This is a genomic window from Novosphingobium sp. KA1 (genome assembly GCF_017309955.1).
Taxonomy (GTDB): domain Bacteria; phylum Pseudomonadota; class Alphaproteobacteria; order Sphingomonadales; family Sphingomonadaceae; genus Novosphingobium.
In genome coordinates this window covers 161,480-390,349 of sequence record NZ_CP021247.1, presented here as the reverse complement: position 1 = coordinate 390,349, position 228,870 = coordinate 161,480, and the positions used below count along the sequence as shown (strand labels likewise).

Below are 228,870 nucleotides of genomic sequence, written 5' to 3'. Positions count from 1 at the left end.
TCGCCGACAACCAGGTGGTGCGGATCGACGGCAAGGCCGGGGTCCAGGCGACCATCGCCTTCGGCAAGGGCGAATCGATCGAGAACGTGGCGGTCGGCGATTCGCAGACCTGGCAGATCACCCCCAACAAGCGCGCCGACCTGCTGTTCGTGAAGCCGCTGGAAGCCAGCGCGCGCACCAACATGACGGTGGTGACCAACCGCCACACCTATTTCTTCGACCTGGTCGCCTCGGCCAAGGCGCGGCCGCTCTACATGCTGCGCTTCACCTACAAGGACGAACCGGCCGAGACCGCGCCCGCCATTCCGGGGGCGGCGCTGGCAGGTCTCGAACCGTCCGAGCGCGCGATCGCCGAGGGTGATGCGATGGCGATGCCCGCCGATCCGGCAGCGCTCAACTTCGCGTGGAAACGCACCGGCGCGCCCAGGCTGCTGCCCGCGCGTGTCTATGACGACGGGCTTTCCACTTATCTGCTCTGGCCGGAAAACACTGCGGTGCCCGCCATTCTCGTGCAGAACGAGAAGGGTGAGGAAGGCCCGGTGAACTACGCCGTGCGCGGCCAGACGATCGTGGTGGCCGAAGTGCCCCGGCTCATCATCCTGCGCTCGGGCAAGGCCAGCGCCGCGCTGGAAAACAACCGCAGCGATGCGGCGCCGGCCGCTGCTGCCGCACCGGCTGCTCCCGCGGCAGCGGTCGCTGCCAATACTGCTTCCACGCCTGCTCCGGCCAAGGGGAACTGACCATGGCGCCCAATTCCTCGATGCGCGAAAAGATCGCCGCCGATGCCGCTACCGACCCGCGTGACGGGCAGGGCGCCGAGGTCATCGATCTTACCACCCGCAACGTCCTGCCGCGCGTCACCCAGCGCAAGAAGGCCGACGGGCTGGGGCTTGCCGCCGGGATCGTGTTCGTGATGGCACTGGGCGGGCTGACGCTGTGGTCGATGGATTCGGTGCGCAAGTCGCCGGTTGCAGGGGTTGAACCCACGCCGCCCGCCGCTGCTCCGCAGGCCGCCGCCATCGCGCCCGCTCCCGCCGTGCCCGCGCCCGCGCCGGTCGCCGCGCCAGCCGCCGCGCCGCTGCCCGCCCCGGCGCCCGCGCCGGTGCTGGCCGCAGCGCCGGGCGCTGCGCCTGCCGCCAATCCTTACGCCAGCCCGACCGTGGTTTTCGACGTCGGCGCCGGACCGGCGCCGGCCGGGCTTGCCGGACCTGCCGGTGAAGCCAAGGGCGGCGGCAACGCCAACGACGATTTCGCCGCGCGCGTGGGCGGCACCGGCTCCACCGCCTCGGCGACCCGCAACTTCGATCCGGCCACCACGGTCACGCAGGGCACGCTGATCCCGGCGGTGCTGGAAACCGCCATCGATACCGACGTGCCCGGCTACGTGCGCGCCATCGTCTCCACCGACGTGCGCAGCTTCGACGGCAAGCGCGTGCTCATCCCGCGCTCCTCGCGCCTGATCGGCCAGTACAAGAGCGGCCTCACGGCGGGGCAGAAGCGCGCCTACGTGATCTGGAGCCGGTTGATCCGCCCGGACGGCGTCTCGGTGAACCTCGGCTCGCCCGCCGTTGCCTTCGGCGGCGAGACCGGCCTTGCGGGCAAGGTCAACAGCCACTTCTTCGAGCGTTTCGGCTCGGCCATGCTGCTTTCCGTCGTCGGCGGCCTCTCGACCATCGTGTCGAGCGGGTCGAGCGTGGTGGTCGGCGGCGGCCAGTCGGCGGCCGCGGCGGCGATCCAGCAGAACGGCAGTGTCGGCCCGACCATCCGCGTGCGCCAGGGCGAGCCGATCCGCGTGTTCACCGCCAAGGACCTCGACTTCAGCCAGGCGCAATGATCGGTGAAGATTGGATCGATGGCGGACGTTCTTTCCCTTCAGGCCCTGCCTGCCGCACCCCTGCCTGACGCACCGATGTCTGACGCATCCATGTCTGACGGGGGCGCGCAAGGCGCGCAGCGCAGCGTCTATCTCGACGCCTACCTCGCGCCGCTGCGGCCCTGGCTCGACAAGGAGACGGTGACCGAGATCCTCGTCAACCGGCCGGGCGAGGTGTGGATCGAGGATGCGGCGCTTTCCGGCATGCAGCGCGTGGCCTTGCCCGCGCTCGACAACCGCCTGCTCCAGCGCCTTGCCGAACAGGTCGCGCGGATCAGCCACCAGGGCATCAACCGCGAGCATCCGCTGCTCTCCGCCACGCTGTCCGGCTATGGTGGGGGCCATGGTGGCGGTGCGCGCATCCAGCTGGTCGGCCCGCCGGCGACGCGGTCCGACTGGGCCATGGCGATCCGCCGCCACCGGCTGCTCGAACTGCCGCTCGACGCCTACGACCGCGGCCCGATCACCCCGCCGGTCGAAGAACCGACGCCCGATCCGATGGCCGAGCCCATCGCCTTCCTGCGCGACGCCATCCGCCGCCGCCGCACGATCCTGATCTCGGGCGGCACCTCGACCGGCAAGACCACCTTCCTCAATGCCATGCTCGGCGAAATCCCCGGGCACGAGCGCGTGGTGCTGGTGGAGGACACCGCCGAATTGCACCTGCCGGGCGCCAACGGCGTGGGCCTGATCGCGGTGAAGGGCGAACTGGGCGAGGCGAAAGTCTCCGCCAACGACCTCCTCCAAGCGGCGCTGCGCCTGCGGCCCGACCGCATCGTGCTGGGCGAACTGCGCGGCGGTGAGACCGTTTCGTTCCTGCGCGCGATCAACACCGGCCATCCGGGCTCGTTCTCGACCGTCCACGCGAATACCCCGCGCGGCGCGCTGGAGCAGATCGCGCTGATGTCGATGCAGACGGGTCTGGGGCTGACGCGCGCGGAGACGCTGGAATATGCGGCCTCGGTGATCGATATCGTCGTCCAGCTTGACCGGCGGGACGGGAAGCGCGGGATCAGCCAGATTGCCGAGAGTGCGACTTTGGTAGGGTAAAAGATACAGGCAAGTCCTGGGGGATGATCCCCCAGACCCTCGAAACGTCTTCGTCGCGCCCAGCCTATCCGTCGTGCGCTCCTTGCGGCGCAGGGGGGCTATGCTCCCCAGCTTTTACTCTTCCCCCTTAATCGACGATCGCCAATCCCGCCGCATCGCGCACCTCGCACTCCAGCCCGAGCCAATCGGCCAAGGCCTTGTGATCCTTGGCGACGCCGGGGCTGTAGAGCGGGCGCATCACTTCGCAGAGCGTCAGCACCAGCGCGCCATCCTCGATCCGCAGCGAGGTCTGCGACAGGCCGGACTGCGAGCAGCCGGTCAGGCGGCGGCAGAGGCGCACCGCGAGGCCCCAGCCGATCGCGCGGTCGAGGTCTTCCTTCGAGGCGAGGCGGGCGAAGGCGTCCGGCACCTCGGTCTTGCCGGAATTGGCAAAGACGGTCATCGCCATCATCGCGCGGCCGTGCATGTCGAGGCCGATCCAGCGCTTGCGCAGGGCCCAGGTCATCGCCTCTTCGGTGCGCAGGTTCGGTTCGGTGCGCATCGCGGCGAGCGCGAGCAGGCCGGAGGCCTGGCGCAGCTGGCGGTCCTGCGGTTCCTCGCGGCAGACGGCAGCGGTCCATCTGGCAAGGGCGACGGCATCGTCCGCCGTCACGCGGGCGCTGGCGGAAAAGGCGGCGACGCTGGCCAGCATCGGGTCCTCGGCCTGCACCTCGGCATCGAGCTGGGCGTGAAGCAGGCCTTCGCGCAGGCCCCAGGAGGAGAACACCAGCTTGGACGGTTTGAGGCGGGTGATGACTTCGGCCATCAGCGCGGCGGCATCGGGCAGCGAGGCGAGGCGCGAGGCGGACGTGCGCGAATCGACGTCGCCCAGCTTGCCCCTGGCGAATTCGCGGGCGAGGTCGAGCGCCTGCGAGGCGGGCAGTTCGAAGCCGTGGGGATCGTCCACCGGCCAGTCGAGCACACGCATGGCCTGAAGCGCGAGCGCGCGCCAGGACCCGCCGACGATGTAGAGCGGCAGGCCCTTGCCCTGTTCCCATCCGGCCCGCTTGAGGCCGTCGCGCACGGTGTCGGCAAAGGCGGCCGGTCCCCTGGCGCGCAAGTCCGGCAGCCGCAGGGTGCCGAGCGGCAGGGTAACGCCGTGCCAGCTTTCGCCATCGGCGATCTCGACGAGTTCGAGGCTGCCGCCGCCAAGGTCGGCGGCAACGCCGCGGGCGCCGGGGAAGGCGGCGATCACGCCGGTGGCGCTGGCGCGGGCTTCTTCCTCGCCGGTGAGCAGGCGGGGGTGGAGGCCGAGGGCCCGGACCGCGTCCAGGAACTCGGGGCCGTTCGTTGCATCGCGCGCGGCGGCGGTGGCCACGCATTCGACGTTTTTCACCTCGAACAGGCGCAGCAGGCCGGCGAAGCGGCCGAGCGCGATGAGCGCGCTGCGGATGCCCTTTTCGGCGATCGCGCCGGTCTTGCCGAGGTCGCGGCCCAGCCGGGCGCTCACCTTTTCGTTGAGGATGACGACGGGTGCGCGGGGCGGCCCGTTGTAGATCACCAGACGCACGGTGTTCGAACCGATGTCGATGATCGCGCGCTTTTCGCTCTTGAGGCTGATGCCGATCATAGGAAAACCAGGCTGATGCCGATCATAGGGGGTCTTTGGTCGATTGCCTCTCGAGCCCGAGACTCGGGCCAATTGCCCCCCTTATGTCAGATGTTGCCTCGTCTTAGCGAGAGCTTTGGCACTTTTCGTCCACTGGCAAGCGACGCGCCGCGTCCTGAGAGCGACGGGTTGGTCATGAAATAGCGGTGGAGATTGAAGGGGTTGTCCACTTCTCCCACCCGGTCGTAGCTGCCGTCGGGGTGGAGCACCCAGGACTGTTCGGTGTCGAGCAGATTGGCCAGCATGACCTGGTCGAGCACCTGGTCGTGCACGGTCTTGTTGGTGATCGGCACCATGACTTCGACCCGGCGGTCGAGATTGCGGCTCATCGCGTCGGCCGAGGTGATGTAGACCTTGGCCTTGCGGTTGGGCAGGTCCGCGCCGTTGGCGAAGGCCCAGATGCGGCAGTGTTCGAGGAAGCGGCCGATCACCGACTTCACGGTGATGTTTTCCGACAGTCCGGTGATGCCGGGGCGCAGGCAGCAGATGCCGCGCACGACGAGTTCGATGTCGACGCCCGCCTCGCTGGCGGCATAGAGCTTGTCGATGAGGCCCGGGTCGGTCAGCGAGTTCATCTTGGCCCAGATCTGCGCGGGCTTGCCGGCGCGGGCATTGGCGATCTCGCCGTCGATGTTGGTGTAGAGCGTGGAGCGCAGCGAAATGGGCGAGATCGACAGGCACTCGGTGCCCTTGGGCTCGACATAGCCGGTGATGAAGTTGAACAGGCGGCCGACGTCGCGCCCCATCGCCGGATCGGCGGTGAAGTAGGACAAGTCGGTATACACGCGCGCGGTGATCGGGTGGTAGTTGCCGGTGCCGAAGTGGCAGTAGGTGCGATAGCCGTCGCCCTCGCGCCGCACCACCATCGAGGTCTTGGCGTGGGTCTTCCAGTCCACGAAACCGTAGATCACCTGAACGCCCGCGCGTTCGAGCTGGCTGGCCCAGAGCAGGTTCTGCTCCTCGTCGAAGCGGGCTTTCAGTTCGACCACCGCGGTCACCGACTTGCCCTGTTCGGCGGCGCCGATGAGGGCGGAGATGATCGCCGACTGCTTGCCGGCGCGGTAGAGCGTCTGCTTGATCGCGATCACGTCCGGGTCGCGCGCGGCCTGGCGCAGGAAGTCGATCACCACCTCGAAGCTTTCGTAGGGGTGCTGGACAACGATGTCCTTCTCGCGGATGGCGGCGAAGATGTCGCCGTCATGCTCGAGGATGCGTTCGGGATAGCGGGGGGTATAGGGCTCGAACTTCAGTTCCGGGCGGTCCTCGTCGCAGATCGTCGACAGGCCGGAGAAGCCGATCAGCCCCTCGGTCTTCATGATCAGCGCCTTGTCGAGCCCGAGCTGGTTGCGCAGCAGCTCCTCGGCGGCCGGGTCGAACTTGCCCTGCAGCTGGAGCACGATGACAAGGCCGCGGCGGCGGCGCTGGATCGCGGTGCGGTAGTAGCGCACCAGGTCCTCGGCATCTTCCTCGATCTCGATGTCGCTGTCGCGCAGGATGCGGAACACGCCGTGGCCGTGCAGCGTGAAGCCGGGGAACAGTTCGTCCGCGTTGCGGCAGATCACGTCCTCGATCGAGATCCACGCCGCCTGCTCGCCGGGAATGCGCACGAAGCGGGGCAGCGGGGCGGGGATCAGCACCATTTCCATGACCGGCGCGTCATCCGCCACGCGGGTCAGCGAGAACAGGATGCCGATGCCCTGGTTGGCGACGAAGGGGAACGGATGCGCCGGGTCGATCGCCTGCGGGGTGATCACCGCCATGACGTGTTCGAGGAAGTAGTTGCGCAGCCAGGCCCGCTGCTCGGCATCGAGCGGTTCCTCGCCCACCACCCGGATGCCTTCCCCGGCCAGCTGGACCTTGAGGTCCGCCCAGGTTTCCTGCTGGATCGCCTCGAGTTGCAGCACCTTTTCATGGGTGATGGCGATGGCCTGCGAGGGGGTGAGGCCGTCCATCGAGATTTCCTCGATCTGGCGGCGCACCTGCCCGGCGATGCCGGCGACGCGCACCATCAGGAACTCGTCGATGTTGCTGCCCGAGATCGAGAGGAACCGCAGCCGTTCCAGCAGCGGGTAATGGGGATTGCTCGCTTCGGCGAGAACACGCTCGTTGAAGGCCAGCCAGCTCTGCTCGCGGTTGAAGTAGCGGTTGGGCAGGGTGGCGAGGTCGGTCACCGGGCTGCGTTCACCGGGGGCCGTGTCTTCGTGAATGTCCAGCATGTCCTACGTCTTCGTTCGAGCGAGTCATGGGCGCCATGCACCCCTTGGCCCCCCTTGCATGCCATGATGTCACTTTTGCTGCAATTGTGGGGGCTTCTTGCGCAATCTATCAAGTTCCGGCGGCAAGATCCCGTTTGAAAAATGCCCGCAGGGCATTTTTGCGCGGCACCGGCCCGCTCCCCCACCCGACCACCCACGAGTGTATCCTGATGGGTGGTCGGCCCCCTCAGCGAAAAGGTCCCCCGGACCCTTTCGTGTTCTTCGGGACGGGAGCGGGCCGGTGCCGCGCAATTCGCATCGCGAATTTTCAAACTGAATCCAGGACCAATGGAAGATCATTGCAGTGCAGCATAGTTTCGCGCACAGTCACGGCCGATGATCAAGGCGGCTCTCCACCATCTCACGCGCTACCGTTACTCCCGGCGGGTGCGCCTCGGTCCCCAGGTGATACGGCTGCGCCCCGCGCCGCATAGCCGCACGGCGGTCCCCAACTATTCGCTGAAGATCAGCCCGCCCGAGCATTTCCTCAACTGGCAGCAGGACCCGCACGGCAACTGGCAGGCACGGGTGGTGTTCCCCGACCCGGTCGATCATTTCTCGATCGAGGTGGACCTCCTGGCCGAACTCGCCGTCATCAACCCCTTCGACTTCTTCGTCGAGCCCGAGGCGGAGACCTATCCCTTCGCCTATTCGGAGAGCATGAAGGCGGACCTTGCCGCCTATTTCGAGCTGGAAGAGCAGGGCCCGCTGTTTGAGGAACTGGTCGCCCAGCATGCCGGCTACGAAGGCCGCACGGTCGATTTCCTGGTCGACATCAACAGCCGCCTGCAGCAGCGCATCGGCTATGTGATCCGCATGGAGACCGGGGTGATGACCCCGGAAGAGACGCTGGCCGTGGGCATCGGTTCCTGCCGCGATTCGGCCTGGCTGCTGGTGCAGCTGCTGCGCCGCCTCGGCTTCGCGGCGCGGTTCGTCTCGGGCTATTCGATCCAGCTGGTGGCCGACGTCATTCCCAAGGACGGCCCCAAGGGCGTGCTGGAGGACGTGACCGACCTGCACGCCTGGGCCGAGGCCTATGTACCCGGCGCGGGCTGGATCGCGCTTGACGCCACTTCGGGCATGTTTGCGGGCGAGGGGCACATTCCGCTCTGCGCCGCGCCGCACTATCGCTCCGCCACCCCGATCGAGGGCATGGCCGAGCCTGCCGAAGTCGATTTCCATTTCGAGATGGACGTCTCGCGCATTGCCGAGGCGGTGCGGATCACCAAGCCCTTCACCGAGGAACGCTGGCAGGCGCTGCTGGACCTTGGCGACAGGGTGGACGCCGATCTTGTGGCGGCGGGCGCCAATCTCACCATGGGCGGCGAGCCGACCTTCATCGCCGACGGTGATTTCGAGGCGCCCGAGTGGAACGGCGCGGCGGTCGGCCCCACCAAGGCGGCCTATGCCGACACGCTGATCCGCCTGCTGCGCGCGAAGTTCGCGCCGGGTTCGCTGCTCCACCACGGGCAGGGCAAGTGGTATCCGGGCGAGACGCTGCCGCGCTGGGGCTATTCGATCTACTGGCGCGGGGACGGCGTGCCGATCTGGCGCGACGAGAGCCTGATCGCCGGCGAGAAGCCGCTGGAAAAGGGCGGCGATCCCGATCCGGTGCCGACGATCGATGCCGCCGCCGCCGATGCGCTGCTGCGCGACACCGCGCTCAACCTCGGGCTGGCGGAGGAATTCGTGCAGCCGGTGTTCGAGGATGCCGACTGGTGGAAGTTCCGCGAGGAGCAGCTGCCGGTCAACACCGTGCCCGAAGATTCGCATATCGACGACGAGGAACTGGCCCGCCGCTTCCGCCGCGTCTACCGGCGCGGGCTGGAAAAGCCGACCGGCTTTGTCCTGCCGGTGCAGCGCTGGAACGCCTCGGTAAGCCAGGCGCCGCGCTGGAAGAGTGAAGTCTGGCGGGTGCGGCGCGGGGTGCTGACGGCGGTTTCGGGCGATTCCGCGCTCGGTTACCGCCTGCCGCTGGGCGCGCTGCCCTATGTGCCGCCTTCGGCCTATCCCTATATCCACCCGCGCGACACGGCCGAGGCGCGCGAGCCGCTCGCCGATTACCGCGAGCAGGTGACCGCGCGCGGGTCCGAGACCCGGCTTTCGGGCAGCAACGAGGCGCAGCGGACCGAATATGTCCGCGCGGCCGACAGCGGCGCGGCGGGAGAGCGCGTCGAGCAGCACCTGATCGAAGGCGCGGTGCGCACCGCGCTGACGGTGGAGCCTCGCGGCGATTACCTGGCCGTGTTCATCCCGCCGACCGAGCGGCTGGAGGACTATCTCGAACTCGTCGCCGCCGTCGAGGCGGTCGCCGCCGGGCAGCGCGTTCCGGTGCGGATCGAGGGCTATCCGCCGCCGCCCGATCCGCGCCTGCAGGTGCTGAAAGTCACCCCCGATCCCGGCGTGATCGAAGTCAACATCCACCCCTCCGCCTCCTGGCGCGAGACGGTGGAGATCACCGAGACGCTTTACGACGCCGCGCGCGAGGTGGGGCTGACGGCGGACAAGTTCATGGTCGACGGCCGCTCGATCGGCACTGGCGGGGGCAACCATATCGTGCTGGGCGGGCCCAGCCTGCTCGACAGTCCGTTCATCCGCCGCCCGGACCTGCTGAAGAGCTTCGTCACCTACTGGCAGCGCCATCCCTCGCTCAGCTACCTGTTTTCCGGCCTGTTCATCGGCCCGACCAGCCAGGCCCCGCGCATCGACGAGGCGCGCCACGATGCGCTCTACGAGCTGGAAATCGCGCTGTCCCAGGTGCCCAATCCATTTGCAGGGGGGGCTGAGCATGCGCAACCGGCGCCGTGGGTGGTGGACCGCCTGTTCCGCAACCTGCTGGTCGACGTCACCGGCAATACCCACCGCACCGAAATCTGCATCGACAAGCTGTTCAGCCCCGATGGGCCGACCGGCCGCCTCGGCCTTGTCGAGTTTCGCGGCTTCGAGATGCCGCCGGATGCCAAGATGAGCCTTGCCCAGCAATTGCTGCTGCGCGCGCTCACGGCGTGGTTCTGGAAGGAGCCGCAGTCCGGGCCGCTGGTGCGCTGGGGCACGCAATTGCATGACAGGTTCATGCTCGGCCATTTCGTCTGGGCGGACTTCCTGGACGTGCTGGGCGATCTTGCCCGCGCCGGATACCGCTTCGACCCGGCATGGTTCGAGGCGCAGCGCATGTTCCGCTTCCCGGTCCACGGCGAGGTCGAGGGCGGCGGCGTGACGCTGGAAATCAGCCATGCGCTGGAGCCGTGGAACGTCTTGGGCGAAACCGGGGCGATCGGCGGCACCGTGCGGTATGTCGACAGTTCGACCGAGCGCCTGCAGGTGCGGGCGAGCGGGCTGGTCGCCGGGCGCCATGTGATCTCGTGCAACGGGCGGCGGGTGCCGCTGACGATGACCGGGCCGGGCGAAGGCGTCGGCGGCGTGCGCTACAAGGCCTGGGCGCCGGCCGAGTGCCTGCACCCGATGCTGGCGGCCCATGCGCCGCTCACCTTCGACATCATGGACTTGTGGAACGGCCGTTCGCTGGGCGGCTGCGTCTACCATGTCGCCCATCCCGGCGGCCGCCATTACGACGACGTGCCGATCAACGGTTATGAGGCCGAGGCGCGGCGCAAGGCGCGGTTCCAGCCGCACGGCCATTCGCCCGGGCCGATGCCGGCCCCGCCCGAGGAAGTGCCGGGCGAGTTCCCCTATTCGCTCGACTTGCGCCGCCCGGTCGGGGCATGATGACCCCATGGCCGCCGCACCGCCGCCCGGACTGACCGATAGCCCGCCCGGCTGGCTCGATGCCTACCCGGTGCCGGTCTCGGGCGGCGACCTGTTCGGTGATGCCGCCGATCCGGTTGCCGCGCGCTGGCGGGCGGTCGCCTCCGGCCTTGCCGCGCTGTCCGAGGGCGATCCGGTGGCCTTGCAGGACACCGCCACGCGCAATGCCGCGGACCTTGGCCTGACCTTCCGCGTCACCGGCGAGGAAGAGGAACGCGCATGGCCGCTCAACGCCATGCCGGTGGTGATCGGCGCGGGCGAGTGGGAGGTGATCGAGCGCGGGCTGATCCAGCGCGCCGAACTGTTCGAACACCTCGCCGCCGACATCTACAGCGACCAGCGCATGGTGCGCGAAGGCCATCTGCCGGCGGCCGTCATCGCCGGAAGTCCGTTCTTCGCGCGCAAGATGCTCGACCCGGCCCGGCGGCTGGGGGCGGAGCAGGCGCATCCCCATTTCATCCAGGTCTATTCGGCCGACCTCGCGCGCGGCCCGCGCGGCCAGTGGCGGGTGCTGCAGGACCGGGTGCGGATCGCCTCGGGCATCGGCTACGCGCTGGAAAACCGGCTGGCAATGACCCGGCTCGCCGGGCACCTGCTGGCCGACCAGCAAGTGCGCCGCATCGTCGATTTCTTTGCGGTCATGCGCGAAGGCATGATTGCCGCCTGCGGGCGCGAGGCGCCGCGCATCGCGCTGCTGACCCCGGGGCGCTTCAACCAGACTTATGCCGAACAGGCGCATCTCGCGCGCTATCTCGGCTTTCCCTTGGTGGAAGGGCGCGACCTCTCGGTGGTGGAGGACCGGCTCTGGGTCGGCACGATCGCGGGCCCCAAGCGCGTCGATTCGATCTGGCGCTGGATCAACACGACGTCGCTGGACCCGCTGGCCTTCGACGCCCGCTCGCAGCTTGGCGTCGCCAACCTGTTCGAGGCCTGGGCGCGCGGCGGTGTGGGCATGATCAACTGGCCGGGCACCGAAGTGCTGGAAAGCCCCGCCTTCGCCGCCTTCATGCCGCGTCTGTGCAAGGTCGTGCTGGGCGAGGAACCGATCCTGCCGAACATCGCCACCTGGTGGTGCGGGCAGGCGGCGGAAGGCGCCACCGTCGCCGCGCGGCTTGCCGAGCTTGCGATCTTGCCCGCCTTCGGCCAGCCGGTCGAGGGGCTGGAGCGGCGCGAGCCGGTGGCCGGTGCCGACCTCGACAGCGTGCAGCGCGGCGCGCTGCTCGAGGCGCTGGCCCGCCGCCCGATGGACTATTGCGGGCAGGAGATCGTCCACCTCTCCACCGCGCCCGCCATCGTCGGCGGCGAAGTGGTGCCGCGCCCGTTCACCGTGCGCGCCTTTGTCGCCCGCGATGCCGACGGCAACTGGACCGTCATGCCCGGCGGCTTCGCCCGCCTCGCCGCCAGTCAGGCGCTGCCGACCTCGCTGATGGGCGAGGGCGAGATTTCCGCCGACGTCTGGGTGGTGGACGAGGCGCCGAGCCCGGCGCAGTTCACCGTGCGCACGCTGACCGAGCCGCCGATCTCGCGCGGGGGCGGCATTCTCGCCAGCCAGGCGGCGGACAATCTCTACTGGTTCGGCCGCTACAACGAACGCGCGCAGCTGGTCACGCGCGTGCTGCGGGCCTTGCTCGACGGCTCGGTGGAGATCGATGGCGGCCCGGCGGAGCAGGGCGGCGTGGTCGGCGCGCTGGTCGGCCTGCTGGGCGAAACCGGCAGCATCGCCCCGCAGGACGAGGCTCCCGGCGCGGCGGCGGACGTGCAGGCGATCTGCGCCGCGGTGCTGGCGGAGGCAAGCCTGCCCGGCGGCGTCACCGCGCTGATGCGGCGGCGCCAGGCGGTGGGGCTGGCCCTGCGCGAACGCTTCGCGCGCGACTTCTGGCGGCTGGTCAGCCAGGCCGTGCCGCAAGTGGACCTCCATCGCCCCGCCACCCTGCTGGGCGCGGTGCGGTCGCTGACCGAGCATTTCAGCGCGCTGGCGGGCCTTGTCTCCGAGAACATGGTGCGCTCCGCCGCATGGCGCTTCCTCGAGATCGGCCAGCGGATCGAGCGTGCGCAGGGCATCTGCCGCATGGTGCGCCGCCTCGGCGATGCCGCCTCGCCCGCCGGGCCGGATGGCCCCGACGGCACCGGCGCCCTGGGCGTGCTGCTGGACTTGTGCGACAGCCAGATCATCTACCGCACGCGCTACCTGACCGGGCCGATGGCCGGGCCGGTGCGCGATCTCCTGCTGCTCGATCCCGACAACCCGCGCGCGCTGGTGTTCCAGATCGCCGGTGTGGTCGAGCATCTCGCCGCGCTGCCCAGCGTGCGCGACGACAACCTGCCCGAAGCGCCGATGCGCGCCGCCCGCGCGCTGCTCGGCCGCCTCCAGGCCGCCGCCGCACAGGACATGACCAGCCTTGCCCTCACCGAGATCGAGCAGGAACTCTACGGCCTGTCCGACGCGATTTCGGCGCGTTACTTCCTCCAGTTCGACCCCGAACAGGCCGAGCGGCGGACCGCCTTGCTGTGATGCGCTATTCGGTCAGCCATATCACCACGCTGGAATATGCCGCCCCCGTGCGCCTCGCCCAGTTCAACGCGCGCCTGCGCCCCAGCCCATGGCGGGGACAGCGCCTCAGCGACTATGCGCTGAGCGTCGATCCCCAGCCCGCCACCGTGGCCGAGCGCGAGGGCGGCTACTACGTCAACGAGGCGCGGTTCTCCCTGCGCGAGCCGATCTCCCGGCTCCAGATCGAGAGCCGCTTCACGGTGGAGAAGGAGCCGCTGCCCGCGCGCATCACCGATGCCACCGGCCCCGGCCTTGCCGACTTGCGCGAACGGGCGATGCTCAAGCCCGACCTCTCGCCGCTCGGCCCCGCCTCCTACAGCTTCGCCTCGCCGATCGCGGTGCCGGAGCGCGACATCGCCATGTGGTCGAGCGCGTTCCTTGGCGAGACGATGCCGGTGGTGGAGGCAGGCCGCGCGCTGATGGCGGCGATCCACGACCAGTTCGCCTACGAATCGGGCGCCACCGTCGCCGATACGCCGCCCATCGAAGCCTTCCGCGCGCGCCACGGGGTCTGCCAGGACTTCAGCCATATCATGATCATCGCCGCCCGCGCCCACGGCATCCCGGCGGCCTACGTCAGCGGCTACCTGCGGACCCTGCCGCCACCGGGTCAGGACCGCCTCGTCGGCGCCGACGCCATGCACGCCTGGGTAAACCTGTGGTGCGGCGACGAACTCGGCTGGATCGGCTTCGACCCCACCAACGACATGCTGGCCGATACCGACCACATCTTCATCGGCATGGGCCGCGACTACTCGGACGTCGCCCCGCTCGACGGCACCTTCCGGGGTTCCTCGGAGCAGACGATGTTCTTCTCGGTAGACGTCGCGCCGCTGGACTGAGCGGCATTCCAGCGAAACTGGGACCGCTATGCGTGGGCGCGCAGCGGTTCAGAAGAGGAGAAAAGGGAAGTCCCGGGGGATGATCCCCCGGACCCTCGAAATGTCCACCTTGTGCGCCGCCTAACCGCTGGGCACGCATTGCGAGGTCGGAAGTGGCCACCGCTCCACCCACCCCGCTCATCCTGAGCTTGTCGAAGGATGGGAAGCCTCGCGCTCCGTATCATGGGGCTTAGACAGGCTCAGCCTGAGCGGGCGGGAACCGGAAACTCGTGACATCGGCGAGTAGGGGCAGTTGCGGAAAGACTGCTTTGATTTTGTTATGATTGAAATTACGACATCACAGAAACAATATTCGGGGATTCGAGCAATGCCCACATCAGATGAGTTTCGGAGCGAGGTAGGCCTGATTCTCCGGACAGCAGAGCGAAATGGGCTCCCCTATGTTGAAATCAATGCGGGCGAGCTCCACCGAAAGCTTGGAGGCTATCCCGGACATAATCATCAGATGCCCAGTTGCTGTCAGGCGATGGAGCAAGAGCGTCGAGTTTTGGACGAAGTCATCGCAGGTCCACCGAGCGGTAAAGGCGCAAGTCTGACTGTGCGCTATCATTTGCCACGTTGATTAGCCTTGGGCTGGTTGCAGACTGACTGTTTATGGCTGGAGGCTCGAAAAGGCGGGCCGGTTAGCGGGGAGCAGGTCTTGGGTGCCGCTGGTAAAGTTTAGGTGTATGTCGTGGCTATGGGACTTAAGCGATGGCTGGAAACGATTAATGATCTGCGCCCGTGGGTGCGCACCGAAAAGGATTGGCTAACAAAGACACGTTTGATGAACGACGGTGAGATTCAGCATGTGCTGCTGGAACAAGGGCCGCCGATTACCGAAGACATGCGCGATGCGGTTTACGGAGAACTCATTCAACTGCGCGGCAGCCTCAATAAAGCTGTAGGCTTGTGGGTAGTGGCCTCTTCACTGGCCTTTCTATCGATCTATGGCGTCGTCGAATCTGCCAGCCTCGGCGGTGTTGCGATAACCCGGAGCGGATTCTTGCCAGTGGCCTTGATCGGGGCCGCGTTAACATCGCTTTGGTTTTCTACAATTTTCACAAAATTTAGCATGCTGCGGACTTGGTTCGAGCAGCAGGCAAAGTTTGCAAAGCCGCCGCGAAAGGCCTGGCTTTATCTCCGTTATCCCGAGGCGTTTCATTATTTTAGTTTCTCACGGACAAGCCTTGGATATCCTAAAGATATGTTTCCAGTTAGCAGTGGCATGAGCCAGCTACTGGCGATAGCCCTTGTGGTTCTGATCGCTGTACTGGCGGCGCTAGGTAGCGTCGTAATGCAGTTCATCTTGATGGTCGAAGTCTGGCACACCGAATATCCAACGGCTTTGGTCGCGAGGTTAATTGTTGCTCTAGCGATGATCCTAAACGTCTTGGCGCTAATTGCGCCGCGGCCCTCGATCTTACGTCGGCGCTATGTTCATTACGGGCTAACACAGTTGTTGAGCCGTGCAGATAGACAGCGCTCAGATCGGGCTCATCGTTGGCTCGCCGTCATACGGGCGCACCGATGGCCCGGAGGCGATTGAGGCGTACCAGCGAACGCGTGCTTCCGAGTTTCCGTTATGCGCTGTTGGCGCGATGGCGCTAAGGACTGCCCAGCTTCGGTGATTGCGTCTAGGCGCAGCGCATGAATGCACCCATGCTTGTCGCCGCGCTGCTATGCGGGCTCAATTTCTGGACTTTCGCCGTCTACGGCTATGACAAGGTGCAGTCGCGCAGAGTCGGTGTAAGCGGCGGCCGGCGGGTGTCGGAGCGGCACTTGCTGACGCTGGCGGCTATCGGCGGGTCGCCCGGCGCGCTGCTGGGGCGGCGGATGTTCCGCCACAAGACGCGCAAGCAGCCCTTCGTGAACTACCTCATGGCCATCGTTGCCCTGCAGGCGATCGCTCTGGCCGGGCTGATCGGCTGGGTTGCGAGCGCCCCCTGACGCCCGCCAGCCAGCCTGTCAGTCGCGGTGTTCGGGCGCTGCGACGGGCTGCTCGGGGAAGATCCCGGCAATCGCCATGGCCGCGCCCAGCTTGGACAGCGTTTCGAGCAGGTCGCCCACCGCGTCCTCCTGAACCACCAGCTCCAGCGTCTCGCGAGTCGCCTGGGCGCCGCGGTCGCGCAGCGAGGAGACGAGTTCGAGAATCACCGCCTCGTGCTCCGAAACGTGATCGCAGGCCATCGGGCAGAACGCGAAAGTCTCCAGCGCGTCGCGGTTGAACATCAGCATGGCGCGGTGAAACGGCTGGAGCCCGCCGATCATGCGCCAGCGCGCGAAGGCCGGGGCGAGCGACTCGGCCGGGCAGCGGCGCTGCGACAGTGTCGTGACCCAGGCCCGCATCGACCAGACGAGGAAGCGGCAGCCTTCGTCCAGAGTGCTCAGCGGGCGGTCGACATACTGGTACATGGCAGGTCTCCAGGTTGCGAAACAGGCAATGCGCAAGGGCAGGGGCGGGGCTCTTTCCGGGCTTGGACGAAAAGAGCTTGCACTTGCGAATGATTATCATTAGCCATTGATACGCAGCTTGTCCTGGCCGTCAAGCCTGCACCCAAGGACCCGGTTCCGGCACTTGTCATGGGGTGTCGGTACTGCCCTTCCTGTCCTCCTGGGCCGGGTCGGTCTTGCCTAGCGCAAAAGACCACCCGGCCCGTTTTTTCCCAATCTTTCCCTAGGTTTTTCAGGGGATTTGCCCAGGTCTATCCACAGGCCTCGGCAGGCGATGTCCGCTGCCGGTGCACCGCCTGTCCCCAGACTTCCCCGAATTGGTGCCGGACTTGTCCACAGACATGCAAACACGCGCCGCCCGATGGGCCGCGCGTGTCGGTTTGCCGAACCGGCAGACGGAGAGGTTGCGGGAGGCGGCGGGAAATGCGCCTGTCAGCGGTAGTCGAAACCGCCCTTCGGCTTAATTTTCAACGTGTTCTGCTGAAGCGCCGTCATCAGGTAGGCGCCCACCAGCATAGGCACTTCGAGCATCTGCTTCTCGTCCCAGGTCTGGGCGAGGGTGTCCCAGGTCGAATCGGCCATGCAGTGATCGGCGACGAGTTCCTCCACCGCGCGCAGCATCGCCGATTCGTGCGCGCTCCAGCCCGGCGCGGCCGAGCCTTCCAGCACGCGCTCGATTTCCTCGGTGGTGATGCCGAAGGCCTTGCCGATATCGACATGCTCGCACCATTCGAACGGCGCCCCGGCCAGGCGGGCAAGGCGCAGGATCATCAATTCGCGCTCACGCCCCGGAATGGCGCCGCGCGCGGCCAGTTCGATGCCGAGGACCATCTGGCCCTTGAACATGCCGGGATGGCGCAGGGTGATCAGGCTGACGTCGGGGAAGGGGCGGCTTTCGGGGATATGGAAGGCGGCGCGAATCGCATCGACCTGCTCCTGTCCCTCGGGGCTGACCTCCTCGAGCCGCAGCGGGGCATAGCGCGGGCCGCCCGCCGTGGTCTGCGCCATGCGGGCCGCTTCGTCGAAATTCACCGGGCCGCTGTTGGGCTTGCTCATGTTCTAATCACCTGTGCCTAGGGAATGTGTTTGGGAAAGGGTCATGCTGCCGCATCGAAGGGTGCCCAGCGCGCCATGCGCTGGAGATAGGGGGCAAAGCGCTCGCGCACGGCGGCGGGATCGAGCCCGAACCGGGCGGGATCGGGCTTGCCCATGCGTTCGGTTTCGGTGTTGCCGGCCCACCACTGGGCCATGGCTTCGGCAAAGGCGGGGGAGACCTCCTCGCCGAGCCAGGCATAAAGCGCGCGCACTTCGCCGAGCGGGTCCTTGTGCATGGCGCGGAAGTGGATGTCGAAGAAGCGGTGGTCGTGGCCGCCCTCGCGAAAGGCGATGGCGCGGTTCATCGCCTCGGACCAGCAGCGCAGGTTGAGGTCGCCGAGGTAGGCCATGTCGACATGGTCGGTGAACTTGCCGATGATGTCGGCATAGACGGTGGCGACGGAGAGGATCACGTCGGCGGGATCGCGGTGGGTCATGACGAAACGGGCGTCGGGGAAGGCGGCGGTCAGCGCATCGAGGTAGAGCATGTGCGTGGGGGCCTTGAGGCGCCACGCACCCGCTGGTTCGCCCCACTGAAGCAGCTTCAAGGTGCGTTTCTGGTAGGCGTAGGTGTCGTTCAGGTCGGTTTCCAGCAGCCACTCGGAGTAGCGGGGTATCTGGGCGAAAGCCTGGAAGATCTGGCTCTTGAAATCGAGCGCCATCAGGTCCTGGCACTCCATCGCGCCATCGATGCCGGAGGGCGTGCGCTTGCCGCCTTTCAGCAGCGCATCGCCGCTGGTGGCGGCCACGCCGCGGCGCGGATCGGGGCCGGAAACCGTGGATGGCGGGGGGCAGGGCTGCGCACTTTCCCAGACGCGAAGGTAGCGGATTTCGGGGTCGCTGGCGAGCAGGTAGGACAGCGCCGAAGAGCCGGTGCGCGGCAGGCTGACGCCGAACAGCGGGGCGATGATCTGCTCGTCCTCGATCTCGGGATGGCGGCGATACCAGTCCTCGATCAGGAGGCGCTGCCTGAGGTGGAGCACGATCCGCTCGGTCAGCGCGCGCTCGCCCACGGCATTGAGGCGGGCTTCATTGCGGAGAGAATCGACAAGAATTTCAAGGCCTTCGCGGAAGCTGTCCGGTCCGAAATCGTTGAGGCCGGTCTGGCGCTGCGCGTCCTCGATCAGCTCCTTGTGATCCTGCATCGGTCCCTCTCCGGCGTCCGGCCTTGAGGCCGGATCGTGCGGGGGCGACTATGCTTGGCGGGAGCGCCGTGCGCCAACCGCCGGGGCGATGATGGAATGGGTCAGCTGCGCGCGGATCGCACGGCGGCGCCGCCCGCAAAGGGCGCGATGGCGAGCAGGACAAGGCTTGCCGCAGCGGCCAGCGCAAGGCCGCTATCGCCGCCCGAACCCAGGCTTCCGGCGCCGAAGATCAGCACCGGCACGGCCAGCGGGATCACCAGCAGCCCGCCCAGCGCCGCGCCGCCGCGCAGGCCGGCGGTAAGCGCGGCCACGGTCACGCCGAGCGCGGCAAGGCCGGGGGTTCCGGCCAGCAGGCCCAGTTCCACGGTGCGCAGCGTCGGCCCGTCGATCCCCAGCAGGGCGGCGGCGGGCAGGGCGGCGAGCATCAGCGGCGGGCCGAAACTTAGCCAGTGGGCCAGCACGCGCACGGCGATCACCATTTCCTCGGAGATGCCGCGCAGCGCCCATTGGTCGAACTGGCCGCCTTCGATGTCGGGCTCGACCAGCCGGTCGAGCGGCAGGATCGCGGCGAGCAGCGCGGCGATCCAGATCACGCCCCCGCCGGTCCGCGCCAGCAGCGGGGCAACGGGGCCGACCGCGAAGGGATAGAGCATGGCGACGGAGAGGAAAAACAGCACCGGCATCACCGCGCCGCCGCCGCGTCCGCCCAGTAGCAGGCGCGCCATGTCGCGCTTCAGGAGGGGGAGGAACCGCCCGCTCATGCCGCAAATTCACCGAGGGTCAGTGTGCGCTTGTGGGCCAGCGTGAAGGGCTGGTGCGAGGCGATCACGGCAATGCCGCCGTCCGCGCAGTGCTCGGCCACCAGCGCTTCGGTAAGGGCGGCAGCGTCGCTGTCGAGGCCGTTCAGCGGTTCGTCCAGCAGCCAGATCGCGGCATCCTGGCCGATCAGCCGGGCGAGGGCGGCGCGCTTTTTCTGGCCGGTGGAAAGATAGCGCACCGGCACCTCCAGCAGGGAGGCGAGGCCAAGGCGTGCCACGGCATGCTCTTGCGCGCGGTCCAGCACGCTCCAGAACGCCAGCGCCTTGCCCAGCGGCACCGCATGGTCGAGGGCGTGGCGTTCATCGATCAGGCCGATCGTGCCGCCGGTCCGCACGGTTCCGGCAAAGGCCGGGGCGAGGCCCGCGACGATGCGCAGAAGGCTCGACTTGCCGATGCCGTTGCTGCCGGTGACGTGCAGGGCCTCGCCCGGATCGAGGCGCAACGACAAGGCGCGGAACAGCAGCCTGTCTCCGCGCCGACACGCCAGATCTTCGATTGTTATGGACGCCCCTTGCATGCCGCCCTGCGATAGTGGAAAGGCGCGGCGCTGCCAAGGAAAGCGACAAGCGGCACAGGAGGCACCATGTCCATCGCCCGTCTTACCGATGCCGAGCGCGCCGCCGCGCTGGGCACGCTGCCCGGCTGGAACTTGCGCGAGGATGGCCTTGCCATCGTCCGCACCCTGAAGTTCGGCGATTTCAACGAGGCTTTCGGCTTCATGACCCGCGTCGCCATCGAGGCCGACAAGCGCGATCACCATCCCGAATGGTTCAACGTCTACAATCGGGTGGAGATCACGCTGACCACCCATGACGCCGATGGCCTGAGCGCGCGCGACGTGGCAATGGCCCGCTTCATCGACGGCATCGCCCCGGCGGCATAAGGCCCGTGGCCGAAGTCCTTTCCGGTTGCGGCCAGGATCGCTTTCTGACGCGGCCGCTGTCGGTCGTGCTCGATTTCGCGCGCTTCGGGGCGGCGTTGCTGGTGGCGGTGGGCCATGCCGTGCAGCTCGGCCTCTACCGCGGGCCGTTCCCGTTCGGCCTGAGGATGCAGCACTACTGCGTCATCGTGTTTTTTGTGCTGTCCGGCCTCGTCATCAGCACGTCGGTGCTGGGCGGCCGGTCGAGCCTGCCGCGTTATTTCGTGGCGCGAGTCTCGCGGATCCTGCCGGTGGCGATCCCGGCGCTGCTGTTCGCGGTGCTGGCCGCTTACGTGCTGGCCGGGCCGATGCGCGTCTATATCGACAACAGCCCCGACGACCCGCTCGAAGTGGCTTCGCGCCTGCTGCCGCCGATGGCGTTCGTTAGCGCCTGGCCGGGCATGCCCGCGCCGGTCTGGAACCCGCCGTACTGGTCGCTCTGTTATGAGGTCTGGTTCTACGCGATCTTCGCGCTGGCGGTGTTCCTGCGCGGCTGGGCACGGGTGGCGGCGGTCGCGGTGGCCAGCGTCTGTGCGGGCGGGGCGATCCTGCTGCTGATGCCGGTCTGGCTGATGGGCGCGGCGCTGACCCATGTTCCGGCGGCGCGCCGCTTGCCGTTGAGCGCTGCGCCCATGGTGCTGGTGGGCTGCGTGTGGCTGGCGCTGGCCTTGTTCGAGGTTGACCGGGCCGTGCTCAATCCGCTGCTCAAGGCGTGGTGGCCGGGCAAGGCGCAGTGGTCGCAATGGGCGTTCTCGGACTTCGCGATGGGACTGGTCATGGTGTTGGCGCTGATTGCCGTGCGGCCCTTGGCCGAGCGTTTCGCGGAGCCGATCATGCGCCTGCGGGAACTGGCGGGATTGCTCGCCGGATTTTCCTTCACGTTGTACCTGTTTCACTGGCCGCTGCTGCAACTCGCGCGTTCGCACGGGCTGGTCGCCGGGCGTAACCCGCTGGCCTTCGCGGCGTTGCTGGGGCTGGTGGTGGCGCTCTGCGCGCTGATTTCACTGCTGACGGAGCGCCAGTCGCCGCGCTTGCGGCGCTGGATGGAGGTGCGGATGTTCGCACCGGTGGCAGGACGGGCGCCCTTCTGAGCGGGCGCGCGCCTCGCCGGGGGGCACATGGGGGCTATCGTGACCTCGAGGAATTTGTCCACGCCGCCTAAAGCGCCGGATTGTTGTAGCAGTGCCAGGTGAAGATCGCCGCGGCGCCCCGGTGCGGGCGCCACTGCTCGGCCAATGCGCGGGCTTCCTTCTCGCTCGGGCGCGCGTCGAGGCAGAGGATCTTGTGCATGCCCGCCTGCACGGCGAGGTCGCCGGCTGGCCAGATGTCCGGCCGTCCTTCCGCGAAGAGCAGATAGACTTCCGCCGACCAGCGGCCGATGCCCTTGATCCGCACGAGCTGTGCAATGGCCTCCTCGTCGTCGGCGGGGAGGTTGCCGAGGTCGAGTGATCCTGCTGCCACCAGCTCGCAGAGCGAACGCGCATAGCCTTGTTTCTGGCGGGAAAGGCCGCAGGCGCGCAGGGCATCGAAGTCGGCGGCAAGCAAGGCATGCGGCGCGATCTCGGGTCCGAGCAAGGCTTCCATCCGTGCCCATACCGAAGCGGCGGAGGCAACCGAAACCTGCTGGCCGACGATCGTGCGCAGCAGGGTGGCATAGCCGCGCGCGCGAATGCGCGGTTCGGGGTAGCCGGCGCGCTCCAGTGCGCGGGCCATGGCCGGTTCGCGCGCGGCGATTTTGTCAAGGCCAAGTTTCAGTGCGCCGGCGCTCAAGCCCATCATGTGTCTTTCTTGCCAAAGGGGGACGCAGCCTTTAGCAGCCGTGGGCAAAGGCCGGAACAAGCATGTCATGAAACATGCTGGATCATAAAAGGAAAGACGGGAATGCCGCAGATTATTGTCGTCAACCAGGCGGGTGAAGAATCGACTGTAGAGGCCACCGTGGGCCGCACCCTGATGGAGACGATCCGCGACAGCGGTTTTGATGAGCTTCTGGCACTGTGCGGCGGTTGCTGCTCCTGCGCGACCTGCCATGTCCACATCGATCCGGCCTTCGCCGACAAGCTGCCGGCGATGAGCGAAGACGAGAACGACCTGCTCGACAGCTCCGACAACCGCAACGCCTATTCGCGCCTGTCGTGCCAGGTGCCGGTGACCGACGCGCTCGAAGGCTGCAAGGTCACGATCGCCCAGGAAGACTGATTGGCGATCTGTCGGGCTCGCCGCAGCATGGCGGGCCCGATGGAGGTGGTGATATGCCGCCGTTCGGCTGCAAACTTTCAGTGCCTAAAGCGCAAATCGTTTGCGCCTTGCGCTTCGCGTTCCTAGTTGTGCGGACATGACTGCTCCTGCACCCCAGCGCACCACGCTCGACCTCATCGGCAACACTCCGCTCGTTCTGCTCAAGGGCCCCAGCGAAGCTGCGGGCTGCGAGATCTGGGGCAAGTGCGAATTCGCCAACCCCGGTGCCTCGGTGAAGGACCGCGCGGCGCTGTGGATCGTGCGTGACGCCGAGGCGCGCGGCGAGTTGAAGCCGGGCGGAACGGTGATCGAGGGCACGGCGGGCAATACCGGCATCGGCATCGCGCTGGTCTGCAACGCGCTCGGCTACAAGGCCGTGATCGTGATGCCGGACAACCAGTCCAAGGAAAAGATGGACACCTTGCGCGCGCTCGGTGCCGAACTGGTGACGGTGCCGCCCACCAAGTTTGCCGATCCCAACCACTTCGTCCACACCTCGCGGCGCCTTGCGGCGGAGACGGAAGGGGCGATCTGGGCCAACCAGTTCGACAACATCGCCAATCGCAAGTCGCATATCGAGAGCACGGCGCCGGAAATCTGGCAGCAGCTCGAAGGCCGGATCGACGGTTTCACGTGTGCGGCGGGCACCGGCGGCACGATCGCCGGCACCGGCATGGGCCTCAAGGCCTTTGACGAGAGCATCACGGTTGCGCTGACCGATCCTTATGGCGCGGCGCTCTACAACTACTATGCGCATGGTGAACTGAAGGCCGAAGGCAGTTCGGTTGCCGAAGGCATCGGCCAGGGCCGGATCACCGCCAATCTCGAAGGCGCGCCGATCGACACCCAGTTCCGCATTTCCGACGAGGAGGGCCTCGAATGGGTGCGGCGCCTCTTGTCGGAAGAAGGGCTGTGTCTGGGCCTGTCCTCGGGCATCAACGTGGCCGGTGCGGTGGAACTGGGCCGCAAGCTGGTCGCCGAGGGCAAGCGCGACGTGCGGGTTGCGACGATCCTGTGCGACACCGGCTTCCGCTACCTCTCCTCGCTCTACAACCGCGAGTGGCTGGAGGCGAAAGGCCTGCCGGTCTTCCCTTGGCTCGCAAGCTGAGGTAAACGGCCTGTCGATGGCAGGAAACATTCCGCCCAATTTGATCGAACCGGTCGCGACCGCGCAGCATTTCGTGCCGCCGTCTTCGCGCGAGTTGCGTGCGCAGGCGGTCCACCGCCTGCAAGTGGGCCTGTTCGGGCTCTGCGCGATGCTGCTGATCGTCGGGCTCGCAAACATCATCATGGACCGCGCGCGTCTTGTCGATGCCGAGGATCCGATCCGCGACGTGGTTGCCGTCGATGCCAAGCCCAAGCGGCCGGTCGCCGATCCGCTGGCCGACATCGGCGTCATTCCCTCGCCCGAGGCCTCGCCGACGCCCAATGCCACCGATGGTTCGCTCGACAGCGCCGGACCTGCGCCGCTCGCCACGCAGTAGGCGGGCTTCCGTGTCGTCCCGCGGCCTGGGTGTCGGGCTGACAGGTATCGGGTTGGCCGGTATCGCGCTGGCCGGTGCCGCGCTGCTGTGCGCCATGCTTTCTGGCTGTGGTTCCAACGCGGGGCGGGGCGAGGCGGCGCAGCGGCATATCGGCCTTTCCACCAGCCTCCCGCTGCTATGGGCGGAAAGTGATGATCCCAGGGAACTGCTGGCAGCGGATGCGAAGCCATCCTGGGCGGGGGCCTTGCTGGCCGAGCATGGGCAACTGACCCCGCTCGATACGCTTGCCGGCAAGGATGGGCAGTTGCCGCTTCCGGGCGATGCCCTGCTGGTGATGATCCAGCCTCGTGCCCTGTCCCCGCAGGAGAATCTGGCGCTCGACGCCTGGGTGCGCGGGGGCGGGCACCTGCTGCTGTTTGTCGATCCCATGCTGACGCAGGTTTCGCGCTATGCGCTGGGGGATCCGCGGCGCCCCGCCGATCTCGCGATGCTCTCGCCGATCCTGGCGCATTGGGGCTTGGTACTGGAGTTCGATGAGGCGCAGCCTGCCGGAGAGCGTCTGGTCCGGCTTAGGGAAGGCTCCTTGCCGGTGAACCTACCGGGACGATTCCACTTATTGGGGAATTCCGGGGATGGATTCCCCGATCGGGGAAATCACGGGATCGCGGCGCAGGATGCGCGATCGGGGAAAAGCGGGGATGCCTTGGCGCGCTGCCGTCTCGAGTCCTCGGCAATTCTTGCCGACTGCGTTCTGGGGCGGGGGAAAGTCCTTGCATTGGCGGATGCCGCCTTGTTCGAGGGCCCGGACGCCCGGGTTTCGTTGGCCGACCGGCGTGATCTGCTTTCCCGCCTGCTTTCTCGTGCGGAAAGTGGGGATTGACGGTAAGGCCCTAGGGAGGCCCCGTGATACGGGGTATTGCGAGCCATATTTTTCCTGAAAACAGCTGGTTATAGGGTTAATACGTGGTTGATGTGCGGCGCCTGTAGAACTGCGTAGTGCGGCGACCTGGGGGAATTACGGGTCGATATTCCCACCAATCCCCAAATTTCCCTTTTATCCCCGCCTGTCCCGCGATACAAAGGCACGCAATCGGAATGGCTGAGTCTCGCCGTGTCCCTGCATCAGCGGGGCCGGACCCTGCTGCATTGGCGGCGGGGGCGGGACCGGTTGTTTCGCGAAGGGCTCGGGGCACCGAGGAGGCTGGCCGGATTTACGGCCTGAACAGGGTACAAAGGGGCAAAGCGGCAGCGTCATGGCGGGGCGGCCATTCATCTACAACGGACAGGGCTTCTCGCTGCTACGCGACAAGAACCGTTTCGTGCTGCCCAACGCCTTCCGCCCCACCGTGCGCGAATCGAGCGGCAAGGACCTGCTCTGCCTCACCACCCATGATCGCTGGCCCTGCCTCGTCGGTTTCGGTCTCTCGCGCATCGAGGAGTTCGAGGACGAACTCAAGGAACAGCAGGAAATGGCGATCCGCGCCGGCAAGGACTTCGATGCGGACAAGCGCGCCAGCGATATTTACGCCTCCTACGAGGTACCCTTCGATGGTTCGGGCCGTTTTGTCCTGCCCGAAGACCTCGCCGCGCTCGCCGGCGTGACCGATCAACTCTACTTCCGCGGCAACGGTCGTTTCTTCACCGTCTGGTCGCCCGAAAGCCTTTACGAAATGGACGATAGCTGGAAGGCGGCGCAGACCGCCTGCAAGAGCCTTGCCGCCAAGGATCTGGCGAAAGCAGGCCGCAAATGACCGGATCGCGCACTATCCCCGAGGGTGTCCCTCACGTGCCCGTGCTCCTTGAGGAGGTCGTCGCCGCCCTGAACCCCCAGGGCGGCGACGTCATCGTCGACTGCACGCTGGGGGCGGGTGGCTACACCCGCCGTCTGCTTGATGCGGGCGCGACGGTCCATGCTTTCGACCGCGATCCCGACGCGATTGCCGCGATCGAGGAAAACCGTGGAAAATGGCCCGAGCTGGACCTCAGCCCGCCGCGCCTCGTGTTGCACGCGCGCCGCTTCTCGGAAATCGTCGAGGGGCTTGAAGAAGCCGGAGTCGGTCAGGTCGACGGCGTCGTCATGGATATCGGCGTTTCCTCCATGCAGCTCGATCAGGCGGAGCGGGGCTTCTCGTTCGGTGCCGACGGACCGCTGGACATGCGCATGAGCCAGGACGGGCGCTCGGCCGCCGACTTCGTCAACGAAGGGGATGAAGCGGAAATCGCCGACGTGCTGTTCCAGTACGGCGAGGAGCGCCAGTCGCGCCGGGTGGCCCGCGCCATCGTTGCAGCGCGTCCTCTCGCCACGACCGGTGATCTGGCCCGTGCGGTGCGCAAGGCGCTGGGCTACAACCCGGCCTACAAGGGTAACAATGCCCCGAAGGATCCGGCGATCCGTACTTTCCAGGCGATCCGCATCCACGTGAACGGCGAACTGGACGAACTGGAACAGTGCCTGTCCGGCTCGGAAGCGGTGCTGCGCGAGGGCGGGCGGCTTGCGGTCGTCACCTTCCACAGTCTCGAGGACCGCATGGTCAAGCGCTTCCTGCGCGATGCGGCGGGGCAGGGCGGCACCACTTCGCGCCACCTGCCGCAACTGGGCGGCGGCGTAGCGCCGACGTTCGCGAAGCTGTCCAAGGCGATCCGGCCCGGCGAAGCCGAACTCGAGGCCAACCCCCGTTCCCGCTCGGCCACGCTGCGCAGTGCCGTGCGGACCCAAGCCCCCCAGAAGGCGCCCAAAGGCACGACGCGCCGTAGCAACGACAGGAGTGCAGCATGAACCTCACGCGAGACCGCGTCCATTCGATCGGGTGGATTTCGGTACTGCTGGTCTGCGGCGCGGCGACGATCGCCCTTACGCTCCGGGTCAATGCGGTGAAAAGCCAGGTGCACGATACCGAGAACCGGATCGTGCGCGTGCAGCAGTCGATCAATTTCCTCGAGACCGAGTTCCAGACCCGCTCGAACCAGCAGGCGCTGAACCAGCTCAACGATCTGGAGTTCGGCTACAAGGCGCCGTCCGCCGCCCAGTACATCGAGGGTGAGCGTCAGCTTGCTGCGCTGGGCAAGCCGATGGGGCCGGGTGCGCCGCAGCCGATCCGCTATGCCAATGCTTCGGACGAGGGGGCGTCGCAGGAGCAGGACCAGGCGCAGGGCGGCGGCCTGCTGGCGATGGTCTCACCGGTCGATCCCGCGCATGCGGCCACGCCGCCCCACCGCTCCGGCGCGGGCGAGAAGAGCCGCGATCCCGAGCGTGAGGAAATGCTGCGCAATGCCTCCGACCTCGGCAAGCGCCTGGCGCGCATCGAAGTGGCGGAGGCGTCGCAGCAGTGAACGCACCCGCCTTCCCCACGGGCGCGATCCCCACGATGGTCTCCACCGGACGCCGCAAGCTGGTGAACGTCAGGCAGCGCTCGCTGCTTGTCGCCAAGCTGCGCACCTTGTGGATTCTGGGGGTCTTTGCACTCGTGGGAGGCTTGGCGCTGACGCGTATCTGCTGGCTGGGCATCACTGGCCCGGGCGGCCGTGACGGCGACCTGTCGGGCCTGCTGGTGCCCCATCGCGGCGAGATCGTCGACCGCAACGGGGTGCCGCTCGCGCGTGAGTTCAATACTTATTCGCTGTGGTTCAATCCCAAGGCGATGAGCGAAGGTTCCTCGCTGATCCACACGCCCGAGCAGGTCGCGGACGGGCTCATCCGCATCTTCCCCGATCTCGACCGCGCCGAACTGATCGCCAAGCTGCGTTCTGGCAAGCCGGGCTATCTGCGCAAGACGATCCTGCCCGAAGACGCCAACAAGGTGCACGCATTGGGAGAGCCTGCGCTCGAATATCCGATGGAGGCGACCCGCTACTACCCGCAAGGGTCGCTGGCGGCATCGGTGCTGGGCTATGTCGATACTTACGGCAAGGGCCAGGTCGGCATGGAGGAGGCTTTCGACAAGCAGCTCACCAGTGCCGAAGGCCGCGCGCACCCCTCGGTCCTGTCGATCGACTTCCGAGTGCAGAGCGCGCTGGAGGAAGAACTGGCGCGCGGCATGGCGCTCAGCAAGGCCAAGGGGGCGGCGGGGGTCATCCTCGACGTCGATTCGGGCGAGATCCTTGGCCTCGCCTCGCTGCCCTCGTTCGATCCCAACCATGTCCAGCCTTCGGACCTGATGATCACGCCCGAGCAGGCCGCCCAGGGCGATGTGCCGCACGGCTTCAACCGCGTGACCAACCAGGTCTACGAACTGGGCTCGACCTTCAAGCCGATCACCGTTGCGGCCGCGCTCGATGCGGGCACGATCACCGATCTGCGTCGCCGCTGGTCGGCCGCGCCGCTGCACGTGGCCGGTTTCACGATCCACGATTTGCACAACTACGGCTCTTCGCTCAACGTGCTGGAAACGCTGATCCACTCATCGAACGTCGTTACCGCGCAGATCGCCGATGAACTGGGCGGCGTGCGGCTGAAGAAGACGATGGAATCGCTCGCCATGAACGAGCGTCCCTACGTCGAGCTTCCCGCCCGCGGTTTCCCGCTCTGGCCGCGCGGTGACTGGCCGCGCCTGCGCACGATGACGGTATCCTATGGCCACGGCATCGCGGTGACGCCGCTGCATCTCGCTTCGGCTTATGCGGCGCTGGTCAATGGCGGCATCTGGCGCCCGGCAACGCTCAAGAAGCTCGACGCCGCGCAGATTCCTGCCGGGCGGCGCGTGTTCACCGCCGCCACCAGCGCGCGAATCCGCCAGCTTCTGCGCATGATCGTGTCCTACGGCACCGGCCGCAAGGCTGACGCGCCCGGCTTCCGCGTCGGCGGCAAGACCGGTTCGGCCGAAAAGCCGGGGGCGGGCGGTTATCGCCACCACTCGCTGATCGCCACCTTCGCCGCCGCGTTCCCGATGGACCGCCCGCGCTATGTCGTCATTGCCATGATGGACGAACCGCAGGGCACCGAGGCGACCTCGTTCCAGCGCACGGCCGCCTGGAACGCCGCGCCCGTAATCCAGCGCGTGGTGCCCCGCATCGGGCCGCTGCTGGGCATCATGCCCGACGAGACCCGCGATATCGACGTTTCCGACCTCAAGCCGCTGATCCCGGCTGGTGGTGCTGAAGAGTGAGCCCTGACGAATGAAGCTGAATACCCTCTGCGCTGCTGCTGACATTGCTGCCCCGGCAGGCGCGGACGTGAATGTCACGGGTTTTGCCATCGATCACCGCAAGGTTGCGCCCGGAACCGTCTTTGGTGCCTTCAAGGGCGCCCGGTTCAACGGCGAGGATTATATTGCCGCTGCCATCGAGGCCGGTGCAGTAGCCATTGTCGCCAGCCCTGAGGCCAGGGTGGAAGGTGCGATCCACTTTGCCGCCGATGAGCCGCGCCACCTGTTCGCGCGCCTTGCCGCGCCGTTCTATCAGCCGGTGCCCGAAACGCTGGTGGCCGTCACCGGCACCAATGGCAAGACCTCTACGGTCGAGTTGACCCGCCAGATCTGGCGCATGGCCGGCCACCGTGCGGCGTCCATCGGCACGCTTGGTATCACCACCAGCGACGAGACGGTTTCGACCGGTCTCACCACGCCCGATATCGTCACGTTCCTGGCAAACCTGACCGGCCTGGCGCGCGAGGGCGTGTCTCACGTGGCCTATGAGGCATCGAGCCACGGTCTTTCGCAGTACCGGATCGAAGGTCCGCGCGTGGCCGCGGGAGCCTTCACCAACCTCTCGCGCGACCATCTCGATTACCACGCCGACATGGACGACTATTTTGCGGCCAAGATGCGCCTGTTCGACGAAGTGGTCGTCGATGGCGGCACGGCCGTGATCTGGGCTGACGACGAATGGTCGGCCAAGGCGATTGCCCGGGCCGAACAGCGTGGGCTCAAGGTTTTCACCGTGGGTGCCAATGGCACCAGCATCCGCCTCTCGGGTCGCACGCCGGGCGGACTCGGCCAGAAGCTGCAGCTCGAGCACGACGGGAAATCCCGCGTGCTCGAGCTGCCGCTCATTGGTGCCTATCAGGCCGCCAATGCATTGGTCGCAGCAGGGCTGGTGCTGGCGACGGGCGGTGATGCCCATACGACATTCGATGCACTGAAGCGCCTCGTCACCGTGCGCGGGCGACTGGAGCGGGCGGCCATCTCTCCGGTTGGCGCGCCGGTCTATGTCGACTATGCGCATACCCCCGATGCACTGGAGGCGGCGATTGCCGCGCTTCGACCCCACGTTGAAGGACGTCTGATCGTGGTGTTCGGCGCGGGCGGCGACCGCGATCAGGGCAAGCGCCCTGAAATGGGCAAGGTGGCGGCAGAGGGGGCAGACCTCGCCATCGTCACCGACGACAACCCGCGCGGCGAAGACCCCGCCGCGATCCGCGCCATGGTGCTTGCCGGCATGGACGGTAAAGGGCGCGAAATCGGCGACCGGCGCGAGGCGATCCGCGCGGCCGTAGCCGAAGCCAGGCGCGGGGACATCGTCCTCGTTGCCGGAAAGGGGCACGAACAGGGGCAAATCATCGGCAGCGGCGACACTGTTCGCGTGCTGCCATTCGACGACGTTACCGTTGCCAGGGAAATGGCCGGTACGGTTGGAAGGTAGGAATGCCATGAACGCTCACGCCCGGATTCTCGAATGGCCCGTTGAAGCGGTCGAGGACTTGACCCAGGCGCTGTGGGATTCGGCCACACTCGCGCGGGTGATGCAGGGTAGGGCCAGTGGCGATTTCACCGTCTCCGGTGTCGAGATCGACAGCCGCGACGTCCAGCGGGGCGACCTGTTCTTTGCCCTGAAGGGCGAGACGATGGACGGCCACCGCTTCGTGGAAGGCGCTTTCGCCAAGGGCGCGGGCGCGGCGGTGGTGGACCGGCCGGTAGACGGCCCGCACATCCTGGTCGAGGATACGACCGAGGCGCTGGAGCGGCTCGGCGCGGCGTCGCGTGCCCGGGCGCGCGGCCCGATCATCGGCGTCACCGGGTCGGTCGGCAAGACCGGCGTCAAGGAGGCGATCTTCGACGCGCTGGAACGTGCAAGCCGGGGTGACGCGCACCGTTCGGTGAAGAGCTACAACAACCATGTCGGTGTGCCACTCAGCCTTGCGCGCATGCCCTCGCGCGCCCGTTTCGGCATTTTCGAGATGGGCATGAACCATGCAGGCGAGATCGCCGCACTGACCCGTCAGGTGCGCCCCAACGTGGCGGTCATCACCACCATCGCGCCCGCGCATATCGAGATGCTGGGGTCGATGGAGGCGATCGCCGACGCCAAAGCCGAGATTTTCGAGGGGCTGGAGCCCGGCGGGATTGCCGTGATTCCGGCCGACAGCCCCTATTTCCATCGCTTGAAGGAAGTGGCCGAGGCGCTGGGCGTCGAAGTCGTTTCGTTCGGCAAGGCGGCCGATGCGGGCGTGCGCCTGCTCGATACGGTTCCGGCCATCGGCGGCGGCTCGCTGGTGACCGTGGACATGCGCGACCGCCGGGTCTGCTACACGGTGGCGACGCCGGGCGAACATCACGTGATCAATTCACTTGCGGTCATGGCCGCGGTGCGCGCGGTCAAGGGCGACCTTGGTGCCGCCGGCGTGGCGCTCGCCGAGATGGGCGGGTTGCCGGGGCGCGGCGCGCGGCTCCAGATCGACGTTCCGGGTGGGGAGCCCGATGCCCAAGGCCGTCGCCGCGCTCTGCTGATCGACGAGAGCTACAACGCCAATCCCGCCTCCATGCGGGCGACGCTGGAGCAGCTGGGCCGTACGCCCGCCACGCGGCGGATCGCGGTGCTGGGATCGATGAAGGAGCTGGGTGAGCACGGTCCGGCCTTTCACGCGGAACTTGCGGTGCCGCTGGCTGCGGCCAAGGTCGATTATGCGGTTCTGGTGGGGGGCGAGATGAGCCCGCTTGCCGACATTCTGGCCGATGTGCCTGCGAATGCTTCAAAATCCCCGGAATCGGGGAAAACGGACAGCGTTCCGCTTGGCAAGGGCGTGCCCTTCGCGCATTGCCTGACTGTGCGGGAAGCTGCCGATGCGCTACGCGCGTTCGGGCTGGAGCAGGGCGACGTGATCCTGGTCAAGGGCTCGAACTCGGTTGGCCTGGCTTCTCTGGTAACGGAACTCGGTAAACAGGAAGGGTAGGGGGGGCTCCCCCGCAAGATGCTGTATCTGATCGCAGAATGGTTCCACTTCGAGGGGCTGTCCAACCTCTTCCGCTACCAGTCGTTCCGTTCCGGCGCGGCGCTGATGACGGCGCTGGGCCTTGGCCTGCTGATCGGTCCGCGCTTCATCAACATGCTGCGAGTCCGGCAGGGCAAGGGGCAGCCGATCCGCGAGGATGGCCCGCAGAGCCACCTCGCCAAGCGCGGCACGCCGACCATGGGCGGCCTGATGATCCTGACGGCGCTGGTCAGTGCCATGATCCTGTTCATGGATATGACCAACCCGTTCGTCTGGGCCTGCATCTTCGTGACCGTGGGCTTCGGAATCATCGGTTTCCTCGATGACTACGACAAGGTGTCCAAGCGTTCGACCGCAGGCCTTTCCAGCAAGCTGCGGCTGGCGCTGGAGTTCGTGGTGGCGGGCATTGCCGCCTACATCATCGTCAGCCAGCTCAATACCAACCTCTATGTGCCGTTTCTCTCGGGTCGCTACATTCCCTTGGGGCCGTTCTACTACGTCTTTGCTGCCTTTGTGATCGTCGGCGCGGGCAATGCCGTGAACCTCACCGATGGTCTCGACGGCCTCGCGACGATGCCGGTCATCATCGCGGCGGGGACTTTCGCGATCATCTGCTACCTTGCTGGCCGCGTCGACTATGCGACCTACCTCGGCATTCCGCACGTACCGCGTGCCGGTGAACTGGCGGTTTTCTGTGCCGGAATCATCGGCGCCTGCCTTGCCTTCCTGTGGTTCAACGCGCCGCCTGCCGCCGTGTTCATGGGCGATACCGGCAGTCTTGCGCTTGGCGGCGCACTGGGCTGCATCGCCGTCGCCGCGCACCACGAGATCGTGCTGGCGGTTGTCGGCGGGCTCTTCGTGCTCGAGGCGGCCTCGGTGATCATCCAGGTCTTCTGGTTCAAGCGCACCGGTCGCCGCGTGTTCCGCATGGCGCCGATCCACCACCACTTCGAACAGAAGGGCTGGAAGGAATCGACCGTCGTCATCCGTTTCTGGATCATCTCGATCGTCCTTGCGGTGATCGGGCTGTCCACGCTCAAGCTGCGATAAGCGCGTGATCGTCTCTCCCGCCTTTGCCGGAAAACGGTACGCGGTCCTCGGCCTCGCGCGCTCGGGCCTTGCCGCTGTGGAAACCCTGCTGGCCAGCGGCGCGCACGTCATGGCCTGGGATGCGCGCGACGAGCCGCGCCAGCAGATGGCGGGGCGCGTCGAACTGGCCGATCCGGTCACCGCGGATCTCACCGGATATGACGGCGTCGTCGTCTCGCCGGGCATTCCGCTCAACAGCCATCCCATCGCCGAAGCCGCGCGCCGCTACGGCGTGCCGGTGATCGGCGACATCGAACTCTTTGCGCTCGCCCGCGCAAGCCTGCCCGCGCACCGGGTGGTCGGCATCACCGGAACCAACGGCAAGTCGACGACGACGGCGCTCGTCCAGCACTTGCTCAAGTCGGCGGGGGTCGATGCGCGGGTCGGCGGCAATATCGGCGTGCCGGTGCTGTCCGCCGAGCCGTTGCCTGAGGGGGGCGTCTATGTGCTCGAACTGTCGAGCTACCAGATCGACCTGACGCGCAGCCTCGACTGCGACGTGGCGGCGCTGCTCAACATCACCCCCGATCACCTCGATCGATACGAGAACTTTGCCGGTTATGCCGCCTCCAAGGCGCGGCTCTTCGCGATGCAGGGGGCGGCGCGTCCGGGCGTGTTCGGCAAGGGCGATGCGGAAACCGCCGATATTGCTGCCGTCGAAAGCGCGCGCCGGGAGCCGGGCCTCGTGCGCGAGGTGGATGGCCACGAGATCGCCGCACTCCAGAAGAACTGGCCTTCGCTGCAGGGGCCGCACAACCTGCAGAACGCGGCCGTTGCCGTCGCCATTGTCGAGGCGCTGGGCATACCGGCTGGCAAGTGGAAGCCAGCGCTGCGCAAGTTTCGCGGCCTGCCGCACCGCATGGAGCGCGTGGCCGAGTTCAATGGCGTGCTCTACGTCAACGATTCCAAGGCGACCAACCCGGCCTCGGCAGCGCCTGCCATCGCCGCTTTCCCGCCCGCTCCAAACCCGCGCATCCACTGGATTCTCGGTGGTCTGCCCAAGGGCGACGACCTTGACGAATGCGCGCCGTTCTTCGGCAACATTGCTGCCGCCTACACGATCGGCGATGCCGGTCCGCGCTTTGCCGAGATCCTCGCGCCCCATACGCGTGTCCATCGCAGTGAGATGATGGCCGAGGCCATCCGCGAAGCCATGGCACAGGCCGTCCCCGGCGACGTCGTCATGCTCTCGCCGGCCTGTGCCAGCTTCGACCAGTTCCGCGACTATGAAGCGCGCGGACTGGCCTTCCGCCAGATCGTCGAGGCCTTGCTGGAAACCCAGGGAGAAGCGGCGGTCGCCGAGGAGAAGCACTAGGCATGGCCACGACCGCGCCGGGAAACACGCCCGCCAACGTCCGCTACAACCGCAATCGTCGCGGCCAGCTGGCGATCTGGTGGCAGGAGATCGACCGTACGTTTCTGGCTCTCGTGCTGATCCTGATGGGGATCGGCGCGATTGCCGTTGCCGCCGGTTCGCCCGCCAGTGCGCGCCGCCTGTCGACCGCGCATGAGCGTCTACCGGCGCTCTACTTCTTCTGGCTGCACTTGCGCTGGCAGTTCGTGGGGCTCTGCGCGATGTTCTGGGCCTCCAGCCTGTCGAAGGACAGCGCGCGGCGGCTTGGCATCCTGATCGCGGGCATGATGATCTTCGGCTTGCTGCTGGTGCCGGTGGTGGGCTCCGAAGTGAACGGCGCCAAGCGCTGGTTGCACTTCGGCATCTCTCTCCAGCCCTCGCAGTTCCTCGGCACCGGCTTTCCGATCCTGCTGGCGTGGATACTCTCTTGGCGCGCGCGCGATCCCAACATTCCGGTGGTGGCGATCTGTTTCTGCCTGATGGGGCTCATCGGTGCCTTGCTGATGGCGCAGCCGGACTTTGGTTCGACGATGCTGTTTTCCGGCACGTTCTTCGTGATGATCCTGCTGGCGGGCATTCCCCTGAAGCGCATCGGCATGTTCGCGGGCGCGGGCGTGGCGGGCATCGTCGTGATGTATTTCACCTATGCCAACGGCCGCAATCGCATCGATTCGTTCCTGTCGGGCGGTAATGCCTTCGACCAGGTGGACCTGGCGCAGCGCACGCTGCTGAACGGTGGCTGGTTCGGGCAGGGCTTCTGGATGGGCATCCGCAAGATGGCGCTGCCCGAGGCGCATACCGACTATATCTTCTCGGTCATCGGGGAGGAGTTCGGGCTGATCGCCTGCATGGTGATCGTATGCCTCTATCTTGCGCTGCTGGTGCGGGTGATGCTGCGCCTGACCGAGGAAGAGGACCTGTTCACGGTGCTGGCGGCATCGGGAATCGCCTCGCAGTTCGGCGGGCAGGCGTTCATCAACATCCTCGTCAATCTGCAGCTTTTCCCCTCGAAGGGCATGACCTTGCCGCTGATCAGCTACGGCGGCTCGTCGACTGTCGCCATGTGCTTGACGGTTGGCCTTCTCCTCGCAATCACGCGGCGCAATCCCTTCATCAAGCGCGAGGGCTTCTCGCTGCGCGCCATCGGAGACGTTTCTTCATGAGTCTGGTCAGCCGTCACTACGTTCTTGCCGCGGGCGGGACGGGCGGACACCTCATCCCCGCCTTCGCGCTGGCTGCCGAACTGGACCGCCGCGGGCATCACGTCGCGCTCATCACCGATGAGCGCGGCGCCGCGATTCCGGGCAAGCCCGATTACCTGCCGGCGCATGTGCTGCCACAAGGGCGCATCGCGGGGAAAAATCCGCTGAATTGGCTGAAGGGCCTGCGCGGCATCCTGGAAGGCAAGCGCATGGCGCTGCGCCTGTTCGAAAGCTTCCAGCCCACCGCCGTGATCGGCTTCGGCGGCTATCCGGCGCTGCCGACGATGCTGGCTGCACGCTCGGCCCGTCTGCCGACGATCCTGCATGAGCAGAACTCGGTATTGGGGCGCGTGAACCGCTACTTCGCGGGCAAGGTCGATGCCATCGCCACGGCGTTCGAGCAGGTCGACCGGCTCGACCCCAAGCTTTCCGGAAAGGTCACGCTGGTCGGCAATCCGGTGCGGGACGAAGTGCTGGCGCTGCGTGATGCGCCGTTCCCCGAATTCACCGAGGACAGCCTGCTGCGCATCCTCGTCACCGGCGGCAGCCAGGGTGCACGCGTACTTTCCGAAGTGGTGCCCGATGGCCTTGCCATGCTTCCCCCGGCGCTGCGTTCGCGCCTTCAGGTGATCCAGCAGTGCCGTCCCGAGGATATCGAGGCCGTTCGTGCCCGCTATGCCAGCCACGGCATCCCGGCCGAACTGGCGACCTACTTCGAGGACATGGCCGAGCGTCTGGCCGGTGCGCACCTGTTCATCGGTCGCTCCGGCGCTTCGACGATTGCCGAATTGACCGATGTGGGCCGCCCGGCGATCCTGATTCCGCTGCCCATCGCCACGGATGACCATCAGGCGGCCAATACGCGCGAAATCGTGGCCGCCGGCGGCGCCCGTGCGATCCGTCAGGATAGCTTCACTGCGGCCACGCTCGCCAAGCAGATCCAGGCCATGGCGCTTCACCCCGAAACCCTGGCCAATGCCGCGCATGCCTCATGGAACTGCGGCTATCCCAACGCCGCCAGCGACCTTGCCGATCTTGTGGAGAGCTTCGGCGCCAGCCCGATCATGGACGTAATTCGAATGGACAAGACCGTGCCCGCCAAGAGCGGTGAAGCCCTCGCGCGCAAGGGAACTGCCGCATGAAGGGCGTTGGCACCGACATCGGCACGATCCACTTCGTTGGCATCGGCGGCATCGGCATGTCCGGCATTGCCGAGGTGATGCACAACCTTGGCTATGCCGTGCAGGGCTCCGACATTGCCGAGGGCTATGTGGTGGAAGGGCTGCGCAAGCGCGGCATCAAGGTCTCGATCGGCCATGCGGCGGAGAATGTCGAGGGCGCGGCCGTGGTCGTTACCTCCACTGCCGTGAAGCGTGAGAACCCGGAAGTGGTCTACGCGCTCGAACACCGCATCCCGGTGGTGCGCCGCGCCGAGATGCTTGCCGAACTGATGCGCCTGAAGAACACCGTCGCGGTGGCTGGCACCCACGGGAAGACCACCACGACCTCGCTGGTGGCAGCGCTGCTCGATGCGGGTGGGGTCGATCCCACCGTGATCAACGGCGGCATCATCAATGCTTACGGTTCCAACGCGCGACTGGGCGAAAGCGACTGGATGGTCGTGGAAGCGGACGAGAGCGACGGTTCGTTCCTGCGTCTCGACGGCACCATCGCCGTGGTCACGAACATCGATCCCGAGCATCTGGATCACTACGGCTCGTTCGACAAGGTGAAGGACGCCTTCGTCGAATTCATCGAGAACGTGCCGTTCTACGGCTGCGCGCTGCTCTGCATCGATCACCCCGAAGTCCAGGCGGTGATCCCCAAGGTGCGCGACCGCCGCGTGGTGACTTACGGTTTCTCCGCACAGGCCGACATTCGCGGTGAAAACGTGACTCCGGTTCCGGGTGGCAACCGCTTCGACGTGGCGCTGCGCCAGCGGGACGGGTCGTTCCGCCGGATCGAGGGCATCGAACTGCCGATGCCGGGCCGCCACAACGTCCAGAACGCGCTCGCCGCCATCGGCGTTGCGGTGGAGATGGGCTGCTCGGATGCGTGCATCCAGACCGGCTTCTCCAAGTTCGGCGGCGTGAAGCGCCGCTTCACCAAGGTGGGCGAGATCGCGGTCGAGGGCGGCAGCGTGACGGTGATCGACGATTACGGCCACCATCCGGTGGAAATCCGCGCGGTGCTGGCTGCCGCGCGCGAAGGTGTGAAGGGCCGCGTCATCGCCGTGGTCCAGCCGCACCGCTTCACGCGCCTGCGCGATCACATGGATGACTTCGAAGGCGCGTTCAACGATGCCGACGTGGTCTATGCCGCGCCGGTCTATGCAGCGGGCGAGCAGCCGATCGAAGGCGTCGATTCCGATCACATGGTCTCTGGCATGAAGGCGCGCGGGCACCGTTCCGCGCAGGTCATCGCCGGGCCGGACGCGCTGGCCGATGCGCTGGCAACCTCGATCCAGCCGGGCGACATGGTCGTCTGCCTCGGCGCGGGCGACATCACCAAGTGGGCGGCAGGGCTCGCCGACGCCGTGGGTAAGCGGAGGGCGGCTTGAGCGCGGTCGCAAACATTCCTGACGTGCGCGGCAAGCTGACAGCCGACGCGCCGCTGGCCCCGCTCGTCTGGTTCAAGTCCGGCGGCGCGGCGCAGTGGCTGTTCGAGCCTAAGGACCTGGCCGACTTGCAGGCGTTCCTGCGCGATCTCGATCCTGCGGTGCCGGTCATGGCTCTGGGCCTCGGCTCCAATATGATCGTGCGCGACGGCGGTGTTCCCGGCGTCGTGATCCGCCTCGGCAAGCCTTTCGCCAAAGTGACGAAAGTGGACGACGTAACGCTGGAATGCGGCGGCGGCGCCAGCGGCATCCTCGTCTCCTCGACCGCGCGCGACAACGGCATTGCCGGTGTCGAGTTCCTGCGCTCGATCCCTGGCACTGTCGGCGGTTTCGTGCGTATGAACGGCGGCGCCTATGGCGGCGAGGTCAAGGACGTGCTGGTTGATTGCGATGTGGTCCTGCGCTCCGGCGAACTGGTCACGCTGGTCAATGCCGACCTTGGCTACACCTATCGCCATTCGGAATTGCCCGAAGGCGCCGTGGTTGTCTCCGCCCGCTTCAAGGGGCAGCCCGGCGAGCCCGAGGCGATCCAGGCCGAGATGGACCGCATTTCCGCCAGCCGCGAGGCCAGCCAGCCGCTGCGCAGCAAGACCGGCGGATCGACCTTCAAGAACCCCGAAGGCCACAAGGCCTGGGCTCTGGTGGACGAAGCCGGCTGCCGCGGCCTGACCCTGGGCGGCGCGCAAGTGAGCGAGAAGCACACCAACTTCCTGCTCAACGTGGCCGACGCCACCAGCAGCGATATCGAGGCCTTGGGCGAAGAAGTTCGCCGCCGGGTCAAGGAAAAGTCGGGCGTCACGCTCGAATGGGAAATTCAGCGCGTAGGCATGTTTGCCGGAGCGCGAGATCAAGAACGAGTAGGTATTCAGAAGTGACCCTTCCCAAACTCCACGTCGCGGTCCTGATGGGCGGTTGGTCGAGCGAACGGCCGGTCTCGCTGATGAGCGGTGAGGGCGTGGCCAAGGCGCTCGAATCCAAGGGCCACAAGGTCACGCGTATCGATATGGACCGCGATGTCGCGCTGCGCCTTGCGGAAGCGAAGCCCGACGTGGTGTTCAACGCGCTGCACGGCGCGCCGGGCGAGGATGGCACGGTGCAGGGCATGATGGACCTGATGGGCCTCACCTACACCCATTCGGGCCTCGCCACCTCGGTGATCGCCATCGACAAGGAACTGACCAAGCAGGCGCTGGTCCCGCACGGCATTCCGATGCCCGGCGGCCGCATCGTCGAAAGCGCCGAGATTTTCGAGCGCGATCCCCTGCCGCGTCCTTATGTGCTGAAGCCGGTCAACGAAGGGTCGTCGGTCGGCGTCGCCATCGTCACGGCCGAGGGCAATTACGGCAGTCCGATCGGCCGTGAGACCGAAGGCCCCTGGCAGCATTTCGACCGCCTGCTGGCCGAACCCTATATCCGCGGCCTCGAACTGACCACCGCCGTCATCGGCGACCGCGCCCTGCTGGTTACCGAACTGAGGCCCAAGTCGGGCTTCTACGACTTCGATTCCAAGTACACAGACGGCATGACGCAGCACATCTGCCCGGCCGAGATCCCCGACGAGATTACGGCGGCGTGCAAGGATCTGGCCCTGCGCGCGCACCAGTTGCTGGGTTGCAAGGGCACCAGCCGTTCGGACTTCCGCTGGGATGACACGCAGGGCGTCGAAGGGCTGTTCCTGCTCGAAGTGAACACCCAGCCGGGTATGACCCCGCTCAGCCTGGTGCCCGAACAGGCCCGCGCCTGCGGCATGGAATATCCCGATCTGGTCGAGGCTATTATTGCCGAAGCGCTCGAAGATGCGCGCGCCCGCAAGGCGGCCAAGGAGGGCGGATGAGCCAGACGATCCGGCGCAAGCCGAAGAGCGCAAGGAAAGTCGCCGCCCGGCAAGGCACCAAGGCCAAGGTCCGCAAGGCCAAGGCGACCACGGGATCGACGCTGGACGCGGCGATGTCGTGGCTGCCGTTTACCGAGGAGCAGCTGCACAAGATCTTCCTCGTTGCCATTCTCGGCGGCGCGGTGGCGCTTGCCTGCGTGGTGGCCAATGCCGCCGGCGTGCCGATGCTGGCGAATGCGCAATTTGCGCGCGTCTCGGCCGATGCCGGTTTCGAGGTGAAGCGCGTGGAAGTGCGCGGCGTGAAGCATCTCAACGAGTTGAAAGTCTACGAAAAGGCACTGGCCGAGCGCGATCGGGCGATGACCGAGGTCGACCTCGACGCCCTGCGCGCCGAACTGCTGGGCCTCTCATGGGTCAAGGACGCGCGCGTATCGCGCCAACTGCCCGATACGCTGGTGATCGATATTGTGGAGCGCGAGGCCCATGCGGTGCTGCGCAAGGATGACCAGTTCGTGCTGATCGACGAGACAGGGCATGAACTGGAACAGGTGGCGCGCAAGGACACCGGCGGCAAACTGATCGTTTCCGGCCCCGGAGCGGGCGAGGAGGTGACGCAGCTTGCCAAGCTCCTGCAGGCCGCTCCCGCGCTGCAGCCCGGCGTGCAGGAGGCGGAGTGGATCGGCAATCGCCGCTGGAACCTGACGTTCCGCACAGGGCAGGTGCTCGCTCTTCCCGAAGGCGATAGGGAAGCGGCGAGCGCGCTGGTAACATTTGCACGGCTTGACGGAACCAACCGTCTTCTGGGCGGCAAGGTCATGGCGTTCGACATGCGTGCGGCGGACCGCATCTATATGCGCGTCCCGGAAGGCGAGGGGCAGGAAATCGCCTCCAGCGCCGGGGCCGTACCGCACGGTCAGGCCGCCGCCGAGAAGGCGCCAACGACCCTAATTCCCGCCGACGCGGAGGAGCAGTGATGGCAGGCCCCCGGATCACCCGCGTGTTCGGCGCCGTCAACATCGGCTCTTTCCGCATTTCCGCAATCGTCGCCGGCATGTCCGAAATGGGCGACATGATCGTGCTCGGTTCCGGCCACCGCGCCAGCCAGGGGATCAAGCGCGGCTACGTCACCGACATGGCGGCGGCGACGTATGCGGTGCGTGATGCCATCGACCGGGCCGAGAAGATGGCTGACACCAGCGTTACCAAGGTCTGGATCGGCTGTTCGGGGGCAGGGCTCGCCAGCCGGATCGACCAGTTCGATGCCGAGATCGGCGGCCGCCGGATCGAGCAGGAGGATATCGACCAGCTTCTCGTTTCCGCGCGCGAAGTGATCCAGCCGGACGGGCGTATGGTGCTGCACGCGCAACCTGCGCAGTACCGGCTCGATGGCGCGCATGGCGTGGGCAATCCCAAGGGGCTCCATGCCGAGCGGCTGGGCGTGGACATCCACATCATGCTGGCGGATGGCGCGCCGATCCGCAATCTGACCGAGGCGGTGCAGAGCGCGCATCTGGAAGTGGAGGCCATCGTCGGCTCGCCCATTGCGGCGGGGCAGGCCTGCCTTTCGCCCGAAGAACGCGACCTGGGCGTGGCGCTGGTCGAATTCGGTGCGGAAGTGACGAACGTGGCCGTCTACTCGCACGGCCTGCTGATCGACATGATCTCGATCCCGATGGGCTCTGCCGATATCACCGACGCGATCGCTTCGGCTTTCGGTATCCGCCGGTTCCAGGCCGAGCGTCTGAAGTGCGTGAACGGTTCGGCCATCGCCAGCCCCCACGATCACCGCGAGATGATTCCGGTCAATGCGCCGGGCGAGGAACATGCCGGGCCGATCGCCCGCCATGCCGATGACAAGAACCGCATTCCGCGCGCCGAACTGATCGGCGTCATCACCGGGCAGCTTGGCCTGCTGATGGAAGAAGTAAACAAGGCCCTGAAAGTGATGCGTTTCAATGCGCAGCGCGGCAAGCAGGTGGTCTTTACTGGTGGCGGTGCGGAACTGGTGGGACTCGCCGATTATGCGCAGGCCGCGCTGGGCAAGCCGGTGCGCGTGGGCAGCGTGCCGCATTTGACGGGATTGGCCGAAGCGCACGTGAAGCCGGGCTTTTCGACGCTTGCAGGGCTCGTCCTCTACGCGGCGGCGGACCCGATCGATATCCGTACTTTCGGAAAGAACCGTCAGCAGACAATAAGTTATTCGGGCCTGGGCGTGATCAATCGCGTCTATAGAGCACTGAGGGAATACTTTTGACCGATCGCGCGAGGGGGCGCCGGGCCAGCAAGTGGCCATGGCAAACCCGGCACGATTGGCCGCAAACGGCGGTTTCTGCTGTGGACAAAGATGGCTCACGCTTTGCCTCGATCGGGCGAAGCGTGCAATCAGACTAGTCAAGGTAAATTTCTTCGCGCACGGGCCTGCCAGGAGAACGAAATGAGCATCAACATCGGACCGCCGGCAATCGAAGAGCTTCGTCCGCGCATCGTCGTTATCGGCGTGGGCGGTGCGGGCGGCAACGCCATCGCAAACATGATCCAGGCGCAGATCGAGGGTGTCGACTTCGTCGTCGCCAATACCGACGCGCAGGCGCTCAACAATTCGATCGCGGAAACCCGCATCCAGCTGGGGCCCGATATCACGCAGGGCCTCGGTGCCGGTGCCCGCCCCGAAGTGGGCCGCGCCGCGGCTGAGGAAACCCTGCCGGACATCGAGCGTCTGCTTGACGGCGTGCACATGGTTTTCATTGCCGCCGGCATGGGCGGCGGCACCGGCACCGGCGCCGCGCCGATCATCGCGCAGGCTGCACGCGCCAAGGGCGTGCTGACTGTCGGTGTGGTTTCCAAGCCGTTCATGTTCGAAGGCACGCGCCGCATGCGCTCCGCCGATGCGGGCATTGAAGAGCTGCAGAAGCACGTCGATACGCTGATCGTCATCCCGAACCAGAACCTGTTCCTGGTCGCCAAGGCGGACACCACGTTCAAGGAAGCGTTCTCGCTGGCCGACGAAGTGCTCCAGCAGGGCGTGCGCTCGATCACCGACCTGATGATCATGCCCGGCCTCATCAACCTCGACTTTGCGGACGTTCGCTCGGTCATGGGCGAGATGGGCAAGGCGATGATGGGCACGGGCGAGGGCGAAGGCCCGAACCGCGCTCTCGAAGCGGCCGAGCGCGCCATAGCGAACCCGCTGCTCGATGGCGTGTCGATGCAGGGCGCCAAGGGCGTGATCATCTCGATCATCGGCGGCGACGACATGAAGCTGCTTGAAGTCGACGAAGCGGCCAATCACATCCGCGAACTCGTCGATCCCGATGCGAACATCATCTGGGGGTCGGCGTTCAACCCGGACCTCCAGGGCAAGATCCGCGTCTCGGTGGTTGCCACCGGCATCGAGCAGACCAGTGAGATGGCCGAAATCGCCGCGCGCCCGGTTTCGCTGAGCGCTGGCCGTGGTCCGGTTCGACCGATGGTGTCGCGCCCCGCGCCGGAAGCTCCGGCGCCTGTGCACGCCCCGGTGATCTCGCGCCCGGCGATCCAGACGCCGGCAGCCTATACACCGGCGCCGGCACCGCTCGACCTCTCGCCGCCTGCTCCGGTCGCCGCGCCGGCACCGGCTGCGCCTGTTTCGGCTCCTGTGACCTATGGTGAACTGGAGCTTGGTGCGGGTGAGGAAGTCGAGAGCGCCGATGAGGGCGCGGTTGATGGCTACGCCAGCCTTCCCGCGTCGCGCGCTGCTCCGCTTGACCTTTCGGGCGGCATGGAAGCCGCGCCGGAACCAGTTGCTCCGCAGGATGAACTGCTGCTTGGCGGTGAGGATGCCTCGCCGCTGCGTCAGCGTCGTCCCGCAGCGGAGCCCGCACCGGCCCGTCCGGTGGGCGGCGGCAGCACGCTGTTCGAGCGTATGACCAGCCTGTCGCGCCCCAAGGCAGCGGCTGCCGAGCCGGCCGCTGATGAAGGCGACGGAGCGTCGATCTCGATTCCGCGCTTCCTCGGACGTCAGAACAACCAGTAATTGGTAGCAAGCGGGGCGGGCGGTCTTGGACCGTCCGCCCCGTTCGCGTATGTGCGTGACGGGTGCAAGCGCCGCGCGCGGCGTTTTCGCAGGGTTCAGATTGCAGCGTGCATAGGCCCGGCCCGTTGAGATCATCCGGCGCCTGTTGGTGCATGCCTGGCGGCATGCGTCCGGTGTGTCGCAGAAAAGGTGTCGCAAAACTTGCGGGTCAGGCAACAGCGAGCGAGCGGGATGTGGTCTCGCAAGGTCCTCGGAACGGGGCTTTCCCTGCCGATACTCGTATCCGTGCTCGGGCCGCTGCCGGCCATGGCGCAGGGTGCGCCGGTTGTCGCGCGGCCGGTGGTGCAGGCGTTGCCGAGCGCGGATTCGCAGCGGTTGAGCGCTGCGCTTGCTCGTCTGGCGCGCAGTCCGCGCGATGCCGCAGCCCTGCAGGATGCTGCGGACGCGGCCAAGGCGCTGGGTGATTACGACGCGGCGATCGGTTTTTATCGCCGTGCGGACGAAATCACGCCGAACAATGCCCGCGTGAAAGCGGGTCTTGCCGGAGCGCTGGCGATGAACGGAGATCCGGTCTCGGCCATTCCGCTGTTTGCGGAAGCGGAGAGGGCGGGGGCGCCGCCATCGCAGATCGCGGTCGATCGGGGGCTTGCCTACGATCTGGTCGGTGCCAATGTCACGGCCCAGCATTACTACACGATGGCGTTGACCGCGTCCTCCGGCAACGAGGAGGCGCGCATGCGCCTGGCGCTGAGTCAGGCGATCGCAGGAGACAGCGCGGCGGCGCAGGCCACGCTGATGCCTCTGCTGCAGAAGCAGGACAAGCCGGGCTGGCGCGCGCGCGCCTTCGCCCTGGCGATTGCCGGCGATACCCAGCAGGCGATCGAAGTCTCCAATTCGATCCTGCCGTCGCAACTGGCGCAAAACATCGCGCCCTATCTGCGCTACATGCCGCGGCTCACGCGGGCGCAGCAGGCGGCTGCCGCCAATCTCGGCAAGTTCCCGCGCGCCTCGGAGATCGGCCGCGATGACGCGCGGGTGTCCGCTTATGCGACCCAGTTGGCTGCCAGCGAAGCGGCTGCAGCGCCGCGACCGGCGCCGCAGGCGGCAGGCGCCAAGCCCGCGGCGCGCGGTGGGCGCAAGCCTGTAACGTCCGCGTCAGTGGCCTCGTCTGCGCCGACGCCCGCGCCCGCTCGTGCCGATGCGACCCGTGTTGCCGCTGCGACGGCCGGTGCGGTGCGAACCGAGCCGCCGCGCACGGCGCCGGCTGCGCGCGACGTGGGCGGCGAATTGCCGCCCGTTAAAGGCGCCAAGGTGGCCGCTGGCGGGCCGGTAGCGACGACCGCGCCGTCCACCGTTGCCACGCCTGCTGCCGGCGCGCAGGGCTTCGATCTTGCCAGGGTGCCGGATTCGGCGGCCGGTGCCAGCCCGGCCCGAACCGCCACCCCTGAGGTGCCGCCGTCGGTCCCGGTCCGTCAGGCCGCTGCCGAACCGGCTCCGGTTCCTTCCGCGCCTCCCCGGCCGCAACCTGCGCCAGCGCAGTCTGCTCCGGCAAAAATCACCGCAGCGGAAGCCCCGCCGGAAGCGGGCGGGCATCAGCTTTCGCTGGCGGAAATCTTCGCTGATCTCGGCAAGCCCACGATGCAGACGGCGCCGGCCGCTGGTGCAGTCGACATCCGGCAGATCGAGCCTGCTCGTCCCGCGCCGCCGCCCCCGCCTCCGCCGAAGGTTGAAGTCAAGGCTGACCCCAAGAGTGAGGGCAAGGCGGACGACAAGCCGGAGATGGTCGTCAACGGCAAGCGCGCTGCCAAGCCGGCGGCAAAGCCGGTTGCCAAGGCCGCCGTGCCGGCCAAGCCGAAGAAGCCGGTGCCACCGCCCCAGCCAAGTCGGATCTGGGTGCAGATTGGCGTCGGCCGAAACAAGGATGCGATCGCCTTCGACTGGCGCCGTTATCTCAAGCAGGCGCCGGCGCTGTTCAAGGGGCACCAGCCCTATGTCAGCGAGATGGGCCGCACCAATCGCGTGCTGATAGGTCCCTTTGCGACCCAGAAGGCGGCCAATGCCTTCCTGGCATCCGCGAAAAAGCAGGGCTTTGACGACGCCTTGCCCTGGACCAGCGATGAAGGGCAGGTCGTCGACGTGCTGCCGGTCAAGTGATTGCGGCGGGCGGGTCTTTCCTGGAAAGAGGAGGGGCCGCCCGCCGGTTGGTTTCCGGACCGGACTCTTATCCACACGCTGTTAACAGCCTAGTGCAGTTTTGCGCAGGCGATCGCGCGCGCCGCATTGTGCAGCAGGGGCAAGGCGAAGCATCCATGCGGTCAAGCGACGCGGAGGGCGAATGTCGGAAATCATGAGGACGGTTCAGGACGATATCGGCCATGACGAGGACAGCGCTCCGGTGGAGATGCTGGCCGCGCTCTTCGAGGCTCGCGACTGGCCTTTCGAGCTTGCCAGCGAAGACGAGATTTCCGCGGAAGTAAAGGGCGCCTGGGCAACCTACCAGTTCCAGGCGATCTGGCGTCCGGAGGACCATGTCCTGCAACTGCTGTGCCTTCCCGACATCCGGGTTCCGGATAACAAGCGCGCCGCCGTCTACGAAGCGCTGGCGCTGGTCAACGAGCAGCTCTGGGTCGGTCATTTCGACGTCTGGTCGAATGGCGGCGTGGTGCTCTATCGCCATGGCCTGATGCTGGGCGAAGACGGGTTGCTCGGCATCGATCAGGCGCAGACCGTGGTGGAAGCGGCGATCGAGGAATGTGACCGGTTCTATCCGGTATTCCAGTTCATCCTCTGGGGGGACAAGACCCCGGCCGAGGCACTCGCGGCCGCCCTCATCGACGCGGCGGGCGAAGCCTGACGCTGTTCTGGAGCGGGCAGGGCGATACCGGGCACGCACTTGCCCAGGCCCTTGGCAGGTTCCGGACACTGGCTTAAGCGAACCGGCGTGATCGCCGGTTGCGGCAGAACTTTGTCAGGGGAATTTGCATGGAACGCTTTCAGACCATCCTGCTTGTCGGTTGCGGCAACATGGCGGGAGCCATGCTTGAGGGGTGGCTGAAGGGGGGGATTCCCGCCTCGCGTTTCACGGTCGTCGATCCGCGCCGCGAATCCGTTCCCGCAGGCGTGACCCTGCTGCGCGAACTGCCGGCCGAAGGGGCGTTCGACGCGGTGATGCTGGGCATCAAGCCGCAGGGGCTTGATGATGCCGCCCCGGCCATCGCGCCGCTGGTGGGAAGGCAGACGGTGCTCTTCTCCATTCTCGCCGGGGTCGAGTTCGATAGTCTCTCCGCGCGTTTCCCGGATGCTGGTGCAATCCTTCGCATCATGCCCAACCTTGCCGTCGCGATCGGAAAGTCGCCGGTCGCGCTCGATTCGCGCGGGCTGGACGAGATCGGCCGCGCCGAAGTGACGGCGCTGATGGCGCCGCTCGGCGGGCCCGAGTGGCTAGATCATGAAGGTCAGTTCGACGCGGTGACCGCCCTGACCGGCTGCGGCCCGGCCTTTGTCTATCGCTTCATCGACGCGCTGGCGGCGGGCGGCGTAGCGCTGGGGATCGAGGCCGGGCAGGCGCAGCGTCTGGCCGTGGCGATGGTGGAGGGGGCAGCCCAACTGGCGGCGGCCTCGCCGTTCTCGCCGGGCGAATTGGCCGACAAGGTTGCGAGCCCGGGCGGTTCGACCCGCGCGGGCATGAACGTGCTTGACGCCGATGGCGCCCTGGCCCGGCTGATTGCCGACACCATGCAGGCTTCGAGCGACCGCAATGCGGAGATGGCGGCCGAGGCCCGTCGCGGCTGAGTTTCTGCCGCGTTTACATTTTGACACAAAGTGCTGCGTCCGGTTTTCCTTGAAAAGCGAGGGGGCCGGGGCGATATTCGGGTGGTCCGGGTTTCCGCATTTGGCGGATAAACCCGTCTAAGGGAGTGTGACATGGCGAATTGGAACGACCCCCAGCCCCGTTCGGGCTTCGGAGCGTCTCCGAGCCTTGACGGCAGGACCGGCGGCAAGGTCGCATATGATGCGGGCCTGCGTCGCTACATGCTGTCGATCTACAACTACATGGCTTCCGGCGTCCTGCTTTCGGGCGTTGTGGCGCTGCTCTTTGCCAATTCCGGCATGGCCGTGCAGGTGCTGACCAGCCCCCTGCGCTTTGTCCTGATGTTCGCGCCGCTCGGGTTCCTGCTGGCGATGAACTTCGGTTTCCAGCGCATGCAGACCTCGACGCTGCAGATGCTCTACTGGGGTTTCTGCGTGGTCATGGGCCTGTCGATGGCCTCGATCTTCCTGGTCTTCACCGGGGCTTCGATCGCGACCACCTTCTTCGCGACGGCGGCTGCTTTCGCGGGCCTGAGCCTGGTGGGCTACACCACCAAGAAGGACCTGTCGGGTTTCGGTACCTTCATGATCATGGGCCTGTTCGGCATCCTGGTCGCGATGCTGGTCAACCTGTTCGTGCAGTCCTCGGCGCTGCAGACGGGTATCTCGATCCTCGGCGTGCTGATCTTCGCGGGTCTGACCGCCTATGACACGCAGATGCTCAAGAACCAGTATTACCACCTGCGCGGCACCGAGTTCATCGGCAAGGCCGTGGTCATGGGTGCGCTCAGCCTCTACCTGGACTTCATCAACATGTTCCAGTTCCTGCTGAGCTTCCTCGGCGATCGCAGGTAATCCACCGTTTTCCACGGTTGGCTGTTGCAATGCCCGGTGCGATTCGTCGCACCGGGCATTTTCTTTGGGCGTTTGTCGCGGTAAGTATACGTTCATAGGCAAATTGGAGTTTATCGGGGTGGTTAACCTGAACAAACGGGGCCTCATGCTGGGCCTTTCGCTGGCGGCAGGTTCGCTCGTCATGGGACTTTCGGGCTGCGGCCCGCAAAAGGTTGCGGTTGCGCCGCCGCCGCCGCCGGCGGCCATCGTGATCCCGCCGCGGCCGATGCCGCCGATGGGCGCGCAGGCCAACATGATGATCCCCGTTCTTGCGGCAAACGGCGCGCGCGTGACGGTCAATTCGGGCATTTCGCAGGCGCAGGCGCTGTGGAATCTGCGTTCGGCCTACAACGTCGCCGCGCTGAATTGCATGGGCCCCGATCACGGGCCGATCCTGGCAGGCTACAAGGTCTTCCTGGTGCGCCATGCCAAGGCGCTGGCGGCTACCAACAAGGCGGTCGATAAGGAATTCGCCAAGCGTTACGGCGCCGGCAGGAGCGGTATCAAGGCGCGCGAGACCTATCAGACCCAGGTCTACAACTTCTTCGCACTGCCGCCGGTGGTGCCTTCGCTGTGCAACGCGATGATCGCCCTGTCCGCCGAACTGGAAGCGCAGCCGGCCAACCAGCTGGACAGCATTGCCGTGGCCGACCTCGCCAAGGCGGAGGCTCCCTACATGGAGTTCTTCAACAGCTACGAGCAATACCGCGCTGATCTTGCCGCGTGGGAAGCGCGTTATGGCGCTGGCCAGGCAGGTGCCGCATCGGGAAGCACGCCCGTGGCGGTCGGCTCGACGGTCAAGGCGCCGCAGCAGGCTTCGGCACAATAGCATCAAGGCGTTGAAACGAAAAGGCCCGCTCCCTCATGGCAGGGGGCGGGCCTTTTCGTTTTTTCGGAGGCCTTGCGGTTTTGCTCTTCCAACCCTGCGTGCTTCCCGCTAAGGGAGCGCTCCCGATACGGTGCGCCGCGTCGGTGAAGGACTGGAACGGGGCCGTAGCTCAGATGGGAGAGCGCGTCGTTCGCAATGACGAGGTCAGGGGTTCGATCCCCCTCGGCTCCACCAATCCTTACATGACTGACCTGAGCCGGATGAACCGGTTCTACCCCGACCCGAGGCGTGGATGCGCGACAAGGTCGGGTTTTTTGTTTATCTGCCCACGGGTGCGTGCCTAAGGTGCGTTTCCGCTTGTGGCCGTCTTTGAACCCGCTGGACCGTACCCATGCATTTTCTTGACCAGGCGAAAATCTACATCCGTTCCGGCGCCGGTGGCCCTGGCGCGGTCTCGTTCCGTCGCGAGAAGTACGTGGAATACGGCGGCCCCGACGGCGGCAACGGCGGCAAGGGCGCCGACATCGTGTTCGAGGCCGTGGCCGGGCTCAACACGCTGATCGACTTTCGTTATACCCAGCACTTCAAGGCGCCGCGCGGCGGCCACGGCATGGGCAAGAACCGCAATGGTGCGCAGGGCAAGGACCTGGTCATCAAGGTTCCCGTCGGCACCCAGATCATCGACGACGAGGACCGCGAAACGGTCCTGGCCGACCTTACGGAGGCCGGTCAGCGCGTGACGCTGCTCGAAGGCGGCATGGGCGGGCGCGGCAATGCCAGCTACAAGACCAGCACCAACCGCGCGCCGCGCCAGCACCAGCCCGGTATCCCGGCACAGGAAATGTGGGTCTGGCTGCGCCTGAAGCTGCTTGCCGACGTCGGTCTCGTCGGCATGCCCAATGCGGGCAAGTCCACCTTCATCAACAAGTTGTCGAACGCCAAGGCGAAAGTCGGCAACTATGCCTTCACCACGCTGCGTCCGCAGCTCGGCGTCGTAACCCACAAGAACCGCGAGTTCGTGCTGGCCGACATCCCCGGCCTGATCGCCGGTGCTGCCGATGGCGCGGGCATTGGCGACCGTTTCCTCGGCCATATCGAGCGCTGCCGCGTGCTGGTCCACCTGATCGACATTTCCAACGACGATCCGGTCGAGGCGATGCATATCGTCGAGGAAGAGCTTGAGGCCTACGGCGGCGATCTCGATGGCAAGCCGCGTCTCGTTGCGCTCAACAAGATCGACCTCGTCGACGACGAGCTTGCCGGCGAATATGCCAGGGAACTGCTCAAGGCGGGGGCCCACGAAGTCTTCCCGATCTCGGGCGCGACCGGCAAGGGCATGTCCAAGCTGCTCGACGCGGTGATCGACTATCTTCCCGCCGCCACGGTGACCGAGCGTCCCGAGGGCGAGCAGGAAGAGGCCGACGAAAAGCCCTGGTCGCCGATCTGATCGTGCGCTCTTGCCGGCGCCGGTCATGACGGAAGCGAACACGAGCCCGAACACAAGCCCGAACCCGAACCAGCGCTTGCCTGTGGACGGGCGCGCGGCCTTGCTGATGGTCGGCCTCTGCGCGATCTGGGGCATGCAGCAGACGGCGCTTAAGGCCGCTGCGCCGGACATGGCGCCGGTTTTGCAGATATCGCTGCGTTCGGGGCTGGCGGCAGTGGCGATCGCCGCTCTCGTATTCCTCCGGGGTGAGGGCCATGCCCTGCGCGGCGGCGCCTGGAAGCCCGGCCTTGCGATCGGTGTACTGTTTGCGCTCGAATACCTGTTCATGGGGGAGGGGCTGCGCTTCACCAGTGCCTCGCACATGGGCATCTTTCTGTATACAGCCCCGATCTTCACCGCGCTTGGCCTCCATGTCGGGCTGCCGGAAGAGCGGTTGAGCCCGCTGCAATGGCTGGGCATTGCCCTCGCCTTTGCAGGCGTGGCGGTATCGTTTCTCGGCGGGGCCGGTTTCGGGGCGACCGGCGGGGGCGCGCGCGATTCCGCCTGGATCGGCGATCTCATGGGCATCGGCGCCGGGGCATCCTGGGGCGCAACGACACTGACGCTGCGTTTCTCGAAGCTTTCTCATGCGCCCAGCACGGTGACGACGCTTTACCAGCTGCTCGGTGCCTTTGTGCTGCTTGGCGTGCTGGCACTGGCGACGGACCAGACCCACGTCGCCCTGACGCCGCTGCTGGGGGTGAGCCTTGCTTTCCAGACTGTAGGCGTCTCGCTGGTCAGCCTGTTGGTCTGGTTCGGGATGCTGCGGATCTATCTGGCCTCGCGGCTTGGCGTGCTGTCGTTCATGACGCCGTTGTTCGGGGTTGCCTTTGGCGTGGCGCTGCTGGGCGAGCGGTTGGAGCCGGCCTTCATCGTCGGCGCGGCGATGGTGATCGCCGGTATCCTGCTGGTCAGCGGGCACGAGATGCTGCGCGCACGGCAAGCCCGGCGCGCGGCAATCGGCTGAAAGGGGCAGGGCCGGCCGGCAAACTGGCCGAAGCGGGGCACATCCGGGCACCCGCGTGTTGCCGAGGCGGGACAAGGTGTCGATTCTTTCACAAACGGGCGCTTTCCAGCACGGGTCATTTCACCTAGAGGCTTCCAGCAAATGCCCATCGCCCGTCTCAACGACCTTTCCGATCCCGCCTCGTGTCCGCGCCTTGTCGTCAAGGTCGGCTCCGCGCTGCTTGTCGGCCCTCAGGGCGTGCGTCGTGCCTGGCTGACCGCGCTGGTTGCCGAGATCGCCGCGGCGCGCCTGCGCGGGCAGCAGGTGATTGTGGTCTCCTCGGGCGCCATCGCGCTGGGGGCGGCGACGCTGGGGCTGGAGAAAGGTGGTCGCGGCTCGCTCGCCGATGCGCAGGCGAGTGCGGCAGTGGGGCAGATCGCGCTTTCGGGTCTCTGGGCGGAACTGCTGGGCACGCATGGCCTTACCGCCGCGCAGATGCTGCTGACGCTGGAAGACCTTGAGGAGCGCCGCCGCTACCTCAACGTCACCGCCACGCTGGGGCGTCTGCTCGATGCAGGCGCGGTGCCGGTGATTAACGAGAACGATTCGGTGGCCACCGAGGAAATCCGCTTCGGCGACAACGACCGCCTTGCCGCCCGCGTCGCGCAGGCCGCGCAGGCGAACGCGGTGCTGCTGCTCTCGGACATCGATGGACTTTACGACCGCCATCCCAAGCTGCCCGGCGCGGCGATGATCCCGGTGGTGGAAGGCGTCACGGCCGAAGTGCGCGCCATGGCCAGCGCCGAATCGAACTCGGGCATGGGTTCGGGGGGCATGATCTCCAAGCTTCAGGCTGCCGAGATCGCCGAACTGGCGGGCATCGCCATGGTCATCGGCAATGGCCAGGTGGAACGTCCGATTGACCGCATCATCGCGGGCGGCGTCGGCACGCTGTTCCTGCCGCGCGGCAAGGCCGGGACGCGAGGCGGCATGCGGCGGGCATGGCTCGGCGGGCGCTTGCGCCTCACCGGCACTATCCACGTCGATGACGGCGCTGCGGCGGCGCTGCTGCGCGGTTCCAGCCTGCTGGCCAAGGGGGTGACCGGGGTCGAGGGCGCGTTCGAGCGCGGCGATGCCGTGGCCGTGACCGATGCGAAGGGGCATGTCATCGCGCATGGCCTGTCCGAATATGCCGCTGGGGAATGCGCGGCGATCAGGGGGCTTCATTCGAGCGAACAGGCTGCCGTGCTCGGTTACGCCCCGCGCTCATCCGTGGTCCACCGCGACCAGATGGTGCTCAAAGCCCGACCGGAAAAGGCATGAATCCCAACGATCGTCCCGTCATCGCGCTGACCGGCGCCACCGGCTTTCTCGGCCGCTCCACGCTCGATGAGGCCTTGCGTGCCGGCTACCACGTGCGTGCGCTTACCCGCAGCGCACAGGAGCCCGTCGAGCACGTCACCTGGGTGCGCGGCGAACTGCGCGACACCGGTTCGCTTTCCGAACTGACGCGCGGGGCCGAGGCGATCGTCCATGTCGCCGGGGTGGTCAACGCGCCCGATGCGGCCGGGTTCGAGATCGGCAATGTCACCGGCACGCTCAACCTGATCGAGACGGCGGTGATCAAGGGCATCGCGCGCTTTGTCTACGTCTCCTCGCTTTCCGCGCGGGAGCCGCAGCTCTCGGCCTATGGTGCTTCCAAGGCGCGGGCCGAAAAACTGGTCATGGCGAGTCCGCTTGACTGGACCATCGTGCGGCCGCCGGCCATCTACGGCCCGCGCGACAAGGAGATGTTCGAGCTGTTCCGCGCGGCCCGCTGGGGCGTGGTGCCGGTGCCGAAGCACGGCAGGGCTTCGATGATCCATGTCGAGGATCTGGCGCGCCTGCTGGTGGCGCTGGTGACGGCGCGCGGCGAGGGCGTTACCGGTTGCACGCTCGAGCCCGACGACGGCAAGCCCGAAGGCTGGGAGCACGGCGAGATGGCGCGGGCCATCGGCATTGCCGTGGGCAAGCGAATCTGGGCGCCGGGCCTGTCGCGCGGGGCCTTGATGGCGGTGGCCAAGGCCGACCACTTCCTGCGCGGCGACAAGGCGAAGATGACGCCGGACCGGGCTGCCTATTTTAGCCATCCTGACTGGGTGGTCGGTGCGCATGCCCATGTGCCGGACGCAATCTGGCAGCCCCGGATCGCCACGACCGATGGCCTGCGGGCAACGGCGGAATGGTACATGGCCGAGGGCTGGCTTTGAGTTGAGCCTTGCCTTGGGCTGCGCGCACGGTGTCGCTGCCAAGCATTCCGGCGGTTGCGACAAATTGTTGCCGTCTTAAAGGAACCGACGAGGATTGCGTCCGTTATTGATGCACTACGACCCTATTCGGAGATGCAACAATGACTCTTCTGCTTGTACTCGTGGTCGGTGGCGTCATCGGCTGGCTGGCTTCGATCCTGATGCGTACGGATGCGCAGCAGGGTATTTTCCTCAATGTCGTTGTTGGCATTGTCGGTGCCCTGATCGCCGGTGTACTGATCACCCCGCTGATCGGCGGTGCGCCTATCACCAGCGGCGCGTTCGACATCATGTCGCTGTTTGCCTCGTTCCTGGGCGCGGTGGTGCTGCTGGCGATCGTCAACCTGTTCCGTCGCGGTTCCATCCGCTGACGTTATCGCGGCGGTTTGGCCCGACCCGAACCCGAACCGAGAGGGACGGCAGCCTGCGTGCTGCCGTCCCTCTTCGCATGAGCCCAGGGCGCGGTCTGCAAGCATATGTAGCGCCGTGCAAACAAAATGCCGCCAATGAATGCTTGAATTGTCGGGCAATAGGTCAGACATACGCCGACGACGCGCGGTGACGCGCAGGGGCCTCGTTTGATGTCCGCACGCCGGTTTTCCGGCGGGCGCCATGGCAGGGCTCCGGTGTTCGACAGATTCATAACCTGAAACAGGAAGACAGCCATGACCATTTCCCTGATGCCGCTGCCCTACGCACAGGATGCGCTCGAACCGCATATCTCGGCCAAGACGCTGGAAATCCACCACGGCGCCCACCACAAGACTTACGTCGACAAGCTGAACGCCGCCGTCGAAGGCACCGCCAATGCCGACAAGACGGTCGAGGAAATCACCAAGACCGCCTCGGGCCCGCTGTTCAACAACGCCGCCCAGATCTGGAACCACGGTTTCTACTGGCACTCGATGAGCCCGTCGAAGACCGCGCCGAGCGCCGAACTCGCCGCCGCCATCGACAAGGACTTCGGTTCGATCGACGCGCTGCTCGAAGCGCTCTCGAACGAAGCCGTGAACCACTTCGCGTCGGGCTGGGCCTGGCTGGTCGTCGACGGCGGCACGCTCAAGGTCATCTCGACCCACGACGCCGGCTGCCCGATCACCACCGACGTGGTGCCGCTGCTGACCATCGACGTGTGGGAGCACGCTTACTACATCGACCAGATGAACAAGCGCCCCGCCTATGTGAAGGCCGTGCTTGAAAACCTCATCAACTGGGACTTCGCCAGCGAGAACTTCGCTCGTGGCACGGCCTGGACCTACCCGGCGTAAGCCACGAAACCTCAACATAGGTTTCTGAAAAAGGGCCGGGTCGCCGAAAGGCGGTCCGGCCCTTTGCTTTTTATCGGCAATAGGAATTCGCTTACATGGATATCGGATTCATCGGCCTTGGCGCCATGGGCAGCGCCATGGCGCGCAATCTGGCCAAGGCCGGGCACCGCGTGCGCGCGTGGAACCGCTCTGGGAACCGCTCGGGCGGCGAGCTGGAGGGCGTCGAGATGGTCGCCACCCCCGCAGAGGCTTTTGCAGGCGACGTGGTGCTGACGATGCTTTCGGAAGACGGCGCGATCCGCGAGGTGCTGCTGGACAGCGGCGTGCTGGACCGCGCCCCGAACGGAGTGACACACCTTGTCTGCTCGACGATCTCGGTGGCCTTCGCGCGCGAACTGGTGGAGCGGCACGCGGCGGCGGGCGTCGGCTATCTCTCGGCACCAGTGCTGGGGCGCCCGGATGTGGCGGCGGCGGGGCAGCTCAACGTGATCCTTGCCGGGCCTTCGGCCTTGCGCGCAGGGCTTGATCCGGTGTTCGCCGCGATTGCCGGCAAAGTCTGGGACATGGGCGAGGAGGCGCCACGCGCCAATGCCGTCAAGATCGCCTGCAACATGATGATCACCATGGCCATCGAAGGCATGGCCGAGGCGGTGGTCCTAACCGAAGGGCTGGGGGTGGAGCGCGAGGCGTTCTTCGAACTGATGCTGGGCACGCTGTTCGGCAGCCGCGTCTATCAGAACTATTCGGGCATCATCGCGCAGGGCAAGTACGAGCCCGGCTTCAAGGCGGTGCTGGGCCTCAAGGACTTGCGCCTCGCCAAGGAACTCGCGGCTGAGACGGCGCCGGGCACACAGGGCAGCCTGCCGATGCTCGATGCCGTCCATGCGCAGATGGGCGCGACTGTCGAACGTGGCTACGCCGCCCGCGACTGGGGCGCGATGGCGGACTACACCATCGCCAAGGCAAAGGGCTGACGATCAGGCGTTTGTTTCCGGAACCGGCCCTTTCGCAAGCGAGAGGGCCGGTTCCGACCGCTACCCGTCAGTCGCGTGCCATCGGCAGGGCCGAGAGGTCGGGCTCGGCATCGAGCATCCGGGTGAGATCGCCGCGGGCGCGGGCGACCCGGCTTTTCATCGTGCCGATCGGGCAACCGGCGATGTCCGCCGCCTCCTCGTAGCTGAAGCCGGAGGCACCGACCAGCAGCACCGCCTCGCGCCGTTCGGGGGCCAGCTTCTGAAGCGCGGCTTCCATGTCGCCGAGGTGAAGCGGGCTTTCCTGATCGGCTTCCATCACCAGAAGGCGTTCCGCCGCGCCTTCGTCGAGCTCGGTCATGCGCCGGTTCTTGCGCAGTTCGGACAAGTAGTGGTTGCGCAGGATCGCGAAAGTCCAGGCACGCATGTTGGTGCCGGCGGCATAACGCTCCCGCGCGGTCCAGGCCTTGATGAGTGCCTCCTGCACAAGATCGTCGGCGAAGTCGGGGCGCCCCGAAAGACCGCGCGCAAAGGCGCGCAAGTGCGGCAGGACACCCAGAAGTTCGTCGCGGAATGCCGCTTCGGCCGGGGGGCGGCTGAGCCGTTCAGTCATCGTCGCTTCCGTCGAGCTTCTTGAGCAAGTCCTTGAAGCTGTCCGGAAGCGGTTCGTCGACCACGGAGTTGTACAGCTTCCTCAGTCCACTGGCCCAGCCCGGCTCGCCTTCGCCGGGGCGCGCGGCTCCGGTCCCGGCTTGCGGGGGCATGCCGGATGGTCCCGGCTGGCCATTGCGTGGAGACTGACTCACTGCGAACTTCCTTTCGAACCGGACACTTGCGTGCTGGCTGGGAGCGGGTCAAGACCGCTGCCGCAAATGCAATTGTTTGCAGCACCGGGCTGCAAGGCAATGCCGCCCGCTTCGCCAGCCGGAAAAGGCGAGGTGCCACACGGTGTCTGGGGCGCGGGGTTGGCGGGGCTGCGGATTAGCATCGTTTTCGCTGGAACCATCGAGAGGCTCGATGGTTCCCTCGCAAGCAAAGACTTGTCATAGAGTTTGTCCCATGGGGTGCCCTAGGGGGCGCTCATTGCGTTTCTCACGCAGTTCCAGCCGCGCATCGGGATTACGGATTTTGAAGTTTCTGAGCTTTCGGGGGAGTTTCGCCGGTGATTGACCAGGCTCTGCTCGACAGGGTCCAGAAGCAGGCGTGGTTCCACAAGTATCCGCGCGGCTGGCCGTTCCTGCTGTTTATCATCGCCTCGATTACCACCGCGGTTTCCGTGATGGCGATCGAGCGGGCCGATCGCCAGACCCGGCGGGTCGAACTGGATCGCAACCTTGTCGAGATATCCTCCGCGCTCGAACGGCGGGTGACCGAGAACATCGCGCTGCTGCGTGCCGGTGCGGCGTTGTTCGGCAGCCAGCGGGACGTCAGCGAGGAGCAGTTCCGCGCCTTTGCCGAAGACCTGCAGGGCAAGGGCAACCTCTATGGGTCGCTGGGCATGGGCTGGGCGCCGCTGGTGCCGGTCGAGCATCTGGCGGAGCTGGAAGTGGCCCAGCAGGACGGCGGCGATTTCGACTGGATCGTTCACCCGCGGCCGGACGTCGGGCAGGAACTGGTGGCGCCGATCCTCTACATCGAACCGCAGGACCAGCCCAATCGCGATGCCCGTGCCTACGACATGTTCTCCGATCCGGTGCGGCGCGCCGCGATGCTGCAGGCGATGAAGCTCGGCAAACCGGTGGCGTCGGGCAAGGTCCATCTCGTGCAGGACGCGGGCAGGACGGAGGCGGCGGGTTTCCTGATCTACATGCCCGTAGTTGTCGGTGGCGGATCGTCGCGTCAGGTCAAGGGGTTTGTCTATAGCCCGTTCCGCGCCGAGACCTTCCTCAACTCTGCCTCGGAACTCTATCGCGCCGACCAGATCGACGTGGCCATCTACGATGGAGCGGTGGCGCCCGAAAACCTGCTGGCCGAACGCCGGGCCGAGGGCCTCACCGGACCGACGATGGAGCGGCGCATCGATGTCGGCAGCCACACCTGGGTGGTCGTGATCAGCGATCGCAAGGTCGGCCTGCTGTCGGCCGCTTCGCGCATTACGCTGTTTTTCGGAGCGCTGACCTCGCTCATGGTCATGGCCATCGCGCGGTTCATCACCCGCCGCTCAGCTGAGGACCGGCGTGTGCTTGAGTGGCTGCAGGGGCAGGCCGCGATCCGCAATTCCTTGACCCGCGAACTCAATCACCGCGTCAAGAACACACTGGCCAACGTGCTCTCCATTGCCGCACTGACCCGCCGCCGGGCGACCGATATCGACGACTTCACCGAGAGTCTGACTGCCCGGATTCGCGCGCTTTCGGCGACCCACGATCTGCTTTCGCAGTCGGATTGGCGCCATGCCGGACTCGGTGACGTCGTTCGTTCGGAATTGGCGCCTTATATGCAAGGCAGCGAGGGGCACGTCGAGATGTCGGGGCCGGAGATCAGGCTGGCGCCCAATGATGCGATGTCGCTGGGACTTGCCATTCACGAACTGGCGACCAATGCGGCCAAGTACGGGGCGCTGAGCCGGCCGGAAGGGCGCATCCACGTCCACTGGCGCCAGATTGCCTCCGACCTCGCCGAAGTCCATTGGCGCGAGGAAGGGGGGCCACCGGTCGCGGTCCCCGGCAAGCGCGGGTTCGGGCGGGACCTGATCGAGAAGATCGTTGCCCACGAACTCAAGTCCGATGTCGAGCTGGAGTTTTTGCCGGCCGGTGTCGAGTGCCGCCTGCGGGTGCCGGTGCGCACCAGCCGGGAGTTTGCCTTGCGGAACGACCGTCGCGACTAGGCTCAGGACCCATAAATCATGCCTGCGAGGCACCGGAATGGCGAACATATCGGGCCAAAGCGGCTGCCGGGCGGGCTGGTTGCCCGTCCAAAGCGGCTTTGGTTCGAAATGGAAGCCATTCCGGTGTCCCGTAGGGATTTGATCAAAATGCCCCAGCGCAGCGTCAGGAAGCCTTGAAATATGGACATATTCCCAAGCCTTCCTTCCTCGCCCCGAGGCATTTTGATTCAAACCTCGCAGGCAGGATTTATGGGTCCTGAGCCTAAGCGGAGTGGGCAAGTTCGGCATCGCCACGATTGCCCTGCTGAACTTGTCCAGGCGCCCAGGCGCCTGTCCGGGGCAATTTTATGATTGCTTAAGTAAAGTCGCCTAGTGTGCACAGTGACACGCAAGGGGGGCTTGTTTATGGATTCGCGCGCTTGGGATCGGCAGATCGTCGAGAAGCAGGTCGATTGCCGGCTTGGTGCAACAACCGGGCGGGTGTTTCTTTATAATCTTTCGGTCGGCGGGGGCATGATCGACGTGGGATCGATGCGGATGAACGTGGGCGATTCCATCGAGATCGGGCTCGGCGGCATCCAGCGGGCTGCAGGCGAAGTCGTCTGGGCCCATGACGGCTGTGCCGGCGTGCGCTTCGCGACCGCGCTGCATGAGGCGGTGGTGCGCCATCTCGGCTTCAATCCGCCGACGATTGGTTTCGAGGAGCAGGCCCCGCGCGATCGCTTTGGCCGGATCCTGCCGCCAATCAATGCCGGTGAACGGCCCGCGCTTTATTAGGTCGTAAACTCATAAACGGCACCATCGAGGCGCCCAAATGGCGAACAGCTCGGGCCGAAGTTGCCGCCGGGCGGGCTGGTTGCCCGTCCAAGGCCGCTTCGGTTCGAGATGGAAGCCATTTGGGCGCCCCTTCGGGGTTTGCCCAAAATGGCCCAGCGCTGCGTCGGGAAGTTTTGAAATATCGACATATTCCAGCGCCTTCCCTCCTGCCGCTGAGCCATTTTGCCTCAAACCTCGATGGTGCCGTTTATGCGTTTACGACCTAATTCGGCCTGTTGATCCAGCGAAGCCGGGCGTCCCGCGCAGGGAAACCCGGCCCCTTTTTCAATCCAGCGGCTGGCTGGAGCGGAAGAACAATGCCTGGCTGATCGCCGCGCGCACTGTGGCTTCCTGGAACGGCTTGGTGACGAGATAAGTCGGTTCCGGTCGTTCGCCGGTGAGCAGGCGTTCGGGATAGGCAGTGATGAAGATCACCGGCACTTCGCCGAAGCGCAGCAGGTCTTCCACCGCGTCGATCCCCGAACTGCCGTCGGCGAGCTGGATATCGGCCAGCACCAGGCCGGCAGGATTGCGCGAGAAGAGCTCCACCGCCTGCTTGTGGGTAGCCGCGGTGCCGACGACATTGTGGCCCAGATCGCCGACCAGCCCTTCGAGCTGCATCGAGATCAGCGGCTCGTCTTCGATGATAAGCACATCGGTGGCGCTTTCGCTGTCGATCTCTGTCACTGCCTGGAGGACGAGCGCGTCCACGTCTTCGGGCGAGACGCCCAGGATCGTGGCGGTTTCGGCGCGTGAAAATTCCTCCACGGTGGTCAGCAGCAGGGCCTGCCGGTGGGCCGGTGCGATGCGTCCGAGCCGTTCCTGTGCGGCCTGTTCGGGGCTGCCGGCATCGCCTGTGGGGCTGGGCTGGTCCACATGGCCGGAGGCCCAGATCCGGGTGAAGGCCTTGTAGAAGGCGGCGCGGCTGCCGGCGATCTCGTCGCGCAGGGCGCGGTCGGCCAGCGCGGCCTCCAGCGTGGCACGAACATAGGCGTCGCCCGATTGCTGGGATCCGGTAAGCGCGCGTGCATAGCGGCGCAGATAAGGCAGCTGGGCGGCGATCTGGTCAGAGACGGACATCGAATTCCTCGGCTCCTGGGAAACAGTTCCCGTTAGTCATCGTGTGCGGACACGGCATTTTCATTTTCCGCCCGACCGGTTCCCGTGTCTGACAACCACGCCGGGGCAGGGCAACAGCAAAATTTTTTCCCATACCGGGCCAGGTCGGGAACCGATCGCGGGAGGCGGCGTTCCAGCGGTATCACCACCGGCTCCCCCCCCCCCGCAAACTGGTGGTGATCCGATCCCGCAGGCCTCCGCTCACCGTAACCGGTGGACGGAGGCCTCAATTTTCGACGCGGATGTTTGTTCCCGCCGCTTCTTGCATTTTTTCCATAACACCGATCCTGATGCGGCGCTGGAGGGTGGCGCCGGTCTGCGTTCTGGCGTGTCCGGTTTTTGGTCATCCTCCGGTGAGTTGCTTTGCTGGTGCGGCGGGTCGTTGCGGGTGTCGGGTCTTTCCCGGGAACTTTCTGCAACTTGGCCGCGTTTTCACGGCACTGATCCCGAGTGGGGAACCGCTTTGCTCGGAGCGATGGGCCGGAACAGAGGAACGGCACATCACACCCGGGCAGCGGCAGCGTGAACAAGCGCTGGATGAACAGACATGGAGGGTAACCAGATGCCTGCAACCACCGAGACCGTCGCCGAAGCCAAGCCGGCTCATGGGCTTGTCGCGCGGCTCGACGACCGCGACTTCAAGCGTGCGCTGGCCGAAGTGGCCCCGCACCTTCGCGCCTTTGCGCGCGGCCTGTGCGGCTGCCGCGACCGCGCCGACGACCTTGCTCAGGAAGCGATGCTGCGGGCATGGGCCGCGCGCGATCGTTATGCCGCGGGCACCAACTTCAAGGCGTGGACTTTCACGATCCTGCGCAACCATTTCTACAGCGAAGCGCGTCGCGCCCGATTCCATGGCGAGTACGACGAAGTTGCCGCCGAGCGTATTCTCTGTGCCGAGCCCGGCCAGGAAAGTGCGATCGAACTGGCTGACGTGCTGCGTGCGCTGACGACCATCCCCGAAACCTATCGCGAGGCACTGATCCTGGTTGCGGCGGGCAACTTGTCCTACGAGGAGATCGCCCGGATCTGCGGCATCGCGCTGGGCACCGTGAAGAGCCGTATCTGCCGCGCCCGCGCGATGCTGGCAAAAGTTCTCGAATCCGGTCAGCTCCCGGATTTCCGCCACAATTTTGTCCTGACGGGAGAGGCGGTCGACGCCTTCTTCGAAGAGCTGCGCAGGATCGCCAATACGGACGCCATTGCCGACGGTGCGGACCAAATCGCCGCATGACAGGTCGGATGACGCGCTGGATTGCAAGGACAACGATCTTTTGGGCCAGACTGTAAAAGCCGGCGAGACCCCGGTCCCCTGCGGGGGTAGAAGCGCCAAGGTGCTCATTATCGAGGATGAATTCCTGCTTGCCCTCCAGCTCGAGGATATCCTCGCGGATGGAGGGCATGCCGTCCTCGGCACTTATCCCGATGCGGCCTCGGTCGCCTTGCTGGGCGAGGCGCCGGATGTGGCGCTGGTTGACCTCAACTTGCGCGACGGTCTGACCGGCCCGGCGATCGCCCGCGAAATCGCTGTCAAGTTCGGCTCGCGCGTCATCTACGTCACCGCCAACCCCGGCCAGATCGACCTGCCCGCGCCGACGGCGGTAGGTATCGTCCAGAAGCCGTTCTCCCGCGAGGGCATTCTCTCGGCCGTGGCCTATGCTCTGGCGGGATGCCCGGAAAGTGCCCGCCCGCGGGAGCTGGAACCGCTCCGGCGCGCCGAGTAGGCCGGGGCGTCCCGCAACGTCGGCATGGCTCTAGAGGCTTGCCGCGAAGGCTGGAACGTTTCCGGCGCTTTCAGCTATCAGACAACACCGGTCTCGTGTTCGCCGATGCGTGCTGGATCGATGGTTCCCCCCGTTGCAAGGCGGAACAGACCCTTGATCCCGGCATCGAGCGTCCAGACTTCGGCATCCTCGATCTCGAAACGCAGCATGGTGACGGCGGGATCGTCGTGCCCGTGGGGGAACCAATCTTCGGCCACCTGGCTCCAGTGACGGCTACGTGCCGCACGATCGGTTTCCTCGACCAGCGTGCCGGAAAGCGAGGCGAAGACTTCGTGCCCCAGGGTCATGACTTGCGCCGTAGCCCGTCCTCCCTTGCCGATGCGATTGTCGCGACGACAGACGAACCAGACGGCGTGATGGGCATCGCGGTCCAGCAGGGCGGTCATCGGTTCGCTGTGGGCTTCGCAATGGGCCTGGCCGTGGGGGGCACCGCGGCCGGCGTCACCCTCCAGCCGGATCATGACGACGGGGTTGGCGGCGAAGGCTTTCCAGAACGTCTGGCGCACATTGGGAGCCATGGCGCGTCCTTTCCGGGCTTGTTCGAGGTTGTGGATATTCCGCCAACGCCTTCGTCGCTACGTCTGTTCCCGCATGCGCGGTGCGTTTCGTCGATTTGCGACCAGCCGAGCGGGAACCATGGCGAAGGGCTTCGGTTGCACGGGGGTGCGTCCCCGCATGCAGATGTCGTTTCCCGCTCGTTCGCGTGGCACGGCGCTGATCCATTCTTGGGCCGGGACGTTCAGGTCGTCGTAGAAAAATGGATCAGGGAAAAATTGGTTATGGGTGCCATCGCCAGTCTTGAAGACAGCGATCTGCTGGGGGCCTTGCGGCCTGCCGACCGGGATTTGCTGGTGCCGTTTCTCGAAGACGTCGAATATGCGGCGGGCCAGGTGCTATATTGTCCCGGCGACCTTGTGGAATTCTGCTATTTTCCGCGTGGCGGGGCGATCTGCTCCTTTTTTGTCGAATTGGATGGCAATGAACTGGTCGAGACTTTGCTGGTCGGCCGCGAAGGGGCGCTGGGCGGGGTGGTAAGCCAGGGCAGCCTGCCGGCCTTCGCCCGTGCCAGCGTGCTCCATCGCGGGCGTTTCTGGCGCATCGGCACCGAGCGGCTGGACGAGGTGAAGCGCATGTCGCCTGCGATTGCCCATCTTTTTGCCCGTTATGCCGACTGCGTGATGGCGCAGGTCTTCCAGTCGACCGCCTGCAATGCCGTCCATACCATCGAGCAGCGTGCCGCGCGCTGGTTGGGGATGGCGATCGACCGGATCGGGCGGAACGACGTGACGATGACGCAGGAGCAATTGGCCTCGATGATGGGTATCGGCCGCAGCTACGCCAGCCGCGTGCTCCAGCGCTTCAAGCGCGAAGGCATCCTGCGGACCCGTCGCGGCGGCATCAGCGTGCTGGATCGGCCGGGCCTCGATGCGCGGGCCTGCGGCTGCAACGATGCCGTCAGGGCCCATTTCGATGCGGTTCTCGCCGGGGTCTATCCGCCAGAGGTCTAAGTAGCTGCTTGAAAATAGGCCAAAAGGCGGCGGGTGGGACACGGGGCGGCTCTCCCAATGCCTGGCGGGTGTTTGAGGGGCGGCCGCCGCGAAGGCGCAAATCCGTGGCGCCGCGCGCCGAACGGGTATAAGGGCGCGCGGATGTTACGTCTTTCCGATCTTGCCTTGCCGCTGGACCATGAACCGGCCGACCTGGAGGCCGCCGTCTGCGCGCGCCTCGGTATTGCGCCTGAGGATCTTGAGCGGCTCACCGTCGTGCGCCGGGGCAACGACGCGCGGCGCAAGTCCGCAATCAAGCTGGTCTACACGCTCGATCTGGCGGTGAAGGACGAGGCTGCCGTGCTCGCCGCTCATCCCGGCGACCAGCACGTGCGGCCCACGCCCGACACCAGCTACAAGTTCGTCACCCATGCGCCCGCGACCTACGAAGGGCCACGTCCGGTGGTCATCGGCGCCGGTCCCTGCGGACTGCTCGCCGCGTTGATCCTCGCGCAGATGGGGTTCCGCCCGATCATCATCGAGCGCGGCAAGGCCGTGCGCGAGCGCACCAAGGACACTTGGGGCCTGTGGCGCCGCTCGGTGCTCGATCCCGAGAGCAACGTGCAGTTCGGGGAGGGCGGTGCGGGCACGTTCTCGGACGGCAAGCTCTACAGCCGGATCAAGGACCCGCGCCATTTCGGCCGCAAGGTCCTGACCGAATTCGTAAAGGCCGGTGCGCCCGACGATATCCTCACCGAAGCGCACCCGCATATCGGCACGTTCCGCCTCGTCACCATGGTGATCTCGATGCGCGAGACGATCGAGCAGCTGGGCGGCGAATATCGCTTCGGCACCCGCGTCGATGACTTCGAAGTGGAAGAGGACGCCGACGGCACCCGCCGCCTCAAGGGCCTTCACCTCTCGAACGGGGAGTTCCTGCCCGCCAGCCACGTCATCATGGCGGTCGGCCATTCGGCACGCGATACCTTCGAAGTACTCCACAACCGCGGTGTCTATATCGAGGCCAAGCCCTTTGCCATCGGTGTGCGTATCGAGCATCCGCAAAGCTGGATCGACACCGCGCGCTACGGCCCCAATGCGGGCAACAAGATCCTTGGCGCGGCGGCCTATTCGATCGCCCACAAGGCCTCCAACGGGCGCACGGTCTACAGTTTCTGCATGTGCCCGGGCGGGCGCGTGGTGGCCGCCGCGAGCGAGGAAGGCCGCGTTGTCACCAATGGCATGAGCCAGTATTCGCGCGCCGAATTCAATGCCAATTCGGGCCTTGTCGTCGATATCAATCCCGAAGAGGACTACCCCGGCGATCCGCTGGCGGGCATCGCGTTCCAGCGCAAGTTCGAGGAACTGGCCTTCAAGGCGGGCGGCTCCGACTACAAGGCGCCTGGCCAGAAGCTGGGCGATTTCCTCGCCGACCGGCCTTCGAGCGAATTCGGCGTCGTTACCCCCAGCTATCAGCCCGGTGTGCACCTGACCGACCTGAAGGAATGCCTGCCCGACTTCGTGGTCGAGGCGATCCGCGAGGCGCTGCCGGTGTTCGGACGGCAGGTTCCGGGCTACGACCACCCTGACGTGGTGATGACCGGCGTGGAGACGCGCACCTCCTCGCCCGTGCGCATCACCCGCGGCAAGGATTGCCAGAGCCTCAACACCCGCGGACTCTATCCGGCAGGCGAGGGCGCGGGCTATGCGGGCGGCATTCTCTCCGCCGCTGTCGACGGCATTCGCGTGGCCGAGGCGCTGGCGCTGGAACTGGTTCCCGCCGCACAATGACGTCGCTTCATGGCCATGAGCCTTACGACGCCGTCGTGCTGGGTGCCGGTGCGGCGGGTCTGTTCTGCGCGGCGACGGCGGGGCAGCGCGGCAAGCGCGTGCTGCTGCTCGACCATGCCGAGCAGCCGGGCAAGAAGATCCTGATTTCCGGCGGCGGGCGCTGCAACTTCACCAATGTCGATACCGCGCCCGACCGCTATCTTTCCAGCAACGCCCATTTCGCCAAGTCGGCGCTGAGCCGCTACCGGCCAGCCGATTTCATCGCAATGGTGGAAGCCTACGGCATCGCCTGGCACGAGAAGACGCTGGGCCAGTTGTTCTGCGACGGCTCGGCGCGCCAGATCGTCGCGATGTTGCTGGAGGAATGTGCCAAGGGCCAAGTCGAACTGGTCTGCGGCGAGGCGCTGGGCGAGATTGGCCATGATGGTGCGCTCTACCGCGTCGATTTCGGCCAGCGGAGCGCGATGGCAAAGGCGCTGGTGATCGCCACCGGCGGGCCGTCGATCCCGAAGATGGGGGCGACCGGGTTCGCCTACGATCTGGCCCGCAAGTTCGGCCTCAAGGTCGTCCAGCCGCGCCCGGCGCTGGTGCCGCTGACCCTGCCCGGCGAGGAAGCGCTGTTCCGCGATCTCTCGGGCGTTTCCACCGAAGTGATCGCACGCGTCGGCAAGGCGGCGTTCCGGGAGGCCGCGCTGTTCACCCACCGGGGGCTTTCGGGCCCCTCGATCCTCCAGATCTCGAGCTACTGGAAGCGCGGCGACACCGTCACCACGCAGTTCCTTCCGGATCGCGGCGAGGGCTGGCTGATGGGTTTGAAGCGCGAACGTCCGCGCGCCACTTTGCGCAAGGTCTTGTCCGAAGGCCTGCCGGAGCGGCTGGCCGATGTGCTTTGCGAAAAGCTGGGCCTGGCCGGAGAGCTGGGGGCGATGACCGACAAGGCATTGGCCGCCGCCGAAGCGCGGCTGGCGCGCTGGCCGTTCCTGCCCGATGGCTCGGAAGGGTTTGCCAAGGCGGAAGTCACCGCAGGCGGCATCGACACCGCCGGACTGTCCTCGAAGACGATGGAAGCCCGCAAGGTTCCCGGTCTCTTTGCCATCGGCGAGGCGGTGGACGTGACCGGCTGGCTCGGCGGCTACAATTTCCAGTGGGCCTGGGCGAGCGCGCATGCGGCGGGGCTGGCGATCTAACCCGTGTAAAGCGCGGGGAACTTGGCCTTCAGTTGGGTGAGGCGCGGCTTGTCCCAGCGCTGGATATAGCTGTTGTCGGGGTTCCTGCGCATGAAATCCTGATGCCAGGCTTCGGCGGGGTAAAATGTCCCGTCCTCGATCCTGGTGGCGATGGGGCGGGGGAAGGCACGGGCCTTGCCGAGTTGCACGATATAGGCGGCGGCCAGCTGGCGCTGCGCCGGGTTTTGCGGGAAGATCGCCGAGCGGTAGCTGGGGCCGCGGTCGGGATACTGGCCGTTGACCTCAGTCGGGTCGTGCGCGGCGGCAAAGAAGATCTGCAGCAACTGGCCGTAGCTGATCCTTGCGGGGTCGTAGACGATGCGCACCGCCTCGGCATGACCGCTGGTCTCGCTGGAGACAGCCGCATAGTTCGCCTTGTCGCGCGGGCCTCCGGCATAACCGGAGGTTACCGAAATTACCCCGCGGACATGCTCGAACACGCCTTCCATGCCCCAGAAACAGCCGCCCGCCAGAACCGCAACCTGTCGTCCCGAGGGCCGCAGTGCCTCGGCAGGAGGCGCCGGTAGCGGGGCCGCGGCCGCGGGCTCGCTACGCGGCGCTGCGAATGTCAGCGCAAGCGCGGCAAGCGGCAGGGCGATAACGGAAACGAACTGGGCAGGACGAAACGGCATCGCAGCGACTCCCGGCTTCTGCGTCACCGGAATTCGCGTGGCTCGGCCATCCGGTTACAGATGGCCTAAAGCGTCTGGAGGATCTCCCGGCGGTCGCCGCCCTTCCAGTTCATCTCCTTCCAGTCCAGCGTCGCATCGAGCAGGGCGATGGACACCGCGCAGCGATTGGCATTGGTGCCCCGGCCCTGCATCGCGGCGGCCACCTTGGTCTGGGTGAGGCCGGTTGCCTTGATGACCCTGCCGATCAGCTCACCCGGTACCATCGCGGTGCGCTGTCGGGACTTCGCCGGCTGGATGAGCTTGTTTTCCTCGGCCATGCGCGCGGAAAAGACACGCTCGGCCTCGCGCTCGCTGGCGGAAAGCGGCAGGGCGCCGTCGAACCAGCCGGAATCGCCCAGTTGCTGGCAAGTGCTTTCGCCATGCTTCTGGGCCGCACGCAACTGGGCCAGCCGCAAGTGCATGGTCTGCTCGAACAACGGCCCGTCCAGTTCGCGGCCGTTCAGGTAACCGCGCAGGCGCACGATCGCGACGGTCTTGTCGACGATGGTCGCGGGATCCTCGTCGGCCCGCAGCCCGCTCATCACGTTGGCGGTGAAGGTCTGCGCCAGTTCGGGCTGGGTCTTCCACAGCCAGGCCGGGTCATGACCCGGCCCGAAGGCCTCCTTGACCGAGGACTGCATCACGTTGCGGGCGGGCCCGTCCTGAGGCTCGTTTTCAGCCTCGAGCGGGGTGCTCTGCTGCGCGGGCGAGGCGGAAGGTGAGGGCGACTTGCTGTCGGCAATGGCGACGATGATGGCAAAGGCGATGATGCCCAACAGTACCAGCAGGCCGGTGAGCATCGGATTTCCGCCTTCCCACGAGGCCACGCGTTCCGGTGCGAAGTGCGATTCCAGTTCGGGGAAATGCTTGCGCACGCCGCGCAGCAGGGCGTCGACGTCGCCCTGCGCGGGGCCGCCGAGCATACGCAGCGGGCCTGCCTTGCCGGGGCGGACCAGTTCGTTCCAGGCCTTGTGGAACTTGTGGCCGGGCTGCAGCACGTTCTGCTGGAAGCGGTAGCCGCGCAGCCTTGCGCCGAGGAACTGCACGGCGGGGCGGGCATCGTGGGCGCTCCATTCGCGTTCCCAGCCGAAGGCCTGGTTGGCATCCTCGAGCAGCGGCGCCGAACGCGGCCAGCCCCGGGCGAGGATCTCGGCCAGCCAGTCTTCGATCTGCTGCTGGCGGGTGATATGCGCGTGGGTCGCTTCGTCGAGGATCGCACGCAAGGCGCGGGTGGCCTGGCGGGCCTCCGATTCGCTCAGCGGTTCGCCAGCATCCTCGCGCTCTGGATCGAGCAGGATGGAGAGCCGTTCGGCGGGCGTTTCGCCGGGGCGCAGGCCCAGTGCATCGTCGCCGACGAGGCTTCCCGACAGCAGCGGTGCGGTGAAGGGGTCGATGGTGGTGAGCGGGATGCCGGCGCCGCTGACGCCGCCATGTCCGGCCTCGCGCGCGGCGGCAGCGGCCCAGGCCATGCGTTCGAGCATCGTCGAGGCATCGGGCCCGGCCGGGCGGGTGGCGAGCGATGCGGCGGGGAAGAACGGATCTTCCTGCCATGCGCCGGGCAGCTCCGGCGCCGCAAACGTCCAGCGTGCCGGAGCGGCGGTCGCTTCGGGCGCATCGGCTGCGGCTTCCTCAATCCCGTTGTTGTCGTCGTTGCCGGCGGGTTGTGCGTCCCCGTCCGGTCCAATCTCCTCCAGCGAGCGCGCCAGCCGCAAGGCGAGGTCGCGGGCCTGGCGCAGCTGCGCGAAGCCGGAAACGTCGGCATCGACGTCCATTGCCTTCAGTTTGTCGGCATAGGCCTTGCGGATCGCGGACGTATCGGCCGTCGGTCCGATGCCGAGCAGGGACCAGGGATGGCGGCCGCTCATAACGGGGTGACGCTTTCGACTTCGTCGAGACGGCTGGCCAGCATCGCCCCGGCATCGGCGATGCGGCGAGGGTCCTGGCTGTCGAGCGCGCCGAGGAACTGGGTGATCCAGTGGCCGATTGCCTGCCGGACATCGCCGATGTGGTCCTCGTAGCAGCGTTCGGCGCGGGCGATCAGGGCGACGTTGGCGGCTTCTTCGCGTGGATGGTGCTTGAGCGCGGCCAGCGCGGCGCGGCGTTTCTCGATTTCCTTGCGGTCGGGCCGGTCTTCCTCGTCAACGATCACGAGATTGCGCGATGCGCCGTTCTCTGGAACGTGGACGTCGATCTCCAGCAGGCCGGAACTGTCGTAGGAGAAGCGCACTTCCACCGAGATCGCGCCGGCCGGACGCGGCGGCACCGGGATGGTCATGTCACCCAGCTTGACGTTGTTGCGCACTTCGCGCGCCTCGCCCTGGTAGATGCCGAATTCCAGCTTCTTCTGGTTGTCCGCCAGCGTCGAATAGGTGTTTACGCGCGAGACCGGCACCGGTGTGTTGCGTTCGATGATCGGTGAGAACAGGCCGCGCTGGAGACCGCCGTGGCCGTCCTGTTCGGCCACTTCGATGCCCAGCGTGAAGGGGCAGACGTCGGTGATGCGGATCTCGTCGAGCGCGGCATCGCGCGCGGCAAGTCCGGCCTGGATCGTCGCCCCGAGCGCCACCGCATGGTCGGGATGGACCGAGGAATTGGGGAAGCGTCCGAAGAGGCGGGTGATCGCGCGGCGCACCACCGGCATGCGGGTGGCACCGCCGACCAGCACGATCTCGGACAGTTCGGCAGCGTCGATCGCGCAGTCGCGCAGGGCCCGCACCACCGGTTCGCGCAGCCGCCGCAGCAGCGGCTCGCAGGCCGTCTCGAACGCGGCCTCGGTTACGCTGGCGGTAAGCCGGCTGTCGCCAACCACCACTGTGAATTCCGCCTCGGCAGCCGTGGTGAGTGCGCGTCGGCAGCTCTCGGCAGCGCGCTTGAGCAGGGTGTCGCGGTGGTCGGCGGGGAGGGTGGCGAGGCGTTCGTCGGGATCGAGTCGCGGCAGGACATGGGCGATCAGCGCTTCGTCGAAATCGTCGCCGCCGAGGCGATTGTCGCCTGCCGAGGCGCGCACTTCGATGATGCCGTCGAACATCTCGACCACCGAGACGTCGAACGTTCCGCCGCCCAGGTCGAACACCAGGAACGGTTCGCGGTCACCCTTGTCCTGCAGGCCGAAGGCGAGTGCGGCGGCGGTCGGCTCGTTGATCAGGCGGCGCACGGTCAGCCCCGCCAGTTCACCGGCGCGGCGGGTGGCCTTGCGCTGGCGGTCATTGAAATAGGCAGGGACGGTGATGACCGCCTCGGTCGGCTTCTCGCCGGTCAGCGCCTCGACATCCTTGACCAGCGCTTCGAGCACCAGTGCCGAGAGGTCCTCAGCGCCATAGTCCTTGCCGCCGAGGCGGGTGCTGGCGGCAGTGCCCATTCGGCGCTTGAAGCTGGTGGCGGTATCTTCGGGCGAGGTCGCCAGCCGGTCGAGCGCGGCGCGGCCGATCCACACCTGGCCGTCCCGCGCGATGCTGACGGCGGAAGGGGTCAGGAGATCGCCCAGGGCATTGGGCACCAGCTGCGCTTCGCCGTCGCGCCAGATTGCCACTGCACTGTTGGTCGTCCCGAGATCGATGCCGATCAGCATTGCGCCTCGCCGCCAAGGTCCCGAGTCACGCTCGTCCTTCCCTCTATGTCGTCATTTCCCGGTTGCCTTGCCCGGCACGGCCGCCAAGCCGCAACGGGGGCGCCCGCCCTCATCCGAAATGCTTAGCGGCAAGGTTGGAGGTTCGAAAGGGGCAAGTGGCGAATTCCTGCAAGCACACTGAAAAGGCCAACGAAAATGACACATTCGACGGGTGCGTAAGCGGCTCCTTACCCGCGCGTGCTGGCCCTGCGCACCAGTCGGGGTTCCATGACGAGGCTGTGGGCATCTTCGCCTTCGATCCGGGCCTTGAGCCGTTCGACCATGCGCCGGGCGCCGAGCGCGATTTCCTGCCGGATGGTGGTGAGCGGCGGCATCGTCTGCGCGGCGAGCGGGAGATCGTCGAAGCCGATGATCTGGACATCGTCCGGTACGCTGCGCCCGGTTTCATGCAGCGTGCGCAGCGCCGACATGGCGATAAGGTCGGTAGCGGCGACGATCCCGTCGATGCCAAGGTCCATTTCCGCAAGCGCGGCGCGGATCTGGGGCCCCATCTCCTCGCCCGCCAGCCCAGCCGAGACATGCGATAACGGCACGCCGGCCTGCTGGGCGGCGGCGGCGGCGCCGCGAAAGCGGGTGGCGATCTCGATCCCGGAGGTGTCGCCCAGGAAGATCAATCGCCGTGCGCCAGCCTCGATCAGGTGGCTGGCGGCAAGGCGCCCGCCCGCCTCGTTGTCGGTGCCGACCACGCAGTGGGTCTGGCCCTTGCGGCAGTGCCCCCAGACCACCAGCGGGCGATAGGTGGCGGCGACCTGTTCGATCACATCGAACTGGTTCGACTGACCGATGATGATGACCCCGTCGACCATGCCAGAGCCGGTCATGCGTTCCAGCCAGTCGCTTGTCCCGTCGGGGATCGCGCGGCTCAGCATGAGGTCGTAGCCGCTTTCGGTCAGTTCGTCGGCCAGATGGCCGAGCAGGGTGAGGAAGAACGGATCGGAGATGTGCTGGCGCTTTTCATGGCCGAGCGGGATCACCACGCCGATCACGCCGGTGCGGCGCGAGCGCAGCTTGCTGGCCATCTGATTGGGGCGGAAGCCGTGCTGGCGTGCCAGCGCGCGAATTCGTTCGCGGGTTTCGACATTGACCAGCGACTTGCCGGCCAGCGCGCGCGACACCGTGCCCGCGGATACGCCGGCCAGCCGCGCGATGTCGGCCAGAGTGCGCACTTCGCCCCGAGCGCCGGTTTCCGCGCGAGGTGCGTCGTTCCGACGGTCGCGATCGTTGTGTCCTGCCATATCCCCCAATTTTCCGTATAGTTCGATCTTAACAGCTTGAAACGCCGCCCGGAAGAACTTCCGGCGGTTGTTCAGGCCTGGTGTCGTTCGGCTGGATCCGGTTTCGTGCCTACGAAACGCATCGCCAGCGCCCCGGCCAGCAGGAGCAGCCCCGCCAGAACCAGCACCTTGCGAGGATCCCCGCGCAGGACCGGCTCGTAGAGCAGGGGCAGGGTCACTGTCTCCAACAGCATCGGGAGGACAATTAAAATATTGCAAAGACCCATGTAGACCCCGGTCCGCCGGGCCGGGACCGCGGCGGCCAGCAGGACGTAGTTGTTGCCCATCATGCCTGCCCAGCCCAGGCCGATACCCAGCATCGGGGCGATGAGCCACGCCGGGGAGGTGATCGCCGGCAGCGCCAGCATGCCCAATCCCGCAGCGGCCAGGCAGATGGTCTGGACGCCGCGCGCGCCGTAGCGGCCTACCGCGGGGACCATGGCCAGCGCGGCGGCGAAGGCGACCAGATTATACAAGGCGCCGAGTTGCTGGGCGGTCATCACGGCGGCGCGGAAAGCCGGGGAATGCGCATCCGAAGTGCCGTGAAGCGCGCGCGCCAGCGCGAAGGGCACATATTGCCAGTAGGCAAACATCGCATACCATTGAAACAGCATGGCAAGCGCCAGTTGCCGCAGTGCGGGCGGCATCTCGCGCAGGGCGTCGGCGATCTCGGCCAGCAGCGGGCGCCAGGTGGCTTTCATGTCGTTCGGCGGTACCGGCGCCGGCAATTCGGGCACGCGCCATACGGAATAGAGGGCGCTCGTCAGCGAGATCAACGCGCCGAGCCCGAACGCCAGACGAACGGCGGTGGGAACGCCATTGGCATCCAGCAGTGCACGGTCGAGCAGTGCGGAAAGCAGGGACGGGGTGAGATAGGCCAGGGTCTGGGCCAGTCCGGTAAAGGCGCTCTGGGTGAGGAAGCCGAGCGCCTGCTGTTCCGCGTCGAGCCGGTCGGCGACATAGGCGCGGTAGGGCTCCATGGTGATGTTGTTGCCGGCATCGAGCAGCCACAGCAGCCCCGCCGCCATCCATAACGCAGAGCTGTAGGGCATCGCGAAAAGGCAGGCCGAACAGATCGCCGCGCCGAGCAGGAACCAGGGTGCTCGCTTGCCGAGCGGCGAGACCGTACGGTCGCTGAGCGCGCCGACGAGCGGCTGGACAAGCAGGCCGGTTATCGGGCCCGCCAGCCATAGCAGCGGCATCGCCGCCTCGCTGGCGCCGAGATAGGCGTAGATCGGCCCGATGTTGGCCTGTTGCAGCCCGAAACTGAATTGCACGCCGAAGAAGCCCAGGTTCATTTCGAGAATGCGCAAAAGGGGAAGGCGGGGCTTCATCGTGCTTCCCTGCCAGAAAACCGTCAGCAGCGCGCTCCTTGCGTGCTAGGTGGAGATGCGGAAGAGGCGCGGTTTCACGCGCCTGCTCGTAGGGTGGCTTGTGAGCGGGCGCGGACGCTGGCAGGAGCGCGGGCATGACAGGTATCAATGCAGAGCCGGGCCGCGTGGGTCCGGTCGCCGGAATCGAACTGGGTGGCACCAAGACGGTCGTTGTGCTTGGCTGTCCCGGGGCGATCGAACGGCGGATCGAATATCCGACCACTACGCCGGAGGAGACGCTGGGGCGTGCGATCGAGACGATCCGGCCATGGTGCGAGGCGGGGCAGGTTTTTTCCTTGGGCGTCGCCAGTTTCGGGCCTATCCGCGTCACCCGCGAGGCGCGCGACTTCGGTTTCATGCTGGAAACTCCGAAGCCCGGCTGGGCGGGGACGGATATTGCCGGCGTGCTGCAGCGTGCGCTCGGCTGTCCGGTCGGTCTCGATACCGACGTCAATGCCGCGGCGCTGGCGGAGTACCGTTTCGGCGCGGCGCGTGACTGTCCGACGGCAGCCTACATCACCGTGGGCACCGGGGTCGGCGTCGGGGTGCTGGTCAATGGCGCGCCGGTCCACGGACTGCTCCATCCCGAAGTCGGCCATGTGCGCCTGCGCCGTGCAGCGGGCGATGGGTTCGCCGGGGCCTGCCCGTTCCATGGCGACTGCATCGAAGGGCTGCTGAGCGGTCCGGCGCTGGCGGCGCGGTTCGGTCGCCATCCCGGCGCGGTTGGGCCTGACGATCCGGCATGGGCGGCCGCGGCCAGTGACCTGGCGGAGCTTCTGACCATGCTGGTGCTGACGCTTTCCGCGCAGCGCATCGTTGTCGGCGGCGGCGTGGCCAATCGCCAGCCGCATCTCCTGCCTGCGGCCCGAGCGCTGATGCCGGCGCTGCTGGGCGGTTATCTGCGCGATTGCACGGCCGAGGCGCTGGAGCGGATCTGCGTGCCGCCGGCACTGGGCGACGATGCCGGGCCGATGGGCGCGCTCATCGTGGGGGCGGCAGCCTGATTCGCCTCGGGGAAGGGGCGAATGGTGTCCAGCGGTGCCAAATATGTCCGTAACGGAGGTTGCCTGGATTTCCGCGCTGGCGGCAGCGCCATGCTGCCGTGCAGCAATCAATGCAGCGGGGCTTGGTTGGAAAGTTGGCTGTTAGCCTCAATTCGGATGAACTGTCGATTGAGTCGTTTCCACGCTTGCCGATAGCTTTTGTGCCTGAGGGCTGAAAAAGCGGAATTCCATTCAGGGATTTACTTGGCGTGTTCAGCCCGTTTTCGGCGGGGGCGGTTCGTTGAAAGCTGTCATTCTTGCAGGCGGACTGGGCACGCGACTGGGGGAGGAAACCGTCGTCAGGCCCAAGCTGATGGTCGAAATCGGCGGCATGCCGATCATCTGGCACATCATGAAAATCTATTCGAGCTTCGGTGTCGATGATTTCATCATATGCCTTGGTTACAAGGGCTATGTGATCAAGGAATTTTTCGCGAATTACTTTCTTCACGCCTCGGATGTGACGATAAACCTCGCGAACAACCATGTGGCCGTGCACCGCAACTGGTGTGAGCCCTGGCGGATTACCTTGGTCGATACCGGCGCCCATACCCAGACCGGCGGCAGGCTGCGTGCCGTGCGCCACTACCTGGAGGATGAGGAACCGTTCTGCTTCACGTATGGTGATGGTGTCTCCGATGTCGATATCGGCGCGCTGATCGATTTTCACCGGACTCATGGACGCCGGGCCACGATCACCGCCGTGGCGCCGCCGGGACGCTTCGGTGCGCTGGAATTCGATGCTGCGCTGGGCAGTGCGCGCGTCACCGGTTTTCGCGAAAAGCCCGAAGGGGACGGCGGGCTGATCAATGGCGGCTTTTTCGTGTTGCAGCCCGAAGTGATCGACCTGATCGATGGCGAGGACACCTTGTGGGAGCGGGAGCCGCTGGAAACGCTCGCCCAGGATGGTGATCTTGCCGCCTATGTCCACCGCGGCTTCTGGCAACCGATGGATACGCTGCGCGACCGTCAGACGCTGGAGGATCACTGGCAGAAAGGTGCCCCATGGAAGCGCTGGTAATGCCATCGGCGTGGCACGGCCGCCGGGTTTTGGTGACCGGGCATACCGGCTTCAAGGGCACCTGGCTGGCGCTCTGGCTCGATGCGATGGGGGCGAAGGTTTCCGGCTTTGCGCTGCCGGCGCAAGGGGACGCGCTGTTCTGGCAGGCGGGGCTGGAAAGTCGGATCGATCATGTCGAGGGTGACCTGCGCGACCGCGAGGCGCTTGGCATGGCCTTGCGCACGGCAGATCCGGAAGTGGTGTTCCATCTCGCCGCGCAGCCCTTGGTGCGCGAAAGCTACCGAACTCCCGTGGAGACATGGGCCACCAATGTGCAGGGCACCGTTCATCTGCTCGACGCGTGCCGTGATCTTCCTTCGCTGCGTGCGGTACTCTGCGTGACGAGCGACAAGTGCTACGAGAACAATGAGTGGCCCTGGCCCTATCGTGAAAACGACGCGATGGGCGGACACGATCCCTATTCCAGCAGCAAGGGCGCCGCCGAACTGGCGATCTCGGCGTGGCGGCGCAGCTTCTTTGGCGGGGAAAGTGCGGCAGGTCTTCAGGTGCTGGTCGCCTCGGCGCGGGCCGGCAATGTGATCGGCGGCGGCGACTGGGCGCAGGACCGGTTGGTGCCGGACATCTTGCGTGCTCTGGCGGCGGGACGGCGGCCGATGATCCGCAACCCGGCGGCGATCCGGCCGTGGCAGCACGTGCTCGATGCGCTGCACGGGTACCTGATCCTTGCCGAAAGGATGCTGGCAGGGGACGCGCAGGTGGCGACGGGATGGAATTTCGGTCCGGCAGAGACCGATGTTCGCCCGGTTGCCTGGGTGGCGGATCGCCTGACCGAGCGCTGGGGGACGCCGGGCTGGGACACGCCCATAGTAGCGGCGGGCACCACGCCGCACGAGGCGGGGGTGCTCAAGCTCGACTGTGCGCGGGCGCGCAGCGAACTAGGCTGGCATCCCCGGCTCGATCTCGCTGCGGCACTGGATTTCGTGGTGGACTGGCACCGTTTGGTGTGGGGCGGCGGTGATGCCTGCGAGATCATGCTGGGGCAGATCGAGAGCTTTTGCCGCCATTCCGGATTGCCCGAGGGGAAGGTTGTCCCTGTGCCCAGCCTCGAGACTGTTCCCGTAACTGGCCCCGCAACTGGCAGCGTGCCCGAGGGCGCTCACGGCGGGGGCGAAGCGATCGTGGAAGGATACCTGTCATGACCGATCCGCTGACGGAGCCCGTGAACGACCTGGCGCGTAGCGATGGCACAGCGATATCCGGGATGTTTTTTGCCGAAGAAGGGACGCGTTGCGAAGTGACTTCGCGGGATGCGGAGTGTGTCGAGGCGCGTGTTGAGGGGGGGCGATGAAGGCAATGACGACGCGGGTGATGGCGGCGACAATGAAGCGGAACTGCGCGCACGCATCCTTGCCCTCACTGGCGACTATGCCCGCCGCTTCCACGCGCCGCGTCCGTTCGTTCCCGGACAGAGCCCGGTTCCCGTTTCGGGCAAGGTCTACGGAGCGCAGGAGATGCAGTTCCTTGTCGAATCCGCGCTCGACTTCTGGTTGACGACCGGACGGTTCAACAGCGCCTTCGAGGAACGTCTGGCCAGGCAACTGGGGGTGGCTCATGTGCTCACGACCAATTCGGGCTCCTCGGCCAACCTTCTGGCACTGTCCAGCCTGACCTCGCATTATCTGAGGGACGAGGCACTGAGGCCCGGTGACGAAGTCATCACCGTTGCCACCGGGTTTCCGACCACGGTGAACCCCGCATTGCAGTATGGGCTGGTGCCGGTCTTCGTGGACGTTGACGTGCCGACCTACAACGTCCTGTCGGAACGCATCGAGGCGGCGGTCAGCGACCGCACCCGCGCCATCATGCTGGCGCATACGCTGGGCAACCCTTTCGACCTCGATGAAGTCATGCGGGTGGCGCGCAAGTACGGGCTTTTTGTCGTGGAGGACTGCTGCGATGCCCTGGGCGCGACATGGCATGGAGACGGCCTCAAGGAGCAGGGGCGCGGGGTCGGTACCTTCGGCGATATCGGTACACTCAGCTTCTATCCCGCGCACCATATCACCATGGGCGAGGGAGGCGCGGTGTTCACGCAGAAGCCCCGGTTGAAGCGGGTGATCGAATCCATGCGCGACTGGGGACGGGATTGCTGGTGCGCGCCGGGCATGGACAATACCTGCGGCAAGCGCTTCGCGCGCCGGCTTGGCAGCCTGCCGGCGGGATACGACCACAAGTATACCTACAGTCACGCGGGCTACAATCTGAAGATCACCGACATGCAGGCGGCCGTCGGGCTGGCACAACTGGATCGGCTCGACGATTTCATTGCCGCGCGGCGCGCCAATTTCGCGCTGCTGACCGAAATGCTCACGCCCTTCGAGGATGTCTTCATCCTGCCGCGCGCAACGCCGGGCAGCGACCCTTCGTGGTTCGGCTATCCGATTACCATTCGTCCGGAAAGCGGCGTGACACGCGATGACCTGGTCAAGCATCTCGACGCGCACCGGATCGGTACGCGGCTGCTGTTCGGCGGCAATCTGCTGCGGCAGCCTTACATGAAGGATCGGAATTACCGGGTCTCGGGCAGCCTGGCGAATGCCGATCTCGTGACCACCAATTGCTTCTGGATCGGCCTCTATCCCGGGCTTGAACCGGCGCACCTCCATTACACCGTCGAGACCATGGCGGCTTTCCTGCGCGGCTGCGGGAAGGTTGCCGGCCCATCGCGACGGGGCCGCCAAGCCCACGACGAGAGGAGAGCACAGTGAACCAGACCGAAAGAGCGATGTTCGAAACCCTCAAGGCGGCGCGCGACTATGGGGTCGTCGCGGTCAAGGCGGAGTTTGAGGCCGAAGGCACCCGCAGTGATGAATTGCTGCGGCTGCTGGAGATCGCACGGCGGGCGGACCTGGGTGTCGGCCTCAAGATCGGCGGCTGCGAAGCGGTGCGCGACCTGATCGAGGCGCGGCAGTTCGGCGTCGACTACGTGATAGCTCCCATGGTCGAGACGCCTTATGCGCTGTCCAAGTACATCGCTGCCAAGGACAGGGTCTTCGCGCGCGATGAACAGGCCGACACCCGCTTCCTGTTCAATGTCGAGACCCGCTACGCCTTCGGCCATCTCGACGAGATCGGCGCCAAGGCGGAAGTCGGCCGGGTCGGCATGGTGTTCGGACGGGTCGATTTTGCCGGGTCGATGGGCTTCAAGCGGGACTTCGTGAACAGCGACGAGATGACCCGCTATGTCGTGGAGGTCGCCGAGGAGGCACGGCGGCGCGGGGTGGAGCTGGTGGTCGGGGGCGGGGTCAACCCAGAGGCGATCGAGCCGCTGCGCCGGGTCCGCGAGGTTCGGCTGGACCGTTTCGAGACTCGAAAGGTCATCTTTGACGCGGCCGTTCTCGACGGACGCGATGCGGCGCGCGGAATGGAACTGGCGATCGCGTTCGAACTCGATTGGCTTCGCAACAAGCGGGATTTCTACGGCACGATCGCCGGCGAAGACCTCTCGCGCATCGCCATGATGGAAGCGCGCCAGGCGGCTATCCCGGGCGAACCCCTAGCCGTGCCCGTGGCTGGCCCGCACACCGGACCGCTGGTTGCTCCGCGTTCCGCGGTGGCCTGAACCATGGGGCAGGTCCGCGTTGCCGATCTGATCGCCCGCCTGCTGGTCGAGCATGGTATCGCCGACATGTTCATGCTCACCGGCGGGGGGGCGATGCACCTCAACGATGCTTTCGGGCGGGCGCCGGGGCTGTCCTTGCATTTCTGCCATCACGAGCAGGCCGCGGCGATCGCGGCGGAAAGCTATTGCCGGCTTTCGGGACGTCCAGCTGCACTGAATGTCACGACCGGCCCGGGCGGGGTCAACGCGCTTAACGGGGTCTATGGCGCTTATGTCGATTCCATCGCGATGGTGGTCGTCTCGGGGCAGGTGAAGCGCGAGACATGTGCGGATCGCTATCCGGTCGCGCTGCGGCAACTGGGCGATCAGGAAGTCGACATCGTTTCGATGGTGCGGCCGATCACCAAGTTCGCGGTGCGGCTCGACGATCCCCTTCAGACCCGCAAGGTAGTGGAAAAGGCGCTGTATCTGGCTCGGCGGGGGCGGCCGGGGCCGGTCTGGATCGATGTGCCGATCGACGTTCAGGCCGCTCCCGTCGATCCCGATGCGCTGGTCGGATACGATCCGGCCGAGCAGGAAGACTGGGGAGAGGCGGCCAATACCGCATCCGAATGCGGTGCCTTGCGTGGGGAACCGCTGGAACGCGAGGTGGAGGCCGTGCTGGAGGAACTGCACGGGGCCGAGCGGCCGGTCGTGCTGGTCGGAAGCGGCGTGCGCATCGCCGGTGTGCACCGGGAATTCCTTGAGTTCGTGGAGCAACGCGGGATGCCGGTGGTGACCGGCTGGAACGCGCATGATGCGGTGCCCGACGACCATCCGTTCTATGTCGGCCGGCCGGGTACGGTGGGAGACCGGGGCGGCAACTTTGCGGTGCAGACGGCAGACTATGTTCTGGTGCTTGGCTGCCGTCTCAACATTCGCCAGATCAGCTACAACTGGAAGGCCTGGGCGCGCCACGCGCGCGTGGCCATGGTCGAGATCGACCGCGCCGAACTGGCCAAGCCCACGCTTTCCCTGCACCGCCCGGTCCACGCCGATCTGCGCGACTTTTTTGCGGCGGCAGCGCGCATCGGCCTGCCGGAGCCGGGCCGTCAAATGGACCGCAGTGCCGAGCGGGCGCGGTTCCTGAGGTGGAGCCGTGAACGGGCCGCGTGCTACCCGGTGGTCTTGCCTGGGTATCGGGACCGGCAAAGCCCGATCAATCCTTACGTCTTCACGCAAACTCTGTTCGAGGAACTGGCCGGGGACGAGATTGTGGTGACTGCCGATGGCACGGCCTGTGTCACCGTGTTCCAGGCCGCGCGGCTGCAGACGGGGCAGAGACTGTATACCAATTCGGGCTGCGCCTCGATGGGCTACGACTTGCCGGCGGCGATCGGCGCCTGCGTCGCCTCCGGTGCGCGGCGGGTGGTCTGTCTGGCCGGAGACGGCTCTATCATGATGAACCTGCAGGAATTGCAGACGATTGGCGGGCTGCGCTTGCCGATCAAGCTCTTCGTGCTCAACAACGAAGGGTATCATTCGATCCGCCAGTCGCAGCAGAACCACTTCCCGGACCGGGTGGTGGGCTGCGGGCCGGACAGCGGTCTGACTTTCCCCGACTTCCCCCGCGTTGCAGAGGCGTTCGGCATCTCCGCGCGGCGGGTGGACAGCCATGGCGCGCTTGCCGGAGCGATCCGTGCGGTGCTGGAGGAGGATGGGCCGCAATTGTGTGAGGTCATGCTCGACAAGCGACAGGACTTTGCGCCGAAATTGTCGTCGCGCCGTCTCGCCGACGGGACGATGGAATCGCCTGCGCTCGAAGACCTCTCGCCGTTCCTCCCGCGTGAGGAACTGGCTCTTGCCATGGGCCTGCATGCGCCGCTGGCGGAGGGCGCGGCATGATCCGCCATGTGATCTTCGACCTGGATGGAACGCTTGTCGATTCCTGCCGCGCCTGCATGACCATCGTCGAGCAGATGCTGGCCGACCGCGGCGTGCCACGCCGCCTCGATGAGCGCCGTGCGCGCACCCTGATCAGTCGTGGCGGCAAGCCGCTGGTGCGGGGGCTGATGGGGGATGCCTGCCTCGACGCCGATGCCGATCTCGCCGAATTCCGCAGCCGCTATGCCGATTCCCGCACGCCGGAAACGGATCTCTATCCGCAGGTTCGGCAAGGGCTGGAGCAACTGGTCCAGGCCGGGCTGTCGTTGGCGATCTGCACCAACAAGCCGCAGAACCTGTGCGATGCGGTCCTGCGCGATACCGGAATAGCGCCGCTGTTCGATTGCGTGGTGGGCGGGCGTGAGGGACTGCGTGCCAAGCCCGAGCCCGACCTGCTGGGGTTGGCGCTTGACCGGCTGGGGGCAAGTGCGTCGCAGTGCCTGTTCGTGGGCGACAGCGAGGTCGATCACGAAGTGGCCCATGCGCTGGCGATGCCGTTCCTGTTTGCCGCCTGGGGGTATGCGCAGGAGGGGTGGAATCCACATCCGAGCCCGCGTTTTGGGACTTTCGGCGATGTGACGCGGGCCATCATCGCACTGCTCGAGCCGGAGGACGCACGGCGCTATGGCTGACTTCGTGCCGGCTCCCCGCGTGTTCCCGGGGCTCGACATGGCCGCGGCCGAAACGCTGCTGGCGAGCGGGCGGCGGATCGTTGTGACAGGGGCGGGCGGATGGCTCGGACTGGCTACGCTGGAACTGCTGGAAGCGGCGCTGGGCGGGGCCTTTGCGGGGCGCGTACTGGCCTTCGGCTCGGGCAGGCGCACGTTGACATTGCGCAGCGGGCGCAAGGTGACGCAGCTGCCCTTGCGCGCTCTGACCACGATTGCCTCGCAGCCCACCTGGTTACTGCACTATGCCTTCCTCACGCGCGAGCGGGCGGAGGCGATGTCGGCGCAGGATTACCGCGCGGCCTGCCGCAAGATCACCGGGATGGTGCTGGGCAGCCTTGATGCGATCGGCTGCGAAGCGGTGTTCGTGGCAAGTTCCGGTGCGGCGGGTCTGGCTGTCGCCGACGCGGAAGGGGAAAGCCCGCTCGGTCTCTACGGGGCGATGAAGCGGGAGGAAGAGGAACGCTTCGTGGACTGGGTCTATGGCCGCGGACCGCAACCGGAGCGAGAAGCGCCCCAGCGTCGCCGAGCGGCGATCGCGCGGATCTTCAGTCTTTCCGGGCCCTACATCAACAAGCATGATCGTTACGCGCTTGCGGGGCTGATCGGCGATGCGTTGGCGGGGCGGCCGGTGGTGGTGCGCAGCCCGCGCCTGGTGGTCCGTTCTTATGTCGCTATTCGCGAGCTGCTGTCGCTGGCCATCGCCTTGCTTGGCGACACGCGGGGGGCAGCGGTGACGGTGTTCGAAAGCGGGGGCGAGCCGTGCGAGCTGGAAACGGTGGCGCGTACGGTGGCCTCCGGCTGGCCAGGGGTGACGTACCTGCGCGCGCCGGTCACCGATCCCGCGGTGGATCGCTACCACGGGGATGTGGCCGCCTACACGCATCTTCTGGAGCATTACGGCGTGGCGGTCGTGCCGCTCGCGGAACAGGTGGCCGAAACGGCGGACTGGCTGGCGCGCCATGGCAGCGCGGCGACGCCCGGGGGGAACGTGGCGTTCTCCGGGCACGGACGGTAGCGGGCAACGGAGGGGAATGGGTCGATGAGCGAGGGTGGCTGGCGAGGGTGCGGCTTGGCCGCAAGCGGCTCCATGCGTCCGCTGCATGGGGACTGGCGAGCGGGCGGCCTGGCGCTGGCGGTGCTGATTGCGGCGCAACCGACGGTTGCAGCGTGGGCCCAGACTACGCAGGCGGCAACCAGCGTACCATCGGGAAGCCCGCTCGATTCCGATCTTGGTACCTATGGCGTGGGTAGCGGGGCGATCGATACGATGCGCCTGCGCCGAAGCGATATGGTGACGCCGCAGGCCACCGGCGAAGGCCAGCAAAGCCCCCAGTGGCGCCCGGATTCGATTGGCAGCAGTTCATTGCGCGGTTACGGGAGCGATGAACTGCTGCGTGCCGAACTCGGCCTTGATGCTGCCCGCCGCATGAAGGCCCCGCCCAAGCCCGGTGAGTTCGAGGATTTCGTGCAGACCCTGGTGGGCCGCAAGCTTGAGCGGTACGGCGCCGACCTGCTCCTGCCATCTTCCCGTGAATTCGCTCTTCCCGCCACCGCCACGGTGCCGCCCGATTATCTGATCAACGTGGGCGACGTGATCGCGATCTCGCTCAAGGGCTCGATCGAGGGCAGTGTCGAGCGGCGGGTGGACAGTTCGGGCAACATCGTGCTGGCGCAGGTCGGTCCGGTCCATCTGGCAGGCGTGCGTTTTGCCGATGTGAAGGACCGGATTTCGGCCGCGATCGGTACGAGTTATCGCGATTACGGGGTCGCGGTCGAGCTCAAGGATATGGCGGGGATCCGTGTCTACGTGACGGGGTTTGCCAACAACCCCGGGCAGTTCACCGTCAACAGCCTGTCGACGATGGCCAGTGCCGTGTTTCAGGCGGGCGGCCCGACTGCCGGCGGCAGCTTCCGCCGTATCGTGCTTTACCGTGACGGCCGCGTCGCTGGCGAGCTTGACCTTTATGACCTGCTGCGCGGCGGCAACCGCGTGGGCGACGCCGTGCTGCGCAACGAGGACGTGCTGTTCATCCCGCCAGCGGGTGAGCAGGTGGCGGTGATCGGCAGCGTCCAGCACGAGGCGATCTACGAGATGAAGCCGGGCGAGACACTGGAGCAAGCGCTGGCGGTGGCGGGAGGGCCCAATACGCTGGCAGACGGCAGCAGGCTTATCCTCTATCGCAATGTTCCCGGCACGCCGCCCGGCCCGCGCGAGGTCTCGCGTCAGGCTGCGGCCACCATGGCGGTGGAACCGGCGGACATCCTGCAGGTGCTGTCTGGCGCCAGCCTGGTCCAGCCGATGGACCGCCAGTCGGTCGTGGTGCGGATCGAAGGGGAGGTTACGCACCCCGGCAATTACTTCGTCGCGCCGGGAACGCCGATGGAGCAGGTGCTGGCGATGGCTGGCGGTCTCACCGCGCGTGCCTTCCCGTTCGGCGCCCGGTTCGAGCGACAATCGGTGCGCCAGCAGCAGCGGCAGGGTTTCGAGGAAGCGGTCGATCAACTGGAGCTGACCATCGCCTCGGCGCCGCTCACTGCCGATGGCATGGGCAGTTCGGATCGCAGCACGGCGGAACTCGCCAGCGCCCGCGCGGTGCTGGACAAGCTGCGCGAGGCTCAGCCTGACGGGCGCGTCGTTCTCGACATCGGCCCGCTGGACTCGGCGCTGCCGGGAGCGATCCAGCTGGAGAACAACGATCGCATCTACATTCCGCCGCGCGCTACGACAGTGGGCGTGTTCGGAGCTGTCTACCGTCCGTCCTCGTTCCTGATCAGCGGTGAGCCGGTACGGGTGAAGGATTATATCCAGCAGGCCGGCGGGCCGCAGCGCGCGGCGGACTTGTCCCACGCGTTTGTCGTGCGCGCCAATGGACAGGTTTTGACCCGCAAGGCCGGTGGAATGGACGAAAGGGCATTGCCCGGTGATGTGATCTTCGTTCCGGTCAAGACCAGCAATTCCAGCTTCTGGTCGAAGCTGCGCGACATTTCGACCGTAGTGTTCCAACTCGGCATCACCGGTGCCGCCGTCGCGGCGTTGGCCAACTGATGCCCTCGCTGATCGGCATGCTCGCCGCCTCGCGGGTGTTGGCCACGGCCTGGGCGCGTGGGGCGCTGTTCGGGACGCTGTGCCTTGCGGCCGTCTTGCTGGCGCTCTTTCCGCAGCGTTACCTGGCCACGGCTTCACTGACGCCGACCGATCCGGATTCGCTGGGGCTTGGCGGAACGCTGGGACAGCTCGGCGCGATCAACAACGTCTTTGGCAACCAGGCCGCCATCGAGGTGGCCCTAAGGGTGGGGCGCAGCGTATCGGTGCGTGACCGGGTGATCGCCCGGCTGGGCCTGGTCGAGCGGATCGACCTTGGGGATCGCATTGCTGCGCAGCGCTGGCTGGAACGGCGGGTGACGGTGCGTTCGCTGCGGGGCGGGATCATCCTGGTCTCGCTCGACGATGCGGACCCCCGGCTCGCGCAGGACGTGGTGGGTGCCTATGTCACGGCGATCCGTGACGATCTGGCCAAGATCGCCCGTCGGCAGACTGCCTACAAGCGACAGGTCCTGCTCGAACTGGTCGGCGCGGCCAACGATCGGCTGGACAAGGCGCAAGTCGCCTACGACCGCTTTCGCCTTGGCACCCGTGCGGCGATGCCCGACGTGAAGGCTGCGCTGCTTTCCTCGCAAATCGCCGACATCGAGGCGACGATCCAGGCGCGCACGGTTGAACTGCAGACCGCGCGGCAGACCTACACCGACGATCACCTGACCGTGAAGCGCCTGCGGGCAGAGATCGCGGCGCTGCAGGGACAGTTGGGAAGGCTGCGCGCAACTGGCCAGGGGGGGGATGGCACGGTTGGCCAGGTCGTGGCGGAATCAAGCGAACTCTACCGGCGCGAGCGGGAGCTGGCCGTGGCCAAGACCTTGTACGAGGGCTACTTGCGCTATCTCCAGGGCACGGCGGTCGAGGACATGACTTCGACGGCGGCGGTGCGGGTGCTGGAGCCTCCGCATATCGAGACCGCACGGCAGGTCTGGTGGCCGGCGGCGGCGGCGGGGGGCGCGGCGCTGCTGGTTTGGCTTGCCATTGAATTTTACCGCTTGCGTCCGCCGCTCGCACCGCGTTCGCACAAGGCGGGCGAGCAGGAGGCGCACGGTGCATGACGCGCCCTTGTCAGGCTGCGCGGAGGGTGGCCTTGAACGTATTCCCGAAATTTCGGTCGTGATCCCGTGCCGCAACGAGGAAGCCAATGCCGAGGCCATAGCCCAGGCGGTGATCGCCGTTCTGGAGCCGCTCGTCGCCGATTTCGAGATCATCTTCATCGACAATGGTTCGCAGGACCGCACCGCGGCGATCCTGCGCGACCTTTGCCGGCGCGAGCCGCGCGTTAGGCTCATCATCAATACTCGCAATTTCGGGCAGATGCGCTCGCCGACATACGGGATCTTTGCGGCGCGGGGGCGGGCGGTCATCGGCATGTGTGCCGACTTCCAGGATCCGCCCGCCTTGCTTCCGGAATTTGTGGCGCGGTGGAGGGCGGGAACGGCGATCGTGCTGGGTGTGCGCGAGGCGGAGCGTGGCAACCCCCTGCTCGCGGCGGTGCGGGCTCTCGCCTATCGTACGCAGCGGGCCATCGCCGATCATCCGATCGTGCCCGGTGCGACCGGGTTCGGGCTCTACGACCGCCGCGTCGTGGCCGCGATCGCCGCGCTCAACGAGCCGGAGCCGTTCTTCCGCGCGCTGCTGGTGGAGACCGGCCATGACCTGGAGACGATCGGCTATGCGCGTCCCGCGCGCGCCGGCGGGCGTTCGAACAATCACCTCTTTGCGCTGCTCGACTTTGCGCTGAACGGGCTTGCCGCATCGTCCAAGCGGCTGCTGCGCGCGCCGCTCTATCTGGCTTTCGCGATTGCCGTGCTGACCCTGTGCTCGCTGGGCGGCGCGGTATGGGCGGGGCTCACCGGGCATTCGGTTCAGCTCTGGCTCTTGGCAGCGGTGCTGGAAGGGCAGTCGGCGCTGCTGTTCCTGTTTCTTGGCTTGATCGGCGTGCAAGTCCAGTTGGTGTCCGATAGGACCCGCAACCAGCCTCTGGTGATCGAGCGTGAGCGGGTCAATTTCCCGCCGGTGCCATGATTTCCATGGGCAAAAGGCACGGCTGCGGGCGGGGAGGCCGCATGACCCCTGGCGAGCGTGCCGAGTGGACGATGGCCGCGCTGATCCTGGGCGGCCTTGCCTATTGCGTGTGGCATGTGACGACCTTGGGTTACCTGCCTGCACCGTTTTTCTACGAGCCGAGCGACGTGTTCGCGGACTGGTTCAATCCGGCGATATGGGCCCGTAATCCAGGCACGTATGATGCCTGGTTATCGATCTATCCGCCGCTCTCCTTTGTGCTGCTCAAGCTGTTCGGGATCGATTCCTGCTACACGATCCGCGGCGAGTGGGATGCCGGATCCGGCCTTGCCGCGCGCGATTGCGACTGGGTGGGGCTGGCCTGCATTTTCGGACTCTACCTGCTGGATGTCTGGCTATGCTGGAAAAGTTTCGCGAAGATGGAGCCGCGCACCGCGATGCCGCGCACGATCTGCGTGGGGCTGGGCATGCCGATGCTCTGCGGGCTGGAGCGCGGCAACCTCATCCTGTTGGCGTTTCCGGCGATGGTGCTCGCCTTCGGCCCGGTGCTGCGCAATGTCAGGTTCAAGGCGCTTGCGGCGGGTTTCGCCGTCAATCTGAAGGTGTACCTGATCGGGTCGATATTCGGCTTGTTGCTGGTGCGCCGCTGGGCGCGCGCGGAAGCTGCCTTGCTGGCGGCGGTGCTCGTCTATCTTGTCAGTTATGCCATGCTGGGGCGCGGCAGCCCGGTCGAGATCGTTGAGAATGTGCGCAGTTTCGGCAAGCTGCAACCCGCCAATATCCTCGATGTCTGGTATTCGACCACGTACCAGACGTTTGTCGCCTTGCTCGAGGGGGACAACTTCCCGCTGGTCGGCATCCTTGGTTCGCGGGTGGTGGAGGGGCTGGCGATGCTACTGCCGGCACTGCAGCAATTCACCCAGTTGCTGATCGTGCTGGCGGCAGCGGCGACCTGGCTGCGGCCTGAGGCAGTTCCCCCGTTTCGCGCGGTCAACCTCGGCATGACGATGGCCCTGATCAGTTCGGAGCCGGGCGCCTATGCGCAAGTCCTGCTGCTCTATTTCGTGATGCTGGAGGCGCGGCGCGGGGTGGGGCGAAGCTGGGCGATCTTCATGTGTTATCTGCTGGCGGTGCCACTCGACATCCCGCTCGACCGCATGGCCGAAGTGCCCCGCGATTCCTATTTTACCGGCAGCACGGTGATGGTGACCTATCAGGTGGTGCTGGGCTCGTTCGTGCGGCCGCTGATGATCATGACCGTGGCATGGGGGCTTTCGGGCGAGACCATCCGGGCGGCGCTGGCAGACATTCGCGCAGGCGGCTGGGCTCAGTCGCCGCGGTTTGGGTGGCTGCTGTCTCGCGATCGGGCTGGCCGTTCATGAACAGGCCTGCCATGGGCCGCACCGGTGTGGCGGCGCTGACGGCGATCATGGTTCTGGCCTTTGGCCTGCGCCTGCGCGGCATTGCCTTCGGTCTGCCCGCGCTCAACGATCCGGACGAGTTGATCTTTGAGCTTGGTGCGCTGCGAATGCTGCGAACCGGGACGCTCGATCCCGGTTGGTACGGACATCCGGCAACCCTCACGATGTATCTGCTGGCGCTTGTCGATGCGGGGGTGCTGGCGGCCGGGCGGTTAAGCGGGCGCTTTGCCGATGCTGCGGACTTTGCGGGACAAGTCTGGCTCGATCCCGGCATCATCGTGCTGCCGGGACGGGCAGCGATGGCGCTGGTTGGCGGGTGGTCGGTCTGGCTGTGCTGGCAGTTGGGACGGGCGCTGGGCGGTATCGGCGCGGGCCTTGTCGCGGCACTCTTGCTGGCGATCTGTCCGGTCCATGTAACCTGGTCGCAAGTGATCCGCAGCGACGTGATGGCAGCCGCGTTCCTGCAGCTTGTCCTGCTGGCGAGCCTGCGCGTGGTGCAAGGCGGGGGGCGCCGGGATCTTGTCCGGACCACTTTCTGGCTGGCCTGCGCGGCAGCGACCAAGTGGCCCGCCGCGCTGGCGGCGACGGCCATTGCCGGGGCGGTGATTGCCTCCGGCCTGTCTCGCCGGGAAACTTGGGGCGGCATCGTCCGGCGGCTCGCCGGGGCGGGGGGGATGAGCCTGTGCTGCTTTGCACTGGTCGCGCCGGTGCTGGTGCTGGCACCCGCGCGGGTTCTGCGCGATCTCGGCGGCGAGGTGCAGGTGCGTCATCTCGAGGCGACCGGGCATGGGTTTTTCGGCAACCTCTTGTGGTATGCACAAGGCCCGTTGCTGGCGGGCTTCGGTGCGGTGGGGCTGCTGCTGGCATTTGCCGGCCTGGCGGCGCTGGCCGGATCGCAGGCCGGGTCGCTGGGTGATGCTGAGCGGCTGGCACGCTGCCGGCGCGCATTGGCTGTCCTGGTGCCGTATATGCTCGCACAAGGGCTGGCGCTGGGGTTTCAGGGACTGGTGTGGGAGCGCTGGGCGATCCCGCTGCTACCGGTGCTGGCCGCGCTGGCCGGACTGGGGACGATGGCGGTGCTGCGGGGATTTCGCGATGCCCCCTCGTTTTCACCCATGCGGCCGACGAACAACCCGACTGCCGTGTGCGCCACCGTGCTGATCCTCATCGCGGCCTGCCTTGCGCCGATGCTGGCGATGACCGAACGGGCGCGTGAGCGGGCGGACGATACGCGCCAGCGCGCCACGGCCTGGGCAATCGCGCATATCCCGCCGGGCCGCACGATCCTCGTCGAGCACTTTGCGTTCGACATGCTGCGCCAGCCCTGGGCCGAGCGGTTTCCGATGGGCGAAGCGGGTTGCATCGACGTGCGAGCGCGGCTCTCGGCGCGGATGGACTACCGTGCGATTGCGGCGGCGCGCGGCGGCCGCAGCAATCTCGATTACGGCACGATGCCGGCGGACCTTCGCGCGACCTGCCGCGCCGACTATGCGATTCTCACCCAGTACGACCGTTACGCCCGGGAATGCGCGCGCTTTGCACAAGCTTGCCGGGCTTATCGGGCCCTTCTGGCACAGGGGCAGGTGGTGGCGACGATCCGACCGGAGCCGGGCGAAATCGGCGGACCCGTCGTGCGGATCGTGCGGTTGTCGGTGCCGGGATCTGCGGAGCCGGTTGTTGGTGCAAATTATGCAATTTCCTCCCGTTAATCGAATATTGCGCAACTGAGAAACCCCGTTACAACGCTGGGTCTGCGTTTCCGGGCTCGCGACCGGTCGTCCGGAACGCGGCGATGCTGCATTGCATCGTTGAAAGGGCCCAACCTTTCCCTGCGTGAATTTCCGGGGGAAGATGGATGCCGGAAAGCATGGCCGGTCCTATATGTCGAAGGCAGGCGCTGCGCGCCCCATCGAGCGCAGACGCCGCAAGCCGTAAGGAATGCGGGAGCACGTTATGAGCGCAGATGAAGTGAAGATCGCAGCACAGGCCCGAACGGACGAAGGGCCCGGAGGGGCGGCACTTCACGCGGCGATCGTATCGCGCATCAGCGATTCCCTGCTACCCGGCGATGCCCCGGTGGACGACCGCGCCTGGGTCGACGAGGCCGCGCGGGTACTCCTGGAAACCGCAGCGACGCGCCAGCCGGGCGAGGCGGTCATCGAGCTGGTCTCGGCCAGCGAGGATCGTCGTTATCTGCGCATTGCGCTCATCAATGACGACATGCCGTTCCTGGTCGATTCGGTGGCCGCCGCCATTGCCGAGGCCGGTCTCGTGATCGACCGTCTGGCCCACCCGGTCGTCACGGTCGAGCGTGACGGCGAAGGGCACCTGGTTGCCCTGCCCGAAAACGGTGTCGAAGGTGCGCTGCGCGAATCGATGATCTACATCGAGACCGCCCGCATCGATGCGCGCCAGCGCGGCGAGCTGCAGCGCATGCTGGAAACCACGCTGGCCGACGTGCGTGTTGCCGTCGCCGACTGGCCGCAGATGGTTGCGGCGATGACCGCCGATTCCGCGCTGGTCAGCGACGCGGAAGGTTCCGAACTGCTGCGCTGGTTCGCCGGCGGCATGCTCACCCAGCTTGGCCATGTCACCCAGCACCGCGACGGCAGCCATGCCGACCTGCTTGGCGTCTGCCGCCGCGATCAGCGCGATCTGCTGTCCGAGGCCAGCTACGCCCTTGCGTTTGCGGCCTTCGACGCCCAGCTGGCCGAAGGCGCGGTGCGCGCGCCGATGGTCATCAAGGCCAACCGCATTGCCACCGTACACCGCCGCGTGCCGCTCGACCTGTTCCTCGTGCCGCTGGTCGAGGATGGCAAGGTCACCGCGCTGTCGGTCCATGCCGGTATCTGGACGAGCGCCGCGCTGGCCGCCACGCCCGACCGGGTTCCCCGCCTGCGCACGGCGATGGCGGGGCTGGCTGGCAAGCTTGGCTTTGACCCCAATGGCCACACCGGCAAGGCACTGGCCCATGCCCTGACCAGCCTGCCGCACGACCTCGTGCTGGGCTTCCCGGACGACGATGTAGAGCGCCTCGCGACGACGATGACCGGCCTGGTCGACCGTCCGCGTCCGCGCTTGATCGTCACCACCTCGCCGCTTTCGCGCCACCTGTTCGCTTTTGTGTGGATCACCCGCGACACCCTTTCCACGCAGATGCGCAAGCGTATCCAGGCGATGATCGAGGAAGCCGCGCAAGGCGTCACGCTGGACTGGGCGCTCAGCGTCGAGGCGGGCAACCTGGCCATGCTGCGCTACACGCTCGACATCCGTGAAGGCGCAGGTTCGCTCGACGAGGCCGCGCTCGACCACCGTCTGCAGGTCATGCTGCGCGGCTGGGGCGAGGCGGTGGAAGCGGCGCTCGCGCAGTCGTTCGAACCGGCCCGCGCGGCCGCGATCGCCTCGCGTTATGCCGATGCCTTTCCGATGGTCTACCGCAGTGATTACGGCCCCGCCGAGGCCGCTGTCGACATCGCCCACATGCGCAAGCTGGTGGTCGAGGAAGCGGGCGGGAACGACCGCACGCAGGCGCTGCGTGATGTGCGCCTCTATGGCAACGACGGCGACGAGGCCGGGCACTTGCGCCTCAAGATCTACCAGGCCGAGGGCAGCCTGCCGCTGTCCGACGCGGTGCCCGCGCTGGAGAATTTCGGCTTCCGCGTGATCGCGGAAATGCCGACCCCGCTCGAAAAGGGCCGCATCGGCACGATCCACGACTTCACGCTGGCGCTGCCCGCCGGCCGCGATGCGGGTGACGTGCTCAAGCTGGCGCCGATGATCGAGAATGCGCTGGTCGGTGTGCTCAATGGCCGCAGCGAGGACGATCCGTTCAACCGCCTGGTTCCCGGCCTTGGCCTGTCCAAGCGCGAGGCGAACTGGCTGCGCGCCTGGTATCGTTATCTGCGCCAGGCCGGCATGAACTTCGGCATCGCCACCGCGGTCGACGCGCTTCAGGGCGCGCCGACGGTGACGCTCGGCCTCATTGACCTGTTCCGCGCGATCCATGATCCGGCCTACACCGGCGATCGCGGCAAGGCCCGCGCCGCTGCGCAGGAGGCGATCCGCACCGGCCTCGCCGGGGTCAGCGCGATCAACGACGACCGTCTGCTGCGTGCCTATCGCGATCTGGTCGGGGCAATGCTGCGCACCAATGCCTTTGCCGAGGCAGGGCAGCTGGCGCTTGCCTTCAAATTCGATTCCGCGCTGGTTCCGGGGCTGCCCAAGCCGCTGCCCTGGCGCGAGATCTTTGTCTATTCGCGCCGCGTGGAAGGCATTCACCTGCGCGCTGGTCCGGTCGCGCGTGGCGGCCTTCGCTGGTCTGACCGTCGCGACGACTATCGCACCGAAATCCTTGGCCTGATGAAGGCGCAGCGCGTGAAGAACGCGGTGATCGTGCCGACCGGCGCGAAGGGCGGTTTCTATCCCAAGCAGCTTCCCGACCCCGCGCTTGATCGTGCCGGCTGGGCCGCCGAAGGGCAGGCCAGCTACGAGATCTTCATTGGCACGCTGCTGTCGATCACCGACAACATCGTGGCCGACACGGTTGTCCATCCTGACGGCGTGACGATCCTCGACGGCGAGGATCCGTACTTCGTGGTCGCAGCCGACAAGGGCACGGCCAAGTTCTCCGACGTTGCCAACGGCATCGCCGAATCGCGCGACTTCTGGCTGGACGATGCCTTCGCCAGCGGCGGCTCCAACGGCTACGACCACAAGGCCATGGGCATCACGGCCAAGGGTGCCTGGCTCTCGGTTCAGCGCCACTTCCTGGAACAGGGCGTGGACGTGCAGGTCGATCCGGTTCGTGTGGTCGGTTGCGGCGACATGTCGGGCGACGTGTTCGGCAACGGCATGCTGCTCTCGAAAGCGCTCAAGATCGTCGCTGCCTTCGATCACCGCCATATCTTCCTCGACCCCAATCCCGATCCGGCGGCCAGCTGGGACGAGCGCAAGCGCCTGTTCGACCTGCCGCATTCGAGCTGGGACGACTATGACAAGTCGCTGATCTCCACGGGCGGCGGGGTGTTCTCGCGCAAGTCCAAGTCGATCCCGTTGAGCGCCGAAGTGCGGGAGGCGCTGGGTATTGGCCTTGAGGAAATGGACCCGGACTCGCTGATCTCGGCGATCCTCTGGGCCAAGGTCGACCTGCTGTGGTTCGGCGGCATCGGTACTTATGTGAAGGCGTCGAGCGAGAACAACGCCGATGTCGGCGATCCCGCCAACGACGCGCTGCGTGTCAGCGCCAACGAAGTGGGCGCAAAGGTCATCGGCGAGGGTGCCAACCTTGGTGTTACCCAGGCCGCGCGCATCGAGTTTGCGGGGCGCGGCGGCCGCATCAATGCCGATTTCATCGACAATTCGGCTGGCGTCGATTGCTCGGACAACGAGGTCAACATCAAGATCGCGTTGGCAGCGGCCAAGCGCGCGGGCGTCCTCAGCGAAGAGCAGCGTGTCGAACTGCTGCGCGACATGACCGACGAGGTTGCCCACCTCGTGCTCGAGGACAACCGGCTGCAGGCCCTGGCGCTCTCGATCGCGGAGCGTGGCGGTGCGGCGGCGATCCCGGCGCAAGTGCGCCTGATCGAGACGCTGGAGGAAGGCGGCAATCTCGACCGCAAGACCGAGGGCCTTGCCGACAACGAGGCGCTGGCCCGCCGCGTGCAGGACGGTCGCGGGCTGACCCGTCCCGAACTGGCGGTGCTGCTCTCCAGCGGCAAGCTGGTGCTGCAGGACGCCATCGAGAAGAGCGCGCTTGCCAGCGATGCCAGCCTGCAGGCGCTGCTGCTGGCTTCGTTCCCGCAGCCCATGCAGGAGCGTTTCGCCGCATTCATCGAAGGCCACCGTCTGGCCCCGCAGATCGTCGCGACCAAGCTTGCCAACCGCATCGTCAACCGCCTTGGCATCGTCCATCCCTTCGAACTGGCCGAAGAGGAAGGTGCCGAACTGGCCCATGTCGCAGCGGCCTTCGCGCTGGCGGTGCAACTGTTCGATCTCGACGCGCTCTGGGGCCGGCTCGAAACCGCGCCGATGAGCGAGGAGGCTCGCCTTGCGCTGTTCAGCAAGGCGGCGGGTGCGGTGCGCAGCCACATGGCCGACCTGCTGCGTGCCGGTGCCGGTCGCAGCACGCCGTCGGAAGTGATCGCCCGCATCGGCGGTCAGGTCGCGGCGCTTTCGGTCGATACCGAGGAACTGCTGGGTGAGCGCGTCGCGCAGCACTCGCAGAAGCTGCGTCAGGGCCTGCTCGAACTGGGCGCGCCGGAAGCGGAAGCGGCGCTGGTGGCCAACCTCTACGATCTCGACGGCGCGGTCGGCATTGCCGATCTCGCGGCGGAGACCGGGCTCGATGCCCGCCGCCTTGTCGGCGCGTTCTCGCGTATCGGCGCGGGGCTTGGCCTCGACTGGGCGCAGGCCAATGCGGCGACGATGAACCCGTCCGATCCCTGGGAGCGTCTGCTCGTTGCCGGGCTCGCGCGGGACTTCCAGCAGATGCGGCTCGACTTCCTCAAGGCGCTTTCGCGCACCGAGGCGGGCAAGGCCGATCCGGCTGCCGCGGCCGAGGAGTGGGCCCGTGCGCACACGGCCGCGATACGTACTTTCCGCTCCATGGTGCAGCGCGCGGAGAAGACGGTGCCGCTGACGCCGGCGATGCTCGCGCAGATCGCCAGCCAGGCGCGTAACCTGCTCGGCCGCTGATCGGCGTCGCAAGATGATGGGGAGGGGGCCTGCGGGCCCCCTTTCTTGTTGAGGGTCTCAGACCAAGCTGCGTTGAGCTTGCCTCACTGCGGCCTGGCATCAGGCGATCCGGGGCCTTGCGGTCATTCCAGTGGCAGTCCGTGCGCTTCCTTCACCGCTTCCAGCACGATGATCGACTTCACGTCGCGCACGCCGGGAATGCGCAGCAAGGTCTTGAGGGTGATCTGCGAAAGGTGATCGACGTTCCGCGCGACCACGTGGACCAGATAGTCCATGTCGCCCGTCACCGCATTACAGGCGATGACGTAAGGATGCTCGCGGATCGCCTGTTCGAAGCGCTGGATGATCTCGTCGACATGGGCGTTGAGGTTGATCAGCACATAGGCTTCCAGTTCGAAACCCAGCTTGCGCGGGTCGAGCACCGGCACATAGCCGCGGATGACGCCCTCGTCCTCCAGCCGCTTGATGCGGCGGCTGACCGGGGTGGCGGAAAGCGCGGTGCGTTCGGCGACTTGCGCTACCGGCATGCGCGCGTCTTCCTGCAAGGCCGCGATGATCTTGCGGTCGAATGCGTCGATCTGCATGAATCCCCTGTCCGTTTTTCAATTCTTAGTGGAAGTCACCAATAGCACGGCAAATGACGGGTGCAATCGCACGGAACTGACGTGCCGGTCGTGCTATCCTTCGTCCACATGAAGACGCCGTCCACCCAGACAACCACGAGCGGCCTTCGGGGAGAGTATGAAGGCGCGGGCGACGACTATACCGTCGGCCAGCACTGGCATGCCTATACCCCTGAGATGCACGATCGCTGGCGCCGCCTCTATGCGCGGCAATCGGCACTGGTCGAGACTCACGCCTGCGCGGCTTTCCGTGAGGGCTTGAAGCGGCTCGACTGCGCCGAGGGCATTCCCCGCTTCGAGGATGCCAATGCGATCCTCGAAGCGGCGACGGGCTGGACGCTGGTGGGGGTGCCCGGGTTCATTCCCGACGCGGTGTTTTTCGATCACCTTGCGCATCGCCGCTTTCCGGTGACGCGCTGGCTGCGCGAGGAACACGAACTGGACTATCTGGTCGAGCCGGACGTGTTTCACGACTTCTTCGGCCATGTGCCGATGTTGCTCGATCCCACGATCGCCGATTTCCTCGAGCTTTACGGCAAGGCCGGAGAACGGGCGATGGCAATGGACGCGCTGCCGATGCTGGCGCGGATCTACTGGTACACGATCGAATTCGGCCTCGTGCGCGAGGATGGCGGTTTGCGTGTGTTTGGCGCGGGGATCATCTCGTCCTCGGGCGAAACCCGCTATTCCCTGGAAGATCGCGACGTGCTGCGCCTGCCTTTCGATGCCGAGCGGGTGATGCGCACCGGCTACATGATCGATGCCTTCCAGAAGACCTATTTTGTCCTCGAAAGCCTGCCGCAGCTGATCGAGGGCCTTGTCGGGCTCGATTTCGGCCCGGTCTACGAAAACTGGCGCGCCGAGGCGCCGATCCCCGCCGGAGCGCTGCTGTCCGGTGAAGCCCCCTTCGGAGAAACGACCCCATGACCGAGCCGACTTCCGACCTCTTCGACAACCCCATCGGCCTCGATGGCTTTGAATTCGTCGAGTTCTCCGCCCCCGAAAAGGGCGTGCTGGAGCCCGTGTTCGAAGCGATGGGCTTCACGAAGATCGCCCGTCACCGCTCCAAGGACGTGGAACTGTGGCGTCAGGGCGGGATCAACTTCATCACCAATTACGAGCCGCACAGCCCCGCGTGGTTCTTCAGCCGCGAGCATGGCCCCTCGGCCTGCGGCATGGGTTTCCGGGTGAGGGACGCGCGCGCGGCCTATGCCGAATTGCTCGCCCGTTCGGCCGAGCCGGTGCAAGTGGCGACCGGGCCGATGGAACTGCACCTTCCCGGCATTCGCGGCATCGGCAATTCGATCATCTACCTGATCGACCGCTATGAGCGGAACGGCGACGGTGCCCTGTCGATCTACGACATCGACTTCGACTACCTGCCGGGCGTGGACCGTCACCCGGTGGGCGCGGGCTTCGATCTGATCGATCACCTGACCCACAACGTCTACGGCGGCCGCATGGCCTATTGGGCGGACTATTACGAGAAGCTGTTCAACTTCCGCGAGATCCGCTTCTTCGACATCAAGGGCGAATATACCGGCCTCACCTCCAGGGCGCTGACCGCGCCGGACGGCAAGATCCGCATCCCGCTCAACGAGGAAGCGGAAGGCGGCAAGGGCCAGATCGACGAATTCCTGCGCGCCTTCAACGGTGAGGGCATCCAGCATATCGCGCTGATCTGCAACGATCTCGTCGCCGCCTGGGACAAGCTCAAGGCGCTCGGGGTGCCGTTCATGACCGCGCCGCCGGAAACCTACTACGAGATGCTGGAAGAGCGTCTGCCCGGCCACGGCGAGCCGGCCGAAGAACTGAAGATGCGCGGCATCCTGCTCGACGGCACGACCGAGGGTGGTCAGCCGCGCCTGCTGCTGCAGATCTTCGCCGAAGCGCGCGTGGGGCCGGTGTTCTTCGAATTCATCCAGCGCAAGGGCGACGATGGCTTCGGCAACGGCAACTTCAAGGCGCTGTTCGAAAGCATGGAACGCGACCAGATCCGGCGCGGCGTGCTGAAAATTGAAGAACCCGCCGAGTAACCGAGTTTGGGAGAGACGGGCGGGCCCATGCAGGTCCGCCCGCACCGTCACCGGCAGAAGCTCTTGCCGTCCGCTTCCAGATGGAAGTGGTTGGCATGGGCGGCGTTGTAGTCCGGCCCCAGTGTCGTGCCGAAGCGCTTGCAGGCGCTTTCGTGGACCACGCGCAGGAAGCGGCGTTCGGCGGGGGAGCCGCCGTTCCAGTCATCCAGTACCGAGACGCGGCGGCCATCCGCCAGCACGAAGCCGGATACGTCGATGGCGTTGGCGGTTGCATGGCCCGAGCGCCGGGCGGTTCCGGCGACGTTGCGGCAATTGTAGCTGCCGTAGGTCTCGATGCTGATGATCCGGCTGCCGAGGATCTGCTGCGCCGCGCGGTCCACGCCGAAGCGCGCCCAGGCCGCAAAGGGCGTTGCCGTCGTGCAGGTCACCGGGCCAAGATTGGTGACGCTGACGGTCGACGAATCGGTATTGAGCGCGGAAAGCTTCACCGTGCCGACCGTCGAGCAGCCGCTGCCATAATAGCGATCCGCCACGGGCGAGAACACCGCGTGCTGGCTGCCGAGTGTCGCCATGCATTGGCGTGCTTGGGGCGAGGGCACGGTTATGGCGGGCCGCGCGGCCTGCGTAGGGCGGCGCTGCGGTTTGTCCGGCTCGCCGATGCACCCGGCGATCGCGGCAAGCAGTGGCAGCGTAAGTATCAGTTTGGGGAGGGCTTTCATGGTCCCGCCTAACATCCGATCCTTTGGTGAACGTCAGATTAGCCTTGCGGTAGGTGGCTTCGAAATCCGGCGGTCCGAGTTATCCACCGGCTATTGCTCTTATAGGCGATGCGCGGAACCGGCGGATTTTCGTGTAAAATCGCCACGCTATGGCCGCGCGGCGCAACGATCTGTCGCAGCGCTGCGGAGAATCGTTTGACAAATTTCAGGGGGTCTTTAGACGCGGCTCCGGGCCACGCGGTCCCAACGCCGCGCGTGCTCTCTGTAAGGAGAGTCAGAAATGACTGATATTATTAGCGTCCCCGCGCGCAAGCCTGCGCGTCCGCACTTCTCGTCCGGTCCTTGCGCCAAGCCGCCCGGATATGCCCCCGAAAAGCTGAACACCGAAGCTCTCGGCCGCTCGCACCGCGCCAAGATCGGCAAGACGCGCCTTGCGTATTGCATCGATCTGATGCGCGAAGTTCTGCAGCTGCCCGACACCCATCGCATCGGTATCGTCCCCGGTTCGGACACCGGCGCCTTCGAGATGGCCATGTGGACCATGCTCGGCGCCCGCGGCGTGACCGCGCTGGCCTGGGAAAGCTTCGGTGAGGGCTGGGTTACCGACGCCGTCAAGCAGCTCAAGCTGGAACCCACCGTGTTCCGCGCCGACTACGGCCAGCTGCCCGATCTCGACAAGATCGACTGGTCCGACGACGTGCTCTTCACCTGGAACGGCACCACTTCGGGCGTGCGCGTTCCGGACGCCAACTGGATTCCGGCAGACCGTGAAGGCCTGTCCTTCGCCGACGCCACTTCGGCGGTCTTCGCTTACGACATCGACTGGACCAAGATCGACGTTGCCACCTTCTCCTGGCAGAAGGTTCTGGGCGGCGAGGGCGGCCACGGCGTGCTGATCCTGGGCCCCCGCGCGGTCGAACGTCTGGAAAACTACACCCCGGCATGGCCGCTTCCCAAGGTGTTCCGCCTTGTCTCGAAGGGCAAGCTGGCAGAGGGCGTGTTCAAGGGCGAAACCATCAACACCCCCTCGATGCTCGCCGTCGAGGATGCGATCTTCGCTCTGGAATGGGCCAAGGGCCTCGGCGGTCTCGAAGGGCTCAAGGCCCGTTCGAACGCCAATGCCCACGCGCTGGACAAGATCGTCGCCGAGCGTGACTGGCTGAGCCATCTGGCAATCGACAGCGGCACCCGTTCGAAGACCTCGGTCTGCCTCTCGGTCGAGGGCGCCGATGCCGACTTCATCAAGAAGTTCGCGGCCCTGCTCGAAAAGGAAGGCGCGGCCTACGACGTCGCCGGATACCGCGATGCCCCTGCGGGCCTGCGCATCTGGTGCGGCGCGACTGTCGACACCGCCGATATCGAGGCGCTGGGACCGTGGCTCGACTGGGCCTACGCCACCGTCAAGGCTGGCTGAACCAGACCGAAATACCATAAATGGCGTCGCCCCCGCATAGGCGGGGGCCCCGCTTTCCTTCCTTCCGCCCGGCGCCAGAGCTGCGTTCGACGAGCGGCCCCCCGCACAATCCGCGGGGATGACGATAAGGGAACAAGATCATGACCAAGCCCCGCGTCCTCATTTCGGACAAGATGGACCCCAATGCCGCCCGTATCTTCGAGATTCGTGGCTGCGACGTAGACGTCATCACCGGCGAAACGCCCGAGCAGCTGATCGCCCGCATCGGCGATTATGACGGCCTCGCGATCCGTTCGTCGACCAAGGTCACCAAGGAAGTGCTCGCCGCCGCGAAGAACCTGAAAGTGATCGGCCGCGCCGGTATCGGCGTCGACAACGTCGACATCCCGGCCGCTTCGGCCCAGGGCGTCGTGGTGATGAACACGCCGTTCGGCAACTCGATCACCACCGCCGAACACGCCATCGCCATGATCTTCGCCCTCGCGCGTCAGATCCCCGAAGCCAACGCCCAGACCCAGCAGGGCCTGTGGCCGAAGAACGGCTTCATGGGCGTTGAAGTCACCGGCAAGACGCTGGGCCTGATCGGCGCGGGCAACATCGGCTCGATCGTCGCCAGCCGCGCGCTCGGCCTGAAGATGAAGGTCGTTGCGTTCGACCCGTTCCTCACCCCGGAACGCGCCGTGGAAATGGGCGTGGAGAAGGCCGATCTTGACACCCTGCTCGAAAAGGCGGACTTCATCACGCTGCACACGCCGCTGACCGACCAGACCCGCAACATCCTCTCGGCCGAGAACCTGGCCAAGACCAAGAAGGGCGTGCGCATCGTCAACTGCGCCCGCGGCGGGTTGATCGACGAAGCCGCGCTGAAGACCATGCTCGACAACGGCCACGTCGCCGGTGCCGCGCTCGACGTGTTCCAGACCGAGCCCGCCAAGGACTCGCCGCTGTTCGGCACGCCGAACTTCATCTGCACCCCGCACCTGGGCGCATCGACCACCGAAGCGCAGGTCAACGTGGCGCTTCAGGTTGCCGAGCAGCTGGCCGACTTCCTGGTCAACGGCGGCGTCACCAACGCGCTCAACATGCCCTCGCTCTCGGCCGAGGAAGCGCCGAAGCTGAAGCCCTACATGAAGCTGGCTGAAATGCTGGGTTCGATGGTCGGCCAGCTGACCCGCGATTCGGTTCCCCGCATCTCGATCCACGTCGAGGGCGCGGCTGCCGAACTGAACCAGAAGCCGATCACCGCCGCCGTGCTGGCCGGTTTCATGCGCGTCCAGTCGGACACCGTGAACATGGTCAACGCGCCGTTCCTCGCCAAGGAGCGCGGCCTTGAAGTGCGCGAAGTGAAGACCGAGCGCGAGGGCGATTACCACACGCTGGTCCGCGTTTCGGTGAAGACCGAAGCGGGCGAGCGCTCGGTGGCCGGCACGCTGTTCAACAACGGCGAACCGCGTCTGGTCGAACTGTTCGGCATCAAGGTCGAGGCGGAACTCGCCGGTGACATGATGTACATCGTCAACGAGGACGCGCCGGGCTTCATCGGCCGCATCGGCACCCTGCTGGGCGAAAACGCGATCAACATCGGCACCTTCAACCTCGGTCGCCGCGATGCCGGCGGCGAGGCCGTGCTGCTGCTTTCGGTCGACAGCGCCGTGCCGGAGGACGTCCTCAAGGCGGCCACCGCGCTTCCGGGCGTGAAGACGGTCAAGGCGCTCAAGTTCATCTGACCGGGCGGATTATAGCTCCCAACGGAAGGGGCCGGTGTCTTCGGATGCCGGCCCCTTTTCCGTTTTCGAGGGATTGCCGTGCCTCCCGTGCGGCCTGACGCATAGCTGCAACATGCCGCAATTTGCCCACTACATATGGTCGGCATGGTCACAGCCATGCCACAAGTCCGTCAAAGCAGTACCGGAACGACCGGAGTGAACAAGCTGGTGGCCCACGCGTTCGGCGTGCGGCTGGTGAGCGATGTGCCGGAGCGGCTGTGCCGGTGGGGCATCGCGCCGCGCCTCGATGCCAAGCGGCGGGAGCGGCTCTCGCGCATTCGCGAGCGCGGGGTGCTGTTCGTTCACGTGCCCAAGAATGCGGGCACATCGGTGTCGCACATGCTCTACGGCACGCAGGTCAAGCATGCGACGGCGCGCTACTACGCCAAAGTGGCGCCGGGCATGCTGGACCTGCCGAGCTTCGCGGTCGTCCGCGATCCGGTGGAGCGCTTCCTTTCGGCCTTTGCTTATGCCCGCACCGGCGGCACGCGCGACCGCATCGTCTCGGAGCCGTTCCGGGGGCGCTACGAGGCATTTCGCGATGTCGATTGCGCGATCGCCCATCTGCAGCGGGCACGTTCGCCGTTTCATCTCGACCACATTTTCCGCCCACAGGCATGGTATCTGCAAGGCCCGGACGGCGCGCTGGCGGTGGATCGGCTGGTGCCCTACGATCGGCTGGACGAGATTGCCGACATGCCGGGGCTGGAGCGCCTCGGTGGCATTCCGCGTCTGAACACCTCGAAGCGGCGGGCTTGCGGACTGAGCGAGCGGCAGGAAGCATTCGTGCGTGATTTTTATGCGGCAGATTGCGATCTGTTCGCGTGGGCGTGTGCAGGTTGATATTTGGTTGAAAATCCGCCGCAGGCGGATTTTGCGGCACCGGCCCACTCCCCCACCCGACCTCCCACGAGTGTATCCTGATGGGTGGTCGGCCCCCTCAGCAAAAAGGTCCCCCGGACCTTTTTGTGTTCTTCGGGACGGGAGTGGGCCGGTGCCGCTCTAAAAATGCCCTCGGGCATTTTTCAATCGAACTCTAAGCGCATTCGACATTCGATGCCGGGCGGGTTAAGGGCGCCCTCGCTATGCAGGATAACGACCGCGATCTCTTGCCCGAAGGACTGGGCGACCGTCTTCAGCAGCAGGCCTGGGCCTCGCAAACCGTGCGCCGCGCCGCGCATGACGTGCTGGCCAGCCATGGCTACGAGCGCGTCGAGACGCCGCTGATCGAATTCGAGAAGGCGCTCGCGCACCGCATGGCGGGCGTGCAGGTGCGCCGCATGTTCCGTTTCGTCGATCCGGTTTCCTTGCGGATGCTGGCGCTACGCTCGGACATGACCGCGCAAGTCGCGCGCATCGCCGCCACCGGCCTTGCCGAAGTGCCGCGTCCGCTGCGTCTGTCCTATTCGGGACAGGTCTGCACCATCAAGGGGGACGGCCTCGACCCGCGCCGCGAGCGGCTGCAGCTTGGCGCCGAACTGATCGGCACCGATTCGGTGGCCGCCGCTGCCGAGATCGTCGAACTCGCCATCGAGACGCTCACTGCTGCCGGGGCCACCGGCATTTCGGTCGATTTCACGCTGCCCGATCTGGTCGATACGCTTTCGGCCGAAGCGCTGCCGCTGCCTGCTGGCCGGATCGAGGCGGTGCGCCAGATGCTCGACGCCAAGGACGCGGGCGGTCTGGTCGATGTGGGCGGCGAGGGCTACCTGCCGCTGCTCTATGCCGTCGGCCCGTTCGAGAGCGCGATCGAGCGCCTTGCCGCGTTCGACGCCAGCGGCGCGCTGGCAGGCCGCATCGCCGGTCTTCGCGAGATTGCCGCGCGTGTCGGCGGCAAGGCGCGCCTGACGCTGGATCCTTCGGAACGTCATGGTTTCGAGTACCAGTCGTGGTTCGGCTTCACGATCTATGCCGAGGGCATTGCCGGAAGCCTTGGCCGCGGCGGCACCTACCGCATTCTCGGCCAGACCGGCCACCATCCCGAATCGGCAACCGGCTTCTCGCTCTATCCCGACCTGCTGGTGGACCTGCTGGCCGCCAAGGCCGAAGCGCCGCAGCGCCTGTTCCTGCCGCTGGGCCACGATGCGGCGCTGGCCGCGCGTCAGCGTGCGGTGGGCTGGGTGACGGTGGCGGCGCTGTCCGAAAGCGACGATGCGATTGCGCTCGGCTGCTCGCACATCCTGCAAGGCGGCGAGGCGGTCGCGGTGTGATCGGGGCGGGAAGGGATCAACCCTTCCCGAACACCTGCTTCAGCCAGGCATCGACCGGGGCGGTTGCCGGATAGGCCGGATTGCCCAGTTCCCGGTTGATCTCCATGTGCCCGCGCAGCCCTTCGCCGGAAAAGCCCTTGCGCTCCACCCGGGTGCCGCCCTTGCGCAGCGCCGCTTCCAGGGCCTCTGCCTGGCGCACGCCGTCCGGTCGCTGCACATGGAGCAGCAGGAAGGCCGGCGCATTGGGGGCGGCCGCCTGATCGGTGGGGGAGAGGGCGCGCTGGCGGGCAGGCTCGGTGCCGAAGGCCTGTGCGTAGGTGCGCTGCATGATGCGCGGACCGTCCGTCATCTGCGAAGGCACGTCGTAAGCGGCGCCGTCGATGGGAATGACGCCCGCGACATCGGCATAGGAAAGTCCGGCCTTGCGCAGATATTGTGGATCGGTGCCGACCAGTGCGACCAGTTGCGCGCCGGCGCTGTGCCCCATCAGCACGACCTTTCCGCGCGCGATACCCAGCGCATCGGCGCGTTTGAGCAGCGCGGCGAGCCCATCGGCAATGTCCTGTGCCTGCTGTTCCACCGTCGCGTCCGGCACGAGACGATAGTTGAGACTGGCAAAGGCGTAACCCTCGCCGGTGTAGTGCGCCACTTTATATTGGCCGGTGGCATTGTCCTTGTCGCCGCGTTTCCAGCCGCCGCCATGGACAAAGAGAACCAGCGGGGCTGGTCCGCTGGTCGCGGCGGGCCAGAAATCGAGGGTCTGCAGGGCCTCGGTGCCGTAGCTGATGCCGGTTTCCTGCGGCCCGGCAGGCGCGGTGGCCGCCGTGGTCAGCAGGAGCACGGCGCAGAGGGACAAGCAAGGCAGGGGCAGCTTCATCATGGTCGCAAACTCCGTTGGTCCTGAATCGCGGCGAGATGAAACGGCACTGTAATGTTCCGTCATGAACACACCACATCAAGACCGTACACGCGCGCGCCACGCAGTGCTTGACTAGGCCCCCGCCTTCCTCTTAGGGCGCCCACGAAAAGCCGGGGCGCGATTGCCTCACCACAAATCCATATCGCCGAGTCCTGTCGAAGGGCGTTATTGGATCCACCGTGGCAGGGTGGAGGAGTATATCCATGGCCAACGTAACCGTGATCGGTGCCCAGTGGGGCGATGAGGGCAAGGGCAAGATCGTCGACTGGCTGGCAAGCCGCGCCGACGCCGTTGTCCGTTTCCAGGGTGGCCACAATGCCGGCCACACGCTGGTCGTCGGCGACCAGGTCTACAAGCTGAGCCTGCTGCCTTCGGGCATCGTCACCGGCACGCTGTCGATCGTCGGCAACGGCGTGGTGCTGGATCCCTGGCACCTCAAGTCGGAAGTCGAGAAGCTGCGCGGCCAGGGCGTCGAGATCAATCCCGAGAACTTCGCGATTGCCGACAACTGCCCGCTGATCCTGCCGCTCCACCGCGACCTTGACGGCCTGCGCGAGACGGCGGCCGGTTCGGGCAAGATCGGCACCACCGGCCGCGGCATCGGCCCGGCCTATGAAGACAAGGTCGGCCGCCGCGCCATCCGCGTCTGCGACCTCGCCCACCTCGATGCGCTGGAGCCGCAGCTTGACCGTCTCTGCGCCCACCACGATGCGCTGCGAGCCGGTTTCAACCAGCCGCCGGTTGACCGCGAGGCACTGATCAACGAACTGCGCGAGATCGCGCCTTTCGTTCTCCAGTTCGCCCAGCCGGTGTGGAAGCGCCTCAACAAGGTCCGCAAGGCCGGCGCCCGCATCCTGTTCGAAGGCGCGCAGGGCGTGCTGCTCGACGTCGACCACGGCACTTATCCCTTCGTCACCAGCTCGAACACGGTTTCGGGCACGGCGGCTTCGGGTTCGGGCCTTGGCCCCTCGGCCACCGGCTTCGTGCTCGGCATCGTCAAGGCCTACACCACCCGCGTCGGTTCGGGCCCGTTCCCGACCGAGCTGGAAGACGAGACCGGCCAGCGTCTGGGCGAGCGTGGTCATGAATTCGGCACCGTCACCGGCCGCAAGCGCCGCTGCGGCTGGTTCGATGCGGTGCTGACCCGCCAGTCCTGCGCAATCTCCGGCGTGACCGGCATTGCGCTGACCAAGCTCGACGTTCTCGACGGCTTCGAGAAGGTGAAGATCTGCACCGGCTACCGCCTCAACGGCAAGGTGCTGGACTACTTCCCCAGCCACGCCGCCGATCAGGCCAAGGTCGAGCCGATCTACGAGGAAATGGACGGCTGGCAGGGCACCACTGCCGGTGCCCGTTCCTGGGCCGATCTGCCCGCGCAGGCGATCAAGTACATCCAGCGCGTGCAGGAACTGATCGAGACCCCGGTGGCCCTGGTTTCGACCAGCCCCGAGCGCGAGGATACCATCCTCGTTCGCGATCCTTTCCAGGACTGATGCCGTGGGTTCGTTGTGGGAAACCCGGCGAACCCTGACCCGGCCGGCGCGGCGTTTGAGCGCTGCCTTGCGGGGATGCCTCGGCATCTTCGCGCAAGTCGAAAAGCGGCGCGGGATCATTCTCGCGCCGCTTTTGCTTTTGCTGGGGGCATCGGCGGTGCGGGCCGAACCGCTTCCGCCGATCGACCTGATCCGCGTCGACAAGTCGGAGCGGCGCATGGAACTCTGGTCCGGCGGCCGCGTGGTCCGCGTGATCGAGCATATCCAGCTGGGTGACCAGCCCCTTGGCCCCAAGCGTTTCGAAGGCGATGAGCGCACACCCGAAGGTCGCTACCAGATCGACTGGGGCAACCCGGACAGTGCCTATCACCTCTCGCTCCACATCTCGTACCCCAATACGGCGGACCGCGACTATGCGGCCGGGCAGGGGCGTTCGCCGGGCGGGATGATCATGATCCATGGCCAGCCGAACGGGTCGGATCGCCGTCCTGCGGGCGATTGGACCGATGGCTGCATCGCGGTATCCAACGCTCAGATCGAGATGCTCTGGCAGTCCGTGGGCGATGGCACGCCGATCGAGATCCTGCCCTGATCCATCTCGGTATCGGCTGAAATTCCCGTCATCGCTCTGGGTGTTTTCACGAATTTTAGGATGTTCAAGGGGAGCAACGGAGGCTGTTCGATTTCCAGTGAGCCGGGGCGGGGAGGCGACCGGGACTGGCCCGCTCCATGCGGCCAAGCGCTGAGGGCGGAACCGCTGCGAATTGCTGAACTGAAAGAAGCGGGCAGGTTCAAGCCTGCCCGCTCCTGGGTTCAGTTGAACTGGAAGGCCGAGATCGCCGTGCCTAGCACGAGATCGGAGTAGACTTTCTCGCCTGCCTCTTCCGATGCCCCGGCGGCCACCATCAGTGGCAAGAGATGTTCCTCGCGGGGGTGCGAGAAGCGGCCGCCCGGAGCCTCGGCCCACCCGGTGAGCGCTGCGGCGCGGGTTTCGGCATCGCTCGTCGCGGCGGCGGTGAGCCAGGCGTCGAACGTCTGCGAGGGCGCGGTGGATGCGGGATTGCCGTAGCCGCGCATGTTGTGGAAGCTCATGCCCGAACCCACGATCAGCACGCCCTGATCGCGCAGCGGCGCGAGCGCCTTGCCGGCGGCGAGGTGCAGCGCCGGATCGAGTGAACGGTCGAGCGACATCTCGACGACCGGCACCTCGGCCTCGGGCCACGATACCTTGAGCGGGACAAAAACGCCGTGGTCGTAGCCGCGCTGGCTGTCGAGACCGGCGGTGAAGCCTGCCTCGCGCAGCAGCCGTGCCGCTTCGCTCGCCAGATCGGGAGCGCCGGGGGCGTCGAAGCGCAGCTCGTAGGTGTGCTGCGGGAAGCCGTAATAGTCGAACAGCAGCGCGGGGGTTTCGGCGCCGGTGAAGGCGAAGCCCTGCGTTTCCCAGTGACCCGAAACCACGAGGATGGCCTTGGGCGGCTCGGGCAGGCGGGTGGGCAGCGAGCGCAGGAACTCGGCCATCGAGGTCCAGTTGCCCTGCGGATCGGGCATGAAGAAGCAGGGGCCGCCGCCGTGGGGAATGTAGAAGCTGGGTTGGCGGGTCATGGGACGGGATCCTTTGCGGGACGGTGGTTCAGGCCTTGCGGAGCGTGGGCGAGAGCGCAAAGGCACCGTCGCCGATCAGGGCCTGGACAAGGAGAGCGATCGCCCAGAAAGCGGGGTATTCCCAGCCGCCGCCGGGGGCGTTGAAGAAGAAGCCGTTGGCGCCGTGTACGGTGACGATCGTGCCGACCAGCAGCGGGATCAGTGCCAGGGCAACGGCGCGGGCCTTGAAGCCGGTGATGAGCGCCAGGCCGCCCAGGAATTCCGCGGCCATCGTCACATAGGCGAGCGCAGGCGGCAGGCCGAGGCTGCCGAAATAGGCGGCGGTTCCGGCAGGAGTGAAGACAAACAGCTTCAGCGCGAAGTGCGCGAGGAACGTGACGCCAAGGGTGACGCGCAGGACAAAGGCGCCGTAAGGGGCGGTCGAGGCGGAAATGGCAGGGGAAGAAGGTGAGGTCATGGGGGCTTCCTTTCGCATGCCGATCTAGACCTTTGCCTCATTGGTGATAATACTGCCATTCGTTGAATGAATTTATACCTGTGGTGTCAAATAGGGGCATGGCATGGACCGTCTGAAGGGCATCGAGGTATTTGTGCGGGCGATCCGGCTGGGCGGCCTTTCCGCCGCTGCGCGTGAATTGTCGATGTCTCCGGCGATGGCGGCCAAGCACCTGAATGCGCTTGAACAGCGCCTTGGCGTGACCCTGGTGAACCGCACCACGCGCCGTCTGGCCCTGACCGAGGCCGGGGCGGCCTATCTCGACCGGGCCGAGCGGGTGCTTGCCGAACTGGAGGAAGCCGATGCCGAGACGATGGCGCGTTCCGCCTCGGTGGAAGGGCTTCTGCGGGTCTCGGGGCCGGCCGCTTTCGGCAGCGCCTATCTGGTTGATCTCGTCACCGAGTTTCATGCGCTCTATCCGGCGGTGACGATCGAACTGGGCCTCAATGACCGCGTGGTCGACCTGCTGGAAGAACGCTGGGACGTGGCAGTGCGCATCGGCAAGCTGGCGGACAGCAACCTTGTCGCCCGCCGGATCGCGCCGGTGCGACTGTGCATCTGCGCATCGCCAGCCTATCTCGAGCGGCGCGGCACGCCGCAATCGATCGAGGATCTCGCCGCGCATGAATGCCTGGGTTATACCCTGAGCGGGGAGGCGGGGACGACCCGCTGGGGGTTTGGTGCCGATGGCAGCCGGGCCGTGGCGGTGCGCGGCTCGTTCCATGCCAACAACGGGCAGGTCCTGGCGCAGGCGGCGATAGCGGGAATGGGGCTGGTCTACGGACCGCGTTTTTTCGTGGACCGGGCGATTGCCGATGGACGCTTGGTCGAACTCGACCTTGGCGCCGAACTGATCGACCTCGGTGCCGTCCATGCCGTCACCCATCGTTCCCGCCGGCCTGCGGCCAAGACACGGGCATGGATCGACTTCCTGGTCAGGCGCCTGCCGTCCATGGCGCGCGACTGGTGATCCCGGCGCGCGCGTCTATTCAGAAATCCACGGCAATCCCGTTGCGGACCCAGTCGCCGTAGCGGGTGGGCGAAATGCCGTCGGGATCGGCGTCCTCATCCGGCTTCGCCGCGTCCTGCGAAGAAGGCTGGGGCGCGGGCTCGTTCGTCCAGTGGGCGGGCTTGGCGAAGCCTTCGGGACGTTTTGTGGCGCGTTCGGTCATGGCAGCCATGTGGTGTGGGTGGCGTCAAAACGCAATCGTCTATAAGGGGGCGGCGATGGATATTCCCGGCCTTCCGGCGCGCCGTGCCGCGCTCAACCTTATCGATGCCGTGCTGCGGCGTGGCGAAACGCTCGACCAGGCGGCCGGTTCGGCGCTTGCCCGCGTGAGCGGCGACGCGGACCGGGCGCTTGCCCGCGCCATTGCCGGCGAAGTGCTGCGCTGGCGGGCCGACCTTGACGATCTGATCGATTCCGCCACCCGCCTGCCGCTGGCCGACGATGCCAAGGCCCGCGCCGTGCTGGAGATCATGCTGGCGCAGGTCCTGCGTCTGGAAACCCCGGCCCACGCGGTCATAGCCACCGGCTTGCCGCTGCTCATGGGCGGCCCGCGTCGTCTTGCGCACGGCGTGTTCTCGGCAGTGACCCGGCGTGAAGCCGTGCTGCCCGCCGTGCCGACGCTGCCCGAAGCCGCGATCGAGCGCTGGTCCGCCGCGTGGGGCGAGCGTGTGGTCGACATCGCTGGCGGTCTGGCCGCGCCGCCGCCGCTCGATCTCGCGCTGCGCGATCCGGCGGAAACGGCCGCGTGGGCCGAGCGACTGGGCGGCATCTCGCTCATGCCCGGCCATGTCCGCCTGTCGCGCGGTACGGCGGTCGAGCATCTTGAGGGTTTCCGCGATGGCGCCTGGTGGGTGCAGGATCTGGCCGCCAGCCTTCCCGCCCGCCTGCTGGGGGCTGGGGAGGGGCGCAAGGTGCTCGATCTCTGTGCTGCGCCCGGCGGCAAGACGCTGCAACTGGCTGCCGCCGGTTGGCAGGTTACCGCGCTCGATTTGTCGAAACGCCGCCTCGAACGTCTGGGCGACAACCTCAAGCGCACCGGTCTTGCTGCCGAGATCGTCCAGGCCGATGCGCTCAAGTGGGCGCCGGAAGAGAAGTTCGATGCGATCCTGCTCGACGCGCCGTGCACGGCCACCGGCACCGCACGCCGCCATCCCGACGTGCTGCACCGCATCGCCGCACGCCAGATCGGCGAGATGGTGGAGATCCAGTCAGCCATGCTCGAACGCGCGGCAGGCTGGCTGAAGCCCGGTGGCACGCTGGTCTACGCGGTCTGCTCGATGGAGCCGGAGGAAGGCGAGGAGCAGGCCTCCAGGGTTGCGCTGACCCCGGCGCCGGTCACGACCGGGGAACTTCCCGAGGGGCTCGTGCCGACGGCGGAAGGCTGGTTGCGCACCGATCCGGGCATGCTGGCGGATGCGGGCGGTCTCGACGGCTTCTTCGTGGCGCGCTGGATCCGCGCGTAATACCAAGCAGCAGTGATGCTGACGGATCAGCAGCTTGGAACGCTCTGGCGCCGCGCGGGCTTACCGACCTGCGATGAGGCAAGCTCAGCACAGGTTGGTATAAGATCGGCTTGGGGATGTGGGCGGGCCGGGAAAAACGGTCCGTCCCATGCCTTTAACCGCTGCCGGAGCAGGCGTGCCGTGCCTCCGGTAAACTACGTATGTTTTGCATTGCAACGACTCGCAAGTCTCAGGCATCCTTGGCCTCAAGGGTGATGCGAGCATGGCTGGTTCCGCGCTGCAATAAAATGCCGCGCGGGCTGCTGCTCTCTTTGAGGAAGCAGTCGCGATGGTGCGGTTTTTACCCCAGTTTGTGCAATGCCGGCTCGGCCGCCATGAGCCTGACCGAAAACACGTGACGTGGGACGGTGGCCATTTTGTCGGCAATTGCAGTTCGTGCGGGATGGCGGTCCGGCGCGAGAAGCACGGTGTCTGGCGCCGGGACTGGCTGATGGACTCCGGGCAGGTGACGTCCCCTGACGAGAAAATGCTCTAAAATTTTGCTTTTACGCGTTGTTCGCGCCGCCTGATCACCGGGTGGCGCGGAAACTGCTCCAGGCGCTGGTCACGCGGCTTTTGCGGCCCGTTCGATCAGGTCCGCGTGCGGCAGGCGATCGAGCCTGAAGCGCGTCCACGATGGTTCCTGCACGACGGCCTTGCACAGTGCCGCCCAGAACGCCGTCTTGCCCTCTACCGGCTTGTCGGCCTGCTCCCGGTCGCGGGGCCAGCTGCGGTCCAGAAGGTCACGGGCCTGATCGGCGTGGCCGGTCAGCATCATCTCGACGAGGGCCGTGGCAGCGACGGGCGTACCGCCGCCTGCTTCCGGCGGATAGAGGCGCCTTGCAGGGTATGCCTTGTCCTGCCAGGCCGCGAGTTCCGCGCCGACGGCAAGGACGCGGAAGTTGAACTCGCTGGCCGAGTAGGTCCGGCTCGTCAGCCGGGCAAGGTCGACCGCAAAGTCGTCGCCCGTCCAGATCACCGGCAGCGGCACGACGATGGCACCGGCATGCGGGGCGCCGTTGAAGAACTCCACGTCGAAGGGAAGGTTGAGATGCAAGGGGCCGGGGGCCTTGCTGACGGTGACGCTGTCGAAGCGTTCCCCGCCGATCCGGCGATAGGCGAGCTGCGGCGCGAACGTCACGGCGTAGAGATCCGCCTTGCCGCCCGAACCGCCGTAGCCACCCAGGACAAGGGCGTTCGGTTCGCCCGAACTGGCCGTTTGCGACCACAGCAGCGAGACCTGCATGTAGCCGCTGCCCATGGTTACAGGCCCGTCCGGGCCGCTGGCGGCGATGGCGCGGCAGGTCTCGTCGTGATCGCTGCCGGGCGGGCACCCGGTGATGATGATAGCTCCGCCGGGGCCCTGCAGGAGCGGCCCGAGCGGCTGCGGCGCAGCGGCGGCAAATGCCGGCAGTCCGGCCAGAATAAGCGAAAGAATAGCGTGGCTTGCGCGCACGGGCAGCGACTCCGGAAGAGGCCTGCCAATATTGCACCGACAGCGGCCGTCCAGGCAATCGGGCGGCCGCTGCTGGCGCAAATATTTATGCGCGAACCGTGGTTTCCTAGCGGACCTTCAGGCCGTGCGGCTGCGGCGGCGCCAGAACAGCAGTGCACCGAGGCCGAGCGCGAAGAGAGTCATCATGCCCGGTTCCGGCACGTCGGTGCTGCCGCCCGAGCTCGAGGGCGGATTGGAGCCGCTCGGCGGGGTGTAGCCTCCGGTATAGGTGCCTACGTGCATCTCGCCGTTCTGGACGAGGCTGCCGAACACGGCCGAACCCTGGATGTAGTTCGAGGTCGTTGCCGCCGCGCCGGGCGCCAGCACCGAACCGCCCCATGCCGTGGTGAGCGACAGGTCGTCGGCTTCGTAGAAGTTCCAGACGACATGTTCGCCGAGGTTGTTGGTGCCGCCGAGGAAATTGTCGTCGAGCTTGATCGAGCTGCCCGAGACATTGACGATGGCGGTATCCGCGCCGTTCAGGTTGAACTTGATCTCGCCGATCTTGTCGAGGTCGGCCGCCGAGATGTTGAACACGGCGACGCCGCTCGCGTCGGGCTGCGCGTTGAACGTGCCGGTATTGCCGCTGATCGAGAGCTGGCTGTTTGCCGTCTCCGTGCTCATGGAGTGGCTGAGGCTCTCCATCGAGGTGGTGATCAGGCTCTTCTGCTGGTTGAGGTCCTGCACGAATTGCGGGTCGCTGGCGGCAAGGCCCGAGGTGACGGTGTTGTTGTTGACGTTGGTGTTGCTGATCGTGCCGCCCACCAGCACCGTCTGCGCCGCGCCGTTGAGGTTGAGGCCGCTGTTGACGCTGCCGCCGACGATCGCGCCAGACCCGTTGTTGAGGTTCTTGTAGCCGCCGTTGACATCGCCCACCACGGTCAGGCCCGGGGTGTCGGTGCTGGACGCGGGCAGGGCGGTGATCTGGTAGTTCGAGGCATTGCCGTCGAGATTGCCGCCGACAAACGTGCGTCCTTCCACTTCCGAGGAGGAGGTGAGATCGCCCAGCACCACGAGGTTCCAGGTCTTCAGAACGTCGATCCCGGCGATGTCGGAGGAGGCCAGTACGGGCGTGGCCGTCAGTGCCAGCGCAGCGACAGTGACGGACAGCGAGAACTTGCCGATTTTGGTGCGCACACGGGTCATGGGTGGATTCGCCAAGTTAAAAACTACTTCATAGAATTCACTATCTATACTTGGCGTTTTGGGAAATGGCGGTTTCGCCATGTCTCGAAATGAGACATGGCGACCGGTAATGTTTGCGCGCGGATCGAGGGCCGGAAGAACGACCGGAACCTGCGCGCCGGGCGGCGTTCAGTCCTTGACCTTGTTCTGGAAGCTCTTGCGCAGCTTCATCAGCTTGGGCGGGATCACCGCGAGGCAATAAGGGTTACGCTGGCCTTCGCCGTCCCAGTATTCCTGGTGGTAGTCTTCGGCCGGATACCATGCCTCGTTCTGCTTGCCGTCTGCAAAGCCTTCGATGGTGGTGACGACCTTGCCGCTGTTGTCCTCGTTCGAACGGGCAACGGCCGCTTCGGCCTCGGCGGCCTGGGCATCGTCCAGCGGAAAGATCGCGGAGCGGTACTGCGTGCCGACGTCGTTGCCCTGGCGGTTGAGCTGCGTCGGGTCATGGGTGCCCATGAACACGTCGAGCAGGTCGCCGTAGGACAGGACCGAGGGATCGTAGTTCACGCGGATCGCTTCGGCGTGGCCGGTGGTGCCTTCGCAGACCTGCTTGTAGGTGGGGTTGGCGACAGTGCCGCCGATATAGCCGCTTTCGACCGAGTCCACGCCGATGACATCGCGGAACACCGCTTCGGTGCACCAGAAGCACCCGCCTGCAACGATTGCCGTTTCCATTGGTAGCTTGATCCTCATGAGGGGAAGTTTGGCCGCTAGATAGGTATGCTTGAACGCGTTGTCATTGGGCGCCTTGTTATTGTGCGAGAGACAACTACCTTCGCCGCACCGACAGCCTCGTTACCGGAGACTCGCCATGCGCCGCGCCCTGATCGCCCTTTCGACGTTCCTCGGCGTGCTCGCCGCACCGATTTGCGCGACTGCGACGGAAGAAAAGACCGAAGCGCAGGCCTGCAAGGGCTGCGAGGCGCTGCTGGAACTCGCCGCCGCCAATCCGTTGCGAGAGGCAGACCGCGCCCGCGACCAGTATCGCCATCCGGTGGAAACGCTCAGCTTCTTCCGTGTCGGCCCCACCATGAAGGTCGGCGAATATGCGCCGGGCGGGGAGTGGTATTCGCGCCTGCTGGGGCTCTACCTTGGCCGGCAGGGCCATCTGGTGGGGCTCTACTACAATCCCGACAGTCCGGCTTTCAAGCCGGAGACGCAGGCCAACATTCGCAAGAACGCTGCTGAATACCCGGCCGACGTGGCGAAGTTCACCGGCCTGCCGGCGGATCGCTTTGCGGCCTATACCACCGGCGCGATCCCGGCGGGTGAGAAGGGCACCTTCGACGTCATCATCGTGCCGCGCATGCTGCACAACCTGCTGCGCTGGAACATCGCCGCGAGCGAATTCGCGGCGATGCGCGATCTGCTCAAGCCCGGCGGCCTGATCGGCATCGAACAGCACCGCGCCAAGGCCGATGCGCCCGATGCCTACGCCGATGGATCGAAGGGCTATCTCAAGCAGGCGGACGTCATCAGGTTCATGCAGGCGCAGGGCTTCGACCTCGTCGGCCAGTCCGAGATCAGCGCCAATCCCAAGGACAGCGCCGACTGGCCGGGCGGTGTCTGGACGCTGCCGCCCACGCTGGCGCTGAAGGACCAGGACCGCGCCAAGTACCTCTCCATCGGCGAGAGCGACCGGATGACGCTTCTGTTCCGCAAGCGGGGCTGATAGGGGGCGCCCCGTCTTCATTTGGATTACCGCATGACCCAGATCACCGTTGCCGCGCTCCAGCTCGCGCTCAATTCCGCCGACGAGGGCGAGAACATCGCCGCCGTCTCCGCGCTGGTGGAGGAAGCCGCCGCCAAGGGCGCGCAGATCGTGCTGCCGCCCGAACTGTTCTCCGGTCCCTACTTCTGCAAGACCGAGGAAGAGGAACTCTTCGCGATCGCCCGCCCGACTGCCGAGCATCCCTCGGTCATTGCGATGAAGGCGCTGGCGGCGAAGCTGAAGGTGGTGATCCCCACCAGCTTCTTCGAGCGCGACGGCCACCACTATTATAATACGCTGGCGATGATCGGCACTGATGGCGAGATCATCGGCACCTATCGCAAGAGCCACATCCCCGATGGTCCCGGCTACGAGGAGAAGTACTACTTCCGCCCCGGAAACGACGGGTTCAAGGTGTGGGACGTTCTCGGAACCAAGGTCGGCATCGGTGTGTGCTGGGACCAGTGGTACCCGGAATGTGCGCGCGTCATGGCGCTGATGGGGGCGGAACTGCTGTTCTATCCCACTGCCATCGGCTCGGAGCCCTATGACGCCGCGCTGGACACCAGCCGCATGTGGCGCCGGGCGATGGTGGGCCACTCGGTATCGAACTGCATGCCGGTGATCGCCGCCAACCGCATCGGCATCGAATCGGAATGCGGGACGGAGCAGACCTTCTACGGCCACTCCTTCATCACCGACGAATGGGGCGATTACGTCGCCGAGTTCGGACGGGACGAAACGGGCGTGCTGGTTTCCACGCTGGACCTTGCACGCGCCGCCAGGCACCGGGCCGGCATGGGCTTTTTCCGTGACCGGCGCCCGCAACTCTACACGCGTATCGCGCAGGACATTTAAGCCGCCACATCCGAACAACACGCGGGGGAGCCGGGTACCTTGGCGAAACACACCTATCTGATCGCGCTCGGCTCCAACATGCGTCATCCGCGCCATGGCGCCCCGCGCAAGGTGCTCGCCGCTGCACTGGATTCGCTGGATAATGGCAAGTATGAGGTGCTGACCGCCTCTCCCGTGATCGACAGCGCGCCGCTCGGCCCGTCCCGGCGCCGCTATGCCAACGGCGTGGCGCTGATCCGCACCAGGCGCGAGCCTGACGAGGTTTTGCACAAGTTACAGAAGGTCGAGCACAAGTTCGGTCGTCGGCGCCGCGGAGCGGCTTGGGGCTCGCGGGTGCTCGATCTCGATATCGTGCTGTGGAACGGCGGTCCCTGGGCGGCGGGTGAGGGCGATCAGAGTCTGGTTATCCCCCATCCGGCCTTCCGTTCGCGCGACTTCGTGCTGGGCCCCGCGCGCAGGATTGCGGGCACCTGGCGCGATCCATTGACGGGTCTGACGATAAACCAGCTTCATGCCCGCTTGACCAAGGCTCTCCCTACCCCTAGGTGACCCCTTCCGCAGCCGTTCACGGCCGCGCCCGGCAACGGGGGCCCTTAGCTCAGTCGGTAGAGCAACTGACTTTTAATCAGTAGGTCGCTGGTTCGAACCCAGCAGGGCTCACCACCTTTTCCAGCAGTTTTGGCAGAGGTGAGCGGGAAGCGCGGGGCGCTTCCTGTCGTATTCTCCTTTCCGCAGGAACGTTTGCTGAACTCCGCCGGGATTCTGCGTTGCTGCGAATCCATGTTCAGCACTCCGGCTGATACTGTTCCGTGTGCGACTTCCATTGACGAAACGTCGGAGTAGAACCGACGTGTTGCGCGACTTCATCATTGTCGGGAAGCATTTTATTGACCGAATATGACCAGACGTCGGTACGGTCAGATCGGCAAATCCGAACAGTCCCGAAGGCGGAAGCTGCAGGCGCGGCCTTTTGGACCATGCGCACGAAGGGAAGGAGTGGAACAAGTCCCTGTTCCGATCCTTCCTGGCGCAGCAATGTGTTTTTTGCGCAGTCCCTGCGCGGCTCGCTATTGACCGCCATCCCGAACCATAGCGCCTCTGGGCGGACAATCTGCCGGCCCAGAGGCGCTTTGGTTCGATCGGTTGGTCATTTGGGCGCCAGATAGGGCGCGCCTAGAGGTATTCCGGTTCCACTTGCAGCATGCCCTTGCAGAGCAGATGCGCGATCATGTGGGTGCGGTTGCGCGTTCGAGTCTTCAGTCGGACGTTTTCGACGTGCCGGGCAACCGTACAGGCTGCGATTTCGAGCTCTATGGCGATTTCCTTCGCCGATAAACCTCGTGCAACCAATTGGAGTACTTCGATTTCGCGTGAAGTTAGATGTTCACAATCATCCCACAAGGATTCCATGTCGCTCCCTCCCTACACAAAACTAAGCGACTCGATTTTCGACTCCCCTCGATGGTGCCTTGTATGCTGATTGGCGTTTACGTGTAACCTGAAACTGTCCACCATTGACCGCAGTGAATGGACTGTCCTGGCCAGGGGCAGGGGGTTTTCTATTTCATAACATCGAGATGCGCCCGAATGATACTTAGGTATTGGTGCGTATTGTGCTGTTAAATTGACCCATTTGACATCGGGGGCTTTCGGGAACAACTTATGCCTCGCAGTTTCGGGCTGTGCCAAGAAACAGGGCAAATCCAAAAATAGAATATTCGGAGTGTTATGTAATCACTCGGGATATTCATGTGCTCGGACACTCCGTGCCAGGGGAAATTCGCACTTAATACACCATGCTGTGGGGCGCGTTTCGTGCTTGTCAGTTGGGGTGTAGGCGGTGCCTTGCGACCCGGACACCCGGTGCCTTGAACACTCTCTGTGCCGTTTGATGGCTCTGATTTTCCGAATTTTTCGGAGCGGATCAGTGCGTCCAGTGGATATCAAGTGAGTTCTTTTCACCGCCCGGGAGGGCTTGGAATAGGGGTTACGGTCATGAAAAGGAACATGCACTCGCACATTGTTGCAGCCTCGATAGTACTTGCGGCAACTGTATCGCCGCAGGTCATGGCTCAGACGACGACTTCGGAAAGCGGAAGTAATTCTGCAGCAAACTCTGGATCTTCGTCGGGGGCAACGTCGTCGAGCAATCCGACCAACATCAATGCGCCGGTTAACGAGCAGGGGAACCTGACCTCGACCAGTTCCTCGGGATCGAACGCCGTTTCCGGTTCCACGTCGGGCTCGAATTCGAACCAGACGCAGGGTCAGGAAGCCAACAACTCCCAGACGCAGGGGCAGATCCAGGGGCAGACGGCGACGTCGACGAACCAGCAAGGGGTTGCCGTCACGTTCAATTCGACCAACCATCGCACCCAGAAGGTCTACACCAACAACGCCGTGCCGCTGGCCGCATCGAGCAGCTTCAGCAGCGACTATTGCGGCGGCACGGCCAGTGGCGGTGCCAGTGCGGCGCCGATCGGCATCAGCATCGGCGGATCGGGTCCGGTCTTCGACAAGTCCTGCCAATCGCTGCGCCGCGCCGAAAAGTTCGGCATGGCTGCGGCCAATGCCTCCAACCTGGGGCAGCCGGAACTGGCAGGGCGGCTGATGTCGATGATGATCTGGTCGATCTGCACCTCCGATAGCGCCGGTCCCAAGCCCGACAAGTCCACCGCGCAGGCTTGTTCCGCGCTGGGCCTCATGGGCAGCGGCGTCTCGGAACAGGCCATGCCAGGGCCGGTGCCGGAAGCCGCCGTGCAGACGCCGGCGGGCTATCCCACGCCCGAGGCGGCATCGCGCCAGCCTGCGGACGCCACCGGCGATCCCCGTCTGAACGTGGCGATCGCCCGGTAAAAATCACTAAGTTTTCGCCTTTTTACAGTCCCATGGTGGGGCGCGGACTGTGAAACTCATTCTTTTTACGCCCCCTGAGAATGGAGAAGGATCATGATGAAGAAGGCTCTTGTTTCGGTCGTCGCCAGCATGGCTCTCGTTTCCCCGGCCATGGCGGCCCAGGCTGGTATCGCCGTTGGCGGCGCCACCTCCTCGTCCACCAGCGGTGCCAGCGCATCGAGCGTGGGCAGCAGCGGATCGCTGCTGTTCGGCACCACCACGCAGCAGTCCACTGCCGGTGCCAATTCGAACGGCTCGGGTGTTGCCGTGATCAACGGCAACAACACCGGCAGCGCCAGCAACCAGACCTCGACCACCGGTCAGCAGGGCAGCTCGACCTCGCTGGGCTTTGCCGGTTCGCAAAATGGCAACACGGCTGGCGCTTCGGGCGGCTCGTCGGCTTCGACCGGCCTGCTGGGCGGCTGGATCTTCGTTCTCCCCTGACCGCGAGACGGGAGCTTCGGCTCCCTGTCCGGGCCCATCCAGTAACCCCGGTTGGCCCGAAGGGTGCGGCGGACATTCGTGTCCGCCGCACTTTTCGCGTTTGCTGGCGGCTAAATCGGCCCGGGCTATCGGCGGCGCGGACAAGTAGTGCGCACATTCGCAGCGGCTGCCGCGGCTGTTTCCGCCGCCTTCGGCGCGGGGAGGGGGAAGCCATCCTATAATGGCAAGGTCTGTCAACGTCCCGGGAAGAGGACTTTCATGCGTCTTGCCGTTCTTTCGGGGTTCGCCCCGATTGCCATGCTATTTTCCGCAATCGCCCCATCTCAAGCGCAGGCCCAGGAGGAAGTACCGGCCATCACCGTTTCCGGCGGTATCACGCTGATCAGTGACTACCGCTTTCGCGGCATATCGCTGACCGGCAAGGATCCCGCCGTGCAGGGCACCATCAACCTTTCGCACAAGAGCGGGGCCTACCTGGGTACCTGGTCGTCGTCGCTCGGCATGGGTGACCGCTACGGCCCGACCGAGGTCGACTTCTACGGCGGCTGGGCCGGTTCCGTCGCCAAGCGGACCAGCCTTGACGTTGCGCTGGCCTACTACAGCTATCCTGGCGGGGAAGGCAGCGGGAAGATCGAGTACTTCGAGACCACCGCCAAGCTGACTCATGACTTTGGCCTGCTGCGCGCCACGCTGGGCAGCGGCTACAGCTGGGACCAGGCCGCACTCGGCGGCGATCATCTCTATCTTTACGGCGAGACGGCGGTCCCGGTTCCCGGCACGCCGATCACTCTCAAGGCCCATGGCGGCCGCAGCAAGGGCGCGATCAGCCCCAAGTCCGGCGGCTACTATTACTGGCAGCTGGGCGCCGACGTCGCGCTCGGCAAGCTGACTTTCGGCCTGTCCTATATCGATACCGACCTCAGCCGCGGCGCGCAGGCCGACGGCGCCGCGCTGCTGTCCCTCAGCGCCGCATTCTGATCCCGTTTCCGCTGGAGCTTCATGATGACTGACCTGTTCAACCGCCTGCACATAGCGGGCAAGCTGATGACGGTTGCCGGCCTGGCGATCGCTGTCCTGCTGGTGCTCGGCTTCTCCGCCGTCGTGTTCGAGACCGGCACCGCCGTCGGCAAGCTTTCCGACGATGCCGCGATCGCCCAGGCCGATGCCGAGGGCAATCAGGTCAAGGCCGATATCGCCACGTTCGAGGCAACCGCGCGGGCGGAGGCCTCGGCGCTCGGCAAGATGCACGCTTCCGGCGCGCGCGATCGCGGCACTGCGCTGGCGGTTCTCAAGACCGACCTGCTCGAATCCAAGGCCGCTCTGGGTAGCTGGGTGATGATCGTGCCCGATCAGTGGGACGGTCCCGACGCGGGCAAGGGCGGACGTCCCGGCTCGTCGCCGAACGGCAACTTCACTCCTTATTGGGTGAAGAGCAACGGCGTTCTCACCCAGCAGCCCAACAACGAGGAGGGGGCATACGAAAAGCCCTACTTCAAGGCCGCCTTCGACAGCGGCAAGGGCGCCATCGTCGATCCTTATGCTTATGAACTCGACGGCAAGCAGGTGCTGATGACCTCGATCACCCAGCCGGTGCGCTCGGGCGACAAGGTGATCGGCGTTGCCGGTGTCGACATGGAACTGGGCTCGATCGCGGAGCGTCTCGGTGCGCTGAAGCCATTCGGCACGGGCCGGGTCATGCTGCTGTCGTCCTCGGCGATGTGGGTGTCGAACCCCGATGCCGCCTTGCTGGGCAAGGCCTATGAAGGCGCGGGGCTCGACGAAGTGAAGGCGGCGCTGGCATCGGGTGAGACCCGGGTCCTGCCGAACCTCGACGTTGCCGGCGTGCCGACCCGCCGCGTGGTCCGTCCGATCCATCTCGACAACCTCAACACCACCTGGGCGCTGGTGCTCGACGTTCCCGAGGCGACCGTGGCCGCTCCGGCGCGCACGATCGCCTGGCAACTTGTGCTGGGCGGCCTGGTCATCGTGGCCGCCGTGCTTGCCAGCCTGTTCTTTGCCGCCGGCGGCATCATCGGCCGTCCGATGGCGCGGCTGAGCGATGCGGTCGACCGCCTCGCCGGCGGTGAGAACTGCGCGATCCCCGAACTCGACCGTCAGGACGAGATCGGCACGATGGCGCGTGCTGCCGACGTGTTCCGCCAGGCTGCCGCCGACCGCGCCGAGGCCGACCACCGCGCTGCCGAAGAGCAGAAGATCGTCACCACCGCCATCGGCGCCGGGCTCGACGCGCTGACGCGGGGCGATCTGACTGCCGAGATCACGGCGGCGTTCCCGGCCGGTTATGCCGCGCTCAAGGCCAACTTCAACGCCGCGCTCGGCGAATTGCGCCGGATGATCGGTGCCGTCGCGCTCAGCGCCGGGGGCATCCGTTCGGGCTCGATGGAAATCGCGCAGGCCTCCGAAGACCTGGCGCGCCGTACCGAAGCCAATGCCGCCAGCCTGGAAGAGACCTCGGCGGCGCTGGTGCAGATCGACCAGCGCCTCAAGGCCTCGGCCACGGCTTCCGCGCAGACCGTCAGCCGCGCCGACGAGGCCCTTTCGACCGTCACCAGCGGCCGTTCCGTCGCCGGGGAGGCCGTCGCAGCGATGGACCGTGTCAGCCAGAGCGCCAAGGGTATCGACCAGGTGATCGAGGGGGTCGACAAGATCGCCTTCCAGACCCGCGTTCTCGCCATGAATGCCGCGGTCGAGGCGGGCCGCGCCGGCGATGCCGGTCGCGGCTTTGCGGTGGTGGCCGATCTCGTCTCGGCGCTCGCCATGCGGGCCGAGGAAGAGGCCAAGCGTGCGCGTGACCAGCTTACCGTGACGCAGACCGACATCGTCACTGCGGTCGATGCGGTGCAGCGCGTCGATGGTGCCTTCGAGCATATCTCGGGCGGTGTCGGCGAAGTGCACAAGCTGCTCGGCCAGATGGCCGAGGACAACCAGGCGCAGTCCACCGCGATCAGCCAGATCAGCGTGGCGGTCTCGACCATGGATCACTCGACCCAGCAGAACGCGGCGATGGTGGAGGAGACCTCCGCCGCCGCCCGCAACCTGACGACCGAGGCGGGCTCGCTCAACGATCAGGCGGCGCGTTTCGATACCGGCGAGATGCGTGGCCCGACCCGGCTGGCCTACGTGGCCTGACGGGCGCCGAGCCAGCGTTTGGGTAAAAGAGAAGGCCCGCGGATCGCAAGGATCCGCGGGCCTTTTTGCATTGGCTCATTCGCCCGGCTGGTAGGCCCGGGTCACGTGCCCGCTGAGATCCTCGGGATAGAAGTAGACCGGCCGCAGCGCGCCGTCTGCATAACGCTGGGCCTGATCGCGGAAATGGGGCGAGGCCGGATTGCCGCTCTCGCCGCCCGCACTCACAGCCCAGGCGCGCACCTTGGGACCGAATTCGACCACGGCGACAAAGCTGTTGCCGCTGGTGCCGTAATACTTCTTCGTGTCCGGATAGGGCTTGGCCCCGAACGAGGCGAGCGAGCCCCAGATTGCCGAGGTGAACGGCACCGGGATCGACGCCTGCGCATCGTCGAAGTGGGGTTTGATGGCGGCGTCGAGGCGCTGGAAGCGATTGACCTCGCCCCAGGCCACTTGCCAGCCGCCGAAGTCCCGCGTCAGCCGCGCCGCCGCTTCGGACAGTGCGGCAAGGCGCTGTTCGGGGGTGGTGCGGCGGGCGATGTAGTCGGGCAGGTTGAGCCGGGCTTTCTTCGCATCGGCGTTGAACTTGCCGCCCAGCGTATCGCCCCAGAACACCGCCAGCGTGGTCTCCTTCGACTGGGCGCTCCAGCGGCAATCCCATGCCCGCAGCAGGGCGATCGGCGCGGCAAGGGCGGCTTTGAGCGGATCGCTGGCGGGAAGGGCGTCGTAATCGGCGGCAAGCTGCGGCAGCAGCACCGCGAAGGCGGGCAGGTGGCTGTCATAGGCGGCGGCGATCAGGCGCTGGGGCGTGAAGTCGTGCTTGCCGGTCAGCACTTCGTCGGCGTGGACGCCGCGATAGTTGGGACCGACCTGATCCATGTAGCGGGGAAAATCGGCCGCCTTGGGGCTGTCCGGCCCGGCTGCGTCCCAGGGCCAGTCGTTGGTGTTGTGGACCCAGCCGACCTTGGGATCGAGCACGTTGGGCAGGGTCTTGACGGCGTGCAGGCCCTTCCAGTCGGTGGCCGGATCGGCGCCGTCGACCGGCTCGCGATAGTCGAAGCGATTGTCGCGCAGGGGAACGAACTGCGGGTGCAGGTAGGCGATCTCGCCCTTGGCGTCGGCCAGCAGGGTGTCGTTGGAGGAATTGGCCTGCGCCTCGGCGACCTTCATGTAGGAGGCAAGGTCGCTGGTCTTGGTGCGCAGCCAGCTTTGCTGAAGCGCCGGGATCGGCTTCCACATCAGCGCCTCGGCAATCCACTTGCCCTCTGCCTCCGCCACGATCGGGCCGTGGTGGGTGCGATAGGTGGTGAAGCTGCGCGCGGCCAGGGTGCCGTCCGCCTGGCGGAAGGAGAGCGTGACCTCGCGGGTTTCCACCGGGCGCAGTTCCTTGCCGTAGCGGTAGACGGTGCGGCCGTCCTTGCTCTCGATGGTCTCGGCGAACTGGTCGATGTTGTCGACGGTCGAGGAGGTGTGCATCCAGCCGATCTTCGGGTTGAAACCCTGATAGATGAAGAACTGGCCCCAGGTGGAGGCGCCATAGGCATTGAGCCCGGCATCGCTGGTCATCTGCAGTTCGGCGCGGAAATAGAAGCTGGTGTGCGGGTTGATCAGCAGCAGCGCATGGCCGTTGGCGGTGTTGGCCGGGGCGATGGCGATGCCGTTGGAGCCGCTCGGCTCCTTCACCAGCGCGCCGGTTTCCAGCGCGGTGCGGGGCACGCGGCGATGCTCATAGAAGCCCTGGAGCTGGGTCAGCGAGATCTGCTCGATGTCGCCGCCGATGCTGCCTTCGGTGAAGGAAAGCGCCATCCACGGCTCGAACCGGGTGAGCACCCTGGGTTTCACCGCGGCATGGGTGGCGAGGTAGTAGTTGAGCCCGTCCGCCCAGCTGTCCATCAGCGCGCGCAGCCATTGCGGGCTCTGGCGATACTGTGCCTTCAGGTCCTCGGGGTCGACGAAGAGGCGCTGGCGCAAGTCCTGCCAGATCGCGCTTTCACCTTCGGCTTCCGCCGTGCGGCCGAGCGCGGTGAGGTAATTGGCCTCGATGCGGGGAAAATCGTCTTCCGCCTGGGCATAGATCGCGCCGAACACCGCATCGGCGTCGCTCTTGCCGTGGACGTGGGCGATGCCCCAGTCATCGCGGGTGATCGTGACGCGCGCGGCCTCGGCCTTCCAGTGCGCCAGCTCCTGCGGAGTTGCGGCCTGAGCTGCGAAAGGAACGGTAAGCGCGGCGAGAATGGTGCCGGTAGCGAGAACCCTGCGAGCGGGGCGAAATTTGCGATCCATGCCTCTGAGCTATCGCCCGAAAGGCCGCCGGGCAAGGCCGTTGGCCATGCCCGGCGCTATCGTCATTCGGCAGCTTCGACCTCGCGTTCCCAGTCGTGCTGGACGGGATAGGTCGAGATGCGTTCCTGCGGCATTTCCGGGCTGCGGATCGATCCGAGGAAGCGTTCGACCTGACTCTTCAGGATCGCGGCCTGTAGCTGGAGTTCGGTGGAGGAGGTGAGCACTTGCGAGGCGGCCGCGCCGGTCGCCAGCGAGGTCTCGCGCACGTCCTCCACGCGGCCCGTGACATCGTCGGTGCTGCGTGCGGCAAGGTCAATGCTGCGGGCCAGATCCTGTCCGGCCACCGATTGCTGGTCGACGGCGGCGGCGATGGAAACCGAAGTCGCCTCAAGCTGCGCGACGTCCTCGGCGATGGCGCGCAGCGCCGCGACGCTGCCGGTGGTCGATGCCTGGATCTCGCCGATCTGCGCGGCCACTTCGTCGGTGGCCTTGCTGGTCTGCGCGGCCAGTTCCTTGACCTCGGCGGCGACGACCGCAAAGCCGCGCCCGGCCTCGCCCCCGCGCGCCGCCTCGATCGAGGCATTGAGTGCGAGCAGGTTGGTTCGCTGCGCGATCGAGTGGATCAGCTTGACGATCTGGCCGACCTGTTCGGCCGAGACGGCCAGCTTGGCTATCGTGGCATCGGCATTGGCGGTGGTCTCGCTGGCCTGCCGCGCCAGTTCGGCGGAGGTCGCGGCCTGACGGCTGATCTCGTGGATCGACATGGCGAACTCGTCGCTGGCGGCAGCGGCGGCGGTGACGCCGGCGGACGCCTCACCCATCGCGGTGGAGACTTCGCTGGTGGTGGCGGCGGCGTGTTCGGCGGACTTTGCCATCGACGAGGCGGTGGTCTGCAACTGGCTGGAGGCGGAAGCGACGCCGGTGACGATCTCGCCCACGCTCTGTTCGAACTTCTCGGCGAGGTCGAGCACGATGCGCTTGCGCTGGTCGCGCGCCATCTCGCGTTCGCGGCGCAGGTCTTCCTGGCGGGCGATCTCGGCCTCGGCGGTGAGGGCGGCTTCCTTGCGCAGCTTGTCGAGGCGCAAGTAGCCGCGCCGGAAGGTTTCGAGCGAGCGGGCCATGTCGCCGATCTCGTTGACCTGATCGGTGCCGGGCACGTCGATCTCGCGGTCGCCCTCGGCCAGCTTGACCATGGCGTCGGCCATGTCGGCGAGCGGGCCGGTGATGTTGCGGCGGGTGGTGACGAGGGCAAAGACGCCGTTGAGCGCGGCGAGCAGGGCAAAGGCGAACATCGTCGCCTCGGTCCAGCCGATGAAGTGATCGCGGCTCTGCTCCACCGCCTGGGTGCGCTGGGCGAGCACGTCCTTGATCTGCGCGACCTGGCCCGAGATCGTGTTCATCGCCAGCGCCGGATCGGCGGCGGGGCCGGCGGCGGCCAGCTGGCCGTTGAATTCGTTCAGGGCGGGGGTGAGCCGGTCGAACAGCAGGTCGATGCCCGGATCGGCATTGTCCAGCGCGACGCGGGCCCGGGCCAGCTTGTCGTTGGCGGATTTCACCAGCGCCTTCGTGGCATTGGTGCGCAGGGTGTTGTCGCCTGCCGCATGGACGGCGTCGAGCTGCTGCATGGCCTGGGCGAGGTCGCTCCAGGCATCGGCGGCGGCGAGGGCGGAATCGTGCAGCTTCGCGGTTAGCGCGGCATCGTCCTGCACCTTGGTCAGCGCCGCGCAGGCGAGACCTGCAATGACCACCGACATGGCCAGGAAGATGCAGATGATGATGCGGATCTTGGTGACGATCGACCGGCGCCAGAACCAGTCGCGCTTCGAAGCAGGAGCTTCTTCGCTCATTGCAGCTTTTCCCCTGAAGCGCCGCGGTCCTTTGCGAATGTTGCCGGACCTTGGCGAACCCATGGGGCAAATGCCTAGGCAGTTACGCTTAAATAAGACTTAAGCGGCGCGCGTGCGGCGCAGGCCTCTGGCGTGGCGGAAGAAGCCCGGCGCGCCGCGTTCGGGGGCGAGCCGGTCAGTCAGGCCATGCGTCGTCTCGCCCGCGCCCAGCATCAGCCAGCCATCGGGGGCGAGCGCCGAGGCGATGCGGGCAAAGGCGCGCTCGCGCGTTTCCGCATCGAAGTAGAGCAGGACATTGCGGCACAGCACGATGTCGAAGGTCTGCATCTGGCCGCCGGGCAGCGGCGGCAGCGGATCGAGCAGGTTGTGCTCCTCGAACCGGATCATCCGGCGCAGCCGCTCGCGCACGCGCCAGCCTTGCGCGGTCTCCTCGAACCAGGCGATCATCTCGCCCATGGCCAGGCCGCGCTGGACCTGGAACGGGGTGTAGCAGCCCTTGCGGGCAACCTCGATCACCGAGCCGGACACATCGGTGCCCAGGATCGAGATCGTCCAGCCTGCCCAGCGCGCTTCCTGGCTGGCCAGCAGCATCGCCAGCGTCAGCGGCTCCTGCCCGGTCGAGCAGCCGACCGACCAGATCGTCAGCGTGCGGGTCTCGGCGCGGGCCTGTGCGAGGGCGGGCAGGATCCGCTGGTCCAGCGTTTCGAAGAAGGCGCGGTCCCGGAAGAAGTAGGTCTCGTTGTTGAGCAGCGCCTCGACCATCTGGCGCGCAAGCGTGGTCTGGCGCGAGGGCGAGAAAGTGGCGACCAGCTGGTCCACGCTCTTGATGCCATATTCGCGGCAGAGGGCGGAAAGGGCGGAGCCGATGCGCCAGCGGCGGTTGTCGGGCAGTTCCTGTCCGGTGCGCGCCTTGAGCAGTTCGGCGAGCAGCCGTTCGGAGGCGAGGCTCACTTGCATGGGAGCATTCCCGTCGCGGCGACCACCCGCTGGGCGAGTTGTTCGGGCGGCAGCACGGCGCTGGCGAGACCGGCCTCGGCGACGGCGCGCGGCATGCCCCAGACGGCAGAGCTGGCCTCGTCCTGCGCGAGGATGGTGCCGCCTGCCGCAACCAGCCGCGCGGCGCCGAGCACGCCGTCGCGGCCCATGCCGGACAGCACGATGCCGAGCGTGCGGTCGCCCGCGTGCTCGGCGAGCGAGGCCAGCATCGTGTCGAGCGAGGGCAGGCAGCCGCTGGGCGCCGGCGTGCGGTCGAGGCGGACAAGCAGCCTGTCGTCCTCGCGGCGCAAGGCCATATGCGCGTCGCCCGGAGCGATCAGCACGCAGCCGGGGCGCAGCGGCATATCGTCTTCGGCGAGCAGCGTTTCGCAGCCTGAAGCGGCGCGGATCTGCCGGGCAAAATAGGGGATGATCGCCGGGGGCAGGTGCTGGGTGATGAGCACCGGCACGTGGGATTGTCGCGGCATGGCCGCGAACAGGCTGGCGAGCGCATGGACACCGCCGGTGGAGGCGCCGATGGCGATGACTTCGGCGGGTTTGCGGATGAAGGCGGCGGCAGGGGCGCGGGGCGGCGGCGCTGCCACGATCGGGCGCGGGGCCTCGCTGGCGCGGGGCGAGGGTTGGCCCAATTCGCGGACCTTGGCGATCAGCATGTCGCGGTAGTCGCCGTGGAAGCCGCGCGCGGCGGGCTTGGGCAGGGTGTCCGTCGCGCCAAGCGCGAGCGCGGCCAGGGCATGTTCGCCGCCGTCGAGGGTGAGCGAGGAGACCACCAGGATACGCGCGCCGCGGGCACGCGCGATGATCCGGGGCAGGGCTTCGAGGCCGCCGATGCCGGGCATGTCGAGATCGAGCAGGATCACGTCGACGCGGTTGGCGGCAAGCACCTCCAGCGCAGCCTCGGCGCCATTGGCGGCGGCCACGACTTCCAGCCCGTCGGCGCCGCCGATCATGCGGGTGAGGGCGGTGCGCGCGACCAGCGAATCGTCGACGATCAGCAGGCGTACCGGGGGGAGAAGGCTGGGGCGAACCACGCGGCTGCGCAGGGACGTGGCGGGCATCGCGGCAGGGCTCAGGCGACGCCGACCAGTTGCAGTTTCATGTGCAGCGTATCGTGGTCGAACGGCTTCATCACGTATTCGTCGGCCCCGGCCGCGATGGCGGCCTCGATATGCGCGGTGTCGCTTTCGGTGGTGCAGAACACCACCTTGGGCTGGTTGGCATGGCCGGTCCGGCGCAGCAGGCGCAGGAACTCGATCCCGCTCATCACCGGCATGTTCCAGTCGAGCAGGATCACGTCGGGCATCTGGCTTTCGCAGCGGACCATGGCTTCCTGTCCGTCGCAGGCCTCGCTGACGGTAAAGCCGAGCGCCTCCATCGACTGGCGCGAGAACTTGCGGATCATCCGCGAGTCGTCGACGATGAGGCAGGTTTTCATGGCTGGTTTCCTTGTCCCGGACTTGAGACCCTAGGTGTTTTACGTAACCAAGAACTTAAGCGGCCTCTGCGCCGGCGGAATTGTCAGCCGGACCGCCGGCGATCAGCGCGGCGACGTCGGCCACCAGCAGCGGCCCCAACGCCGTCTCGACCAGACCGTGCGACATCGCCGCCCAGTGGCCGTCCATCCGTGTGCGCACCGGTTCGGGTGTGCTCCAGGCCTCGGTCACGTCTTCCACTTCGTCCACGAGCAGCGCGTAGGACTGGCCTTCGTGCACGATCACCGCAGCGGGCGCGCCGGCCTCGATCCGGGCGCTGTCGCCAAGACCCAGCGCGCGGCGAGCGTCGATCACCGTCAGCACCCGGCTGCGCAGGCCCGAGAGCCCGGCGATGTGCGGCGGCGCACAGGGCACCGGCGTCAGCAGTTCCAGCGTGATGACCGACTGCACGTCACGCGAACGCAGCGCCGCGCGGCGACCGGCGAGAGTGACGACGACAAGCAGTTCCTTCATGGTCAGCCCCTCCCGGCATGGCGGCGCAGCGCGCCCATCAGGGCGGCCTGGTCGTAGCGGTAGATGCTGGCCTCGCTGCCGGTGCAGTCGGTCTCGTCCGGCTCGGTGCGCAGGCGAATGACCTCGCGGGCCGGGGAGGCCGCCTCATTACCGGCAAGGATGGCAAGATCGGCTTCCTCCGGCGCATCGTCGGCGATCACGCGGTAACCCGCGGCCTCGACCATCGGGCGCACGAAGTTCTGGATCCAGGCATCGCCAGCGGGCAGGCGACAGACCGGCTGCACCGCGCGCGGCGGGCTGCCTGAATGGCGGGCGAAGAGCTGGTAGGGGGCGACGATCCGGGTCGCGACACCGTCGATCAGCACGATCGGGTCTTCGTCCTCGGCCCCGCCCGCAGCGATCACGGCGGCATCGACATCGCGGATGTCCAGTGCCTCGGTGACGGCATAGGCCAGTTCGCGGTGGCCATCGGTAAGGCGCAGCAGCCGCAGGGTCTCGCCGGCCTCGCCCAGCGAGGCGAGCCCGTCGAGGGGCAGGATAGTCTCGCGGATGGTCACCAGCGTGCGTTTGCCCTCGATCGTCACGGCACTGCGCGCGACTTCCTCCAGCCGGTCGAGCACGCCCACCGGCATCGCGCGGCGGGTGCCGTCGAGCGCGTCGAACAGCAGCACCTGCATCGTGCGGCGGGGCAGGGCAGGGCCGCTATCGGGCAGCCGCGCGCGCCGTTCGAGCGCATCGACGGCCAGCCCGCCGACGCGGGCAAGACCGCTCACTTCGAGCAGCAGGATCGGATGGCCGTCGTCGGTCAGTGTCGTGCCGGCATAGAGGCCGGTGGCGATGATCGCGGGCGCGGCGGGCTTGATGACCAGTTCCTCGTGGCCGAACACTTCGTCGACGATCAGCGCGAAGTAGCCGCCGCCGGCATGGCGCAGGACGATGACCGGGCGCGAGGCGTCGGCAGCCTTGTCCGAGAGCCGCAGCACCTTCGCAGCGGCAAGGCAGGGCAGGCGGCGGTCGCGGATGCGGGCCAGCATGGCGCCGCCCACTTCGTCGATCTCCAGCGTGCCTTCGGCCAGGTGGACGATCTCTTCCACCGAACTGCGCGGGATCGCGAAGCGCTGGCCGCCGATGCCGACGGTGACGGCGGGAATGATCGTCAGCGTCAGCGGCACGCGCATGGTGACGCGGGTGCCCGTGCCGGGCGTCGAATCGATCTCGATGGAGCCGCCGATGCGTTCGATGTTGGCGCGCACCACGTCCATGCCGACGCCGCGCCCGGAAATGGCGGTGACGGTTTCGGCGGTGGAAAGCCCGGCCTCGAACATCAGTTCGTAAGCCTGCGCGCGTGAGAGCTGGGCGGCTTCGGCCGGGCTGACGATACCGGCGGCGACGGCCTTTTCGACAAGGCGGGCCTCGTCGATGCCGCGGCCGTCGTCGACCACGTCGATCAGGATCTTGTTGCCGGTCTGGCGGGCGGAGACCGAAAGCCGTCCGACTTCGCTCTTGCCGATGGCGCGGCGGGTGGCGGCGCTTTCGAGGCCGTGGTCGATGGCATTGCGCACGATATGGGTGAGCGGGTCGCGGATGATCTCGACCATCTCGCGGTCGAGTTCGACCTCGTGGCCGGCAATCTCGACATGGGCCAGCTTGCCGAGTTCGCCGGCAAGATCGCGGACCATGCGCGGCAGGCCGGAAAACAGGCTCTCGATCCGCTGCATGCGGGTGCGGGTCATCGCGTCGCGCACCTCGGCGATGATCGCGGAGAGGCGCTCGAACGGTTCGTGGACTTGCGGTTCGACCACGCCTTCGCGCAGGCGGCGGGCGAGTTCGTTGCGCGCCAGCACCATGTCGGAGACACCGCTCATCACCTTGTCGAGCAGTTCGACCGGGATGCGGATCGTGCGCTGGGGCTGGGCGGTGCGGGGGGTGTTCTGCGTGGCGGGAGCCGTCGGCGCGAGCGCGGTGACGGGGGCGACCGCGGGTTGCAGCGCGGCGGTCAGTGCCTCGTCACCGCCGTCGGGGAAGATCTCGCCCGCCTCGATGGCGTCCACCATGTCACCGATGCGGTCGACCACGGCGAGTACGGCGCTGACGAGGGCGGCATCGGCGCCGCGCCGACCGGCGCGCACATCCGACAGCGCGTCCTCGGCCGCATGGCTCAGCGCGCCGAGGCGGGGCAGGTCGACGAAGCCGCAATTGCCCTTCACGGTGTGGACGAAGCGGAAGATCGAATCGAGGCGCGCGCGGTCGCCCGGATTCTCTTCCCAGGAAATCAGTTCGCCGCCCAGCGCTTCCAGCATTTCGCGGGTTTCGGCGACGAAGTCTTCGAGCAGTTCGTCCATATTGCCCCCCCCAGTTCCCCTTGGCGTGCCCCTCGGCACCATACTTGGGGCTTATGCGGCGGAAGAAATTAACCAAGCGTATAGGGCAGTGCATTCGTTCGAGCCCGGAAACGCGGGCCGGGGCGGCGAACCGGCGCGGTCCGGCCGGGACGGCGCGAGAGATTGGTAAAATTTCCTTTTCAGCAAGGATTTCCCCCTAGCTTGTCGGACAAGCGAAGGAGACCGTTCGTTGATCGAGATCGAAGTCCAGAACGAGACACGCCAGACGCAGGAGACCGTCCGGTTCGCCGCCGTGCCCCGCATCGGCGAGGGCGTGCGGCTGCAGGATCCCGATGGATTCTGGGTTTCCTACGATGTCGTCGACTTGTGGTACCAGAAAGCCGAGTTCGGCGAGATCTGGGTGCCGTTCATTCACGTGCGGATGACGCCTTCGGAAATCGTGCCCGAATCGCTTCCGCACCCGCCGGTACTGGCCGAGGACAAGCAGGAAGTGATCGAGACCGCCAAGAAGGTCGCCCGGATCCTGCAGGCCAACGAGAACGCATGAGCAGGGGAGTCAATGTCATGCTGGAAGGTCTGATCAAGCGCTCCCAGGGGTCGGCGCCGCGTGCAGTTGAATCGGCGCCTGCGCTCGAGGCACCTGCCGCTACCGAAGCACCACGGGCACCTGGCGTGCGGCGCGGGCTGATTGTCGACGATTCGCGGGTGATCCGCAAGGTCTCGCGCCGCATCCTGGAGGCGCTGGGCTACAGCGTGACCGAGGCCGAGAACGGCGAGGAAGCACTGGCCAAGTGTGTGCAGGCCATGCCCGACCTGATCCTGCTGGACTGGAACATGCCGCTCATGGGCGGCCTTGAATTCGTGACCGCCCTTCGCGGCATGCAGGCGGCCTGCCAGCCCAAGGTGGTGTTCTGCACCACCAATTCGGACAATGGCGATATCCGCAAGGGCATCGAGGCGGGCGCCGACGAATACGTCATCAAGCCGTTCGATCATCACACCCTGCACCGCAAGCTTCAGGGCATCGGCGCAGCGTGAGATCCGGTGCCGTGAAATTCGCCGGTGGCGAATGTTCCAACGGACTTCACGCCTGTGCGCGCACCACGCAGCGAAAGCCGATGTGGCTGGTGGCGGTGTCGATCATCTCGGGATGGCGGGCAGCCGGGCGGTAGCGCTGGCAGTAGTTCGCGGCGCAGAGGTGCGAACCGCCCTTCAGCACCTTGCGGCCGATGCGCACCTGCGGCTGCGCGGGGTCGAAGCTGTCCTTCAGCTTGCCGCCGCGCGGATTGCTGAGCGCGCAGCACGAGCCGCCTTTCTTGACCTCGGGGCGCTCTGACCACCAGTCGCGCGTCCATTCCCAGGTGTTGCCGATCATGTCGTAGAGGCCGTAGCCGTTGGCGGGGAAGCTGCGTACCGGGGAGGTGCGTTCCCAGCCGTCGAGGCACTGGTTGGCGAAAGGGAACAGGCCCTGCCAGTAATTGGCGAGCATCTGCCCTTCGGGCGCCAGTTCGTCGCCCCAGGCAAATTCGGCGCCTTCCAGCCCGCCGCGCGCCGCGAATTCCCATTCCGCCTCGGTCGGCAGGTCCTTGCCTGCCCACCCGGCATAGGCCTCGGCATCGGCGTGGCTGACCTGGACGACGGGATGGTCCCAGAGGTCCAGCGTGTCGAGGTCGCTGCCGGGGCCATGGGGATGACGCCAGGACGTGCCGAAATCGAAGCGCCACCAGTTGGCGGGATTGGCGGTGTCCACCGGTCCGCAGGTCTTGTGGAACACCAGCGATCCGGGCTGGGCCATTTCCGGGAGCATGCCCGGGTAGTCCCTGGGATCAGGCGCGATCTCGGCGACGGTGACATGGCCGGTCGCCTCCACGAAACGGGCGAACTGACGGTTGGTGACAGGCGTTTCGTCGATCCAGAAGGCATCGACCGACACGCGCCGCAGCGGTGCCTCTTCGGGGTAGAAACGCTCCGACCCCATGGTGAAGGTGCCGCCGGGCAGATGGATCATGCCGCGCAGGGCTTCGCTGCCTTGGGTCAGGGTTTCGGTCATTGCGGTTCTCTCCGGATGTCGCATCCGGTCTAGGGCCGCATCGAACTTACGCCAATCGCGTATTTCCGTTGCGGCCCCAAACGAGGAACCGAGAGAGCCCGGAGACCGGCAGGCTCTCAGCCGAGCGCCACTTCCTTCTCGGCGTAGAGCCGTTCCAGTTCGGCGCGGCTCTTCTTTTCGGCGGCGGTCTTGAGCTGGCCGCAGGCGGCATCGATGTCGCGCCCGCGCGGGGTGCGCACCGGGGCCGAGATGCCGCCCTTGAACACGATGTCCGAGAACGCCTTGATCCGCTCCGGCGTCGAGCATTCGTACTGCGCGCCGGGCCAGGGGTTGAACGGGATCAGGTTGACCTTGGCGGGCAGGTTGAACTGCTTGAGCAGGCGCACCAGTTCGCGCGCGTCCTCGTCGCTGTCGTTCTTGTCCTTGAGCATCACGTATTCGAAGGTGATGCGGCGCGCGTTCGAGGCGCCCGGATAGTCGGCACAGGCCTGCAGCAGGTCCTCGATGCCGTACTTCTTGTTGATCGGCACGATCTCGTCACGCACGTCCTTGGTCACCGCGTGGAGCGAGACGGCCAGGTTCACGCCGATTTCCTCGCCGCAGCGGGCCATCTGCGGGATCACGCCCGAGGTCGAGAGGGTGATGCGGCGCTTCGACAGGGCGAGGCCGTCTCCGTCCATGACCAGCTTCAGCGCGTCACGCACGTTGTCGAAATTGTAGAGCGGCTCGCCCATGCCCATCATCACGATGTTGGTGAGCAGGCGGCCGTCCGACGAGTAACCGCCGTCCTCGTCGTCGATCTCGGCGCCCCCGGATTCCGCACCGTCAACGCCGTCGCCGAAAGCGAAGTCCATGCGGCCCTTGGGCCATTCGGCCAGCGCGTCACGCGCCAGCATGACCTGGCCGACGATCTCGCCGACGGTCAGGTTGCGCACGAGGCGCATGGTGCCGGTGTGGCAGAACCGGCAATTGAGCGTGCAGCCGACCTGCGAGGAGACGCAGAGGGTGCCGCGATCGGCGTCGGGGATGAACACCATCTCGAAATCGTGGGCGTCGGCGGTGCGCAGCAGCCACTTGCGGGTGCCGTCGCTGGAGTGCTGTGCCTCGACGATTTCGGGGCGGCCGATCACGAAACGCTCGGCCAGCCAGGGGCGCATGGTCTTGGCGATATCGGTCATCGCCTCGAACTCGGTCACGCCGCGGTGGTAGATCCAGTGGTAGACCTGCTTGGCGCGCAGCTTGGCGGCCTTGAGGTCCAGCCCGGCGCTTTCGAACAGGTCGGCAATGCGCTTCCTGGGCAGGCCCATGAGGTCGACGCGGCCGTCCTCGCGCGGGGTCACGCCTTCGACGATGCCGGGGCGCGGCACCGGAACGGGATCGATGTGCCCGGGGATCGGCATGGGGCCGGCCCCGGCGGAGCTGGAAATGGTGTCTGTCATGATTGCCGCGCCATATAGGGCAATTTGCGCGAAAGCGGAAGATACAGCGCAACACGATTGGCGGCAGGGGCGCGGCGGGGCGGTCGCGCGAACGCGCATGGCGCCCGGCCGGTTCCGCCCGGCCGACCCGCCACAGGCTCCGTCCATCGCACCAGTGTTGCTGAAAAACATCAATGATTTCGTTGTGTTATGTTCAGGAAACCGGCCCCGCACGACAGGCATTTGACCAGTCCAGGCAGGCGAGACCTGCTCAAGAACAAGGACTGGAGTGACAACATGAAGAAGGCTCTTCTCTGCCTTACCTCGGGCGCAGCGATGATTTCGGTTCCGGCGATGGCGCAGGATGTCGCCCCCGTGCAGCCGTTCGAACAGTTCCACGTCGAGGCGCTGGCCGGTTACGATGTGACCCGCGCCGGTAGCAGCATCGACGACGATTCCAGCATCGACAACGACCAGTCGATCGACGGCCTCTCCTACGGCGTCGGCGCGGGCTACGATTTCCGCATGAACAACTTCGTCTTCGGTCCCGAGGCGGAAGTGACCTGGTCGACCGCCAAGACCAAGTTCGACAACGGCGATTTCGAAGGTTTCGGCATCGGCAACGTCAAGGCCAACCGCGACGTCTATGTCGGCGCGCGCCTCGGGTATGTCGTCGCGCCCAAGACCATGGTCTACGTCAAGGGCGGCTATACCAACGCCAAGTTCGACGTGCGCAATGCGGTCGGCACCGTCGATACCAAGCGTGACATCGACGCCGACGGCTGGCGGATCGGCGCCGGTGTCGAGCAGGCGATCAGCCACAACACTTTCGTGAAGCTGGAATACCGCTACTCGAACTACGGCAAGGGCGAGATCGACTATACCGGCGACATTCCCGACAGCCAGCGTTTCAACCTCGACCTTGACCGTCATCAGGTCATGGCCGGCGTCGGCGTGCGCTTCTGATCGTTGGCTGATGCCGGGAAGGGCGGTGGCTCCGGCTGCCGCCCTTTTCTGGCTATTGCGCCTTCGCGCAGCCGATCAGGGCGGCGTCCATCGCCGAAGCCGCGCCTGCCAGCGGCCAGGCGTTGACGAAGCGGTTGCCCTTCAGGTCGGTGGCGGTGACGGTCATGCGCGGGGCGGAGCGCATGGCCGCGACGATCGCGGCGTTGTCGCCCTCGTTGCGGGGCCATGCATCGCCGCCGCCGGCGATGAGCGGCCAGCGCTGCCCGCCGACATTGAGCGTGACGGTCGAGGGCTGCATGATCCGGCGCGAGAGGCGTACGTGCAACTGCCCGCGCGCCCCCCGGCGCGGCCAGGTGCCGATGGCGGCAAACGGCTGGTATTCACGCGCGGCCTGGCTGGGCTCGGCCATGGCGATGGCATAGCAGCGCGGCACCAGCGGATCGCGGAACGCGCCCCATGTGGCGTAGAGCCCCAGGCTCTCGCGTGCGCGCACGGGGGCCGAGCCGACAGCGCTGGCGGCGATGCAGGCGGCAAGCAGGGTGATGAGGCGGAACGGGCGACCGGATAGGCGTTTCATCGAGGCGCGCTCATGGCATGGTTTTGAAGGCATGCGAAGCGGTCAGTGCACCTGGCGGGAAAGGGCGGCGACACCTCTTTCAAGCCCTGCGCCAAAATCCCCGGCCCTGAAGCTGGGCAGCATGTCCCGGTCGATGATGGCCTGGCAGCGTTCGTCGGGAAGCTGTGCGGTCAGCCCGTCGCCCACGGCGATGCGCACCTTGCGTTCGTTGGGCGCGACCAGCACGATCACGCCGTCGTTGATGCCCTTGCGGCCGATGCCCCGGCGATTGCCCCATGCGCGGGCATAGGCGGCGATGTCGTTGCCGCCGAGCGACGGGGGCGTGACGACGACCATCTGGTGACGGGTTCGGTGTTCGAACGCCTTCAGGCTCTTGGCAAGACGCGCCTTGCTCGCCGGTGGCAGGACATGGGCCATGTCGCTCACGTAATCCCGCAGGTGGCTGGAAGCGGGCGCCGCGGCGGCACCGGCCGACATCGCCGCCGAGGGGTGCTGGCCCACGGCAAGCAGGAGCGAAGCGCTGCAAAGCGCGATCAGTAACGGACGAACCCCCATGCACCGGTTCTGGCCGCGCGGCCGGGCCCGGGTCAAGCGGTTCACGCGATCTCGCGCGGGCCTTCGCCGACTTTCTTGCCATGCTTGCAATAGCCGAGGCCGTAGTCGCCCTTTTTACTGGGCCGGTCCTGCATGTCGATCACGCCCTCGGCAATCTCGCCGGTTTCCTGATTGCGCGGGTGGTCCGGGTGGGGGAATGGGCTGGTGCCGGATCAAAATGCCTTGCAGGCATTTTGCAGACACACTCTCAGCCAGCCGGGTAGGTGATCTCCATCACTTCCCATTCCTTCTCGCCGGACGGCAGGCGCACCATGCGCAAGTCCCCCACCGCGGCGCCGCGCAGCGCCCGGGTCATGGGGGCGCTCCAGCCGATCAGGCCCTTTGCCGCATCCTGCTCGTCATCGCCGACGATGGTGACGGTCTTGTGGGTGTCGTCCTCGTCGGCGATCGTGACGGTGGCGCCGAAAAACACCTTGCCGCGTTCGGTCTGTTCGCGTGGATCGACCACGCGCAGGGCCTTCATGCGGCGGGCGAGGAAGGCGAGTTCGCGGTCGATCTCGCGCATCCGTTTGCGGCCGTAGAGATAGTCGCCGTTTTCGGAGCGATCGCCATTGCCGGCCGCCCAAGAGACGATCTCGACGATCTCCGGCCGCTCCTTGCCAAGCAGATGGTCGTAGCGGGCGCGCAATTTCGCCATTCCGGCGGGCGTGATCGGAGGACCTGCGGGTTTCATCGCCAGAGCTTTATCCGGCGCGTTCGGTGCGGCCAAGGGGCAGGGGCGCTTCTCCACGGTCTTGCACTGCAGGAATTAGTCCGACAAAAAGAAGGCGAGGCCATTGGGACCATCAGGGATCGAGGACATCATGGAACTTTCACGCCGCTCCGCGCTCATTGCTGCCGCCGCAGCGCCGCTTGCCGGGATGGCAGCTCGCGCCGTCGCCGCTGAAGCTTCGGGGGCGCTTCCGACCGCGCCGGGAGCCGCACTGGCGCCGCGTCCGCCGATGGGCTGGAATTCGTGGAACAGCTTTGCCGGCACCATCACCGAGGCGCAGGCGCTCGAAACCGCGGCGATCATGCGCGACAGGCTGCTGCCCTTCGGCTACGACGTCTTCACCGTCGACATCCAGTGGTACGAGCCCGAGGCCAGGAGCTATACCTACAACGCCCATCCGGTGCCCGCGCTGGACGCCAACGGGCGGCTGATCCCGGCGCCCAACCGCTTTCCCTCCTCCAAGGGCGGCAAGGGTTTTGCACCCTTGGCGGCCAAGGTCCACGCGATGGGCATGAAGTTCGGCATCCACGTGATGCGCGGCATCGCGCGGCTGGCGGTGGAGCAGAACCTGCCGATCCTGGGCACGCCCTACCGCGCGCGCGACATTGCCGACACCAACAGCATCTGCCCGTGGAACCCGGACATGTACGGCGTCGACATGAGCAAGCCCGGCGCGCAGGCCTATTACGACAGCCTGTTCCGCCTCTATGCCTCGTGGGGCGTGGACTTCGTGAAGATGGACGACATGAGCCGTCCCTACGATGCCCATGCTCCGGAAATCGAGGCGGCCGCCAGCGCCATTGCGCGCTGCGGCCGGCCGATCGTGCTCAGCCTCTCGCCCGGCGAGACCCCGGTCCCGCGCGGGGCCGACGTGCGCAAGCATGCGCAGATGTGGCGGATTTCCGACGATTTCTGGGACGAATGGCCGCAGCTCTTGGCCCAGTTCACACGCTTGGAGAACTGGTCGCCGTTTGCCGGACCCGGCTCCTGGCCCGATGCCGACATGCTGCCGCTGGGCCGCATTGCCCTTGGCGACCGCGCCAGCCGCTTCACCCCGGACGAGCAGCAGACGCTGATGACATTGTGGTCCATCGCCCGCTCGCCGCTGATCATGGGCGGGGATCTGCGCGGCATCGACGATGCGACCCTGGCGCTGCTCACCAACCGCGAGGTCCTGGCGGTGAACCAGCACAGCACCGGCAATCGCCCGCATTTCCTGGCCGACAACACCCGCGTCTGGTCGGCGCGGGCAGAGGGCAGCGAGGACCGCTATCTGGCGCTGTTCAACACCGGCGAGGCGCCGCTGGAGGTGGCCGTGCCCTTGCGTGAACTCGGCCTCAGCCGCGCGTCGGTGCGCGATCTGTGGCAGGGCGCGGACCTTGGAGTGAGCGAGGGCAGGGTGCGCGCAAACCTGCGCCCGCACGCCTCCGCGCTCTACCGACTGAAAGCGGGTTGAACGGCCCCTAGGCGTACCAGAACAACCCTGAACCGACGCCGGGCTAAGTTTTTGTTTGTCGCATTTTCCGAGTCATCAGGTAATTCCACCTGATTGGAAAATGCTCTAGCCCGGCGTATTCTTGCCCATCATCCGGCTGAGCGGACGGCTGCTCTGCGCGCCCGATTTGTCCGGGTAAATCGCCTGATAGACGACCGCGTTCTCGAGCACGCGCTGGATGTAGTTCTTGGTCTCGTAGATCGGGATCTGCTCGATCCACGTCACCCAGTCGACCGAGCCCATGCGCGGATCGCCATTGGCGGCGAGCCACTTGTTCACATTGCCTGCGCCTGCATTGTAGGCACCGATCGCCAGCGGGTAGGAGCCGCCGAAGTAATTGCGCATCCGCGCGAAGTAGGCATCGCCGAGCTGGATGTTGTAGCTCGCGTCGCTGACGAGACGGGCACTGTCGTAGGAGAGGCCGAGCTTGCCCGCCTGCTCGCGCGCGGTGGCCGGCATCAGCTGCATCAGCCCGCGCGCCCCGGCATGGCTGAGCGCGTTCTGCGCGAACTGGCTTTCCTGCCGGGTCAGGGCATGGACCATCGTCCAGTCCGCGCCCGGCGGCGTCGGGATCAGCGGATAGGCGATCTTGCCGAAATCGCCGTAGCCATCGGCATGGGCGCTCTGGCCGAGGATCACCGCGAGGTCACGCCGGCCGATCTCGCGCGCGAGGTCCGCGACCAGCACGTGGTCCGCCTCGCTCTGCGCCTGGTCGGAGATCTCCTTGTAGAACTGGACCCCGGTGCGCCAGTCGGCATCGCGGGCGACGTCGCGCACGGCCCGGGTGATCGGCTTTGCCATGAAGGCGCTGCGTTCCGCCGGGGTGGGCATGGCGCGCGGCTTGCTGTCCATGTCGGGCAGCGGACGGCCCAGCCGTTCGAGCGAGAGCTGGCCGTAGAAGTACTGCGGATAGGCGGCCGCCATCTCGAAATAGCGGCTGGCCCCGGCGCTGTCGCCCGCCTGCGCCAGCGCGCGTCCGGCCCAGTAGAAGCCCTTGGAGCGGGTGCCGGGCGTCTGCGCCGCGGCGCCGTAGCGGTAGAACAGCGGCGCCGCGCGGCGGGCATCGCCCAGCGACCACAGCGCCTTGGTGCCGCCCAGCCAGACCAGCGTCGTGTAATCGTCGCGCAGGCGGTAGGAGAGCTTCGAGATGTCCGTCCCCGGCGCGAAGGCATCGTCGATCGAACCAGCGATGCGCACGGCGGCATCGGCCCCGGCCCCGCGCGCGGCGGTGAGCAGTTCGCGCACCCACTTTTCCGGTTCCGGCACCGGCTTCGACAGCGGCGGGCGGTTCGCCAGCAGGGCGATCTCGGCGGGCAGGTTGCCCGACTTTCGCGCCTGCACCGCGCGGGCATAGACATAGCCCGGGTCCGCATTCATCTGCGGCGTCAGCGTCAGCCCCATGGAGCCCGGCGCCGCGCCCTGCAGGATCGACAGCCGCTCCATGAACAGCGCTCGATTGGCGGGGGAGACGAAGGAAATCTGCCGCTCGGCCTGCGCGGTCTGCCCCTGCCACAGCAGCTCGTCCATGCGGGCGTCGTGATCGGCAGCCGAGAACCGGGCGCCGTAGAGCGACAGCAGCCGCGCCTCGTCATCGGGCGAAAGGCTGCCGCCGCGCCATGCCGCCAGCGCCTTCTGTGCGGCATCGGGGCGCTGCAGCGTCGCCAGCGCCACCGCATAGCGCCCGGCGGCCTCGTTCGAGAGCGGCGGGAACCGCGTGAAGAAGGCGGCGGTGGCATTGGCGTCGGCCGGATAGCGCTGCAGCGCCTGTTCGGCATAACCGCGAATGCGCTCTTCCAGCGGATAGCCCGGGAAGGTCATCAGGAACCCGGAATAAGTGCCGAAATCGAGCTGGCTGCTGGCCGAAAGCTGCCGCCAGCGGTCGATCGACTGGTGCACGCTCATGTCGTGCGACTGCATCTGCTGCGCTTTGGCGAGATCCCATTCGCGCCCGTCCTGCGCGAGGGCGGGGCTTGAGAAAAGGGCCGTGGAAGCAAGCAGGATGAGGGGGGCGGCACGCTGCATGCTGGACATTTGGGGGAAAGGCTCCTTATCAGGCGCTGAACGTCGGGACCGGTTACCCGATGCCAGTCCGTCATTGATGACGATCAGCAGAGGTAAAGTCCATGTTCTCGGGGTCCATTCCTGCTCTTGTTACACCGTTTCGCGACGGAGCGTTCGATGAACAGGCTTTTCGGCGGCTGGTGGACTGGCAGATCGATTCGGGTTCCTCCGCGCTCGTGCCCTGCGGCACCACGGGTGAAAACTCGACGCTGTCGAACGCCGAACACCACCGCGTGATCGAGGTCTGCGTCGAGCAGGCGGCGGGCCGCGTGCCGGTGATCGCCGGCTGCGGCAGCAACGACACGATGAACGCGCTGCTGCACATGAACTTCTCGAAGAAGTGCGGCGCCTCGGCCGCGCTGCTGGTGGCGCCTTATTACAACCGTCCCAGCCAGGACGGGTTGCTGGCCCACTTCAGCTACCTGGCCGAGCACAACGACCTGCCGATCGTGCTTTACAACGTGCCGGGCCGCACGGTGACCGACCTGCTGCCCGAAACCGTGATCGAACTGGCGCGCCGCTTCCCCGATCGCATCATCGCCATCAAGGACGCCAGCGGCGACCTCAGCCGCGTGACCGACCACCGCATGGGCATCGGCAAGGACTTCTGCCAGCTTTCGGGGGACGACGAACTGGCCCTGCCGTTCAACGCGGCGGGCGGCGTCGGCTGCATTTCGGTGACCGCGAACGTCGCGCCCAGGCTCTGCGCCGAGTTCCAGGCCGCCTGCGCCGCCAACGACCTTGAAGAAGCGCGCCGCCTCAACGACCTGCTCTACCCGCTGCACTACGCCATGTTCGAGGACAGCTCGCCGGGGCCGTGCAAGTACGCGCTGGCGCAAGTCCACGACTGGATCGAGAACGAACTGCGCCTGCCGCTGGTGCCCTGCGGCGAGAAGGCCCGGGTGGCGGTGGACGAGGCACTGGTGCACGCCGGTCTGGTCTGAGCGGCGCGCCATTGGGGACAAGTCGGGACAGGCAAGGGGCGTCGGTGCGAACCGGCGCCCTCCTTGCATCTCCCGGCACCTGCGGTAGATTTCGTGCCGTAACATACGTGTTCGAACCGGGTTCAGGTCATAGGGGGTCAGGTGTTCTTAATCGCGATGGCATTGGCGGCACAGCAGGCCAGTATCGGGGACGTGAAAGTCGACTTGCAGGCCTCGCCGCAGGCGACGGCGAGCGTGGCGGACGGCGTGGAAATTGTCCGCCTGGTGATCGCGCCGGATGGCCGCGCCGCCGGTTGCAGTGCGCGAATTCTGGGCGTCGGCCCGGTGGAGGACCGCGCGAATTGCAAGAAGCTGGCGAAGATGACGGCAACCCCGGCGATCGACCATAGGGGCTCGCGGGTCTACGGGGCCGTCGAATTCAGGCTCATCTGGGTGACCGATCGTCTCACCGGTTCGCGGGCTTCGCCGCCGGCGGGCGCGGCGGACCTCTACCTGCCGCTGCAGCGCATCCCCGACGGGCTGCGCCGCCGGGTTGTCGAGCTTCGGCTGGTGGTGGCGTCCGACGGCAAGGTGGAAAACTGCGAGACGGTGACCGGCAGCGGCCGTGCGGCCCTCGACAAGGCGGCCTGCGATGCCGCCGTCTCGGGCGGCGTGGCGCCCTTGAAGGACGCGTCCGGAACGCCGGTTCGCGGTGTCCAGAACCTTTCCATCGGCTTCGTGAAACAATAGACGGCAAAAGCCGCCCCGCCGGCAGGCCGCGACGATGCGCAGCCTGCCGGCGGGGGTGTTACGCGGGCCCGTTAATCCGCCGGGTTGTACTTCTGCACGAAACGCATCGTTTCCGAGAGCATGCGCTTGCGTGTCTCCTCGCGCGAGAGCCAGTGGTCCTCGCTGGCCAGCGTCACCATCTCGTAGGGCTTGCCCGCGTCCTTCAGGGCATCGGCCATGACCAGGCTCTGGCGATAGGGGACCACGGTGTCGTCCTTGCCATGGATCAGCAGCACCGGCGCGTCGGCCTTGGCGGCAAAGCGGCGCGGCGAGATCGCGTCAAAGCCCGAGGGATCGCCAAGCTGCTGGCGCAGCACCTTGCGGGTCATCTGCGAACCCAGGTCCTCGCGCACTTCGGTATCGTACATCAGCCGGATATCGGTGACGCCCGCCACCGCCACGGCGCACTTGTAGAGCCCCTGTTGCAGCGTCACCCCCGCCAGCGCCGCATAGCCGCCATAGCTGGCGCCGACGATGCAGGCGCGCCTGGGGTCGGCGATGCCGCGCTTCACCAGTTCGGCAAGGCCGTCCGAGATGTCGGTCTGCATCTTGCGGCCCCACTGGCCGTCCCCGGCATGGCGGAAGGCATCGGTGCGGCCGGTCGAACCGCGGAAATTGGGCTGGAACACCGCGTAGCCGCGTGACGCAAAGGCCTGCGCCCACCAGTCGAACCCGGGCCTGTCCTCGCTCGCCGGGCCGCCGTGGGGCAGCACGACGACCGGCAGGTTCCTGGCCGGGCGGCCCGGCGGCAGGGTCAGCACGCCGTCCATCTTGAGGCCGTCGGCGGCGGTATAGTCCACCATCGAGATCGGCCCGACCTGCTCGGGCTTGATCAGCGGGCGCTCGTAACCGAACGGGCCGGCGCTGCGGGCGGGCACGTCGACAAGGTACCAGGTGCCGCTGTCCTTGTTGCCGCCGGTGCTGAGGAGGACTTGCGAGAAGTCCGGGGTCCAGTCCACCAGGCGGGGGTTGCGACCGGCGAAGGCCCTCAGGACCTTGTCGAGCGCGACCTGCTTGGCCGGATCGTACATCACCGTCTTGGGGCCTTCGGCATCGGTGCGGTAGCCGAGCAGGCGGCCGGTCGCGCGGTCGACAAAGATGCGGTCGATCTTTGCGTCGGCGAAGATCTCGTTGGCGTCACCGCCTTCCAGCGGCACTTCGTACCAGTGCGACACGCCTTGGCTGTCGTCGATGGTGTAGATCGCGGTGGTGCCTTCCTTGCCGAAGCAGAGCAGCCCGACATGGCCGGTGGGATCGACCCCGCGCGCCAGTTCCAGGCCCCCGGGGGCGATGATCCTCCAGTTGCCGTTCACTTCCATGTCGAGCGTGACGGCGACTTGCCCGCTGCCGTCCACCAGCCAGTCGCGCTCATGATTTTCGGCGGCCGGGGTCGCGGCCACGCGCGGGCGGTTGGTCTTGAGGTCGACGGCGTAGAGCGTGGTGCGGGCATGCCTGGCAAAAGTGTCGCCCTCCATGGACTTGGAGAGCGCGATGCCGCCGAAAAAGCCCACCGTCTTGCCGCCGATCGTGCGGATGCCGTAGCGGCCGCGCGTGGTGTCGGCGACTTCCGGCGTCTTGCCGAACAGGATCCCGGGCTGCCCGCCCCTGAGCGGAATCAGGAACGTGCCGGCCAGTTCGTACTTGTCCGCCGTGAAGCCGGACATCGCCACGGTGGCGCTGGTGGTGAGCAGCATCGTCTCGTTGTCCGCCCATTCGATCGCGCGGACCTTGCCGTCGCCGGTCGCGGCATTGACCAGCGGCTTGCCCGTCTCGTCGACGACGAGCAGCCGGCGCTGCCCGTCGATCCGGCTGATGCTGGCGATGTTGCGGCCATCGGGTGACAGCGCGGCATCCTCGATCCTGGGCAGTTCGCCATAGGCGTCGAGCGGCGGCGGTGCGGAAACGGCGGGCTGGGCCGCGGGCTGGGTCACGGGCTGGGCGGCAGGCGGTAATGCCGCGCTGCCGTCCGCGGCCAGCGCGGGCTGCGCGGCCAGAATCGGCGTGATGATCGAAGTGAGCGCCGCCAGCGCCCATCTGCCCCGTGTCGTCATTTTCAAGAATATTCCCCTGGCCGGACCTTGTTTCCGGATGGCCGCATTGTTTCCGCAACCCGCCCGGAACAGCAAGCGCCCCAATTCGCGATTGCACGATTAGGTCGTAAACTCAGCAACGGCGCCATCGAGGCGCCCAAATGGCGAACAGCTCGGGCCGAAGGTGCCGCCGGGCGGGCTGGTTGCCCGTCCAAGGCAGCTTCGGTTCGAGATGGAAGCCAGTTGGGCGTCCCTGCGGGATTTGACCAAAATGGCCCAGCGCTGCGTCGGGAAGTCTTGAAATATCGACATATTCCAGCGCCTTCCCTCCTGCCGCTGAGCCATTTTGCTTCAAACCTCGATGGCGCCGTTGCTGAGTTTACGACCTAAATAGCTGTTACGGGGCGACTTTTAGCGTTTTGGCGAGACCTGACAGTGATTTTCATCACGGCTGGGGCGGGATTTGCGGGGGCATCCATGGGCTTTACCGTCCGCACGGTCGCAAATCGCGCAAACGGGCGTTTCCTTTTGCCGCGTGAATCCCTAAATGCCGCTTCGATATGGCACGTCCGCAGCACCCCACATTCGACAAGAAGAAGTCCGTCGCCGAGAACCGCCGCGCGCGCTTCGAGTACCACATCGACGAGGTCTTCGAGGCCGGCATCGTCCTGACCGGTACCGAGGTGAAGTCGCTGCGCTTCGGCGAGGGCTCGATTGCCGAGGCCTATGCCGAGATCAGGGGCGGCGAGTGCTGGCTGGTCAATTCCAACGTGCCCGAATTCAGCCACGGCAACCGCTTCAACCACACGCCCAAGCGGCCCCGCAAGCTGCTGCTCAAGGAGCGCGAGATCGCCCGCCTGCAAGGCTCGGTGGAGCGCAAGGGCATGACCCTGGTGCCGCTCTCGGTCTATTTCAACGGACGCGGGCGCGCCAAGGTCGAACTGGCGCTGGCCAAGGGCAAGAACGCCGCCGACAAGCGCAATACGATCAAGGAGCGCGACTGGAAGCGGGAACAGGGCCGCATCCTGCGCGAGCACGGGTGAGCGCGCTGCTCCACCGCCTCGGCGCCTGGCTTCACCGCCAGATGCCGACGCACGCGCAGCTGGAGGCGAACCGCTTCACCGCGCCCTTCACGCGGCGCCCGGAACTGTTCCGCTTCACCCGCCGCTCGGTGCCGCGCGGGGTGGCGGTGGGCATGTTCATCGGCATCTTCGCGCTGATCCCGGGCGTCCAGATCGTCGGCGCGGCGCTGATGTGTGTGCCGCTGCGCGGCAATATCCCGCTCGCCGCCGCGATCACGTTCGTCTCCAATCCGGTGACGACCCTGCTCATCATCCTGCCGCTGGCCGTGGCGATCGGCAACAGCTTCGGTTACCATGCCGATATCGCGACCGTGGAGGTGATGGTGCGGGAAGGCGCAAGTCTGGCGCAGTGGCGGGGCTGGATGCTGTCGGACACCGCGCCGGCAGTGGTGATCGGCCTGTTCGTCCAGTCGGTGGTCGCCGCCGTGGTCAGCTATTTCCTCACCATCTGGTTCTGGCGCTACTGGATCGGCCACAAGCACCGCGCCCGTCGCCACCGCTCGCTGTTCCGCAACGCCTTGCCGGAGGATGCGGCGGGCGAGGGTGACCGGGAAGGCATCGTATGACCGCAGGCCGGAAGCGCATCGGCGCAGGTTCCGGCATGCCGCGCAGCCCGCTCGGCGACGTGGGCGTGGTCGGCGCGGCGCTTGCGATCAGTGTCCTGCTGGTCTGGCTGGTGAGCGGGGACGGGCTGCTGGCGGCGGTGCTGGCCGGTGCCCTGCTGGTCTTTGCCGCGCTCGCCTGGTCGCTGGCGCGGCGCCGGGTGGCCGAGGCCGAAGTCGAGTTCGCGCTGCCCGACTGGTCGGTGACGGTCGCCGCGATCGACCGCGAGGATGTGGCCATCGCGCTGACTGATCGGGCAGGGCGGCTCACGTGCGCCAATTCCGCCTACGAAAGCTGGTTCGGGGTCGGCCATGATCCCTCGCGGCTGCCGATCGGCGAGGCGGCGAAGGAGCCGATCGCCGAACTCGTCCGCACCGTCTGGCGCGACGGACAGGCCAGCACCCTGGTGCGCGGCGGGATGGCGGGCTCGGGGGCAGGTGCGGGCACGGGCGCGACCGAGGCCGACTGGCGCATCGACGTGCGCCGTGCGGGGCGCGGCGAGGATTTCCTGGTCTGGCGCATCCAGTCGGTCAACGCGGTCGATCTGGTCGGCGACGTCGCCCGCCAGATCGGCGGCAAGCTGGGCGAGGGGCTGGCCCGCTCGGGCATCTGCGCGGCGCTGGTCGATCCCGACGGCACGATCCGCGCCGCCAGCACCGGCTTCGCGCAGCGCGCGGCGGGTGATCCGCAGGCCGACCTGACCGGGCAGGACTTCGTCGCGATGCTCAGCCAGGAAGAGGGCGAGCGGATCGGCTGGGCCCGCGATGGCGGGCGCGGCGGGCCGCTGGTGCTCTATCACGTGCCGGTGGCCGATCCCGCTCTTCCCGGCGAACCCGATCCCGATACGACGCCCTCGCTGATGCTGGTGGTCGATGCCGCCCAGGGCATCGGCACGGGCAGCAGCAGCAGCGCGGCCTCGCCCCATCTCGAGGCGCTGATGAGCCAGCTGCCGCTGGGCCTCGCCATGGCCGACCGCGACGGCCGCCTGCTGTTCGCCAACCCCGCCTTCATGCGCGCGGCGGGGCGCGAGGGGCAGCATCCGCCGACTTATCCGATCGACCTGGTCACCCGCGAGGACAAGCGCGCGCTGTCCGAGGCGATCCGCCGTTATGCGCAGGGGCCCGCCGCTGCCGGCGACATCGCCGTGCGGCTGGCCGCGCTGCCCGAGGATCCGGTCTCGCTCAGCCTTGCCGGGGTGCGGGGGCTTGGCGAGGCGGCGGTGCTGCTGGGCCTGACCGACACTTCGGAGGAGACCCGCCTCAAGCGGCAGGTGGCGCAGGCCACCAAGATGCAGGCGGTGGGCCAGCTCGCCGGCGGCGTCGCGCATGACTTCAACAATGTGCTGACCGCGATCCTGGGCACCTGCGATCTCATGCTGATGCGCCATACGCCGGGCGATTCCGACTATGACGACATCCAGCAGATCCGCGCCAACTCCAACCGCGCCGCCTCGCTGACCCGCCAGCTGCTGGCCTTCTCGCGCCAGCAGACGCTGCGCCCCGAAGTGCTCCAGTTGCCGGACGTGGTGGCCGACGTCTCGCAGATGCTGCGCCGCCTGATCGGCGAGAAAATCCAGCTGGTGGTCACCCACGACCGCGATCTCGGGCCGGTGCGCGCCGACCCGACGCAGCTGGAACAGGTGATCGTCAACCTGGCCGTCAACGCCCGCGACGCCATGCAGATGAAGAAGGGCAGCGACGGCTCGGGCACGCTGACGCTGGCTACCCACCGGGTGACCACCACCGACGTGCGGGCGATGCGCAGCGAGATCATCCCGGCGGGCGACTATACCGCACTGATCGTGGAAGACACCGGCGGCGGCATCCCGCCCGAGCATCTGGGCAAGATCTTCGAGCCGTTCTTCACCACCAAGGAACAGGGCAAGGGCACCGGCCTCGGCCTTTCCACCGTCTACGGCATCGTCAAGCAGTCGGGCGGCTTCATCTTCGCGGAAAGCGAAGTGGGGCAGGGCACGCGCTTTGTGGTCTATCTGCCGGTCCATCACATGGCCCCGGGGGAGATCGCCTTGCCCGCCGCCAAGGACGAACCGGCGCCCAGCAAATGGGCGGGCGGCGGCTCGATCCTGCTGGTCGAGGACGAGGATCCGGTGCGGGTGGTCGCCGAACGCGCGCTGACCCGGCAGGGTTATCAGGTCACCTGCGCGCGCGACGGCGAGGAAGGCCTCGAGTGCGTGCAGCAGGGCGGGCGCTTCGATCTGGTCGTCTCCGATGTCGTCATGCCGACGCTGGACGGCCCGGCGATGGCGCGCGAGATCCGCAGAATCGCGCCGGGGCTGCCGGTGCTGTTCATGTCGGGTTATGCCGAGGAGCAATTGCGCAAGGAAATCGGCATCGCCAACGCCTGGTTCATGCCCAAGCCCTTCTCGGTTCAGCAGCTTTCCGAAAAAGTCGGGGATGTTCTGGCGCGAACGGCCTCTCATTAAAAAACGGAAAACTGCCAAAGTTCCCCTCTTGTTCTACGTGAACAAAAGCGATACATCCCCTCGCGTGACGTTGACCTTTCCGGTGATGCCGGTAGCAAAGGGGAAGTGAAATGGCTGCTCAGCTCAAGCTGATCCAGGAAGGCAAGGAAAAGGAAGCGATGGACCGTCAGAAGGCGCTCGAAGCCGCCCTCGCGCAGATCGACAAGGCATTCGGCAAGGGTTCGGCGATGAAGCTGGGCTCCAAGGAAGCGATGCAGGTCGAGGCGATCTCCACCGGTTCGCTCGGCCTCGACATCGCGCTTGGCGTCGGCGGCCTGCCGCGTGGCCGCGTGATCGAGATCTATGGCCCGGAAAGCTCGGGCAAGACCACGCTGGCGCTGCACTGCATCGCCGAAGCGCAGAAGATGGGCGGCACCGCCGCCTTCATCGACGCCGAACACGCGCTCGATCCGGTCTATGCCAAGAAGCTGGGCGTCAATATCGACGAACTGATCGTCTCGCAGCCCGATACCGGCGAGCAGGCGCTGGAAATCACCGATACGCTGGTCCGTTCGAACGCGATCGACGTGCTGGTGGTGGACTCGGTCGCCGCGCTGGTTCCCCGCGCCGAAATCGAAGGCGAGATGGGCGATAGCCACGTCGGCCTCCAGGCCCGCCTGATGAGCCAGTCGCTGCGCAAGCTGACCGGCTCGATCAGCCGCTCGCGCTGCCTGGTGATCTTCATCAACCAGCTGCGCATGAAGATCGGCGTGATGTACGGCAACCCGGAGACGACCACGGGCGGCAATGCGCTCAAGTTCTACGCCTCGGTCCGCCTCGACATCCGCCGCACCGGCGCGATCAAGGACCGCGACGAGGTGGTCGGCAACGCCACCCGCGTGAAGATCGTCAAGAACAAGGTCGCCCCGCCGTTCAAGCAGGTCGAATTCGACATCATGTACGGCGAAGGCGTCTCGAAGATCGGCGAGATTCTCGACCTCGGCGTCAAGGCCGGCATCGTCGAGAAGTCCGGCGCGTGGTTCAGCTACGATTCGATCCGCATCGGCCAGGGCCGCGAGAACGCGAAGACCTACCTCAAGCAGAACCCCGAAGTGTGCGACCGCCTCGAAAAGGCGATCCGCGCCCGCACCGAAGGCCTTGCCGAGGAAATGATGGTCGGTCCCTCGGCGGAAGACGACGCCGAATAAGCCCGGCGGTCTTCTCAGGCATGAAAATGCCCCGGTCCCGCAAGGGCCGGGGCATTTTCGTTTAAAAATTGGAGTTGAACGTAAAAATCACCGTCGCCCTCGCGAAGGCGGGGGCCCCGCTTCCTTCTCGCGACATCGCCGAAGAAAGCGGGGCCAGCCCTCAGGCGTAACGCGAACGCACCAGCTTCTCGAGCACCGCAAGGGGCAGGGCGCCCTTCAGCAGCACCGAGTGGAACGCCCTGGGGTCCCACTTGTCGCCCGCCTTGGCGCGGGCCTCGTCGCGCAGCTTCACCCACATCGTATGGCCGATCTTGTAGCTGCAGGCCTGACCCGGCCAGACGGTGTAGCGGTCGATCTCGCCCTGGCTGCGGCCGCGGGCGATGCCGGTGGTGGCGATCAGGAAGTCGGTCGCCTTCTCGCGGCTCCAGCGCTTGGCATGCATGCCGGAATCGACGACGAGGCGCGTCGCGCGGAACAGCAGCGATTGCAGGTAGCCGACCTGGCCCAGCGGATCGCCGTCGAACATGCCCATCTCGTCGGCCAGCTGTTCCGAATAGAGCGCCCAGCCTTCGCTGTAGCCGCTGAAGCCGCCGCGGCGGCGGATCATCGGGATGTCCTGCGATTCGAGCGCGAGCATGACCTGCAGGTGATGGCCCGGCACCGCCTCGTGGTGCGTCAGCGTGGCGAGGCCGAACTTCGGCCGGTCGAAGGTATCGCGCAAGTTGATGTAGTAGATCGCCGGGCGTGAACCATCGAGCGAGGCGTTCTGGTAATAGCCGCCCGGGGCGCCGGCCTGAATGGCGGGCGGCACGCGGCGCACTTCCACCGGGGCCTTGGGCAGGACTGCGAACTGCTCGGGCAGGCGGGGCTGCATCTTGAGGATCTGCGCGTTGAGTTCGGCCAGCAGGGCGGCGCGGCCCTCGTCGGTATTGGGGAAAAGCTGGTCCGGCCGCTGGTTGAGCGCCACAAGCCGCTCGCCGACGGTGCCCTGGCTCATGCCCTGCGCCTTGAGGATACCGTCGATCCGGCCGCTGATCTCAGCCACCTGATCGAGACCCATCTGGTGGATCTCGTCCCCGCTGAGGCGCACCGTCGTTGCCGCTTCGGCGGCCGAGGCATAATAGGCATCGCCATCGGGCAGGCGCCACACACCGGCCTCATGCGTGGCCTTGGCGCGCAGCTGGGTGACGAGCGCGCGCTGGCGGTCGAGCGCCGGGAACACCTTCTCTGCCACGACTTTCGCCGCATCGGCCGCGCGGTCCGCAGGCAGGCCCGCCTTGGCCAGCTTGGCGGCAAAGCCGGTGACAAGGCCGGTTTCCGCAGCCGGCTTGTCGCGCAGCGCGGCGAACTGCTTGAGCGTCGTGTCGAGAATATAGTCCGGCGCGAAGACACCGCGCGCGGCATCGGCGCCCTGGCGCTCGGTTTCCTGATCCAGAACCGTGGCGAAAGCGCCGAGGCGCGCCACATAGGCATCGGCGTCGGCGGCGTCCTTCACCCGGTGCTGGGTGTCGAGGAAGTCCGGCACGTCCTGATAGGCGCCGGAGAGCTGGCTGATCAGGTACGGTGCGAAGCGGCCGCCGCTGGAGCCGTAGGTGAAGGTCTCCTGCCCGGCGATCGAGCGTTCGAGCTGGTAGGTGACGACATCGTAGTCGAGCGCGGCATCCTCGCCGAGACCCGTGCGGCCGATCGCCTTGATCGAGGCCAGTTCCTGCCGCGAACGGGCAAGGTCCTTCGCGCTATCGGCGGCACTGCGGCCGGAAAGCTGCGATTTCAGAGCCGCGTTCTTGCCGGTGTCGAGGCCGAGGCGGGTCGCGCCTTCGGGGCTTTGCGTCAGGCGGTCATTGAAGATCGTGTAGAGCAGCGTGCGCAGTTTCTGGTCTGCGGGTTTGGCCGAAGCGGCGGCAAAGGCGGCGGACGGAAGCCCGGCGGCCAGTGCGGCCACGCTGGCCTGCCCCAGGAATGAGCGGCGATCCATGAAATTTCCCCTTGTTGAGGCGTGTCTTGACGGTGGTGCGACCCTTGTCGCGCGCACCCTAGGACGGGGCCGGGAGCAAAGGCAATCCTGAGGGTATACGATTTTGCGCCGCTTTCCGGGCGGCGCGCAAGGCCGCGCGCAGGGTGGCGTTCCCGCCACGGCGGGCGGGATATCGCAATTCCCGAACAGTCTGACTGCGGTATCCCGCTTGCCGAGCCTGCGCGCCTGCATTATCGGCGCCTCATGCACACGACCAACGAGATCCGCCGGTCCTTCCTCGACTACTTCGCCCAGAACGGCCATGAGGCCGTTCCGTCAGCGCCGCTCGTGCCGTACAACGACCCGACGCTGATGTTCGTGAACGCGGGCATGGTGCCGTTCAAGAACGTGTTCACGGGCCTTGAAACCCGTGCCACGCCGCGCGCCACCTCCTCGCAGAAGTGCGTCCGCGCCGGCGGCAAGCACAACGATCTCGACAACGTCGGCTACACCGCGCGCCACCACACCTTCTTCGAGATGCTGGGCAACTTCTCGTTCGGCGACTATTTCAAGGAACAGGCGATCACCCACGCCTGGACCCTGCTGACCAGGGAATGGGGCCTCCCGGTCGAGAAGCTGCTGGTCACCGTCTATCACACCGACGATGAAGCCTTCGACCTGTGGAAGAAGATCGCCGGCCTGCCGGAATCCAAGATCATCCGCATCCCCACCAAGGACAACTTCTGGGCGATGGGCGACGAGGGCCCGTGCGGCCCGTGCTCGGAGATCTTCTTCGACCACGGCGACCACATCTGGGGCGGCCCTCCGGGATCGCCGGAAGAGGACGGCGACCGCTTCATCGAGATCTGGAACCTCGTGTTCATGCAGTTCGAGCAGTCGGCCGGCGAGATCGTCGGCAACCTGCCCAAGCCCTCGATCGATACCGGCATGGGGCTGGAGCGCATCTCGGCGGTCATGCAGGGCGTGCATGACAACTACGACATCGACACCTTCAAGGCGCTGATCGCCGCGTCGGAAAGCCTGACCGGGGTTGCCGCCGAGGGCGACAGCCGCGCCAGCCACCGCGTCATCGCCGATCACTTGCGCTCGACCTCGTTCCTGCTGGCCGACGGCGTGCTGCCCTCGAACGAGGGCCGCGGCTACGTGCTGCGCCGCATCATGCGCCGCGCCATGCGCCATGCGCACCTGCTGGGCGCCAAGGAGCCGCTGATGCACCGTCTGGTGCCCGCGCTGGTGGCCGAGATGGGCCAGGCCTATCCGGAACTCGGCCGCGCCCAGCCGCTGATCCAGGAAACGCTGGAGCGCGAGGAAGTGCAGTTCCGCCGCACGCTGGCCAACGGCCTCAAGCTGCTCGACGAAGCCACCGGCACCATGGGCGAGGGCGGCGAGCTGCCGGGCGAGACCGCGTTCAAGCTCTACGATACCTACGGCTTCCCTTACGACCTCACCGAAGACGCGCTGCGTTCGCGCGGCATCGCGGTGGACCGCGCCGGCTTCGACGCGGCGATGGCGCAGCAGAAGGCTGCCGCGCGCGCCGCATGGAAGGGCTCGGGTCAGGCCGCCGACAGCGAAGTCTGGTTCGACATTGCCGAGCGCGAAGGCGCGAGCGAGTTCACCGGCTATACCTCTACCCTTGGCGAAGGCCAGGTGGTGGCGCTGGTGAAGGACGGCAAGGAAGTCACCTCCGCCGCTGCCGGTGACCAAGTGACCGTGCTGACCAACCAGACGCCGTTCTACGGCGAATCGGGCGGTCAGGTCGGCGATGCCGGCACGATCACCACCAATGCGGGCCTGAAGATCGCGGTTGCCGATACGGCCAAGCCGCTGGGCCGCCTGCACGCGATGACCGGCACGGTCGAGGCAGGCACGATCAAGGTCGGCGATGCCGTCAACCTCACCGTCGACGTGGCGCGCCGCGATGCCGTGCGCGCCAACCACTCGGCCACGCACCTGCTGCATGCGGCGCTGCGCGGCCGTCTGGGCGGCCACGTCACCCAGAAGGGCTCGCTGGTCGCGGCCGAGCGGCTGCGCTTCGACTTCTCGCACCCGACCGCGCTCTCGGCCGAGGACATTGCCGCGATCGAGGCGGAAGTGAACGCCGAGATCCGCGCCAACGACCCCGTGCTCACCCGCCTGATGACGCCGGAAGACGCCATCGAGGCCGGCGCCATGGCGCTGTTCGGCGAGAAGTACGGCGATGAAGTGCGCGTGCTGTCGATGGGCACCACCTCGAAGGACGCCTCGGGCGAGCATACCTATTCGGTCGAGCTTTGCGGCGGCACCCACGTGCGCGCCACCGGCGACATCGGCATTTTCCGCATCGTTTCGGAAAGCGCGGTGTCCTCGGGCGTGCGCCGCATCGAGGCGCTGACCGGCGAAGGCGCGCGCCAGTGGCTGGTCGCCCGCGAGGACGCGCTCAAGAGCACCGCCAGCGTGCTGCGCACGACGCCGGAAGAAGTCGAGGCCCGCGTCACCGCGCTGATGGACGAGCGCAAGAAGCTGGAGCGTGAACTCGCCGAGGCGAAGAAGGCGCTGGCGCTGGGCGGCGGCTCGGCCAGGGCGGAAAACGCCGACGAGACGATCAACGGCGTGACCTTCTCCGGGCAGGTGCTCGAAGGGCTCGACCCCAAGGACCTGCGCGGCCTGCTCGATCAGGCCAAGCAGCGCATCGGCTCGGGCGTGGCCGCGATCGTCGCGGTCAATGAGGGCAAGGCGGCGATCGCCGCTGCCGTCACCGATGACCTCACCGGCACGATCAGCGCGGTCGAGCTCGTGCGCAAGGGCGTCGAAGCGCTCGGCGGCAAGGGCGGCGGCGGCCGCGCCGACATGGCGCAGGGCGGCGGCCCCGACGGCGACAAGGCTGCCGAGGCCATCGCCGCGGTCAAGGCGGCGCTGGCGGGGTGAGCTTGCATATGCCGAGGCGTGGGCCGGGGCGAAATCGGCCCGGCGCGGCCCGCCCCGGCTTTCGCCCCGGCTTTCGCCCCGGCTTTCGCCCCGGCTTTCGCCCTGTCTTTGGCCTTGTTTTTTGCGTTACCTTCTTCTGCTCCGCGCCGCCCTGTGTGGCGGCGCAGGCGACCGCGTTTCCGGAAGGCATCTTCAGTTCGGTCCATGAATCGCGCGAGACCGGCGATCTTGGTGGGTTGGAGCTTCGGCTGTTTCGCAGTGACGAAAGGCTGATGGCCGAAGTCGTGCTGTGCGAGGGCTGGTGCAACGTGTCGCACATCGTGCCGGTCAGGCTTGTGGATGGGCGGTATCGGCTCCGGTTTGTCGAGCATTATGAAGGCTCGGGCGGCGGCGATGATCTCATTACCGAGGTTGAACTGCTACCGGCCGGGAACGCGTTTCGGGCACGGCTGTCATCGCCGGGGCAGGCGGAGGCATCGTCCTGGGATGACGCATTCCGGCTGCGCCCCCTGAAGCATCCTTACGGCCTTGCCGTGGCGCATCGCGGCGGCGAACCCGGTACCCCATGACCCCGATCCCCACCCTGATCGCCGGGATCGCCGAGGAACTGCGTTTTGCCGACAATCGCGGCAAGGTGGCGAACTATATCCCGCCGCTGGCCTTGGTGCCCGACACCAGGTTCGGGATCGCGGTGGTCATGGCCGACGGCACCGTGCACACGGCTGGGGATGCCGAGGAGCCGTTCTCGATCCAGTCGATCTCGAAAGTCTTTGCGCTGACGCTGGCGCTCGGCGCGGTGGGCGACCAGCTCTGGCAGCGGGTCGGGCGCGAGCCTTCGGGCAGTGCGTTCAACTCCATCGTCCAGCTCGAGACCGAGCACGGCATCCCGCGCAACCCCTTCATCAACGCGGGCGCCATCGTCGTGTGCGACGTGCTGCTCGGGCGGCTCCAGCCGCGCGAGGCGATCGGGCAGATGCTGCGTTTCGTGCGCGAACTGGCGGGCGACGATACCATCGCCATCGACGAGACCGTGGCCCGCGCCGAGCAGGACAGCGGCTTCCGCAACAAGGCGCTGGCCAACTACATGCGCGCCTTCGGCAATATCGAGGGTGAGGTCGACCTGGTGCTGGGCACCTATTTCCACTTCTGCGCGCTCGCCATGTCGTGCCGCCAGCTGGCGATGGCGGGGCGCTTCCTGATGGGCGGCGGGGTGTCCGACGGTCACCGCGTCATCACCGAGAAGCGCGCGCGGCGCATCAATGCGCTGATGATGTCCTGCGGCCACTACGACAATTCGGGCGACTTCGCCTACCGCATCGGCCTGCCGGGCAAGTCGGGGGTGGGCGGCGGCATCCTCGCGGTGGCGCCGGGGATCGCCAGCATCGCGGTCTGGTCGCCCGGGCTCAACGCCAGCGGCAATTCGCAGCTTGGCCAGCTCGCGCTGGAGCGGCTGGTGCAGCGCACCGGCTGGTCGGTGTTCGAGCCGCGCGTTTCGGAAGGTCTGTAAAAAGCCGGGCGCCGCCCTTGCCAAGCCTTTGGCGAGATTGCAGGTTCCGCGCCATCTTTTGAGATCCCCGGGGGACTACCATGATCGATCGCATGTCTACCGCGCGCCGTGTGCGCGGCTCGCTGGCGCTGGCGCTGCTGCTTTGCACGAGCGGTCTGGCCACGAGCGCACTGGCCGCGCCTGCACAAGCCCAGGCGCCCGTCGCCGCAGCGCCCTCCGCGGCGGAAACGCAGCTTCAGGCGGTGCTGGACGCGCACTGGACGTGGACGCTGACGATCAATCCCTTCCTTGCCTCGACGCTGGGCGACCACGGCGCCGACGGCAAGATGCCCGACATGAGCCTTGCCGCCGCCGACCGCAACGCGGCGCAGGAGCAGCGCTTCTACGACCAGCTCGCCGCCATTCCCGATGCGCAGCTGTCGGAAGGCGGCCGCACCAACAAGGGCGTGCTGATGCGCATGCTCAAGGACGACATCGACGGCAACCGCTTCGGCGAGCGGATGATGCTGTTCACCACCTACTCGAACTGGGCGCAGGGTTTTGCCGATCTGGCGAACTCGCTGCCGCTCAACGACAAGGCGGACTACCAGTCCTATCTCGACCGTCTTGCCCAGTTCCCCAGGTACAACGGGCAGGCGCTGGAGATCAGCAACCGCGCCATTGCGGAGGGCTATGTGCTGCCGTGCGCGGTGCTGGGCAATACCGCGCAGACGCTCTCCGGCCCGGTGGAGGGCAGGCCCGAGGACACCCGCTTCTACGCGCCCTTCACCCGCACCCGTCCGGCCTCGATCAGCGAGGCGGAGTGGAGCGCGATGCAGGCCCGTGCGGTCACCATCATCCGCGACACCCTGACGCCCGAATACCGGGGGCTGCGCAAGTGGTTCGAGGCGAAATACCAGCCCGCCTGCCGCAAGAACGACAGCGCCTCCACGCTTCCGCAGGGCAAGGAATGGTACGCGCTGCAGGCCCGCATCCACACCACCACCGACCTCACGCCCGACCAGATCCACCAGATCGGCCTCGACGAAGTGAAGCGCATCACCGCGCGCATGGACGCGGTGGCGGCCAAGGCGGGCTATGCCAACCGCGCCGATTTCATTCGCAAGATCCAGACCGACCCGCAGTACTTCGCCAAGTCTCCCGAGGACCTGCTGGCGGTCGCCGCGCTGCAGGCCAAGCGCATCGACGGCATGATGCCGCGCTATTTCGGCAAGCTGCCGCGCCTGCCTTACGGCATCAAGCCGATCCCCGCCGAAACCGCCGAGGGCACGACCACCGCCTATTATTTCCCCGGCTCGCCCGAGGCGGGGATCGCGGGCAATTACTATGTCAACACCTCGAAGCTGGACCAGCGCCCGCTCTGGGAACTGCCCGCGCTCACCGCGCATGAGGCGGTGCCGGGGCACCACAACCAGATCGCGCTCCAGCAGGAGCAGGACCTGCCGCCGGTCCGCAAGTACGCGGCCGGTTTCACCGCCTTTGTCGAGGGCTGGGGCCTCTATTCCGAGTATCTCGGCGAGGAGATGGGCCTCTACGATACCAACGAGAAGATGATGGGCCGCCTGTCCTACGAGTTGTGGCGCGCCTGCCGTCTGGTCGTGGACACCGGCATCCACGCCAAGGGCTGGGACAAGGCCCGCGCGGTCGCCTTCATGAAGGCCAACACCGCGCTGACCGACGCCAATATCGACGCCGAGGTGAACCGTTACATCTCCTGGCCGGGTCAGGCGCTGGGCTACAAGATCGGCGAGATCCGCATCCGCGAACTGCGCGGCAAGGCGGAAAAGGCGCTGGGCGACAAGTTCGACTTGCGCGCCTTCCACGATCTGGTGCTGTCGCAGGGGCCGGTGCCGCTCGACGTGCTCTCGGCCTCGGTCGACCGCTGGATCGCGGCGAAGAAGGCGGCGTGACGGAAAGGAGAGGGCGGGGCCCGACCCGCCCTTTGTGTTGAAGGGCCATGGCCGATACCCCGCTCAAGACCGCCTTCGCGCCGGTAACCGACGCGGACACCCGCGTGCTGCTGCTGGGCAGCCTGCCCGGCGAGAAATCGCTGGCAGCGGGTGAATATTACGCCAATCGCGGCAATGCCTTCTGGTGGCTGCTGGGCGAGGTGCTGGGCGAAAAAGACCTCGCCGCCACGCCTTATGCCGAGCGGCTCGCCCTGCTGCTGCGCCGTCATGTCGGCCTGTGGGACGTGATCGAAAGCGCGCGGCGGCAGGGCAGTCTCGACACCGCCATTCGCGAGGCGACGCACCGCGATCTGGCCGCTTTTGCTGCAACGCTGCCGTCTCTGCGCCTGATCGGCTTCAACGGCGGCAAGGCGGCCAGGGACGGGCGGCGGCAGCTATCCGGTAGCGAAAGCCGCTGGGCGCTGCTCGACCTGCCGTCATCCAGCGGGGCCCATGCCAGTATGTCGAAAGCGGCCAAGCTGGCGGCGTGGCGGCAGATCGAGGGGTATTTGGCTTAGGGCGAATGTGGTGTTTGGGGCGGCTTTTTGCGCCACCATTGCGGTTAACGGTATCCAGACGGGAGAGGCTTGGCTGGAGGAGCCTGCAACGAACATCGGCGCTCCGCGTCCTCAACCCGATTATAAGAACCTGCAGAATTACGTCGAAGCCTCCAGGTGCGTGGCTCAGACGGCTCCGCCATGTGTTGAATGGACCTGACAGCCAACCGAGAAGATTTTACCGTTCCTTCAAGGACCTTTTTGACCTCGATTTCAAGGGCGTAGGGAAACGTAAAATTTATGAAGCCCTTGCGTTCACGGACTTCGCCCCTGTGTTGACTGACGATACTTCCTACAATCTTTACGTCGTAACACTCCGCATGGGCATTGGCAGTTCCTGCGGCCAGAAGAAACGCCGCCAGCGGCGCGGCGGATGAAAAGCGGACTAGGGATAGCATCTTGGCAACGTACCCGACCTCATGTCCGTTTCGCATCCAAAATCGACATCGCCACCCGCTCAGGCTGGGCCGGTCAAAGCCCCCGGCGGGCGTGGCGCAGCGCCTCCCCATGTTTCGACAAGCTCGGCATGGGCGGGATGACGGCAACGTGCCCGGTCCCGGCCGATCAGTCCCCCGCCTTGCGGTCGGCATAGGGCTTCATCACCGCATAGGCCGCGTCCGTGGCCTCCTGAGGCAGCGTTTCGAGGTAGCGCAGCGCTTCCTTGTAGGTGAGGAACGGCTGGTCATCGACCACAACCGGCGTGGTGCGTCCGTTGAAGATACGGCGCAGCAGCCGTTTCTGGGTGCGCCCCAGCGTGCCGGGTTCGACGGGGGCTTCTGCCGGAGTTTCGGCGGGGTTTTCGTCTTCGCTCATCGTATGTTCCGAAAAAGGAGCGCCTCTGGACCAATTGGCCGGGCTTGTTAACGGGTTTCTTGGGAAAGGCGCTTGGCAAGCGCGGCATGGAAGGCGGCGGGATCGTCGACCCGGAAGGCGAGCGCGCGGATCGGCGGGCGTTCCCGCAGCAGGGGTTTTCGCGCGACGGGGCGGGCGAGGCGGACGATCACGTTGGGCCAGGCCAGCAGCGCCATGTTGCGCGTGGTCGCCGCGTTCACTTCGGCGGCGGTGACTTCGGGCGCGAGCTGCGCGATCTCGGCAAAGGCGATGCGCTGCTCGGCCAGCACGCCGCTGCGGACCGTCAGGCCGTCCGCGGTCAGCAGGATCGGGCGCAGGCGCAGCGAGCGGATCAGGCCGACGAAATAGAGCAGCGCAACGATGCCCAGTTCCAGCAGCAGGTTGGCCACGCGCGGGCTCCACAGCCGCAGCACCACGTCCATCACGCCGATCTCGATCGCCTGCAAGGCCAGCAGCACGGCCATCATCGGCGCGAGATGGCGGTGGTAGGCAAAGGGCAGGGCGGCCGCAGGTACGTCCGGTTTTGCGCGCCAGCCGGTCAGGGCCAGGCGCAGCACGGTCACTTCGGCCATGGCCAGGCGCCATAGCGGCTCGGGCACGATCTGCATTGCCGCGCGGTGCCAGCGCTCGCCGGGAGCGCCGCCGCGCCATGCTTGCCCCGCGCGCAGCAGCGACCAGCCGGTGTGGAGCAGGACCGTCAGGATCAGCGCCACCCAGATCGCGGGCATCGCGCCAAGCCCCATGCGCACCGCAGGCGGCGCGCCGAGCAGGACCACCAGCGCCGCTGCCGCCAGCCGCGCCAGCACGGCTTGCCGCGAGGGGTGATGATCCGTGCTGCGCGCCATCAGCGAGAGCACCAGCGTATCGGCGGCGATCCACACGAACAGCAGCGCGGCGATGCGGGGGTGGCGCCAGGCAATTTCGCTGTGCCCGGCCAGTTTCGCCAGCGCTATGGCGAGGAGCGGAAACGCCAGCCATGCAAGATTCTGCGCAAGGTTCTGCAAGGGCTTGTGTGCGGCTGCGGTCCTCGTCGCTGGCATCGGTTTCTCCTGAAAGTTCAGCGTCCGTTTGAAAAATGCCCAAATGGGCATTTTGGGGAGAGGGCCGGAGCCGCTAAATTCGCGTTTCGCGAATTTTCAAACGGACTTTCAGGCCTTCTCCGCCTCGCGCAGTTGCCCCGACCGCAGCGCCGGTTTCTGCGAAAGGCCGCCCTGTTCCATGATCTGCTCGCGGAATTCGTCGCGCATTTCGTGGATCGAGGCGATCACCGGGCCCATCGCCACGCCGATCTCGACGAGGGCGGCCTCGGACAGTTGCAGCGAGCTTTCCAGCGTCTCGGGCACCGCATGGGTGGCGCCGGCGCGGTAGAGCACGCCGGCATGGTCGGTATCGCGGGCGCGGGCGATGATCGGCAGGTGCGGGAAATCGGCGCGCAGCTTGCGGACGATGCGCTGGGCGGAGACCGGCTCGTCCATCGTCACGATCACCGCCGCCGCGCTGGCGACGCCGAGGCGGAGCATGGCATCGCCGCGCGCGGCATCGGCAAAGGCAACGGTATAGCCCCGGCGGCGGCCCTCGGTGATGATGTCGGTATTGCTGTCCACCGCCAGATAAGGGCGGCCATGGCGGGTCAGCATGTCGGCGACGAGATGGCCGACGCGGCCGAAGCCGACGATCAGCGTCGGCGGCTTGTCGGGCGCCTCGACCGGCTGATGGGGGGCCTCCACGCCTTCCACGCGCCGCGCCATGATCTTGCCGATCTTGGCGAGCGCCGGGGTGACGGTGAGGCCGAGCGCGGTGACGATCTGCCAGAACATCGCGGTGCCGGGCTGGATCAGCTGCGCCGCACCTGCCGCGCTCAGCACGATCAGCGTGGTTTCCGAAGGGCTCGACATCAGGATGCCGGTCTCCGCCGCCGTGCCGCGCCGCGCGCCCATCAGGCGCAGCAGCAGGCTGGTGACGATCGCCTTCAGCACGATCACCCCCGCCGTCGCGATCAGGATCGAGCCGAGGTTCTCCCACACCACCCACAAGTCGATCCGCATGCCCACGGTGATGAGGAACACGCCGAGGGCGAGGCCCTTGAACGGCTCGGTCATCTCCTCGACCTCGGTGTGGTACTCGGTCTCGGCGATCAGCAGCCCGGCGACCAGCGCGCCGACGATGGGCGAGAGGCCGGTCGCCGCCGTCGCCAGCGAGGCGAGGATGACCACCAGCAGGCTGGCGCTGAGGAACAGTTCCGGGCTCTTGGTGCGCGCCGCCTGCGCGAACAGCGGCGGCAGCAGGAAACGTCCCGCCACCAGCAACACTGCGACGACCCCGGTGCCCCAGACCAGGGTGTGGATGAGGCCGTCCATGCCCGCGCCCTTGGCATGGGGCGCCAGCGCGCCGAGCAGGAAGACGATGGGGACAAGGGCGATGTCCTCGAACAGCAGCATCGACAGCGCCGCGCGGCCGACCGGGGTGCCCGTATTGGTGATCTTGAGCACCAGCGCGGTGGAGGACAGCGCCAGCGCCAGGCCCAGCGCCATCGCGCCGGTCAGGCTCTGGCCCAGCGTGGCGAAGACGAAAGTCAGCGAACCGCAGATCAGCAGCAGTTCCAGCGAGCCCAGCCCGAACACGAATCGCCGCATCGCCCAGAGCCTTGCGAACGAGAGTTCGAGGCCGATCGAGAACAGCAGCAGGATGATGCCGAACTCGGCAAAGATCTCCAGCCCGTCGGGATCGGTGATCGTCACCCAGGACAGCCAGGGATGATCGAACACCAGCCGGCCGAGCCCGAACGGCCCGACCAGCAGGCCGACAAGGATGAACCCGATCACCGGGGTGATGCGGTAGCGGTTGAACACGGGGATGACGATGCCCGCCGCGCCCAGGATGACGAGCGCGTCGGACATGACGGGGGAGGAAAGTGCGTTGGTACCGGCCATTGTCCATTCACTATGGCAGGGCCGCAGGCGCAGACAATGCGGTTGGCCGGATATATTTCCGGCCGCCGGCCCGCTCCCCCGCCCGCTCGGTCCGCGAAATCCGCTGGTCGCGAATTTCCAGGCGGTCGCTCACGCCAAAGTGTAAAGGCGCGTAACTTCACTTGGCGTTCAGCAAAGCGCTGTCTATAGACCGGCCCCATGTTCGAACGCTCGCGCTTCAAGATCGCTCTCCTTGCCGCCGCTACCGGGGCTCTCGTTCTCACTGCCGGCTGTGCCGGGCGGGGGGGCAAGAACAAGGACACTGCCTATGTCGCGCGCGACGTCGACACGCTCTACGCCGCCGCGCAGGACCGCCTGAACAAGGGCCAGACCCGCGCCGCCGCCGCGCTGTTCGACGAAGTCGAGCGTCAGCATCCCTATTCGCCCTGGGCCCGCCGCGCCCAGCTGATGAGCGCCTTCAGCTATTACGCCTCGCGCGATTACAACAAGGCGATCCAGTCGGCGCAGCGCTTCCTCTCGATCCACCCGGGCAACAAGGACGCGCCTTACGCCTACTACCTCGTGGCGATCTCGTACTACGAGCAGATCAGCGACGTGACGCGCGACCAGAAGACCACCGAACAGGCCAAGCAGGCGCTGACCGACGTGATGCGCCGCTATCCGAATTCGCCTTATGCCTCGGACGCCAAGCTCAAGATCGACCTGGTGAACGATCACCTTGCCGGCAAGGAAATGACCATCGGCCGCTCCTACGAGGACAGCGGCAAGTGGCTGGCGGCAACGCTGCGCTTCCGCAATGTCGTCGACAATTTCCAGACCACCAGCCACACGCCCGAGGCGCTGTTCCGTCTGGTCGAGGGTTACCTCGCCCTCGGCATCCCGGACGAGGCGCAGAAGGCCGCGGCGGTGCTGGAAAACAACTACCCGCAGTCGAAGTGGTACCAGCGCGCCTATCGCCTGATGCGCCGCCACGCGCCGGGGAACCTCGCCGCCTGAGGCGGGATTCCCGCGAACCCGTTGGACACCGGTCGCTCCTGGGAGTGGCCGGTGTTTTCGTGTGCGGATGTGCGATAGGGGCGTGACGGGCGAAAATCTTTTCGCTAGAACGCAACGCGAACATGCTGACCCGGCTCGCCATTCGCAACATCGTGCTGATCGAAGCGCTCGACCTTGATTTCGGGCGCGGTCTCGGCGTTCTCACCGGTGAAACGGGGGCGGGCAAGTCGATCCTGCTCGACGCGCTGGGGCTTGTCATCGGCAACCGCGCCGACAGCGGCCTCGTCCGCGCCGGGGAGGACCGCGCCAGCGTCACCGCCAGTTTCGAGTTCGCGGCGCTGCCTGCCGCGGTGCGCGGCCTGCTCGACGAGGCGGACCTCGAGATCGAGCCGGGCGAACCGCTGATCCTCAAGCGCCAGCTCAAGGCCGACGGCGGCAGCCGCGCCTTCCTCAACGACCAGCCGGTCAGCGTTGCCCTGCTGCGCGAGATCGCCCCCGCGCTGGTCGAGATCCACGGCCAGCACGACGATCGCGGCCTCGTGAACCCCAGGGGCCACCGCGCGCTGCTGGACCGGTTCGCCGGCGGTGACGCGGCGGTCGTGGAAACGGCGTGGAAGACCTGGCGCAGCGCCCAGGGCGCGCTCGATGCCGCCCGCGCGCAAGTGGCCAAGGCGGCCGAGGACCAGGACCTGCTGCTGGCCCACCTTGCCGAACTCACCGCGCTGGCCCCGCAGGAGGGCGAGGAAGAGGAACTCGCCCATGCCCGTGCGGACATGCAGAAGGGCGAGAAGCTCACCGACGATCTCACCGCGCTCCAGCACTTGTGGAGCGGGTCCGATTCGGCGCTGGCGAAGCTGCGCACCGGCGCCCGGCGGCTCGACCGGATCGCCGGCGAGCACCCGCTGCTGGGCGATGCGCTTGCCGCGCTCGACCGCGCGGTGATCGAGGCGAGCGAGGCGGAGGACAAGCTCGAACGCGCGGCGGAGGCACTGGCGTTCGATCCCAACGAACTCGACCGGATCGAGACCCGGCTGTTCGATCTGCGCGCCGCGGCCCGCAAGCAGCTCTGCGCGGTGGACGAATTGCCCGCCAGGATGCGCGAGATGCGCGAGGCGCTCGACGCCATCGAGGGCGGCGAGGAGCATCTGGCCGGGCTCGAGGCGGCGGCGCAGAAGGCGGCGCTGGGCTACCGCAAGCACGCCGAGGCGCTGCACGACGTGCGCCGAGCGGCGGCGAAGCGGCTCGACAAGGCGGTCGCCGCCGAACTTGCTCCGCTCAAGCTCGATGCCGCGCGGTTCCAGACTTCGGTGGTCAAGCTGGGCGAGGACCGCTGGGGCGCGCACGGCATGGACGCGGTGGAATTCCTCATCAGCACCAACCCCGGGGCGGACTTCGCCCCGCTCGCCAAGATCGCCTCGGGCGGCGAGCTTTCGCGCTTCATCCTCGCGCTCAAGGTGGCGCTGGCCGAAGAAGGCGGCGCCGCCACGGTGATCTTCGACGAGATCGACCGCGGTGTCGGCGGCGCGGTGGCCGATGCCATCGGCGAGCGTCTGGCACGCCTGGCGAACGGCGGCGGGGCCGGACGGGATGGCGAAGGGCAGGGCGGGCAGCTGCTGGCGGTCACCCACAGCCCGCAAGTCGCGGCGCGCGGTGACCGGCATTTCATGATCGCCAAGTCCTCGCAAGGCACGGTGACGCGTACGTCGGTGACCCCGCTCAGCGATGCCGAGCGGCAGGAAGAGATCGCCCGCATGCTCTCGGGCGCGGAAGTGACCGAGGAAGCACGCGCGCAGGCGAACCGGCTGCTCGAACGCGCCTAGGGCGTTTCCCAATCAGGCGGGATCACCTGACGATTCGGAAAACCGCATGAAAAAACGGGCAGGTTCCGGCCTGCCCGTTTGTTCGTTCCTACTTCTGGCCAGCGGTCAGGCCGCGGGCTTCGAGCATCGGCTCGACGCTCGGGTCGTGGCCGGTGAAGTCGCGGTACATCACCGCGAAGTCCTTCGAGTGGCCCTGGCCAAGGAAGCTGGCGCGGATGTGGTCGCCATTGGCGCGGGTCATGCCGCCGTTCTTCACCACCCAGGCCCAGCCGTCGTGCGCCAGCACTTCGGTCCAGATGTAGGCGTAGTAGCCCGCCGCATAACCGTTGTCCCAGATATGGCGGAAGTACGGGGTCTTGTAGCGCGGCGGGATGAGGTCGGTGCGCAGGCCGGTCTCGGCCAGCGCCTTGGCCTCGAAGGCCATCGGCGGCTGCGCGGCCTCCTCGGGCGTCAGCGTGTGCCACGACATGTCGAGCATCGCCGAAGTCAGCGTCTCGCCCAGCGCCACGCTCTGGTTGAACTTGCCCGCCGCCTCGATCTTGTCGAGCAGGCCGTCCGGCAGCGGTGCGCCGGTCTGGTAGTGCCTGGCATAGTGCTGCAGCACTTGCGGCACGGTGGCGAAGTTCTCGTTGAACTGGCTGGGGAACTCCACGAAGTCGCGCGCGGTGCTGGTGCCCGAGAGCGAGGGGTACTTCTGGCTGGCGAAGAAGCCGTGGAGGGCGTGGCCGAATTCGTGGAACATCGTCGTCACGTTGTCCCAGCTGGCGAGCGGCGGCTGGCCGTCGGCAGGCGGGTCGATGTTCAGCGTGTTGACGATGACCGGCTTGTTGCCGGTGAGGTAGGACTGGTCGACGAAGTTGTTCATCCAGGCGCCGCCCTTCTTGTTGGGGCGCGAGAACGGGTCATAGTAGAACAGCGCCAGCGACGAGCCGTCCTTGTCGAACACTTCGTAGACACGCATCGAGGGGTGGTAGCCCGAAAGGTCGGTGCGGCGCTTGAAGGTGATGCCGTACGTCTGCGTGGCGGCGTAGAAAACGCCGTTTTCCAGCACGTTCCACACTTCGAAGTACGGCTTGATGGCGCTTTCGTCGAGGTCGTACTTCGCCTTGCGCACCTTCTCGGCGTAGTAGCTCCAGTCCCAGGGCTGGAGATCGCCGGTCACGCCGTCGGCCCTGGCGGCCGCGGTGAGCAGCGCCGCCTCGCTGTCCTGGCGGGCGCGCAGGGCGGGGACAAAGCCCTTCATGAAGTCCATCGCCTGCTTTGGCGAGGTGACCATGCTGCTGTACATCTGCAGCGTGGCGAAGTCGGGCTTGCCGAGCAGCCGGGCCTTCTTGGCGCGCGCCACCGCCAGCTGGCTGACGATGCCGGTGGTGTCGAACTGGTCGCCCGAACTGGTGCGGGTCACGCTGGCCTCGAACAGCTTCTTGCGCGCATCGCGGTTCTGAAGCTCGGTCAGCGCCGGCTGCTGGGTGAAGTTGAGCAGCGGGATCACGTACTTGCCGGGCTTGCCCAGATCGGTGGCACGCTTGGCGGCCGCGGCGATGGCGTCCGCGCTCATGCCCTTGAGTTCGGCGGCATTGTCAAACACCGCCGCATGGGCGGCGGTGCCGTTGGTCAGCGTCTGCGAGAACTTGGTCTCCAGCGTCGCGATCTCGAGGTTGAGCTCCTTGAGCTGCGCCTTCTGCGCAGGCGCCAGCAGCGCGCCGCGATTGACGAAGCGCGCGTACGTGGTGGACAGCAGCATCGCGTCCTCGCCCTTCAGCGCCTTGCCGGCGGCGCTGTCGTGCACCGCCTTGACGCGGGCGAACAGGGCGTCGTTGAGGTAGATATCGTCGTTGAGCGCGGAAATCTGCGGGCTCAGCGCGGTTTCGGCGGCGTCCAGCGTGTCATTGGTATTGGCCGAGGTGAGCTGGCCGAACACGTTGGAGACGCGGTCGTACATGCCGCCGGCGCGTTCCATGGCAACGACGGTGTTCTGGAAGCTGGGCTTGGCCTTGCTACCGGCGATCGCGGCGATCTCGGCGCGCTTCTGGGCAATCGCGGCCTCGATGGCGGGCTGCCAGTCGCTGTCCTTGTACTGGGCGAAGTCCGGGGCGTGGAAGGGCAGGGCGCTCGGCTGCGCGAAGGGGCCGCTGTAGGCAGCGGCGGCAGCATCCTTGGCCGGAGCATCCTTGGCAAGGGCAGTCATAGGCATGCCTCCAAGCAGGCCGGCGCCGAGTACGAGCGGGGCGGCGGCGGCCATAAGCCGGGTCTTCATCGATCAGTTCTCCTGACGGCGGCACCGGGCGGGGCGCGAGGGATCGCGCCGGGGGTGCGGGGTGCCGCGATTGGTCGGTGAACGGGTTGAAGCGCAGAAAACCGGGGCTTGCAAGCGCTTGCCGGGGCGGGTGCGCGTGATTGCGCAACATGCCATTCGGGCTTTTGCATATGCCAAGCATGGCAACGCCGGAGCGCAAGCTTGTTGCGCTCCGGCGCGTCGACGGTCACCCGTTCCTGTCATCAAGGCCCTGAAGCCAGGCGCCTTCATTCAGGACTTGCGCCGCCGCCGGGGGATCTCGGCTAGGTCGGTGCCTTGTGCGGGTGCGCCGTCAGTTCGGCCGGAAGCGACCGTTCGACCAGATCCGCATCGGGGCCTGTTCACCCTCGGTGCTCTGGCGCAGGCGGTCTTCGCGCTGGCGGTCGAAAATGAGCGAGCCCGTACGCCGCGCAAAATGGCTGCGGCGAAACGGAATCTCGGCACCGATATTCATGGCATTCTCTCCTCTTTATCGTGAAACGCACGGGGATGCCGAAGGTTCCCGGTGAGGATTATTTCATGCGCGCGGCGTTAGCATGAACGGCAGGCGGGTGCCCGCGGCGGCATCGGCCAGCGTGTGGCGATCCAGTTCGGCGAGAAAGGCGCCGACCGCCTGGCGCAGCAGGCCGGTCAGCCCGCAGGCCGCCTGCAGCAGGCAGTTGCCGCAATCGGCCGGCTGCAGATGGGGTTCGGTCAGCCGCACCACTTCGCCCAGCGTGATGTCCTGTGCGGCGCGGCCGAGGCGAAAGCCGCCGCCGCGCCCGCGCACCGTCTCCAGGAGGCCGGCATTGCCCAGCACATTCACCACTTTCATCGCATGGTTGCGCGAGATCGCATGGGCCTGCGCCACCTGGGCGATCGACAGCAACTGCTCGGGATCCATCGCGGCATGGAGCAGGATGCGCAGCGCGTAGTCGGTATGCGCGGTGAGGCGCACGGGCATCTCCTTAAATGATGCTCCCTATTTACATCTTTCTGTCGCCACGTATAGATGCATCCAGTTTGCATCTTTTAGCAGGACAAGGACGAGTCGGACCATGGCAGCTCCTCTCAGCGAAACCACGATCGCCACGATCAAGGCCACCGCGCCCGCGCTCCAGGAGCATGGCGTGACGATCACCACCCGCATGTACGAGCGATTGTTCCAGAACGAGGGCGTGCGCGCGATGTTCGACCAGGCCGCGCAGGAATCGGGCGAGCAGCCGCGCCGTCTCGCCGCCGCGATCCTTGGGTATGCGCAGAACGTCGACAAGCTGCAGAACCTTACCGGCGCGGTTGCCCGCATGGTCCAGCGCCATGTCGATACCGGCGTCAGGGCCGAGCACTATCCGCTGGTGGCCGAGGCGCTGCTGCCCGCGATCCGCGACGTGCTGGGCGAGGCGGCGAGCGACGAGGTGCTGGCCGCCTGGGGCGAGGCCTACTGGTTCCTGGCCGATATCCTGATCGGCAAGGAAGCCGAGCTTTATGCGGAGCAGGCAGCCCCATAACCGGGCGTGTAACCGGGGGGCGTAACCGGGGCGCGTAACCGGGCGCGTTACCTGCCTCGGCGGAATGTAACGGTGACAATTGCTGTTGGCACCGCTGTATCCGGGCCGATTTTCCTGCATGCATATGGACAAGTACTTGGTTTTTATCGTAACGCCCTGACAAACAGGGGTGCGATATTTCCATTCGACATTGGCTGGTTGCGGCGGTCTTGGCGGGCCTCGCAACCGGCGCGTGTGCGCAGGATCCGGGTGACGGGGCGGCAGCGCCTGCCGATACCGGACCCGCGCCTGCCGCAGGGCTGGCGACCGGCCCGCAAGCCGCCACCGGAAACTTTTCCGCCGCGCAAGTCTTTGCGCTGGCTGACGAGGCGCGCGCGCGTGGGGACTTCGCCACGGCCGAGGCCGCCTACCGCGCGCTGACCCAGGACCCCGACCTCGAAATCCGCACCGAGGCGCGTTTCCGCCTGGCCATGATGCTGGGCGACCAGCAGCGCCGCTACGGCGACGCCGCGCTCGAACTGCGGCGGATTCTCGACGACAAGCCGGGCGCGGCGCGCGTGCGTCTCGAACTGGCGCGCATGCAGGCGCAGATGGGCAACCTGGCCGCCGCCCGCCGCGAACTGCGCGCCGCCTCGGCCTCGGGCCTGCCGCCCGAAGTCGAGCAGCTGGTCCGCTTCTACAGCCGCGCGCTCACCGCGAACAAGCCGTTTGGCGGCTCGGTCGAGTTTGCGCTGGCGCCCGACAGCAACATCAACCGCGCGACCCGGGGCGACAAGCTGGGCACCGTGATCGGCGATTTCACGCTGGACGAGGATGCCCAGGCCAGGTCCGGGCTCGGCGTCAACTTGCGCGGGCAGGGCTATGTCCGGCTGGGGCTGACCCGGGGCGCCGAACTGATGACGCGGCTGTCGACCAGCGCGACGCTCTACCGGCAAAGCCGCTTCGACGACATCTCGCTGGCGCTGCAGAGCGGGCCGCAGTTCACCTCGGGCCGCGATCTGGTGACGCTGTCGGCCGGGCCGACCTGGCGCTGGTACGGGCTCGATCCCTATTCGCTGGGCCTGGGCGGCACGGCGGCGATCCAGCACCCGATGGGCAAGCGCGGACAGCTGCGGGTCGAGGGCGGGGCCAGCCATGTCGACAACCGCCGCAACCCCTTGCAGACCGGCTGGGACTACACGCTCTCGGCCAGCCTCGACCGCGCCTTCTCGGCGCGGCTCGGCGGCGGCCTGCAGGTCTACGGGTTCCGCGAGGCGGTGCGCGATCCGGGCTACTCGCTGGCGAGCGGCGGCGTCTCGGCCTACCTGTTCCGCGAACTGGGCCGCACGACGCTGGTCGGCACCCTGGGCTACAGCCGGCTGGAAGCGGACGAGCGGCTGTTCCTCTATCCGAAACGGCGGATGGAGGATCGCTACTCGGCCAGCATCGCGGCGACCTTGCGTGCGCTCCACGTCGGCACTTTCGCGCCGCTGGTGCGCCTGCGCTGGGAGCGCAACCGTTCGACCATCGAAATCTACGACTACCGCCGCGTGGCTGCCGAATTCGGCATCACTTCGGCATTCTGATCGCAACAGGGGAAGAGTTCATGACGAGGGTGCGACCTCTTAAGCTTGCCACGATGACTTCGCTGACGACGCTGAGCCTGATGCTGGCCGCCTGCGGTGGCGGCGGCGGCGACGTCAACAGCACGCCGGCGCCCACTCCGGCGCCTACGCCCACCTATCAGACCCTCGACACCTTGAGCGGTGAACAGGTACTCGACGCGGCCAATGTCAACGTGTCCAGATGGGCCGGAAACGGAAGCTCATCGGTGATCCACACCCCGGGCGCGGGGATTTCGATCACCTACAGCGAGAAGGCGGGGACTTACGTCCTGGTTGCGCCGGAAGGTTACTCCGTGACCTTGAGCGAGGCAAACCGAGATACGACGCTGTCGAACACCATGAGGAAATGGTACGGTAGCAGTTCGGCGACCGCTACGGACGTGGTGATCGTCAACAAGGCATCGGTGAACAACGTTGTGCTCAGTTACACGATGTATGGAACATGGGACCATACGGTACGGGCGGATGAGCTTATCGCAAGCCGGCAGAACATTTTCGTGAGTGGGATCCGCACCCAGAAGGACGACGTTCCCAAAGTCGGTGCTGCTCAGTACCAGACAATGGTTGCCGGCACGGTACTGGCGGATGGTACGACTTACGTCCTGACGCCTTCGTCTGATGGTTTACCCGGCGGGACCGCGAATTTCTCGGTCAATTTCGCCAGTGGCACGGTTGCTACTGCGCTTAATCTCAATTCCTGGTCACCGCAGACGGGACAAGCCCGTAATTTCGGCAGCTTTTCCGGCACAGGTACACTTGAAGCGGGTGGTTCCGGTTTTAGCGGCAACCTGTCCGGAAGCACCGGAGCGGGGGCGTTTGCTGGGGCACTGTTCGGTCCCAAGGGGGTGGAAATGGGCTATTCCTGGTTCGCCAATGGAACAGATTACAGCGCTTCGGGCGTCGTTGTCGGTCGCAAGCGTTAATGGCGTGATGGGAACTGCTGAAGAAGGCATTCTGATCGCAACAGGGGAAGAGTTCATGACGAGGGTGCGACCTCTTAAGCTTGCCACGATGACTTCGCTGACGACGCTGAGCCTGATGCTGGCCGCCTGCGGTGGCGGCGGCGGCGACGTCAACAGCACGCCGGCGCCCACTCCGGCGCCTACTCCGGCGCCTACGCCGACACCTACGCCCACGAACGAAGATCTCGTCGCTCCGCTTGTCAGCGAGAGTTTTACAAACAACGCGGCCACCGGCACTGGCAGCTATCCGTTGAACGGCGATGCACCGAAAGTGACGGCTGCTAAAGCCAGCCTCACTTTCGGGTATGACGCGAAGACCGGGGGGTATACGGTATCGACGGCGGGGAGATCACAGACTTTCACGAATGCGGATATCGATAACCAGAACGCCGATCAGGTTACCTACTCGCGCAAGAAGGGGGACACCCAAGACAGCCTTCTGCTGACGAAGCCCGGTACCTCGGGTGCCCTGAATTACCAATATGTCGGCTCCGGCTTCTGGGAGCGGACCCGACAGGACAGCAGCAAGGTCGACGGCACGATCGACGCTTTCACTTATGGCGTCGAAACCCCGGATGCGAACCTTCCGCGCAGTGGGGCCGGGACTTACGATGTCGTTCTATTGGGATCGGCGGGACTTACCTCCTACGCCGGTGCAGGCAATCTCTCGGTCGACTTCGGTTCCGGGCAGATGCTGGTCGATGTCGGGGTTAGCGAGAACTGGTCTGATGGCTCGTCCTGGTTCTATCCTTCAGCCTTCCGGGGATCCGGGGCAATGGCGTCGGGCAATGCGTTTAGCGGCAATTTCTCGCTTGCCACGACGACGGGCTTTAGCGGTACCTTCGATGGGCGCTTCTACGGACCCGAGAGCGAAGAAGTCGGCGCTGCCTTTTATGGTAAAGGCACGTCCGGAAATGGTGGGATTGTCGGGACCGTGATGGGGCGCAAGGGCACCACCGGGGTCAACACCAATCTCGTCAACCTGAACGTCAGTCAGGATTTTGTCCTCTATGCTGCGCAAATGTGGGTCCACGAGTCCACTGCCGATGGTACGTTGATGGGATATTCGTGGCCGGCTCGCGATGGTGCCGACCTGCGATACGAGGCGGAGGGGCCTAGCTGGAGCTACTCCGATTCCTACGATCGTACGGTGCGCTTTCTGGCGAGCCAGGCGGCCACAAGTGCGGACGGACGCTTCACGACTTACGACAATGGCGCAGGTGCGTCTCTCAATCTCTATCGGGTCGGCTCGGCCAACCCCGAAATCAAGCTCACCTATGCGTCGTTCGGCTACTACCAACAAGCGAACCCCGATGGTGCCGTAAACGGATGGGGAACCTATCGAGAGTATTTCCACTTTGGGGTGCCCACCGTGTCGTTCCCGTCATCCGGCAGGGCGACGTACACGGCCACGCTTATCGGCATTGGCGCCAACACCACCGATGGGTTCGATCTGGGTGGCACTGCCCACATGTCGGTCGACTTTGGCAATGCTGCCTCCCCGGTCGGAACGCTGGACATCAGCGGCGTCAACCGCGCCAACGGTCGCATCGTCGATTTCGGAAGTTACGGCTTCTCGGCGACCCAGTTCGGGGCGAAGTTTACGGGTAACATCGAGTTTGATCGCTTCCGTGGCTCGGCCTGGCTCGACGGTTCATTTTACGGACCCGATGCTGCCGAGATGGCGGCGATGTTCGGCGGCGTGCAGGGGGTCGATCCCAATCATCCGCTCGACCCGGTCTATATGGCGGGGGCGTTCGGCGGCAAGCGCGACTGACGGGCATGGCTGATCCCGGTTCAGCGCCTGCCCACGCCGGGGCCGACACCCCGTTCGAACTGCGATTGCAGGTTCGCCAGTGTCTGCGGGCTGATCGGGGGTAGTTCCTGCGCCGCCTTGCCCTTGCGCAGGGCGGCGCGGTCCTTTTCGGGGGGCTCGACCAGGCGCACGCGCACGGCGGCCTTGCCCTTGCCGCGCACGCCGAGCGCCTCCGCCGCCCCGCGCGAGAGGTCGATCACGCGCGCGCTTTCGCCGAAAGGGCCGCGGTCGTTGATGCGCACCAGGATGCGGCGGCCGGTGTCGAGCGCGGTGACTTCGACATAACTCGGCAGCGGCAGGGTCTTGTGGGCGCCGGTGATCCAGCCCGGGCGGAAGCGTTCGCCATTGGCGGCGCGGTTGCCGGACTCGCTGCCGTACCAGGTCGCATAGCCGAGCACGTCGTAGCCCGGCTGGCGGGCGGGGGTGTAGGTGACGCCGCGCACCGTGTAGGGCGGGCCGACCCGCACCGGGGTGTCGCTGACCGGGCGGTAGCGGGCGCCGCCGCAGGCCGCCAGCGCCGAAATCAGGACTATCGCGAGGAGGGGCCTCAGCGCCCCGGTTAAACTGCCGCTCATGCGCGGGTTCCTAACCCCGCGCGGGGGGCGCTGTCCAATCGGCGTCCAATCGCTGTCCAATCGGCTGGGCGCCGGGGGAGGGCGGGCAGGCGGAGCGGGAGGCGGAACCGGGCGGGGCTGCCACAGGTTGTCCACCGCGAAAAGGAGCGACGCATGTTCAAGTCGATAGCCGTGGCCGCGCGTGATCGGGGGCGGATGGCCGAAGTCTCGGCGGTGATCGTCCGGTTCGGCCTTGAGGCGCTGGCGATGCGGCTGGGTCTGGGGCCGGGGCCGGGACCGGGACCGGGACCGGGACGGGGGCTGGGCGGCGGGGCCGCCGACGAGGGCGTGGAAGCGCGCGACCTGCCGGCCCGCACGCGCGCGGCGCTGGAGGCGCTCGGCCCGACTTACGTGAAGCTTGGCCAGATCCTCGCCACCCGGCGCGACTTGCTGCCCGATCCGTGGATCGCGGCCTTCGAGCAGCTCCAGAGCGATGCGCCGCGCATTCCTTTCGCGATGCTGCGCGGCGACGTCGAGGCCGCGCTGGGCGGGCCGCCGGAACGCGTCTTTGCGCATTTCGATCCTGAACCGCTGGCCGCTGCCTCGATCGCGCAGGTCCACCGCGCGCGGCTGGAGGATGGCACCGAGGTGGTCGTGAAGATCCGCCGTCCCGGCATTCGCGCGCGCATGGAGGCGGACCTGCGGCTGATGCGTCATCTTGCCGCCATCGCCGAGGCGCGCAGCGCGGCGGTGCGCCGGATGCGGCCCGCCGCGATGATCGAAGAGCTTGGCCGCGAAATCCTCGCCGAACTCGATTTTACGGGTGAGGGGCGCAATGCCGACCTGCTGCGCGCCGATCTTGCCGCGCTGGAGCGGGTCACGGTGCCGCGCATCCACTGGCAATGGACCGGCGAGCAGGTGCTGGTGATGGACTATGTCGAAGGCGTGCCGCCCCGCGATCCGGCGGCGCTCAGGGCGGCGGGCATCGACCCCGCGCGCATCGCCGCGCTCGGCGCGCAACTGGTGCTGGAGATGGTGCTGGTGAGCGGCCGCTTCCATGCCGATCCGCATCCGGGGAACCTCTTATGCCTGCCCGGAGACGGGCTGGCGCTGCTCGATCTCGGTTCGGTGGGCTATGTCAGCCCGCGCCGCCAGCACGAGTTCCTGACTTTCATCCTTGCCTTGCGCAGCGGCGACCCCGGCGGCGTGGCGGACATGCTGGCGGCCTGGTCGCAGAGCGGCGAGGTCCCGCGTGAAAGGCTGCTTGCCGCTTCCGAGCGCCTCGTGGCGCGCCACGGTACCGGATCGCTGGTGCTCAGCGCGATGGTCGCGGACTTCTTCCCGCTGCTGCGGCAGCAGGGGCTGGTGCTGCCGCCCGACCTCGTGCTGATCTTCAAGGCGATGGTGACGATGGACGGGGTCTTGTCGGGCATCGCGCCGGACTTCGACTTGTCCGAAGCGCTGGAGCGGATGCGCGGCAAGCTGGTCGCCTCGCGCCTGCAGCGCCTTGCCGCGCCGGACAGGCTGGAGACGGCATTGCTCGAACTTTCGCGCGTGGCGGAAGAAGCGCCGCGTTTCCTGCGCGCGGCCTCGGCGCGGCTGGAAGCCTCGCCGCAACCTGCCCGGGATGAGGGCACGGCGGGGGCCGTGAAGCTGGCCGGATGGCTGGTCGGCGGCGCCGTGGTACTCCACGCCGCCGCCGACCTGCTGATCCACTGGACCTGAGTTATCGGCGAACCGCGTCCGACTTGTCGCGCGCGGCCTTGAACTCCGAGCCCGGCTTCCACTGCGGCCACTTGGCGGAACCTGCCAGTTCCTCGCCGATGGTGCGGATCAGTTCGACGTCCTGCACCGCGCCTTCCATCTTCCATTCGGGCGACCAGGCGTCGCAGGCCTGGTGGTAGCACTGGCCGGTATAGGCATCGATCCAGGCCTGCCCCGCCTTGACGCCGCCGTCCTTCAGGTCGGCCGCCCCGGCAAGGCCCATCATCAGCATGACCGGCACGCCGCGCTTGGCGAAGGAGAAGTGGTCGGCGCGGTAGAACAGCCCGCGCTCGGGCAGGCTCTCGACCGTCACGCGGCGGCCCTGGGTCGCGGCGACGCGCGCCATGTCGTCCTCCAGCGTGTCCTGGCCCTTGCCGATCACCGTCACGTCGTTCGCCGCGCCCGCGGTCTGGAGCACGTCGATGGTGAGGTTGGCGACGGTCTTTTCCATCGGGAACACCGGGTTGGCGGCGTAGTATTCGGAGCCGAGCAGCCCGCGCTCCTCCGCCGTCCAGGCCGCGAAGACGACCGTGCGCTGCGGCGCCGGCTCGCTTTTCATGACGCGGGCGATGTCGAGGATGCCGGCGATGCCGATGCCGTCGTCATTGGCGCCGGCGCGGTAGATGCGGCCCTGGGCGTCGGGCGCGCCCTTGCCGTAGGCGTCCCAGTGGGCGCCGAACATCACCGTCTCGTCCTTGCGGGTGGTGCCGGGGATCTGCGCCAGCACGTTGTGGCTCATGACTTCCTCGTGGGCGACCGGGACCTCGGCATCGAAGGTCACGCCCTTGAGGTCCACCGGCCTGAAGTCCGGACGGCGCGCGGCGACCGAAAGCTTTGCAAGGTCCAGCCCGGCCGAGGCGAACAGACGCGTCGCCGCGTCGGCGGAGAGCCAGCCCTGCAGCGCCAGGCTGGTGAGCTTGTCCTTGCTGCGCACGATGTCGTAGTTCTCGCCGCCCGGGCTGGTGACGACGTTCCAGCCATAGCCCGCGCCCGCCGTGTCATGCACGATCAGCGCACCGATCGCGCCCTGTCGCGCGGCTTCCTCGAACTTGTAGGTCCAGCGGCCGTAGTAGGTCATCGTCCGGTCGCCGAACTTGCCGGCGGCGGGCTCGCCCTTCTTCGCGTAGAAGTCGGGATCGTTGATGAGGAAGACAACGACCTTGCCCTTGAGGTCCATGCCCTTGAAGTCGTCCCAGCCGCGCTCGGGCGCATGCACGCCGTAGCCGACAAAGACCACCGGCGCGCCGGCGATCCGCGCGGTATCCTCGGGGCGCAGGGTGGAGATGTAGATGTCCTTGGCGACCGTCACCGGCATCGGCCCCTTGGGCCCTGCGAAGGCGAGCGTCCCGGGCGCGCCCAGCTTGGTGTGCAGCAGCGGCACTTTCTGCACCCACTGGCCGTCCGGCCCGGCCGGCTGGAGGCCGATGTCCTGGAAGCGCGCGATCAGGTAGCCGATGGTGCGTTCCTCGCCCACGGTGCCCGGCGCGCGGCCCTCGAAGGTATCGGACGAGAGCGTCTTGACGTCGGCGACCATGCGGTCGGCATCGATGGCCTCGCGCGCGATGGCAGGGTGGCAGACAGAGGCGAGCAGCGCTGTGACGGGCGCAAGGAGGGATTTTTTCATGGCCCCCGCTTTTAGGCAGCGGGGCAGGGGAGGCAAGCCTGCTCTGGTCCGGCGCGGCGCCGGTGGAAGCAGGGGCGGGGAGGCAAAGCAGAATGTCTTGGACAAGCGGCGGGTTTTATCCGAAATGCTGTGAACTACCTTGGATCGCTAGGGAGAACAGAGATCCGCCTTTCATGACCGCCGCCCCTCTTGCGGGACTGCCTTGCGCGTCGGCGGGCGAGCCGCATGCCGTCCCCGGCATGCGCGCGCAGGTTGCCGCCTTCGACTGGAGCACGACCCCGCTGGGTCCGCGTGAGGACTGGCCGGTCGAACTGCGTCTGGTGGTCCAGCAGATGCTCGATTCCCGTTTCCCCAAGGCGGTCATCTGGGGCGCCGGGCTGACGACGCTCTACAACGATGCCTTCGTGCCGATCCTGGGCGACAAGCCGGCCCCGCTCGGGCGCTCGTTTGCCGATATATGGTCCGAGGCATGGGAGATCATCGGCCCGATCGCCGATCGCGCCTTTGCCGGCGAGCCCACCTACATCGAGGATTTCCCGCTGGAGGTCGAGCGTTTCGGCTACCGCGAGCAGGCCTGGTTCACGTTCTGCTACAGTCCGCTCAGGCTGGCCGACGGTTCCATCGGCGGCATGCTCGACACCGTGGTCGAGACCACCGGCAAGATGCGCGCGCAGGCCGCGCTGGCGCTCGCCAACCAGGAACTGGGGCACCGCCTCAAGAACACGCTCGCCCTCGTCCAGGCGATCGCGCGCCAGAGCCTGCGCGGCTCGGCGGAGCCGGGGGCGCTGGACGCCTTTTCGTCGCGGCTGGCGGCGATGGGCAAGGCCCATGACGTCCTGATCCATCAGGACTGGTCGGAGGCCTCGCTGGAACAGGTGGTGCATTCCTCGATCGCGATGCATGTCGCCCGCGAGCGCGTGTCGATCGCCGGGCCGGAGTTGCAGATCGGCTCGCGTGCGGTGGTGGCGCTCACGCTCATGCTGCACGAACTGGCGACCAATGCGATCAAGTATGGCGCCCTGTCGAACGAGACGGGCCGCGTCGGCTTCTGGTGGGAGCTTGATGGCGAGAGCCTGACCCTGCACTGGCAGGAGGAAGGCGGCCCGCCGGTCTGCGCGCCGCAGCGCAAGGGCTTCGGTTCGCGGTTGATCGACATGGGATTCGGTTTCCGCAGCGCGGTCGAGCAGCGCTACGAGGCCGACGGGTTCAGCCTGAAGATCACGGCGCCGCTGAGCGAACTGGTGACGTGAGATGACCGTAGCTAGGTTAAGCGCCGCGCGGCGCCCGGGCGTTCCAAGCTGCTGATGCGTCAGCATCATCGCACCTTGGTATAAGGCACAAAAAAGCGGGCCGGACGCTGTGTCCGGCCCGCTTTTTCGCGAATTTCGCGGCACCGGCCCACTCCCCCACCCGACCACCCATCGGCAGTATTCTGTGGGTGGTCGGGTGGGGGAGTGGGCTGGTGCCGCCCTCAAAATGCCCTTTAGGGCATTTTTTAAACAGTCTCTCAGCGGCAGCGCGAATAATTCCCCGCGCGGCAGGCGGCGACGTCGCGGCGCCACTGCGCGAGATCGGCCTCGTAGTCGCGGCGGGCCTGGGCATAGTCGCGCGACTGGCGGGCGTAGTCGGCCCGGCCGGACTGGTAGTCGCCTTCCTCGAAATCGCCGTCGTCATCGCCCGACTGGCGATAGGCCTTCCAGCCCTTGGCGTACTGTGCATCGCGCTGGCGCACGTAGGCGAGCTGGTCCTGGTTGAGCTTGCGGATGATGGCCCGGTCGCGGGCGATGGCCTCGGGCGTCATCGTCGGATCGCGCGGATCGTCGGCGAGCGCCGGGCTGGCGAATGCGGTGGCCAGCGTTGCCGCGGACACCATTGCGAAAGCCGGCGCGCCCAGTGCGCGCAGGAAAAGCGACCCCCTCATCTTTGTACTCCGTCCCTGAAGGTGTTTGCGCGCATCTCTGGCGGTCTTCGCGGCGGCGCGCAAAGCCAATGCGACGAATTGCGCGGCGCGGAGACGGAGCGTGCCGAGCCTGCGGCGGGCTGCCGGCCTGCGGGGGAACCCGGTGCGGGGTGGGGCTGGGGGACGGCTGGGTAGGGGCGGGCGGCCGATGCAGTGCCGCGTCCTGACCGCTTTGGGCCCGGCCTGGCGGATTTGATTTCCGCGAATAATAATAGTGATAAACGTTAAAAATAGTTCGTTTCGCTCTATTTTTATAACTACACGCGCTTTTGCAAGTATGTTTCAGGTGATGTTGGTGGGTTTATTTCGGAAACGTTCTGAAATTGCGTGGGGGTGTATTTATGGATCACGCACCGGCCTCGCGCAAGCGGCGGGGCCGGTGCGAAATCCCTCATTTTCCTAGCGTTGCGCAAAGACGGCCAGGGAGCCGCCGCCGCTGCCGGCGAGCGCGAGGGTTTCGCCGCGTTCGCGGGCGGCCATGCGCTGGGCGAAGAGTTCGTCACGCGCCGCATAGGCGCGGCCGGTGGATTCGTCGCGGCAGCTGATCATGTTGCTGTATTCCGGAATATCACGGTAATCCGCGAAGCCGCAGACCTTCTTGACGGCGGAATCGAGGCGAACGGTCAGGCGATCGCGGCCGTACGGGCTGTCGAGATCGAGGTCGCCGTAGCGCACCACGACCCGCGGGACGTTCCGGTCGATCTGATGCTTGACGACCACCTCCTCGGCGGCTGCCGGCGGCGTGAGCGCGATCATGGAGGCCGCGGTCAGGGCGGTGGCGGCGGCCATGGCGAACGTGGAATGGATCTTGTGCATCTTGGGTACTCCTCCTGAGTGTGCAGCTCCCATCGCCCGCGAAGCCTCCCTGCTGCGCGAACCTGCAAACTGCCTGCGGCCCGGACGAATTCCGAAAAAAGCAAAGTTGTGCAGATGCTTGTTCCGCCGGCTCGATGGCTCGCCGGAAGGTACTGCATGGACTGCTGTTCGCCCGTGTTGCGACGATCCTGGCCAAGCGATTGTTATGCTGCCTTTACTTATTTTAACGAGGCAGAAAACACGGCAAAGGGTGAGTCGATACTCTATTCGGGCAGGGACTCTATTGCGCATCGTCGCGGGGCTTTCAAGTCCGCAAACCCCCGGATCGGCAAACGGCATCGGTGCTTCGATGGAGTGCATTGAATCGCCGACGAATGACGCGGCGATAAATTTGCAGGCGCTTTGCGGCGGGGTGGGGCATGCGTTGATTTCCTCAAGCGCGTTCCCAAATGACGCCGGACCGGTCCTGCTGCGGCATGGCTTGCGTGTCGCGAACAAATCTGGAACATACCGCCCCCATGAGTCTCTCCCACATCACCGTCCGCGGCGCCCGTGAGCATAACCTCAAGGGTTTCGACATCGAACTCCCGCGCGAGAAGCTGATCGTCATCACCGGCCTGTCGGGTTCGGGGAAATCCAGCCTCGCGTTCGACACGATCTATGCCGAGGGCCAGCGCCGCTATGTCGAGAGCCTCTCGGCCTATGCGCGCCAGTTCCTGGAGATGATGCAGAAGCCCGACGTCGAGCATATCGACGGCCTCAGCCCGGCAATCTCGATCGAGCAGAAGACCACCAGTCGCAACCCGCGCTCGACGGTGGCGACGGTGACGGAGATCTGGGACTACATGCGCCTGCTCTGGGCGCGTGTGGGCATTCCCTATTCACCCGCCACCGGCCTGCCGATCGAGGCGCAGACCGTCTCCAACATGGTCGACCGGGTGATGGAACTGCCCGAAGGCACCCGCGCCTACCTGCTCGCGCCGGTTGTGCGCGGCCGTAAGGGTGAATACCGCAAGGAACTGGCCGAGTGGCAGAAGGCGGGCTACACCCGCGTGCGCATCGACGGCGAGCTCTACGCCATCGAGGACGCCCCCGCGCTCGACAAGAAGTACAAGCACGACATCGAGGTCGTGGTGGACCGCATCGCGGTCAAGGACGGCATCCAGACGCGCCTTGCCGACAGCTTCGAACAGGCGCTCAAGCTCGCCGAGGGGCTGGCCTACATCGACCTTGCGGACGGCGTCGTGCCGGGCCGTGAGGAAGAGGGTAAGGGCAAGAAGAACCTCAAGGGCGCCGGCCTGCCGCCGAATCGCATCGTGTTCAGCGAAAAGTTCGCCTGCCCGGTCAGCGGCTTCACCATCGAGGAGATCGAGCCGCGCCTGTTCTCGTTCAACGCCCCGCAGGGGGCCTGCCCGGCCTGCGACGGGCTGGGCGAGAAGCTGCTGTTCGACCCGCAGCTGGTTGTCCCGAACGAGCATCTCAGCCTCAAGCAGGGCGCCATCGTGCCCTGGGCCAAGTCGAACCCGCCTTCGCCTTATTACATGCAGGTGCTCTCCAGCCTGGCCGAGCACTTCGGGTTCGACCTCACCACGCCGTGGGACGCGCTGCAGACCGAGCTGAAGATCGTCATCCTCTACGGCACCGGGGGCAAGGCCGTGCCGCTGACGTTCAAGGACGGCAAGAAGGAATACACGGTCAACAAGCCGTTCGAGGGCGTGATCGGCAACCTCAACCGCCGCATGATCCAGACCGACTCTGCCTGGATGCGCGAGGAACTGTCCAAGTTCCAGACCGCGCAGCCCTGCGAGACCTGCGATGGCAAGCGCCTCAAGCCCGAGGCGCTGTCGGTGAAGATCGCCGGCAGCGACATTGCCGATGCCGCGCGGCTTTCGGTGGCGGACGGCTTCGCGTGGTTCGGCGCGCTGGAGGAGAAGCTCACCAGCCAGCAGCAGCAGATCGCCAGGGCCATCCTCAAGGAAATCAACGAGCGGCTCGGCTTCCTCAACAACGTCGGGCTCGACTACCTCAACCTCGACCGTACCAGCGGCACGCTGTCGGGCGGCGAGAGCCAGCGCATCCGCCTTGCCAGCCAGATCGGCTCGGGCCTCTCGGGCGTGCTCTACGTGCTCGACGAACCCTCGATCGGCCTCCACCAGCGCGACAACGACATGCTGCTGGAAACGCTCAAGCGTCTGCGCGACCTTGGCAACACCGTGATCGTCGTCGAGCATGACGAGGACGCGATCCGCACCGCCGACCATATCGTCGACCTTGGCCCCGGCGCCGGTGTCCACGGCGGGCAGGTGGTGGCCGAGGGCACGCTGAAGCAAGTGCTCAAGAGCAAGAACAGCCTCACCGCCCAGTACCTCAACGGCACCCGCAGGATCGAGGTGCCGACCACGCGCCGCAAGGGCAATGGCAAGCAGATCGTCGTCGAGAACGCCCGCGCCAACAACCTGAAGAACGTGACGGCGCAGTTCCCGCTCGGCACGTTCTGCTGCGTCACCGGCGTGTCCGGCTCGGGCAAGAGCTCGCTCACCATCGACACGCTGCAGGCCGGCGCCTCGCGCCAGCTCAACGGCGCGCGGGTGGTGGCGGGCGCGCATGACCGGATCACCGGGCTCGAACACTGCGACAAGGTGATCGAGATCGACCAGTCCCCCATCGGCCGCACCCCGCGCTCCAACCCTGCCACCTACACCGGCGCCTTCACCCAGATCCGCGACTGGTTCGCCGGGCTGCCGGAATCGGAAGCGCGCGGCTACAAGGCCGGGCGCTTCAGCTTCAACGTCAAGGGCGGCCGCTGCGAGGCGTGCCAGGGCGACGGGCTGATCAAGATCGAGATGCACTTCCTGCCCGACGTCTACGTCACCTGCGAGGAATGCCACGGCAAGCGCTACAACCGCGAAACGCTGGAAGTGAAGTTCAAGGGCCACTCCATCGCCGACGTGCTCGACATGACGATCGAGGACGCGGAGGAGTTCTTCAAGGCGGTGCCGCCGATCCGCGACAAGATGCACATGCTGAACGAGGTGGGCCTGGGCTACGTCAAGGTCGGCCAGCAGGCGACCACGCTGTCCGGCGGCGAGGCGCAGCGCGTCAAGCTCGCCAAGGAACTCGCCCGCCGCTCCACCGGCCAGACGCTCTACGTGCTGGACGAGCCGACCACCGGCCTCCACTTCGAGGACGTGCGCAAGCTGCTCGAAGTGCTCCACCGCCTTGTCGAGCAGGGCAATTCGGTGGTGGTGATCGAGCACAACCTCGACGTCATCAAGACGGCCGACTGGATCATCGACATGGGCCCGGAAGGCGGCGTGCGCGGCGGCGAAGTGATCGCGGCCGGTACGCCGGAGGATATCGTGAAGGTGAAGAAGTCCTTCACCGGGCACTATCTGAAGCCGCTGCTGGGAGGCGGGGCGAAGTGAGCAAGCCCAAGTGAGCGGGAAACGCGACGTCAACTCCGGCTATCGGCCCGAGTTCGTCGCCGCCCTCCAGCTTTTTGCGCGCGTCAGCGAGGCCATGCACCTGCGCGGCCTGCAAAGGCCCATTCTGGTCGGCGGGGCGGCGGCGGAACTATGGTCGCTCAGCGCCGTGACCACCGGCGACTTCGACATCTGCACCACCCGCCAGCCGGAACTCGAAGAGGAGATGGAGCGGGCGGGGCTCGTCCGCCCGCGCGGCGCGGGCGCCATGCTCAAGGGCTGGGTTCACCCGGAATTGCGGCTCGGCTTCGAGGTCGTTGCCGAAGTGCCGATGGATGGCAACATCGAGCCTGCCCGCTTGCGCCTGATCCGCCCGGTCGGCGAAACGGCTTTGTTCCGCGTGATCAGCGTCGAAGACCTGATTGCGGATCGCATGGGTCAGTATGCTTCGCGCAGCGCGCCGGACCGCATCGATCAGGCGCGCATTCTGTTATCCCTTCACCCCGATGCGGATCTGGACTATCTTGAACGTCGCATCCGCGAGGAAAGCATGGGCGATTATGGCGTCGAAGACATCATCGACTGAACCCGCAGAGACGGTCATGGACATGGCCGATCTCGGCGCGCGCCTTGCTGCCCGACGGAAGGCCGCGGGCGTTCCTCAACTGCCGCGCAATGCTGGGGCAGATCGCACGCCTTCTAAACAGGCTCTGTTGGGCGAAATCGCGAAGACCTGCGCGGACTGGTAGCTTGTCTCTCCTGAAACGAGGAGGCGATTGCCCGCAGGGTGGTGGAAGGGTCTAAGATTCGTGCGGCGGCGCGAAGAAGTAAAGGGAAAATGCGAGGGATAGCACCCTCGCCTTCCCAATAATTAAGAGCCTCTTCCTAAAATGTTAGTTTTGCTTCCGGGAAATACATCGAAATAGGAGTGTCGGCCTCTGCGCCTGTTTCGAGGGCTGCTCTTGCTTGTTGGGCGATTTGAGAACGATATATGTCCACATTCGGCAGTAGAGTATAGATGTTTCGATTGTTGATGAATATAGTCCTCATTTGGTTTACATCGAATGGAATTGGGTCGCCTTGTTGAATTATTTGAACAACCGGAAGTCGTGATGCATGGCGTATCGCTAATTCATAAAATACATTTGCATTGCTGTAAGATAGGTCTGCAATTACCAATCTTGATTGAAGGATATATTGCATGATTTGTCTGGTTATGACGCCTGCTTGCTCGATTTTGTCGGCCCGAACGACGTTCAATCCTATTGTCCTGACTGCAGGTTCTACAATTTGTTCTAAAAATAGATCGGAATGCTGCCTTGTTTCAGATCCATCCTGACCTATCGGTGTAATGTAAAAACAAGAGCTTTCGTAGTCTGCCACTTCTTTGGTCATTAAAGAGGCGTCCCGGCGCAAAGGTGCTGCGTCAATGTCGAGTGAATCGCCAGTGGTATAAGAAATCGTGCGAATGGATGGCGTCGCAGGAATGCTATCTAGAAGGTGGTCTACCGTGACAATTCGTTCTGCGCCTGACAGGGTTTGAAGTAGTCCGACAGTTTTAAGATTTACAATGAATGTGTCGACGCATTCTTCAAGAAAATCATCGGGTGATCGGCCCCCACCGAGTGGTCCGGGTTATTTGTTAGTGTAAGATTGCCTCCGGCGCCATGGCCGGCCGCAGGTGGAGCGAAGCGGAACCGGAGGGCGGCCATGGCGGCGTCGCTGCTTCCGGGGCCGGCGGCCGGTAGCCCAGCGAGCTGTGCGGCCTGACAGTGTTGTAGTGCCGCCGCCAAGCCTCGATCAGGATCTTAGCCTCGGCCAGGGTGTAGAAGATCTCACCGTTGAGTAGCTCGTCACGCATCGAGCCGTTGAAGGACTCGCAGTAGCCATTTTCCCACGGGCTGCCGGGGGTGATGTAGAGCGTCTTCACACCGATCCTGCCCAGCCATTCTTGCACGGCATTGGCGATAAATTCGGGGCCATTGTCCGACCGTATATGCGCAGGCGGCCCACGCGTGACGAACAGATCGGCCAGCGCCGCCAGCACATCCTCGCTCCTGAGCCGTCGCGCGACCGGCAAGGCCAGGCACTCCCGACTGGCCTCGTCGATGATCGACAAGATGCGGAACTTGCGACCATCATGCGTGCGGCCCTCGACGAAGTCGTAGGACCACACGTGCCCCGGATATTCGGGCCGCAGCCGGATGCACGATCCGTCATGGAGCCAGAGCCTTCCGCGCTTCGGCTGCTTTTGCGGCACCTTGAGCCCCTCGCGGCGCCAGATGCGCTCGACCCGCTTACGGTTCACATGCCACCCCGCATCGCGCAGCAGGGCGGTCACCCGGCGATAGCCGTAACGACCATATTGCCGGGCGAGAGCGATGATGTCCTCCGTCAGTGCGGCTTCGTCATCCGCCCCGCGTGGCGCCTTGCGCTGCGTCGATCGATGTTGCCCGAGCACACGGCACACCCGCCGCTCGGAGACAGCCATGATCCCTCGGATGTGATCGACACAGCGGCGGCGTCTGGCGGGGCTCAATAGTTTCCCCGCGCCGCCTCCTGCAGAATCATTTTATCGAGCGTCAGATCCGACACCGCCTGCCGCAGCCGGGCGTTCTCTCGCTCGAGATCCTTCATCCGCCGTGCCTGATCCATCTTCAGCCCGCCGTACTCCTTGCGCCAGCGGTAATAGCTCTGTTCGGTGACGCCGATCCGCCGGCAGGCGTCGGCCACCGTCCCGCCCTGCGCCAACACGATCTCCGCCTCACGCAGCTTGCCGATGATCTCCTCCGGCTTGTGCTTCCGAGCCATTCCATTCCTCCTTCGTGGTCAAGACTACGATAGTCGATGGGCCACTCAGAAGGGGGCAGATCAAAGCTTCTTTGGCTGTGTCAATTATGGCTGCTCTTGCAGGTAGCTTGTTGTTACTGTATTTATCAAAAATAAATTTGAAACACTCGATTTTATTTATCGCAAGATCGGTTTTAATTTTTGATCTCTCGCGATTGCTGGTGGTTTCGGAGAAATACTGGCGGCATGCTTCGGTGGGCTCAATGAAATCGCTTTGATAGCCGCCTTTAGCTAACCCATATTTATTGGAATTTGTAATGAGCATTCGGCTTGCACTGCTATCAGGTGCTTTGCCGAGTTCATTGAACAGAGAAAGCCGGCGCACCGATTGGCCGCTGCTGAAATTATAGAGTTGCTCCGCAAATTTTAGAGCATCTTCAAATGGCCCGGCGGGAAACGGCCTTGTCGGTCGCTTGTTTCGTGATGAGGGGGATTTAGGGAGGGCGGGCGAATCTTCTGATTTCGTCTTACGTTTCGTCGTATTTGAACGAGGTTTTGTTTCGGAACTTTTGGTGCTTACATTGTCGGCATCAGACATGGAATAATTCCTGCTTCCAAAGAACAGCATTATGATGCGAAGCAATCAGCCGGTCGGCAACGGGGTTGCGGATTGTTTTCCTCAATATCCTGTCGTTTATACAATTTAATCACCGTCGCTTCTCACCTTTCTGGCTCAATGTGCTGTGTGCGACAGCTTTCCTACACATCCCCCCATGCGATAAATAATCCGGTTCACCCCGGCGCGGCGGCGCCGGGGCTTTGGCTCCAGTCCTGGGGGTGAACCATGTCCGACCATTCAAACTCTTCGTATCCCACCGCTGCCGGGCGGGGGTGGATTCCGGGCTCTCGGGATATCGGGTTGCCGGGGGAGTCCTTTCCGCGCGGGCGGGGTGGGCGCTCGGCTGAGGGCGATCCCGGCGTTCGCCGGGACGACGGGGAGGGGCTTGGCGGCGGTGCCGGGCCGGGCGCTTCGGCTTTGCCGGGCGCAAGGGAAAGGTTCGGGGAGCGCGAGGGCGATAGTCCTCGCATCTTGACGTGTTCTTCTCCTGCGGGCGGCGGCGACCTCGCTCTCGACCGGACGTCGCAAGGGGCCGATCTCTCACCCCGCAATGCGTGGACGGCGGAGCGCAAGGTGCGGTTCCTGCACCGGCTGGCGGAGAAAGGCGACGTGAGCTCGGCCTGCGCGGGGGTGGGGCTGTCGCGGCAGTCGGCCTATGTGCTGCGGCGGCGGGACACTCTGTTTGCGCTCGGGTGGGATGCGGCGCTGGTGCTGGCGCGGCGGCATGTCGAGGAGGTGCTGGCGGTGCGGGCGCTCGACGGGGTGGAGGAGGCCGTGTTCTACCACGGCGAGCAGGTGGCGGTGCGGCGGCGCTTCGATGCGCGGCTGCTGCTCGCGCATCTGGCGCGGCTCGACCGGGCGGCGGCGGAGACGGCGGCGGGGGCGCATGCCGACCGGTTCGACGAAGTGCTGGCGCTGGTGGCGGGCGAGGTGCCGGAGGAGCTGGTGCTGCTCGGCGGCGAGGAGGAGGGCGCGGGTTTGCCGCCGGAGCGGTCGCGCTACGTGGCGGAGCTGGGCGCGGCGATGGCGGCGGCCGAGCGCGAGGCCTGGCTCGATGCGGTAGATGCCGGGGAGGAGGCCGGTGATGGGCCCGCGCCCGATCCCGAGGCGTGCCGCGCGGTGGCGGCGGGCGAGTGGGATGCGTGGCAGGGCCGGGCGGCGGCGCGGGTGGACGGGGTGCTGGCCGGAGCCTCGGCGCCGATGGAGTTCAAGTCCGCGAATGGGGCTGGACTATCTTGCGCAGGACCGTGTCAACTGTGTCAACCGGACGGCGCGGCGGGTGCGCGAAAAAATATCGGCGTCCGGGAACTCTATGCTGGTGGCGGTGTTTCTATGGGTGAAGGCCGGCGCGGTGCTTCCCCCACCCCCCTCCGTTACCGTGTCGGCCTAACCTTTTTCCAGATCAGGCAGGACGGGCGATCAGTCGTCTTCGAGGACGGCGAGTTCGACTTTGCCGGAGCCGGCGCGCGAGATGCCGATCTTGTCGGCGGCGGCCTTGCTGAGGTCGATCAGGCGGTTCGAGTGGAACGGGCCGCGGTCGTTGACGGTGACGATCACCGACTGGCCGTTGGCGGGATTGGTGACGCGGACCTGCGAGCCGAGCGGCAGGGTGCGATGCGCGGCGGTGAGGCGGGCCGGGTCGAAACGCTCGCCGCTGGCGGTGCGGTTGCCGGCGAGTTCGCGGCCGTAGAAACTGGCCATGCCCGAACCGATGGTCTCGAACTGCGGCTCTTCGGGCTCGATGGCGTCGGTAAGCGGCGTTCCGGGGATCGGCGTGGTCGCTACCGGTGCGACGGGCAGGGCGACCATGGCGGTCGGCGCCTTGATGGCCGCAACCGGCTCGGCGCCGGGCAGCGCGACCAGCCGGCCTTCGGCGATGGCCGAAGAGGCAGGAGCTGCGATGAGCGCCGCGGTCGCCAGAGCGAAGCCGATGCGCTTTGCGAGAGCCTTAGGCGGTTGGTTTTGCTTCCCCGTCATAGGCAGGGACTCCTACAGGCAGTTCGTCGCGATGGGCACCCATGCAAAAGCGGCCCGTCGCACTTTGGCAACGGGCCGCCGGATGTCGTTAAGACGTTGAAAGGATTCGGAAGGCCGAATCCGGGGGATCTTACTTGGAGTCGCGCTGGGCGAGCAGGCGCAGGCGCAGGGCGTTCAGCTTGATGAAGCCGGCCGCGTCCTTCTGGTCGTAGGCACCGGCATCGTCCTCGAACGTGACGTGGCGTTCGGAGTAGAGCGAGTCCGCCGACTTGCGGCCGACGACCGAGGCATTGCCCTTGTAGAGCTTGAGGCGGACGGTGCCGTTCACCCGCTGCTGCGAGTGATCGATGGCGGCCTGCAGCATCTCGCGCTCCGGTGCGAACCAGAAGCCGTTGTAGATGAGCTCCGCGTACTTCGGCATCAGCTCGTCCTTGAGGTGCGCGGCGCCGCGGTCGAGCGTGATCTGCTCGATGCCGCGGTGGGCACGGGCGTAGATCTCGCCGCCCGGCGTCTCATACATGCCGCGCGACTTCATGCCGACGAAGCGGTTCTCGACGAGGTCGAGGCGGCCGATGCCGTGCTTGCGGCCAAGCTCGTTGAGCGCGGTGAGCAGCGAGGCGGGGCTCATCGCCACGCCGTTGAGCGCGACGCCGTCACCCTTCTCGAAGTCGATGGTGATGTATTCCGGCGCGTCCGGCGCGTCTTCCGGGTTGACGGTGCGCGAGTAGACGTAGTCGGGGGTCTCTTCCCACGGATCTTCCAGGACCTTGCCTTCGGACGAGGTGTGGAGGAGGTTGGCGTCGGTCGAGAACGGGCTTTCGCCGCGCTTGTCCTTGGGGACGGGGATCTGGTGCTGCTCGGCCCAGGCGATGAGCGAGGTGCGGCTGGTGAGGTCCCACTCGCGCCAGGGGGCGATGACCTTGATGCTGGGATCGAGCGCGTAGGCCGAGAGTTCGAAGCGGACCTGGTCGTTGCCCTTGCCGGTGGCGCCGTGGGCGACCGCGTCGGCGCCGGTCTCGTGGGCGATCTCGATCAGGCGCTTGGAGATCAGCGGGCGGGCGATCGAGGTGCCGAGGAGATAGTCGCCTTCATAGCGGGCGTTGGCGCGCATCATCGGGAAGACGAAGTCGCGCACGAATTCCTCGCGCAGGTCGTCGATGTAGATGTTCTCGTCCGGCAGGCCCATCAGCTTGGCCTTGGCGCGGGCGGGTTCGAGTTCCTCACCCTGGCCGAGGTCGGCGGTGAAGGTCACCACTTCGCAGTTGTAGGTGACCTGAAGCCACTTGAGGATGACGCTGGTGTCGAGGCCGCCGGAGTAGGCGAGGACGACCTTCTTGATGCTGTCGGACATGGGCGCGGGCTCCGCAGGAATGGGCATTGGATTCGGGACGCGCGCCTAACAGCACGCGCCCCCTTGCGCAATGAAGGAAAGGTATGGGTCTATGCGCCGAGCAGCGCGCCTTCCGCCGCCGCCATGTAGTCGCGCGTGAACGGCAGTGTCTTGCGGGTACGGGCATACTGGATCTGGTAGTTGCACATGCTGCCGCTTTCGAAGGCGGCGGTGGCGCCGGCGAGGTAGAAGATCCACATGCGGTAGAACCGCTCGTCCATCATCGCGATGATCGCCGCCTTGTTGGCAACGCAGCGCTTGTACCATTCGCGCAAGGTGAAGGCGTAGTGGAGGCGCAGGTTCTCGACGTCGGTGGCGATCAGGCGGAACTTCTCGCTGGCTGCCACCGTCTCGCTGAGCGCCGGGATGTAGCCGCCGGGGAAGATGTACTTGCGGGTGAAGGCGTCGGTCGAGCCGGGCCCGCCCATGCGACCGATGGTGTGAAGCAGCATCACGCCGTCATCGGGCAGAAGCTGACCGCAGGCCTTGAAGAACTGCGCGAACTGCGCCTGCCCCACGTGCTCGAACATGCCGACCGAAACGATGCGGTCGAACTTCTCTCCGCGCGCTGCAAGGTCGCGGTAATCGACGAGCTGGAACGTGCACTTGTCCGCCACGCCCGCCTGCTCGGCGCGTTCGCGGGCAAGTTCGAGCTGTTCCTCGCTGAGCGTGATGCCCAGCACCGAGACATCCGCGTGCCTGGCGAGGTAGATCGCCATGCCCCCCCAGCCGCAGCCGATATCCAGCACGCGCTGGCCGGGCTCTAGCGCCAGCTTGGCGGCGATATGCGCGAGCTTGGCGGTCTGCGCTTGCTCCAGCGTCATGCCTTCGGGATCGGGCCAGTAGGCGCAGGAATATTGCATGTGCTCGATATCGAGGAACAGCTTATAAAGCTCGTTGCCGATGTCGTAGTGGTGGGCGATGTTCTTCTTGGCGCTGGCGGCCTTGTTGATGCCGTCGACCAGCGTGACGAGCTTGCCGGTGACTTTTTTCAGCGCCGACTGTTCGTGCAGTTCGCCGCCCTTGTCCCACTTGGCATTGGCGCGCAGCAGTTCGACAAGCCCCATGATGTCGTCGCCTTCGACGACAAGCTTGCCGTCCATGTAGGCTTCCGCCGCGCCGAGGCGGGGGTCGGTGAGGATCTGGCGCTCGGCCTTGCTGTCGGTGAAGCGGATGCGCACATCCGGGAAGCCGGGGGTTGCCGTGCCGACACGCTTTACGCTGCCGTCGGGGCGGGTGAGTTCAAGCGTGCCCTGTCGGACGCCGCGTTCGAGGAAGCGATCGAGAATTCCCATTGCCATCAGCCGTTTGTGAAGGGCGCGGAGGCCCGGAACAAGAGGGTTTCACGTGCGAAGGTCGCAAGCGAAGGCGAGAAATCCGGCAGCTTCTCTCCCTACTGCCGGGCGAGAAACAGGACGTCGCGCGGCTGCGCGAGGAGGTGCTGGCCTGAATCTACAAATAGCGTCTCCCCGCTCGCCAGCCAGCCGCTGCCCAGGAACAGCGCGGCTTCGGCGACATCTTCCGGAGTGGTCTTGCGGTGGAGCAGGTTCATGCGGTGCGAAATTTCGGTTTCGGCCTCGCTCTGGTCGTGGCTGGCGAGGATGGCGCCCGGCGCAAGGGCGTAGATCCGGTCTTCCTCGCGCTCCCGCGCCATCGAGAGCATCGGCACCGTCGCGGCAAGGGCGTGCTTGCTCATCGTGTAGGAGAAGAAGTCCGGATTGGGATTGAGCAGCTTCTGGTCGGTGACGTGGATCACCCGGCGGCCATGCGGGCTGCGTGACTGGGCGAGGAAGGCCTGCGCCAGCCGTACCGGGGTGGCGGCATTCACTCGCATCGCCTTTTCGTACGTCGCGGGATCGAGTTTTTGCGCGGTGTCGAGGTCGAACATCCCGGCGCAGTTCACCAGCACGCGCCAGTCCGCCAGTCGCTCAGCCAGCTTCGCGACCATGGCCAGGGGCGCGCCCCAGTCATCCAGCTCGCAGCTGACGATCTCGGCGCTGGGCAGTTCGGCGGCGAGGTCCTCGGCCTGCGCGCGCGAGCGGCCATAGTGGATCACCACGTGCCAGCCCGCAGCGCCATAGGCACGGGCGATCGCCGCGCCGATCCGCTTGGCCCCGCCGGTGACGAGCATGGTTGGCCGTTCGCTCATGCCTGCGCTCACCTGTCACCTTGCGGTTGACACAGTTGACACGGTTCAGGGGAAATTTCTTCCCCTCGATCGGCCCGGGCGGGACGGCGCTGGAGGGGCGATTGCCGGAGCATGGGGGGGAGGGGGCTTCGCGCGACCATTGCCGGCATAGGAGCATAGTCGGGCGGCTTAGGAAAGGCCCCTATGCACAGACGGATAGATTGGCTGGCGGCGTGGGAGGCCTGAGCTGGGGTGGGGAGGGGCGCACGGGGCGCCGCTGTCCGGCATGGCGGCCCCCGGCAAGAAAAAAGGCGCGCCGCATGCAGCGGCGCGCCTTTTTGTGTCCGGCCATGCCGGCCGCGATCAGCGGCAGCGCGGGCGGCTGTTGTTGCGGTCGACCTCGCGGCCGAGCAGGGCGCCGGCGCCGGCGCCCAGGATCGTGCCGGTGGCGCGGTCGCCGCGGGTGTCGATGGCGCGGCCAACCAGTGCGCCGGCCACGCCGCCGACCAGCAGGCCGGTGGTGCCGTTCGACTTGCGGCAGCGGTAACGGCCGTCATTGCCGCGCCAGTAGCGGATACCGTTGTCGGTGTGGTGATATTCCGGGCCACGACCACGACCGCGTCCATGGGCTTCGGCGGCTTCGGTCAGCAGGCCGGTGGAAACCGTGAGGGTGGCGAGAGTGGCTGCGATCAGTGCTTTACGCATTTGTGTCCTCCATGTGGCTTGTCTGTTGCGACCTGGAGGCGCTCTTTCCAGCCTGCGGTTCAACGCAGGATGAACAAAGCGTTGTACGGGCATTCAAGCGACAGGACGTGCTGCTGCGGCGATGAGTTCCGCCTAGAATTCGTGCTGATAGGAAATGCCGATGCGTTTCCTGGTGCCGAAGCTGTTGTTCACGTAGCTGCCGCGCAGTGCCACCGTGTCCTGTTTGGTCAGGTGGTAGGACAGGCCGCCGCCTGCCGCGACGCCCGAATAGTCGTGCGTGCCGCGGGTATAGTTGGCGCCGGCCATCAGGGTCAGGCGCGGGGTCAGCGGCCGGATCGTGAACAGCCCGAGATAACCGCTGCTGCTGCTCATCGTCATGGGAATGCCGTCCTGCTGGTCGAGGTCGGTCACCGCGCCTTGCCGGCTATTGGTGTAAGTATAGCCGAACGGGACAAACACCAGCCACTTGCCGGTTTTCAGGCCGAGCTGGCTGAGCGGGACGAAGCCGCCGAGCGAATAGCGGGTCTGCTTGACCCCGGTGTCGAGCTCGCTCCTGCCGGCCGTGAAGGTGACGATGGCAACCGGCAGGAGATAGGATGCGCCGAGCGACCATTGGCCCGACCTGGCGATCCTTGCATTGAATTTCAGCTTGGGGCCGATCGCCATCGAGCCGGACATGGAAAGCTCGTCCGCATAGGCGACACCCAGCTTGGTGGCGATCTTGGTGGGATCCTCGGCGGCCTTCTCGGCCTCCGGCGAAGGGGCGGGCCGGTCGTCCTGCGCTTCCTGCTGTTGCGATTCCTGCTCCTGGGCGAGTGCCGGGCACGCGCAGGCAAAGGTGGCGAGGGCTGCACCCAGCGCGGCGAGACGCCCCGGTGGCCGGCCTCGGGATAATATCTGCCTTCGCATCGACCGGCTTGCGCCTCCTCCCTGAGTTTACCGCCTGGCACCGGCAGGCAGAATGAGCAGGGGGAGCGAAGCGCCGCAACGGGGGGTATACCCGTGTTTTTCCGGGAATATCTACCTAGGTTGTAAACGGCTTCGGTCGCCGCGGGGGCGGGCGTGGTCTGCCTTCACCCGTCTTTCCCGGGGAGCGCTGCGAGCGTGAGGCGTGCTTCGCCTTGCCGTCCGGGGCGGGCTTGCGGCATAGGCTGGGCCATGACTGACACTCCCGATCTGTTTGCCCGGCCTGCGCTTCCGGGCGAGGCCGAAGCCGCCAACGAACTCATGCGTCTGGCGCGTCAGATCAACCGCGCCAACCGGCTCTATCATGCCGAGGACGCGCCCGAGATCGCGGATGCCGAATACGACGCGCTGGTGCGCCGCAATGCCGAGCTGGAAGCGGCCTACCCGCATCTGGTCCGGCCCGATTCGCCCGCGAACAAGGTCGGCCACGACGTGGCCGCCTCGCCGCTCGGCAAGGTGCGGCACGAGGTGCGCATGATGAGCCTCGACAATGCCTTCAGCGACGAGGAAGTGGAGGACTTCGTGGGCCGCGTGCGCCGGTTCCTCTCGCTCTCGGCAGACGAGCCGGTGCTGGTCACGGCGGAGGACAAGATCGACGGCCTCTCCTGCTCGCTGCGCTACGAGAACGGCAGGCTGGTGCGCGCCGCCACGCGCGGCGACGGGCAGGTGGGCGAGGACGTGACGCCCAACGTCGCCCACATCGCCGACATCGTGCAGGAACTGGTCGGCGACGACATTCCGGACGTGTTCGAGGTGCGCGGCGAAGTCTACATGGAAAAGGCCGCCTTCCACGCGCTCAACGAGACGCTGATGGCCGAGGCACGCGCCTTGGCCGAGGAAAAGGGCGAGCCGTTCGACGAGAGCAAGGTCCGCCAGTTCGCCAATCCGCGTAATGCTGCCGCCGGATCGCTGCGCCAGAAGGATGCCGCGGTGACCGCGAAGCGCCCCTTGCGCTTCTGGGCGCACGGCTGGGGCGCGGCCAGCCACGTGCCGGGGGCGAGCCAGCATGAGGTGATCCGCCGGATCGAAAGCTGGGGCCTGCCGGTCTCGCCGCAGTTCCGGCTCTGCCATTCGGTCGAGGACATGCTCGCCGCCTACCGCGCGATCCGCGACGGGCGGCCCGATCTGCCGTTCGAGATCGACGGCGTGGTCTACAAGATCGACCGCCTCGACTGGCAGCAGCGCCTCGGCTTTGTCGCCAAGGCGCCGCGCTGGGGCCTGGCGCACAAGTTCCCGGCGGAACGGGCGGAAACCACGCTGGAATCGATCGATATCCAGGTCGGTCGCACCGGCAAGCTGACGCCGGTGGGGCGGTTGAAGCCGGTGCTGGTGGGCGGCGTCACCGTTACCAACGTCACGCTCCACAACCGCGACGAGATCGGGCGCCTCGGCGTGCGCCCCGGCGATACCGTGGTGCTCCAGCGCGCGGGCGACGTGATCCCGCAGATCGTCGACAACCTCACCCGCGAGGTGGAGCGGCCGGCTTTCCCGTTCCCCGATCACTGTCCCGAGTGCGGCTCGGAAGCCGTGGCGGAGGAAGCCGAGGTCGACGTGCGCTGCACCGGCGGGCTGATCTGCCCGGCGCAGCGGACCGAGCGGCTCAAGCACTTCGTCAGCCGCGGCGCGCTCGACATCGAGGGGCTGGGCGAAAAGACCATCGACGAGTTCTTCGCGAAGGGCTGGCTCGAAAGCCCGGCGGACATCTTCCGTCTCCGCAAGCGGCGCGAGGAGATCCTCGCGCTGGACGGGTGGAAGGACAAGTCTGTGGATAATCTGTTGGCGGCGGTGGAAGCCAAGCGCCGTCCCGATGCCGCGCGGCTGCTGTTCGGGCTCGGCATCCGCCACGTCGGCGCGGTGACGGCGCGCGACCTGATGAAGCGGTTCGAGGCGCTGCCGGCGCTGCGCGCGATTGCCGAGCAGGCGCACGCAAAACAGGGCGAGGAAGCCGCGCAGGCGGGTAGCGATGCCTATTCCGAGCTGGTCTCGATCGACGGCATCGGCCCGGCGGTGGTCGAGGCGCTGGGTGATTTCTTCCACGAAGAGCACAACCGCGCGGTCTGGGACGATCTGCTCTCCGAAGTATCGCCGCCGCCTTACGTGGTGGAAACGGTCGAGAGCGAAGTCGCGGGCAAGACCGTGGTCTTTAGCGGCAAGCTGGAGACGATGAGCCGCGACGAGGCCAAGGCGCAGGCCGAACGGCTGGGCGCCAAGGCGGCGGGCTCGATCTCGGCCAAGACCGACATTCTGGTCGCCGGGCCGGGCGCGGGCTCGAAGCTGAAGAAGGCCGCCGACCTTGGCATCAGGGTCATCGATGAAGCGGAATGGGCCCGGATCGTCGAAGCCGCCGGCTGAGGGGTCGCAGTTTCAGCCGCCGGTTCTCGGACCGGGCCCATTGGTCAGCGCCGGAAGGGACACACCCCGTCTCGCCCGGCGCTATGGTGCCGCAGCACCGGCCCGTTCAGGAGAAGCGGGACTGGCGTTCGTGCACCTGACGGTAGTGCTGCACGCGGGTGGCGCGCAGCCCTGCCATTCCTTCGCGCTCGACGGCGCGCTGCCACGAGGCAAGTTCCTCGAGCGTGAGATCGTAGCGGTCGCAGGCCTCGGCGATCGTCAACAGGCCCCCATTGACGGCAGCCACGACTTCGGCCTTGCGGCGCGCGACCCAGCGTCGGGTATCGCGCGGCGGCAGGGCCTTGCGGTCGAGAGCTTCACCCAGGGGTCCCACGACGACCGCGGGGCGGTCGATTTCGGTACGAAGCATAGTTGGCCTCATGAGCTGTTGTCACCAGCCCCCCTTGAGGCTCAATTCTTGTTTGGAATCCTTAATTCCGTCTTGTTTTATGTGGTTAATTTTGTTTTTCGGTAAATCCGATACCGCGTTGAAATACGTACGGAAATCCGCCATGAAAAAGTTGACGAATTATTTACAGCGCGTTTACCTTTGTTAATTAGTCATCCGGTCATCAACGCGAGACCGACGAGGGAGGTGTCCTGGTGTTGCCCGCAGTCCACGCGGTTACCCCTTTTGCCACGGCCTTGGCCCGCCATATCTCGCCCGAAGGGTGTCAGCTCGTGATCGAGAGCAGTCTGCTGGAAAAGGGGCTGCGGCTGGTCATGGCGATGTCGGGCTTTGCCCGCGTCACCGGGACGGTGCGCTGGGTGGTGGGCGACCGGGTGGGTTTTGCCTTCGATGCGCCGATCGCGGGCGAGTTCATGGAGGCCATGAAGCTGGGGCCGCATGGTCCGGGGCTGGAGCTTTATCGGGCCTGAAAGATGCCCGCCGCGAGCACGTCCCGCGGCGGGATCCGGTTCATGCCTGCTTGCGGCGCGCGCGCATCCACAGGATCGACCAGTCGCCCTTCACCAGCCTTGCGGCGAGCCGCAGGCCGGCGCGGCGGCAGGCGCCGCGCACGGCGGCTTCCTGGGTTTCCAGCAGGCCCGCCAGCACGAGGCTGCCACCCGGCGCCAGCGCCTTGGCGAAGTGGGGGGCGAGGCTCACCAGCGGTCCGGCGAGGATGTTGGCCATGATGAGGTCGTAAGGACCGCGCGCTTCGAGCAGCGGGTGCTCCATGCCGTCGGCGATCGTCATCGCCAGTTCGCCCTGACGCGCGCCGAGCGGCACGCCGTTGGCCTCGGCATTGTCGGCGACGACGGTGGCGCAGACGGCGTCGATGTCGCTGGCGGTGGCCAGCGCGCGGGGCCAGAGCGTCATCGCCGCAAAGGCCAGCAGGCCGGTGCCGGTGCCGATGTCCGCATGGTTGCGCACGACAAGGCCCTGCGCCTTCATGTGGGTCAGCATCTCGAGGCAACCGGCGGTGGTCGCATGCTGGCCGGTGCCGAAGGCCTGGCTGGCGGGGATCACGAAATCGGTGACGCCGGGTGCGCTCAGCGCCGGATATTCAGGGGTATGCACGTAGAAACGCCCGGCGCGGATCGGTTCGAGGCCTTCCTGGCTGGCGACCAGCCAGTCGGTCTCGGGCAATTCCTCGACGGTGAACTTCGGCGCGCCGCCGGTGAACAGCGCGGCGAGGGCGTCCTTGTCCGCCTTTTTCGGCTTGTGCGCGAGCCAGGCTTCGAGCTGCCAGTCGTCCGGCTTGTCCTCGGCGATCTCGCTGCCGGAGATGACGATGTCGGGATCCCAGTCGAAAGCGTCCTCATGGGCGAGCAGCGCCCCCTCGATGACGGAGCGCGGGGCAAAGGCGGTGATTTTCCAGCTCACGAACGGGTCTCCTTCGCTTGCGAGCCGGCCTCTTGGGAAAGGCGCTGGTCGAAGCGGGTAGTGGCGGCGGCCGCATAGGCGCGGCAGGCGGTGGGATCGACCAGCGGGGCGGTGTCCGCCAGGCGCGCGAACAGGTCGCTCGCGCCGGGATGCGGGGTAACCAGCAGGTCGCAGGGAAGTTCGGCGATTCGCGTGTAGCCCTGGCGGACGGCGGCGATGCGCTCGGGGTGATCGGTGAAGCGGTAGCCCTTGGCGGAGATCGCGCTGGCGCTGTCGGCATAGGCGATGGTCAGGCACTTGCCCTGATCGTCGCACGATTGCCAGGTCCAGCTGGTCGATCCGGCGGCATGGGCAAGGGTGGCGCGGGCGGTGAGGGTGATGTTGCCCAGCGTCAGTTTCTCGCCATCGGTCAGGCGCTTGTCGACATGAACGGCGGGGAAGGCGTCGAGCCCGCCGTACTGCGGATCGGCGGGATCGGCCTTGCCGCTTTCCAGCACCTGCGCGGCGGCGGGCAGGGCGGCCACTTTCGCGCCGGTTGCGCGGCTAAGAGCGGCGAGGGCACCGGCATGGTCGAAATGCTCATGGCTGGAGAGGATCCAGCGCACGTCCTTGGGATCGAAACCCGCCGCCTTGATATTGGCGAGCACCAGCGGCGCCGCTTCCGGAATGCCGCCGTCGATCAGCACGTGGCCCGCTGCGCCGGTGATGAGGATCGCGCTGATGCCGCAGGTGCCGACATAATAGGTATTGCCGTATAGCTGCGCAGGCGGTGCCGGATCGCCCCAGCCGTCATGGTCCTTGCAGGCCGCGACGAGCCTGGCGGGCGCCAGTGCCTGCCGTGCGAGTCGCGCCGAAGCGGTCTCGGCGGGGCGTTCGGAAGGCGCGGCTGTACCGGGCGCGGAGGAACAGGCCGCGAGCAGGAACGCGGGGGGCAGAAGGAAGGGAAGGCGATTCATCGACCTGCGCTTTAGGCCGGGCGGGCCGCCAAGGCCAGTGCGCCGGGGCTGGCCTTGGCGGCGGGGCGGTTGCGGTTCTCGATGTGCCGTTGATGGGCGGGGCGGCGAGTCGCTTGTGTGCGATGCATCTGCGATGTGCTTCGCGGAACTTGCGCCAAGCCGTGATTTGTCTAAGGGGACTTCTCGACAGGGGCAGCTTGACGCTGCTGCAAAGGCAAAAGGGATTCGAAAGAGCCATGGCCAAAGACGGCACCAGGAACCGTCCGCTTTCGCCCCATCTCCAGATTTGGCGTTGGGGCCCACACATGTTCGTCTCGATTTTGCACCGCGTGACGGGCGATGGCATGGCGTTTGCCGGCCTCGGCCTGCTGCTGTGGTGGCTCGGGGCACTGGCCAGCGGACCCGAAGCTTACGCATTGCTCACCAAGTGCATGACCTCGCCGCTCGGCTATGTCGTGCTCGTGGGCATCTCCTGGGCGTTCTTCAGCCACATGATGAGCGGCCTGCGCCACTTCGTACTCGACATCGGCGCCGGTTTCGAACTGAAGGCCAACAAGACCTTCTCGATCCTCGCCCCGATCATGGGTGTTGTCGTCACTGCCGCCTTCTGGGCGCTCCTGCTGCTTCGCTGAGGGACGGGAAACATGGGTAACGGAACTTCCATCGGCCGCGTGCGCGGCCTCGGCTCGGCCAAGACCGGCGTTCATCACTGGCTGCTGCAGCGCTTCACCGCCATCGGCAACCTGCTGACCGGCCTTTTCCTCGCCGCCTCCTTCGTGATGCTGCCGGACCTGACTTATGCGTCGGTCGTCGAATGGCTGGCCCGTCCGATCCCGGCCGTGGCGATGATCCTGCTGGTCGTCACCACGTTCTGGCACGCGCGCCTCGGCCTGCAGGTCCTCGTCGAGGACTATGTGCATGAGCACGCCAACAAGTTCGCCTGCATCGCGGCGCTGAACCTTGCCGCCTGCGGTGGCATCGCCTTCGGCGTCTTCTGCGTCATCCGCCTCGCGCTGGGAGCACACGCCTGATGTCCGCGCCTGCCTACAAGATCATCGACCATACCTATGACACCGTCGTTGTCGGCGCCGGTGGCTCGGGTCTGCGCGCCACCATGGGCTCGGCCGAAGCCGGCCTGAAGACCGCGTGCATCACCAAGGTCTTCCCGACCCGCTCGCACACCGTGGCGGCACAGGGCGGCATCGCCGCCTCGCTCTGCAACAACACGCCGGACCACTGGACCTGGCACATGTACGACACCGTCAAGGGGTCGGACTGGCTGGGCGACCAGGACGCCATCGAATACATGGTGCGCGAAGCCCCGGCCGCGGTCTATGAACTGGAGCACGCCGGCGTGCCCTTCAGCCGCAATGCCGACGGCACGATCTACCAGCGCCCGTTCGGCGGCCACATGCAGAACATGGGCGAAGGCCCGCCGGTGCAGCGCACTTGCGCCGCGGCGGACCGTACCGGCCACGCCATGCTGCACGCGCTCTATCAGCAGTCGCTGAAGTACGACGCGGACTTCTTCATCGAATACTTCGCCATCGACCTCATCATGGACGGCGGCAAGTGCGTCGGCGTGATCGCGCTGTGCATGGATGACGGGTCGATCCACCGCTTCCGCGCGCAGGCCGTGGTGCTGGCGACCGGCGGCTATGGCCGCAGCTACTTCACCGCCACTTCGGCCCATACCTGCACCGGCGACGGCGGCGGCATGGTCCTGCGCGCCGGCCTGCCCCTGCAGGACATGGAATTCGTGCAGTTCCACCCCACCGGCATCTACGGCGCGGGCGTGCTGATCACCGAAGGCGCGCGCGGCGAGGGCGGCTACCTCACCAACTCCGAAGGCGAGCGCTTCATGGAGCGTTACGCGCCTTCCGCGAAGGACCTCGCCTCGCGCGACGTCGTCTCGCGCTCGATGGCGCTGGAAATCCGCGAAGGCCGCGGCGTCGGCCCGCACAAGGACCACATCTACCTGCACCTCGATCACATCGATCCCAAGGTGCTGGGCGAGCGTCTGCCGGGCATCACCGAGAGCGGCAAGATCTTCGCGGGCGTCGACCTCACCCGCCAGCCGCTTCCTGTGGTTCCCACGGTTCACTACAACATGGGCGGCATTCCCTGTAACTACCACGGCGAAGTCGTCACCATCGGTGCCGACGGCAACCCGGACACGGTCGTCCCCGGCCTGTTCGCGGTGGGCGAGGCGGCCTGCGTCTCGGTCCACGGCGCCAACCGCCTGGGCTCGAACTCGCTGATCGACCTCGTGGTGTTTGGCCGTGCCACCGGCCACCGCCTCAAGGAAATCGTCAAGCCGGGCGCGGCGCAGCAGGAACTGCCGAAGGATTCGGCCGACCTCGCGCTGACCCGCCTCGACCACTTCCGCAACGCCAACGGCAGCACGCCGACGGCCGAAGTCCGCACCGAGATGCAGCGCACCATGTCGGCCCACGCCGCCGTGTTCCGCACCGATGAACTCATGGTCGAAGGCAAGGAAAAGCTCGCCAAGACCTATGAGCGCTTCCAGGACGTCAAGGTCACCGATCGCGGCCTGATCTGGAACTCGGATCTGGTCGAGACGATGGAACTCGACAACCTGATCTCGCAGGCCTCGGTCACGCTGCACGGCGCCCAGGCGCGCAAGGAAAGCCGCGGCGCCCACGCGCACGAGGACTTCCCGAACCGCGACGATGCGAACTGGATGAAGCACACCGTGGGCTGGTTCAACGGCTGGGGCGGCAAGGGCGGCGAAATCCGTCTCGATTACCGTCCGGTCCACGAATACACGCTGACCGACGACGCACAGTACATCAAGCCCAAGGCCCGCGTGTACTGATCCTCGCGCCGGTATCGGCAAGACAAACAGGCGGCGCTCCGGAAACGGAGCGCCGCCTTTTGCTTTTTCGGGGTCCGAAATGACCGGCAGGCGCCGTATCGATTCAAGTATTTGCATTGCAACCGAAACCAACCCGTCGCATTACTTAGGTATTATCACGCGGGAACAGGAGTCGATTGCATGACGACCTCACAGACCGACCCGAGTGCCTTCACCGATCCGCTTGCCCCTCCCTATCTCGGCTCGCCGCCGCTCGGCTGGGGCTGGGTGCTCGCTTATGGGCTGCTGCTGATCGCGGTGGCGGTGGTGGTGATCGCCAATCCTCTGGTGGCGAGCTTCACGACCGGCCTGCTGATCGGCTTTGTCCTGTGCGTCTACGGCGTCGCCGCGATTGCGGCGGGCATCCATTCGCTGTCCACGCGTGCGCGCTGGACCGAGATCCTGCTCGGCGCGATCGGCCTGCTGGCAGGGCTCTACGTGCTGTTCAACCCCGTGGCCGGCGCGATCACGCTGGTCTGGGCGATCGGTGCCTGGCTGCTGATCTCCGGCGGGTTCGAGATCGCCTTTGCCCTCAAGGCCCGGCACGACAAGGGCTGGCGCCTGTTCCTCGGCGTGCTCGACCTGGTGCTGGGCGCGCTGCTGCTGGTGTCGAGCGTGCCGACCGCCATCGGTTTCCTCGCCATCATGGTCGCCATCAGCTTTTTCATGCGAGGCGTGTTCATGATCGCGGTCGCCTTCGGGCTTCGTAAACTGGGCAAGCTGGCGGGCTGATCCGCGCCGCACGGGAGACCCGCGATGGACGAGAAATCCAGCCAGGGCGAAAGCGCGGACGAACTGGCGGGCGAAATAGCCGGCAACGTCGCCAGGCAGACCGACACCGCCGACCGGCGCACCGTTCTTGCCGCCGACCGCACCATTCTCGCCGCCGAGCGAACCTATGCGGCCTGGGTGCGCACGGGGCTCGGCGCGCTGGCCTCGGGCATCGGGGCAAGGGCACTGCTGCAGGGGCTGGTGGCCGAGTGGCTGGTCATGACCACCACCATGATGCTGCTGCTGTTCGCCGAGTTCTGCTTCGTGGCGGGAATCTGGCGCCAGCTGCGCCCGGTGCTGGCCCCGCCGGAAACCGATACGCCGCGTCTGCCCGGCTCGCTGCTGGTCACGTTCAACGGCTTTCTGGTCCTGCTGGGCGCGGCGGTGATGATCGGGATCCTGACGGGCAAGTCCTGAGGGGAGGGCGTGTGCGTTCATCCGGCGTTCATGTTTACAAACGTAGTCGATTACGTGTGTAAACGATGGAGGACGACGTGGCCGAAGAGCCCGACACGCCGGAACGGATCTCGGAAGCGGAACATGCGGTGATGGAGGCGCTGTGGCAGCGCAGCCCGCTCACCGCCACCGAAGTCTGCGAGCAGGTCTGCGCACCGCGCGGCTGGAGCCTGGCGACGGTGAAGACGCTGCTCTCGCGGCTGGTCGCCAAGCAGGCGGTCGCCACCGAGCCCGATGGCAAGCGTTTCCTCTACTCGCCGCGCATCGCCCGCGAGGCCTATGTCGGCACCGAAAGCCGCCGCCTGGTCGACCGCCTGTTCGGCGGCCGCGCCGCGCCGCTTTTTGCTCATCTTGCCGAGGCCGACGCGCTGAGCGAAGATGACATCGCGGAAATCGAAGCCCTGCTCAAAGCGCTCAAGTGAGGGGAGCTGACGTCATGATCGAGTGGCTGACCGATACGCTTGCAATGACTGCGCTGCTGATGGCGCTGATCCTGCTGGCCCGCCGTCCGGTGGCGCGCTGGTTCGGGCCGGCCGCGGCCTATGCGCTCTGGGCGCTGCCGATGATCCGGCTGGTCCTGCCGCCGCTGGCCCTGCCCCGCGGCCTGCTGCCGGAACTCTCCGTCGATATAGAGCCGATCACCGCGGCGGCGGGGCCGGCGCTGCCGCCGGTTGCCACCGCGGTCTCGCAGGTTTCGCCGCAGGCACTGCCGCTGGCTCAGCCGCTGGCTTCATCGCAGGCGGTGCTGACGATGGCGCCGGGCCTGGCCCCGGACCTGGCCCCGGACCCAGCCACTTTCGATGCGGGTCTGCTCAGCCATGTGCCCTGGGGCACGGTGCTGCTGGCGGTCTGGCTCGGCGGGGCGGTCTGTTTCCTGGCTTCGCGGATCTGGAACTACCAGGCGATGCGCCGGGACATCCTTGCCGAGGCGCGGGTTGTCGCGCGTTCCGGGAACATCCGCATCGTCGAGAGCCCGGCGGCGAGCGCGCCGCTGGCCTTCGGGGTGTTCGACAAGGTGGTGGCGCTGCCGCGCGGGTTCCTGGCTTCGGCGGATTCGGAAGCCTCGGACTTCGCGATCGCCCACGAACTCCAGCACCACGCGGGCAACGACCTGCTGGCGATCATGGCCCTGCAGCCGCTGTTTGCGCTGCACTGGTTCAATCCGCTCGGCTGGGCGGCCTGGCGGGCACTGCGGGCCGATCAGGAGGCTGCCTGCGACGCGCGGGTGATGGCCGGCTGCGGGCGCGAGATGCGCGCGCGCTACGGCCGCCTCATCGCCAGCTTCGCGGCAGGTAGCCGCCTCACGCTGGCGGCACCGATCGCGGGCGCGCTGGCAGGCGAGAAGCCGATCATCCTGCGCCTCAAGGCGCTGGCGCAGGCGGACGTCTCGCCGGCCCGGACCGTCGCGGCACGCGGTCTGTTTGCACTCGCTATCGTTTCGGTGCCGTTCACGGCGACGGTAACCTATGCGGCCATGGACAGGCCCGAGGTGCCCGACGCGCCCGCTACCCCCGCGCCTGCTATCCCAGCGCCTGCTGCCACGGCGGCGCCCGCGATCCGCGCGGTCGATCCGGACGCACCCGACCTCGCGCCCGAATTTGCGGCGCTGCCGGTTGCACCGCCGGTTCCGGCGGCACATACGGCCCATGCCGGGCCGGTCCCCTACGCGCCAGCGGTTCCCTCGTCCGTGCCGCCGATGCCGCCAGTCCCGCCCGCCCCGCCGACCCCGCCGGCCGTGCGTGACTGGGGCGATCTTGGTCGCAGCATCGCCCGTGACGTCGATGTCGCGGTCGCGCAGGCCATGCGCAGCGTGCCCGAAGTGCGCGAGACGGTCTCGTCGGACGGCAAGGTCCAGACCATTCGCATCGTCCGCGAGGACCAGGGCGGGCGTTCGCGCATCGAGCAGGAAATGACGCTCGACAGCCGGTGCCCGGCCGACAGCCGCCGCAGCGCGGCGCGTTCGAGCCGGGGCGGCAGGTCCGAGGTCACGGTGATCTGCACCGGCGCCCCGGAGCAGGCGATGAAGGAGGCCGCCAAGGCGGTCGCCTCGGCCCGCGACGCGGTTGCGGCAAACCGGCATCTTTCTGCCGAGATCCGCCGCGAGATCATGTCGCAGCTCGATGACGAAATGGCCCGTGCCCGTGCCGATCTTGCCCGCAAGCGGGCCGAGGCGGCCGCATCGCAGGACGACTGATCGCGTCGCCGGATGGCACGAGAACAGGAAGAAAGGGGGAGGAAGGCGCGGCTTTTCCTCCCCCTTTTCTATCGGTTGGCGCCGTCCTTCCGGTCGTCGTTGTCCTTCTTGTCCTTCGCGGCCTGGATCTCGTTCAGGCGGGCCTGGACGATCGCGGGCGTTGCCGGGGAAGCGGGGTACTTGCAGCCCTTGGCATGGCCCATGCCCTTGAGGAAGGAGCGCCGGGCATAGCCGGCGCGCACCGCCGCCAGCACCGCGCGGTCATGCGCGCTGGCCCCGGAAATTTCGCGGATCAGGCCGCGAAAGGGAATGAACGAGCTGACCGCCCACTTGGCGATGCGGCCTGCATTGACCCCGTCCCGGTCTTCGGGCGGCAGGTCGACGTCGTCGCCGAGCACCTCATCGAGCTCTTCCACGGCTGCCGCATACTGGCTGCAGCTCCTGATGCCCTTGAGCGTGTAGGGCGCATCGATCGCGGCGACCAGCACCGGCGGGATGTCCTTCTTGTCGAGGTTGAGATCGGTCACCGGGGTCTTGGCGACGTCCACCGCGTCGGGGGTGGTGTCGGTGACCGGGCGCTGCCGCGCCGCAGCGGGGGCGGCGGCCAGCAGGGCGGCGCATGCCGTGGCAGCAAGGGCGGCGCGGGCAAGTGGCGCGCGGGTAAGGGGGGCGCGGGTAACGCGGACGCGGGTAAGGGGGACGGGGGGGAGGGCCGCGGGGGTGCGGGCCGCGGGGATGCGGGAAGGCGTGGTCCAGGCGTGACGCATGGTCTTCTCCTGTCGGCGGGAAGGGCGCGGCAGCCCATCGGCCCCGCGCGCAGACGCGCGGCAGCTGGCCCCGGAACGGTCGCACCCGCCCGAAATTATTGGATCATTCCATGGTCTTGAACGTATCGCAAGCGTCCTCGTTCCCACTTTCGAGACCTTGTTTCAGCCAATGCATGCGCTGCTCGCTCGACCCGTGGGTGAAGCTTTCCGGGCTTACGCGCTGGCCGGCATTCTTCATCAAGGTATCGTCACCGATGGCGCTGGCGGCGGTCATGCCTTCCTCCATGTCGCCGGGCTCGATCCGGGCCTTGTTCTTGCCTGCCCAGACCCCGGCATAGCAGTCCGCCTGAAGTTCCATGCGGACCTGCAGGGCGTTGGCCTGGGACGGGCTCTGCTGCTGGGCGCGGCGAACCTTGCCGTCGAGCCCGAGCAAGTGCTGGATATGATGCCCGTATTCATGGGCGACCACATAGTAGCGCGCGAAATCGCCCTTGGCGCCGAGCTTGTGGTCCATCTCGTCGTAGAAGCTGGTGTCGATGTAGATGCCCTGGTCGGCGGGGCAGTAGAACGGCCCCATCGCCGCCTGCGCAGCGCCGCAGCCGGAGCGGTCGCTGCCGTTGTAGAAGTGCAGTTCGGGCTGCTGGAAGGGCACGTTGGCCTGCCGGAACAACGGCTCCCAGGTCTGGTTCAGCGAACTGAGCGCATTGCACGCCTCGGTGGCATAGGCGTTCTGGCCGCAGATCTGCTGCGGGTTCTGCATCGGGGCGGTCTGGTCCGGGGCGCTCTGCTCGGGCACCTGCTGCTGGACGTTCTCGATAGTGCCGAGCATCTGCTGCGGGTCGATGCCGAACACGAACATGCCGATCAGCAGGATGACCAGCGTGCCGCAGCCCAGCTTGCCGCCGCCGCCGCCGGGAAAGCGGCTGCCGCCCTGCGAGACGCGGATATCGTCGGGGTTGAAATCGTCTAGCCGCATCCGTGTCCCTTTCGTGCAAACCGGGTATCAGAGCCGGAACCGCCGCCCGGGAGCGAGGCGGTCCCGAAACGAAATCCGTCTTTTCACGAATTTACGATCACGCTCTTAGTTCCAGCCTATGCGTCCGTTATGCTGCTGTTCAATCGAAAAGACTTAAGGCAGCGCCGGTTTGTGGTTCTTGCAGCACGGATTCGCGAAAAAGCGCCGTTGCCGCGGGTCTCGCAGCGAGATTTGCTAACCGCGCGGGGATTTCCGCCTTATAGGCTGCGGCACGATGAACAGGGGTTTGAAGGCGAACAGGGCCCACGCGGCCGCGATCGGTGTCGCCGGAGCATTGGCTCTGGGGACCGTCCTGATGTGGTCGGGCAATGCCCAGTCGGCTTCCTCACGCGCGGATCAGGACATCATCGCCCGCCTGCGCGCGCAGATCGCCATCCTTGCCAGCGACGATTTCGACGGGCGCGAGCCGGGCACCGAGGGCGAGGCGAAGACGCTGCGCTATCTCGGCAAGCAGTGGTTCGACATGGGGCTGACCTCGGGCACCAACGATCCGGGCCACGAGTGGTTTGCGCCGGTCACCCTGGTGGCGCGCGATCCGGCCGCCTCGTCCGCGCAGTTCCAGCGCAAGGGCTGGCGCACCGTGCTGTCGCCGAGCGGCGTGCTGGTGCTGACTTCGGGCAAGCGCAGCCTGGTGCGCAACGTGCCGCTGCTGTTTGTCGGCAAGGGGCGCGGGCGCGACTATTCGCGCACCGAACTGGCGGGCCGCATCGCCGTTGTCCTTGACGGCGACACGCCCGACAGCCAGCGCCAGAACCAGCTGCTGGCGATGGGCGCCTCGGCGGTGCTCACCGTGCTCGACGGCGCGCGCAGCCTCGACGACGTGGCGGCGCGGCGCAAGCGCTCGGGTTATGCGCTGTCCGACGATGCCGTGGGCGGCGATCTCGAGGCCTTCATCACCCGCGATGCCATGGCGATGCTGCTCAAGGGCACCTCGCAGAGCCTGCCGGCGCTGGAGACGCAGGCCGCCAGCGCCGACTTCGCGCCGGTCCCGCTCGACCTCACCGCCTCGCTGGAAGCCACCACGCGCGAGACGACGATCCGCACCCACAATCTCATCGGCAAGCTGCCGGGGCGCCATCCCGAGGCGGGCGCGGTGCTGTTCCTGGCCCATTGGGACCATTTCGGCGATTGTGCCGCGCCGCCGGCCACCGACGTGATCTGCAACGGGGCGATCGACAATGCCAGCGGGGTCGCGACGCTGACCGAAGTGGCGCGCCGTCTCACGCGTGGGGGCCAGCTCGACCGCGACGTCTATTTCCTTGCCACCACCGGCGAGGAACTGGGCCTGCTCGGTGCCCATGCCTTTGCCGAGAACCCGCCGCTGCCGCTGCGCCAGATCGTTGCCGCCTTCAACATCGATTCCAACGCCATCGCCCCGCGCGGCACCCCGTTTGCCATCGTCGGGCGCGGCATGACCGGGCTCGATGCCACCATCACCCAGGTCGCCAGGGCCGAGAAGCTCAAGATTTCCGCCACCGAGGAAGGCAACGACTATGTCCGCCGCCAGGACGGCTGGGCCTTGATGCAGCACGATATTCCCGCCGTGCTGGTGTCCACGGCCTATGGCGACATGCCCCGCATGCGCGCCTTTTTCGAGGGCGACTATCACCGGCCGAGCGACGACCTGCAGCACATGTCCCATCCCATCGAGCTGGGCGGCGCGGCGGATGACGTGAAGCTGCTCTCGGCGCTGGGGCGCTGGTACGGCGATCTCAGGCGGGTTCCCGCCGATGGCGGCGCGAACGGGGGCGCCGCGCCGCAGAAGGCGGCGCCGCCGCTGCCCGCGACACCGCCGCCGGCCGTCTCGCCGGCGATAAAATGAGGCCTAGCACTATCGGCCCCACTTGATTACATGGGCCGCCACGATTCTCCCCTGACACGACAATGGTGGCGCACATGGACATTCCCCTCGGACTTACTTTCGATGACGTACTTCTGCGTCCTGCAAAGTCCGACATCGTCCCCACCCAGGCCGACACCCGCACGCGCCTGACGCGCGACATCTGCCTCAACATCCCGGTCATCTCCTCGGCCATGGATACCGTGACGGAAGCCGACATGGCGATCGTGATGGCCCAGCTCGGCGGCATCGGCGTGCTCCACCGCAACCTCACCATCGAGGAACAGTGCGCTGCCGTGCGTGCCGTGAAGCGCTTCGAGAGCGGCATGGTCGTGAACCCGATCACCATCACGCCCGACGCCACGCTGGGGGAAGCGCAGGCGATCATGCTCGCCAACAAGATCAGCGGCATTCCCGTGGTCGAGGCTTCGGGCAAGCTGGTCGGCATCCTCACCAACCGCGACGTGCGTTTCGCCGCCAACCCGGCCCAGCCGGTGCGTGAGCTGATGACGCACGAGAACCTCGCCACCGTGCAGCTGGGCGTCGACCAGGAAGAAGCGCGCCGCCTGCTGCACGCCCGCCGGATCGAGAAGCTGCTGGTCGTCGACAACGACTTCCGCTGCGTCGGCCTCATCACCGTAAAGGACATCGAGAAGGCCGTCACCTACCCCGACGCCACCAAGGACGCCGCCGGCCGCCTGCGCGTCGCCGCGGCGACCACCGTGGGCGACAAGGGCTTCGCCCGCACCGAGGCGCTGCTGGCGGCCGAGTGCGACGTGGTCGTCATCGACACCGCCCACGGCCATAACAAGGACGTGGCGCTCGCGGTCGAGCGCGTGAAGAAGCTGTCGAACTCGGCCCAGGTCATCGCCGGCAACATCGCCACCGCCGAAGCGGCGCGGGCGCTGATCGACGCCGGTGCGGACTGCGTCAAGGTCGGCATCGGCCCGGGCTCGATCTGCACCACGCGCATCGTCGCCGGTGTCGGCGTGCCGCAGCTGACCGCGATCATGGATGCCGCCGAAGAGGCCGACAAGTCGGGCGTGCCGGTGATCGCCGACGGCGGTCTGCGCACTTCGGGTGACGCCGCCAAGGCGCTTGCCGCCGGTGCCTCGACCATCATGGTCGGGTCGATGCTGGCGGGTACCGAGGAAGCGCCGGGCGAGACCTTCCTCTACCAGGGCCGCGCCTACAAGTCGTACCGCGGCATGGGTTCGGTAGGCGCGATGGGCCGTGGTTCGGCCGACCGCTACTTCCAGGGCGACATCAAGGACCAGATGAAGCTGGTTCCCGAAGGCATCGAAGGCCAGGTCGCCTACAAGGGCCCGGCCAAGGACGTCATCCACCAGCTGGTCGGCGGCATCAAGGCGGCCATGGGCTACACCGGCTCGGCCACGGTCGACGACTTGCGCAAGAACGCCCAGTTCGTGCGTATCACCAATGCCGGCCTGCGCGAGAGCCACGTCCATGACGTGACCATCACGCGCGAGGCGCCGAACTACCCGACGCGCTGATTTCAGCGAGCCGGGGGGTGGGAGCATGACGCCGGGTGCGCGCGTTCAGGCGGCGATCGAGGTTCTGGATCTCGTGATCGCGGCGGCGCGCGCCAATGGTGCGCCTGCCGACCGGTTGATCGGGGACTGGTTCCGCACCCGCCGCTTTGCCGGCAGCAAGGACCGGCGCGCGATCCGTGAATTGACCTACCGTGCGATCCGGGCTTGCGGCGAAGTGCCCGAGACCGGCCGTGCGGCCATGCTGCGCGTTGCCGCCGAGGACCCGCAGATTGCGGCCCAGTTCGGCGGCACCGGCCATTCGCCCGCCACCATCGTTGCCGGTGAGCCGGTTGCCCCGGCCGGCCTTGCGCCGCGCTGGCTGGTCGAGCGATTCGCCAGGAGCGAGGTGGCCGAAGCGGATGCCATGGCGCTGCTCGACCGTGCGCCGCTCGATATTCGCGTCAATACGCTGCGCGGCGGGCGCGTGGAGCTGCCCGAGGGCGGAGAGCGGTCGCTGGCCGCGCAAGGTTGGCGCTATCCGCCCGAAACCAGCATCGAGCAGACCGACGCCTATGTCCACGGCGCCATCGAGGTGCAGGACACCGGCTCGCAGCTGACCTGCGAAGTGGTCGGCGCGCGTCCGGGCGAGACGGTGATCGATCTGTGCGCCGGGGCCGGGGGCAAGACCCTCGCGCTGGCCGCGGCGATGGAGAACGGTGGCACCCTGGTCGCCTGCGATGTCGACCGTGCGCGCCTGTCGCGCCTTGCCCCGCGTGCCGAGCGGGCCGGAGCGACCAATGTCGAGACCGTGCTGCTCGATCCCAACAAGGAAGCGCAGGCGCTCCAGCGTTTTGCCGGGCTGGCCGATGCCGTGCTGGTCGATGCGCCGTGCTCGGGCACCGGCACCTGGCGTCGTAATCCGGAAGCGCGCTGGCGGCTGACCGAGGCGCAACTGGCGCGCTATTCGGCGATCCAGTCGCGGCTGCTCGATGTGGCGGCCGGACTGGTGCGGCCCGGCGGGCGGCTGGTGTTTGTCACTTGTTCGTTGCTCGACGAGGAGGGGGCGGACCGGGCGGCGGCGTTCCTGCGCGGTCATCCCGGCTGGCAGGCGGACCTGCCGGAACTGCCGGCCGGCACCGCGCGCGGGGCGGGGCTGCGCCTTTCGCCGTGGCATGACGGCACCGACGGCTTTTTCGTCGCGCGCTTCCATCGGCTGTGATAGCGTCGGCGTCATGATGAGGACCAAGCCCTCGGCCAAGGACCTGTTGATGCGTTATACGCCTGTTGCGATTGCCCTTTCTCTAGTTGCTGCCGTTTCTTCCAGCGCGATCTTCTCGCAGCCTGCCGCAGCCCTCGATCCGCGTGCGGCCACCCTGCTCGGTGAAGGGCGGGCCGCGGTTGCAGCCGGTAACATCAACGGCGCCATCGATGCCTATGAAGCGGCGCTGACGGTGGCGCCGGGTAATGTCTCGGTGCTGCTGGCGCTGGCCGATGCCACGCGCCGTCAGGGCCTTCAGGGCAAGGCCTTGCATTATTACCGTGTGGCGCTGGTATCCGATCCGCGCAACCTGGAGGCGATCGCGGGCGAAGGCATCGCGCTGGCCGAAAAGGGTGCGACCGACAAGGCCGGACGCAATCTCGCCCGTTTGCAGACCTTGTGCGGCAAGGATTGCGCTCAGGCGCAGCAGCTGGCGGCCGAGATCTCGAAGGCCGGGGCGCCGCGTGTCGTCAGCGCCGATGCGGTTGCGCCCAAGCCGGTGGTTTCGGAAAACTGATCCTTCGCAAGCTCAGGCCCTTCGACAGGCTGAGGATGAGCGCAAGGCGGTTTCAGGCACGCATAAAAACAGGCTCAGGACGAGTGGAACTGCATAAAGTCCGCTCATCCTGAGCCCTGTCGAAGGATCTCGGTCCAGCCTGAGGCGCGCTCAGATAAGCGCGCGGAATTCTTCCAGGACGGCGCGGTAGACGCGCTTCTTGAAGGGGATGATGAGGTCGGGCAGTTGCTCGGCGTCGACCCACTTCCAGTCGTTGAATTCGGCCGGCTTGTGGGCTTCCAGATCGACGTCGTTGTCGTTGCCGTCATAGCGCAGCAGGAACCAGGTCTGGCGCTGGCCGCGATACTTGCCCTTCCACAGCTTGCCGATCAGGTCTTCGGGCAGGTCGTAGAGCAGTTCCTCGCGCGTGCGCGACAGCACGGTGACGTTGTGTTCGCGGACGCCGGTCTCTTCCCAAAGCTCGCGCAGGGCTGCGTCCTTGAGGTCTTCGCCGTCGTCGACGCCGCCCTGGGGCATCTGCCACCAGTCGCCTTCCTTGGTGTCGATTCGCTTGCCGACGAAGACCTTGCCGTCAGGATTGACCAGCATGACTCCGACACAGGGGCGGTAGGGCAGGGACGCGAAATCGTTCATCGTCGAGAGAAATTCCAGATTGTGGAGAAGGGGCGCGTCGGAAAGGTCTGATCGGGGATCGCCGTGTCGAAGCGCATGCCCGGCACAATGGCGCAAGGGCGCCGCCATTGCCAGCGCGATTTATGCTTACCTAAACGGAAACGGGCGCTTCCTTGCGGATTGCCGATGTTTTTCCGTTTTGTGTCTGCGGTAAGCGGGCATAGTCTGCGCTCAGGGAGAGACGGCGGCAGACCGGACCTCCCGGCGGAGGACGGTGATGGCGACAATCTCATCGGTTACGGATTCGCAGGCGGGCCCGGGGAAGCAGGCGGCAGAGGCGGTGGTGGTCCGCTTTGCCGGTGATTCCGGCGACGGCATGCAACTCACCGGCGGGCAGTTCACGCTCTCCACCGCGCTTGCCGGAAACGATCTGGCGACCTTTCCCGATTTTCCCGCTGAAATCCGCGCGCCGCAGGGCACGCTGTTCGGTGTCTCGGCGTTCCAGATCAACTTCGGCTCCAGCGAGATCACCACGGCGGGCGATGCGCCCGATGTGCTGGTGGCGATGAACCCGGCGGCGCTGAAGACCAACATCGAGGCACTGAAGCCCGGCGGTCTCGTCATCGTCGACACCGGGGAGTTCAACAAGCGCAACCTCGAAAAGGCGAAGTACGAGGCCGATCCGGTGGAGGATGGCAGTCTCGCCCGGTGGGACGTGCTGGCCTTCGACATTTCCGCGCTGACGATGGAGGCGGTGAAACCCTTCGGCCTCGGCAACAAGGAGGCGCTGCGCTGCAAGAACATGTGGACGCTGGGGCTGGCGCTGTGGATGTTCGACCGGGACCGGCAGCCGCTGGTGGACTGGTTGAACGCCAGGTTCGCGCAGCATCCGGTGCTGGCACAGGCCAATGTCGCCGCGCTCAATGCGGGGCACGCCTATGGCGAGACGGCGGAACTGGCGGGTCCCTTGCGCAAGCAGCATATCGATCCGGTGCCCGCCGAACCCGGCCTCTACCGCACGATCACCGGGGCTGAGGCCGTATCGCTGGGGCTGGTGGCGGGGGCGCAGCTTGCGGACCTGCCGATGTTCTTCGGCGGCTATCCGATCACCCCGGCCTCGGCGATCCTGCACCATCTGGTGAAGATGAAGGAATTCGGCGTCACCACCTTCCAGGCCGAGGACGAGATTGCCGCGATCTGCGCCGCCATCGGGGCCAGCTATGCGGGGCAACTGGGCGTCACGTCGTCCTCAGGTCCCGGCCTCGCGCTCAAGGGCGAGGCGATGGGGCTGGCGATCATGACCGAACTGCCGCTGGTCATCGTCAATTCGCAGCGCGGCGGGCCGTCTACCGGCCTGCCGACCAAGACCGAGCAGTCCGATCTCTATCAGGCGGTCTATGGCCGCAATGGCGATGCGCCGCTGCCGGTGATCGCGGCGCGCTCGCCCGCCGATGCCTTCGCATGCGCGATAGAGGCCTGCCGCATCGCCACGCAGTTCATGACGCCGGTGATCCTGCTGACCGATGGCTATATCGGCAATGCCTCCGAACCGTGGAAAGTGCCCGATCCGGCCACCTTCACCCCGTTCCCGGCGCATTTCCTTGAGGGGCCGAACGGCCCCGACGAGACGGTGCTGCCCTACAAGCGCGACGCGCGCGGGGTCCGTCCGTGGATCAGGCCCGGTACGGAAGGGTTGATGCACCGCATCGGCGGCATCGAAAAGGCGCTGGGTTCCGGCAATATCGACTATTCGCCGACAGCCCATCAGGCGCAGACCGATGCCCGCAAGACCCGGATCGACGGCGTGGCCAGGGCCATCCCGGCGCAGGACGTATGCCTTGGCACGGACGGCGGCACGCTGGCGGTGGTCGGCTGGGGATCGACGTTCGGACCGATCCATCAGGCCGTGCGCCGCGCGCGCCGGCGGGGGCTGGACGTCAGCCATGTCCACGTCCGCCATGTCTGGCCTCTGCCCGAGAATCTGGGCGACCTGCTGGCGCGGTTCGACAAGGTGCTCGTGCCGGAAATGAACACCGGCCAGTTCAAGACCGTGCTGCGCGACCGGTTCCTGATCGATGCGGTGCCGCTGTCGAAGACCAGCGGCCAGCCCTTTGCCATCGCCGAACTGGAAGAGGCGATAGGCGGGTTCTTCGACGGCATCCCCGACAACGAGGGCGGCGAGGTTCCCGTCAACGATACCCAGCTGCCCGCGCCCGAGAGCGAGCAGCCCTGAGTTTCTGGCTCAAGCCTGGAGACGATCATGAACGACATGACCCCCGTGACCACGCTGAAAGACTGGGAAACCGATCAGGAAGTACGCTGGTGCCCCGGCTGCGGCGACTATGCGATCCTGAAGGCGGTGCAGCGCACTTTGCCGATGCTCGGTGCCGATCCCAGGAACACCGTTTTCGTGTCCGGTATCGGCTGTTCGAGCCGCTTTCCCTACTATGTCGAAAGCTACGGCTTCCACACGATCCACGGCCGCGCGCCGGCGGTGGCGACCGGCATCAAGCTGGCCAACCCGGAACTCGACGTCTGGCTGGTGACGGGCGACGGGGACGGCATGTCGATCGGCGGCAACCACACGATGCACGTGCTGCGCCGGAACCTCGATTGCCAGATCCTCTTGTTCAACAACGAAATCTACGGCCTCACCAAAGGCCAGTATTCGCCGACGAGCCGGGTGGGTACGCCTTCGCCGACTTCTCCGGCGGGCTCGGTGGACCGCCCCGCCAGCCCTTGCGCCTTCGCGCTTGGCTCCGGTGCGCGGTTCGTGGCGCGGGGTTATGATGTGTCGAAAGACCTGCCCGAGGTGCTGCAGGCCGCTTACCGGCATCGCGGCGCGGCCTTCGTCGAGATTTTCCAGAACTGCATCGTCTACAACAAGGACCGCTTCGACGACTTCACCGCCAAGGCAGTGGCGGCCGACAACCAGATTCAGCTCCGCCATGGCGAGCCGCTGCTCTTCGCGAAGGAGACCCGGGGGCTGGCGCTCGATCTTGAAACGCTGTCGCTCAAGGTCGTCGATGTGGCGAATGGGGACTGGCAGGCGGCGGGTGTGGCGGTTCACAATGTGCGCAACCGGGGCCTTGCGCATATGCTGGTGGAGATGCCCTTCGGGCCGTTCCCGATGGCGCTCGGCGTGATCTATGACGATCCGGCGCCGACGTTCGAAAGCGCCGTGGTGGAGGAACGCGCGCGGCTGACGGCGGGCAAGAACGCCGATCTCGCGAGGCTGCTGGGCAAGGGACAGACCTGGGTGGTGGAGGACAGGCCCGCGGAATAGAAAACGACGCTCGTCGAACGGCACCCCTTGCCGGACGGATAATCGCTTCCGATATGCCGCAGTCGATGCAAGACACTGCGGTTCATGGATAATCTCACACATAGTCTGGTCGGTTGGGCGCTCGGTGAAACCGGGCTGAAGAACCGTACGCGCAAGGGGCTGGCGGCGCTGGTCCTGGCCGCCAACATGCCGGATATCGACGTGTTCTTCGGCTGGTCGCCCTGGGCGCCGCTGGCGATGCACCGCGGTTTCACCCACGGGCTTGTGGGCGGTGTCCTGCTGATGCCGCCCTTGCTGGCAGGGCTGCTCTGGCTCTTAGACCGCTGGCAGCAGGGGCGGGGGGCGGTGTTCCGCAGCGGCTTGCCGATGCGGGTCGGCTGGTTGCTGGCGCTCTGCTATCTGGGCGCGCTGACCCATCCCTTGCTCGACTTGCAGAACGTCTATGCGATCCAGTTGCTCTCGCCGATGAGCGCGGAGTGGTTCCATACTGACGGCCTGTTCATCGTCTCGCCGTGGCTGCTGGCCATGCTGGGGGCCGGGATATGGGCAAGCCGGAGGCGGGCCAAACGGGGCGCGGCAAGGGCGGGGCGTCCTGCGAAGGCTGCCCTTGCGGGCGCATTGGGCTTCATTGCCGCCAACATCGGCATTTCGGTTCTCGCCGGCAATGCACCGTCGCAAGGCGCGCCTTATGCCGTGCCCGACCGTGTCTATGCCTCGCCCGAGCCGCTGGCGTTCTGGCGCCGCGACGTGATCTGGCGGCAGAACGGCCATATCGGCTTCGGGCGTTACGATCCGATGCGGAGCCTGTTCACGCTGGTGGACAGCCAGCCGCCGGTTGCGGACAACATGGGCAGTGTGCTGGTGGCGAAAGCCGCGCATGCGACCCCGGAGGCGGCGAAATTCCTCGCGTGGTCGCAGCTCCCCATGGCGCGGATCGAACCGCATGGCTGCACCGCCAGGGTGACATTCGGCGATGCCCGCTTCACCGGGCCTGCGGTGCGGCGCGGCTTCAACACCTCGGTCGAGGTGCCTACGGGCGGTGCGGGATGTCGTGCTCCCTGATGTCTTCGGCGGTTTCCAGCATGACTTCGGCGGGGCGGTAGAGCACGGCGCTGGCGGTGAAGGCCCAGGCCGCGCCGCCCAGCCATCCGGCCATGACGTCGCTCGGCCAGTGAACACCGAGCCAGACCCGGCTCCAGGCAATGGTCAGGCTGATCAGCACGGCGCCGGCAATCAGCGTGTGGCGCACGCCCGCGCGCGGGCTGAGCGCCGCGAAGGCGAGGGCCAGCGCGATATAGGTCGAGGCGGAATTGAAACTGTGGCCGCTGGGGAAGCTGGCGCCGCCCGCTTCGGTCAGGTGCGGCACGATTTCGGGGCGAGGGCGGCCGACCACCGCTTTGAGCAGTGTGTTGACGATGCTGCCGCTGATCACCGTCAGCGCCAGCAGCACGGCTTCCCTGCGGCAGCGCAGCCAGATCAGCGCCACGACGGCGAGGGTGGTGAACAGCGTGATCAGCAGGCTGCCGCCCATCGCGGTGAGATCGCGCACCCATTCCAGCAGCTTGACCGGGCCGAGCGGCCGGAGGTCTCCGGCCCGCCAGAACAGCAGGCCGATCCGGTCGAAGTGCTGGGTGCGTCCGGTGGGAACCGCCCAGACGAACGCCGCGAAGCTGGCCCAGCAAAGCAAGGCGGCCATCGCGGCTTTGCGGGGATCGATGCGGTGGGGGGCTTTGGGTATCGTGTTCATGAGGCTAGGAAACCGTGATGACTGACAAGCGTTCCGGCACCATGAATACTCCCGTGATCGTCTGGCTGCGGCGCGACCTGCGCCTGTCAGACCAGCCTGCCATTGTCGAGGCCGCAAGCAAAGGGCCGGTGATCCCGGTCTATGTGCTGGACGACGAGACGCCGAAACATCGCCGCATGGGCGGCGCCTCGCGCTGGTGGCTGCACCATTCGCTCGCCAGCCTCGATGCTGCCTTGCGCGAGAAAGGGTCGCGGCTGATCCTGCGCCGGGGCAGATGCGAAGAGGTGCTGGCGGATCTTGTGCGGGAGACGGGCGGGGGCGAGGTCCATGCGCTCCACCACTACGAACCGTGGTGGCGCAATGCCGAGAAGGCGGTGGGCAAGGTGGCGGACCTGCATCTCCACCACGGCAACTACCTCGCGCCGCCGGGATCGGTGCTGAACGGCTCGGGCAATCCCTACCGCATCTACACGCCGTTCTGGCGGGCGCTGAACGAGCGCATGCCGCCGCACGATCCGCTGGAATGCCCGGAGAGGTTCGACGCGCCCGAGGCATGGCCGCAGTCCGACCGGCTGGAGGACTGGAACCTCCTGCCCAGCAAGCCCGACTGGGCTGGCGGCATGCGCGACATGTGGCAACCGGGCGAGGGGGGCGCGCGCCAGCGGCTTGAGGACTTCGTCGAGGAGGCCGCGCGTTATGAGGCGCAGCGCAATCTGCCGTCGATCGAGGGCACCTCGTTCCTCTCGCCGCATCTGCACTTCGGCGAGATTTCGCCCGCGCAGATCTGGCATGCGGTGGCGGATGCGGGCGGTTCGGTCGGCACGTTCCTCGGCGAGCTGGGCTGGCGCGACTATGCGCAGAACGTGCTGCTGATCCTGCCCGATTACGGCAGTCGCTCCGCCAAGGAGGATTTCTCGTTCCTGCAATGGCGCACGGGCAAGGGCGCCGAGGAAGACCTCAGGGCGTGGCAGCAGGGCAGGACCGGCTATCCCATCGTCGATGCCGGGATGCGCCAGCTCTGGCACACCGGCTGGATGCACAACCGGGTGCGGATGATCGCCGCCAGCTTCCTCATCAAGCACCTGCTGATCGACTGGCGCGAGGGCGAGCAGTGGTTCTGGGATACGCTGGTCGATGCCGACTACGGGTCCAACGCGGTGAACTGGCAGTGGAGCGCGGGCTCGGGCGTCGATGCGCAGATGTTCGTGCGGATCATGGCGCCGCTCAGCCAGTCGGAGAAGTTCGACGCGGCCGCCTATATCCGCGAATGGGTACCTGAACTCGCCGATCTCCCCGACGGCGAAATCCACGATCCCGCACCGATGGTCCGTCCCAAGGGCTATCCGGCCAAGATCGTCGAACACCGAGACGGTCGCGAGCGGGCTCTGGCGGCCTGGCAGCACGTCAAGACAAGCGGCTAGTCCGTATGGGCAATTGCCCGGAGGCACCATAGGGTTCATACTTATGCGATGAACGCGCAGGCGCCCGCACGCGGAGAGGAGCTGGTCGACGGCGGCCGTGCCATCGGCGCGGGGCCGCAGTGGCTGGCAAAGGTGTGGTCGGGCGGCGTCGCCAAGGTGCTGGACCGGATCGATGCCGGTCTGGCGCGCGGTTCGATCGAGACCAGGCTGCCTTCGGGCGAGACCCGGCTGCTCGGTGGCCGGGAGCCCGGGTTCGCGGCCCATGTCGAGATCCGCAACTGGCGGGCGCTGCTGCGGCTGGCAACGGCAGGCTCGGTCGGCTGGTATCAGGCCTGGGAGGCGGGCGAGTGGGACAGCCCCGATCCCGTGGCGATCTTTGCCCTGTTCATGAACAATGCCTTGAGCCTGGGCAACACGGCCCGCGCGCACGGCCCCTGGCGGCTGGTGAGCCGGTTCGTGCACTGGCTGCATCGCAACAGCCGCTCGGGATCCTTGCGCAACATCCACGCGCACTACGATCTCGGCAACGATTTCTACGAGGCCTGGCTGGGCGGCACGATGCTCTATTCGAGCGCGATCTATCCGCGCGAGGGCGGGCGGCCCAATGCCCTTTCGCAGTTCGTGACGCCGCTGGACGCGGCGCAGTCCACCAAGATCGCGGCGATGGCGGAGCGGCTGGCGCTGGAGGCGGGACAGAGCGTATTGGAGATCGGTTGCGGTTGGGGCACGCTGGCGGCGTTTCTGGCCGAAAGCAAATGCGTTTCGGTGGAGGCGATCAGCCTGTCCGACCAGCAGCTTGCCTATGCCCGGGCGCGCTGGGCGCCGGGCAAGGGCGGCGTGACATTCCGCAAGCAGGACTATCGCGACGTCTGCGGGCAGTACGACGCCATCGCCTCGGTGGAGATGGTGGAGGCGGTGGGGCGCCAATACTGGCCCGATTTCCTCGACTGCATCGCCCGCAACCTCAAGCCGGGCGGGCGGGCGGCGATCCAGTTCATCGCCATGGATGAGCGAATCTTCGAGCCTTATGCGCGCAGTGCCGACTTCATCCAGACCTTCATCTTCCCCGGCGGCATGCTCATCAAGGAACCCGAGTTCCAGCGCCTTGCGGCCGAACGCGGGCTATCGTGGGAGAAGCGTCATGGCTTCGCGCGGGACTATGCGCGCACGCTTCGCGAATGGCGCGACAATTTCGACGCGGCGGTCGCGGCGGGGCGGCTGCCGCCCGGCTTCGACGACCGCTTCATCCGCCTCTGGCGTTTCTACCTGATGTATTGCGAGGGCGGGTTCCTGGGCGGCGGCATCGACGTTGCGCAGGTCACCCTGGTGAAGCGCGGGTAGAGGAAAAGCGCGCGCTCAGCTTCCCGAGCCGCTCCAGCGGGCAAGGATGGTCTCGAGGATGATCGGGCTGAGCAACTGTTCGAAGGAGCAGCCGACCAGCCCGTCCTGCCACCAGACCACGCGACTGGGCAGCGATTCCATGCCGGGCAGGGTCAGCCAGCAATAGGTACCGGGATGAAGGCGGCTGATCGCGGTGGCCGAGAAGCCGGAGAGCGAGAGATCGCGCACCGCGGTCTGGTAACCCTTGGTGCCCGAGGCGCGAAAGCCGGCCGGGATGGCGATCCGCACGCGCGGCGCGCTGCGGTCTTCCTGGGCGGCGACTTCGTAGCGTTGCGGCGGCTGTGTCCTGATCATCGTGGCGGTACCCGTCCCGTTGGAACGGCGCCCCTGCTTGGGGGCAAGGGGCGCCGTCCGGACGAAAGATCGCGCCGCGCGGTTACCGCCGGGTTAGGAGGTCTGGTTAACGTCTTCGTGGTGGCCGCTCTCGAAGGGTTCGCCAAGCAGCGCTACGAGGCGCGCGGCAACGACTTGCGGCGGCTTGACCGAGGCAGGGGCCTCGCCCGGATAGGCGCGGGCGCGCATCGCGGTGCGGGTGGCGCCGGGATTGACCACGGCAACGCGCACTTTCGAGGTGTTGCGGGTTTCCTCGGCATAACATTCGAGCAGCATGTCGCTGGCGGCCTTGGACGCGGCATAGGCGCCCCAGAAGGCACGCGGCTTGCTGGCGACGGTGCTGGTCATGCCGATCACGCGGGCATCCTGGCTCTTGCGCAGCAGCGGATCGAAGTTGGCGATCAGCGCCTGCGTGGCGAGGACATTGGTGGTGAGCGCCTTGTTGAAGGCGCGCTGGTCGATGTCGGCCACACTGGTCAGCTCGGGCAGGATCGCCGCGTTGACGACGAGGATGTCGAGCTTGCCCCAGCGCTGCGAGACGGCGGTGGCGAGGCGGGCGATGCCGTCGGGCTCCACCAGGTCGACCGGCGCGATGGTGGCCGCGCCGCCCGACTGGTAGATCTGTTCCTCGATTCCCTCGAGCGCCTTGGTATCGCGCCCGGTCAGCAGCACGTGCGCGCCGGCCTGCGCCAGCGCGATGGCCGTGGCCGCACCGATGCCGCGGCTCGAACCGGTGACAAGCGCCACCTGTCCGTCGAACGGCTTTGCCCCCGCCACTTCGCTCACGCCGCGGTCAGCTCGGTGCTGAAACGGTCGGTGAAGTCGGTCAGCTTGGTCGGATATTCGCCCGAGAAGCAGGCGTCGCAGAACTGCGGGCACTTCTTGATGCGCTTTTCCTCGCCGACCGCGCGGTAGAGACCGTCGATCGAGACGAAGGCCAGGCTGTCGGCCTTGATGAAGTCCGCCATGGCCTGGATGTCCATGTTGGCGGCCAGCAGCTTCGAACGCTCCGGCGTGTCGACGCCGTAGAAGCACGAATGCTCGGTCGGCGGGCTGGCGATGCGCATGTGCACTTCGGCAGCGCCGGCGTCGCGCATCATCTCGACGATCTTCATCGAGGTGGTGCCGCGCACGATCGAATCGTCGATCAGGATGATCTTCTTGCCTTCGACGACCGCGCGGTTGGCGTTGTGCTTGCGCTTCACGTCGGCATGGCGGGCCGCGTCACCCGGCTGGATGAAAGTGCGGCCGACATAGTGCGAACGCACGATGCCCAGCTCGAAGGGAATGCCCGACTGCTGGGCATAACCGATGGCGGCGGGCACGCCGCTGTCGGGAACCGGGATCACGACGTCGGCGGCGGCAGGCGCTTCCTTGGCCAGTTCCATGCCGATCTGCTTGCGCACGCCGTAGACCGAGCGGCCATCCATCACCGAGTCGGGACGGCTGAAGTAGACGTGCTCGAAGATGCAGGGGCGAGGGGCCGGGTTGCCGAAGGGGCGGTGGCTGGAGATCGTGCCCTTGTGGTCCACCTGAACCATTTCGCCCGGCTCGATCGAGCGGATGAATTCGGCGCCGATCACGTCGAAGGCCACGGTTTCCGAGGCAAACACGGTGGCATCGCCGATGCGGCCCATGACCAGCGGACGGATGCCCAGCGGATCGCGGCAGGCGATCATGCCTTCCGCGGTCATGCAGATCAGCGAATAGGCGCCTTCCACCATGCGCAGCGCGTCGACGAAACGATCGAGCAACGTGGGGTAGCGGCTGGTGGCGACGAGGTGGATGATCACCTCGGTGTCCGAGGTCGACTGGAAGATCGAACCCTTCGACACCAGATCGCGCTTCAGCGTCATCGCGTTGGAGATGTTGCCGTTGTGGGCGATCGCGAAACCGCCGTCGGCAAGGTCGGCAAAGAGCGGCTGCACGTTGCGCAGGCCCGAACCGCCGGTGGTGGCGTAACGCACGTGGCCCGAGGCCATGGTGCCGGGCAGGGTATCGAGCTCGCGCTGCGAGAACACCTGCGCCACGTGGCCGAGGCCGCGGTAGGAGTGGAACTCCTGGCCCGAGAAGCTGGTGATGCCCACCGCTTCCTGCCCGCGATGCTGGAGCGAGTGAAGCCCGGCGGCAGCGATATTCGCCGCCTCACGAGCACCGATTACGCCGAAGATGCCGCACTCTTCGCGCAGCTTGTCCCCGTCGGCGTCAAGGAAGGGGTTAGTCAGGTTCATGGGTGTTTTTTCCGGCCCGGTGGCACGTCAGTGGCTGGCGCGCATTTGGATCGGATCGGGCGGAAATGCAAGGGGAGAAGCCAGCATCTTGGCAAGGCGCCCGGATGGCAGGGCTCTGGGGGCGCTTCGCCACGGGCTCGTGCAGGCTGATGCACCGTCCGGATGACCGGATGATGACAGCGGGGGAGCCCGTTTCGGGGCGAATCATCCCCGGCGGCGAGCGGCAGGCGATGCGGGAACCCTCCGGCGCTTCACGTATTGTTCAGCCACGCAGATCCACCCCGGCACTGGCTTGCGGTCCCGCTGGCCCGTGCGCTGAACAGTGCGTTTACCCGTGCGCTTGCCAGTATCGGCGCATAGCCTTAATGCCGCCTCATCCCTCGATCTCAGACGGACCCGTCGCTTGATCCTTTCCCCTTTTGAATGGACCATTGCCAAGCGCTACATGCTGCCCGGAAAGGGCGAGCGCTTCATCGCACTGGTTGCCGGCATCAGCCTTGTTGCCGTCATGCTCGGCGTCGCCGCGCTGGTCATCGTCATGAGCGTCATGAACGGTTTCCGCGCCGAACTCTTCGACAAGATCGTCGGCCTCAACGGCCATGCGATCGTCCAGGGCTACGGCGGGCGGATCGACAACTGGCAGGGCGTGCTCAAGGACGTCCGGGATACGCCCGGCGTCGTGCGTGCCTCGCCGCTGATCGAGCAGCCGCTCATGACCACCTTCAACGGACGGGTCGAGGGCGTGCAGGTGCGCGGCAATACCGCCGAGGACATCGCCCGGCTCAAGGGCAAGGTGAAGGACGGCAGCCTTGCCGCCCTGCGGCCCGGCAGCGATACGGTGGCGATCGGCACCGAGCTTGCCAAGAATCTCGGCGCGCAAGTGGGGGACACGATCACCGTGATCAACCCGTTCGGCCGTTCCACCCCGTTCGGCACGGTGCCGCGTCAGGTCGCCTACCGGGTCGGCGCGATCTTCGAGATCGGCGTCTACGATTATGACAGCGCCTTTGTGGTGATGCCGATGCAGGATGCGCAGACGCTGCTGCTGACCGGCGATACCGTGGGCATGATCGAGGTGACCACCACCGACCCCGACCGCGTCGAGACGATCCTGGCCCCGGTCCAGCGCAAGCTGGCCGGCCGCGCCGTGATCACCGACTGGAAGACCCTCAACGCCTCGCTGTTCGAGGCGCTGGCGGTGGAGCGGGTGGCGATGTTCGTGGTGCTCTCGATCATCGTGCTGGTGGCGGTGTTCAACATCCTGTCCTCGCTGATCATGCTGGTGCGCGCCAAGACCCGCGACATCGCGATCCTGCGCACGATGGGGGCGACGCGTCGCTCGCTGCTGAAGGTCTTCGTGACGACGGGCTTCTGCATCGGCGCGCTGGGGACGGTGGCCGGCGTGATCATCGGCTTCATCTTCCTCCATTTCCGCCAGCCCATCGTCCATGGGGTGGAGATCGTCACCGGCCAGAACCTTTGGGATCCCTCGATCCGCTTCCTGACCGAACTGCCGTCGCGTTCGGACCCGGTGGAGATCGCGGTGATCTGCGTGATGGCGCTGGTCTTCAGTTTCCTTGCCACGCTCTACCCGGCCTACAAGGCGGCGAGCACCGATCCCGTGCAGGTCCTGCGTTATGAATGATCCGGTAGTTCGCCTCAAGGCGCTGACCCGCAGCTTCGAGCAGGGCGGCGTCACCATCGACGTGCTGCGCGGCGTCGACCTCGACGTCCAGCCCGGCGAGATCGTGGCGCTGCTGGGCCCCTCGGGCTCGGGCAAGTCGACGATGCTCCAGGCCATCGGCCTCCTGGAAGGCGGTTTCGGCGGGCTCATCGAGATCGCCGGCATCAACGCCTCGAAGCTCGGCAAGGACGAGCGCGCGGCGGTGCGGCGCGATCACATCGGCTTTGTCTACCAGTTCCACCACCTGCTGCCCGATTTCAACGCGATCGAGAACGTGGTGCTGCCGCAGCTCATCACCGGCAAGCCACGCGCGGAGTGCGAGGAGCGGGCGAAGGAACTGCTGGGCGCGCTCGGCCTCGGCCAGCGCCTCGATCACCGCCCGAGCAAGCTTTCCGGCGGCGAGCAGCAGCGTGTGGCGGTCGCCCGCGCTTTGGCCAATCGCCCGCGCCTGGTGCTGGCGGACGAGCCCACCGGCAATCTCGACGAGGCGACCGCGGACAAGGTCTTTGCGCAGTTCCTCGACCTCGTGCGCGGGCAGGGCAGCGCGGCGCTGGTCGCCACCCACAACGAGCGGCTGGCAGCGGCGATGGACCGCGTGGTGCGGCTCCATGAGGGCGTCCTGGCCTGAGGGAACCGGCAAGCGCATCACTCGTTGAATTCCGTGATTTCGCATACCAGATACAGTAGAACAGCAGATACTTGAGGAAAGGATCGCAGGACATGAGCGACATTCCGTCCACCATCCGGGCAGAGAGCGCCGGACCCGAACGGTTCCATTGGGAAGACTCGGCGGAACTGCACAAGTGCGCGGACGGCGGCGGCCTGTTCCACAACCTCAAGGTCATTCGCCGGGGCAGCGTGTCCCAACTCGTGCGGTTCGTGATGAGCCTGCCCGAGGACGAGCAGGACGACTACGCGATCCAGAAGGACGGCGACCGCACTTTCCGCATCGGCGAGATCCGCGCGCTGTCCCGCCGCGCCGACTTTCCTGCCACCGGCGCGTGAGTTCGCCGGCTTGAGCAAGGATCCGCGCACGATCGCCGACTTCACCGCGGCCCTGCCCAGCGGCGAGACGGTCA

Annotated in this window: 199 protein-coding genes and 2 tRNA genes (2 of these 201 only partly in view); 129 read left to right on the top strand and 72 right to left on the bottom strand. The window is 66.5% G+C overall.

The genetic code is table 11. The features are described 5' to 3' along the window. The 3 genes in view from CA833_RS01925 to virB11 are tightly spaced (at most 18 nt apart) and all read left to right on the top strand, a layout consistent with a single transcriptional unit that may run on beyond the window. Nucleotides 1–740, top strand: the 3' portion of a protein-coding gene (locus tag CA833_RS01925) for a TrbG/VirB9 family P-type conjugative transfer protein (protein ID WP_207079049.1). 115 nt of this gene lie to the left of the window's left edge; 740 of the gene's 855 nt are visible here — the last part of the coding sequence; its start codon lies beyond the left edge, outside the window; it ends in the stop codon at nt 738–740. A 2-nt stretch (nt 741–742) separates the two neighbouring features. Next, the gene (locus tag CA833_RS01920) at nt 743–1,834 is read left to right on the top strand and encodes a TrbI/VirB10 family protein (protein ID WP_207079048.1); all 1,092 of its coding nucleotides are present in this window, start codon (nt 743–745) and stop codon (nt 1,832–1,834) included. Between the two features lie 18 nt (nt 1,835–1,852). After that, complete coding sequence (virB11, locus tag CA833_RS01915; RefSeq protein ID WP_207079907.1) at nt 1,853–2,923, top strand: P-type DNA transfer ATPase VirB11; 1,071 nt, start codon at nt 1,853–1,855, stop codon at nt 2,921–2,923. Nucleotides 2,924–3,050: 127 nt separating this feature from the next. Here the strand turns inward: virB11 and CA833_RS01910 are convergent, their stop codons facing one another. Both CA833_RS01910 and CA833_RS01905 read right to left on the bottom strand, forming a co-directional pair. Next, the gene (locus CA833_RS01910; protein ID WP_142632562.1) at nt 3,051–4,532 is read right to left on the bottom strand and encodes a Ppx/GppA family phosphatase; all 1,482 of its coding nucleotides are present in this window, start codon (nt 4,530–4,532) and stop codon (nt 3,051–3,053) included. Between the two features lie 86 nt (nt 4,533–4,618). Then, nucleotides 4,619–6,787, bottom strand: a complete 2,169-nt coding sequence (locus CA833_RS01905; RefSeq protein WP_207079047.1) for an RNA degradosome polyphosphate kinase — start codon at nt 6,785–6,787, stop codon at nt 4,619–4,621. A 375-nt stretch (nt 6,788–7,162) separates the two neighbouring features. Between CA833_RS01905 and CA833_RS01900 the strand changes: the two genes are divergently transcribed. The 5 genes from CA833_RS01900 (at nt 7,163) to CA833_RS01880 (ending at nt 15,973) form a co-directional block, all read left to right on the top strand. Further along, nucleotides 7,163–10,552 (top strand): DUF2126 domain-containing protein, encoded by a 3,390-nt coding sequence (locus CA833_RS01900; protein ID WP_207079046.1) that lies wholly within the window; start codon nt 7,163–7,165, stop codon nt 10,550–10,552. 7 nt (nt 10,553–10,559) lie between these two features. Next, nucleotides 10,560–13,103, top strand: coding sequence for a circularly permuted type 2 ATP-grasp protein (locus CA833_RS01895; RefSeq protein WP_207079045.1), 2,544 nt, complete (start codon nt 10,560–10,562; stop codon nt 13,101–13,103). Further along, nucleotides 13,103–13,984, top strand: a complete 882-nt coding sequence (locus CA833_RS01890) for a transglutaminase family protein (RefSeq protein WP_207079906.1) — start codon at nt 13,103–13,105, stop codon at nt 13,982–13,984. The genes CA833_RS01895 and CA833_RS01890 overlap by 1 nt, the downstream gene beginning before the upstream one ends. A gap of 733 nt (nt 13,985–14,717) precedes the next feature. Further along, nucleotides 14,718–15,572, top strand: coding sequence for a hypothetical protein (locus CA833_RS01885; protein WP_207079044.1), 855 nt, complete (start codon nt 14,718–14,720; stop codon nt 15,570–15,572). 101 nt (nt 15,573–15,673) lie between these two features. After that, complete coding sequence (locus tag CA833_RS01880; RefSeq protein WP_242526219.1) at nt 15,674–15,973, top strand: DUF1294 domain-containing protein; 300 nt, start codon at nt 15,674–15,676, stop codon at nt 15,971–15,973. An 18-nt stretch (nt 15,974–15,991) separates the two neighbouring features. Here CA833_RS01880 and CA833_RS01875 read toward each other — a convergent pair whose 3' ends face one another. The 5 genes from CA833_RS01875 to ccmA all read right to left on the bottom strand — a co-directional run bounded on the left by CA833_RS01875 (nt 15,992) and on the right by ccmA (nt 20,053). Continuing rightward, nucleotides 15,992–16,438: a hypothetical protein gene (locus CA833_RS01875; protein WP_142632566.1), complete on the bottom strand. Its 447-nt coding sequence runs from the start codon at nt 16,436–16,438 to the stop codon at nt 15,992–15,994. Between the two features lie 471 nt (nt 16,439–16,909). Continuing rightward, nucleotides 16,910–17,533 carry a carboxymuconolactone decarboxylase family protein gene (locus CA833_RS01870; protein WP_207079043.1) on the bottom strand — a complete coding sequence of 208 codons (624 nt, stop codon included), beginning with the start codon at nt 17,531–17,533 and terminating at the stop codon, nt 16,910–16,912. A gap of 41 nt (nt 17,534–17,574) precedes the next feature. Beyond that, nucleotides 17,575–18,717, bottom strand: a complete 1,143-nt coding sequence (locus tag CA833_RS01865; protein WP_207079042.1) for a sulfotransferase — start codon at nt 18,715–18,717, stop codon at nt 17,575–17,577. Between the two features lie 101 nt (nt 18,718–18,818). Next, on the bottom strand, nt 18,819–19,478 hold the full coding sequence (locus tag CA833_RS01860; protein ID WP_207079041.1) for a heme exporter protein CcmB: 660 nt from the start codon (nt 19,476–19,478) through the stop codon (nt 18,819–18,821). Next, nucleotides 19,475–20,053, bottom strand: coding sequence for a heme ABC exporter ATP-binding protein CcmA (gene ccmA, locus CA833_RS01855; protein WP_207079040.1), 579 nt, complete (start codon nt 20,051–20,053; stop codon nt 19,475–19,477). The genes CA833_RS01860 and ccmA overlap by 4 nt, the downstream gene beginning before the upstream one ends. A gap of 66 nt (nt 20,054–20,119) precedes the next feature. Here ccmA and CA833_RS01850 point away from each other — a divergent pair, with 66 nt between their 5' ends. Together CA833_RS01850 and CA833_RS01845 are read left to right on the top strand one after the other, a co-directional pair. Then, complete coding sequence (locus CA833_RS01850; protein WP_207079039.1) at nt 20,120–20,419, top strand: 4a-hydroxytetrahydrobiopterin dehydratase; 300 nt, start codon at nt 20,120–20,122, stop codon at nt 20,417–20,419. Between the two features lie 5 nt (nt 20,420–20,424). Next, complete coding sequence (locus CA833_RS01845; protein ID WP_207079038.1) at nt 20,425–21,546, top strand: acyltransferase; 1,122 nt, start codon at nt 20,425–20,427, stop codon at nt 21,544–21,546. 67 nt (nt 21,547–21,613) lie between these two features. Here CA833_RS01845 and CA833_RS01840 read toward each other — a convergent pair whose 3' ends face one another. Beyond that, the gene (locus CA833_RS01840; protein ID WP_207079904.1) at nt 21,614–22,231 is read right to left on the bottom strand and encodes a DNA-3-methyladenine glycosylase; all 618 of its coding nucleotides are present in this window, start codon (nt 22,229–22,231) and stop codon (nt 21,614–21,616) included. Between the two features lie 105 nt (nt 22,232–22,336). Here CA833_RS01840 and CA833_RS01835 point away from each other — a divergent pair, with 105 nt between their 5' ends. From CA833_RS01835 to CA833_RS01675, 33 genes are all read left to right on the top strand, one after another. Next, nucleotides 22,337–22,654 carry a 2Fe-2S iron-sulfur cluster-binding protein gene (locus CA833_RS01835; RefSeq protein ID WP_142632573.1) on the top strand — a complete coding sequence of 106 codons (318 nt, stop codon included), beginning with the start codon at nt 22,337–22,339 and terminating at the stop codon, nt 22,652–22,654. A 136-nt stretch (nt 22,655–22,790) separates the two neighbouring features. Then, nucleotides 22,791–23,801, top strand: coding sequence for a cysteine synthase A (locus CA833_RS01830; RefSeq protein ID WP_142632574.1), 1,011 nt, complete (start codon nt 22,791–22,793; stop codon nt 23,799–23,801). A 40-nt stretch (nt 23,802–23,841) separates the two neighbouring features. Further along, entirely contained in the window at nt 23,842–24,177 is a 336-nt protein-coding gene (locus CA833_RS01825; RefSeq protein ID WP_142632575.1) for a hypothetical protein, read from the top strand. 52 nt (nt 24,178–24,229) lie between these two features. Beyond that, the gene (locus tag CA833_RS01820; RefSeq protein ID WP_207079037.1) at nt 24,230–25,057 is read left to right on the top strand and encodes a DUF4350 domain-containing protein; all 828 of its coding nucleotides are present in this window, start codon (nt 24,230–24,232) and stop codon (nt 25,055–25,057) included. Nucleotides 25,058–25,430: 373 nt separating this feature from the next. Continuing rightward, nucleotides 25,431–25,928, top strand: a complete 498-nt coding sequence (locus tag CA833_RS01815) for a division/cell wall cluster transcriptional repressor MraZ (RefSeq protein WP_142632577.1) — start codon at nt 25,431–25,433, stop codon at nt 25,926–25,928. Next, entirely contained in the window at nt 25,925–26,953 is a 1,029-nt protein-coding gene (rsmH, locus tag CA833_RS01810; protein ID WP_142632578.1) for a 16S rRNA (cytosine(1402)-N(4))-methyltransferase RsmH, read from the top strand. Before CA833_RS01815 ends, rsmH begins: the two co-directional genes overlap by 4 nt. Continuing rightward, entirely contained in the window at nt 26,950–27,507 is a 558-nt protein-coding gene (locus tag CA833_RS01805) for a hypothetical protein (protein ID WP_207079036.1), read from the top strand. Before rsmH ends, CA833_RS01805 begins: the two co-directional genes overlap by 4 nt. Before the next feature lie 35 nt (nt 27,508–27,542). Further along, the gene (locus CA833_RS01800; protein WP_185928754.1) at nt 27,543–29,279 is read left to right on the top strand and encodes a penicillin-binding protein 2; all 1,737 of its coding nucleotides are present in this window, start codon (nt 27,543–27,545) and stop codon (nt 29,277–29,279) included. A 10-nt stretch (nt 29,280–29,289) separates the two neighbouring features. Further along, nucleotides 29,290–30,753 (top strand): UDP-N-acetylmuramoyl-L-alanyl-D-glutamate--2,6-diaminopimelate ligase, encoded by a 1,464-nt coding sequence (locus CA833_RS01795; protein ID WP_207079035.1) that lies wholly within the window; start codon nt 29,290–29,292, stop codon nt 30,751–30,753. A 7-nt stretch (nt 30,754–30,760) separates the two neighbouring features. Then, nucleotides 30,761–32,281: a UDP-N-acetylmuramoyl-tripeptide--D-alanyl-D-alanine ligase gene (gene murF / locus CA833_RS01790; RefSeq protein ID WP_207079034.1), complete on the top strand. Its 1,521-nt coding sequence runs from the start codon at nt 30,761–30,763 to the stop codon at nt 32,279–32,281. 18 nt (nt 32,282–32,299) lie between these two features. After that, nucleotides 32,300–33,370, top strand: coding sequence for a phospho-N-acetylmuramoyl-pentapeptide-transferase (mraY, locus tag CA833_RS01785; protein ID WP_142632583.1), 1,071 nt, complete (start codon nt 32,300–32,302; stop codon nt 33,368–33,370). A 4-nt stretch (nt 33,371–33,374) separates the two neighbouring features. After that, nucleotides 33,375–34,724: a UDP-N-acetylmuramoyl-L-alanine--D-glutamate ligase gene (gene murD, locus CA833_RS01780; RefSeq protein ID WP_207079033.1), complete on the top strand. Its 1,350-nt coding sequence runs from the start codon at nt 33,375–33,377 to the stop codon at nt 34,722–34,724. A gap of 2 nt (nt 34,725–34,726) precedes the next feature. Next, complete coding sequence (locus tag CA833_RS01775) at nt 34,727–35,926, top strand: FtsW/RodA/SpoVE family cell cycle protein (RefSeq protein ID WP_142632585.1); 1,200 nt, start codon at nt 34,727–34,729, stop codon at nt 35,924–35,926. Continuing rightward, nucleotides 35,923–37,107: an undecaprenyldiphospho-muramoylpentapeptide beta-N-acetylglucosaminyltransferase gene (gene murG, locus CA833_RS01770; RefSeq protein ID WP_207079032.1), complete on the top strand. Its 1,185-nt coding sequence runs from the start codon at nt 35,923–35,925 to the stop codon at nt 37,105–37,107. Before CA833_RS01775 ends, murG begins: the two co-directional genes overlap by 4 nt. Beyond that, on the top strand, nt 37,104–38,525 hold the full coding sequence (murC, locus tag CA833_RS01765) for a UDP-N-acetylmuramate--L-alanine ligase (RefSeq protein ID WP_207079031.1): 1,422 nt from the start codon (nt 37,104–37,106) through the stop codon (nt 38,523–38,525). The genes murG and murC overlap by 4 nt, the downstream gene beginning before the upstream one ends. After that, the gene (murB, locus tag CA833_RS01760; protein ID WP_207079030.1) at nt 38,522–39,457 is read left to right on the top strand and encodes a UDP-N-acetylmuramate dehydrogenase; all 936 of its coding nucleotides are present in this window, start codon (nt 38,522–38,524) and stop codon (nt 39,455–39,457) included. The genes murC and murB overlap by 4 nt, the downstream gene beginning before the upstream one ends. Beyond that, nucleotides 39,454–40,416, top strand: a complete 963-nt coding sequence (locus CA833_RS01755; RefSeq protein ID WP_142632589.1) for a D-alanine--D-alanine ligase — start codon at nt 39,454–39,456, stop codon at nt 40,414–40,416. Before murB ends, CA833_RS01755 begins: the two co-directional genes overlap by 4 nt. Continuing rightward, nucleotides 40,413–41,390: a cell division protein FtsQ/DivIB gene (locus CA833_RS01750; protein WP_207079029.1), complete on the top strand. Its 978-nt coding sequence runs from the start codon at nt 40,413–40,415 to the stop codon at nt 41,388–41,390. The genes CA833_RS01755 and CA833_RS01750 overlap by 4 nt, the downstream gene beginning before the upstream one ends. Further along, nucleotides 41,390–42,670 (top strand): cell division protein FtsA, encoded by a 1,281-nt coding sequence (gene ftsA, locus CA833_RS01745; RefSeq protein ID WP_142632591.1) that lies wholly within the window; start codon nt 41,390–41,392, stop codon nt 42,668–42,670. The genes CA833_RS01750 and ftsA overlap by 1 nt, the downstream gene beginning before the upstream one ends. A 180-nt stretch (nt 42,671–42,850) precedes the next feature. After that, on the top strand, nt 42,851–44,428 hold the full coding sequence (gene ftsZ / locus CA833_RS01740; protein WP_207079028.1) for a cell division protein FtsZ: 1,578 nt from the start codon (nt 42,851–42,853) through the stop codon (nt 44,426–44,428). A gap of 285 nt (nt 44,429–44,713) precedes the next feature. Further along, on the top strand, nt 44,714–46,582 hold the full coding sequence (locus CA833_RS01735; RefSeq protein ID WP_242526218.1) for an SPOR domain-containing protein: 1,869 nt from the start codon (nt 44,714–44,716) through the stop codon (nt 46,580–46,582). A gap of 181 nt (nt 46,583–46,763) precedes the next feature. Further along, on the top strand, nt 46,764–47,282 hold the full coding sequence (locus tag CA833_RS01730) for a YbjN domain-containing protein (protein ID WP_207079026.1): 519 nt from the start codon (nt 46,764–46,766) through the stop codon (nt 47,280–47,282). A 128-nt stretch (nt 47,283–47,410) separates the two neighbouring features. Further along, a complete protein-coding gene (locus CA833_RS01725) occupies nt 47,411–48,220 on the top strand; it encodes a pyrroline-5-carboxylate reductase (protein WP_207079025.1) in 810 nt (269 codons plus the stop codon). A gap of 132 nt (nt 48,221–48,352) precedes the next feature. After that, entirely contained in the window at nt 48,353–49,093 is a 741-nt protein-coding gene (locus CA833_RS01720; protein WP_142632596.1) for a Bax inhibitor-1/YccA family protein, read from the top strand. A gap of 145 nt (nt 49,094–49,238) precedes the next feature. Further along, nucleotides 49,239–49,961, top strand: a complete 723-nt coding sequence (locus tag CA833_RS01715) for a hypothetical protein (protein WP_207079024.1) — start codon at nt 49,239–49,241, stop codon at nt 49,959–49,961. Between the two features lie 158 nt (nt 49,962–50,119). After that, nucleotides 50,120–50,195 (top strand) — tRNA-Ala (locus tag CA833_RS01710). A 157-nt stretch (nt 50,196–50,352) separates the two neighbouring features. After that, nucleotides 50,353–51,408 carry a GTPase ObgE gene (gene obgE, locus CA833_RS01705; protein WP_207079023.1) on the top strand — a complete coding sequence of 352 codons (1,056 nt, stop codon included), beginning with the start codon at nt 50,353–50,355 and terminating at the stop codon, nt 51,406–51,408. Between the two features lie 25 nt (nt 51,409–51,433). Beyond that, nucleotides 51,434–52,414, top strand: a complete 981-nt coding sequence (locus tag CA833_RS01700) for a DMT family transporter (RefSeq protein ID WP_207079022.1) — start codon at nt 51,434–51,436, stop codon at nt 52,412–52,414. Between the two features lie 141 nt (nt 52,415–52,555). Continuing rightward, entirely contained in the window at nt 52,556–53,716 is a 1,161-nt protein-coding gene (gene proB / locus CA833_RS01695; RefSeq protein ID WP_207079021.1) for a glutamate 5-kinase, read from the top strand. Continuing rightward, a complete protein-coding gene (locus CA833_RS01690; protein ID WP_142632601.1) occupies nt 53,713–54,642 on the top strand; it encodes an NAD(P)-dependent oxidoreductase in 930 nt (309 codons plus the stop codon). The genes proB and CA833_RS01690 overlap by 4 nt, the downstream gene beginning before the upstream one ends. 140 nt (nt 54,643–54,782) lie before the next feature. Beyond that, nucleotides 54,783–55,052, top strand: a complete 270-nt coding sequence (locus CA833_RS01685) for a GlsB/YeaQ/YmgE family stress response membrane protein (protein WP_207079020.1) — start codon at nt 54,783–54,785, stop codon at nt 55,050–55,052. A 294-nt stretch (nt 55,053–55,346) separates the two neighbouring features. Next, entirely contained in the window at nt 55,347–55,949 is a 603-nt protein-coding gene (locus CA833_RS01680; protein ID WP_207079019.1) for a superoxide dismutase, read from the top strand. Between the two features lie 95 nt (nt 55,950–56,044). Continuing rightward, nucleotides 56,045–56,923 carry an NAD(P)-dependent oxidoreductase gene (locus tag CA833_RS01675; protein WP_207079018.1) on the top strand — a complete coding sequence of 293 codons (879 nt, stop codon included), beginning with the start codon at nt 56,045–56,047 and terminating at the stop codon, nt 56,921–56,923. Between the two features lie 67 nt (nt 56,924–56,990). Here the strand turns inward: CA833_RS01675 and CA833_RS01670 are convergent, their stop codons facing one another. Then, on the bottom strand, nt 56,991–57,533 hold the full coding sequence (locus tag CA833_RS01670; protein WP_207079017.1) for a sigma-70 family RNA polymerase sigma factor: 543 nt from the start codon (nt 57,531–57,533) through the stop codon (nt 56,991–56,993). Then, nucleotides 57,526–57,726 carry a NepR family anti-sigma factor gene (locus tag CA833_RS01665; RefSeq protein WP_142632606.1) on the bottom strand — a complete coding sequence of 67 codons (201 nt, stop codon included), beginning with the start codon at nt 57,724–57,726 and terminating at the stop codon, nt 57,526–57,528. Before CA833_RS01665 ends, CA833_RS01670 begins: the two co-directional genes overlap by 8 nt. A gap of 356 nt (nt 57,727–58,082) precedes the next feature. Between CA833_RS01665 and CA833_RS01660 the strand changes: the two genes are divergently transcribed. Together CA833_RS01660 and CA833_RS01655 are read left to right on the top strand one after the other, a co-directional pair. Further along, nucleotides 58,083–59,747 (top strand): CHASE domain-containing protein, encoded by a 1,665-nt coding sequence (locus CA833_RS01660; RefSeq protein WP_207079016.1) that lies wholly within the window; start codon nt 58,083–58,085, stop codon nt 59,745–59,747. Nucleotides 59,748–60,152: 405 nt separating this feature from the next. Next, nucleotides 60,153–60,524, top strand: coding sequence for a PilZ domain-containing protein (locus CA833_RS01655; protein ID WP_207079015.1), 372 nt, complete (start codon nt 60,153–60,155; stop codon nt 60,522–60,524). A gap of 324 nt (nt 60,525–60,848) precedes the next feature. Here CA833_RS01655 and CA833_RS01650 read toward each other — a convergent pair whose 3' ends face one another. Continuing rightward, nucleotides 60,849–61,643 carry a response regulator gene (locus CA833_RS01650; RefSeq protein ID WP_207079014.1) on the bottom strand — a complete coding sequence of 265 codons (795 nt, stop codon included), beginning with the start codon at nt 61,641–61,643 and terminating at the stop codon, nt 60,849–60,851. A gap of 601 nt (nt 61,644–62,244) precedes the next feature. Between CA833_RS01650 and CA833_RS01645 the strand changes: the two genes are divergently transcribed. Further along, entirely contained in the window at nt 62,245–62,913 is a 669-nt protein-coding gene (locus CA833_RS01645) for a sigma-70 family RNA polymerase sigma factor (protein WP_142632610.1), read from the top strand. A 100-nt stretch (nt 62,914–63,013) separates the two neighbouring features. Next, a complete protein-coding gene (locus CA833_RS01640; protein ID WP_370584533.1) occupies nt 63,014–63,403 on the top strand; it encodes a response regulator in 390 nt (129 codons plus the stop codon). Between the two features lie 77 nt (nt 63,404–63,480). Here CA833_RS01640 and CA833_RS01635 read toward each other — a convergent pair whose 3' ends face one another. Further along, nucleotides 63,481–63,981, bottom strand: a complete 501-nt coding sequence (locus CA833_RS01635; protein ID WP_207079012.1) for a pyridoxamine 5'-phosphate oxidase family protein — start codon at nt 63,979–63,981, stop codon at nt 63,481–63,483. Between the two features lie 261 nt (nt 63,982–64,242). Here CA833_RS01635 and CA833_RS01630 point away from each other — a divergent pair, with 261 nt between their 5' ends. The 3 genes from CA833_RS01630 (at nt 64,243) to CA833_RS01620 (ending at nt 67,928) form a co-directional block, all read left to right on the top strand. Further along, entirely contained in the window at nt 64,243–64,971 is a 729-nt protein-coding gene (locus CA833_RS01630) for a Crp/Fnr family transcriptional regulator (protein WP_207079011.1), read from the top strand. 141 nt (nt 64,972–65,112) lie between these two features. Further along, nucleotides 65,113–66,741, top strand: coding sequence for an NAD(P)/FAD-dependent oxidoreductase (locus tag CA833_RS01625; protein ID WP_207079010.1), 1,629 nt, complete (start codon nt 65,113–65,115; stop codon nt 66,739–66,741). After that, nucleotides 66,738–67,928, top strand: coding sequence for an NAD(P)/FAD-dependent oxidoreductase (locus CA833_RS01620; RefSeq protein ID WP_207079009.1), 1,191 nt, complete (start codon nt 66,738–66,740; stop codon nt 67,926–67,928). The genes CA833_RS01625 and CA833_RS01620 overlap by 4 nt, the downstream gene beginning before the upstream one ends. On the opposite strand, the gene msrA (CA833_RS01615) is transcribed toward CA833_RS01620, so the two are convergent. The 5 genes from msrA (CA833_RS01615) to CA833_RS01595 all read right to left on the bottom strand — a co-directional run bounded on the left by msrA (CA833_RS01615) (nt 67,925) and on the right by CA833_RS01595 (nt 74,874). Next, nucleotides 67,925–68,599, bottom strand: coding sequence for a peptide-methionine (S)-S-oxide reductase MsrA (msrA, locus tag CA833_RS01615; RefSeq protein ID WP_207079008.1), 675 nt, complete (start codon nt 68,597–68,599; stop codon nt 67,925–67,927). The genes CA833_RS01620 and msrA (CA833_RS01615) overlap by 4 nt on opposite strands. Before the next feature lie 65 nt (nt 68,600–68,664). Continuing rightward, complete coding sequence (locus CA833_RS01610; RefSeq protein ID WP_207079007.1) at nt 68,665–70,503, bottom strand: hypothetical protein; 1,839 nt, start codon at nt 70,501–70,503, stop codon at nt 68,665–68,667. Next, entirely contained in the window at nt 70,500–72,206 is a 1,707-nt protein-coding gene (locus CA833_RS01605; protein ID WP_207079006.1) for an Hsp70 family protein, read from the bottom strand. Before CA833_RS01605 ends, CA833_RS01610 begins: the two co-directional genes overlap by 4 nt. 227 nt (nt 72,207–72,433) lie before the next feature. Beyond that, nucleotides 72,434–73,501, bottom strand: coding sequence for a LacI family DNA-binding transcriptional regulator (locus CA833_RS01600; RefSeq protein WP_207079005.1), 1,068 nt, complete (start codon nt 73,499–73,501; stop codon nt 72,434–72,436). 71 nt (nt 73,502–73,572) lie between these two features. Next, a complete protein-coding gene (locus CA833_RS01595) occupies nt 73,573–74,874 on the bottom strand; it encodes an MFS transporter (RefSeq protein ID WP_207079004.1) in 1,302 nt (433 codons plus the stop codon). A 134-nt stretch (nt 74,875–75,008) separates the two neighbouring features. Between CA833_RS01595 and CA833_RS01590 the strand changes: the two genes are divergently transcribed. From CA833_RS01590 to CA833_RS01525, 14 genes are all read left to right on the top strand, one after another. Beyond that, nucleotides 75,009–75,917, top strand: a complete 909-nt coding sequence (locus CA833_RS01590) for an ROK family protein (RefSeq protein ID WP_242526217.1) — start codon at nt 75,009–75,011, stop codon at nt 75,915–75,917. Nucleotides 75,918–76,197: 280 nt separating this feature from the next. Then, nucleotides 76,198–76,977 (top strand): glucose-1-phosphate cytidylyltransferase, encoded by a 780-nt coding sequence (rfbF, locus tag CA833_RS01585; protein WP_207079003.1) that lies wholly within the window; start codon nt 76,198–76,200, stop codon nt 76,975–76,977. After that, a complete protein-coding gene (gene rfbG, locus CA833_RS01580; protein WP_207079002.1) occupies nt 76,962–78,176 on the top strand; it encodes a CDP-glucose 4,6-dehydratase in 1,215 nt (404 codons plus the stop codon). The genes rfbF and rfbG overlap by 16 nt, the downstream gene beginning before the upstream one ends. A gap of 117 nt (nt 78,177–78,293) precedes the next feature. Next, nucleotides 78,294–79,745, top strand: coding sequence for a lipopolysaccharide biosynthesis protein RfbH (rfbH, locus tag CA833_RS01575; RefSeq protein WP_242526216.1), 1,452 nt, complete (start codon nt 78,294–78,296; stop codon nt 79,743–79,745). Then, entirely contained in the window at nt 79,742–80,599 is an 858-nt protein-coding gene (locus tag CA833_RS01570; RefSeq protein ID WP_242526215.1) for an aldolase/citrate lyase family protein, read from the top strand. The genes rfbH and CA833_RS01570 overlap by 4 nt, the downstream gene beginning before the upstream one ends. 3 nt (nt 80,600–80,602) lie before the next feature. Next, on the top strand, nt 80,603–82,483 hold the full coding sequence (locus CA833_RS01565; protein WP_142632623.1) for a thiamine pyrophosphate-binding protein: 1,881 nt from the start codon (nt 80,603–80,605) through the stop codon (nt 82,481–82,483). Next, a complete protein-coding gene (locus CA833_RS01560; RefSeq protein ID WP_207079000.1) occupies nt 82,480–83,154 on the top strand; it encodes an HAD family hydrolase in 675 nt (224 codons plus the stop codon). Before CA833_RS01565 ends, CA833_RS01560 begins: the two co-directional genes overlap by 4 nt. After that, nucleotides 83,147–84,208, top strand: coding sequence for an NAD(P)-dependent oxidoreductase (locus tag CA833_RS01555; protein ID WP_207078999.1), 1,062 nt, complete (start codon nt 83,147–83,149; stop codon nt 84,206–84,208). Before CA833_RS01560 ends, CA833_RS01555 begins: the two co-directional genes overlap by 8 nt. Before the next feature lie 72 nt (nt 84,209–84,280). Further along, nucleotides 84,281–86,239, top strand: a complete 1,959-nt coding sequence (locus CA833_RS01550; RefSeq protein WP_207078998.1) for an SLBB domain-containing protein — start codon at nt 84,281–84,283, stop codon at nt 86,237–86,239. Further along, nucleotides 86,239–87,348, top strand: a complete 1,110-nt coding sequence (locus CA833_RS01545; protein WP_207078997.1) for a hypothetical protein — start codon at nt 86,239–86,241, stop codon at nt 87,346–87,348. Before CA833_RS01550 ends, CA833_RS01545 begins: the two co-directional genes overlap by 1 nt. Beyond that, the gene (locus tag CA833_RS01540; RefSeq protein ID WP_142632628.1) at nt 87,341–88,318 is read left to right on the top strand and encodes a glycosyltransferase family 2 protein; all 978 of its coding nucleotides are present in this window, start codon (nt 87,341–87,343) and stop codon (nt 88,316–88,318) included. The genes CA833_RS01545 and CA833_RS01540 overlap by 8 nt, the downstream gene beginning before the upstream one ends. A 41-nt stretch (nt 88,319–88,359) precedes the next feature. Then, on the top strand, nt 88,360–89,700 hold the full coding sequence (locus tag CA833_RS01535; RefSeq protein WP_207078996.1) for a hypothetical protein: 1,341 nt from the start codon (nt 88,360–88,362) through the stop codon (nt 89,698–89,700). An 11-nt stretch (nt 89,701–89,711) separates the two neighbouring features. Continuing rightward, on the top strand, nt 89,712–91,448 hold the full coding sequence (locus CA833_RS01530) for a glycosyltransferase family 39 protein (protein ID WP_207078995.1): 1,737 nt from the start codon (nt 89,712–89,714) through the stop codon (nt 91,446–91,448). Between the two features lie 244 nt (nt 91,449–91,692). Beyond that, nucleotides 91,693–96,432 carry an NAD-glutamate dehydrogenase domain-containing protein gene (locus tag CA833_RS01525; RefSeq protein ID WP_207078994.1) on the top strand — a complete coding sequence of 1,580 codons (4,740 nt, stop codon included), beginning with the start codon at nt 91,693–91,695 and terminating at the stop codon, nt 96,430–96,432. Between the two features lie 122 nt (nt 96,433–96,554). On the opposite strand, the gene CA833_RS01520 is transcribed toward CA833_RS01525, so the two are convergent. Next, the gene (locus tag CA833_RS01520) at nt 96,555–97,016 is read right to left on the bottom strand and encodes an Lrp/AsnC family transcriptional regulator (RefSeq protein ID WP_142632632.1); all 462 of its coding nucleotides are present in this window, start codon (nt 97,014–97,016) and stop codon (nt 96,555–96,557) included. Nucleotides 97,017–97,124: 108 nt separating this feature from the next. Here CA833_RS01520 and phhA point away from each other — a divergent pair, with 108 nt between their 5' ends. Continuing rightward, entirely contained in the window at nt 97,125–97,982 is an 858-nt protein-coding gene (gene phhA / locus CA833_RS01515) for a phenylalanine 4-monooxygenase (protein WP_207078993.1), read from the top strand. Beyond that, nucleotides 97,979–99,091, top strand: coding sequence for a 4-hydroxyphenylpyruvate dioxygenase (hppD, locus tag CA833_RS01510; RefSeq protein ID WP_142632633.1), 1,113 nt, complete (start codon nt 97,979–97,981; stop codon nt 99,089–99,091). The genes phhA and hppD overlap by 4 nt, the downstream gene beginning before the upstream one ends. Before the next feature lie 47 nt (nt 99,092–99,138). Here hppD and CA833_RS01505 read toward each other — a convergent pair whose 3' ends face one another. Beyond that, on the bottom strand, nt 99,139–99,810 hold the full coding sequence (locus CA833_RS01505) for an extensin family protein (RefSeq protein WP_207078992.1): 672 nt from the start codon (nt 99,808–99,810) through the stop codon (nt 99,139–99,141). A 280-nt stretch (nt 99,811–100,090) separates the two neighbouring features. On the opposite strand from CA833_RS01505, the gene CA833_RS01500 reads away from it, so the two are divergent. The 4 genes from CA833_RS01500 (at nt 100,091) to CA833_RS01485 (ending at nt 105,200) form a co-directional block, all read left to right on the top strand. After that, entirely contained in the window at nt 100,091–101,224 is a 1,134-nt protein-coding gene (locus CA833_RS01500; RefSeq protein ID WP_142632635.1) for a phosphoserine transaminase, read from the top strand. A 140-nt stretch (nt 101,225–101,364) separates the two neighbouring features. Then, nucleotides 101,365–102,951, top strand: a complete 1,587-nt coding sequence (serA, locus tag CA833_RS01495) for a phosphoglycerate dehydrogenase (protein ID WP_207078991.1) — start codon at nt 101,365–101,367, stop codon at nt 102,949–102,951. A gap of 135 nt (nt 102,952–103,086) precedes the next feature. Continuing rightward, a complete protein-coding gene (locus CA833_RS01490) occupies nt 103,087–103,833 on the top strand; it encodes a sulfotransferase family 2 domain-containing protein (protein ID WP_242526214.1) in 747 nt (248 codons plus the stop codon). A 242-nt stretch (nt 103,834–104,075) separates the two neighbouring features. Then, nucleotides 104,076–105,200, top strand: coding sequence for an ATP phosphoribosyltransferase regulatory subunit (locus CA833_RS01485; protein ID WP_142632638.1), 1,125 nt, complete (start codon nt 104,076–104,078; stop codon nt 105,198–105,200). A gap of 16 nt (nt 105,201–105,216) precedes the next feature. On the opposite strand, the gene CA833_RS01480 is transcribed toward CA833_RS01485, so the two are convergent. After that, the gene (locus CA833_RS01480; RefSeq protein ID WP_207079901.1) at nt 105,217–106,077 is read right to left on the bottom strand and encodes an alpha/beta hydrolase; all 861 of its coding nucleotides are present in this window, start codon (nt 106,075–106,077) and stop codon (nt 105,217–105,219) included. A 245-nt stretch (nt 106,078–106,322) separates the two neighbouring features. Here CA833_RS01480 and CA833_RS01475 point away from each other — a divergent pair, with 245 nt between their 5' ends. Both CA833_RS01475 and CA833_RS01470 read left to right on the top strand, forming a co-directional pair. Next, nucleotides 106,323–107,612, top strand: a complete 1,290-nt coding sequence (locus tag CA833_RS01475) for an adenylosuccinate synthase (RefSeq protein WP_142632639.1) — start codon at nt 106,323–106,325, stop codon at nt 107,610–107,612. Nucleotides 107,613–107,679: 67 nt separating this feature from the next. Further along, complete coding sequence (locus CA833_RS01470; protein ID WP_242526213.1) at nt 107,680–108,204, top strand: murein L,D-transpeptidase family protein; 525 nt, start codon at nt 107,680–107,682, stop codon at nt 108,202–108,204. A 221-nt stretch (nt 108,205–108,425) separates the two neighbouring features. On the opposite strand, the gene CA833_RS01465 is transcribed toward CA833_RS01470, so the two are convergent. Together CA833_RS01465 and CA833_RS01460 are read right to left on the bottom strand one after the other, a co-directional pair. Further along, entirely contained in the window at nt 108,426–109,214 is a 789-nt protein-coding gene (locus CA833_RS01465) for a class III extradiol ring-cleavage dioxygenase (RefSeq protein WP_207078990.1), read from the bottom strand. A 28-nt stretch (nt 109,215–109,242) separates the two neighbouring features. Further along, nucleotides 109,243–109,671, bottom strand: coding sequence for a DoxX family protein (locus CA833_RS01460; RefSeq protein ID WP_207078989.1), 429 nt, complete (start codon nt 109,669–109,671; stop codon nt 109,243–109,245). 103 nt (nt 109,672–109,774) lie between these two features. On the opposite strand from CA833_RS01460, the gene CA833_RS01455 reads away from it, so the two are divergent. Beyond that, entirely contained in the window at nt 109,775–110,680 is a 906-nt protein-coding gene (locus CA833_RS01455; RefSeq protein WP_207078988.1) for a LysR family transcriptional regulator, read from the top strand. 19 nt (nt 110,681–110,699) lie between these two features. Here CA833_RS01455 and CA833_RS01450 read toward each other — a convergent pair whose 3' ends face one another. Then, a complete protein-coding gene (locus CA833_RS01450) occupies nt 110,700–110,882 on the bottom strand; it encodes a DUF1674 domain-containing protein (protein ID WP_242526212.1) in 183 nt (60 codons plus the stop codon). A 55-nt stretch (nt 110,883–110,937) separates the two neighbouring features. On the opposite strand from CA833_RS01450, the gene CA833_RS01445 reads away from it, so the two are divergent. Beyond that, nucleotides 110,938–112,182, top strand: a complete 1,245-nt coding sequence (locus CA833_RS01445; protein ID WP_142632644.1) for an RsmB/NOP family class I SAM-dependent RNA methyltransferase — start codon at nt 110,938–110,940, stop codon at nt 112,180–112,182. A 604-nt stretch (nt 112,183–112,786) separates the two neighbouring features. Here the strand turns inward: CA833_RS01445 and CA833_RS01440 are convergent. From CA833_RS01440 to msrA (CA833_RS01430), 3 genes are all read right to left on the bottom strand, one after another. Next, on the bottom strand, nt 112,787–113,677 hold the full coding sequence (locus CA833_RS01440; RefSeq protein WP_207078987.1) for a hypothetical protein: 891 nt from the start codon (nt 113,675–113,677) through the stop codon (nt 112,787–112,789). 117 nt (nt 113,678–113,794) lie between these two features. Further along, nucleotides 113,795–114,862 carry a choice-of-anchor A family protein gene (locus tag CA833_RS01435; protein ID WP_142632646.1) on the bottom strand — a complete coding sequence of 356 codons (1,068 nt, stop codon included), beginning with the start codon at nt 114,860–114,862 and terminating at the stop codon, nt 113,795–113,797. Between the two features lie 168 nt (nt 114,863–115,030). Beyond that, a complete protein-coding gene (gene msrA, locus CA833_RS01430; RefSeq protein ID WP_142632647.1) occupies nt 115,031–115,576 on the bottom strand; it encodes a peptide-methionine (S)-S-oxide reductase MsrA in 546 nt (181 codons plus the stop codon). Nucleotides 115,577–115,712: 136 nt separating this feature from the next. Here msrA (CA833_RS01430) and CA833_RS01425 point away from each other — a divergent pair, with 136 nt between their 5' ends. From CA833_RS01425 to CA833_RS01410, 4 genes are all read left to right on the top strand, one after another. Continuing rightward, a complete protein-coding gene (locus tag CA833_RS01425; protein WP_207078986.1) occupies nt 115,713–116,573 on the top strand; it encodes a class I SAM-dependent methyltransferase in 861 nt (286 codons plus the stop codon). Between the two features lie 33 nt (nt 116,574–116,606). Continuing rightward, nucleotides 116,607–117,470, top strand: coding sequence for an N-carbamoylputrescine amidase (gene aguB / locus CA833_RS01420; RefSeq protein ID WP_142632649.1), 864 nt, complete (start codon nt 116,607–116,609; stop codon nt 117,468–117,470). 39 nt (nt 117,471–117,509) lie between these two features. After that, nucleotides 117,510–118,019, top strand: a complete 510-nt coding sequence (gene folK, locus CA833_RS01415) for a 2-amino-4-hydroxy-6-hydroxymethyldihydropteridine diphosphokinase (RefSeq protein ID WP_207078985.1) — start codon at nt 117,510–117,512, stop codon at nt 118,017–118,019. A gap of 38 nt (nt 118,020–118,057) precedes the next feature. Further along, nucleotides 118,058–118,133, top strand: a tRNA-Lys gene (locus CA833_RS01410). Between the two features lie 510 nt (nt 118,134–118,643). Here the strand turns inward: CA833_RS01410 and CA833_RS01405 are convergent. Then, nucleotides 118,644–118,880: a response regulator transcription factor gene (locus CA833_RS01405; protein WP_142632653.1), complete on the bottom strand. Its 237-nt coding sequence runs from the start codon at nt 118,878–118,880 to the stop codon at nt 118,644–118,646. A 657-nt stretch (nt 118,881–119,537) separates the two neighbouring features. Here CA833_RS01405 and CA833_RS01400 point away from each other — a divergent pair. The 4 genes from CA833_RS01400 to CA833_RS01385 all read left to right on the top strand — a co-directional run bounded on the left by CA833_RS01400 (nt 119,538) and on the right by CA833_RS01385 (nt 123,959). Next, nucleotides 119,538–120,326: a hypothetical protein gene (locus CA833_RS01400; RefSeq protein ID WP_185928699.1), complete on the top strand. Its 789-nt coding sequence runs from the start codon at nt 119,538–119,540 to the stop codon at nt 120,324–120,326. 93 nt (nt 120,327–120,419) lie between these two features. After that, the gene (locus CA833_RS01395; RefSeq protein ID WP_142632657.1) at nt 120,420–120,809 is read left to right on the top strand and encodes a hypothetical protein; all 390 of its coding nucleotides are present in this window, start codon (nt 120,420–120,422) and stop codon (nt 120,807–120,809) included. A 258-nt stretch (nt 120,810–121,067) separates the two neighbouring features. Beyond that, nucleotides 121,068–121,787, top strand: coding sequence for a TorF family putative porin (locus tag CA833_RS01390; protein WP_207078984.1), 720 nt, complete (start codon nt 121,068–121,070; stop codon nt 121,785–121,787). A gap of 24 nt (nt 121,788–121,811) precedes the next feature. Next, nucleotides 121,812–123,959, top strand: coding sequence for a methyl-accepting chemotaxis protein (locus tag CA833_RS01385; RefSeq protein WP_207079900.1), 2,148 nt, complete (start codon nt 121,812–121,814; stop codon nt 123,957–123,959). 75 nt (nt 123,960–124,034) lie between these two features. Here the strand turns inward: CA833_RS01385 and CA833_RS01380 are convergent, their stop codons facing one another. From CA833_RS01380 to CA833_RS01350, 7 genes are all read right to left on the bottom strand, one after another. Then, nucleotides 124,035–126,239: a penicillin acylase family protein gene (locus CA833_RS01380; protein WP_207078983.1), complete on the bottom strand. Its 2,205-nt coding sequence runs from the start codon at nt 126,237–126,239 to the stop codon at nt 124,035–124,037. 62 nt (nt 126,240–126,301) lie between these two features. After that, nucleotides 126,302–128,086: a methyl-accepting chemotaxis protein gene (locus CA833_RS01375; RefSeq protein WP_242526211.1), complete on the bottom strand. Its 1,785-nt coding sequence runs from the start codon at nt 128,084–128,086 to the stop codon at nt 126,302–126,304. A gap of 99 nt (nt 128,087–128,185) precedes the next feature. Next, complete coding sequence (locus CA833_RS01370; protein WP_207078982.1) at nt 128,186–129,043, bottom strand: protein-glutamate O-methyltransferase CheR; 858 nt, start codon at nt 129,041–129,043, stop codon at nt 128,186–128,188. After that, on the bottom strand, nt 129,034–130,140 hold the full coding sequence (gene cheB / locus CA833_RS01365; RefSeq protein WP_207078981.1) for a chemotaxis-specific protein-glutamate methyltransferase CheB: 1,107 nt from the start codon (nt 130,138–130,140) through the stop codon (nt 129,034–129,036). Before cheB ends, CA833_RS01370 begins: the two co-directional genes overlap by 10 nt. 11 nt (nt 130,141–130,151) lie before the next feature. Beyond that, the gene (locus CA833_RS01360; RefSeq protein ID WP_207078980.1) at nt 130,152–130,517 is read right to left on the bottom strand and encodes a response regulator; all 366 of its coding nucleotides are present in this window, start codon (nt 130,515–130,517) and stop codon (nt 130,152–130,154) included. Between the two features lie 55 nt (nt 130,518–130,572). After that, complete coding sequence (locus CA833_RS01355; protein WP_207078979.1) at nt 130,573–131,028, bottom strand: chemotaxis protein CheW; 456 nt, start codon at nt 131,026–131,028, stop codon at nt 130,573–130,575. A gap of 2 nt (nt 131,029–131,030) precedes the next feature. Next, a complete protein-coding gene (locus CA833_RS01350) occupies nt 131,031–133,370 on the bottom strand; it encodes a chemotaxis protein CheA (RefSeq protein ID WP_207078978.1) in 2,340 nt (779 codons plus the stop codon). Nucleotides 133,371–133,599: 229 nt separating this feature from the next. Between CA833_RS01350 and CA833_RS26825 the strand changes: the two genes are divergently transcribed. Beyond that, complete coding sequence (locus CA833_RS26825) at nt 133,600–133,917, top strand: hypothetical protein (protein WP_242526210.1); 318 nt, start codon at nt 133,600–133,602, stop codon at nt 133,915–133,917. 125 nt (nt 133,918–134,042) lie between these two features. Continuing rightward, the gene (locus CA833_RS01340; protein WP_142637458.1) at nt 134,043–134,408 is read left to right on the top strand and encodes a response regulator; all 366 of its coding nucleotides are present in this window, start codon (nt 134,043–134,045) and stop codon (nt 134,406–134,408) included. Between the two features lie 46 nt (nt 134,409–134,454). Here the strand turns inward: CA833_RS01340 and CA833_RS01335 are convergent, their stop codons facing one another. Further along, complete coding sequence (locus tag CA833_RS01335) at nt 134,455–135,378, bottom strand: formylglycine-generating enzyme family protein (RefSeq protein WP_207079899.1); 924 nt, start codon at nt 135,376–135,378, stop codon at nt 134,455–134,457. A 158-nt stretch (nt 135,379–135,536) separates the two neighbouring features. After that, on the bottom strand, nt 135,537–136,859 hold the full coding sequence (rlmN, locus tag CA833_RS01330; RefSeq protein ID WP_207078977.1) for a 23S rRNA (adenine(2503)-C(2))-methyltransferase RlmN: 1,323 nt from the start codon (nt 136,857–136,859) through the stop codon (nt 135,537–135,539). 276 nt (nt 136,860–137,135) lie between these two features. Between rlmN and CA833_RS01325 the strand changes: the two genes are divergently transcribed. Beyond that, a complete protein-coding gene (locus CA833_RS01325) occupies nt 137,136–137,804 on the top strand; it encodes an outer membrane protein (RefSeq protein WP_142632666.1) in 669 nt (222 codons plus the stop codon). Between the two features lie 52 nt (nt 137,805–137,856). On the opposite strand, the gene CA833_RS01320 is transcribed toward CA833_RS01325, so the two are convergent. The 3 genes from CA833_RS01320 to greB form a co-directional block, all read right to left on the bottom strand. Next, nucleotides 137,857–138,381 carry a hypothetical protein gene (locus tag CA833_RS01320; protein WP_242526209.1) on the bottom strand — a complete coding sequence of 175 codons (525 nt, stop codon included), beginning with the start codon at nt 138,379–138,381 and terminating at the stop codon, nt 137,857–137,859. A gap of 42 nt (nt 138,382–138,423) precedes the next feature. Beyond that, entirely contained in the window at nt 138,424–138,981 is a 558-nt protein-coding gene (locus CA833_RS01315) for a YgcG family protein (protein WP_207078976.1), read from the bottom strand. A 202-nt stretch (nt 138,982–139,183) separates the two neighbouring features. Continuing rightward, nucleotides 139,184–139,669 carry a transcription elongation factor GreB gene (gene greB / locus CA833_RS01310; protein ID WP_142632668.1) on the bottom strand — a complete coding sequence of 162 codons (486 nt, stop codon included), beginning with the start codon at nt 139,667–139,669 and terminating at the stop codon, nt 139,184–139,186. A gap of 130 nt (nt 139,670–139,799) precedes the next feature. Here greB and CA833_RS01305 point away from each other — a divergent pair, with 130 nt between their 5' ends. Next, nucleotides 139,800–141,164, top strand: coding sequence for an alpha-galactosidase (locus CA833_RS01305; protein WP_207078975.1), 1,365 nt, complete (start codon nt 139,800–139,802; stop codon nt 141,162–141,164). Between the two features lie 105 nt (nt 141,165–141,269). On the opposite strand, the gene CA833_RS01300 is transcribed toward CA833_RS01305, so the two are convergent. Continuing rightward, nucleotides 141,270–143,234, bottom strand: coding sequence for a lytic transglycosylase domain-containing protein (locus tag CA833_RS01300; protein WP_207078974.1), 1,965 nt, complete (start codon nt 143,232–143,234; stop codon nt 141,270–141,272). Nucleotides 143,235–143,326: 92 nt separating this feature from the next. Here CA833_RS01300 and dapA point away from each other — a divergent pair, with 92 nt between their 5' ends. Together dapA and CA833_RS01290 are read left to right on the top strand one after the other, a co-directional pair. Next, nucleotides 143,327–144,208: a 4-hydroxy-tetrahydrodipicolinate synthase gene (dapA, locus tag CA833_RS01295; RefSeq protein ID WP_142632671.1), complete on the top strand. Its 882-nt coding sequence runs from the start codon at nt 143,327–143,329 to the stop codon at nt 144,206–144,208. Between the two features lie 192 nt (nt 144,209–144,400). Then, nucleotides 144,401–144,937: an energy transducer TonB gene (locus CA833_RS01290; protein WP_207078973.1), complete on the top strand. Its 537-nt coding sequence runs from the start codon at nt 144,401–144,403 to the stop codon at nt 144,935–144,937. A 71-nt stretch (nt 144,938–145,008) separates the two neighbouring features. Here the strand turns inward: CA833_RS01290 and CA833_RS01285 are convergent, their stop codons facing one another. Further along, nucleotides 145,009–147,027, bottom strand: a complete 2,019-nt coding sequence (locus CA833_RS01285) for a S9 family peptidase (protein ID WP_207078972.1) — start codon at nt 147,025–147,027, stop codon at nt 145,009–145,011. A 539-nt stretch (nt 147,028–147,566) separates the two neighbouring features. Between CA833_RS01285 and smpB the strand changes: the two genes are divergently transcribed. The 4 genes from smpB to recA all read left to right on the top strand — a co-directional run bounded on the left by smpB (nt 147,567) and on the right by recA (nt 152,321). Then, entirely contained in the window at nt 147,567–148,049 is a 483-nt protein-coding gene (gene smpB, locus CA833_RS01280) for an SsrA-binding protein SmpB (RefSeq protein WP_142632673.1), read from the top strand. Continuing rightward, nucleotides 148,046–148,654, top strand: a complete 609-nt coding sequence (locus CA833_RS01275) for a DUF2062 domain-containing protein (RefSeq protein WP_207078971.1) — start codon at nt 148,046–148,048, stop codon at nt 148,652–148,654. The genes smpB and CA833_RS01275 overlap by 4 nt, the downstream gene beginning before the upstream one ends. Then, nucleotides 148,651–151,134: an ATP-binding protein gene (locus CA833_RS01270; RefSeq protein ID WP_242526208.1), complete on the top strand. Its 2,484-nt coding sequence runs from the start codon at nt 148,651–148,653 to the stop codon at nt 151,132–151,134. Before CA833_RS01275 ends, CA833_RS01270 begins: the two co-directional genes overlap by 4 nt. A gap of 110 nt (nt 151,135–151,244) precedes the next feature. Then, nucleotides 151,245–152,321: a recombinase RecA gene (gene recA / locus CA833_RS01265; protein ID WP_142632675.1), complete on the top strand. Its 1,077-nt coding sequence runs from the start codon at nt 151,245–151,247 to the stop codon at nt 152,319–152,321. Nucleotides 152,322–152,481: 160 nt separating this feature from the next. Here recA and CA833_RS01260 read toward each other — a convergent pair whose 3' ends face one another. Next, entirely contained in the window at nt 152,482–154,296 is a 1,815-nt protein-coding gene (locus CA833_RS01260) for a DUF885 family protein (RefSeq protein WP_207078970.1), read from the bottom strand. Nucleotides 154,297–154,539: 243 nt separating this feature from the next. Between CA833_RS01260 and alaS the strand changes: the two genes are divergently transcribed. The 5 genes from alaS to CA833_RS01235 all read left to right on the top strand — a co-directional run bounded on the left by alaS (nt 154,540) and on the right by CA833_RS01235 (nt 161,174). Beyond that, a complete protein-coding gene (gene alaS, locus CA833_RS01255) occupies nt 154,540–157,200 on the top strand; it encodes an alanine--tRNA ligase (RefSeq protein ID WP_207078969.1) in 2,661 nt (886 codons plus the stop codon). A gap of 155 nt (nt 157,201–157,355) precedes the next feature. Then, nucleotides 157,356–157,769: a hypothetical protein gene (locus tag CA833_RS01250; protein ID WP_207078968.1), complete on the top strand. Its 414-nt coding sequence runs from the start codon at nt 157,356–157,358 to the stop codon at nt 157,767–157,769. Next, nucleotides 157,766–158,707, top strand: a complete 942-nt coding sequence (locus CA833_RS01245) for a glutaminase (RefSeq protein WP_142632679.1) — start codon at nt 157,766–157,768, stop codon at nt 158,705–158,707. Before CA833_RS01250 ends, CA833_RS01245 begins: the two co-directional genes overlap by 4 nt. Before the next feature lie 80 nt (nt 158,708–158,787). Beyond that, the gene (locus CA833_RS01240; RefSeq protein ID WP_242526207.1) at nt 158,788–160,617 is read left to right on the top strand and encodes a DUF885 family protein; all 1,830 of its coding nucleotides are present in this window, start codon (nt 158,788–158,790) and stop codon (nt 160,615–160,617) included. A gap of 47 nt (nt 160,618–160,664) precedes the next feature. Continuing rightward, on the top strand, nt 160,665–161,174 hold the full coding sequence (locus CA833_RS01235; RefSeq protein ID WP_207078967.1) for a DNA-deoxyinosine glycosylase: 510 nt from the start codon (nt 160,665–160,667) through the stop codon (nt 161,172–161,174). 603 nt (nt 161,175–161,777) lie between these two features. On the opposite strand, the gene CA833_RS01230 is transcribed toward CA833_RS01235, so the two are convergent. The 3 genes from CA833_RS01230 to CA833_RS01220 form a co-directional block, all read right to left on the bottom strand. Next, a complete protein-coding gene (locus CA833_RS01230; protein ID WP_242526206.1) occupies nt 161,778–162,026 on the bottom strand; it encodes a hypothetical protein in 249 nt (82 codons plus the stop codon). A 47-nt stretch (nt 162,027–162,073) separates the two neighbouring features. Continuing rightward, nucleotides 162,074–163,105 carry a hypothetical protein gene (locus tag CA833_RS01225; RefSeq protein ID WP_207078966.1) on the bottom strand — a complete coding sequence of 344 codons (1,032 nt, stop codon included), beginning with the start codon at nt 163,103–163,105 and terminating at the stop codon, nt 162,074–162,076. A 108-nt stretch (nt 163,106–163,213) separates the two neighbouring features. Beyond that, nucleotides 163,214–164,995, bottom strand: coding sequence for a cation:proton antiporter (locus CA833_RS01220; protein ID WP_207078965.1), 1,782 nt, complete (start codon nt 164,993–164,995; stop codon nt 163,214–163,216). 198 nt (nt 164,996–165,193) lie between these two features. On the opposite strand from CA833_RS01220, the gene CA833_RS01215 reads away from it, so the two are divergent. Both CA833_RS01215 and recN read left to right on the top strand, forming a co-directional pair. Continuing rightward, nucleotides 165,194–165,991 (top strand): outer membrane protein assembly factor BamD, encoded by a 798-nt coding sequence (locus tag CA833_RS01215; RefSeq protein WP_142632683.1) that lies wholly within the window; start codon nt 165,194–165,196, stop codon nt 165,989–165,991. 122 nt (nt 165,992–166,113) lie between these two features. Beyond that, nucleotides 166,114–167,811 carry a DNA repair protein RecN gene (recN, locus tag CA833_RS01210; RefSeq protein WP_207078964.1) on the top strand — a complete coding sequence of 566 codons (1,698 nt, stop codon included), beginning with the start codon at nt 166,114–166,116 and terminating at the stop codon, nt 167,809–167,811. 88 nt (nt 167,812–167,899) lie between these two features. Here the strand turns inward: recN and CA833_RS01205 are convergent, their stop codons facing one another. From CA833_RS01205 to CA833_RS01195, 3 genes are all read right to left on the bottom strand, one after another. Continuing rightward, entirely contained in the window at nt 167,900–170,068 is a 2,169-nt protein-coding gene (locus tag CA833_RS01205) for a M3 family metallopeptidase (RefSeq protein WP_242526205.1), read from the bottom strand. A 331-nt stretch (nt 170,069–170,399) separates the two neighbouring features. Beyond that, complete coding sequence (locus CA833_RS01200) at nt 170,400–170,561, bottom strand: hypothetical protein (RefSeq protein ID WP_185928701.1); 162 nt, start codon at nt 170,559–170,561, stop codon at nt 170,400–170,402. 63 nt (nt 170,562–170,624) lie between these two features. After that, nucleotides 170,625–171,044, bottom strand: coding sequence for an Rrf2 family transcriptional regulator (locus tag CA833_RS01195; protein ID WP_207078963.1), 420 nt, complete (start codon nt 171,042–171,044; stop codon nt 170,625–170,627). 100 nt (nt 171,045–171,144) lie between these two features. Here CA833_RS01195 and CA833_RS01190 point away from each other — a divergent pair, with 100 nt between their 5' ends. The 4 genes from CA833_RS01190 (at nt 171,145) to CA833_RS01175 (ending at nt 175,937) form a co-directional block, all read left to right on the top strand. After that, complete coding sequence (locus CA833_RS01190) at nt 171,145–171,594, top strand: globin domain-containing protein (RefSeq protein WP_207078962.1); 450 nt, start codon at nt 171,145–171,147, stop codon at nt 171,592–171,594. A gap of 209 nt (nt 171,595–171,803) precedes the next feature. Then, a complete protein-coding gene (locus CA833_RS01185) occupies nt 171,804–173,159 on the top strand; it encodes a surface lipoprotein assembly modifier (RefSeq protein WP_242526204.1) in 1,356 nt (451 codons plus the stop codon). A 53-nt stretch (nt 173,160–173,212) separates the two neighbouring features. Beyond that, complete coding sequence (locus CA833_RS01180) at nt 173,213–174,121, top strand: hypothetical protein (RefSeq protein WP_207078961.1); 909 nt, start codon at nt 173,213–173,215, stop codon at nt 174,119–174,121. Next, a complete protein-coding gene (locus tag CA833_RS01175; protein ID WP_207078960.1) occupies nt 174,072–175,937 on the top strand; it encodes a transferrin-binding protein-like solute binding protein in 1,866 nt (621 codons plus the stop codon). The genes CA833_RS01180 and CA833_RS01175 overlap by 50 nt, the downstream gene beginning before the upstream one ends. A 20-nt stretch (nt 175,938–175,957) precedes the next feature. Here the strand turns inward: CA833_RS01175 and CA833_RS01170 are convergent, their stop codons facing one another. Next, nucleotides 175,958–176,551 carry a septal ring lytic transglycosylase RlpA family protein gene (locus tag CA833_RS01170; RefSeq protein WP_207078959.1) on the bottom strand — a complete coding sequence of 198 codons (594 nt, stop codon included), beginning with the start codon at nt 176,549–176,551 and terminating at the stop codon, nt 175,958–175,960. Between the two features lie 153 nt (nt 176,552–176,704). Here CA833_RS01170 and CA833_RS01165 point away from each other — a divergent pair, with 153 nt between their 5' ends. After that, on the top strand, nt 176,705–178,255 hold the full coding sequence (locus tag CA833_RS01165) for an AarF/ABC1/UbiB kinase family protein (protein WP_207078958.1): 1,551 nt from the start codon (nt 176,705–176,707) through the stop codon (nt 178,253–178,255). Between the two features lies 1 nt (nt 178,256). Here the strand turns inward: CA833_RS01165 and CA833_RS01160 are convergent, their stop codons facing one another. Continuing rightward, entirely contained in the window at nt 178,257–179,918 is a 1,662-nt protein-coding gene (locus CA833_RS01160; RefSeq protein WP_207078957.1) for a M28 family metallopeptidase, read from the bottom strand. A gap of 173 nt (nt 179,919–180,091) precedes the next feature. Between CA833_RS01160 and CA833_RS01155 the strand changes: the two genes are divergently transcribed. After that, nucleotides 180,092–181,168, top strand: a complete 1,077-nt coding sequence (locus CA833_RS01155; protein ID WP_207078956.1) for a sensor histidine kinase — start codon at nt 180,092–180,094, stop codon at nt 181,166–181,168. A 257-nt stretch (nt 181,169–181,425) separates the two neighbouring features. Here the strand turns inward: CA833_RS01155 and CA833_RS01150 are convergent, their stop codons facing one another. Together CA833_RS01150 and CA833_RS01145 are read right to left on the bottom strand one after the other, a co-directional pair. Next, entirely contained in the window at nt 181,426–181,839 is a 414-nt protein-coding gene (locus tag CA833_RS01150) for a hypothetical protein (RefSeq protein ID WP_242526203.1), read from the bottom strand. Between the two features lie 438 nt (nt 181,840–182,277). After that, complete coding sequence (locus CA833_RS01145) at nt 182,278–182,694, bottom strand: UrcA family protein (protein ID WP_185928704.1); 417 nt, start codon at nt 182,692–182,694, stop codon at nt 182,278–182,280. A gap of 518 nt (nt 182,695–183,212) precedes the next feature. Between CA833_RS01145 and uvrA the strand changes: the two genes are divergently transcribed. Together uvrA and CA833_RS01135 are read left to right on the top strand one after the other, a co-directional pair. Then, entirely contained in the window at nt 183,213–186,119 is a 2,907-nt protein-coding gene (uvrA, locus tag CA833_RS01140; RefSeq protein ID WP_207078955.1) for an excinuclease ABC subunit UvrA, read from the top strand. 10 nt (nt 186,120–186,129) lie between these two features. Next, the gene (locus tag CA833_RS01135) at nt 186,130–186,702 is read left to right on the top strand and encodes a hypothetical protein (RefSeq protein WP_207078954.1); all 573 of its coding nucleotides are present in this window, start codon (nt 186,130–186,132) and stop codon (nt 186,700–186,702) included. Between the two features lie 299 nt (nt 186,703–187,001). On the opposite strand, the gene CA833_RS01130 is transcribed toward CA833_RS01135, so the two are convergent. From CA833_RS01130 to CA833_RS01085, 10 genes are all read right to left on the bottom strand, one after another. After that, nucleotides 187,002–187,511 carry a hypothetical protein gene (locus tag CA833_RS01130; RefSeq protein ID WP_207078953.1) on the bottom strand — a complete coding sequence of 170 codons (510 nt, stop codon included), beginning with the start codon at nt 187,509–187,511 and terminating at the stop codon, nt 187,002–187,004. Nucleotides 187,512–187,758: 247 nt separating this feature from the next. After that, a protein-coding gene (locus CA833_RS01125) for an IS3 family transposase (protein WP_207078821.1) occupies nt 187,759–188,927 on the bottom strand; the annotation gives its coding sequence in 2 pieces (ribosomal slippage) (nt 187,759–188,666 and nt 188,666–188,927; 1,170 coding nt in all). Then, nucleotides 188,881–189,504, bottom strand: a complete 624-nt coding sequence (locus CA833_RS01120) for a hypothetical protein (protein ID WP_207078952.1) — start codon at nt 189,502–189,504, stop codon at nt 188,881–188,883. The genes CA833_RS01125 and CA833_RS01120 overlap by 47 nt, the downstream gene beginning before the upstream one ends. A 1,019-nt stretch (nt 189,505–190,523) precedes the next feature. Continuing rightward, a complete protein-coding gene (locus CA833_RS01115) occupies nt 190,524–190,736 on the bottom strand; it encodes a hypothetical protein (protein ID WP_207078951.1) in 213 nt (70 codons plus the stop codon). Between the two features lie 208 nt (nt 190,737–190,944). Beyond that, nucleotides 190,945–191,502 (bottom strand): septal ring lytic transglycosylase RlpA family protein, encoded by a 558-nt coding sequence (locus CA833_RS01110; RefSeq protein WP_242526202.1) that lies wholly within the window; start codon nt 191,500–191,502, stop codon nt 190,945–190,947. 130 nt (nt 191,503–191,632) lie between these two features. Further along, nucleotides 191,633–192,853 (bottom strand): argininosuccinate synthase, encoded by a 1,221-nt coding sequence (locus tag CA833_RS01105; protein WP_142632700.1) that lies wholly within the window; start codon nt 192,851–192,853, stop codon nt 191,633–191,635. Nucleotides 192,854–192,942: 89 nt separating this feature from the next. Next, nucleotides 192,943–194,187 (bottom strand): class I SAM-dependent methyltransferase, encoded by a 1,245-nt coding sequence (locus tag CA833_RS01100; protein ID WP_370584585.1) that lies wholly within the window; start codon nt 194,185–194,187, stop codon nt 192,943–192,945. Between the two features lie 98 nt (nt 194,188–194,285). After that, nucleotides 194,286–195,041: an SDR family oxidoreductase gene (locus CA833_RS01095; protein WP_207078950.1), complete on the bottom strand. Its 756-nt coding sequence runs from the start codon at nt 195,039–195,041 to the stop codon at nt 194,286–194,288. Between the two features lie 342 nt (nt 195,042–195,383). Then, nucleotides 195,384–195,725, bottom strand: coding sequence for a glycine zipper 2TM domain-containing protein (locus CA833_RS01090; protein WP_207078949.1), 342 nt, complete (start codon nt 195,723–195,725; stop codon nt 195,384–195,386). Nucleotides 195,726–195,857: 132 nt separating this feature from the next. Further along, entirely contained in the window at nt 195,858–196,634 is a 777-nt protein-coding gene (locus tag CA833_RS01085; protein ID WP_242526201.1) for a TonB-dependent receptor, read from the bottom strand. 249 nt (nt 196,635–196,883) lie between these two features. Here CA833_RS01085 and ligA point away from each other — a divergent pair, with 249 nt between their 5' ends. Beyond that, complete coding sequence (gene ligA, locus CA833_RS01080) at nt 196,884–199,043, top strand: NAD-dependent DNA ligase LigA (RefSeq protein ID WP_207078948.1); 2,160 nt, start codon at nt 196,884–196,886, stop codon at nt 199,041–199,043. Between the two features lie 106 nt (nt 199,044–199,149). On the opposite strand, the gene CA833_RS01075 is transcribed toward ligA, so the two are convergent. Further along, entirely contained in the window at nt 199,150–199,452 is a 303-nt protein-coding gene (locus CA833_RS01075; protein WP_142632705.1) for a DUF1153 domain-containing protein, read from the bottom strand. Between the two features lie 275 nt (nt 199,453–199,727). Between CA833_RS01075 and CA833_RS01070 the strand changes: the two genes are divergently transcribed. Next, nucleotides 199,728–199,961 carry a PilZ domain-containing protein gene (locus CA833_RS01070; RefSeq protein ID WP_242526200.1) on the top strand — a complete coding sequence of 78 codons (234 nt, stop codon included), beginning with the start codon at nt 199,728–199,730 and terminating at the stop codon, nt 199,959–199,961. 40 nt (nt 199,962–200,001) lie between these two features. On the opposite strand, the gene CA833_RS01065 is transcribed toward CA833_RS01070, so the two are convergent. Both CA833_RS01065 and bla read right to left on the bottom strand, forming a co-directional pair. Next, on the bottom strand, nt 200,002–200,910 hold the full coding sequence (locus CA833_RS01065) for a 50S ribosomal protein L11 methyltransferase (protein ID WP_207078947.1): 909 nt from the start codon (nt 200,908–200,910) through the stop codon (nt 200,002–200,004). Continuing rightward, on the bottom strand, nt 200,907–201,866 hold the full coding sequence (gene bla / locus CA833_RS01060) for a subclass B3 metallo-beta-lactamase (RefSeq protein WP_207078946.1): 960 nt from the start codon (nt 201,864–201,866) through the stop codon (nt 200,907–200,909). The genes CA833_RS01065 and bla overlap by 4 nt, the downstream gene beginning before the upstream one ends. Nucleotides 201,867–202,102: 236 nt before the next feature. On the opposite strand from bla, the gene sdhC reads away from it, so the two are divergent. From sdhC to CA833_RS01025, 7 genes are all read left to right on the top strand, one after another. Beyond that, nucleotides 202,103–202,498, top strand: a complete 396-nt coding sequence (gene sdhC / locus CA833_RS01055) for a succinate dehydrogenase, cytochrome b556 subunit (protein ID WP_142632708.1) — start codon at nt 202,103–202,105, stop codon at nt 202,496–202,498. Nucleotides 202,499–202,510: 12 nt separating this feature from the next. Then, nucleotides 202,511–202,897, top strand: coding sequence for a succinate dehydrogenase, hydrophobic membrane anchor protein (gene sdhD, locus CA833_RS01050; protein WP_142632709.1), 387 nt, complete (start codon nt 202,511–202,513; stop codon nt 202,895–202,897). Continuing rightward, entirely contained in the window at nt 202,897–204,705 is a 1,809-nt protein-coding gene (gene sdhA, locus CA833_RS01045; RefSeq protein ID WP_207078945.1) for a succinate dehydrogenase flavoprotein subunit, read from the top strand. Before sdhD ends, sdhA begins: the two co-directional genes overlap by 1 nt. Before the next feature lie 180 nt (nt 204,706–204,885). Continuing rightward, a complete protein-coding gene (locus CA833_RS01040) occupies nt 204,886–205,476 on the top strand; it encodes an HdeD family acid-resistance protein (RefSeq protein WP_142632711.1) in 591 nt (196 codons plus the stop codon). Nucleotides 205,477–205,500: 24 nt separating this feature from the next. Beyond that, nucleotides 205,501–205,932: a YidH family protein gene (locus CA833_RS01035; protein WP_207078944.1), complete on the top strand. Its 432-nt coding sequence runs from the start codon at nt 205,501–205,503 to the stop codon at nt 205,930–205,932. 65 nt (nt 205,933–205,997) lie between these two features. After that, a complete protein-coding gene (locus tag CA833_RS01030) occupies nt 205,998–206,393 on the top strand; it encodes a BlaI/MecI/CopY family transcriptional regulator (protein WP_142632713.1) in 396 nt (131 codons plus the stop codon). Between the two features lie 14 nt (nt 206,394–206,407). After that, on the top strand, nt 206,408–208,165 hold the full coding sequence (locus CA833_RS01025; RefSeq protein WP_207078943.1) for a M56 family metallopeptidase: 1,758 nt from the start codon (nt 206,408–206,410) through the stop codon (nt 208,163–208,165). A 68-nt stretch (nt 208,166–208,233) separates the two neighbouring features. Here CA833_RS01025 and CA833_RS01020 read toward each other — a convergent pair whose 3' ends face one another. Together CA833_RS01020 and CA833_RS01015 are read right to left on the bottom strand one after the other, a co-directional pair. Next, a complete protein-coding gene (locus tag CA833_RS01020; RefSeq protein WP_242526199.1) occupies nt 208,234–208,932 on the bottom strand; it encodes a hypothetical protein in 699 nt (232 codons plus the stop codon). Between the two features lie 103 nt (nt 208,933–209,035). Then, complete coding sequence (locus tag CA833_RS01015; RefSeq protein ID WP_142632715.1) at nt 209,036–209,908, bottom strand: neutral zinc metallopeptidase; 873 nt, start codon at nt 209,906–209,908, stop codon at nt 209,036–209,038. Between the two features lie 274 nt (nt 209,909–210,182). On the opposite strand from CA833_RS01015, the gene CA833_RS01010 reads away from it, so the two are divergent. From CA833_RS01010 to CA833_RS00995, 4 genes are all read left to right on the top strand, one after another. Beyond that, complete coding sequence (locus tag CA833_RS01010; protein ID WP_207078942.1) at nt 210,183–211,790, top strand: M28 family peptidase; 1,608 nt, start codon at nt 210,183–210,185, stop codon at nt 211,788–211,790. A gap of 74 nt (nt 211,791–211,864) precedes the next feature. Next, the gene (guaB, locus tag CA833_RS01005) at nt 211,865–213,322 is read left to right on the top strand and encodes an IMP dehydrogenase (RefSeq protein WP_142632717.1); all 1,458 of its coding nucleotides are present in this window, start codon (nt 211,865–211,867) and stop codon (nt 213,320–213,322) included. A 25-nt stretch (nt 213,323–213,347) separates the two neighbouring features. After that, entirely contained in the window at nt 213,348–214,520 is a 1,173-nt protein-coding gene (locus CA833_RS01000) for an RsmB/NOP family class I SAM-dependent RNA methyltransferase (RefSeq protein WP_142632718.1), read from the top strand. A 13-nt stretch (nt 214,521–214,533) separates the two neighbouring features. Then, on the top strand, nt 214,534–215,076 hold the full coding sequence (locus CA833_RS00995) for a hypothetical protein (RefSeq protein ID WP_207078941.1): 543 nt from the start codon (nt 214,534–214,536) through the stop codon (nt 215,074–215,076). Between the two features lie 150 nt (nt 215,077–215,226). Here CA833_RS00995 and CA833_RS00990 read toward each other — a convergent pair whose 3' ends face one another. Continuing rightward, nucleotides 215,227–215,709 carry an RNA pyrophosphohydrolase gene (locus CA833_RS00990; RefSeq protein ID WP_142632720.1) on the bottom strand — a complete coding sequence of 161 codons (483 nt, stop codon included), beginning with the start codon at nt 215,707–215,709 and terminating at the stop codon, nt 215,227–215,229. Between the two features lie 256 nt (nt 215,710–215,965). On the opposite strand from CA833_RS00990, the gene CA833_RS00985 reads away from it, so the two are divergent. From CA833_RS00985 to CA833_RS00975, 3 genes are all read left to right on the top strand, one after another. Next, nucleotides 215,966–217,921, top strand: a complete 1,956-nt coding sequence (locus CA833_RS00985; RefSeq protein WP_207078940.1) for a 2-oxoacid:acceptor oxidoreductase subunit alpha — start codon at nt 215,966–215,968, stop codon at nt 217,919–217,921. Between the two features lie 27 nt (nt 217,922–217,948). Continuing rightward, nucleotides 217,949–218,974, top strand: coding sequence for a 2-oxoacid:ferredoxin oxidoreductase subunit beta (locus CA833_RS00980; RefSeq protein ID WP_207078939.1), 1,026 nt, complete (start codon nt 217,949–217,951; stop codon nt 218,972–218,974). Nucleotides 218,975–219,058: 84 nt separating this feature from the next. Continuing rightward, nucleotides 219,059–220,036 carry a metal-dependent hydrolase gene (locus tag CA833_RS00975; protein ID WP_207078938.1) on the top strand — a complete coding sequence of 326 codons (978 nt, stop codon included), beginning with the start codon at nt 219,059–219,061 and terminating at the stop codon, nt 220,034–220,036. Here the strand turns inward: CA833_RS00975 and CA833_RS00970 are convergent. Beyond that, nucleotides 220,005–220,721 (bottom strand): phosphatase PAP2 family protein, encoded by a 717-nt coding sequence (locus tag CA833_RS00970; RefSeq protein WP_207078937.1) that lies wholly within the window; start codon nt 220,719–220,721, stop codon nt 220,005–220,007. The two genes, CA833_RS00975 and CA833_RS00970, sit on opposite strands and share 32 nt — an antisense overlap. 41 nt (nt 220,722–220,762) lie before the next feature. On the opposite strand from CA833_RS00970, the gene CA833_RS00965 reads away from it, so the two are divergent. After that, nucleotides 220,763–222,142 carry a deoxyribodipyrimidine photo-lyase gene (locus tag CA833_RS00965; protein WP_207079890.1) on the top strand — a complete coding sequence of 460 codons (1,380 nt, stop codon included), beginning with the start codon at nt 220,763–220,765 and terminating at the stop codon, nt 222,140–222,142. 48 nt (nt 222,143–222,190) lie between these two features. Then, nucleotides 222,191–223,483: a cyclopropane-fatty-acyl-phospholipid synthase family protein gene (locus CA833_RS00960; protein ID WP_207078936.1), complete on the top strand. Its 1,293-nt coding sequence runs from the start codon at nt 222,191–222,193 to the stop codon at nt 223,481–223,483. A gap of 15 nt (nt 223,484–223,498) precedes the next feature. Here the strand turns inward: CA833_RS00960 and CA833_RS00955 are convergent, their stop codons facing one another. From CA833_RS00955 to purF, 3 genes are all read right to left on the bottom strand, one after another. Beyond that, the gene (locus CA833_RS00955) at nt 223,499–223,837 is read right to left on the bottom strand and encodes a PilZ domain-containing protein (protein ID WP_142632726.1); all 339 of its coding nucleotides are present in this window, start codon (nt 223,835–223,837) and stop codon (nt 223,499–223,501) included. 93 nt (nt 223,838–223,930) lie between these two features. Continuing rightward, the gene (locus tag CA833_RS00950) at nt 223,931–224,653 is read right to left on the bottom strand and encodes an SDR family NAD(P)-dependent oxidoreductase (RefSeq protein ID WP_142637483.1); all 723 of its coding nucleotides are present in this window, start codon (nt 224,651–224,653) and stop codon (nt 223,931–223,933) included. A 5-nt stretch (nt 224,654–224,658) separates the two neighbouring features. Next, nucleotides 224,659–226,107 (bottom strand): amidophosphoribosyltransferase, encoded by a 1,449-nt coding sequence (gene purF, locus CA833_RS00945; RefSeq protein ID WP_142632727.1) that lies wholly within the window; start codon nt 226,105–226,107, stop codon nt 224,659–224,661. Nucleotides 226,108–226,510: 403 nt separating this feature from the next. Between purF and CA833_RS00940 the strand changes: the two genes are divergently transcribed. From CA833_RS00940 to CA833_RS00925, 4 genes are all read left to right on the top strand, one after another. After that, on the top strand, nt 226,511–227,752 hold the full coding sequence (locus CA833_RS00940) for a lipoprotein-releasing ABC transporter permease subunit (protein ID WP_207078935.1): 1,242 nt from the start codon (nt 226,511–226,513) through the stop codon (nt 227,750–227,752). Further along, nucleotides 227,745–228,419: an ABC transporter ATP-binding protein gene (locus CA833_RS00935; protein WP_207078934.1), complete on the top strand. Its 675-nt coding sequence runs from the start codon at nt 227,745–227,747 to the stop codon at nt 228,417–228,419. Before CA833_RS00940 ends, CA833_RS00935 begins: the two co-directional genes overlap by 8 nt. A gap of 92 nt (nt 228,420–228,511) precedes the next feature. After that, nucleotides 228,512–228,796: a hypothetical protein gene (locus CA833_RS00930; protein WP_207078933.1), complete on the top strand. Its 285-nt coding sequence runs from the start codon at nt 228,512–228,514 to the stop codon at nt 228,794–228,796. Nucleotides 228,797–228,806: 10 nt separating this feature from the next. Further along, nucleotides 228,807–228,870, top strand: the beginning of a protein-coding gene (locus CA833_RS00925; RefSeq protein WP_207078932.1) for a glutathione peroxidase. The gene runs 428 nt beyond the window's last position; only the first 64 of its 492 coding nucleotides appear in the window; the start codon lies at nt 228,807–228,809; its stop codon lies off the right edge, out of view.

Excerpts from the sequence above, each read along its gene's own strand:
- CA833_RS01445 (WP_142632644.1), top strand. The coding sequence starts at position 110,938 with ATGGATATTCCCGGCCTTCCGGCGCGCCGTGCCGCGCTCAACCTTATC.
- CA833_RS00995 (WP_207078941.1), top strand. The coding sequence starts at position 214,534 with ATGATGAGGACCAAGCCCTCGGCCAAGGACCTGTTGATGCGTTATACG.
- CA833_RS01370 (WP_207078982.1), bottom strand. The coding sequence starts at position 129,043 with ATGCAAGTGAGCCTCGCCTCCGAACGGCTGCTCGCCGAACTGCTCAAG.
- msrA (WP_142632647.1), bottom strand. The coding sequence starts at position 115,576 with ATGGAAACGGCAATCGTTGCAGGCGGGTGCTTCTGGTGCACCGAAGCG.
- CA833_RS01360 (WP_207078980.1), bottom strand. The coding sequence starts at position 130,517 with ATGAAAACCTGCCTCATCGTCGACGACTCGCGGATGATCCGCAAGTTC.
- CA833_RS01380 (WP_207078983.1), bottom strand. The coding sequence starts at position 126,239 with ATGGATCGCAAATTTCGCCCCGCTCGCAGGGTTCTCGCTACCGGCACC.
- CA833_RS01900 (WP_207079046.1), top strand. The coding sequence starts at position 7,163 with ATGATCAAGGCGGCTCTCCACCATCTCACGCGCTACCGTTACTCCCGG.
- CA833_RS01155 (WP_207078956.1), top strand. The coding sequence starts at position 180,092 with ATGACCGCCGCCCCTCTTGCGGGACTGCCTTGCGCGTCGGCGGGCGAG.
- CA833_RS00980 (WP_207078939.1), top strand. The coding sequence starts at position 217,949 with ATGAACGACATGACCCCCGTGACCACGCTGAAAGACTGGGAAACCGAT.
- CA833_RS01750 (WP_207079029.1), top strand. The coding sequence starts at position 40,413 with ATGAGCCAGACGATCCGGCGCAAGCCGAAGAGCGCAAGGAAAGTCGCC.
- CA833_RS01190 (WP_207078962.1), top strand. The coding sequence starts at position 171,145 with ATGGCAGCTCCTCTCAGCGAAACCACGATCGCCACGATCAAGGCCACC.
- bla (WP_207078946.1), bottom strand. The coding sequence starts at position 201,866 with ATGAATCGCCTTCCCTTCCTTCTGCCCCCCGCGTTCCTGCTCGCGGCC.
- CA833_RS01355 (WP_207078979.1), bottom strand. The coding sequence starts at position 131,028 with ATGAAGGAACTGCTTGTCGTCGTCACTCTCGCCGGTCGCCGCGCGGCG.
- CA833_RS01920 (WP_207079048.1), top strand. The coding sequence starts at position 743 with ATGGCGCCCAATTCCTCGATGCGCGAAAAGATCGCCGCCGATGCCGCT.
- msrA (WP_207079008.1), bottom strand. The coding sequence starts at position 68,599 with ATGCCGTTTCGTCCTGCCCAGTTCGTTTCCGTTATCGCCCTGCCGCTT.
- virB11 (WP_207079907.1), top strand. The coding sequence starts at position 1,853 with ATGGCGGACGTTCTTTCCCTTCAGGCCCTGCCTGCCGCACCCCTGCCT.
- CA833_RS01385 (WP_207079900.1), top strand. The coding sequence starts at position 121,812 with ATGACTGACCTGTTCAACCGCCTGCACATAGCGGGCAAGCTGATGACG.
- CA833_RS01690 (WP_142632601.1), top strand. The coding sequence starts at position 53,713 with ATGAATCCCAACGATCGTCCCGTCATCGCGCTGACCGGCGCCACCGGC.
- CA833_RS01105 (WP_142632700.1), bottom strand. The coding sequence starts at position 192,853 with ATGTCCGACAGCATCAAGAAGGTCGTCCTCGCCTACTCCGGCGGCCTC.
- CA833_RS01450 (WP_242526212.1), bottom strand. The coding sequence starts at position 110,882 with ATGACCGAACGCGCCACAAAACGTCCCGAAGGCTTCGCCAAGCCCGCC.
- CA833_RS01480 (WP_207079901.1), bottom strand. The coding sequence starts at position 106,077 with ATGAAGCTGCCCCTGCCTTGCTTGTCCCTCTGCGCCGTGCTCCTGCTG.
- CA833_RS01260 (WP_207078970.1), bottom strand. The coding sequence starts at position 154,296 with ATGGATCGCCGCTCATTCCTGGGGCAGGCCAGCGTGGCCGCACTGGCC.
- CA833_RS01685 (WP_207079020.1), top strand. The coding sequence starts at position 54,783 with ATGACTCTTCTGCTTGTACTCGTGGTCGGTGGCGTCATCGGCTGGCTG.
- CA833_RS01655 (WP_207079015.1), top strand. The coding sequence starts at position 60,153 with ATGGATTCGCGCGCTTGGGATCGGCAGATCGTCGAGAAGCAGGTCGAT.
- CA833_RS01425 (WP_207078986.1), top strand. The coding sequence starts at position 115,713 with ATGCGCCGCGCCCTGATCGCCCTTTCGACGTTCCTCGGCGTGCTCGCC.
- CA833_RS01600 (WP_207079005.1), bottom strand. The coding sequence starts at position 73,501 with ATGGCAGGACACAACGATCGCGACCGTCGGAACGACGCACCTCGCGCG.
- CA833_RS01285 (WP_207078972.1), bottom strand. The coding sequence starts at position 147,027 with ATGACGACACGGGGCAGATGGGCGCTGGCGGCGCTCACTTCGATCATC.
- CA833_RS01670 (WP_207079017.1), bottom strand. The coding sequence starts at position 57,533 with ATGACTGAACGGCTCAGCCGCCCCCCGGCCGAAGCGGCATTCCGCGAC.
- murC (WP_207079031.1), top strand. The coding sequence starts at position 37,104 with ATGAAGGGCGTTGGCACCGACATCGGCACGATCCACTTCGTTGGCATC.
- CA833_RS01230 (WP_242526206.1), bottom strand. The coding sequence starts at position 162,026 with ATGAGCGAAGACGAAAACCCCGCCGAAACTCCGGCAGAAGCCCCCGTC.
- uvrA (WP_207078955.1), top strand. The coding sequence starts at position 183,213 with ATGAGTCTCTCCCACATCACCGTCCGCGGCGCCCGTGAGCATAACCTC.
- CA833_RS01075 (WP_142632705.1), bottom strand. The coding sequence starts at position 199,452 with ATGCTTCGTACCGAAATCGACCGCCCCGCGGTCGTCGTGGGACCCCTG.
- murG (WP_207079032.1), top strand. The coding sequence starts at position 35,923 with ATGAGTCTGGTCAGCCGTCACTACGTTCTTGCCGCGGGCGGGACGGGC.
- CA833_RS01730 (WP_207079026.1), top strand. The coding sequence starts at position 46,764 with ATGTCGGAAATCATGAGGACGGTTCAGGACGATATCGGCCATGACGAG.
- CA833_RS01010 (WP_207078942.1), top strand. The coding sequence starts at position 210,183 with ATGAACAGGGGTTTGAAGGCGAACAGGGCCCACGCGGCCGCGATCGGT.
- CA833_RS01630 (WP_207079011.1), top strand. The coding sequence starts at position 64,243 with ATGGGTGCCATCGCCAGTCTTGAAGACAGCGATCTGCTGGGGGCCTTG.
- CA833_RS01350 (WP_207078978.1), bottom strand. The coding sequence starts at position 133,370 with ATGGACGAACTGCTCGAAGACTTCGTCGCCGAAACCCGCGAAATGCTG.
- CA833_RS01800 (WP_185928754.1), top strand. The coding sequence starts at position 27,543 with ATGGTCTCCACCGGACGCCGCAAGCTGGTGAACGTCAGGCAGCGCTCG.
- CA833_RS01625 (WP_207079010.1), top strand. The coding sequence starts at position 65,113 with ATGTTACGTCTTTCCGATCTTGCCTTGCCGCTGGACCATGAACCGGCC.
- sdhC (WP_142632708.1), top strand. The coding sequence starts at position 202,103 with ATGGCCAAAGACGGCACCAGGAACCGTCCGCTTTCGCCCCATCTCCAG.
- CA833_RS01175 (WP_207078960.1), top strand. The coding sequence starts at position 174,072 with ATGGAACAGATTACAGCGCTTCGGGCGTCGTTGTCGGTCGCAAGCGTT.
- CA833_RS01015 (WP_142632715.1), bottom strand. The coding sequence starts at position 209,908 with ATGCGGCTAGACGATTTCAACCCCGACGATATCCGCGTCTCGCAGGGC.
- CA833_RS01595 (WP_207079004.1), bottom strand. The coding sequence starts at position 74,874 with ATGAAGCCCCGCCTTCCCCTTTTGCGCATTCTCGAAATGAACCTGGGC.
- aguB (WP_142632649.1), top strand. The coding sequence starts at position 116,607 with ATGACCCAGATCACCGTTGCCGCGCTCCAGCTCGCGCTCAATTCCGCC.
- CA833_RS01675 (WP_207079018.1), top strand. The coding sequence starts at position 56,045 with ATGGATATCGGATTCATCGGCCTTGGCGCCATGGGCAGCGCCATGGCG.
- murF (WP_207079034.1), top strand. The coding sequence starts at position 30,761 with ATGAACGCTCACGCCCGGATTCTCGAATGGCCCGTTGAAGCGGTCGAG.
- CA833_RS01270 (WP_242526208.1), top strand. The coding sequence starts at position 148,651 with ATGACCGCAGGCCGGAAGCGCATCGGCGCAGGTTCCGGCATGCCGCGC.
- CA833_RS01715 (WP_207079024.1), top strand. The coding sequence starts at position 49,239 with ATGCTGGGCCTTTCGCTGGCGGCAGGTTCGCTCGTCATGGGACTTTCG.
- CA833_RS01635 (WP_207079012.1), bottom strand. The coding sequence starts at position 63,981 with ATGGCTCCCAATGTGCGCCAGACGTTCTGGAAAGCCTTCGCCGCCAAC.
- phhA (WP_207078993.1), top strand. The coding sequence starts at position 97,125 with ATGAAGACGCCGTCCACCCAGACAACCACGAGCGGCCTTCGGGGAGAG.
- hppD (WP_142632633.1), top strand. The coding sequence starts at position 97,979 with ATGACCGAGCCGACTTCCGACCTCTTCGACAACCCCATCGGCCTCGAT.
- CA833_RS01530 (WP_207078995.1), top strand. The coding sequence starts at position 89,712 with ATGGGCCGCACCGGTGTGGCGGCGCTGACGGCGATCATGGTTCTGGCC.
- recA (WP_142632675.1), top strand. The coding sequence starts at position 151,245 with ATGGCTGCTCAGCTCAAGCTGATCCAGGAAGGCAAGGAAAAGGAAGCG.
- CA833_RS01020 (WP_242526199.1), bottom strand. The coding sequence starts at position 208,932 with ATGCGTCACGCCTGGACCACGCCTTCCCGCATCCCCGCGGCCCGCACC.
- CA833_RS01555 (WP_207078999.1), top strand. The coding sequence starts at position 83,147 with ATGGCTGACTTCGTGCCGGCTCCCCGCGTGTTCCCGGGGCTCGACATG.
- CA833_RS01325 (WP_142632666.1), top strand. The coding sequence starts at position 137,136 with ATGAAGAAGGCTCTTCTCTGCCTTACCTCGGGCGCAGCGATGATTTCG.
- CA833_RS01680 (WP_207079019.1), top strand. The coding sequence starts at position 55,347 with ATGACCATTTCCCTGATGCCGCTGCCCTACGCACAGGATGCGCTCGAA.
- CA833_RS01085 (WP_242526201.1), bottom strand. The coding sequence starts at position 196,634 with ATGCGAAGGCAGATATTATCCCGAGGCCGGCCACCGGGGCGTCTCGCC.
- CA833_RS01500 (WP_142632635.1), top strand. The coding sequence starts at position 100,091 with ATGACTGATATTATTAGCGTCCCCGCGCGCAAGCCTGCGCGTCCGCAC.
- ccmA (WP_207079040.1), bottom strand. The coding sequence starts at position 20,053 with ATGCAAGGGGCGTCCATAACAATCGAAGATCTGGCGTGTCGGCGCGGA.
- CA833_RS01910 (WP_142632562.1), bottom strand. The coding sequence starts at position 4,532 with ATGATCGGCATCAGCCTCAAGAGCGAAAAGCGCGCGATCATCGACATC.
- CA833_RS01485 (WP_142632638.1), top strand. The coding sequence starts at position 104,076 with ATGCAGGATAACGACCGCGATCTCTTGCCCGAAGGACTGGGCGACCGT.
- CA833_RS01605 (WP_207079006.1), bottom strand. The coding sequence starts at position 72,206 with ATGCTGATCGGCATCGATCTCGGGACGACCAACAGTGCAGTGGCAATC.
- CA833_RS01245 (WP_142632679.1), top strand. The coding sequence starts at position 157,766 with ATGACCCCGATCCCCACCCTGATCGCCGGGATCGCCGAGGAACTGCGT.
- CA833_RS01220 (WP_207078965.1), bottom strand. The coding sequence starts at position 164,995 with ATGGCCGGTACCAACGCACTTTCCTCCCCCGTCATGTCCGACGCGCTC.
- CA833_RS01720 (WP_142632596.1), top strand. The coding sequence starts at position 48,353 with ATGGCGAATTGGAACGACCCCCAGCCCCGTTCGGGCTTCGGAGCGTCT.
- alaS (WP_207078969.1), top strand. The coding sequence starts at position 154,540 with ATGCACACGACCAACGAGATCCGCCGGTCCTTCCTCGACTACTTCGCC.
- ftsZ (WP_207079028.1), top strand. The coding sequence starts at position 42,851 with ATGAGCATCAACATCGGACCGCCGGCAATCGAAGAGCTTCGTCCGCGC.
- CA833_RS01120 (WP_207078952.1), bottom strand. The coding sequence starts at position 189,504 with ATGTCTGATGCCGACAATGTAAGCACCAAAAGTTCCGAAACAAAACCT.
- CA833_RS01525 (WP_207078994.1), top strand. The coding sequence starts at position 91,693 with ATGAGCGCAGATGAAGTGAAGATCGCAGCACAGGCCCGAACGGACGAA.
- recN (WP_207078964.1), top strand. The coding sequence starts at position 166,114 with ATGCTGACCCGGCTCGCCATTCGCAACATCGTGCTGATCGAAGCGCTC.
- CA833_RS01170 (WP_207078959.1), bottom strand. The coding sequence starts at position 176,551 with ATGAGCGGCAGTTTAACCGGGGCGCTGAGGCCCCTCCTCGCGATAGTC.
- sdhA (WP_207078945.1), top strand. The coding sequence starts at position 202,897 with ATGTCCGCGCCTGCCTACAAGATCATCGACCATACCTATGACACCGTC.
- CA833_RS01100 (WP_370584585.1), bottom strand. The coding sequence starts at position 194,187 with ATGGGAATTCTCGATCGCTTCCTCGAACGCGGCGTCCGACAGGGCACG.
- CA833_RS01880 (WP_242526219.1), top strand. The coding sequence starts at position 15,674 with ATGAATGCACCCATGCTTGTCGCCGCGCTGCTATGCGGGCTCAATTTC.
- CA833_RS01215 (WP_142632683.1), top strand. The coding sequence starts at position 165,194 with ATGTTCGAACGCTCGCGCTTCAAGATCGCTCTCCTTGCCGCCGCTACC.
- CA833_RS01645 (WP_142632610.1), top strand. The coding sequence starts at position 62,245 with ATGCCTGCAACCACCGAGACCGTCGCCGAAGCCAAGCCGGCTCATGGG.
- CA833_RS00970 (WP_207078937.1), bottom strand. The coding sequence starts at position 220,721 with ATGAACACGATACCCAAAGCCCCCCACCGCATCGATCCCCGCAAAGCC.
- CA833_RS01860 (WP_207079041.1), bottom strand. The coding sequence starts at position 19,478 with ATGAGCGGGCGGTTCCTCCCCCTCCTGAAGCGCGACATGGCGCGCCTG.
- ftsA (WP_142632591.1), top strand. The coding sequence starts at position 41,390 with ATGGCAGGCCCCCGGATCACCCGCGTGTTCGGCGCCGTCAACATCGGC.
- CA833_RS01225 (WP_207078966.1), bottom strand. The coding sequence starts at position 163,105 with ATGCCAGCGACGAGGACCGCAGCCGCACACAAGCCCTTGCAGAACCTT.
- CA833_RS01620 (WP_207079009.1), top strand. The coding sequence starts at position 66,738 with ATGACGTCGCTTCATGGCCATGAGCCTTACGACGCCGTCGTGCTGGGT.
- dapA (WP_142632671.1), top strand. The coding sequence starts at position 143,327 with ATGTTCTCGGGGTCCATTCCTGCTCTTGTTACACCGTTTCGCGACGGA.
- CA833_RS01870 (WP_207079043.1), bottom strand. The coding sequence starts at position 17,533 with ATGAGCAAGCCCAACAGCGGCCCGGTGAATTTCGACGAAGCGGCCCGC.
- CA833_RS00965 (WP_207079890.1), top strand. The coding sequence starts at position 220,763 with ATGAATACTCCCGTGATCGTCTGGCTGCGGCGCGACCTGCGCCTGTCA.
- CA833_RS01040 (WP_142632711.1), top strand. The coding sequence starts at position 204,886 with ATGACGACCTCACAGACCGACCCGAGTGCCTTCACCGATCCGCTTGCC.
- CA833_RS00935 (WP_207078934.1), top strand. The coding sequence starts at position 227,745 with ATGAATGATCCGGTAGTTCGCCTCAAGGCGCTGACCCGCAGCTTCGAG.
- CA833_RS01110 (WP_242526202.1), bottom strand. The coding sequence starts at position 191,502 with ATGACGGGGAAGCAAAACCAACCGCCTAAGGCTCTCGCAAAGCGCATC.
- cheB (WP_207078981.1), bottom strand. The coding sequence starts at position 130,140 with ATGCCCGCCACGTCCCTGCGCAGCCGCGTGGTTCGCCCCAGCCTTCTC.
- CA833_RS01025 (WP_207078943.1), top strand. The coding sequence starts at position 206,408 with ATGATCGAGTGGCTGACCGATACGCTTGCAATGACTGCGCTGCTGATG.
- serA (WP_207078991.1), top strand. The coding sequence starts at position 101,365 with ATGACCAAGCCCCGCGTCCTCATTTCGGACAAGATGGACCCCAATGCC.
- CA833_RS00960 (WP_207078936.1), top strand. The coding sequence starts at position 222,191 with ATGAACGCGCAGGCGCCCGCACGCGGAGAGGAGCTGGTCGACGGCGGC.
- greB (WP_142632668.1), bottom strand. The coding sequence starts at position 139,669 with ATGAAACCCGCAGGTCCTCCGATCACGCCCGCCGGAATGGCGAAATTG.
- rfbG (WP_207079002.1), top strand. The coding sequence starts at position 76,962 with ATGGAAGCGCTGGTAATGCCATCGGCGTGGCACGGCCGCCGGGTTTTG.
- CA833_RS01435 (WP_142632646.1), bottom strand. The coding sequence starts at position 114,862 with ATGACCCGTGTGCGCACCAAAATCGGCAAGTTCTCGCTGTCCGTCACT.
- CA833_RS01130 (WP_207078953.1), bottom strand. The coding sequence starts at position 187,511 with ATGACCAAAGAAGTGGCAGACTACGAAAGCTCTTGTTTTTACATTACA.
- proB (WP_207079021.1), top strand. The coding sequence starts at position 52,556 with ATGCCCATCGCCCGTCTCAACGACCTTTCCGATCCCGCCTCGTGTCCG.
- CA833_RS01650 (WP_207079014.1), bottom strand. The coding sequence starts at position 61,643 with ATGTCCGTCTCTGACCAGATCGCCGCCCAGCTGCCTTATCTGCGCCGC.
- CA833_RS00985 (WP_207078940.1), top strand. The coding sequence starts at position 215,966 with ATGGCGACAATCTCATCGGTTACGGATTCGCAGGCGGGCCCGGGGAAG.
- smpB (WP_142632673.1), top strand. The coding sequence starts at position 147,567 with ATGGCACGTCCGCAGCACCCCACATTCGACAAGAAGAAGTCCGTCGCC.
- CA833_RS01535 (WP_207078996.1), top strand. The coding sequence starts at position 88,360 with ATGACCCCTGGCGAGCGTGCCGAGTGGACGATGGCCGCGCTGATCCTG.
- CA833_RS01165 (WP_207078958.1), top strand. The coding sequence starts at position 176,705 with ATGTTCAAGTCGATAGCCGTGGCCGCGCGTGATCGGGGGCGGATGGCC.
- CA833_RS01460 (WP_207078989.1), bottom strand. The coding sequence starts at position 109,671 with ATGACCTCACCTTCTTCCCCTGCCATTTCCGCCTCGACCGCCCCTTAC.
- CA833_RS01465 (WP_207078990.1), bottom strand. The coding sequence starts at position 109,214 with ATGACCCGCCAACCCAGCTTCTACATTCCCCACGGCGGCGGCCCCTGC.
- CA833_RS01095 (WP_207078950.1), bottom strand. The coding sequence starts at position 195,041 with ATGAGCGAACGGCCAACCATGCTCGTCACCGGCGGGGCCAAGCGGATC.
- CA833_RS01840 (WP_207079904.1), bottom strand. The coding sequence starts at position 22,231 with ATGGGCTTGAGCGCCGGCGCACTGAAACTTGGCCTTGACAAAATCGCC.
- CA833_RS01490 (WP_242526214.1), top strand. The coding sequence starts at position 103,087 with ATGGTCGGCATGGTCACAGCCATGCCACAAGTCCGTCAAAGCAGTACC.
- CA833_RS01000 (WP_142632718.1), top strand. The coding sequence starts at position 213,348 with ATGACGCCGGGTGCGCGCGTTCAGGCGGCGATCGAGGTTCTGGATCTC.
- CA833_RS01545 (WP_207078997.1), top strand. The coding sequence starts at position 86,239 with ATGCCCTCGCTGATCGGCATGCTCGCCGCCTCGCGGGTGTTGGCCACG.
- CA833_RS01145 (WP_185928704.1), bottom strand. The coding sequence starts at position 182,694 with ATGCACAAGATCCATTCCACGTTCGCCATGGCCGCCGCCACCGCCCTG.
- CA833_RS01455 (WP_207078988.1), top strand. The coding sequence starts at position 109,775 with ATGGACCGTCTGAAGGGCATCGAGGTATTTGTGCGGGCGATCCGGCTG.
- CA833_RS01395 (WP_142632657.1), top strand. The coding sequence starts at position 120,420 with ATGATGAAGAAGGCTCTTGTTTCGGTCGTCGCCAGCATGGCTCTCGTT.
- CA833_RS01725 (WP_207079025.1), top strand. The coding sequence starts at position 47,411 with ATGGAACGCTTTCAGACCATCCTGCTTGTCGGTTGCGGCAACATGGCG.
- CA833_RS01300 (WP_207078974.1), bottom strand. The coding sequence starts at position 143,234 with ATGTCCAGCATGCAGCGTGCCGCCCCCCTCATCCTGCTTGCTTCCACG.
- obgE (WP_207079023.1), top strand. The coding sequence starts at position 50,353 with ATGCATTTTCTTGACCAGGCGAAAATCTACATCCGTTCCGGCGCCGGT.
- CA833_RS00955 (WP_142632726.1), bottom strand. The coding sequence starts at position 223,837 with ATGATCAGGACACAGCCGCCGCAACGCTACGAAGTCGCCGCCCAGGAA.
- CA833_RS01520 (WP_142632632.1), bottom strand. The coding sequence starts at position 97,016 with ATGCAGATCGACGCATTCGACCGCAAGATCATCGCGGCCTTGCAGGAA.
- CA833_RS01560 (WP_207079000.1), top strand. The coding sequence starts at position 82,480 with ATGATCCGCCATGTGATCTTCGACCTGGATGGAACGCTTGTCGATTCC.
- CA833_RS01775 (WP_142632585.1), top strand. The coding sequence starts at position 34,727 with ATGGCCACGACCGCGCCGGGAAACACGCCCGCCAACGTCCGCTACAAC.
- CA833_RS01815 (WP_142632577.1), top strand. The coding sequence starts at position 25,431 with ATGGCGGGGCGGCCATTCATCTACAACGGACAGGGCTTCTCGCTGCTA.
- CA833_RS01475 (WP_142632639.1), top strand. The coding sequence starts at position 106,323 with ATGGCCAACGTAACCGTGATCGGTGCCCAGTGGGGCGATGAGGGCAAG.
- CA833_RS01795 (WP_207079035.1), top strand. The coding sequence starts at position 29,290 with ATGAAGCTGAATACCCTCTGCGCTGCTGCTGACATTGCTGCCCCGGCA.
- CA833_RS01030 (WP_142632713.1), top strand. The coding sequence starts at position 205,998 with ATGGAGGACGACGTGGCCGAAGAGCCCGACACGCCGGAACGGATCTCG.
- purF (WP_142632727.1), bottom strand. The coding sequence starts at position 226,107 with ATGAACCTGACTAACCCCTTCCTTGACGCCGACGGGGACAAGCTGCGC.
- CA833_RS01090 (WP_207078949.1), bottom strand. The coding sequence starts at position 195,725 with ATGCGTAAAGCACTGATCGCAGCCACTCTCGCCACCCTCACGGTTTCC.
- CA833_RS01700 (WP_207079022.1), top strand. The coding sequence starts at position 51,434 with ATGACGGAAGCGAACACGAGCCCGAACACAAGCCCGAACCCGAACCAG.
- CA833_RS01865 (WP_207079042.1), bottom strand. The coding sequence starts at position 18,717 with ATGCAGGATCACAAGGAGCTGATCGAGGACGCGCAGCGCCAGACCGGC.
- CA833_RS01505 (WP_207078992.1), bottom strand. The coding sequence starts at position 99,810 with ATGAAAGCCCTCCCCAAACTGATACTTACGCTGCCACTGCTTGCCGCG.
- guaB (WP_142632717.1), top strand. The coding sequence starts at position 211,865 with ATGGACATTCCCCTCGGACTTACTTTCGATGACGTACTTCTGCGTCCT.
- CA833_RS01240 (WP_242526207.1), top strand. The coding sequence starts at position 158,788 with ATGATCGATCGCATGTCTACCGCGCGCCGTGTGCGCGGCTCGCTGGCG.
- CA833_RS01830 (WP_142632574.1), top strand. The coding sequence starts at position 22,791 with ATGACTGCTCCTGCACCCCAGCGCACCACGCTCGACCTCATCGGCAAC.
- CA833_RS01200 (WP_185928701.1), bottom strand. The coding sequence starts at position 170,561 with ATGAATATCGGTGCCGAGATTCCGTTTCGCCGCAGCCATTTTGCGCGG.
- CA833_RS01305 (WP_207078975.1), top strand. The coding sequence starts at position 139,800 with ATGGAACTTTCACGCCGCTCCGCGCTCATTGCTGCCGCCGCAGCGCCG.
- CA833_RS01835 (WP_142632573.1), top strand. The coding sequence starts at position 22,337 with ATGCCGCAGATTATTGTCGTCAACCAGGCGGGTGAAGAATCGACTGTA.
- CA833_RS01550 (WP_207078998.1), top strand. The coding sequence starts at position 84,281 with ATGCGTCCGCTGCATGGGGACTGGCGAGCGGGCGGCCTGGCGCTGGCG.
- CA833_RS01150 (WP_242526203.1), bottom strand. The coding sequence starts at position 181,839 with ATGAGGGGGTCGCTTTTCCTGCGCGCACTGGGCGCGCCGGCTTTCGCA.
- CA833_RS01905 (WP_207079047.1), bottom strand. The coding sequence starts at position 6,787 with ATGCTGGACATTCACGAAGACACGGCCCCCGGTGAACGCAGCCCGGTG.
- sdhD (WP_142632709.1), top strand. The coding sequence starts at position 202,511 with ATGGGTAACGGAACTTCCATCGGCCGCGTGCGCGGCCTCGGCTCGGCC.
- CA833_RS01805 (WP_207079036.1), top strand. The coding sequence starts at position 26,950 with ATGAACCTCACGCGAGACCGCGTCCATTCGATCGGGTGGATTTCGGTA.
- CA833_RS01390 (WP_207078984.1), top strand. The coding sequence starts at position 121,068 with ATGCGTCTTGCCGTTCTTTCGGGGTTCGCCCCGATTGCCATGCTATTT.
- CA833_RS01205 (WP_242526205.1), bottom strand. The coding sequence starts at position 170,068 with ATGAAGACCCGGCTTATGGCCGCCGCCGCCCCGCTCGTACTCGGCGCC.
- mraY (WP_142632583.1), top strand. The coding sequence starts at position 32,300 with ATGCTGTATCTGATCGCAGAATGGTTCCACTTCGAGGGGCTGTCCAAC.
- CA833_RS00990 (WP_142632720.1), bottom strand. The coding sequence starts at position 215,709 with ATGAACGATTTCGCGTCCCTGCCCTACCGCCCCTGTGTCGGAGTCATG.
- CA833_RS00975 (WP_207078938.1), top strand. The coding sequence starts at position 219,059 with ATGGATAATCTCACACATAGTCTGGTCGGTTGGGCGCTCGGTGAAACC.
- ligA (WP_207078948.1), top strand. The coding sequence starts at position 196,884 with ATGACTGACACTCCCGATCTGTTTGCCCGGCCTGCGCTTCCGGGCGAG.
- CA833_RS01035 (WP_207078944.1), top strand. The coding sequence starts at position 205,501 with ATGGACGAGAAATCCAGCCAGGGCGAAAGCGCGGACGAACTGGCGGGC.
- CA833_RS01405 (WP_142632653.1), bottom strand. The coding sequence starts at position 118,880 with ATGGAATCCTTGTGGGATGATTGTGAACATCTAACTTCACGCGAAATC.
- CA833_RS01590 (WP_242526217.1), top strand. The coding sequence starts at position 75,009 with ATGACAGGTATCAATGCAGAGCCGGGCCGCGTGGGTCCGGTCGCCGGA.
- CA833_RS01400 (WP_185928699.1), top strand. The coding sequence starts at position 119,538 with ATGGCTCAGACGACGACTTCGGAAAGCGGAAGTAATTCTGCAGCAAAC.
- rlmN (WP_207078977.1), bottom strand. The coding sequence starts at position 136,859 with ATGACAGACACCATTTCCAGCTCCGCCGGGGCCGGCCCCATGCCGATC.
- CA833_RS01850 (WP_207079039.1), top strand. The coding sequence starts at position 20,120 with ATGTCCATCGCCCGTCTTACCGATGCCGAGCGCGCCGCCGCGCTGGGC.
- CA833_RS01610 (WP_207079007.1), bottom strand. The coding sequence starts at position 70,503 with ATGAGCGGCCGCCATCCCTGGTCCCTGCTCGGCATCGGACCGACGGCC.
- CA833_RS01890 (WP_207079906.1), top strand. The coding sequence starts at position 13,103 with ATGCGCTATTCGGTCAGCCATATCACCACGCTGGAATATGCCGCCCCC.
- CA833_RS01895 (WP_207079045.1), top strand. The coding sequence starts at position 10,560 with ATGGCCGCCGCACCGCCGCCCGGACTGACCGATAGCCCGCCCGGCTGG.
- CA833_RS01320 (WP_242526209.1), bottom strand. The coding sequence starts at position 138,381 with ATGAAACGCCTATCCGGTCGCCCGTTCCGCCTCATCACCCTGCTTGCC.
- CA833_RS01335 (WP_207079899.1), bottom strand. The coding sequence starts at position 135,378 with ATGATCCATCTGCCCGGCGGCACCTTCACCATGGGGTCGGAGCGTTTC.
- CA833_RS01180 (WP_207078961.1), top strand. The coding sequence starts at position 173,213 with ATGACTTCGCTGACGACGCTGAGCCTGATGCTGGCCGCCTGCGGTGGC.
- CA833_RS01375 (WP_242526211.1), bottom strand. The coding sequence starts at position 128,086 with ATGAGCGAAGAAGCTCCTGCTTCGAAGCGCGACTGGTTCTGGCGCCGG.
- CA833_RS01875 (WP_142632566.1), bottom strand. The coding sequence starts at position 16,438 with ATGTACCAGTATGTCGACCGCCCGCTGAGCACTCTGGACGAAGGCTGC.
- CA833_RS00930 (WP_207078933.1), top strand. The coding sequence starts at position 228,512 with ATGAGCGACATTCCGTCCACCATCCGGGCAGAGAGCGCCGGACCCGAA.
- rsmH (WP_142632578.1), top strand. The coding sequence starts at position 25,925 with ATGACCGGATCGCGCACTATCCCCGAGGGTGTCCCTCACGTGCCCGTG.
- CA833_RS01160 (WP_207078957.1), bottom strand. The coding sequence starts at position 179,918 with ATGAAAAAATCCCTCCTTGCGCCCGTCACAGCGCTGCTCGCCTCTGTC.
- CA833_RS01565 (WP_142632623.1), top strand. The coding sequence starts at position 80,603 with ATGGGGCAGGTCCGCGTTGCCGATCTGATCGCCCGCCTGCTGGTCGAG.
- CA833_RS01235 (WP_207078967.1), top strand. The coding sequence starts at position 160,665 with ATGGCCGATACCCCGCTCAAGACCGCCTTCGCGCCGGTAACCGACGCG.